Source organism: Algibacter sp. L1A34 (genome assembly GCF_009796805.1).
Lineage (GTDB): Bacteria > Bacteroidota > Bacteroidia > Flavobacteriales > Flavobacteriaceae > Algibacter.
The window spans coordinates 4,316,443-4,547,128 of sequence record NZ_CP047029.1 but is presented as its reverse complement, the minus strand read 5'-3'; the positions used below and the strand labels follow the sequence as shown (position 1 = coordinate 4,547,128).

Below are 230,686 nucleotides of genomic sequence, written 5' to 3'. Positions count from 1 at the left end.
ATTGTTGGTTTAGCATTACTTTCATTTTGCTGTTTTTACTTTTATAAATCGGCTGTAACAGCGCTATATTTGCCTAATTGGATTATGCAATACACTGGTTGGATTATTTCCATTCTATTTTTTATTCGTGCTATTGGAGATTTTAAATATGTCGGCTTTTTTAAGAAGGTAAAACAGACTACTTTTGGCGAAATGGATACAGCCTATTTTGCACCCTTGTGCTTAGTTATTAGTATTGTTGGTATCTTAATAGAAACTTTAAATTAAAAATTATCAAAACTACTCCAAACTTTCACCCAAAAAACAAACATAAGTCGGGTTACGATTTAGATGCTTTGTGTAATGTATATCCAGAATTAAAACCATTTGTTTTCGAAAACAGACATCAAACTATAACTATAGATTTCGCTAAACCAAAAGCGGTAAAAGCACTTAATACGGCTTTATTACTTAAAGATTATGGTATAAAATTTTGGGAGTTTCCAGAGGAGAATTTATGTCCACCAATTCCTGGTCGTGTAGATTATATCCATCATATAGTTCATTTACTAAAAACAGTAAAAGAAAAGGACGCTATTAAAATATTAGATATTGGTACAGGAGCAAGCTGTATTTATCCGCTTTTGGGTCATGCTGAGTACAACTGGAATTTTGTTGCTACAGATATTGATGAAAAATCATTAAAAAATGCGCAAAAAATTATTGATAAAAATAAACTACAAGATTCTATAGCCTTACGCCATCAGAAAGATAGTTCACAAATTTTTAATGGTATTTTAAAGGAAGATGATGCTTTTTCCATTTCCATTTGTAATCCACCATTTTTTAATTCTGAAGAAGAGGCCGATGAAGCGACTACAAGAAAATTAAAAAACTTAGGTAAAAGCACTGATAAATTAGTTAGAAATTTTTCGGGTACAAATACAGAACTCGCTTATAAAGGAGGCGAAAAAGCATTTTTACATACTTATTTATACGAGAGTTCTCTCCATAAAGAAAATTGCGAATGGTTTACAACCTTAGTTTCAAAAAAGGATTTAGTAAAAGGGATACAAAAGTCGCTTAAAAAACTTGGAGCTACAGAAGTTAAAGTTGTAAGCATGGGGCAGGGGAATAAGATATCACGAATTCTAGCCTGGAGGTTTTAAAAATCAATAAAGAGTATTAAATAGGTTTTGTCTAATTCAAATTGAAACATTAAAGTGTTTTTTTGAATTAGGCATAATTCTAAGTGGTTGGTATTTAGGTTTCTATCGCTTCTTAAATCAAGTATGCAATCCCAACACCCAAGATAATAGCTACAAATTTACTCAGGTTAAATTTATGCCCATCACTACTTTCAAATAAAATGGTTGTCGAAATATGAAAAAATATACCAATAACCATGGCATTAATACTTTGAGTAAACGATTCGGATAAAGTGGTTGTATTCGATATTAAGGTTCCTAACGGTGTCATTAAAGCAAAAATAACTAAGAAAATAGCAATTTTAGATTTACTAAAACTTGACTGAAATAAAAACATACTTATAAGCGTGGCAATCGGAATTTTATGAACTAAAACCCCATAAACCATATCGTTATGCTCATGTATTGGGAAGCCTTCTAGAAAACTATGCATGCATAAACTAACAAATAACCACCAAGGAAAAGCCGTTTCGTTCTTATGGATATGTACATGCCCATGTTCGGCACCTTTCGAAAATAACTCCAGAGAAATCTGCAATAAAATTCCGCACATTATAAACAATCCCGTTTGTTTAGAAGGTAAATGCTCATAAACTTCCGGGAGTAATTCAAACAAGGTTAAGGCCAATAAAAATGCACCACTAAAAGATAGCATAAGCTTCATGTTCCAAGATTTATTACTCTTGGTAATGGTTGCTATAAGCACACCTATTATAACGGCAATTATGGGTAAAATAAATTTATTCATCTAAAATAAGCTCAAAAATGAGTGTTAAAGTGTTTTCTATTAAAAAAACAACTGTAAATATAAATGTCGATTACAAGTCGACTATTTAAAAATCATCACTAAACGTTCCGAAGATTTTCTACTAAATTTACCCAATTTATAATCTCCAAAAACATCTAATAAATACACATCGGCCTGCTCAAAAAGTGCTTCAAAATCGGCTAAAGTAAAGCCACGTACACGCTCCTGAAATTTATAAGCCTTGCCATCCGCAGTAAACGCAATATCTTTAATAATATAACCATCTTCCACGTAACGCTTCAAATAAAAATCAATACCATCTACCGTTTTTACTTCCTCAGGCACTAGATTATCAATCACGAACTCCGAATTCATAAAATCGATAACACCAAAACCAAATTCATTTAAATCTGCTTTTATAGCTTTTATCGTTCTTAAATTATCGGCTTCATCATCAAAATATCCAAAACTGGTAAATAAATTAAAAACCGCGTCAAATGTTTCTGGGTAAGGGTTACACATATCGTGAACCTCAAATTTTAACCTGTGGTTTTCAAATTGTTTCGCGTAATTAATACTGTTTTTACTTAAATCTACACCAGTAACATCAAAACCAATTTTGTTCAAATATCGAGAGTGCCTACCTTTTCCGCAAGCTAAATCTAAAATTTTACCACCTTCAGGCATGTTTAAATAATTGCTCAACGTTTCCATAAACGCCTGCGCTTCCGTATCATCGTGATCCTTGTATAAAATATGATAATACACCGTGTCGAACCACGAAGCAAACCATTCTGTCTCTTGTTTTTCCATATTGTTTTTTGGAGGTTACCACGCCTTTAGGCGAGGTCGGGCTTTCCGCTATATCTTTTTGCTAAGCGTTCTTAATTTATTTAAAGAATCAGACATCAATAAAACATAAGGTTTAACTTAAAATTTGGTCTTAAAATCTTTGCAAAAAGGATGCCGCTGCAATCCCTAACCCATTATCCGCTAATATCTCTTGCGTTCTGCAAAATTAAGTTATTTTTGCAATCTATTAGACGTAGACGAAAAAAATGGAAGAAAATTTCAACATGGTTGCCAAAACCTTATTTGGCTTTGAGGATTTATTAGCAGACGAACTTACGCAGTTAGGCGCACATCACGTAAAAAAAGGCATTAGAAACGTCTCTTTCTCAGGTGATAAAGGTTTTATGTACAAGTGTAACTTAGGTTTGCGTACTGCCGTAAAAATTTTAAAACCCATTCATAGTTTTACTGTAAACAGCGAAAAAGAATTATACGATAAAATTTATGCCATGGATTGGTCTAAGTATCTAAAAGCCACAGGAACTTTGGCGGTAGATGCTACTATTCATTCAGATTTATTTACGCACTCGCTCTATATTGCTCAAAAAACGAAAGATGCCGTTGTCGATAAATTTAGAGATACCGAAGGTGTACGTCCAAATGTAGATTTAAAATTTCCCGATTTAAAAATAAACGTACACATAGATCGTAGAAAATGTACCATATCTTTAGATTCTTCTGGAGATTCATTACATAAACGTGGTTATAAAACAGCAACAAACATTGCACCAATAAACGAAGTTTTAGCAGCAGGATTAATTATGCTTTCTGGATGGGACGGGCAAACAGATTTCATGGACCCAATGTGTGGTTCGGGAACGATGTTAATAGAAGCCGCTATGATTGCTTGTAACATACCGCCAAACTTGATGCGTAAAGAATTCGCATTCGAGCGTTGGAGTGATTGGGATGTAGAGTTATTCGAAAAAATTGAAGAGTCGCTACTTAAAAAGACTCGCGATTTTCATCATAAAATAATTGGTTACGATAAAGCACCAAGTGCTGTAACTAAAGCTAAAGAAAACGTTATAAACGCTCAGCTAGAAGATTTTATAGAAATTAAACATGAAGATTTCTTTAAAACTCAAAAAGGAGGCGACGAAAAATTACACATGGTTTTTAATCCACCATACGGTGAGCGATTAAATATTGATATGGAGGAGTTTTATGCTAACATTGGAGATACGCTTAAACAAAGTTATCCTGGTACCGATGCGTGGTTTATTACATCTAACCTCGAGGCTTTAAAACATGTGGGTTTACGTCCATCAAGAAAAATTCATCTTTTTAATGCCAAATTAGAATCACGATTAGTAAAATACGTGATGTATGAAGGCAGTAAAAAAGGAAAATATATGAAATAGCCGTTAAGCTGTTTAAAATATAATTATGAAACAAAAAACTCAGATAATATCTGAGTTTTTTCGTTTATATTCATGTTAAAAATCTTTAAAAACGGAAGTTTTAATAGCGGGCCATTCTTTCTTTAAAATACCATAACAACAAGAATTTCGTTTAAAGCCATCGAGCATCAGCATATCTTTCCGAAGAATACCTTCTAGTTTACCACCTATTTTTTCAATAGCTTTTCTAGATGCTATGTTACGTTCATCGGCTCGGAATTCTACTTTATCAAACTTTAAGACTTGAAAAGCATATTGAAGCATTAAAAATTTCATATTTATATTTAAACCTGTGCCTTGAAATTCGTGACCAATCCACGTCCAACCAATATGTAATAATTTATTATGCGAATCAATATTTGCAAAACGGGTTGTGCCAGCATAAGCATTCGTTTTTTTATCAAAAATTAAAAAAGGAATAACGGTTTTGTTTTGATACCCTTTAACGGCCGTTTGTACATAATTTTTTAAATCTTCTGGTGTAGCAACTTTACTTGGTGAATATTGTACTAAGTTTTTTTGTTGACCTATTTTAAGGATTTCAAAATAATTATCTAAAGTTAAAAGGCTTAGTTTTACTCGGTTGTTTTCTAAAATGAGTGTATTCATATATAAAGTAATGCGGTTTAAATATTTTAATATTCTTTGGTTCTCAAGGCAATAAAAAGCCTGAGTAAACTCGAGACAAAGACTCTTATTATTTTGTACTTTTGCAAACGCGATTAAAAATACAATTTCTTATGGAATTATCTAAAAAAGCAGTTTTAGAAAAAGCTAATACAGCTTGTAAAAATACATTAATGGAAACATTAAACATTGAAATGGTAGATTTTGGTGATGATTATTTAACGGCTAGAATGCCTGTAGATTCTCGAGTGCACCAACCAGATGGCGTGTTACATGGTGGAGCAACAGCAGCTTTGGCAGAAAGTGTAGGTAGTTTTGCAACGCACGTATTTGTTAATACGGATAACCTTTTTGTTCGTGGTTTAGAAATTACAGCAAACCATTTAAAAAGTGTGAAAAGCGGATTTGTATATGCTAAAGCAACCTTTTTACATAAGGGGAGAACCACGCAATTATTGGATATAAGAGTAACGGACGATGATGATAATTTAATTTCTATTTGTCGTTTATCTACTATTTCTTTACCTAAAAGATAAGAATGACTTTGAACGAATTTTTTAATCGTATTGAAAGTCAATACAACGTAGAATTGCCATTTGTTGTGTATAGAAAGCCAAAGGAAAATAGCATAAATGCGTTACTTCAAAAAACAGACGATTTAATATTTACTCAAGATTTCACGGAAAAAGGCTTCGTGTTCTCTCCTTTTGATAATACCGAAAAATCGGTTTTAATGCCTTTGGAGTTTTCTGAAAAATTTAAGACAGCTCATACGGTATTAAGCGATATAGTGACATCGAATAACGAACCAGAAACTCAGAATAATTCCGAAAAGGAAATACATGTTAACCTTGTGAAAAGTGGGGTAGAAGCTATTAAGAATAATGAGTTTAAAAAAGTGGTTTTGTCACGTTCGGAAACGGTTTTACTTTCTGATAATAATCCACTTTCTATTTTTAAAAACCTGTTAGAGCATTATGCTTCGGCATTTGTGTATTGTTGGTATCATCCAAAAGTTGGTCTTTGGTTGGGAGCAACACCAGAAACCTTAGTGAAAATAGAAGGACAGCGTTTTTCTATTATGGCATTGGCAGGAACTCAAAACTATAAAGGGAGTTTAGATGTTACTTGGCAAAATAAGGAGTTGCAGGAACAACAATATGTTACCGATTTTATTTTAGATAGCATAAAAGATACTATTGATAATATAAAAACCTCTACAGTAGAAACAGTTAAAGCCGGTAATTTACTGCATTTAAAAACTAAAATTTGGGGAGTTTTACGCCCTAATGCTATCAGTTTAAAAGATTTACTTTATAGTTTGCATCCTACGCCAGCTGTGTGTGGTTTACCAAAATTGGATGCTAAGCAATTCATATTAAAAAATGAAAGTTATAATCGTGAATTTTACACTGGTTTTTTAGGAGAATTGAATTTAGACATAATATTGGCGCCACGTTCTGGAAAACGTAATATTGAAAATAGGGCATATGCTACAACTAAAAAAAGTACACAATTGTACGTAAATTTGCGTTGTATGCAATTAAAAGAAAACAACGCCATTATTTATGTTGGTGGTGGAATTACCGAAAGCTCTTGCCCTGAAAGCGAATGGGAAGAAACGGTTTCTAAATCTTTAGTGATTAAAAAGGTATTGTAAGCACTTAATTTCTTGTAGTAATTCTTATTTTTGAGGATATTTTAAATTTTTATGATGTATCCAAAAATTCCGCTTGCGCAAACGGTTATTCAGTTGTGTAAAGCTAAAGGAATTAAACATATAATATTATCTCCAGGTAGCAGAAATGCACCTTTAACCATTGGTTTTTCTCACAATCCTTTTTTTAAAAGTTATAGTATTGTTGATGAACGTTGTGCGGCATTTTTTGCATTAGGAATTGCGCAAAAAACACAAGAACCAACGGCTGTGGTTTGTACTTCGGGTAGTGCATTGCTTAATTATTATCCTGCAGTTGCCGAGGCTTTTTTTAGTAATATTCCGTTGATCGTTTTATCGGCCGATAGACCTAAGCACTTGATTGGTATAGGTGATGGACAGACTATTAATCAGAAAAATGTATTTAAAAATCACATTTTATATTCAGCTAATTTAAAGTTGGATTTAAAGGATGAAAAAAATGTACCTAACGCCAAAGAACTTCCAATATTTAAAAATTTAGAGGATAAATTTGAACGTTTACTAGGTTTGCAAAAAGGTATTCAAACTTATAACGAAGAAGAAATAAATACGGCCATTAATATTTCAAAATTAAAAAAGGGACCTGTTCATATTAATATTCCTTTTGATGAGCCTCTTTATGAAATGGTTGAAACATTGAGTGTTTCTCCAAAGGTTATAGAAATTCCGTTTAAAGAAACCGAAATTGAAGAACATATTTTAAAATCGTGTTTCGAGGATTGGAACTCGGCTACAAAAAAAATGATTTTAGTTGGTGTAAATCAACCCAATACTATTGAGCAAAAATGGTTGGATGAATTATCGGAAGATGATAGTGTTATTGTTTTAACCGAAAGCACTTCAAATTTACATCATCCTCGTTTTTTTAATAGTATCGATCAATTAATAGCGCCTTTATCAGAAGAAGAGCAAAAACAACTTCAACCAGGGATATTAGTTACGTTTGGAGGTTTAATTGTTTCGAAAAAGATTAAACAATTCCTACGAAAGTATAAACCTAAACAACATTGGCATATTGATGAAAAGGATGCGAACGATACTTTTTTTAGTTTAAATAATCATATTGAAGCTTCTCCAAATCAGTTTTTTTCGGAGTTTTTACCGAAAGTAACACATTATGTAAAAAGTAATTATAATAGTTTTTGGGCTGCCGAAAAACAAAACAGATTAGAAAAGCATAAGCAATATTTAAAGGAGATCCCCTTTTCGGATTTTGCAGTATTTAGCAAAATTTTAAAATCGATTCCCGATAATTCTATTTTGCAAGTTGGTAATAGTTCTGCCATTCGTTATACGCAGTTATTCAACCTAAATAAAACGTTAGAGGTGTTTTGTAATCGTGGCACAAGTGGTATCGATGGTAGCACTAGCACTGCAATAGGTTCGGCTGTGGCGAATAATAAACCAACTGTTTTTATCACAGGAGATTTAAGTTTTCTATATGATAGCAATGCACTTTGGAATAATTATATACCTAAAAATTTTAGAATAATTATTGTGAATAATCAAGGTGGTGGAATTTTTAGAATATTGCCTGGACATAAAAATACTGAGAATTTTGATACTTATTTTGAAACAAAGCACAGCCTTACTGCGGAGCATTTATGTAAAATGTATGGTTTAGATTATAGCTCAGCCTCAAATAAATTGGAATTAAAGGAGACGTTAAATTCATTTTATGAAAGCGGAGAGCAACCAAAATTACTAGAAGTGTTTACACCTAAGGCTATTAACGACGAGGTTTTATTAAATTATTTCAAGAAAATAAAATAATTATGTGACCTATCGATTTATTTTGTGTCTTAAAAATAGTTATCTTAATAACTTAATTTATTAACCCTATTTAAAACATTCTAAACATGAGTAAAAGAGACGAATTAATTGTAAAGTATGCAGCCGATTTAAAAGAAAAATGTGGCGTAGAAGCAGACATGGATTTATTAAAAAAAGTAACCATTGGTTGTGGACCATCTATTTATAACAAGGACTCTTCTACAGTTTCAGGTTCAGACGCATCTGAATTAGCAACTGTAAAAAACAATTTCTTAATTAAAAAATTAGGATTAGCTGATGATGCTAAATTAGATTCAGCTATCGATGCTGTGTTAGAGCAATACGGAAAATCGAATCGTAATAAGTACAGGGCTGTTGTTTATTACCTATTAACAAAACATTTCAGTAAAGAATCTGTATACTAACATTACAGAATAATACTCTATAGATTAAAAGGCGTTACATTTATGTAGCGCCTTCTTGCATTAAGTATATGTTCTTCTAAAATTTTATCTTTTCTAATTATTTAAATCTAGATTCTTTTTTCTAATATCATTACCTTTGCTGCATGATACATTTAGGACAAGTAAATACATTAGAAATTCTTCGCGAAAGTGAGCACGGTGCTTATTTAATTGATAATGAAGATAACCAGGTTTTGTTACCAAACAGATACGTTCCGAAGGAATTTAAAATTTGGGAGAAACTTGAGGTTTTTGTGTATTTAGATAACGACGAACGCCCTGTTGCTTCTACGGATATGCCGTATGTAATGCGTGATGGTTTTGCACTTTTACGTTGTAATGAAGTTAACGATTACGGTGCCTTTTTAGATTGGGGCTTGGTAAAGGAATTGTTTTGTCCGTTTCAAGAGCAAGCATTTAAAATGAAACCGGGAGGTTGGTATTTGGTGCATTGTTATTTAGATGAAAAAACAGAACGTTTAGTAGCATCTAGTAAAACCAATAGGTTTTTAGATAATACGGAATTAACTGTTGCTGAATTTGATGAGGTAGATTTAATTGTATCGCACCCGTCGGATATTGGGATGAATGTGATTGTAAATAAAAAACATATAGGTTTAATTTATAAAGATCAAATATTTAAAGATTTAAGTATTGGAGATCGACTTAAAGGGATTGTGAAAAAAATTCGTCCTGGAAATAAATTAGACATTACTTTAGGGCAAATAGGTTACAGAAATATCGAGCCTAACGCCGAAAAAATCATGCATGAGTTACATGATAATAGTGGCTTTATAAACTTAACCGATAAGTCTAGCCCGGAAGCTATAAAAGATCAATTACAAATGAGTAAAAAGAATTTTAAAAAGGCCGTTGGAACGCTTTATAGACAGCGCTTGATTGAAATTAAACCTGACGGAATTTATTTAGTTTAAGGAAATTGAGACGTTGGTTTTTACCTTACTGAAAACATAATTAACAGCTTCGTTAATGTCTTCGAAATGAATATTTTCTGGGGAACAGAAATTACTTTCAATTTTGGCATTCATAGCACTTGCTAAATTATGACTTACAACGCTGTAAGCGCAAAGATTTTTCATTATTTTCTTAAAACTACTTATGTCTAATAAGTTAATGGAGTAAGAATTCACTCTGTTTGCAATAATACCGAATGGTCTCGATATTCCGTAGAAGGACAATAATTCTTTATAAATTCCAGAAACGTTATAAATATCTACATGTACGCCTTCTTTAAATTCTATAATGGCTATATGGTTAAAAAAGTGAATATCTCCCAACGGCATTTGTTCAGATTTTACAATATGCTTTGAGAATTCAGATTCAATAGTTTTCATAATTTATAATGGATTAAAGTTTAGTATGAGCTGTAGGGACTCGTTATTAAGACACTCTTAAAATTAAATAGTCACATTTTTTTAATAGATTTTCAATATTATTGTTGGGTTTTGATGAAAAGACTTAGCATTTTCATAATGTTTGCATGTGTTTTATTGCGTTTTTCATTTCGTTTAATTTCTGATTACTGTTTTTTAATTTTAAAAAACAGTAATCAGAAAAGTGTAACATGGTTTATTTATATAGAACACTAAAAATAAATATTGAAGCTATTATTTGAGTCAAAAGTTATAGCCATAACCTTTTACAATTTTAGTATTTTTGCAGAATGATAAATGACGATACCATAGTAGCATTAGCAACACCCTCGGGAGCAGGAGCCATTGCTGTAATTCGATTATCTGGACAAGAAGCCATTACTATTGCCGATAAAAGTTTTAAATCTGTTAAGAGTAATAAGTCACTTTTAACACAAAAAACACATACTATTCATTTAGGTCATATTATTGATGATAAACGGACTATAGATGAGGTTTTAGTATCTGTTTTTAAAAACCCGAATTCTTACACAGGAGAAAATGTGGTAGAAATATCGTGTCATGGCTCTAATTATATTCAACAAGAAATTATACAGTTATTTATCCGGAAAGGTTGCCGTATGGCATCGCCTGGAGAGTTTACATTACGTGCTTTTTTAAACGGAAAATTAGATTTAAGTCAGGCAGAAGCCGTAGCTGATTTAATTTCGAGTGATAACGAAGCGTCTCACCAAATAGCTATGCAACAAATGCGTGGTGGTTTTTCTTCGGAAATAGCAAAGTTGCGTGAAGAACTTTTAAATTTCGCATCGTTAATAGAGTTAGAACTCGATTTTGCAGAAGAAGATGTTGAGTTTGCCGATAGAGGACAGTTTAAAGATTTAACCGAGCGTATTACGTTTGTATTAAAGCGATTAATTGATTCCTTTGCGGTTGGTAACGTGATTAAAAACGGAATTCCGGTCGCTATTGTAGGAGAGCCAAACGTAGGTAAATCTACGCTGTTAAATGCGCTCTTAAATGAAGAACGCGCCATAGTTTCCGAAATTGCAGGAACTACACGGGATACCATTGAAGATGAAATTTCGATAGGAGGTATTGGCTTCCGTTTTATTGACACCGCAGGTATTCGAGAAACCACTGACGTTGTTGAGAGTATTGGTATTAAAAAGACTTTTGAAAAAATAGATCAGGCTCAAGTAGTTGTTTTTCTTGCTGATGGTAGTAACTTTAAGGAAACTTCTTTTCTGAAATCTTTTAAAATTGAAATTGAAAAAATTAAAAATAAATATCCGTTAAAACCATTATTGATTGTTGCTAACAAGGTAGATAAGCTTGATGAAAAGCAAGTGGAGATCGTTAAGGCCGAAATTGAAAACATCCATCTACTTTCCGCTAAAACAGGTACGGGTGTCGAAGCATTAAAGGATAAACTTTTAAGCTTTGTAAATACCGGCGCATTTGAGAAATAACGATACTATTGTTACTAATACCAGACATTACGATTCCCTTTTAAAAGCTTTTGAAGAAATAGGAAAAGTAAAAGAAGGTTTAGAAATAGGTTTATCGGGAGATTTAATGGCTATAGATATTCGTCAGGCGTTGTATTATTTTGGTGAAATAACCGGAGAAATTACTAATGATGATTTGCTGGGGAATATTTTTGCTAATTTCTGTATCGGAAAATAGATTAATAAACCAATAGTTTTCAGAAAAAACACACATTATAGTTATAAAAAAGTCTCATAAAATTTATTTTATGAGACTTAAACTTTTTATTATTGAGTAATACTTATATACTGTAAAGTTCTCCGTTTACTACCTTATAGTTGTTAACATGAAATTGTTTTCTGTTATCAAAAGCAATAAATGGCAACAGGCCATCAGAACCAATTGCTTTTCTTGGCAATTTATCATTTTGGCTATCAGAGAAACCAATAGTTGCAACTCTAATATCTGAAGTCATTACACGTTTGTTTTCGAATTGAAAATTGTAAGCATCTAACAAACTTTGATCTAAATTAATATCGAATGTAGAATTCGGATTATCCAAATCACTATGAAGTTTAGTCATTCTTTGTGATAAACCTGCAGGCAAATTATCTTCATCTCTAAAGTTATTAAGTAGTTCACTTATAGATTTTAAAAATAGAGGATTGTTTTTGTATTCGTTTTTTTCAACCAACGCACAAACTAGCATACCATACCCAACATCTTCGTGTGTTTCCCATAATTGAGGCGCACATTGTATAACTGTAGCTATTATCACTTCGCCTTCTTTTACTTTCTGTTTCCAGCTATCTTTTCCCATTAATGGAGCAGACATGCTTTTTTTTATAAAATCGGAATCTGGATCGAGTTTAGAATCTATATAAGGTTTTAACAAACTAACATCAGTAGCATTGGGTATTTTGCTCAGATCTATGTTAACATCTTCAAATCTTATACGAGCCAAAAGTTGATTTTTATTCTCACCTTTCTCGTATTTTTCAAGGAGTTCTTTAACGTCAAAGCCTTGACCTTCCATTTTTTTCAACTTCTCGTAAGAGAGTTCTTCTAAATCATATTCGGGTGTTACGCTTTTTAATAGTTTTGAAAACATGTCTTTAAATCCCATACTTATGTTTTTTAGTTTGTAATTATTTGTTTCTTAACCCTCTAATCCTTCGGTAGATTTTAGAACATTATTTTCATCTGCTTTAAATTCAAATTGAAAAGTATTAGTATTTCTTACACGTTCTCCATAATACGTAGTTTTACCATCTGGTTTTTCCCCTTCTATAACAAATCTAACCTTTACCTTATTGTCATTTATAACATCGATATTGAAATCTTTCATATGAAAATTAGAAAACTGGTCGGTTGTAGATTCAATCATTTTAATGGCTTTGTTGTAGTTTTCTAAAATTACTGTCAAATCCAAATCCTTAATCTTTATCTTCCCTTTTTTGTCTTTAAAGAATGATTCATTTTTTACAATATCTTTAACTTCTGTAGGTTCTATCTTCACACCATATGGACCCGTTATATAAGATTGAGAATAAGCTTTTTCATTTTCTACGTAAGTTATGGTTGCCATTTCAAATTCACTTGTTAAGTGGTCTTTTGTTGTTAAGCCTAAGCCATATACGGCTCTGTCTCCACCAAATTCTTCTATTAAATTAGTTTGCAGTCCTTTTAGGCCTTCTGAGTTGTTTAGTAGGTAAGTATCGCTTCCTCCTGATCCACAAGATTGAAGAAAAATAAATAGAAATGCGCAACTGGCTAATAATGTAGTTTTCATATAATTCTAGTTTTGATTAATTTATAGTATACAGTGTTTAACCTTACATTTTAAGTTGTAGATTACCATCCTTGTCAGACGTAAATTTAAATTCATAATAGTTTGTTACTATAGATTTACCTTCCATATGGCTTCCTTCAGATTTCTTAGTACCATTTAGTTCAAAAGTAGATGTTACCTCATTGTTTTTGTCTACAACAAACTCCCATTCGTACATTACAAAATCATGGTATTCATCCGTTTCTGCTTTTATCATTTCAACGGCTTTATTAAAACTTGGAGGAATCTGCTCAAAATTGAATTCAGATATTTTTATAGCACCATCATGTGAATTTCTTTGAAACATTGATTTTTTAGGATCGTTAACGACTTTTAAAAAATAATCTTGGGAATATTCTTTACCATTTCTCATATAGGTTATTTGAGCTCTTTCAAATTGACTAGATAGATAATCATCTGCTCTAAGGGTTAATTTGTTAACCATCTTGTCAGCTCCAAGTTTTTCTTCAACGGTAGCTTTAATTACTGCAATGTCATCAGCGTCATTCAAGTTTTTTGGAACTAAAGAATCCATACCACAAGATGATAATGTTAATACTGAAACGGCTAAAAAGGTTTTTAAAATGTTTTTCATAATTGTTAGTTTGTTTTTCGCTAAATATATTAGCGATTAAATTAAAAATGTGTTTTTGTTTTGAACTATAAATGGTTGTATTTTAATAATTGTTCATTAATATTTATTTGTTCGGTACAAGATTACATGAATAGCTAAGAGAATAATAGCCTCAATCTATATTCGTTAGTTGTCAGTCTATATTTGATAATATTAATTTGAATTTTATATGAGTAGCATACTTTAATGCTTCTAAATCTATAGACGATGTGTCAGTTTTGTAATCGTTTATGGCGTATGTGAATAGTTCAATAAGCTTGTTATTAAAGCTATAGGCTTATTTTGAATGTTTTAATATGAGGTGTTATCCCCTTTTTTTCAAATATTAACTCACAGCCAACGAATATTAATTGATGTTCTTTAGACTTTAGATAAAGTGTTAATATTGATTCTTACAGAAATATGAATTGATAAATTATAGAAATACATTTTTAAATAGGAATCACTATAACGAAGGCACAGATTTATTAACTTACGGAAACGACATTAAATGTGTAGGCGTATTAATTTTGTCATCTGTTACTTATGGGGAAGATTTTAATGAAATAATTAGAAACGGAAAAAATATTTACAGAATTTTTCTACTCTATAAAAATGTGATGGCATATAAAAATAGAGAAGGTTTACAATAGATTATTAGATTTATAAATTGAGGCTGATGCAAAAGAAGTGTAGAATTTGAATAGAAAAAATCTGGTTTCTAATACTCGTTTAGGATAAATTAAAAGTATAGCAATATGAGAAAAATTAAAATTGAAGACTTTCCTAATATAGGAGCTGTAATGGCTTCTTCAATGCTATTTAAAGATGATATGAAACCACATTTTATTTTTAGAGAAAAACCCTCTAATGATAATGATAGTGGTTGGCGAATGTTTTCTGGCTTTGAAAGTGATGAGTACTCGAACAATGCAGATAATTTTGGGTTTTACGATGCCAAAACAATTTTAGAAGTAGATAATAGTATTTCAGAATTATTACTATACAAAGGATATGGAAGCGTTTGGGAAAGAGAAGAAAATGCAGATTGGGAAGAGGTTTTTGATTATCCGTTAGAGGATGATTTTGAAGTAAAACATCAGCTTTCAAAAAATTGGGGAATAACCATAAATAATCTATTTGAAAAAAACGCAGATGCTAAGGATTTGATGTTTACTACTGGAGATAAAACGATACGACTTGCAATTTGGAATTACGATGGCAAAATAAAATCTGAAATTTTAAAATCCCAAAAAGAAGATATTGATACTAGAAACGAGGCTAACACTATTTTAAAACGCTACGAGTTTCATGAAGACTCTTTTAATAAAATAGGTTATCACATTAAAGAGTATGATGAACGCAAAGATTACACTTACAATCTATTGTGCACCTTCAGTAGTATAGATAATGAAGTATTACAAAGCTTTTTCTACTTTGATGAAGCAAGGGATATTGAATGGGCTTTAGAAACTTGGAAGTCTATAGAGAAAATAAACAAATAGTATAAAGTACAATTTTAGAAATTTTAAAGAGAAGTAACATTAAAAATTACAAATCAATGGTAGAAGAATTTACAAATTTTATGGCGCTTAATCCAGAATATGGTTACCTATTTGGCGCAGCTGCGTTTCTATTTATAATTTTAGGAGTTATATTAGATTGGGATTGGGTTTTAGAACCAGGTGGTGGTTATTTTAATATGGCCTATTTTATAGAAGTCTTTGGACGTAAAAGAGTACGGATAGTATTTGGTTTATTACTGTTTTTAGTGGTATTACTCTTTGTATATGGTTTTTTTTCCTATAACCCAGAACTGTATAATGTTTAATTAAAATTTTATTGTTTAAACAGATCAAAAGCTATGGAAGATTTTTTAAATACGCTACCGATTAAGAAGATACTTGCTGGTGTTTTTATGGTCCTGTTGGTGTTTAGTGGTTTTTTTAAGGAACATTTTTTATACTCTAAGGGCGAAAAAAAAGTATTAAGAAAACTAGGAGATAAAACAAATAATAAACTTTCTGGTAAAATGGTTACAGCTCTAATTTATTTTACAATTACGATAGTTGCTTTAGCTATAGGTTTAGTAGTTTATAGTACCTAATATTAAATACAGTTATTCATCATACATTTAGAAATGAAAAATTTAAAGCTATTACTTTTATTACTGATTTTTAGTAGTTGTGATGTTTCAACACTTGGAGGCAAAGATGCAAATGACTTGTCTAAATATAAAGCGATCCTCCTAATAGAAACCAATAATAAAAAAGAGGATTTAAGACAAATTAAAGTTTCCCTATCTGATGGAGATAAGCAAATTATTAATGACGAAGTAAAAATCCTGGTCAACAATATACCTATGGAATTGTATGTGAAAGATGAATTGTATTACACCAAAACATCATTCTATACTACGGATAGTTTGTCTAAAAAAGCATCCTACTATTTTGAAATTATATTGCCAGATAGCACCAAACATGCACTGGCTTTTATAAAACCAAATGAAGCATATAATCTAACAAAATTTGAAATACCAGATACGATTTATGATGCAAACAGTATGCGTATAAAATGGACTAACCTTCTTACTTCACATCAATTAAAATTTAATAAATTCATTGAAAAGCCTAAGCCAGCAGATAATATTACATCAAATGCCTATGATGGTGTTACCATAGATTCGTTAAAAACAAAACATGGTGAATATAAAATACCAAAATCTTATTTAATGGATTCCGAAAACACCATCAAGAATGTAAGCATTACTCTCAATAGTCAACAAACAGGTTTGGTAAATTCAAATATTTTATCCAATAGTTCTATTGTATTTAGTCATACTATTTATAAAACAGTAATGGTTGATTTACTTCACTAGTACTATAAACCATATAGCCATAAACCAAAAAATGAATTTTAAAATGCCATTACATAAGCTTTTACTATATACTTGTGTAATCCTATTAACGTCTTCTTGCGCCACATTAAAGCAAACTGAAGTTATTGAAAACAAAATAGAATTAACGAAAGAAAATTTACACTTACTCGATGGGACTTATGAGAATAATGAAGCTGAAAGCGCTGGATACCTAGATTATTTTTGGGGTTCATATTTTAAAAGCAAGGAATCTAGGATTATTTACGACATGAAATTGGAAGAAAAACCATGTTACTATATTACCTTAAAAGTCATAAATAAAAAAAGAATTAGTGCCACATTGCATGTCAATGAAACCTATATAAAGTCTTACCTGATTAAAGGTAAAATTAAAAAGGGTTATTTTGAACAAAACAGAAAAGGGTATTTTTTACCAGCAATACTTCTTAATCAATATCACTCTTCAAAATTTAGAATTGGCCTGCTCAATAATAATAACGTTATTACTGATTCTAGAAAAATTGAATTCACAAATTATTACTTTTTTAGTTTCATAAAAGACAATCATTCTTATTACAACCTACAACATCAAAAAATATAATTATGAAATATTCAATCTTAGCATTTTTAGCCATAATAATTTTTAGTTGTTTTGAAGATGAGGGGCTTTGGGATAGAGCTAAAGGATTGTTGGATTAATAACATTTTACACAAACCAAATTCATTAAAAAAAAAGTTAAATTATTTAAAATAAAAACCATGAGAATTTTTAATTTTTTAATGTTATTAAGCATATCTCTAACGTTTTCATGCACAGCTCAAGATGATAGCAATATTAAGCTAGAGGGAAAATGGAAAGTAATAGACTGGACCTATATAACGCAAGGGAGAAGTTTAAATAACGATGAACGAGCAGAAATGAATGAGCATGTCAATGATTTAATTTTAAATTTTAAAGAAGATCAAACCTTTTCAACCAACAAGCCAAAAGACTTCAGTTTTTTAGAAAATAAAAAATACATTTTATCCGATAGAAATGAGCTTTTAATTGATAACGACTATTATGATTTTTTAATAAGAGATCATAATTATTTCTTTCTGTTGCACAACATAATGTTTCAAATCGAAAAGATTGAAGACTACAAGAATTCTAAATTAAAACTCAAAAAACTACCAGCTACATATACTGAAACTTCAGAAATAAAGAATATAGAATGCGATGATGAAGAAGTCTATTCTATGAATGATTTAGATACACCACCTAAATTTAAAAATGTTCAATTTGAAGAGAACTGTTTAATTGATTGCCTCTATACATCATTATATTCTGCGCTTAATTATTACATTGATTTTTCAAAAGTAGCTGAAGACACCAGTTTTTATATCGATTTTATAATAGATAAAACAGGTAAGATTTGTAATGTTAATATAAAGGCTAAGTACAATGTCTATAAAAATAATCGTCAAATTTCTTCAAAAGAAACCAATGAATCTAAAGATATCGAAGATGCTATAGTACGTGGTATTTTAGGAAATCAGGATTTGTTAGAAGCAGGCTTTAAAAATGAAGAAAAAGTGAATACAAAAATAGAATTAAAATTAAGGTTGATGTCAAAATAGTTCCAAATAAATTTAGATTAAAAGCTAGGAGTACATTGGTAAGTTAAAATAAAAGTAATAGATATGGCATCTTCACCTTCCGCTCTTTTCATTTTAGCCATTTACGCCAAAAGAAGCAACTATCTGCGTTTCAGAAAAGTGAAACTAAAATTCATATACGATTCCACAATACAAATTAATGAAAACTTTATAAAAGGAAATAAACTTAATCAACTACTAGAAATTATAAAAAAGCAACAAAAAAAGAATACACACTAAGAAATGAAATTCGTAGGCTAACAATTAAATTCACATCATTCTAAGTTGTAGAGATATTAAGGACAGATATTAACTATTCCCTAACGAATAAATGTTCACTCTTTAAAACACAGTATTAGTATTGTAACATTGTATTAAACAAATCAAATATTATGTTAGAAATATTAGCACTCGGTTATTTTGCCAAGCAAATTAGAAAAATCGCAGCAGAAAAAGGTATTAAACCAGGTAAGTGGATTGCAGCCACGTTTATATCTTGGTTTGCCATTGAAATATTAATTTTCATCATTGCATTTGCGTTTTTTGATGTAGACAGTGATGGAATCTTAGTAGTTATGATACCTGCCGTTTTAATATCAGCGACAGTTGCTTTTGTGATTTTAGAAAAATTGAAACAACAAGAATCTGTTAAGCTTAACTAAAATGGAAAAATTTATAATTAATACAAAAGCGACTTTAATAAAGAATATCTTAATTACGGATGATAGTTTAAAACTGTCGGATGAAGATTACAAAACAAAAGATGTATTTTTAGAAAAGATAAATGCAGAAAAAAAAGGGTTTTTAGATACGCAGCATGTTATTGCATATTCTAAAATAACTAAAATAGTGCCTTTTGAAAACGAAAATGGAATTCAACTTTTCTTTGTTGAAAAAGAGAAAAAAGAGAAAACTTATTTAGAATTAAATTCTATTGAAGAATATACAGAAACACTTCAACATATAATAACTAAGACCAATCATTTATCATTACAAACTATACAAAGTAAGTCAATATCTACTTGGATAAAACAAGCAGCTTATACCTTAGTGTCTTTGATTTTTACATTGGCAATTACGATGACAGCTAAAGATATTGAAGCTGGTAAAAGAGTTACTATTTCAGGTGGGAGACGAGGATTAAAGCGAATTATGCTTGCTATAGCAGAAAATTTAGGAACATTAAACACCATCTTATTAGGTACTGCAATAACACTTGGGTTAGCTTTTTGGACTTATAAAAAATACAAAAAAGGACAAAGTACTATAAATGCTTATATGTAAATCTATTTTATGAAAAAATCAATAGTCACTTTAGTGCTTTTTACTTTATTGTTTTCTGCGTGTAACGGACAAAAAGCAACGAAAGAAAATATACTGAGTTCTAAATTGAAATAGATAATCTTACTATTGGTGAATCTTTTTTAAATCTTAAAATAAAAGACGAGGCTTTAAAGATTTAACATTATTCTAAAAAGTATGTCGGTGATACTGCTCGTAAAATGTCTTTAGATGTGTATGAAGGGGTAAATAAAAGTTTTTATATTTTAAAAATTGAAATTGATAATGGGCACACTTTTTACTTAATTAAATAACCAGCTTCACATAAAATCATGAAAAAATCGATAGGCTTCATTCTTATAATATTAAATTGTTTTCAGGTTTTTTCAAGTGAAATTAAAACAATCAAGAAGGTTAATAATGTCAAAGATTTTTTTGCAGCTTTAGGTAATAATACAGAAGTTGTAATTACGTGTGAAACATTAGATTTTACATTAGGAAATTTAGAAAAAGAACTTAGCATTGAAGAAACTAGCGAGTTTTGGGCTAGTCGTGTAGAGTCAATTAAAAGAGCGCCTCAAAGTTATTATTTAGACTATGGCATCGTTTTGTATGGGTTTAATAATCTCACTGTTAGAGGGGAAGTGAATACTAATATTATTTCTAATGATGACTATAGGGTAGTTTTAAACTTTAAAAAATGCAATAACATAGTTTTAGAAAATCTAAAAAACAAGTATGTCATCACTATTGAAACTGATGATAATAGTTTAATTAAATTGAATATAACTTTTAATGAGGACAATAAAATAGTTAAATTAGAGGAACAAATAATAACAAAAACAAGTAAGAAATAAAAACTTCAATAAATGAATAAATGAATTATGAATAAAGTAAAAAAATCACATTTTATAGTAGTAGCAACCTTACTTTTTTGTTTGTTTACGGCCTGTGAAACTAAATACTCAGAAAAAGCAATAGAAGATGCTTTATGGAAAGATGATACCGCAAAAGTTAAGCAACTTTTACAAAAAGTAGATATTGATACATTAAGGTTTTACGACGGAAGAAATATTTTACAAGTTGCTATTTTAAGAGGCGCAACAAAAGTGTCTAAATATTTAATAGAAAACAGCAAACTACAAGACTCAATAGACGATTATGGTTATACGGCTTTGCATATAGCAATTCTAGAAGATCATAATGAAAAATCGGTATTATTGGTGGACAATGGCAGTAATTTAAATATTTTAGACGATAATGGATATTCACCATTTCATTATGCTATTTTGAAAGAGAATAATGATTTGGTAAAGCGAATGGTAGAAAACGGTGCTGATATTAATTCTAAAACGGGATCAATGAATAGTACACCTTTGCATTTAAGTATTGAAATGGAAAATGCTGAACTTGTAGCTTATTTTAAGTCTAAAAATGCAATAGATACCATTACAGATGTTAATGACGATACTGCAAAAATGCTAGCGCTAGAATCTGTAAATACTAAAATAGTAAATATGTATTTTGATGATTTTTCAAATGAAGAAAAAAATGTTTTACTTTACAATACAATTATTCAAGATAGTTTAACAACTAATTTGGAGCAGTGGTTAGGTCAAAAATGGGTTTTAAAAAAGACGTTAAAAGAAGGTTTTGTATTTACCAAATATCCTGCTATATCTGCTTATTTATTAAAAAACGGAATTGATATTAATACCGTTTCAGCGCAATATGGTTATGCCGCAATTAATAATGCAGCTATTAGTGGAAATGTTAATATGTTAACTTTTTTAATAAAAAATGGTGCTAATATCAATAAGATAAGTGAGAAAAAAAGGAGTCCGCTAATGCAAGCATCAAAATTATACGATCCTCTTATAATGAATCAAGAAATTGGAGGTATTCAAATATCTATGAATCCAGTATTTTTGAAAAACTTTGAAACTAGTGCCGATAAAAATGCGGAAAATAGTCTGGCTTGTGTAAAATTACTAATTGCTAATAATGCCAACCTTGATTATACTAATAAAGATAATGAAAATGCGCTCTATATTGCCGAATCTACCTTTAACCCAAAAGTGATAGATTATTTAAAGGAACAAGGTGCAAAAGAATCAAAACCCTTTGTAGAAAGTCAATCTAGTAAATCAAGCAGAATGATGGATAACATTAATAAAAGTAATGCGAATAATAAAAACATATATGGGTATTAAAACCTATTTAAAAGTGAAAATACAATATCTAATAGCCTGTTTTTTTATGTTGCATTGTGCAACACAACTTAGCGGACAAAATAATGTAGAAGACCTTTTTACAAATAGAGAATATGCTAAGGTTATAGAGATTTTAAGCGAAAAAGAAGCTAAAGAACCACTCACATTACGCGACTATTTTTTATTAACAAAGTCTTATGGTCGTAACCAACAATATGCCAATGGTTTAATTTACTCTAACGAGATGATTGGCAAAAGCTTAAAAGAAAAAGACACTACAAATTTGATAAAAGCCTTTAATTTAAAGGCTGAAAACTTAATAGATTCTGGTGGCTATAATGATGGTCTTATATTTTGTGAAAAGGTAAGCCCAGTTTTTAGAGAACAAGATTCCATCGAATTTCAAAAATTATGTTTTAAATGGGGAATGATGTATTACCATACAGACCAATATCAAAAAGCTTACGAAACCTACAATAAAATTACTTTACCCAAATATAGAAATCTAAATCTATTTAAAAATAATTACGCTTTAACCCTTATGGGTTTAGAAAAATGGGACGAAGCTTTATTCTATTTTAAAAAATCGATTAAACAATATAAGTCTAGCAATAACACGGAGCGCTTAAATTTTAACTACTCTAATATTTCAGTTGTTTATATGCATCAAGGGAAGTGGGAACAATCAAAAGTGTATTTAGATTCAGCTGCTAGCGTCTTAAATAATGACAGTCCGTTACGAGCAAAAAAAGGAATTTACACCAATTATTTTAAATTATATCAAATTCAAGGAAAGCAGGACAAGGCTGCCCGTTATTTAGAATTAATTTCACAAGTAAACGAAAATATTTACAGAGCAAAAATCAATGAAGAAATCGATGCTTTAGAGACTTCCAATAGAAGAGAAGACCAATTAAAAGAGAAGTTTAGAGCATCAGAAAAACAAAAACTTTGGGGAGCTATTGTTTCGTTATTGGCTTTAATAGGTTTTATAAGTACTATTTTCTATTTTAAATATAAAAATGTAAAGGCTGCTCATGAGCAATCTGTCACAGAGCAACAACTTCTACGTTCCCAAATGACACCTCATTTTATTTTTAATTCGTTGTCTGTAATTCAGGGTATGATATTAAATAAGGAAGATAAAAAAGCAGTTAAGTATTTGTCTAAATTCTCTAAATTATTACGATTAATTTTAGAAAGTTCAAGAGAAAAATTAGTGGTAGTAAAAGAAGAACTTTTAGCTATGCAAAGTTATGTGGAATTGCAGAATCTAAGCAGATTACAACCGTTTAAATATAGTGTAGAAATTGATGAATCTATAAATGTAGAAGAGATCCTTATTCCACCAATGTTAATTCAACCTTTTATAGAAAATGCTATAGAACACGGATTTAAAGAACAAATAGATAATCCGGAAATTAAGATACATTTAACAAGCAAAGAAAATGTGCTTATTTGTACTATAAAAGATAACGGAATTGGTCTTAATGCTACCAAAAGCACAACTAAAAGCCATAAAAGTTCGCTTGCAACAAAGATTACTTCAGAGCGTTTAAAAATGCTCTCTAAAAATTTTAAAATCGAATCGAATCTTATTCTCGAAGACAGAGAAAAATACAATGAAAAAGGAACTCAAGTTACACTAATGATTCCATATAAAATAGAAACATTATGATGAAGGCATTAATAGTAGAAGACGAATTATATATTAGAAAAGGACTACTAGCTATGATAAATAGTTTAGATAAGGATATTACAATTTTAGGCGAATGCGAATCTGTAAAAGAAGCTGTTATCGTAGCCAATGCGTGTAAACCAGACCTTATTTTCTTAGATATTAATTTGCGAGACGGCAATGCTTTCGATTTCTTAGAGCAAGTTGGAAGCCTAGATTTTCAAGTTGTTTTTATAACCGCTTATGAGCAATACGCTTTGCAAGCTATAAAAAATGGAGCGATTGATTATATTTTAAAACCAGTAGATATAGAAGAGCTAGAGCAGGCCATAGATAAAGCATTAGTTACAGACAAGTCTGTACTCGAAGAACAAATTCAAATTGTAAAAGATCAGTTAATAAACAAAGATAAAAATAAACTTGTTTTGAGCTTGCAAGAAGGCTACCAGGTTATTGATTTTAAAGAGTTGTTGTATTGTAAGTCTGATAAGGGTTATACCACGTTTTTCTTATCTAACGGAAAATCTTTTTTAGCTTCAAAACCTATTAAAGAATACGAAGGTCAATTACCAGAAGATAATTTTATCCGTACACATCAATCTTTTATCGTTAACATGAGTTTTATCGATAAATATGATAAAAATGGGTATATATATCTAAAGAGCGGCGAAAAAATCCCTGTGGCGTCACGAAGAAAAGACGATTTTGTTTCTAAGTTGATTAAAGGCTAATAAATTTTTATGGATCCACTTTCTGAGTTTTAAATTCAGCCACAATAAACAGCATCAACTTTTCTAAAAAAGTAATTTTGAACAAAATCTATAATTAAACGTTGCAAATTTAGTTCGCGAATATTAACTCAACCTTATCGAATATAAATTATCTAGTTTTTATTACTATTATCTATTCTACTTTAGTAATTCAAAATAGCTAAATTATGGAAAACGATACAACACTAGAAATTGAATTAAAGTCTTTAGATGCTGTGCCAACAGATAAAACTCAAGAAATGCTTAGTCTCTATGTCGTTTCATTAGGTATGGAAACCTATGCTAAACTATGTTTTGCGGTTATATTTATACTTATTTTGGTGCATAATATATTTATTGCAGGTAATAGTTATGAGTTAGATACTTATGATACTATTATGGCTGTGGAGTTGTCTATAGTAGGTGTAATTATCCTTGCCGTTTTTATAATTGCTGGTATTGCAATGTCTAAATTAAGTCAATTAAAAAATCTAATAATAGAAAATAGTAAAAGGAACAATTTAAAAAAGCAAGAATTAGGTGAAGAATTCAGCTTTTTAGCCGTTCATTTATATGGTGGTCGTGGTATTACAATTAAGTAAATAAAGCATGAGAAAATATAAAATAGGGTTAGTTATTACTGGTATTTCATTAATGTCTTGCAATTCTCAAATTGAGAAGGTTGATCCTCTAAAAGTTGTAACACCAAAAATGGTTGAAGAACAAGAAAGTTTATGTCATAGTACTTATAAGATTAAACAGTTTGAAACCGACATTACAGCTTATCTTGATACAACAAGTGTTGAAGAGGTGAAAAATCAAATTAAAACTAATTATGAATTTTATTTAAACAATAAAGCGGATATTATTGACAATTTTACGGCTGCGGATAAAGATGAAAATAATCATTTTAAAAGTCTAACTAAATCTTATTTACCAGATGAAGAAAGGTTTAATACTCGAGAAAATGTTTTTGAAAAATTAGTTAATAATAATCACTTATCATTTAGAGATAGTATCAATAAAGGGGTTTATTTTAATCAATATTTTGAAAACAACAAATCATCAATAAGAGCAGTGACCAGATATAATGGTGCAGCCGTTTTTAGATATACAGAAAATAGTTCCTATAGACCTTATTATCCCATTAATTTTGATTCTGAAGAGGATTTAACAATCATGGACATCTTTTATTATGATGGCACTCAAGATAATAATGCTGTAGCAGTAGATGTCCATGCGTTTCCATTAAACGCAATTCCAATTGAAACTATAAAACCAATAGATAGTTTTAAAATAGAAATTAAACTAAAGTATTTAGCAAAGATTGACTCTGTTCATTTTAATAAAGATGAAATTGGTGTTCAAAAAGGTAATATTAAGCTTCTAAAGATGGAAGATAATTATGTAGAATATGAGTTGCCAAGTGATTACTATCCTTATCATAAAGGCACCGTTTTAGAAGAAATCTTTTTTAATAAAGAAGGAAATGTGTTAGATACCGAATTCGGAATTAGTAATTGTGGCAATGAAACTCCAAAAGAAAGCTATGTCGAATATTTAGAGTTAAAAAAAGAAATTTATGAGTATGTGTACAATGCACATAACTATGAAGATCTTTTTATTACACTTAAGTATATGGACTTAAAATTTAAAAATCAGGATGATAGGTCTAGAAAAGTGAACAAAAACGTTTTAAAAGGCAATGTTGATTCATTTACGCTGTATTTAGAAAATAGAAGAGATACACTTACACTTTTACCAACACTAAAAAATATTGAACCTATAAAAAATGTTTATGTTCACGAACTAAATGATAAAACAGATTTTATAGATAAAAAGGGAAAAGTCATTAAGTCATTTCCATCAGAAGTTTCGTTTATTTATAACTCTAAAACGCAAAACTATTCTGATAAATATTTCTATGTAAAAACTGAAGATTATGATAGAAATATATATTATTTCCTAAATCAAGACAACCAATGGATTACAGAACTTCCTTATTCTCGTATAGATTATGTAAGTCCTTCTATATTTACTGCTAGGCTTAAAAATGAAGAAGGTTTAAAACTTATATCTACTGAAAAAAATCAATTATTATCAGAAGAAACTTTTACAAATTTTATAGCTTTACGTTATACGGATGATTTATTGGTAACGAACGATGCTGGTACATTTGCTATTTACGATCAAGACGATAAATTAGTAACACTACAAACAAAACAGGTAAAAACAATCACTTTTAAAAAATCGGAAGACTAATTTTTTTCAAATATAGATTGAAGGCTTACAAATATGGGATAACTATTCTGTAGTAAATTAATCTATTGTACTTTAGTTACAAGCAATAATTGTTTTGGTTGCCGTTATGGTTGTTGAAGGTTTTATTAGTGGTGTTTTTGCAGAACAACTTTTCGCGTGAATAATTTTAGTTAAAAAAGAACATGAAATTAAAAATAATTAATAAAAGTACAATTTTCATTTTAATGTTTGCAATGAGTGTTTCAGCTAGTTTTGCACAGCGTACAGAAACAAATGTTATTAATCATGAGGTTTATGGTGCAGCAAAAGAAGAATTACTCTATTATAAAAATAATGTCTTAAGACAGAAAACAATATTTACTTTAGACACTGTTTTTACTAAAGAAAACAAAGAAATTGGAGAAATATTAATTTACGATTCAGAAGGACATTTAAATTCAAAAGGAAACTTTATAAGAACAAATGGTACAGATTTTTTTGGAAGAAGTGCTTCGCGTAAAAAAAATGGTGCTTGGTCTTTCTTTTTTAAAAATGGATCATTAAAAGCTACTATTAATTATAACGAAGATCAGGCTGATGGCGACTATTTATATTACCATGAAAATGGTGAAATATTAGAGAAAGGAACTAATTTATTAGGTAAAAAAACGGGAAATGTAAAAACCTTTTTCAGCAATGGTCAATTACATTCTTCTGCAACATATAAAGACGGTAAAATTTATAATATACTTTCATTTTTCGATAAAGAAGGTCATAAGTTAAATCACGGAACTTTAAAAAATGGTAACGGAACCTTAAAAAGTTATGATTTAAAAACAGGAAAATTAAAGAAAACGTATACCATAATCGATGGTGATTACAATGATATAGACACCAAAATATTAAAAACTCCAGAAGGTGATATTATTGAGAATACATATAAGCATAATGATGAAACCATAGAGAGAATAGAGCGCAAACGTAATGACACGTTAGAAGGTGCTCAAGAATTTTATGATTATAAAGGTCAATTAAAAGAAACCATAAACTACACTAAAGGCATAAAAAACGGTAAGCATGCAAAGTTTAATGATGATGGTTTGTTGTTTTATGAATACAATTATGTAAAAGGAAAAAAATCAGGCGCTTTTAAATACACACCAGAAGGTTATAATACTGAAGGTGCTAATCCACAAGTCTATGTCTTAGATGAAGGTAGTTACAATGAACAAGGAGAATTAACGGGACAGTTTACAACCTATTTACAAGATTATAAAAAGGTTGTTGCTTTAGGTAAAATGGATTCAAACAAAATTATTATCCAATCTGGAACTTACCAAGATGGTATTAAAACTGGTATTTGGCAAACGTTTGATAGAAAAGGAAAACTGACGAAAAAAGTTGATTTTTCTAATGAAGAATCTCATGTCAATACAAAAAAGGAATATTATAAAGAGAGTAAAAACCTAAAGTCTATTACAGAGTATAATACTTTAAGAGAGGAAGGTACTAAAAAAATATATTATCCAAATGGCCAATTAAAATTCAGTGCTTCATATAAAAAAGGAAATTTACATGGAGAGATAAAAGAATATTACGAAAGCGGACAATTAGAATCTGTTAGTTATAGAAAAGAAGGCGTTAAAAGTGGTAATTGGAAAGAGTATAATGAAGCCGGACAAATTGTAAGCGACGATATTTATTCTGGTGATTGTTGTTTTCCTTCAAAAAGAATTGACTATTACTATAGAAATGAAGGGCAACTATCTTCAATAATAATTCAAGAAGATAAACTACTAAATCCATTAAATGAAAATGAATCTTTTTTTGGTACTACTATAGATAAAGATTTTTACGAAAATGGTCAATTAAGAGAGTTCAAGACGGAAAAGAAAACCACATACGGCCAGTATGGCAAAAAAGAAGGACTTTATCAGCGGTATTTTTCTAATGGTCAATTAGAAGTGGAAGGCTATTATAAAGCAGATAAAAAAGAAGGGCTTTGGAGTTATTATAATAGAGAAGGAAAGCTAAAACAAAAACAAAATTACGTTACAGATCAAGCACGAGGTCCTTTTGAGGAGTACGAGTATTATTACCCAAGTAATATTTTAAAGGAGAGCTTTATTGGTGTGAGTTATAAAGAAGGACGTACGTCCACTTTAATAGTATATCACGAAAATGGAACGGTTAAAAAAACAGGAAAATTTGTGCTTTCTAAAGCTGATGGTGCGTGGATAGTATATTTTGAAAACGGAACCATAAAAGAAGAAAAGTTCTACGAAAAAGGAGAAAAGAAAGGCGTTTGGAAGATATATAACGAAAAGGGTAAAGTGATAGAGAAAACGAGGTATAAGTAGTATACTCTTAAAACGATGAATATCATTATATAACACTCCAGTTTAAATAATCAATGAAGGTCACCAAAACGCATATAAAAACTAAAATAGATTATAACGTTCAGTTAGAGCCTATTATTCTTGGAGTTATCTTATTAATCATAGGATTATATATTGAATTCTTTAAAACAGAAAGTATCAGTTTTTGGTGGTGCTTTTTAGGTGTCATAGTTATTTTATTTGGTCTTTGGAATATTAAAACTTACGAGATTGAAGATGATTTTTTTAAAACTCATCGTTTTTTAGGTCTTATTACAAAAGAGCGTAAATTGAGTACATTGGTAAGTTTTAAAATAAAATCTGTAGATTTTTCAATGTCTAATAGAGCCTTTTTTATTTTGGCTATTTATGCTAAAAGAAGTAACTATCTACGATTTAGAAAGGTGAAACTAAAATTTTTAGATGGCAGTACTATGCGTATCAATGAAAACTTTATAAAAGGAGATACCTTAAATGAACTCTTACATCACATAAAGAAGCATCAAAAAAAGAATGAACACTAGCGAATATAGATTGGTAGTTTAGGTCATAACATCATTTTACTATTTTTATTTAAAATAGGATTGAAATGAAGTTCATTTTTAAAATCACATATATATTCTTGTTGTTATACACTGTAACAATGCACGCAAGTGAATGTTACCATTACCATACACCAGCGTTTTATAAATTATTTGTAGATAACAATCAATTGGTTTTTCAGCATACTGTGAAGTATCCTAATTATATAAGCTGTATCTCTTAAAACAATTGTTATTATGAAAAATAAACTAGCATTTACCATACTGGCTATTGGTGTCTTAATAGGCACAGCAATAGGTGTTTATTTTTTGAAAAATCATCAACTTGAAGAACGAGCAGAATTACTAGAATTAGAAGCAGAAAGGCAGAGCGAAATGCTAAGTACGTTGCAAGATGTACATAAAAATTTTAAACTTTTAGATAATCCAGAATATGCTCAACCCTTTCTGAAAAGTTTAATAGACAGAGGTCTTGTTGAGTTAAGATTCTTGGATTTCCATAAAGACAGCAGTAAAATGGAGGAAATAAATAAGATTATAGTAGAAGATTATATGTCTCATCAAGATTTAAAATTAGAAAACAAGCGATTAAAAAAGCTTTTAGAGAATTATGAAAACCAAAGGTTTAGTCCATGTAATGTGTTTACTGTAGATTTCCCTACGATAATGCATGAAATACATGAGGCTAAAAAAATAACAAAAGAAGATTTAAGTACTTATAAAATTCCATATACTTATACCACAAAAAACAGGCATGATAATTATTTTATAACCGATAATTTTAAAGGGAATAAACAATTGGTAATTGTTCAAAACTGGAAAGAACATAGGCTTTTTGCATATTTAATTTTAAATAAAAATGACGCACCTATTCTTGTTTATTCTTCAACGATGAAAGGTGATGCCTACTGTGGTGTTCAGTCTAAAATATTTGAAAATGACGTCATAGAGATTAAAGAACACAGCTGTGACCAATCTAAAGAAACCATTACATATCATCAGTTAAAATAAAGATAAAACTAATAAAAAATAATATGAATAAACATACGAACAGAAATAGCATTGTATATAAAATCCTCAATTTCAGGAATGTTATTAAACTAGCTATAATTTGCGCTTTCTTTGGTTTTACAACCATTAATGCACAAAGACCAACACTTAAACAAGAGTTGATAAATGATTTAAAGTCTAGTAGTTTTGAAGAATTTGTAGTAACTCAAAAAGATTTTGTAGATAGGTCACCTTCAATTATAGAAAATGAAACACGAAAACGAGGTTTTATATGTAATGAAGATAATGATCAAGACGAACTAAAATTTACAAATGAAAGTTTTGAGACGACGACTACATTTGATAAACCAAAAGCAGTCTCATTGATTGTTAATATTTCAGAAGATATCTCTTTTCAGCAATCTTTTGGAATGGATGGTTCTATAGTTCAGCTAATTTTAAATGTTGAAAACCTGATGTTATTTGCTAATCAAGAATATTCTAATATAGCTTTTAAAACTACAATTCATAACATTAAATATAAAGATGGTTCTAGCTCACAAGATGAAATCGTGTTTAATGAGCTAAGTTTCGAAATCGATACAATCAAAGAGATTGTAGAGCTAAAAATGACTTTGACTATAGAATACCCAAAACTCAAAGTCTATAAAATAACTGAAGATTATCAAAAAATAACGGAAGGAGATGAAAGTATTGAAGTACGTTTCAAAGAAAATAAAGTTCAGATTATAGTGCCCCAAAAAAATACTGAATTTTTAAGCTTAGATGATTCACAACAAATTGGAGCTATACATAAGTCTAAGAAAAATTTAGAAGTGATTTCTAGTTCTAGTCATCCAGTACTTAATGATAGCTCAATGAAAGAGTTAAAAGAAACTATAGAAATAATAAAAACTATACAAAATAAAGTAGATACTGAAGAGATTACAACAAAGGAACAACTCATGGAAGCCATGGAGCAATTACCAGATACTAACTTTGAATACGATTATTATATAAATAACTGTTATTATGGTGATATTGAAGAGGTGTTGTTTTATTGTAACACAAAAGAGAACGAAAGCATTACGGAAGAGGTAATTATTAAGCCTTTTAAATAAAAACTTAGAGTATAAATAACATTGGGTCTAATTATATACTAGGATTCGCCAGAAAGTAAAAGGTGAATTAAGCTAAAATATTATAGAAAAAAACACTTCCGAAAGTTGTGGAGGCGGTTTTGTTTACTGGCAAGACGGAAAATTTAACAGGTTGCAACAAGAGTAACATAGCTAATATTAACGCAACTCTCACGAATATATATTGCCAAATTATTTTTTGTTATGACTAATATATCTTTATAAAAGTTTAAATCTAAAAAAAATGAATAAGATAATTCTATTAATTTGCTTAATAATTATATCAAAATTAAGTGCTCAAGAAACCTATTTAATGTGGAACGATGTCGAAACACAACGATTTGGAAAAGATGTTTTGTTTAAAAATGATAAAAAACTATTAGAAGGCGATTATAAAATTGCTGAAAATAGTGGAGCTTATACTGAAGTTAGTTTTAAAAACGGTAAAATGGTAGGTGCCAAGAAGGATTATAATATGTCTGGAAAGCTAGATCAAGAAATGACTTTTAATGACAACGGGCAAGCCAACGGAAAAAGTATTACTTATTATTCCGATGGAAGCATAAACGAAGATTTTAAATATAAAAATGGTTTAAAAGAAGGTGAATGGAAAACCTATAGTAAAAATGGCGATTTGCAAAGAACCGAATCGTACAAAAATGATTTAAAAGAAGGAAAATGGGTGGTGCATTTAAAAGATGCAAGATTAGGAACAAAATTAATTGAAACCACGTTTTATAAAAGTAACAAACCTACAGGCTCTTGGTCACAGAAGACAGAAGATGGTCGTATGATTTGGGAGAAAGATTACACAGCAGCAAAAGACTATATTAAGAAAGATTACCATGTTAATGGCAAATTAGCGTCTAAAGAAACTTATGTAGATGGTAAGTTCGATGGTGTTAGTACGTATTTTGATTCTTCAAGCATTTTGTTAAGTGAAAAGAAATATGCTGAAGGTTATTTAAAATCTGAAACTAATTTTTATGCCAACGGAAATAAAAAAGAAATTGTAGATTCTAAAGATGGTTATAAGGATGGTGTTTATAAAAAATATTCTAAAACAGGCGATTTAACCTTAGAAGGGCAATATAAAATTGGCTATCAAACAGGTGTTTGGACCGCTTATACAAGTGACCAGATGCTTCAAAAAACCACAACTTTTGTAGATGGTAAAAAGAATGGTATTTGTAAAACTTACAATGCTGCAGGTAATGTGTATAGTGAAGGTTTATATGCAAAGGATGAAAGAACTGGTTTATGGAAATACTATAAATTAAACGGGAAAATTGAAAAAGAGATAGAATACAAGAATGATAAAATAATATCAGAAAAAGAATATAATTAGTCAAACTTTATACCTTTAGTAAAAGCACATTGAAAATAGTTAATCATAAAGTTGAATTATATAAGAAATAATTAATAAGATGAAAAATGTTTTATACTTAGTTCTAGCTGTAATAATAGGGGGTCTGCTTTTGTCGGGTAAATTTATAGAAGATAAAATAATTTGGGAAGAAATCGATGAAGGTCTGTATTATACAACATACAATGCGCCAATAAAGTCAAGTCATAGCGATAGTAAAATTGATATTTTAAAAATTTCTTCTAAATTATACGATTTCAATTTATTGAGTGCCAAAGAAAAAGGAGGTAGCTCTAAAACAGCCAAAGATTGGTCTAAGCAAGAAAATCAAATTGCAGTAATAAATGCAGGCATGTACAGAGCAGACCATTTAACAAATGTTGGTTTCATGAAAAATTTTAATGTTGTTAATAATGGAAGTTTAAATAGTGATAACACCATTGCTGCTTTTAATAGAAAAACGGATAGTGTTCCAGAATTTCAAATTATAGATTTAACCTGTCAAGATTGGGACGTTTTAAAAACACAGTACAATTCATTCTCACAATCTATTAGAATGATGGATTGTAACCAAAAAAATAGATGGAGTCAGCAAAGTAAAAAATGGAGTATGGTGGTTATTGGCAAGGATAAGGAAGATAATGTTCTTTTTATTTTTTCTAGATCGCCATATTCGGTGCACGATTTTATTAATATACTAGCAAAATCTTCATTAAACCTACATAATTTAATGTATTTAGAAGGTGGACCAGAAGCTTCTTTTTACCTTAGTCATAACAAAACAGCCATTGAAAAGATGGGAAGTTATGAAACGGGCTTCAATGAAAACGATAACAACAATCAGTTTTGGCCAATACCAAATGTCATTGGAATTTCAAAAAAATAATTGATTGAAGAACGTTATTTTTAGTTGAAAAATTAAAAATAATATTTGTAATTAAAGTGTTCACTTTTAACAAATATTGTAAGCTTCCCTTTTTTAGGACATCTTAAAATTCGATAAATAATTATTATTAAGTCCAGATTTGATGAAGAATTTAAATTCTTCATCAAATCTGGACTTATATTCTTTAGTAGATATGTTCCCTAAATACTTATGTGGATGATTAAAATTATAGACCTCTCTCCAGTTATCGCTAATTTTTTGGAGCAGGTAAATGTCATAAAATTAATAGGCATCTAATATATCTTCTCTAAAGAAATGATTAAATCTTTTTATATATCCGTTCTGCATAGGTTTACTAGGTTGTGTATACTTAATTTTAATAAAATTCTTTTTACACCAGTTCATAAATGTGTTAAAGATAAACTCTGGGCCATTATCACACCTCACATATTTAGGAGTTCCTATTTCTTCTTTTTACTCTTGTTCAAATTCTATATCTACATCAAAATATTTTGGATCGTTATTTATTTCAAATAAATTTCCAGTAATTTCAATACCTTTAAAATCGGGTAAAACTCTAACATTTTTATTATTCACTTTTTTGATTTTATATGGAAAAAAATATTTTGTTTTAAATCTAATCATATCTGCCATAGGATTATCTTTAGTCATCGTTGTATCTTTATTTTTTTCTGCTTCTACCAATCCTTCGGGACTTATTTTTGTAGAAAATAGTTCTTTATTGAAAACGGTATTGTAAGATTTATTAAAATCAGGTATGCCATTATCTTCGCCATTTTTCATGTCTTTTGTTTTGCTAGATAACAACTCTAATTCTTTAATATCCTGTTCTTTTAATTTTTCTCCGAATAATTTTAATTCTGATAAGTTGTCAAAATCATAATTAATTTTCATTTCAAATTTATTAGATATTGAATCTGTTTTTATATACAAGCTAAAATTTTCTAATTGCTTTATTTTATCTTGTTTTTCTTTACTTAGTTTTGAAATACTGTCTTTTTTTATTTCTAAAAATTCAGAAAAAACAATTAAAGTGTCTAACTGTTCATTAGTTCCTTCTTTAGTGTCTTGTCCCATTTTCATCATTTCAGATAAGTCAAATCCTAAGCTATATTTTCCACTTCCATCAGATTCAAATTTTGTTTCTTGAACAATTTCACAGCTTGTTAGAATAAATAATGAGATAATTAATAAAGTTGCTTTAATTTTTTCCATTTATTTTGAATTTTGGGCGTTTATTTTGGCTCACACACAGCGGTTATGTATTAAGAATACTGCGGTTTTTTGCAACGTCTAAAATAAGCAATTAATTTTATACGGCATAAGCATAAACGTTAGTTTAATTGACTAGAAAATTCAGCTGGCAGCTCACTAATAGGTCTAATTTTAACATCCTTATAGTACACTTCTGCACCTTCACTTTGAAGTTGGATTTTACCTTTGGTTAAAGACTTGGCGATGTCGTTTTTACCATAAGTAACAGATTTTTCTACCACAAGAGCTATTTTTCTATTAACAATATGGTAGGCTTTATCCCCTATACAAACCAAATCAATCTGATTCCATCCTTCCAATTTCCCATAGTTGACGTTTTTTCTACATCGGCCGTCTTCTCCGGTTTTAAATTGTTTGTAAGTACTGTCTGGATTGTAGGTGAAAATATCCCAAGCCGAATCTGGATTTTCTTTCTTTATAGCTTTTATGTCGGCACCTGTACCAGCAATAGTGTAGTAATCTCCGCAATCTTCTTCTTGAATCTGAAATTCTTGAGACTGCATCCAACAGTTCCAAAAAGCACCTTGCTCACCGATAGCATGATACAAAATCCCGCTATCCATGGGTTTATCTAAACGAGGCGCATATTTTTTATCGCCCCACTTAAACATAAGGCTTAAATGGTAGTTTTCGTATTCTTTTTTTGTGGTTACTGCGCCATAGATTTCTCCTGAAATTTTCAACACAGGTTCTCCATCCATTTCAATAGCCGAAAAAACGTTTAAGGGATCGTTGTTTAACCCAAGAGGTGTTCCTTCTTCCATGCCATTACCTTTTTCGTAACCTTCAATAGCTACGCTGTAGTGAGGTGCGCCAACAAACTCGTCCCATTGGCTTAATTCCATATCTAGTAGGGGTTCCCAGTCTTGGTTTGTAGATTTTTTCGAATTGCAGGAATTCAGCGAGAGGCAAAGTAGAATAACTGCTATTGGGAAGATTCTTAATTTCAAATTAGATTTCATATTTATAATTTAAATTCTATTAATTAATTTCACAATAATAACATTGTCAATGCCTTCAAATTCGGGATTCAATACTAACCAACTTTTATAGTTTACTTCGTAAGGCTCAGTATATAATCCGGTAAGCGGATTAAACCATTGTATTTGTAGTTTTTCAGCTTTAGGTAAACCTTTTACAGCTAGCGCACTATTAGCTTTAGGCATGTAATATACGTATTCTCCGTCTTCATTATTTGTCAAACAATAACCGCTAGAACTATGGCGATCAGTTGGTTGGAGTTTATCAAAGTTAATATTGTTTAGAAACTCATGAAAGTATTTATAGTATTCAAATTTGGGTTGAACCGTTACATCTTCAGTAAAAGGATCGTAAATTACTATATTCCACGCCATACCTTGCCAGTAGTAGCTGGTGTAAGTGCCGGCAAAAGCACATTTGTAATTTCTTTCTATACCCGAGACTGGATCATCATAATTACTATCCAGAAAAATATCATACTGGCATTTTTCATAAGCGCCATTTTCTAGATTAATAATGGGTTTGTTCGGGTATTCTTCTTTCAGTTTAAGCATTTTACTGTAGATGTCAGAATGCCAAAACTGGGCAGAGATAATATCGACTTTATCAGGTTTGGCTTCGCAATAATCAAAATCGTGTACCGTTACCAATCGGTTATACATATCTAGGTTTTTTAGCCTGTCTATGCGCTCGGTAATATAGTTCGGATCGTCATATCCATAACGTAGCGCTTCTTTCGAAATATCCCAAATTACGTTGCTTTTGGCTTGGTATCTTTTTACCACATAATCAAAATACATATTATCGGCCTCCGAATTTGCTTTTGGCCAGTTCACCATTTTGTTCCAAACGTAAATCATAATGTGAGCAACAATGCCATGTTCTTCAAGTAAATTAATAACGCGATCGTAATGCTTAAAGAATTCAACATTTAAGGCTGAATAATCTGGATTATTATTATCTCCTAAAAACGGGAATATATCTTTTTTTGACCCAAAATTCCACTTAGGATCTATGTTTTTACTTTGGTTCCAATCCAAATCGTAAGCGTAAACATTCATAATAATTTGATTAAAACCATTAGCAGAAATGGCCTCAATTAACTTTTTTGTTTTTGTTAAATCTGGGTTGCCATAATCTAGAGCAAACAACCAATCTACCTCGTTAGCAACCAGATTATATGGTGTGCCATCTTCGTAAATAAGTTTCTGAGCATCCTTGTCGCTTATTGTTATACCACCGCGAATTCCTTTTTTTGCAGGCGCGACTTCAATAATATGGGTAATACCGTTTATTTTTTTAAGTGAAGCAGAGCTTACAGAAGTCCAAGTACCTGCTATATTTGGATTAAAGCGTACAAGCCATTCATTGTTACCATTGTAAAAACCAGGCACGGTAATTTGAGAACCGTTGGGTGCTTTAAACTTACAAGATATTTCCACCTGAAAAGGCTTCTCAATGTTTCCTTTTACTTTAAACGATAAATCTACCGTTTCCCATTTATAAGCTTGGATACCGTTTTGGCCAAAAGAATTGCACAGTATAAATAAAAAGAAGCATGAGCATACTAATAACTTTTTCATTTTTTATGTCTGGTTTTATTTAGAACTCATTTACCGTGTTTATGTATTCCCTGTTAAATTATTGAAATTTACTTATATCTACTGCATTTCAATTAATGTAATTTCTGATAAACACCAACCGTACTTGCTCCAGAATCCTTCTGGTTGAAACTCTATTCGTTTCATTTTCTTTTCGGCTAATGCGTTTTTTATTTCAAAAATGGTTTGCCAATCTTTTATATTAAGTCGACCAATTAATTTATTTTTAATTCGTTTTTTTTCTTTTATTTCAATTTCCGACTTGGCTTTTTCAAATTTAATTTCTCTAAAAGAAATAGACAAGATTGTTGTAACTTATTTTAGTTTTCTTACCATTAAAATGAGTACAAACTAATTCTTTTTCTTTAAATTCTATGGCTTTAATGAAGTTTTTTTAACGATTTAAACATCTTATGTTTGATATAATTTCAATCAATAAAAAAGGAAATATTAATAAGATAAATATCCAATGAATTTTGAAGTAAAACAATGAGAGATATAAACCAACTTCAACAAATATAAGAAGAGTATAAAAAGTCTTTTTGTTCTCAAGATGGTCTCTTTTAAATGTCATTTTTGAGTTGTGACGAATAGTTCTGGATATATTTAGTTACGCATTTGGTAAACTAAAACGAGTCGATGTTTTAAACACATTCTTTATTATAATAATTGATAATATCAACCACCTGCTTTTTCTTAAATTCTTTCTTTTTTATTTTATCTATTAAGGTAGGGCAATCTTCAATTAGATTAAATTTTCGTTTTTTAAGCCAAGCTCCTGTTCTAATTGTTACATTATTTTTTTCTAAAAAATAAACATAACCAGACGATGTAGGGAAGCTCATTCCTGCACCCATTCCCATTCCCATTGCAGAGCCTGAATTTGTAACAAAAACACTATATAGATTAATTTTTCCTAATTGTACTATTTTCATTTTACGAGAAATTCCTTGCACCAGTTTAAATCTATATCGCTCTACACTCTTATCTTCTCTTTCTATATCATAACCATTTAGTTGGCTATTTTCATAATGAATAATATCTGAATTTAAATTTGCTTTATATTTAATACCTCCCAACATTTTGACCTTAACTAAACCTTTTAATTCTGTTGAGTCTTTTAAATAAATAGTGCCTTTCTTAGATTGTGCATTGATAAATAGAAATGATAGAATGGCTAAAAGAGTAAGCGTTTTTTTTATATTTTTTTAATTATTAATGTTCTTGATAACTGAATTATTTTCATCAAACCAACTGCCATTTTTGTATGTTACAGCACCTAGTTCTGAATGAAAAAACACGTTGCCTAATTCGGTTTTTTGTTCTATTCCTGTTATATAATCTGGCACACAAACTCCATTATCGAGTTGAGTATAGCCTTCATCGCAGGGATCATTTTCGCAATTTATAAAAGAGATGCTTGTTATTAAAATAGCTAATAATAAAATATTTTTTTTCATTTTATAAAAGGGTTTTATTTGGTGCTTTTTTTTACGTTCATGTATAAGAAACGTAGGGCAGGTGATAAGCACTATCGTTTCGGTTTATTACTTAGCTAAATATAAATATTTTGCTTTTATCTTTTCTATTATAAATACCAAATCAAAAGCTTTGGCGGACTTTATAAAAATACATTAAACTTTCGATTAAGCACCAAAACCCGTATTAATTATAATCATTACTGTAGGTCACTTTTATTTCAAGTATGTTCCAAAATATTTTTCAACTGTTTGTTGGTCATATTTATCTTCACCTCTCCAATATTCAACAAATGTCCAGTCATTTTTTCCTTTTATGGGTCTATCGTAACTTTTAGGTTTTAGAATTCCAATTGAAGCTAAAATTTCAATGAGTGCTTGTCTTTCTGGTTTACTTGACTTTATAACATCTTTTAATCTTGTTTCTAACTTTCCTGGATAATCATTTGGTTCTGAGGTTTCAATAATATTTAGTATGTTTTTAAAGATATTTATATCTTCTTTTAGAGGTTCTTCAATTGTTTCTTTTTCAAACTGTTGTAAGTCAAACAATGTATATATTAATTCACCATGTCTAACTCCTCCCCATTTTAGTCTCTCAAAATTCAGTACATTTAAGTCTCGTTCTACATAGTTTTTATCACCTATAACACCATACTGAACATCCCTACATATTTTACAAGTGTAAGAATGATATTTAGGTTGTCCGTTTTCATAAGAAGTTCCTGATACAACAGGGGAGTAGTCGTGTTTCTTAAATTTATGAGATAAGAAGTAACTTGATAAAGAAGAGCGTAGATCAAGTCTTTTTGAAGAAAGACTACTAAGAAAGGCTTTAGATATGTTCTCTAAGCTAATTTTATCTCTTATTGAGATGATTTTTTCCAAACATTCATTATGGTCAATTGTTAAAGGTTCAAACATATAGCCTTTTGATTTAGCATATTCGAAATCCTCCTTTAATAATTGTCTGTCTTTAGTGTCAATCCAACCATTTTTCCAAAATGATTTAAATAAAATTTGTTTTGCTTTTTTATCTGGCATTATTCTAAAATTGGCTGCAGCGGTTATGTGTAACGACCTTTGATTAAGCGCTAAACCGCAATTATTTTTATACGGTGTTACCTGCTGGCTTTTATTTCGTTTATAATTTTATTCTTTCTTTTTTTGGTCAAAATTTTAACCCAATATGTGATTATAACATCGTATCCACCAGATATTTTTCGTTCATTTTCATTCAGTTCAACAATCCAAGTTGCAATTTTACTTTCGTTTTTATTTGACTCTTTTATTTGGTCAAAATATTCCGATTTCGTTCCGAATTGTTGAGCACTATTTCCAGTTACAAAAATCACTTTCTTGTCGGTTAAATCATAATTTTTCAGCTGTTCGTCATTCATATATTCAGTCAGAAATTCAGATTCCGTTTGAGTAAGTTTCGGATTATTATCAATTCCGCATTCAACGAGGTTTTGTCCAATTGAGTTAATTGAAATCAGCAGTAAAATTATTGTCCCAATTTTTTTCATAAGTTCGATTTTCAGCTTGCAGGTAACGTCAGTCTGTCTAATAACTTACTGCAATTTTAAATATTTCTACTAAAATACAGTTTTTAGTATTAGTTGTGTTCAACGATTTGATTTTTTAAATTTTGTTCGTAGAGCACTTTTATATCTCTTAGAATAGCTTCTATAAACCTAATACAGGCCTTGTGAGCATGAGAAATAGACGTGTTGGTTTTTCTAATGATATTCCAAATTCTTGTTAAGTTATATGCAATAAACATCAACCCTACATCAGCACTAGCACGTTGCATCGTTTTCTTAGTGATGATATGATCAAAACTCCACTGGCGTTTTATTGTTCCGTATGGATGTTCAACAATGGCTTGTCGTTTTTTATAAGCATCAGGGTTTTGTAATACGTTTTGTGCGTTGGCTTCAATATATCGATGGAATTCACTGCGCTGTACTACCTTTCCATTAACCTTAGAAGTTGTACATAAAGCTCTTACTGGGCAGTTTTTACATGTGTTTGTTTTATATTGTTTGAAGCGATAATTACGCGCTTTATAGGTGCTTCCATTACTTTTAAGTATGTTTCCTTGTGGACAGGTATAGGTGTCGTTTTCTTTACTATATTTAAAGTGTTCTGAGTTATATTTTGGGTCTGGAGCTTGAGAGGCTCTTCCTATTCCAGGTATAGCAACAAGTGTTTTAATCCCTAGATTATTTGCCGTTTTAAATTCACTCCCTGTATGATATCCTTTATCATAAAGGGCGGTAAAGGTGTTTGTTTCTAAAATAGTTTTAGCGCGCTGTAACATCTGTCCCATGGCCTTGGAATCATTCTTATTGGTGACCAAGTAATCAAACGGAATATTGTGATCTGCATCTACAGTAGATTGTACACAGTAAGCAACTTCAGTAATATTGTTACGTACAATTAAATGCTTGCTATCCGGGTCAGAGGTAGATATTTGAGGTTCTCCAGAGGCTTTCAACTGCGCATTTAGTTTTTCATATTCATTTCTGCGACCTTGATGTTTATCAATATCCTTGTTGATTTGCTCTTTCTCATTTTCACTATCACTCTGTTCAAGAGCTTTATTGTACTGCTCTAGTTTGTTGTCAATATAATCTAAGTGACGCTGTATTTTCTTCTGATTGAAATTGTTCTTTTTGCTATTCTGAGCTCTAAACTTAGTACTATCACCCGCTATAAGTGTAGCACCTATAAGTCCAAAATTACGTGCAATTTGTACGGTAGCAAAAAACACTTTTTTAATAGCCTTTGCATTATCTTTTCTAAAATTGCTGATGGTGTTGTGGTCTGGATCTAGCGATTCTAGCAGCCACATCACTTCAATGTTTCGTCTACATTCTTTTTCTAATTGTCGGGAAGAACGAATACGGTTCATGTAACCGTAAATGTAAAGTTTGAGTAAAACAGATGGGTTATAGGCGGGCGGACCGTTTTCTATGAAGTCTGAACGGAATCCGAGTTCTGCTAGGTTAAGTGAATCTACAAATTGATCTATAGACCTTACGCTGTTCTGAGATTCTATTGAATCTTCGAGAGAAACAGGAAAAAGGCAGGTCTGTTTTCGGTCTTTTCCAAGGATAAATTTCATAACTAAAAGATACAAAAATGAGCTGAAAGTTACTTCCTAATTGATTCTAAAAATATAAATAGTTATTAGACAGTCTGACGTTTATGTATATGGAAAGTTGCGTGTTTGAGTGCGAGGATTTTCCGAAGGAAAATCGGACGCAAGCAAACAAAGCAAATCACATTGGTTAAGCTAAAAATAGCAATTTTTTATATACTGTGTTGTGCAACGTATTTTGTTTTTTATTCTGTCAATCCTTTTTATGTTCTTGTTCAGTATGATTTTGATTTCCATTAATCATTTTATCTTCGTCATACATTGCATTTGACATTCCAAGCATAACGGCAGTAATTATTAATATAATTTTTCTTTTTATCCAATTAAGGATTTGTTTGGATTTCTCCAAATGTGTTTTATTCTTTTGTTTATACATTTTAGTAATGATAAATGATTAGACATTTGTTTTATCATTTTATGCAGTAAAGCATATTCGCATAGAAAGTAAAGTCTGTTCTAGGCTATGTATAAACTTGTATATTGATTGCTGGACACGAATTTTTTATTTAAGAAAACGTGTCGAGCTATTATTGAACTTATTGTTTGATACCGTTCAATTTGTAAATTAAAGATTCTTGTAAATTTAGCACTATAAAAATCTCGTAAGTTGAGATATGTAATCAGCGCAACAAATATTTTTTCTGATTGAAGCTGTCTACCGTAAACGTATAATTCCGAATATTTATGGCTAAATTCTTTTCGGGTATTGATGTTTGAGACTTGATGATAGTTCGAAGAATTGGTTTGAGAATATAGAGAACATTCGTTAACCGTCAGACCGAAAATCAGAAGGAAGGAAATTAGATATTTTATATACTTTTTCAATTTATTATTTCAAATTATCAATCTTTGGCATATGTTGCACAACTTATTCATATGACTACTTCAACTACTCATTCTCTCCAAAAAGATCCCAATATGGATTATTCTGCATCATAGAAACCCATTGAAGAGATTCGGCCGAAGTTAGTTATTCTTAGTAAAAAAAAACATACGTATTTCTACCTATTTTTCTTAAACTGAAGCTAAAGTACAAAGGCCGTTTTAATTAGTTTTACGGAAAACCGTAATTTGAATAAGTAAATGATGAAAAGAGCTTATTTTGTTATCGTGGATTTTAGGTTTTTGTATCATTTTTAAGGCGTAACACCTAATTTTTATAAAAAAAATAGGTAATAAAATTTTCATATCATCCTTTTCACTACATTTATTCCACAATTAAAACATCTTAAAACATTAAGTTATGGCTAAATCGCAAGATTCAAAAAAGAATGTAAAAAAAGAGGCAACATTAACGCCTAAAGAAAAAAAAGCTGCAAAGTTGGCTAAAAAAGCAAGCAAAAAATAAACAGCTTAATTGTAAATACGCTTGAATAGCATAGTAATTAGCGTTCAAGTTTATTTATCATTCTTGTTGTGTTTCCTACCTTCAAGAAATAAGTTTTCGGAATTTAAATTATTTATTCTGAGTACAACTTTATTGTTAGAGCGAGATATAAATTCAACAGTATTGGATATATCTCTGCCTAACATAGAGTATAATTTCACTTCTTTATTCAGTAAATTTTTCCCAGTAATGGTTAGTTTATTAGCAAACGGATTTGGGTAAATTTGATTGGCTGTATTCCGTTCAACGTGATCAGGAACTAAGGTTTCCTCATAACTCATTACTTCCTTTAATATTTCATTAGGTGTGCCAAGTATCTCCGCTAGGTTACGCCATTAAACCTTCATTTCTTACATACAAATTCATTCTACAACAATTCGTTTTTCTCCAATCTGCTATTATGGTAACAGAGGTTCTTCTATCGCTGGAAGACATAATATTTTTGTTACTTCTACTTTTTTATAAAAATAGTATACTAAATACTTTCAATAAATATACCTTCGTGGTTAATTTCAATAGATTCAATTGCTGGTTCATTAGCATTAGCTCTCAAATCTGACCATTCAATATTTATGGGAAATGCATTTTTTAGTTTCCACACTATTACTGGTTCATGATTTTCATTTAGTAAGGAAATCGTTATATCTCTGCGTTCAACCTTATTGTGCTGTATTGTGTTTATCCAATCATAAAATTCAAGATCATTTTTTTTAAGACCTCTTTTTAAAATGATATTATTATATTTTAATTGTCCGGGTATTTTTTCTGTGGAGTGTACAGCAGAATCGCCTTCTCGATACTTTATACTTTTTGCTTCAATAGATAATCCTGATATTTCGGTGAAACCTGTTCTAGTTCCTCCCCATTCAACTTTAAAGTGACTTGTGGTTAATGGATAATTGCTCATAATGCGCTTAATTTTTAGTTTTAAAATGTGGATGTATTTTTTTATGGTATCATTCATTCCGTTATTTCAAATGAGTCAATTCATAACTTCGTGCAAAATCAAATTTAAATAGTTCAATATTATTTATTTAAGAGGGTTGCAACTTTATGGCCTTTACATTTTAGAACCTTCTGTTTCTCCTTCAATTGGTGTATTTTCCTTTTTAAGGTATTTATCTAAAAACTTTAGAATTCTACTATAAGCTTCTATTTGATTTTCTTTTTTAACAAAACCATGACCTTCATCTTCGAATAATACATATTCTACAGGAACGCCATTTTTTCTAACGCCAGCAACAATTTCATCACTTTCTATTTGCAATACTCTCGGGTCTTGAGTGCCTTGTAAAACAATTAAGGGTTTGGTTACTTTATCGGTATGGAATAAAGGGGATATGCGTTTTAATCTCACAGAATCTACCGAAAATGGATCGCCTAATTCTAAATATAATGACTCTCTATACGATTCCCAATATGGAGGAATGCTCTTTAATGTTCTAATCCAATTGGTAACACCAAAGAGATTTACGCCAACATCAAATTCTTCTGGAGTGTAAGTTAATGCCGCCATAGTCATGTATCCACCATAGGATCCACCAATGATGCCTATTTTGCTGTTATCAATTTCGGTTTGCGATGCCAACCAATTTTTACCTTCTACACAATCTTGTAAATCTTTCTCGCCATGGTTGCGGTCATCCATTTTATAAAATGTTTTTCCGTAGCCACTACTTCCACGATTGTTAACCGCTAAAACCGCATAACCATGATTAACTAAATATTGAATAAGAGAGCTAAAACCTTGGCGTGTTTGACCACCCGGACCACCATGAACCCAAACCATTGCTGGTACTTTGTTTGTTACAGACGCCTGAAGAGGTAAGTAATAAATAGCAGGAATTTCTACACCATCAAACGATTTGAAACGTATCACTTTTGCCGTCACTAAATCTTCAACATCTATAGCATCATTAAGAACATTTGTTAATTTATGTTGTTCCTTAGTTTCAAAATTATAGGTATATAAGTCTGAAGGTGAATTAGAACCACCAACATACATGCGCATCCATTTTTCATCGTTGCTAAAACTAACACTTGTGATGCTTTTATCTTTAAAATCTGGTAAATCAATGGGATTCATTGTTTTAGAATCTAAAATGTCAATAACATTTTTACCATCCTCGTTTGCGTAAACAACCATATATTTTCCTTCGGAAGTAAAACGGCTTCCCGAAATATCCCAAGATTTTTCTAGAACTTTTAATTGCTCTTTAGTCTGTAAATTATAAGACATTAAATATGAAAATTCTCCGCCATCATCTGTTGTATAATAAAATGTAGAATTATCATCTGAGAAATCTTGAGCTGTATTTTTACTTTGATTTTCGTTGATTTTAATCGTTTCCTTTGTTTTTGCGTCATAAAGAAACAAGTCGCTATCATTTGTGTTTAAAGATTTTGATAAAGCAAAATAATTTTCATCACTAGAAATTACTTCAAAGTTAAGACCATCATTATTTTGATAAATCATTTCCGAGGAGTAATCAGTTATAGACATTTTATACACATCAAAGAATTTTGGATCTCTTTTGTTAGAACCAAAATATAGATAGTTATCATCTTTAGACCATTCATAGAAAAAGGAAACAGCTCCCTTTTCTGGTGTTATATCTTTGATAGTACCGTCTAATTCCCTTACAAATAAATGATTTATTTCGTCACCATTTCCATCGGCACTTAATAGTATTCTATTGCTATTCGGGAAGTACGATTCTGCAAAAATAGAAGTGCTATCAGAGGTAGTAATCGCATTCATTTCTCCACCTTTAACAGGAATAGTGTAAACATTATAGATTCCGGAGCGATTACTAGAAACAAGTAAGCTGCTATTATCTGCAGAAAAACTTCCACCATTCACAGCTTCATTATCCATAAATTGTTCAATAGTATATTGCTTGATTTCGCGATCTACCATCACTTTATCTGTTTTGTTGTCTTTGCAAGAAAACATGAGTATTAATAAGCATAATCCTAAAAAATTTGTTTTCATAATATTATATTTAATTTGTTTACTGTTAATCATTGATTTATAGTAGGTTTGGTGTTGTTTCTTATTTGTTTTTAATCAACCAATTTTTATAACACTTTATCAAAAATTGCATGCCATCCTTTTTATACTCATCCGTAAATATTGTAAAATGGTCTCCGGGAACATAACTAAATACTATATTGGTATTTAACGGCTTCATTTCTTTTTCTAGTAATTGTACAGAACGGTTTAAAAAAATATTATCACTATTACCAACTGATATTCTAATTTTACCTTGTAAATCGTCTTTAAGGTTTGCCCAATTTTCTCTTAATAAAATAGATATATCATATCTTTTCCATAAAGCAAGTGCATCCTTATTTATTTCTCCGGTTGCAATATCTACTAACCGAATTCTGTTTCCGTCCTTATCATATCCACCAAAAACGGCATCAAAAGAATGAATTTGTGAACCTCTATATATCACATTCTCAGTTTTATAAAAGTCTTTGGCATTAATGACAGGAATTCTTCCAGCTATTGTGAATAAAGGTAGCATGTTGCCTTTATCGTTATAAAAGATATTGTCCGCTTCATAAATATTTACGTTTTGGTAGTTTCTAAAATCTACTTGATCGGGAGCACTAGACCAAGCTCCTGCAAATGTTTTTGGATAATTTATTTGTAACCAAAGGGTAGTCCAGCCTCCGCTGCTATGACCGTGAAGTAAAAAGGCACCGTTAGTTCTATATTTTTGCTTTAAGACAGGAATGAGTTCTTTTACAAGTGCGTCTCCCCAAGGACCGTTAACATCACTGTTTGCATAGGTAGAATGTCCTTCTGAACAATTTCCATCTAAATAAACAACAATGGTAGACTCCTCTTCTAATTGCTCTAAAAAAGCACTACGACCTGAATGCAATTTATAATTCGCTCCAAAACCAAAAATTGAAAAAATCACCGGATATTCTTTATTAGGCTGGTTATAGTATTCTTTAGGTAAGCTAACGGCGGCGTTAATAAACATATCCTTTTTATGAAACTTACTCAATAGGTTCGATTTAACACTTACTTCTTTTAAAAATTCAGTTTCATTAAATTTTATTGGTTTAATAACCTTATCTGCTTTAATCTTAAAAACTTTATTAAAATCCTTGGTTAGATTAATTTTTATCGGTTCGGAATACATATTTCCAGAACTTGAACCAATATTTGCATCACCAAGATTTAGATCAAATACAGCTTGTACATAGTATTCTCCTCTTTCAATATTTGATAATTCAACGGGATATGATACGGCATCATCTTTGAAAACTGCGATTTCATTGGCTTTTAAATTATTTACAACTACTCTATAAACAGGAGTTAATTCGAGTCCAACAAAAATGTCTTTTGGTGATTTATTATCTTTTGAAAGGTAGAGGAGCACATTTCCTGAAAAATCTTCTTTAATTAGGCTAGAAGCGAAGCTAACTTCAAATATTTGAGCATTAGAATGGAAGCCAAATATTAAAAAGAGAACAATTAAAAGGTATGTTTTTTTCATTATAGACATGTGTTTATAGTTAATGCCAACTTAATTATATGGTTAGTTTTTTATTAAAACCATGCATTCGAACTTTTGTAAATACTGCGTTATTATAGAAACTAATATCCGCAATAATTCGGTATCAATCTTTAGAATAAATATCTAAAAATGAATTTAAATTATGCTTTAAAAAGTAGATAGGGAAGAAGTGTAATAACCTTTTAATAAGGTGCTTGTGTTAAATATATGAAAAAAAAATATTTAAAAAAGAAAAACTTAATAATATTTAATTTTTGAAATAGGAGATTTCTTTGAGTGATGTGTATTTTTAGGAAATGTTACTTTTTAATTATTCGTTCAGTAAGCTTGTTGTTTATGTTAATAAGGTATGTGCCAGAATTTAAGCTTCTTATGTCAATTTTTTCATTTGGATTAGCTATATCACTTAATATTTTCATTCCGTTAATACTAAATATGCTATATTCCATTGGTTGTTTAATGTTTGAAAAGCTTATAAAGTCTGAAGTTGGATTAGGGTACATAATAATTTTGTTATAGCTTAATTCATTTAGTCCTAAAAGGGTGTTTTCTAGTTTTGATATTTTTTGACCACTATGTTCAGAGATATACAGTTCGTTTTCTATGAATATAATGTCTGTAGGACCGTCTAGTCCGGATACAACTTCAATGGGAGTTGGAGTATTATTCGATATGTTGATTTTAGTTATTTTATTTTCAGCAAGTTGTGCAATAAATAATTCGTCTCCATTAATTCTAAGGCCTATTGGTCCATTCAGACCTGTAATAACATCCTTGGTTGTTGGTGGGTTACTAGAAAGATCAATTTTGGTGATTTTATCTCCCAATATTTCAGAAACATATAAATCACTCCCATTAAGGGCAAGCGCACTTGGAAAATTTAAACCAGATACAACAACTTCTCGTGTTGGTGAATTATCAGAAATGTCAATTTTGGAAATAGTGCCAACATAAGATTCAGAGAAATAGAGTTCATTACCGATTAGAATCATACCATTCGGTTTATTTAGTCCTGTAATCACATCTTTTAAAACTGGCGAATTGGATGATATGTCAATTTTAGAAATCTTGTTGTCAAATCCAATTGCAATATACAAGTCATTTCCATTTAGAACCATACTTAATGGATCATCCAATCCTGCAATAATATCTATAGGGATTGGATTACTATTTGAAATATCAATTTTTGACAATTTGTTACTTGTCTGTTCCGTAAAATATAGATCATTACCATCTAGCAATAGCCTGTTAGGATTTCCAGATAATCCTGTAACAACATCTATTGTTTGAGCTATTAAAATATTTACACTTAGTATTAATAAGACTAATAAGTATAGCTTTTTTTTCATAATATATTTAATGTTTACTAACAATTTGATACAATAAATCGCGTCTTTTTAAATTATATAGTTGGTACTGTTTTTTTTAAACTTATGCATTGGAAATTATGTAAATAACACTTTTTATAAAAAGAAGTATCTACAACAATTCCAAGTCAAAAAATAGAATAAACATCTAATCTTGACTTTAAGTAATGGTTTAAAAAGTAAATAGGGAGGATGGGTAATAACCTTTCAATGAGGTATATGTGTTAAAAATATATAAAAACAGATATGTTAAAAAAGAAAAACTTAATAATATTTAATTTTTGCTGATTTTTTGAAATATGAGATTTATTTGGATGATATGTTAATACTTTATGGCTTTTTTTAAGATTATCATTTAATGATAGTTATATAAATTATCTATTAAAAATGTAATGCTTTTTTACTAAAGTATTTTTTGTAGTAGTTATTTCTTTGATTGATATGCTTTTAAATCATTATCTATTATAAATATCTTTCTATTTTTTGGAGTAGAATATCATTATGTGTGTCAACTAATATTGCTTGATTGTAAATGTCTTCGAAAGTTTAGGTTTCAGACATGTTATCTGTGGAATGTTTACATGATATTAAAACAAAAATAGTATGACTAAATATCTAAACTTTAGGTTAAGCACTAAATCCCGTTTTAATAATATTCAATTAATTTTTAATTATTTTCTTAATTTTATATTTATTATTTTTTAAATTAATCTTAACCAAATAAAGCCCTTTGCTAAGTTTTGAAACATTTATTTTTTTGTTGTATCCTCTATAAAGAAGTGTAGATTGTATATCATAAATTTCAATTGAAGTAAATTCTAGGTTATCAATTAATAGTATGTCTTTAACAGGGTTTGGATATATAATAAATTCGCTAGTTACTTGTTCTACATTAGATAACACGTTATCGTTTGTTGTAAATGAAACTAATTTTCCATTACTAGATAAGGGGCCGATGTTAAATGATTCGGATGTAATAAAATACTTGTTATCTTCAATATGTGTTATAGCCTCTGCTTGTTCAAATCCCAAACTTGTAAGTAATATTTGTGTGTTAGTACCCGAAAAAATATCATTATTTTTAAAGTTTTCACTAACCCAAACAAAAGGTTGTAATGCTGAATTATAACCTATTGAATATACTTTTTCTGTTAATGGATTGTAGGTAGCTCCAGTTATTAACCCTCCGCTAGTTAACGCTGTTGTCAATGATTTTAAAGTAAAAGTGCCGCTGTTTTTTGGGACTGAATAAGCTTTTGTTGTGCCATTAACCCAGTTTTTAGTAAATAAAATCAGATTATCTGCGTCAAAAGAAATGAGTGCTTCTGCATCCCATTCTGTATTATTAGGGTTAGAATCAAAATCTACTTGATCTGAATAACTGAAGTTTATAATTTCTGCTTTTACATTGGAGGAACTTAGATAATCACTTTTATTTATTTTGTAAATCTTTAAATCGGTTCTATTTCCACTGTTATTACCTATATCTCCAATGTATATAGATATTTCATCTTGTGCAATATCTTCCCAATCTACATTTGTAGCATTGGTAATTGTAATAGTTCTAATAATTAAACCAGAAATTGTATTTAACTCATAAAGTTTATTTTCATTACCCGAATCGTTATGAGTAATAAGTTTATTATTAAAAAATATAGCTCCTGATGATTCACTCAATGTTATTGGTAAATCAAAAACTTCTTCAACGTTCGCTATTTGAGCTACGGCCTTGCATGTGCTTAAAATAAGGAATGTTATTATAAGTGTTTTTTTCATAAGTATTTCTCCTTAAAAGGGATTGGGTTTAATACAAGATGTTTTTTAGTTAATTTATCTTCATTTTTTTTGTGAGCAAACAAATGTTGTAAAACAATTGAATAAAGGCAATAGTGTATATCTAATGGTTATTTAAATAGCATCTTATTATTTATTAAAGAGGCCGTAATAAATTACATAACTCGTTAGCAATATTTAGTGATAGCAACTAAAATTGACTTTTGCTTTTAATTGTAAAAATAAATAGGGAGGATGTGTAATAAGCTTGCTTATAGCTTATTGGGATTTAAAAGTAATTAAAAATATTTAAACTTTAAGGGTTTTATAATCTTTTTAGTGAAATTAATATAATCTAATAATATGATTTTGATAGTATTATGGACACGTGTTGAGTAATTCTGGAAAATTTCTAAATACAGAATATCTTTATTTAAATTAAAAGGAGGGAAGAATGAGCTCTGTTTTTTTATTACATTTTATAGGAACTTTGTATATTATTCAGAATAAATATATGCATATACTATTTTAAAAACATAATTAAGTAACTAGTATAATTATATCATAATAATATTGGCTTACCTTGCGCCCGTTTTTAGTTGCAGTCAAATGCAATACATAAAAGTTATAATCATGGAGAATAATCGTAATAACGAAGACATAGTCACTCAAATTAATAAGGTAATAGAGAATTACTTTAATACACATACTAATAAAGATTGGATTCCTGCAAAAGACATCATGGCAGATTTAATATTAGCAGGTGTTTTTACAAAGGATAATAAAAAAGGTTTACCTCTTCGTAAAGTGTTACGAGCTTTAGATAAAGAGAAAGCCTTGACTAGAATACCTACAGTTCACGCAGAACGCACAGAAACAGCTGTCTATTGGTATTTGGTAAGAGAAGGCGCTAAGTTTGTTCCAAATGAAGCTATAACAGCCGTTTCTAAAAAAGAAAAATCTAAAGCACAAAGAGAAAATAGTGATGAGTTCTACATCTTAGATCTATGCGACGAATTACTTGCTGAAAAATCTTCGCGTAAACATACTTTTCCTTTTTTGTTAGGTGATATGCATAAAAGAGGTAAAACAAGAACAAAATTATCTTTACCGGGCTTTTATAAAGAGGCTAATTTAGTAATTGAATTTGCAGAAAAGCAGAACGAATTGGATCAAGATTCGGATAAGCTAGATGTTATGACGGTAAGCGGTATTACTAGAAGTGAGCAAATAAAAAAATATAATAAAAGACGAAAAGATGTGCTTGATAAAAAAGACATCAATTTAGTTGAAATAGATTATTCTTTATTTGAATGTGATGATAAACAGAGCATAATTAGAAGTAAGGATAAAGATTTACTTATTTTAAAAGAAATATTGAAGCAGTATATAAAATAATTTTAAGAAGTTTCTTCTTAATAATATTACTAGAGTTTTGAAGTGAAACTTAATAGAAGCTATCCTTTTGGATAGCTTTTTTTGAAAAAAGGAAAGAGTTATGCTTTAAATGTTTTTTCCCTCATCAAACACGTTCTCTAGATTATATTAGGATAGTCTGAAAAAAAATTACTTTTTTTATTAAAAATAACGTTATTTGTATATAACAGTTTCATATGAAAAATATTAGAGCTTATATAGAAGAAACCATTACTGTGAACGATACCGATTGGACGTTGTTTTCATCTAAATTAATTAAGCGCGAGTTTAATAAAAAAGATAAACTTACCGAAATTGGTCAGGTGGAGAACTACATCTCTTTTATAGAATCTGGTATTGCACGTTTTTTAATTCCGAAGGAAGATAAAGAGAAAGAAATCACTTTCGGGTTTTGTTTCGAAAATGAATTTATAAGCGCTTACGATTCGTTTTTAACACACAAACCATCGCTCTACCAAATAGAGGCGCTTACAAATATGGTTATTTGGAGTATTTCTTATAAAGATTTACAAGAAGTATATCAAAAAAGTTTTGTTGGTAATGTTATCGGGCGCATGTCGTCAGAGCGTTTATTTCTCATAAAATCTAAACGAGAGCAATCGCTTTTAAATGAAACTGCAGAAGAGCGTTACCTTAAGCTATTTACAGAGCGTCCAAACTTAATTAAAGAGGTGCCTTTAAAATATATTGCTTCGTATATTGGGGTTACAGCACAGGCTTTAAGCCGAATTAGGAAACGAATTTCTTAACCTAGGTTCATTGTAATTTCCATAAAGTAATAAGACCTTTGTTAACTAAACAAAGATTATGAGTATTCTTATTTTTATTATCATTTTATGGTATACAGGTTTGTTTTTTCAAACGTTCTTTTTGCATCGTTATGCGGCGCATCAAACCTTTACCATGTCTAAAATAGCAGAGCGTATATGTTTCTTTTTAACTTGGGTTTTTCAAGGTTCTAATTACTTAAGTGCTTATGGTTATGGCGTTATGCATAGAATGCACCATGCTTATGCCGACACTGAAAAAGACCCGCATTCGCCTAAATATGATGCCAATGTGTTTTCTATGATGTGGCGTACAAAAAACATTTATCAAGACATAAATCAAAAACGAATTGAGGTTGCTGATAAGTTTACAAAAAATGTTCCGCAATGGGAGTCTTTCGATAAGTTTGCAAGTTCTAGAGTGTCTCGATTAGTTTGGGCTGCTTTATACACTGTGTTTTTTATTTTCTTTGCAACTGCTTGGTGGCAATGGTTGTTTTTACCTGTAGCTTTTTTAATGGCACCAATACACGGCGTAATTATAAATTGGTTTGCTCATATTTATGGGTACAGAAATTTTAAAGTTGCCGATACGTCTAAAAACTTATTACCATTTGATTTTTTAATGATGGGCGAAGGTTATCATAACAATCATCATTCTCATAGTGGACGTGCAAATTTTGGAGTGCGTTGGTTTGAGGTTGATATTACGTATTGTATTATGGTAGTTTTAGATAAACTACATATTATTAAATTGAAGAAAGCCGTTAGTTAGTAAATTCGGTATTATATAGCAAAAACAAAAAAGCAACCTAATTAGGTTGCTTTTTTGTTTTATGTAAATTAAAATATGTTACTGGGTTTGCAAGACACTTTGATCAGGACTAATCAATATTTTATTCAAAACTCTTTTAATATCTATGTTGTCTTGTTGGGGAATTAAAAAAGGTTCTAAATCTTCCGAAGTATTAATTTGCTCGTACTTATCAATAAAACCGTAACCTTTGTAGCTGCTGTTTTTAATTAAAATAAAAGCTTCTTCATTTTCATATCGTCCTTTTTGTTTTACAATCACATTTTTAGACATATTTTTAAGGTAATCTATAGCTTGTTTAACACGAAGATTATATAAGGCCATCGATTCTTTTTTATCACAAATACCTTTGCAAGATTGAATAGGGTAGAGCGAACAATTTATAGTACCTTCTTGTAAATGCGTGTATTTTGGACACAAATTAAATTGTTTACAAAGTACCTCTAAATAATGGTTACATTCTTGAATACTATATAATACTTGTATTGCATTTGGCGTCGATTTTAGCGTATTGTAGGCTAAATGTAATATGCCATTTCTATCTTGGTAACTGAATATAGCATACGCTTTTGGAGCGCGTTTTGGTGCTTGATTGTATTTTGGTTGATGTTCCTTTAAGGCAGCGTCTTCCATAAGTAAAGCAATGGTTTCACTACCTGAAAGCTCGTAATCTACATCGGTTAATTCTTTAGATAAATTAATCTCTTTTTCTGCTTTACTCGAAAAATGACTTAACACGCGTTTTTTTATGTCTTTAGCCCGGCCTACGTAGATAATAGCATCGTTTTCATCTTTAAAATAATAGATTCCGGTGGTACTTGGTAGCTGATCGAAAGTTTCTTGTTTAAGATGTTTTGGTACTTTAGTTTCTTTAGTAGCTTTCTTTAAAGAGGACTCAATAACTTCTGTTGCTGTTGGCTGATTTAGTAGTATTTTAAATAGAATAACAGTAGCCTCAGCATCGCCTCTTGCGCGGTGTCTGCCTACTATGGGAATATCTAATTTAGCACATAACTTACCTAAGCTATAGGTTTTATGACCTGGTAATAATTTTCTAGAAAGTCTAACGGTGCATAGTTTCTTTCTAACAAATTTTATATCTATTGCCGCGAACTCATTTTGTATGGCGTTATAATCAAAACTCACATTATGCGCTATAAAAATGGCGTTTTGGGTAATGGATAAAATATCTTCTGCAATTTCTGCGAATGTTGGTGCTTTAGCAACCATCAAATCGTCAATGCCTGTTAAATCGGTAATGTATTCAGGGATTAACTGTTGAGGATCTACAAGCGATGTAAATTCATCTATTAACTCATCGTCTTCATATCTAAAAATAGAAATCTCAGTAAGTTTATTTCCTGGTCCAGCGGTTTCAACATCAATTACGGTATAAATCATTATGCTAATCTTTCTAAATTCTTATGGAATATGACACTATATTTAAATGAAGTGTTTTTTTTGTTGTACTACAAATGTAAGCAATAATTGCTTTAATATGTAGCTGTGAATTTTATTGTGAATGAAATATTTAAAAAATTATATTTTTATATATTTTAAGAAGGATTTAAATGATTGATTTTTATCGTTTTAAAGTAAAATGGCCTTTAAATTGACGATGTTTTTGGCTAAAAAGTTCTTGGAAATCAACGGTATACCAATAATCAGAAGATGGCATTGGATAACCTTTAAAAGTACCATCCCATCCTGGACCAAAAGGATCTAAAATATTTAATAGTTTTCCGTACCTATCATAAATGTAAATAGAAACATCTGTTTGGAATTCTCTAGATATGCCCAAAGGCTGCCATGTATCATGAAAGCCATCTCCATTTGGAGTAAAGAATTTAGGGATACTAATAACCGAAATTTTTTCAGAATCTATACCACAACCATTTTTATCTCTAACGTAAATGGTGTGCAATCCGCCTTCTACATTATTAAATATATTACTGTCTTGGTATGGTCCAAATTCGCTGTCTATAGCATATTCATTGTCTCCAATACTATTCTCGTTAAGATAAACAGTAACAGTTTGTATGTCCATAGCATCTATAATATCTACGCGATCAATGGTTGGTATAGTTGAAGGTGAAACAATAATATCTCTTGTTTTCGAACAACCTTCTAAAGATGTTACAGTTACGTTATATGATCCAACTTCGTTAATTTCAATTTCCGGAGTTGTCTCGTTTGTGTTCCATAAATAAGTGAAATTATTTGTAGAACCCGTAATTAAACCAGCATCTAAGGTGATGGTTTCAGGGTAGATGTTTAGACAATAAATAGTTTCATGAGTAACTTCAATATTTGGTAAGCTATTTACAACTAGTAGAACTTCTTCAATATAAGAACAACCTTCGTTATTTTCAACACGAGCGTAAATGGTTTGAGAATAAGCCTCTGTATTTTGATAATTATTTGCTAATATATCTAGTTGCTGTTCTGCATTTTGATAGGTGTCATAATAAGCGACATCAAAATTTTCAGTTGAATTTATTAAAACTTGAGGAGACGCTAAGCTTAAATCGAAGGTGTTTAATCCGTCTTCAGAATTTAATTCATCACAAACATATAGTATGGCTGGCGTTAATTCTATAAAGCTACTATTTAAGGTAAGCGTTGTAGAATCGAAGCAACCGGTAGAGTTATCAACTACTTTTACGTAAATGGTTTGCGGATTTGTAGTGTTTGTAAACGTTGCGCTTTGTTCGTTGGAATCACTGTCTAATTCGCTTTGCGATAAGTAGAAGTGAGTTGTAACGTTGGTGTTGTTTGCTGTAACTTGATCGTCATAATCATGAAGATTAAATTGCATTAATCCATCGGCAATATCTGTATAATCACATTCTGTAATAGAGGTTGAAATTACGTTTGGTAGAGGTAACTCTTCAACTTCAACATCAAATGTACCAATACAGCCATCGCTGTCTTCTAAAGTTACGTTGTACGTTCCTGCAACGGAAACTTCAATGGATTGCGTGGTTTCTGTCCTGTTCCAGGTATATGTTGAGTAATTTGGCCCCATATCTAAAACCACAGAAGTGCCCGCGCAAAAGGTTGCTTTTGTTAATGTTGGTGGTGTAATATGAATAGTCTCAATGTTGAAACTCGTAATATTATCACATTTATCGGGAACAGACACTCGAACAAAAACAGTTTGCGAATTTGGATTTACGTTTTGGTGTATTGTTGGATTTGGAATTTGGTTTTGCTCCAAATTAGCATCTATTCTGGTATTGAAATATCTAAAAGTAGCTCCAATTTCTGAAGTAAATAAGTTTTCGAAAGCCGTTAAATCGAATATAGCATAATCATCTAAATCATCATCACAAGATTCTAGTATTTCAGTAACCGTTTCCACGGAAGTGTCTACTCTGTGTTGTATTTCCACGGAAGTGATATAAGCACAACCTAAATTGTTTTCTACTCGAACATAAACATCATGGTTATTATTCGGGATGGTATAAATGCCGGAAAGTGCTCCGTTTTGGTTTTCGGCATTGGTTTTCGAATTGTAATATTCAAAAGCTAGGTTAGTGGTGTTTGCAATTACTAAAGTGTTTAATTCAGTAAGGTTAAAGCTGTAATTACCATTGAAATCGGTATCGCAAATTTCATAAGTATTTGGCGTTAATTCTATAAAACTACTATTTAAGGTAAGCGTTGTAGAATCGAAACAACCGGTAGTATTATCAATAACTTTTACGTAAATGGTTTGCGGATTTGTTGTGTTTGTAAACGTTGCGCTTTGTTCGTTGGAATCATTGTCTAATGCACTTTGTGATAAGTAGAAGTGAGTTGTAACGTTGCTGTTGTTGCCTGTAACTTGATCGTCATAATCATGAAGATTAAATTGCATTAATCCATCGGCAATACCTGTATAATCACATTCTGTAATTGATGTTGCAATCACGTTTGGTAGAGGTAACTCTTCAACTTCAACATCAAATGTACCAATACAGCCATCGCTATCTTCTAAAGTTACACTGTAAGTTCCTGCAACGGAAATTTCAATGGATTGCGCAGTCCCTGTTGTGCTCCAGATGTATGTTGAGTAATTTGGCCCCATATCTAAAACCACAGAAGTGCCCGCGCAAAAGGTTGCTTTTGTTAATGTTGGTGGTGTAATATGAATAGTCTCAATATTGAAACTCGTAATATTATCACATTTATCGGAAACAGACACTCGAACAAAAATAGTTTGCGAATTTGGATTTACATTTTGATGTACTGTTGGATTCGGAATTTGGTTTTGCTCCAAATTAGCATCCATTCTAGTATTGAAATATCTAAAAGTGACTCCAATTTCGGTAGTGAATAAGTTTTCAAAAGACGTTAAATCGAAAAAGGAGTAATTGTTTAAATCATCGTCACAGGCTTCTAAAGTTTCGGTGACAGTATTAACATTGGTCGATGTTCTAATACTAATATTAACTGCGGCAACAGCCCAACAACCAAATTGATTTTCCACTCGAATATATACAGTATGATTATCATTTGGAATGGCATAATTTGTCGTGTTAGAAATAGCTCCGGTTTCATTTTCAGCATTTGAGAATGAGGTGAAGTATGTGAACACTAGATTCGTTTGATCTTGGATAATTAATGCGTTCAAATCATTTAAGTCTAGCGTGAAAAACCCGTCGAAATCGGTATCGCAAATAGTATGGCTACTATCAATTAATTTAGGTGTGGCGAGTACTTTTAAAATAACGCGACCTATAGAGAAACAGCCGGTTAATGGATTATCGAATCTAACAAAAATATTATCGGTTTCTGAAGCTGTATTATGATTTTCGGGGGTTGAAATTAGAAAAGCTGTATTAGCAGTTTGTGCGCCTACTTCATCTGAATAATAAGTAATGTCAAGCCCTATAGTATCGGCTAACATAGCCGGAATAGCAGTGGTTAAATCAAACTCTTCGGAAAGGTTAAAATCATCGTCGCAAGCCGTAAGTTCGGTGTCGTTTACAGCGATAGGAAATGTAAAATTTAATGTTATTTCAGTAATTGAAAAACATCCCGTGGTTCTATTTGTAACCCTGACATAAATAGTTTCCGGAACACTAGTAATTAGATATCTATATGAAATTGCTCCGCTGTTATTAATAGCATTATTTTCTGAAGTAAAATAACGGAATGTATGGTTTATAGGATCAGAAATGATAGCATTATGACTTAAACGCAAGTCGTAATATTCGCTGCCATCGGTAAAGTTATCACAGACAGTAACGTCAATATTATTAACAACTGGAGCCGATATTAAACTGAAGTTAATGGCTCCAGAAATATCGCAACCATCTGGCGCGGAAAGATTAACAAATAGGGTTGTGGTGTTTGTAATATTCGCCGTAGTTATTGGTGTGTTTTTATTATTTGCATTATCTAAACTGTTGTAATACGTTAAATCGATGTTGTTTTGAGTTCCAATTATCTCTGAGTTGAAATTGGATAAATCAACATTGTTTTCAATACCGTTATTTTCAAAATCACAAAGGCTTAACATATTAGATTGTAACTCGGGTATGGAAACAATAGTTATTTCTATTTCGGCTGTGTTATAGCATGTTGTGGTTGTATTATATAAACGAACAAAAACGGAATGGTTAGATGTGGCTAAATAATTTTCAGGTGTTGGTATTTGGGTTGTTGGATCTCCTGTTTCGGCTTCTGCTTCAGTATTGTAAAAAGAAGCTTCATAGTCTATAAAATTTGTATTTACATCTGGTAAAGCATCGTTTAGGTTAATTAATTCTTCATTATTGTTATTACTATCACAAGCTTGAATTTCGGCGTCGTTTGTAGTTATTATTGGATAAAAATCGAAAGTAATATCGGTTTCTGTTGTACAGCCGTCTGGTGTAGTTACAAAGACGTTAATAACTCGTGTTGGCCCAATAATGTTGTAGGTTTCTGGTGAGTTAATGTCTCGTCCGTAAATGTCTTCATACTCGAAAATGGCACCTGTTTCTGTAGTGATGTCATCTTCATATTGAGTAATGTCATGTACTTCTCTATTGTTTCCAAATTCGTCACAAATAGTAGTTAAAACCGGATTTAGAAGTATCGTGGTTTGAAAATCTAGATTAACTTCTTCCACTGTAAAATCGAGTTCTGTTCCTTCAAAAACTAATGCAATACGAGCATAAAGCGTTGTTGGTGTAGTAATGTTTATTTCGGTAATAGCCCCCGTGTTGGCATTGGCATCGGTTTCTAAAATATGATAGGTGACAACCATGTATCTAGAATCATCAAAACTAGAAATTAAGCTATCGTCATATGCGCTTAATGTTACTAATTCTTCGGAATCGTTATCGGTATCACAAATTTGAAAATCTCCATCAATAGCTCCTCCAGAGAATCCAACGGACTCTAATTCGATGCTTCCTATGGTGATACAGCCAGAATCTGTATTGGTGAAAACAACAAAGACTTCAGTTTCAGGATTGGTAACCCCAAAATTAGCAGGATCACTTATTAAACTGCTCGGATCTTGTATTTGTGCTCCATTTTCAGAATCGTAATATTGAACAGTGATGCCTGTTAAATCGGTGACCATATCATTAATAGATGTGGTTAAATCGAAAATAGTTCCTGTACTAACTTGGTTATCGTTTTGGACGGTTACACCATCAATATATGTGAAATTTATAGGAAAAACTTCAACACAACCATTTGATGTGTAAGATCGTACCCAAATTTGAGAAGCGCTATTTAAACGGTAAACTTCGGGGTCTATAGGATTGCTCGTGGCATCTGGATCAAAAGGATAAATATTTCTATCAGCCCAACTTTCATAAAGATGATAACTAAAGTTTAAAGCCGCAGCATTGTTCGATTGTACATCTATTTCATGTTGTGTTAAATTGTAAATAGCAATATTAGAACAAAGCGTAACCTCAATAGGTGCAACAACGGGAACGGGATTTAGAACTATAGGGATTTCTACAATATTTGGACAAGATTCATCGGGTTGAAGCGTTAATCGAACAAAAACAGAATCGCCATTTGCAGCGGTTAGATTAGTTTGCGGATTTAGATTGTTTTCAGCTTCATTTTGATTTAAATGATAGGAAAGTGTGGCGCTAGATTGGCTACCAATAATTTGCGTGGTGTAATCGGAAAATGTTATAATTTCTGAATTATCATTATCTACATCGCATTCTGAAATTTGAGAGAGTTGTGAGGTTGCTAATTCTTCTAGATTAACGGTTAATGTACCTACATCAAAGCAACCAACGCCACGTTGTAATCTAACATATATGTTTTCTGTTGAGGTTGTTAAAAGGTAGTTTTCTGGAGTTGGTATTGGGTTAGTTTCATTTTTCGCATCGTCTGGAGAATTATAGTAATTTAACACTAAACCAGTTTGTGTGCCAACCATTAATGGCGCATAGGTTGTTAAATCTATAGTTTCTTCTCCAACCAAGTTAATGTCGCATACAGTTTGCACATTGTCTATAGCTATTGGGTAAGAGAAATCAATGGTAATATCTATGGTATCTTCTAAAATAACATCGGTGCCAATACACATATCGTAAGTTACTCTAGCGGTATAACTTGTCGATTCTTCTGGGCAAATGGTTATTTGATCGCCTGTTGCAATGAGTGTGTCGCTGGCATCTCGCCATTGCACAACTGTTGTAGGAATTCCGTTTGGTGTAAACCGCCAAGCTTCATTAGTGGCGCTCCATATACCAGAATTTCTATCGGTAGGCGTTGTTGCTGATGTTCCATCTTCATTTTGAATTCCTATCAAAGCATTTTTTCGATAAGCTCCAGATGTTGTTTCGCAATTTATTGGTTTGTCCTTTATATAAACATCGATAATATTCGAGGTTTCGTAAAGTACAATTTGAGTTGTAGATCTTGTGTTTTCGCAGTTAAAATGGTTTAAATTTTCGTAACTAATAACAAAAGTACGTTGCGGAGCAGTGCCTGTAGTATAGGTTTTAATTTCGCCACATTCGTTTTCTGGTGTGCTCGGGTCGTCGGTGCAGCCAAATACATTGTTATCGTTTGTTAAATCGTGATAAGCACCAAATATAGCATTGGTTGGCATGGATGAGTTTGGTAAACTTCCTGAAAAATAGGGGCTATCGGCAAGAGCAAGTGTGGTGTTGAAGCTTATTAGTCCATTATCTCCAAGAATAAATGAATTGAAACCTTCGTTGTAAAAACAAAAATCGAAAGGTAATGGTAAAACAGAACTCCATTTATCGTCGGCAGAAACGGTTACCGAATTTTCATTTGTTAAACCAGATAAGTTAGTAAAAGGTATACTGTTTACTTCGTAAGAAGTAGTTTCGTAAATAGTGGTGTAATTGGCTTGTAAAACAAAGCAGCGATCTGCATCCGTGGGATAATCACAATCTACCAAAATATCTGTTAAACCTCCAGCATCGCTAATTTCGATTGAAGGGGTGATATTTTGTGAAAAAAGAATTGTTGGTAATATCAGGGATATAAGGAGGGACCTATAGTGCCACATATAATTATCTTGATTATTTTAATAAAAAAATAAATATATGGAAAATAAGATTTAACAAAGCTTTAAGTTTTCTTTGTTCGACGTATCTCCTTTTATGGGTGTTGTATTGATTGGTTTTTGAGGTAACGTTTACTGCTAATAACTCTTTTTTATAAGTAATATACTAAATTTAAAAAAGAAAAGAGTTAAAGAAATTTGAGAAGGTTTTATAAAGTAAAATGAAGTCGGTAGTGTATTACACATTGATTAAGGTTGCCTTTTAACTAAACCCTCTCAATAAATTTGAGTTTTTATTGAGAGGATTGATAGTGATGTAAAAGAGGGGGTAGTAAATTAAACTATAGATTTTATTAATTAAAAAGCACCTCTTGTAATTTTTCTAAAGTTATAGGTTTAACAATATAATTACTATCAATATTATATAGTTTTGCGCGCTCTATATCTGCTTCGCTGTTAGAGCTTGTAAGTATGTAAATATTTATTTTTTTTTCGCTGGGTATTGCTTTAAAAGCATCAAGAAACTGCCACCCATCCCAAATAGGCATATTTAAATCTAAGAGTATTAATTCTGGCAGCTGCTTTCCATCAGAAATTATTGCTTTTAATTTGTCAAATGCGTCTTTTCCATTCGAGCATGTTAAAATCGATTCCACAAGTCCGGTTCGTTTCAAAAACCGTTTAGTAATATAGACGTGTGTAGGGTCGTCTTCAATTATACAAGCTAAGTTAATTTTTTTCATGTTTAAAAAATACTTTAAAAGTTGTTCCTTTATTAAGTTCGCTAGTTACTTCTATTTTTCCACCTAAAGTTTCTATTTGGTTTTTAGTAATAAATAAACCAATACCTCTGGCGTCTTCATTGTCATGAAATGTTTTATACATTCCAAATAGTTTTTTTCTGTGTAAATTTAGGTTTATTCCAATACCATTATCTGTAAATGAAATTATAGTGTATCGTCCATTTTTTTCTGAATTTATATTTAAAAAACTATTTCTTTCGTCAGAGCTGTATTTAATTGCATTAGTTACAAAATTTAAAATAATACTTTCTAAATAAGCAGGGACACCGAGTACCTCAATATTTTTTTCTATATTATTTGTTATTTTTATATTGTTTTTTTCAGCAAGTGGTTTTACAGAGGAGATTTGTTTATTAATAATATTATTTAGAGGAATTAGTGTTAAATTCTCAGTTGAAGATAAGTTAATTTGAACAACTTCGGATAAATGATTAATCGTTTCTTCTAAATTCGTAGACGATGTTGCTAATAATTGAATCATTTCATTTTCAAAAAAATCAGGTTCATCATCTTTCAAAATTTCTAAAAGAGCCGAAATTCCACCAGAATGCGAACGTAAATTGTGCGATACAATATGGGCAAAGTTTTTAAGACGGTCATTTTGGTCTTGGGTAAAAGTGATAATACGTTTTAAAGCCTTTTCTTGTTCTTTTAAAAGTGTGATATCAATAAATTGAGAAATAAAATAAAGGGCTTCTTTTTCGGTATCTCTTACAACAGAAACAGCGAGATGAATAAAAACAATATGTCCTTTTTTATGGAAATAACGTTTGTCTATTTTGTAATGGTCTTTTTTTCCGATGATTACGTCTTCAATTAAAGATTCATCGGTATTTAAATCTTCAGGGTGTGTAATATCTTGAAAAGTTAATTGGTTTAACTCATCTTGAGTGTACCCTAATATATCACAAAGTGTTTGGTTTATTTTAATCCATTTACCATCCTTATCAAATAAGGCCATCCCAATGGCAGCGTTTTCAAAATTACCTCGAAAGGCTTGTTCACTTTGTTCTAATTTTATTTGGTACTTTTTAAGATCGTTAATATCTTGTATGGTACCGTATATTCTACTGTACTTGTTTTCTGTTTTTTCGGGAATACCAATAACTTTAACCCATCTGTATTCTCCTTGTAAAGTAACAATTTGTAATTCAATTTTAAAAGCTTCTCCAAAATTTAAAGCTCTAAATACTAATTCGGTAATTTTAGATCTACTAGAACCTTCTCTGTAAAAATTAATACCAGTTTCGAGATTTGGCTCGTAATCTAATGCTACGCCATGTATTGTTTTAGTTGTATTACTCCATTTTACTGTTTTATTTTCTACAGACATATCCCAGAAACCAATATTAGCTTCATGATTGCAACGGTTTAAAAACTCTTCATTTTCTTTAAGTTCCGTAATTTCAATATGTGAGCCTACCATCCTAATGGCTTAGCCTTCTTTATTTCTTAGAGCAAGTCCTTTAGATCTAATCCAAATAGTTCTACCATTTTTATGGGTGTATCTTAATACTTGATCGTACGGTATTGTTGGATCCTCAACGTGATCATTAAAATTAGCAACAGCAATTTTTAAATCGTCTTGGTTTATAATATTTTGCCAAGCAGATGTTTTGTGTGGCATTTCATCAGGATTATAGCCTAAAACTTCCCAAAAACGATCGTTCATCCACTCGTTTTCCGGATTCTCTAGATCCCAATACCACATACCATCGAGTGAATTACTTTGAACAAACTCAATGATTTTAAGATCTGTTTTTAAAGAACTATAAAGCTCTTTTTGTAAATAGTTCATTTAGGTTTGGAATAATTTGATTATTTATAGGTATAATATAAAAATTCAATAAAAAAGCAGTTTTCTATTACGTTTTGTTTGTAAAAATAGTTTATTTACGTATAACACATGTTTAAATGTAATGATTAAATTTTTAAATAAGAAATAACCTATAAAATAACCTTTTATCTATCGAATTAATATTTTTTGGTTAATTTTAAATTAAAACCTTTGTTTTAATAATAAGTCTGTGATTATTATAATATATAATTTATGATATTTTTAACAATCTGAAATTGATTGGACATACTCATATTATCATTCAATATTAATATTTGTAAAGAAAATTGATAGAGTTGAAATGAAAATATTTAATTTTTTATAACGCAGGTTTTTAGTTAGTTAGGGCTTGTTTTTGTGTAATTAAATAGAGTAAAACTTATTTGAATTTTTGAAAATATTAATTATGGTATTGTTTTTGATTTTAGATAGTTAAAACAAAAGAAATGTATTTTTTTAATAAAGGTAATATAGTATTATCGTGATTAAATAAAGAAAAAAAAGGTAAGTTTTGAATTCAATATATTGTATTCTGAAAAATTTTTTTTGATAAAAAAAATCGACAAAACGCTTTTTTTTTACGTTAAATCACTTAAATTTGCATTCCTGACCCAAAAAACCTCAATATGAAATTTAAAGTTGTATTATTTTGCATAAGCCTATTTATGATAACCAGTGTGGGCTTTGCTCAAAAAACTAAAGTGGCTAAAAGTATTATTAGTTCTAAAGTTGCTATTAGAAAATATCATAATAAAACAGACTTAGATCGCATGCAAAAAGGCGAATTATTGGTTTTATACGTAGAACGGATAGAAAGTTTGGCTAAATTGTTACCTTATATTGCTTTTGCAACTAAGCCAGGTGTAACAATGTCAACTCTTGGAATACCTAATGATAGCGATAATAGAAATGCCTTAGACGATCAATTTGAAGCTACCGCCGAGTATTTAGAAAAAATGAAAGAGTTTCAGGATCGTATATTACCTTATTCTGATACAGATAATTTAATTTCTGCGATTTTGTTTTATGAAGAAACTTTGAAGTCTTTACATGAATTTAGTGAATTTCACTAAAAGATGTTTCATTTTATATTAATGATTTTTACCCATGTATCGTTTCCGATTTTCCATAAGTTTGAATTACTTCGGCTTCAAAATCAATTAGTTCTTGCCAGCGTTTATCAACATTTATCGGTTTTCCGTATTTACGGGCAAAGCTTATAAAAGTAGTGTAATGCCCTGCTTCGCTAATCATTAAATCGTGATAAAATTTAGATAATTCGGGATCATTAATTTTTTCTGAAAGGAGTTTAAAGCGCTCACAGCTTCTAGCTTCAATCATGGCGGAAAATAATAGTCTGTCTACCATAGATTGTAAGCGACTACCTCCTTTATTCATAAATTTATAGAGTTCGTTTACATAACTATCTTTACGTTCACGACCAAGCTTAAAACCACGTTGTTTAATGATATCATGTACCATTTGAAAGTGCTCCAATTCTTCTTTAGCCAATTCAAGTAAATCGGTTACTAAGTCTTCGTGTTCAGGGTTTAAAGTAATTATAGTTATAGCATTAGTGGCCGCTTTTTGCTCACACCAAGCATGATCGGTTAATATTTCTTCAATATTCGATTCTACAATATTTACCCATCGCGGGTCGGTAGCTAATTTTAAACCAAGCATGTTTTTTATTTTTTGTAAAAGTAGTTATTTGTAGGTTGGAACTAAAAGTCTAACTAATATAATTCCAAATATTTTTGTATTTACTTAACGATTTATAAGTGTTTAAAATAGCCAGATTCTCTGGTTTTGATAAACTTTTATCGTCGCTTAATATGGCTTTAGCATGGTGTCTTGCATGTTGAAGAATATCGTTATCCTTAATAATATCTGCTATCTTAAGATCTAAAATACCACTTTGTTGCGTACCCATAATATCTCCAGGACCACGAAGGCGTAAATCGACTTCAGCAATTTCAAAACCATCATTAGTTTTTACCATGGTTTCTATACGCGTTTTACTGTTGGAGCTTAGTTTGTGTCCCGTCATTAAAATACAGTAGCTCTGCTCTGCACCACGACCCACACGACCACGTAATTGGTGCAATTGAGATAAACCAAAACGTTCGGCACTTTCAACAATCATTACGGAGGCGTTAGGCACATTTACACCAACCTCAATAACGGTAGTGGCAACCATAATTTGAGTTTCACCTTTTATAAAACGTTGCATTTCGAATTCTTTATCTGCAGGTTTCATTTTTCCGTGTACAATCGAGATTTGATATTCTGGCATCGGGAAGTCTCGCGAGATACTTTCGTAACCATCCATTAAATCTTTATAATCCATTTTTTCGTTTTCTTTTATAAGCGGATACACGATGTAAATTTGTCGACCTAATTTAATTTCGTCACGAATAAAACGAAAAACGTTTAGTCGATTTTTATCGAATCTATGAACTGTTTTTATAGCCTTTCTTCCAGGTGGCAATTCGTCGATTACAGATATGTCTAAATCACCATAAACGGACATGGCTAAAGTACGTGGAATTGGTGTTGCCGTCATCACTAAAACGTGTGGAGGCGAGGTGTTTTTACGCCACAATTTACTCCGTTGAGCAACTCCAAATCGGTGTTGTTCATCTATAATTGCAAGACCTAAATTCTTGAATTTCACTTTGTCTTCAAGTAGAGCATGTGTACCAATTAAAAGCTGCAAATCGCCATTTTCTAGTTTTTCATGAATTATTCGTCGTTTTGAGGTTTTGGTTGAGCCTGTAAGAATTTCGATGCTAATGTTCAATTCTTTAGATAGCTCAGTTAAACCATTATAGTGCTGGACTGATAAGATTTCGGTTGGTGCCATTAGACAAGCTTGGAAACCGTTATCAAGCGCCATTAATGTAGACATGAAAGCTACTATGGTTTTTCCAGAACCTACATCGCCTTGCAAAAGGCGATTCATTTGTGCATTACTGCCTAAATCTGACCGAATTTCTTTTAAAACACGCTTTTGCGCACCAGTTAATTCGAAAGGTAAATGGTCTTTAAAAAATTGATTAAAATATTTGCCTACTTTATCAAAAGGAAAACCTTTTATTTTCGATTTATGAATTAAATTTTTAATAATTAACTGTAGTTGAATATAGAATAATTCTTCAAACTTTAATCGAAATTGTGCTTTAGAAAGTAATTCTTGACTCTTTGGAAAATGGATGTTAAAAAGGGCTTCGCTTTTCGAAATTAATTTTAATTCAGAAAGTAGATTATCGGATAAAGTTTCAACAAATTTTCCGTTTGTATCCAGAAATATTTGCTGCATCGTTTTACTAATTACACGATTTGTAATGCCTTTATTGGCCAATTTTTCGGTTGATGGATAAACCGGTTGCATGGCCGATCTCATATTTTTTTCGTGTTCTGTTAGCAATTCTAACTCCGGATGTGGCATGCTGAATTTACCTCCAAATGCATTGGCTTTTCCAAAAGCAACGTATTCAATATTGGTTTTTAAATTCTCTTTTATCCATTTTTGGCCACGAAACCAAACTAATTCCATCGTGCCTGTTTCATCAACAAAATTAGCAACAAGTCGTTTACCTCGTTTTTGGGCAACTTCTTTAAAACCTGTAATTTTTCCTACAATCTGTATATCGGCATTACTTTGTTGTAACCTGCTAATTTTGTAAAACTGCGTACGATCTATATAGCGATTTGGAAATAAATTCATCAAATCTTGAAACGTATGTATACCAAGTTCCTTACGCAAAGCATCGGCACGATTGGGGCCAATGCCTTTTAAATAATCTATCGGGGTTTGTAGGTAGTTACTTTTCACAAAACTAAACTAGAAATAATTATCAAATTACAATAACTTTGTTGCTTATTTTTAATATTTCATTTTTAAAACATCTATATTGGTTTAGTTTTTGAAAGAATTTATTTATGAGATTGTCTTTGTTAGTATTTATTTTTATTTGGAATTTTTCGTTTGGTCAACAAACCGAATATGTAGATTTTACTACTGCTAAAGCTGATATTTTATTTGGCGATTTATTAAAAAAAGAGGTTGAAGGGAAGATTGTTTATCAATTTGAAATATTAAAAAACACCGATTCCATTTTTATTGATGCTAGAAATTTTAAAAATATTTCTTATGTTTTAGATTCACAGTTTTCTGATAGTCTTTACAATGGGAATCAGCTAATTGTAAAACAACCGTTTAAGGCGAATACAAAGCATTCCATTGAAATTTTATTTAAAACGAATCCTAAAAAAGCCATGTATTTTATAGATTGGGGTTATTCTAATGGAAATAAACAAATCTGGACGCAAGGGCAAGGAAAGTATACAAGCAACTGGTTGCCGAGTTTCGATGATATGAACGAAAAAGTTGAGTTTGATTTAACTATTTTATTTGATAGTAATTATGAAGTAATAGCGAATGGAAAGCTTGTAAATAAAGTCGTTAAAGATCAAACCTCAACATGGCATTATGATATGCAGCACCCAATGTCAAGTTATTTACTGGCTTTGGCTATTGGAAAATATTCTAAAAACACCGAAATATCTAAAAGCGGGATTCCCTTAGAAATGTATTTTTACCCAGAAGATTCTCTAAAATTTGAGCCTACATATCGCTATACAAAGCAAATGTTCGATTTTTTAGAAAAAGAAATTGGTGTGCCATATCCTTGGCAAAATTACAAGCAGATTCCTGTTAAAGATTTTCTATATGCAGGTATGGAAAACACGAGCACAACCTTGTTTTCTGATGCTTTTGTTATCGATTCTATTGGTTTTGTAGATAAGAATTATGTAAACGTGAATGCACATGAGTTGGCACATCAATGGTTTGGAGATTTGGTTACAGAAACCTCTGGAACGCACCATTGGTTACAAGAAGGTTTTGCAACTTATTACGCGCTTTTAGCAGAAGGTGACGTGTTTGGTTTCGATTATTACTATTGGAGACTTTACGAGTACGCTCAGGAATTATTAGAGCAAGATGAAGTAGGAGGAAGCACTTCGCTTTTAAACCCGAAATCTAGTAGCACCACATTTTACAAAAAAGGAGCTTGGATATTGCATTTGTTGCGAGAAAAAGTTGGCGAAGAAGCTTTTAAAAAGGGTGTTAAAAGTTATTTACAGAAGTATAAATTTAAAAATGTTGAAACTAAAGATTTTATAGGTGAAGTAGAGCAGGCAAGTGGATTAGATTTAAACATGTTTATGCAGAACTATATCGTGAATGTTGATTCTTTTCAATCTGTTTTAAAAAGAAAGTCTGATGAGATATTAAAAAAACAAAGGAATAAAGGTGTTATGTTTTCTTGTAGATTGGCAGAAGTTAACCAAAAAAGTTTTACAGAATGGGATTTACTTTATGGAATGGTGGGGGATTTTGCTCGTGTTGATTTTTTTAAATCATTAGTTAATGACTCATTAATTGATAAGGATAATTTATTTAAAGGTGTTTTAAACTCAAAAGACATTAAAGTTCGTCAAGAGGTAGCTAAATCTATGTCCAATATCCCTTCAGAATTTAAAACAGAATACGAGTCGCTTTTAGATGATAAATCGTATATCACTATAGAAACGGCTTTGTTTAATTTGTGGAGCAATTTTCCGCTACAGCGAAAAGAATATCTTGATAAAACAAAAGGAATTCATGGTTTTAACAGTAAAAATGTGCGTCAACTTTGGTTGGTGTTAACATTAATAACGGAAGATTATGAACCCAAAAACAAAGCGGAATATTTTGAAGAATTAACAAACTATACCAGTCCTGAATATGGTTTTGAAATTAGACAAAATGCTTTTCAGTATTTACATCAAATACAAGCTTGTAATACCTCGTGTAAAGAAAATTTGCAAGAAGCTACAAAACATCATAATTGGAGATTTTCAAAATTTGCAAAAGAATTATTAAAGGTTGAGTAATTGTTTTAATCGTTCTAAGTTTTCTAAATGTTAAACATCTTGTTAAGTAAATGATTTCGTTTTAAAACTATATTTAATATTCGTTTTTTACAAATACAGTTAATAGACTATACTATTTTTTAATTCTTAGAATAATAAGTTTTAAACGAATAATAAGCTATCTATAAATTCTTGTTTATATTTACCCATTAAAATTTTTGAATGAAAGCATTAGTAATATCGGGTGGAGGAAGTAAAGGAGCATATGCCGGTGGTGTGGCTCAATATTTAATGCAACATGAAGGAAGGGAATACGATTTGTTTTTAGGAACATCTACGGGAAGCTTACTTGTGCCTCATTTAGCAGCGGGTAAAATTGATAAAATATATGATGTTTTTACAAACGTGAAGCAGAGTAATATTTTTAGTATAAATCCTTTTGTAATGAGAAAAAAGGGTGACCGAGAGTATGTAACTATCAATTATTTTAACACATTACTTCAGTTTGCAAAAAGTAAAAGGACTTTTGGTGAAAGTAAATCGCTAAAACGTTACTTAAAAAAGCACTTTACAAAAGAGGAGTTCGATTTAATTAGAGCAACCAAAGAAGATGTTGTAGTTACGGTTTCTAATTTATCAAAAAATAGAGTAGAGTATAAGTCTATAAAAGAATTTAGTTACGAAGAGTTTTGCGAATGGATTTGGATTTCATGTAATTACATTCCATTTATGTCTTTGGCTAAAGTTGATGGTTTTGAGTATGCAGATGGCGCTTTTGGCTGTGTTGTTCCTATTCGAGAAGCTATTTTACGTGGTGCTACCGAAATTGATGCCGTTATTTTAGAATCTGAAAATATGGAGTACAATAAAGTACTTGGTAAAAATCCGTTTTCGTTAATGCTTAACTTATTTGGGCACTTACTAGATCAGGTAGAGCGTAGTGATATTACCATTGGTAAATTAGCTGCCAAATATAAAAATGTACAACTTAATTTATATTATACACCATCGAAACTTACCGAAAACTCATTAATTTTTAATAAAAAACATATGGCTACTTGGTGGCAACAAGGTTTTGAATATGCGAAGGCAAAAAGCCATGAAGCACGCTCTAATGAGTTGCGCCAAGATATTTTACCATAAACTAGAAACTTCTTCTTTTATATAAGATAGAGCAGCATCGGTTGGAGCTAAACGGTCCATCATTTCGGTTAAAAGAACTTCACGTAATTTATTAGCAGAATCGGTTTTTTCGAGTAAGTTGGCTTTTCTAATAAGTTGAATAGTTGCATTTTTTGATGCAGTAATAATGTTCCAACATTTATCACTTATATAGATTTGTTGTGATAAGTTATGTTCAAATTCTTGTTCTATACTTTGTATTAATAGAGATTCATAATTTTCTTTATCTGAAGATGTTGGAGCTACTCTAATAAGTAGTTTTGATGGCGTAATGCGTTCTAAAAAAATAGCCATCCGTTCGTAAGCTTGTAAGCGTAAAGGCAATGCGTTTACTTGCAGATCTTTTTTTAAGAGAAAACGTCTGCGACCATCCTCATTTTTTGTGTGTTCTTTAAAAAAGTAAAAAGCGATAACTCCCGTAATTATAGAAGGAATTATATACATTAAAAGGTTTAAAATTTGCTGTTCCATAAGTTTAATTATCCTCCTACAAACATAAGGTGTTTTTTTATAAAAACATAAATTATCTAATGGTTGAATGAAAACACGGTTTCATTCAACGAAAATATCTATTGGGTAAATACATCTTCATAATCTTAGTAATACACTTTATTTTGCACGTGTTCTTAATTATTATAAGACTTATCGTTAGTAGGATTTTATCAATTTTCGCTAACGTATTTTTTTACTGAAAGGGTAATATTTTCAAGGTGTTATTGGTATAAATAAGAAAAGCATATAAAGTTAGTATTTACTGCTTCTAAATAAATGTTATAAAAATAATACAAGAAGGTTTTTCAACAAAAAAAATAATTTACGAGATGCACCCAGAACTATTCAATTTTTCATTACCAGAATTTTTATCAAATCTATTGGGTGTAAAGCATGTTACCGTCTACTCTTATGCTTTTTTAATTGCATTAGGTACTTTGGCAGCAGCTATTTATACTAAATGGAGTGCGAAAAGAGAACTAGGTATCACTAATATTTCTAACACATTTTTTTATCTCATTTTTATAGCGGGGTTTGTTGGCGGAAAGTTATTTTTCTATTTGCAAGATCCGTTGCACTATATACAAAACCCCAGTTTAATGCTAGATAATTTCTCTGGCGGTTTTGTATTCTATGGTTCGTTTGTAGTTATTATTCCATATATCATTTGGTATTTAAAAAAGCAGAAGATACCGGTTTTGCCAATGCTAGATATTTTTGCAATTACAACAACCATTGTACATTCTATAGGTCGATTAGGCTGTTTTAGTGCAGGATGTTGTTATGGATCTCCAACAACTAGTGGCTCTGGTTTAATATTCCCTACAACACATGGTGCGTCTGTACATCCAACACAATTGTACGAGGTATTATTATTGGTGTGCATTATGTTAACATTATTAATGGTTAAAAAACACAAACAATTTAATGGTCAAATTTTCTTAATCTATTTGATGCTTTATGCTTTAGGTCGTGGTATTCTAGAGTTTTTTAGAGGAGACGATAGAGGGTTTATTATAGAAAATGTGCTTTCGCATTCGCAATTTATCGGCTTATGCCTTATTTCAATTTCAGCTTATTTCTACTATAAATATTATACACAAACAGATTTAAAAACAATTAATATATAACATTATGAAAAATCGATTTTTAAAAATAATATTACCAATTATGTTATTAGTAACCGCTGTATTTATTATAGGTTCCGGGTGTACTGGTGACCCATCTGGAGATTGGTTTGAAGATGCAGATGGAGATGGTTATGGTGATAATGGAAGTTATAATAGTCAATATGACCAACCTCAAGGATATGTAGCAGATAATACAGATTGTGATGATACCAATGCAAGTGTTTATCCTGGAGCAACAGAAATTCCAGATAATCTTATAGATGAAGATTGTAATGATTTACACGCTTTTACTTTTTATCATGATGAAGATGGTGATGGTTTTGGAAATTCGGATGTTTCAGAAGTTATTGAGATCGTTTTAGGAGAAGGTGCTCCAGAAAATTTTGTGACTAATAATGCAGATTGTAATGATAAAGATCCTAACATAAACCCTATAGCAGACGAAATTTATAATAATGAAATAGATGACAACTGTAACGGAGAAATTGATACAGATGATATTACTTATGTAGATGCAGACGGAGATGGTTATGGCTCTCAGGAACGAGCAGAAAAAGATGGTGTCTATAATTCTTTAGATTGCGATGATACTAATATTTATATTCACCCTTACTCTACAGAAATAAAAAATGATATTGACGATGATTGTGATGGAATAGTAGATGAAGTTTCTTAAATAATTAAAAAAAGAATCAATTAAGGGGTAACAATTTCTTAGTTGCTTTGATATAAGAGAAATATATAATAAATATAAAAACAAATTAACAATTATGAAAACAACTATCAAAACGCTTTGCCTACTAGTTTTAACACTAGTTTTATTTAACTGCGATAATGATGATGGCAATGCAGACAATCAAGATGAATGTAATTTTGCCGGGTTTACTTTTTTAGATACTTCAGATAATACGCAAACATTAATTGCGGAATCTGATCTAACCACCGATTTCTTTTACACATCATCAAATGGGCCAGAAGTAGAGATATATAAATCTAGCGACCCAGGGAATTTTTGGTTTGTAACATTAGTTGTAACAGACGGGGCAACTGGAGTAGGACAATTAAGTGTTAATGGTACAATCCATACTGTAAATGTTGCTTGCCAAAGAGCTGGTAATGCCATAGGAGAAGAATTTAGATATGATATTACTGGTGGTGGTGTAGAAGCTGAATACTGCGTAATTATTGACTTATACCATTAATAGAAAAAATAAAAATAGCGATGAAAATAATAAAAGCACTTTTAATACTTCTTACTATTTCAATGTATAGTTGTGATAATAATGATGACGCTCAAACAGATCCAGTAAACCCAACAGATGGGTTTACACATAATGGCACATTTTACGAAACGGCTAATGCTTATTTTGAAATAGATGAGGATGATGACGATCACAACGCTAATATAGGTAATAATGGATTTCCAGATGAATACAATTTTTTCTTTTCTAATGGAAGAATGCTTGATAATGAAACACATGTAAATGGCATAAGCGACGATTATTTATTTTCTTTAGACACTACAAATTGGGTGTTTTTTAATCTACGTGCAGATGAGAACCCAAGTTTAGTAAGCGCAGGTCCAATGGTAGGAAGTACTTATATTGGTGGTAGTAGTGATACGGTTATAATAGAAAACGGACTAATTAATGCTTTAAGTCCATCATATTCTAATAACAATATAGAATTTGGACAAGGGGATGAAGATGAAGGTGTTGTTAATGAAACCGAAGTTGTTGGAACAACAATAACAATAAATCAAATTAATTTAGATGCTAATGATCCAACAGGAAGTACTATTGATGCAGATTATACTTTTATCAATGAAAATGGTGATGTTATAACAGGTCATTACGAAGGAACTTTTGGAGTTATTTTAGATTAATAGAATAGAAATAGATTTGTTTTAATACTAATCATTTTTATAGATAATCCAACACTAGAATCTGTGAAAATAATTTATTACGAAGGAAAGAATCCTTATTTTGGATTCCCTTTTTTTGAAGCATTAAATTTTTATAACGCAAATAAAAAATAACAAATATGAAAACAATTTTAAAATCACTCTTTTTAAGTTTCCAATTAATTTTGATGGTTTCTTGTTGTGTTGATGGTGTAGACGGCGTAGATGGACAAGATGGCATTAACGGTACAAACGGAACAGACGGGCAAGATGCATCTGGAGTTACTTATGTTTACTTTAATGGAAATATAACTGATGCAGAAGCAGCTTTGAAAGTACAGAATGAAATAGGATCTATCACACAGTTTATCTATATAGAAAACACAACTCAACTTACTACCTTGGACCTGTCTGGTGTTACAAACTTAGTGTCTTTACAAATTGATGATAACCAAACTTTAACAACATTAAATGTGTCTAATTTAGTTGAGGTTAGCGATGAGCTAAGTTTTGATGATACACCATTACTTACCAGTTTAGATTTATTAAGTTTAGAAAAGGTATCTGTTCTTTTTATAGATGGTAGCCCTGGTGTATTAACTTGTTTACAACAGATTGATATTTCGGCATTAACCGAGGTTTATGATTTATATATTAGAGATACTAATGTAACGAGTTTATCTTTAAATAATTTATCTGAAGTTTTTAATATTGAATTTCAAGAAAATTTAAACCTTACATCATTAGATTTAAGTGGAGTCATTAATGGAAATAAGGTAATTATAACAGAAAGTGCGAGTTTAACAACCTTAAATTTATCTAATCTTTCTGTAATTGACTCTAATTTACTTATTTATGATAACGATTTATTAACCAGTATAGATTTATCTTCTTTAACAAGTACTGTTCAGTTTACAATACATGAAAACAATCAATTAGCGTCAATTAATTTACCTCAATTAACAAATACATTATCGAGTTTTAATTTATACAGGAATGCTAGCTTATCAAGTATAAATTTCCCATCAATAGTTTCTTTTAATCAAGTGTATTTTCCATTTAATAATTTAGATACTACAGAGGTTAATCGTATTCTCAGTCAGTTAGTAGCTATTTCACCGTCTTTTTCAGGGAAAAATATTTCATTATATGATCAACAAACTGCGGCACCACCAACAGGGCAAGGTGTAGCAGATTATAATACGTTAGTTGCTAACGGAAATAATGTTTTTACAGATTAATAAATAGTAGTAATAAGGTTAAAGTAAGCTTTACATGTTAGTGTAAAGAAAAAAAATACAAGAAAGACTTTTTCTTTTAAAACAATAAACATGAAAAATTTTATAAAAATAACATATTTAATAGCTTTAAGCTTGTTAGCTTTTAGTTGTAGTAATAATAGTTCTTCTAACTCTTCAGGAAGTACAACAACGCCGCAATATGCATATGTCACTGATGGTACAGATTTAAAAATTATTGATATAGCTACACCAACCGCTCCAGCTTTTGTAAGTAGTATTGCTGTAAATACATCTTACTTTGTAAGTGTGTCTCCAGATGTGGCTTATGTTGCTCAATATGATGCCATAGAGCCTTATTTAAGTTTAATAGATATTAGCAACCCGACAATACCAAATGTTTCTGTAGAAATCCAAAAAGATAATACGCTTGCATTTAGTTTAATAAGTGATATGTTTATGATTAATAATGTTGCTTATTTAACAGATTTTTATAGAGGTTTACATGTTGTAGATGTTGCTAATTTTAATTTTAGTAGCCAAGTAAATTTAGGAGGAGATGCTATGAGTCTAACAAAAGTTCAAAATGAATTATTTGTTATAGATCAAGCTAATGGTTTATATGCTTATGATATTACCACACCTGGAACACCTGTAACAACAGGAGTAGCAAATAATACAGATGTGGATACTTCATCTTATGCAGATACGCCTATTGGGCAATACCACACATGGGTAGAAACAGATGGTACATTTATTTTTGTAGCGAATACAAATGATAAAAAAATTAAACAATTTGATGCAGCAACACTTACTTTAGTAAATGAAGTATCTATAGAAGGGTATCCTACGGCTTTTGCTTTGCATAATGGAGTTGCTTTTGTAACAATGAAACCGAGTTTAAATGCGCCTTTACAAACAAGTTATGATGGTGTTCGTATGTATGATTTATCTACTTTATCTTTATATGATATCACAGCATTAAACAGAACAAGCGGTATAGCCTTAAATGGAGATTATGCTTATGTCACAGATGCAGATGGATTACATATTTATGATATAAGTAATAATGATTTTGAATTAGAATCTTCTTTAGCTATTGGTTTTGGGAATTTTATAGCGCTAGGTGAATAAATTAAACTTTAAACGATATTTTTCTATGAATAAAATTTTAAAATCAATAAGCTTAACCGTTATATTGTTATTAATGAGTAGTTGCAGTAGTGATGATGCATTAATGTCTACAGGTAATACCGATGAGTATTTTAAATATACCGTTAATAACGGAGTAGAAAGAGTTTTCGATTCGCAAGCTAAAGGTTGGTTTACTTCAAATACTAATTCCGTATACCAAAAGTTCTTTTTTAGAGCAGGTGCCGAAACAGCATCAGGATCAAGCCCTATTGTAGATGGAAGTTTTACCTTTCAAGATTTCAACGCGTTTACATCTACTACTAATTTTGCTTGGGGAGTTTCAGATGGTGTTACTAGTAATTTTTATTTTACAGATATTTTTGCAGGAAACATGTTTATTTCTAGTACAACAAATTTACCAAGCACACCTATTATGTGCACAGTTACAGCACACCCGGTAATTGTAGGCGATTATATAGAATTCACCTTTTCTGGAGATTATATTGATGCATTAGATCCTGCTATTCAAGGTTATGTAGAAGGTGAAGGTAGAGTATTACGAGAAATAGATCAATAAATACTTAAAACCCTTACTTTTGTTTTAATCAATTAAAATTAAATACTATTGAAATATAAAAAACTCTATATCGCTTTATTACTTATTTCGATATGGAGTTTTTCCTTTTCACAACAATTTACAAATTACACTACCGATAATGGTTTACCAAGTAACCATATTTATAAAATAGCTCAAGATCAAAAAGGGTTTTTATGGTTTGCCACTGCTAAAGGTTTGGTTAAATATAATGGCAATACCTTTAAAGTGTTTACTACTAAAGACGGTTTGGCAAATAATGATGTTTGGGGAATTTACCCAACACCAGATAATAAGCTTTGGTATTTATCTAAATCATCAAAATTAGGTTACATAGAGAGTGATAGTGTATACGGTTTTGAGAGTGAGCAAAAAGGAGAGATTTTTAGTCCAATTTTTTCAAGTCAGGTTGATAATACTATTATTTTAACGGGTTCTAATAAATTTCATGTTTTAAAAGATGAAAAATGGCGTAGCCTAGCCGATTCTAGAGCAGAAGATTTAATAAGAGTGGCTTATGTTAAGCATGCTCAGGTTTCAAGTTTTACAACAAATACAGCTAAAGATTCTATTTTTGTTAGAGATGAAAATAAGACTGTTATTGATGGTTTTGAGTTTAAAGATGTACTTGAAAATAAGAATGTAAGAGGCCAAATTACCGATAGTTTATTTTATTGGGTAAATAATAAAGAATACGCTTTTCTCAACTTAAATACTTTAAAATTATATAGGAGAAATTTTAAAAATGAGATTAATGTTGAAACGTCTAAATACGTAAGGATTAATCTTGTGAATAATGGCTTGCAAATTTCAGGAGAAGGCTTTGTTGGTATGCTAGACTCCAATTTTTATATCACCAATACATATTATATTCCGAAGGAATTAAAAGCACATTTTGGTTTTTATGATAAAGTGGGTTCTATATGGTTAAGTACTTTTACAAATGGTATTTACCACTTGCCTAAAGAAAAACAACAAGTTAAATATTGCTTATCTGCAGAAACCGTAAGTAACATTGCTTATGTGAATGATAAAATAATCGCCAATGTTTTTAATAAAGGATTTTATAAATATGATGATCTTAAAAAAGAGTTTGTACAGTTTATAGCAGAAGATGATTATATTTTTGATGCTTCTTATATTAAAGCTTTAGACGCAGAATATTATCTGTCTAAATCGAGTGTAAGAATCGCAAAAAACAATAAAATTGAGAAGCTGGATTTTTTAAATAACATCAATGGTATTAACGATAAAATCAGGCAGTTAGTTTATTATGATGATTATTTTTATACTAGGTTTTCATTTGGAATGAATAAAATAAATCCAAATAATTACAGTATTGAAAACCAGTATGATCAACAAGGGGTTAATCAAATATTCCTATTCAATCAGAAACTTTTAGTAGCTACATCTAGTGGTTTAAAAGAGTTTATAGATGAAGAATTTAAATCTATACCATTTACCAATCAAGATTTTAATAAGTCTATTTTAAACCTTAAAGCAGTTTCAGAAGACGATATTTTAATAAATACAGATGGTTTTGGCGCTTACATTTCAGATTTGAAAACCATAAAACAACTTCCTGGTTCCGAATTTCAAATTGTAAATAATGCCTTTATTGAAGATGATATTATTTGGTTAGCAACAGAGTCTGGTATATTAAAATACACGAAAAACAACGGTGTTTTTAGCCTACAATTGATCATAGATAAAAACAACGGTTTATCTTCTAACAGCGTAAGTAATGTTATTGTTTACAAGAATGAATTAATGGCGAGTACAGACAAAGGGATTGTAGTTTTACCTAAAGATGTACAAAACGAAACCCATTTGTTAGATGTTTATATAGACAAGGCAACATATAATAAAAGTGATATTTCTGCAGATTATTCTGTTTTTAAATATCAAAAAAATAATAATTTAAATTTCAATATATCGCATATTGATTTTTCGTCAGGAGACGATGTTTTTTCATATAAATACAAATTAAAACCTATTCAAAAAGATTGGGTTTCAACAACTACTAATAATTTTAGTTTTAATAATCTTCAACCCGGAAAATATACGCTGTATATAGATACTAACAGTGCGAAAAAGCAATTAAGTTTTACTATTCAGCCTTTGTGGTGGCAGGCCATATGGGTAAAAGGATTAATTGTATTACTAAGTATTATTCTTGTTGTGTTAATTTCTAGATTTTTTGTAAAACGCTCACAATTCAAAAAAAATCAACAAATATTTCAAGACAAGCGCTTGTCAGAACTACAACTAAAAGCCTTAAGGTTTCAAATGAATCCTCATTTTGTTTTCAACTCTCTATCGGCTATACAATATTATATTGGGGAAAATAATTTTGAAGCTTCCGAAACATATTTAGTGAAATTCTCAAAACTTATTCGTCAATTTTTCGAGTTATCCAAAGAAAACGAAATCTCCTTAGGAACAGAAATAAGTGTGCTTCATAATTATTTGGAGATAGAGAAGCTTCGGTTTAAAGAAAAGCTGAATTTTACCATCAATATTGATGTGAAATTAGATAAAGAACGCATAACCATACCAACCATGTTGTTGCAACCCATTGTTGAAAATGCTGTAAATCATGGAGTTTTTAATAAAATGGATAACGGGTTAATTACGCTTAATTTTATTTACATCAATCCGCTCACTTTTAAGGTTGAAATTATTGATGATGGAGTTGGGTTTGTGAAGACAAAAAAAAGAAACCAAAAGGAAGTTAAATCTTCTAATGTTTTAAAAGATAGATTACACTTTTTAAATTCTTCAGAAAAATGGAACATAAGTTACAGTAAAGAAGAAATGTATCCGGATCGAGAGGATAAAGGGAATAAGTCGATATTTATAATTGAAAAAAATAAATAATGGATAGTATAACGGCCATATTGGTAGACGATGAAATTTCAAACTTGAAAGGTTTACAACGCAAGATAAAAAAACTGTTTCCTGTTATTAAAGTTTTAGGTGCTTTTCAAAAACCAGAAGAAGCCATAGAAGCTATTTTGCAAGAAGAACCTAACATTTTGTTTTTAGATATAGAAATGCCTAGAATTAATGGTTTCGAACTGTTGGCTCAATTAAAAAATGTCAATTTTCAGGTCATTTTTGTAACAGCTTATAGTGAATATGCTATTGAAGCTTTTAAAAAATCTGCCATAGATTATATTTTGAAACCTGTGGATAATGATGATTTGATTGCTGCTGTAAATAAAGCTTTAGACTTAATAAAGTTAAAAAATGAAAGTGATAATAACTCAAAATTGGTAAGTTTATTAGAAGAAAATATTTCTAACAATAACAAAATTGTGGTGCCTACTAAAAAAGGAGTTTCCTTTATTCCTCAAGATGAAGTTTTACATTTAGAGGGGTACGATGGTTATACTAAAATTCACTTAATAGATAAAATAACAATAATGAGCTCTTACAATTTAGGGAAGTTCGAAAAAATGTTAAACTCTAATTTTTTTAAATGTCATAAATCTCACATAATTAATCTTGGAAAAGTGCGTCATTTTGAAAATGAAGGTTATGTTGTTTTAGATAACGAATATCGTGTACCTATATCTAAAACAAATAGAAAAGCATTTTTAAGTTTATTTAATTAATTTTAAAAAATAGGGTAACAAAAAATAAGGTAAATGTATATAAGTGTATAATCAGTAAAAATCGAACACTTAAACATTTGAATTATGAAAATAGTAAACAAAAATTTTAGATTTATGCTTAGCCTATTTATAGTGTTAAGCACATTATTTACTTCATGCGATCCAAAGGATAGTAATGACTCTTCTGTAGATTTTGGAGAAAATAGCGAAGCAACTTTAGATTTAGGTTCAAGTATTCAAAGAGATTTTATGGGAAGAATTGTTGATGAAACAAATTTACCTGTAGAAAATGTAAACATTACAATAGGAGGTAAGATTGCTTCTACAGACGAAAACGGTATGTTTATTATTAATAATACCGATGTAAACGAAGATTTAGCATTTATTACAGCCGAAAAATTGGGTTATTTAAAAGGAATGCGCTCCGTAGTGCCAACTTCTGGTACAAACCAAATTAAAATAATACTAGTAGCAGAGCATTTAGCCGGTACAGTAGCTTCTGGAAGCAGTAGTGAGGTTTCTTTAACCAATGGAACAAAAGTAAGTTTTGATGGTGATTTTAAAGATGAAAACGGAAACGCTTACTCAGGGAATGTTAAGGTATTTGTATATCACTTAGACCCAGCTAATCCTGATGTGGAAGATTTAATGCCAGGAAGTTTACAAGCTCAAAATTCTAATGGACAAGAGCGTGTTTTAGAAACTTACGGGATGATAAATGTTGAATTAAAAGGAGATTCTGGAGAAAAATTAAACATTGCCGATGGTAGTTTTGCACAAATTGAATTACCTGTAGATCCTGCACAAATAAGTGTAGCGCCAGCAAGTATACCGTTATGGCATTTTGATGAGGTTAATGGATATTGGATTGAAGATGGTATTGCAACATTAGTAGGCGGAAAATATATTGGAGAAGTTGCTCATTTTTCTTGGTGGAACTGCGATGCACAATTTCCAACAGTAAACCTGTGTTTAAATATTGTAGACAATGCTAATAATCCTGTTTCTAATGTGAAAGTAGAGTTATGGAGAAGTGGTGCTGTTTATCCAAGAATTGGTAATTCTAATGGCGACGGCGAAATTTGTGGATTAATACCTGCAAATGAGGTATTAACTTTAAAAGCCTTTAATCAATGTGGAGATTTAGAGTATACTACTACAGTTGGTCCTTTTTCAGCAGATACTAATTTAGGAGATGTAGTACTGTCTTCAGTTGTTTCTTCAACTATTACGGGAAGTTTGGTAGATTGTTCTAGTGTTAATGTTACAAATGGTTATGTGGTTTTAGATTATGGTAACCAATATGCAACATCTCAAGTAACAAATGGTTCATTTTCATTTTCAGTATTACAATGTCCTTCTGTTCTCGATTTTACATTAGAAGGTGTAGATTATGATAGTTTTCAAACAACCAATGAGTTAACGTTTAATTTCACCAATAGTAATGTTGGAAATATTATAGCGTGTAATTCTATAACAGAATACGTTAGTATACAGGTAGATAATAATCCAGTAGATTATTATGTTATAGGTATCGATGCAAATACTTACCAACAAGGTACAGGTTTTACGATAAATGCAAAATCGAACACTGGAGCTACTAACGATTGGTTTTATATAGGAATCGATACAATAACGCCTGGTAATTATGCTTTCTCTCAGTTTGGTTTTGAAGGAGGAAATGTAAATTTGGATTATAATGTCGCGAATAGTTTACAGCTAAACTTGGCGAGCTATGGTAATATTGGCGATTATATTGATGCAACGATTAATGGAACCTATACAGACACAGCAGGAAGTATAAGAACACTTTCTGTTACAATCCATGTGTTAAGAGATAATTAACTAGATCTTAATCTTAAAATTAAAAAGCCGTTTCTATAATAGAAACGGCTTTTTTTTTATTTACCTCCTAAATATTCACAATTTTTTAAAGCTTGCATGCCATTAAAAGGCACTTTTGTTTTCTCGTACATATAGGTTCTGCTTAAGTCTCTTGCTAAGTCGTTGCCGTCGATATTAATTTCTATATCGGTCATTTTAAATTGGCAAGGATGCTCGTAACCTGCAGCATGTGTAATTTCTACTAATTCTTTTCTAAAGGTTTTAAAATACTGAGCTAAACGTTCAGATTTTAAAGTTGGATCGATACCGTTTTGTGTCCATTTGTTTTGCGTAGCAATTCCTGTTGGGCAACGGTTGGTGTGGCAAATTTGTGCTTGTATACAACCAATGCTCATCATAGCTTCACGAGCTACGTTAATACAATCGGCACCCATTGCGAAGGCCATCGCTGCTTTAGCAGGAAAGCCTAATCTTCCACTTCCTATAAAGACAATACGCTCGCTTAGTCCTTTATCTTTAAACATTTTGTATAAATCGGAAAAACCATAAACCCATGGTAAAGATACGTGGTCGGCAAAACTTGGAGGTGCAGCACCTGTACCGCCTTCGCCACCATCTACCGTAATAAAATCAGGACCTTTACCTGTTTTTTGCATAATATCTGCCAATTCTTTCCACTGTTCTAGTTTTCCAATAGCTCCTTTTATACCTACAGGTAAGCCCGTTGCTTCTGCTATTTTTTCGATAAAAATCAACATTTCTGGTACGTTAGAAAATGCTTTATGGTTGGGAGGAGAAAGCACATCTTTTCCCATTTCTACATGGCGAATTTCAGCAATTTCTTTGGTTATTTTTGCACCTGGTAAAACTCCGCCTTTTCCTGGTTTTGCGCCTTGTGAAAGTTTGATTTCTATGGCACGTATAAATGGGTTTTTCTCTACTAAAGCAACTAATTTTTCCATAGAAAAACCACCATCCGCAGCGCGTACACCAAAATATCCTGTTCCAAAATGAAAAACAACATCGCCACCGTAGCTGTGATATGGAGATAAACCACCTTCACCAGTATTATGGTAAGCGCCTGCTATTTTCACACCTTTGTTCATGGATTCTACTGCTTTTGCAGAAAGCGAACCGAAGCTCATAGCCGATACATTGATTATAGATCCTGGACGAAATGGTTTTTTACGTTTATTAAATTCTCCCATTATTTTTGCACACGGCAAAAAGGTTTTATCGGTTATGTGCGGATGGTTTTTGTCTTTTACTTCAAAAGGCATCATGGCATTATTGACAAATATGTGTTGATGTTGGAAAATATCTCTATCGGTTCCAAAACCCTCGTAGTTGTTTTCTTTTTTTGCAGAGGCGTAAATCCAGCCACGTTCTATACGGTTAAAAGGTAATTCTTCACGGTTATTTGCTACAAAATATTGTCGCATTTCGGGACCTATACTTTCTAACCAATAGCGCAAATGGCCTACAATAGGGAAATTATGACTTATGGTGTGATGCTTTTGCAATACATCACGAATGGCCACAATGGCTAGTGCGATTAAGACCCATACCCACCATGAAATTGTTCCTAGAAAATCTAACATATATTTTTTTTATTTGAATAACTTAGACGTAAAGATATTTAAAACTTAAATATTTAAGTTGATTGTTCATAATTTTTAATAATTCAAACTTAAAAAATGCGTAACAATGGTTAATTTCACGCTTTAAAATGAACAGGATTTGGAAAAGGATTTAGAGAAGGAATTAAAGGTGCAATTAGGTAAGTTAAACGAAGCTCAATTGGCACCTACCATACAAAAGGATGGCCCTATGATTGTTATTGCCGGCGCAGGTTCTGGTAAAACACGTGTGCTTACTTTTCGTATAGCATATTTAATGAGTCAGGGCGTTGATCCGTTTAATATTTTATCGTTAACCTTCACCAATAAGGCGGCTCGTGAAATGAAAGAGCGTATTGGAACTATTGTTGGTAATAGTGAAGCGAAAAATTTATGGATGGGAACTTTTCACTCCGTATTTGCCAAAATTTTACGTATAGAAGCCGATAAATTGGGCTATCCATCTAATTTTACTATTTATGATACTCAAGATTCCGATAGACTGATTTCTTCTATTATTAGAGAAATGGGGCTAGATAAAGATCTATATAAATATAAGCAGGTACGTTCTCGAATTTCATCTTACAAAAATAGTTTAATTACGGTTCGTGCTTATTTTCAAAATCCAGAATTGAAAGAAGCCGATGCAATGGCACGCCGACCTAGAATGGGTGAAGTTTACAAAGAATTTGTAGATCGCTGTTTTAAAGCAGGTGCGATGGATTTTGATGATTTACTATTGAAAACGAACGAACTATTAACTCGTTTTCCGGAAGTGTTGGCGAAATACCAAAACCGATTTAGATATATTTTGGTTGATGAGTATCAGGATACAAACCACTCCCAGTATTTAATTGTTCGAGCTTTATCAGATAAATTTCAAAATATTTGTGTGGTAGGAGATGATGCGCAGAGTATTTACGCCTTCCGTGGTGCTAATATTAGCAATATTTTAAACTTCCAGAAGGATTATGATGATGTGAAGGAGTTTAGATTGGAACAAAATTACCGATCTACAAAAAATATTGTAAATGCTGCCAATTCAATTATTGATAAAAATGAAACTAAACTTGAAAAAATAGTTTGGACAGCTAATGATGAAGGACCGTTAATAAAAGTAAACCGATCTTTAACCGATGGTGATGAGGGGCGTTATGTGGCAAGTACCATTTGGGAAACTAAAATGAACGACCAGTTACCAAATAGTGATTTTGCTATTTTGTATCGTACCAATGCTCAATCGCGGTCTATTGAGGATGCTTTAAGAAAGCGAGATATTCCGTATCGAATTTATGGAGGCTTATCTTTTTATCAAAGGAAAGAAATTAAAGATGTTTTAGCTTATTTGCGATTAATTATTAATCCAGCCGATGAGGAAGCATTAAAACGAATTATAAACTTCCCTGGCCGTGGTATTGGTCAAACTACCGTAGATAAATTGATTGTTGCAGCCAATGGTTACAAGCGTTCTATTTTCGAGGTGATGAAAAATATCGATAAAACGGATGTTAAAATTAATGCAGGAACCAAAACTAAGCTTGTAAATTTTGTTACTTTAATTGAAACTTTCCAAGTATTAAATCAAACAGCCGATGTTTTTGAATTGGCTGAATACGTGACCCGAACAGCAGGAATAATTTCCGAATATAAAAAGGATAACACGCCAGAAGGTGTTGTTAAAATAGAAAATATTGAGGAGCTTATAAACGGTATGAAAGATTTTGTGGAAGGCCAAAAAGAAATAGCCGACACCACAGGTAATTTAGCCGAATTTCTCGAAGATGTTGCCTTATCAACAGATTTAGATTCTGATAAAGGTGATGCCGATCACGTGGCTTTAATGACGATTCACTTGGCAAAAGGGCTAGAGTTTCAACATGTTTTTATTGTTGGTTTAGAGGAGGATTTGTTTCCAAGTGGTATGAGTATGAATACGCGTAGCGAACTTGAAGAGGAACGTCGTTTATTTTATGTAGCCTTAACACGTGCCGAAAAACAAGCGTATTTAACTTATGCGCTATCTCGTTACCGTTGGGGGAAATTAGTAGATTCTGAACCGAGTCGTTTTATAGAAGAAATAGACGAACAATACCTCGATATTGTAACACCAATAGAGGAGCGCCGATTTAACCCGATGCTGGATGCTAATATTTTTGGTGATGTTGACAATAAACCTGCAAATCCAAATAAAATTAGGTTTAAACCTGCAAAACAAGCTGTGCTTAAAAAAGGCGGACCTACTAAATCTAATCCGGAAAAGTTTCAAGTTACAACACCTAAAAATTTAAAACCTGTTGCTAAAACAGGTAATAATACCAATTTATTTGATAGTAAATTAATTGTTGGTAATATTGTAAAGCACATCCGTTTTGGTACTGGTGAAGTTATGAAAATTGAAGGTGTAGGTGCAGATATGAAAGCTGAAATTAGTTTTCAACATGGTGGTATTAAGAAGTTATTATTAAGGTTTGCGAAGCTTGAGGTTATTGGGTAGAGTTTTTTAAGAAGAGATGGTTTTATTAATTTGATATTTAAAATGGTCTGTTCTTAGGTTTGGTATGAAATTTATATTTTAGTTGAAACCGTTAAAGTTTTCCCAACACCGAAAGTTTTTTTTCGATTCCGCATCTAAACTTAAGAACAACAGAAAAATAAATTTATATGAGAATTCTTTTAGTAATAGTATGCGTTTTAAGTTTTAGTTTTATACATGCGCAACCTGGCGGTGGCGGAGGACGACAAGGTGGTGGCCCAGGAGGAAGTAGCGGAATGAGCAGCCAAGAGCGTCCAAAAATGGTTGAATTTAGTGCCTCTAAAGTTGCAGGAATTTTTAATTATGATGACGAAGCTGCCATTAAGAAAATTAAAATTAAGAAAAAGGATAAAGAACTAATCTTAAAGGTTCGTAAATCTATAGAGAAGTATAATAACCGAGTAAATGAAATTGCACTTTTAAATAAGGATAACTTTGATACATTGAATGTGTATGTAAATGCTAAGATGAAAGCCATGCAGTCTAGTCGAAGTGAAAGTGGTTCAAGAATGGATAGAAGTGACGCTTCTGATGATTCTAAAGATCCAGAACGTGCTTTAATTGAAGCAAAAATTAATCCTGCTAAAATAGAAGTTAAAGCTGCTGAGGTAAAGTTAAATAAAGGCTTAGAAGCTATTTTAAGCGAAAAACAATATACTAAGTGGATTAAATATCAAACTTTCGTTAAATCGGAACAAAACCCTAAGCCGGAATCGAATCAAAGTAGCAACTCAGGAATGTCTAGTGGAGGACAAGGAGGCCCTCCAGGTGGCGGCATGCGTTAGAAAAAAAATATATTAAAATAAAAAAGGCTAAAATTCAATTTCTGAATTTTAGCCTTTTTTATTTCTACAAATTAGTATTTATAAATGCTTTCATTTTTGTCCAAGTATCTAAAAACTCTAAACCTGTCCAGCCGTGTCCAGCTTCGGGATAAAGTGTATATTCGTGAGTTACGTTTAGTTTAGATAATTTCTCGTTTAAATCTGCGCCTTGGCTAATTGGTATTAACGGGTCATTTCCACCGTAGAACAATTGCGTAGCAGGTGCATTGGCAGTAACTTGATAGAGCGGGCTTGCTTCTTGCAAATATTCATCTGTAAGATTATCACCAAATAAGTTTAAATAAGTGGCTAGTTCATCACTTTCTTCCGCTGCAGTAACATAATTTGGGTCGGTTAAATTGGTAGGGCCAACAATACTGCAAACCATATTCGTTTTTTGTAACGTATCAAAACTATAAGCCCAAAGTAAGGATAAATGGCCGCCGGCACTTGTACCTATAAAACCAAGTTGGTCGGAAATAGAAAGTTTAATCTCATTTGTTTTTAAATATCTCACCACGGTACTAATATCGTTGGTTTGCATTGGGTAAGGTTTGTTGTTGCTGTCTGCTAATCGGTAATTAATGTTGGCTATGGCCACATCAGCAAAATCTTCAATTAAAAGTGTTTTTAGTGCATCCATTTCCGTCTTGTCACCTCCAGACCAACCGCCTCCATGGACTAAAATAATCACTTTAGTATCTAACGTTCTGTTTGCTGGTAAATATAAATCGAAGGTTTGGTTCTCATCATCACCATAAACAACATCAAACTCTTCGTAGACTTGCGTGGTATCTAAAATATTGGTTGTTGCAATAGGTTCTATTTTTTCTGAACAACCTAAAAAGGTAATTAAAACTAAGAGATTTAGGGAGAGAAACTTAAAAACTTTCATATTGTTAATAATTTTATAACTTTTTTAATTGAAGTATATCGGACTATATAATTGTATGTTAAAAATAATATTTACTTTGTACCAGTAAATAATGTAATGCAAGATAGTTATTATGGCTGAATTTTTTAAAATTTATGAGGAAAACCCAAATCCTAAAGAGATTGAAAAAGTGGTCGCTATTTTGAAACGTGGTGGACTCATAATTTATCCAACCGATACCGTTTATGGTTTGGGTTGCGATATTACTAACGTAAAAGCTTTAGAGAAAATTGCACGTATTAAAGGTGTTAAGTTGGATAAAGCTAATTTTTCTTTTATTTGTCACGATTTAAGTAATATAAGTGATTATGTAAAACAAATTGACACCTCTGTTTTTAAAATCCTAAAACGTGCACTTCCTGGGCCATATACATTTATTTTACCGGGATCTAAAAACTTGCCTAATCCATTTAAGAAAAGGAAAACAGTTGGTATTCGTGTACCCGATAATGCTATTGCTTTAGATATTGTAAAACTGTTAGGGAATCCTATTATTTCGACATCTATCCATGATGATGATACTGTTTTGGAATATACTACAGATCCTGAATTGATACTTGAAAAATGGGGTAATTTAGTCGATTTAGTAATCGATGGTGGTTATGGTGATAATGAGGCTTCTACAGTTATTGATCTTTCTGAAGGTGAACCAGTTATTATTCGTGAAGGTAAGGGAAGTTTGGATATTTTTTAATTTATACTCTTTTTTAAAACTGGTACGTTTTTTTTAATTGAGAAATGATGTCTTTAACGGCCTTTTCATTTGTTATGTTTTCTCTGTAATAGTCAATGTTCAATATAGGATCTTTTTTAAGGTCGCCTATATTGTATGAATGCTCCAATTTCTCTAAAATAGTGCTTAGTGGCTCATTATTGAAACTAATTTTGATGTCTTTTACTTCGTTGTCTTTGTCAGTAGAGTTCGTAGAATAAGAGAAACTCGAACCAAAACTTTTAACTTCAAACTTTCTTATTGATATGGCTGTGCCATTAGTAGGTTCTTCGATTTCTTCAATTATAAATTTTTCTTTACCAGAATTACAGCTAAATAGTATAAACGCAAAGAGTATTAAAATATAGTGATATTGTTTTTGGTTTGACTTTTTCATGGGTTCTATTTAAATTACGACTCAAGTTCTTGAGTTTTTAGTTGAATTCTACAATGAATACTATAGATTTTGTGTTTAATAATCTTTTTATTTTTACTTACTAAAGGTGCTCTTCAACTGAATTATTCTAATTTACTAAAATGTAATCTTTTAATACAATTATTAAGTTATATAAAGAATGTGTAATCAATACAGCTAAAATAGGATGTATTTTCTTGTTTTTTTTATAAAAGACATAAATATATCCAAACATCCAACCTAATATTGTTAAAGCTATCATATATGGAATATTATAATGATGTAACACTCCAAAAATAAAACCTGATATTAAAACTGCTAAAAAATAATTTATTGATAATCCGTTAAAAAGCACTCGTAAAAATTCAAGCAGAAGAAATTGAATAAAAAACGTTTCAATTAGTGGAGATAAAATTACTGTTTCGAACAACACATATTCAATAGAACTATCACTAAAGTCTAATTTTGAAAAATTATTGTTTCCAAAAAATATGCCAAAAACTAATTCTAAAATCTCTCCAATAAATAAGAGTATAAAAGTAAATATTAGTAATTGTATTAAAACATTAAACTTTTTAAACCTTACAAATTGTAGTGATTTTTTCATTATCTATTGTGTTCTTTAAGAGGCATAGTTCACACTAAGTTTGGTGCAAGAAACGCAGGGTAGGTTGTAAGTGCTTTCGTCTCTGTTTAGCCAAAGATGCCCTATGTTTTTTATACATGTTAGCAATAGGTGTTATATTATGTTTGTTCTACAATTTTATTTCCATTTTCCCATTGTGTCCAACCATCATAAATTTTTGAGTCATAAAAGTTAAAATCCCTACCCAAAGTCTTGCTAACGACTGATTTCTTTAGCCCAATCACCTCTATAAATTATTTTTTGGTCATGAATTTTAAAGGTAAACTTACCATACCTAACTGAGATTCCTGCAGATGCATTTACAACCCAGCAATTATCAGGAATATTAAAGAAATTTTCAGAAGTAATTACTTTTTTATCCATTTGATCTTTAACCGAAACAGATACTTGTGGACCAACGTCCCATCCAAGATGTGTATTATAGCTAACGATTAAATCACCAATGAGTTTAAAATTTTCATTGGTTTCTATTTTGGTTGTAATGCTTCCAACTTTTACGTCGTTTAAATCTTTTTTGGGTGAAACTTCTATGCTTAATTTAGGCAAGTCTATAACTGTTTTGGAAGCCAGAATTATAATAGATTCGTTTTTAACACTATTATCTTCACTATCAAAAAACTCAAAAGCAAGCTCCATGGCTTCAATACCATCTGGATTAATTGTTAATTGATCTGCAAAATAACCTGCGTTTGTTATGTTTTTAGAATAGATAATTTCATCACGGTTTTTTACAACTACTTTTTTTATAGTGGCATCATTATAAAACTCTAAAGGTATCGTTGTTGTGTTGGTGTGTACTGTTTTGTTTTTAGGACTTATAATTAGTCCTTTCATATAATCTCGCATGGCAAACCAAACTGGGCGTGGCGAGCCATATTTGTCGTTAATATCTTTATAACCCCAAAATCCAAACCATTCTTCTGGTTGCTCTTTATTATGTATGCTTTTTTCTCCACCTTTCCACCAACCATCAGCATAATAAAATGGACACATACCTACAGCTCCAGCATCCATAAGATCTCTGTAATTAGAAACTAATCCTTCGCTTTGTTCCTTTAAGGTTCTTGAGCCAAAACTACCAAAACCTCCTTTTGGAGATACTGAATGTCCAAACTCAGTTATTATAAATGGTTTATCTAATCCGTTTAATTCATTTAAACCTTTAATATAATCTCTAAACCCCATTGTTGCTGTTTGGCCTTCATTGTAACCGTAACAATTATAAGCGTATACATCATACATACTTTCATCCATCCAATCACTAATCATTGCATTTGCAGAAAGTGTTACTGGTATATTTGGATGATTTTTATGAATCATATCTACCATCATTTTCATTAAGTTTTTAAATGCCTGAGCAGAAACCTCATGAATATGATCCGTTTGAGGTTCGTTAATAACCAAATACGTAATTATACAATTATATTTTGGTGCATATTTTAAAATGTTTTCAAGCTGTGTCTTGCAGTGATTTATAAATTTAGGATCCCTATAATCTTCTTCTGGATTAACATCTAAACCCATAATAAGTTTTAAACCCGATTCTTGTACAAGTTTCAATTGAGCTTCAGAAAATTGACTCCAAGTTCTTATCGTATTATAACCACCTTTTTTAATGTTATCGAGATCAAATTTCATTAACTCCAAATGATCTTTCTTTTCATCTTCATAAGGATGTTGTCCTGGACGTGCACCTATTTCGTATCCAATTGCTTTTATAAAAAACTTTTCTCCATTAAGGTAGTACCAATTGTCTTTTAGTTCAATATTGGTTTCTACTTCCTTTTGTACCGTTTTAGACTTCTCCGGTTGAGAACAGCCCAAAATCAGTTGGGTGATACATAGAATGAGTATTAATGTTAAATTTTGTTTCATGTACTCCGTTTTTTTAATTGGACTCGGTTTTGTGTATGGTTTAAGCCACTAATTTAGCAAATAAAACCCATAAGATTGGGAAACCCGGAGGGTTTCCTCAAACAAGCTAAGACTAATAATAAATTATATATTGTGTTGTAGCCAGTTTTTTTATTCAAATGCATAGATGTTAATCGGTTCGCAATCGTGCTCATTTCCATAAATCATTATTGGCTTTTCAATTTCTATTCCATCCAATATTCTAATTCCAAGTTCATCGAAAGCTTTATGCAATATAATATATGTCTTAAATTTAAACGAATTGTTTAGTGCTTGAGATTTAATTCCTTTTTCAATTCTCTAAGTGTCATATTTAGCTCTAATGTTGTTTTTTTCCAGCTTGTGCCTAATAATGATAGAACTGGCACATATTAATAAAGTAAAAATACAATTCCAAAAGTAAAACCTATAAAGAATTCTGTAATAATTATGCCACTATAAGAAGGCTATTCTAACCAAACCTTTGTGTTAAGCCCTGCGTTAAGGATTGCAGTGAAAATCCCGCAGAGAGGTACGAACGAGGAATTGCAACGTAAAGCCTGACCCGATAGGGTAACGCCCAAAAAAAGGCATAAAAAAAGCCCAACTTTACAGTCGGGCTTTTAAATGTTTAATACTAAGCTGATTATTTTCCTCCAGCTTCTAAGTTTTTCATTTCTTTTTCGATCATATCGTAAAATTGATCGATTTTAGGAAGAACAACAACACGTGTACGTCTGTTTTTTGCTCTGTTTTCAGCAGTATCGTTATCTACTAAAGGTACATAAGAACTACGTCCTGCAGCGATTAACTGTCCTGGATTAACACCTAAGCCTTGTAACACACGAATGATAGATGTAGAACGTTTAACACTTAAATCCCAGTTGTCTAAAAGCACACCTTTTTGGTAAGATCTGCTATCTGTATGACCTTCAATCATTGCTTCAAATTCTGGTTTGCTATTGATAACTTTAGCTACTTTAGCTAATACTTCTTTAGCTCTAGTGGTTACGTTGTAACTTCCGCTTTGGAAAAGTAATTTATCGGCGATAGAAATGAAAACTACACCTTTTTCTACATTTACCTGGATATCTGGATCGTTAATACCAACTTCGCGTTTTAGGCTTGTTACTAAAGCTAACGTGATACTGTCTTTTTTAGTAAGTGCGTCTTGTAAACGTGAAATTTTAAGTTCTTTTTCTTTTATACTTTCTAATGTTTTCTCGATACTACTAGCTCCTTTAGAAGATAATAATTGAAGGTTATCATTGTTATTACGTAAATCGTTTACTTGAGATTCTAATACGGTAGCTTTAGCTGTTGCTGCTGCGCGATCTTCTAAACAAGAGTTTAATTTTACGGTTGCCGAGTTGAGTAAATCTTGAGTTTCTTTTTGTTTAGCTTCAAGATCTGTAAATTGTTTTTTTGAAACACATGAACTTAAAAGTAACATGGCTGACAGACTAAGTAATAAAACTTTTTTCATAAGTTGTTTTATAATTTTGGATTAAAAAATGTTCGTTCTATAATTAACAAAAGTATATAAAAATAGGTTGTTAGCAGAGTTATTAACAAAACTTTTGCTAATTTCTTTTATCTTTTGTAATAGATGTTTTTATTTACGAAATAATCGATAGCAATGGATGTTTTTTTGTAGTAATTTGTTTTATTTTTTATTGTCTTGCGTTGTTTTAATAACCTATTTAAATTAGAATAATAACTAAAATGGGCTTTTAGAATTGCTATGGTATGCTTGGGTTTTAATTCGAATAAAAATTTTGTTGCAGCAAAACCATCGAGAACTAAACGGATAAAAATAATAAAGAATAAAGAGCCTTTTGCATTTTTGGTAAGTGTATAAAGACTATTTCTAAAGTTAAGATAGGTTTTTTTTGGATTTATAGCATTTAATGTAGCCCCACCAACATGATAAATAGTAGATGTTCCAACGTATTTTATAGAATAACCTTCGTTTTTTACGCGCCAGCATAGATCTATTTCTTCCATGTGAGCGAAGAAGTGCTCATCGAAACCATTATATTGTTTGAAAATATGATTTTTTACAAAAAAGCAAGCTCCGGTTGCCCAAAAAATTTCGCTAGTGTCGTTGTATTGTCCATTGTCTTTTTCAAGCGTGTTAAAAATACGGCCTCGGCAATATGGGTAGGCGTATTTGTCTATAAATCCGCCTGCTGCACCAGCATATTCAAAATAGGCTTTGTTTTTAAAGTCTAATATTTTAGGTTGAAGTATTGCGGTATTTGGGTTGCTTTTAAAGGCCTCAATAATAGGGAGAAGCCAGTTTTTTGTAACTTCTATATCATTATTTAATAAACAAACCACCTCGGCCTCAATATGCTTTAAAGCATCATTATAACCTTTTGCAAAACCTCCATTTTCTTCATTCTGAATAATTTTTACAGTAGGGAAGTTGTTTTTAATAAATGAAATAGAATCATCGGTTGATGCATTATCGGCTACATAAATTTCGGCTTCTTTAGAGTGTTCAACTACCGAAGGTAAAAACTGTTTTAAAAGTTTTTTTCCGTTCCAGTTTAGTATGGCGATGGCGATTTTCAATTGATCTTGTTTATGGGTTAAAAGTTTATTTGTTTAAAAATATAACGTTTAGATTGTTGAATGGTGTTAAAACTATTTTATTGTGGATTATACTCCGGAATATCTTTTAAAAACTGATACCGTTCGTTTTCGAAATCCATTTGGCAATAATAATGATTTATTCCGTTAGTTACCATTAAATAAGTGGCGTTTAGTTCTGTATTATAACGTGCAATTTGGTCGAATGTGGTTTGATTAATGTTTATTTTTGGTGCTTTACATTCTACAATTAAATGAATACTGCCGTCGGGATTGAAAACAACAATATCGTAACGTTTTTTTAAATCGTTAATAGTGAGTTCTTTTTCCACGTTAATTAATGAAAGGGGATATTTTTTAACATTTATTAAATAGAGTGTGCAATGTTGTCTAACCCATTCTTCGGGTTGTAAAATCACAAATTTTTTGCGAATACAATCGAAAATAGATACTTTATTTTCGCTATTTTTGAAACGAAATGAAAACTCAGGAAAATTTAATTTTTGTAACACTGAAATTTTAAAATTTTTTCAAAGTTAAGCAATTAATCAAATTTTATAGGCAGCAATCGTTTTTAGGAATTTGAAATTTATAATTAGGAATTTATACCAGATTTGGACGAAGTAAAACAAATAGTAACCGATATAAAAAATAAAAACTTAAAACCTATTTACTTTTTAATGGGTGAAGAGGCTTATTATATTGATAAAATTTCAGATTTTATTGAAACTTCTGTTTTAGATGAAGCTGAACGTGGGTTTAACCAAATGGTTTTGTACGGTCGTGATGTTACTATAGATGATATTGTTGGGCATGCTAAACGATACCCAATGATGGCAGAGCACCAAGTTATTATTGTAAAGGAAGCTCAAGATTTATCCAGAAGTATTGAGAAATTGGCTAAATATGCCGAAAACCCACAACCAAGTACTGTTTTAGTTTTTAATTATAAGTACAAAAAAATTGATAAGCGTAAAGCGCTATATAAAACGCTTAAAAAAGAGGGTATTGTTTACGAGAGTAAAAAACTTTATGATAATCAAGTAGCCGATTGGATTCGTCGTGTACTGGCTCCGAAGAAATATGAAATTACCCCGAAAGCAGCACAAATGCTTGTGGAGTTTTTAGGAACTGATTTGAGTAAAATAAATAATGAGTTAGAAAAACTTCAGATTATTTTACCAAAAGGCACACAAATTACGCCAGAACATGTTGAGGAAAATATTGGGATTAGTAAAGATTACAATAATTTTGAGTTAAGGAAAGCTGTTGGTGAACGCAACGCGGTTAAAGCTTTTAAAATTGTACAATATTTTGGAGATAACCCAAAAGATAACCCAATGGTTGTTACTGTTTCATTATTGTTTGCTTTTTTTTCGCAATTGCTTACGTTTCATGGATTAAGTGATAAGTCGCCTAGAAGTGTTGCCTCTGCGCTTCGTGTTAATCCGTATTTTGTGAATGATTATATTACTGCTGCTAGAAATTTCCCGATGAGAAAGGTGAGTGGTGTAGTGGCAACTTTGCGCGAATTCGATGTAAAAAGTAAAGGTGTTGGTTCTAATGCTATTCCTCAAGGCGATTTGCTTAAAGAACTTTTGGTGCGTATTTTTATTTAGTTCATAATCCTAAAAAAGGTAATTGTTTTACTTTATGGTACTTTAAAGCAGCTTCAATACATTGTTTTAATTCGGTTTCGGGTATTTTATCATCTAATTTAAATACAATAGCGCGATGCCCTTCAAACTCAAAAATATCTTTAAAAACAATTTTAAAAGTTTCAACTAATTTACTGGTACATTTAAAATACATGGCATATTGGTCTGGTTTTTTAGGTTTCCAGTGTATTCTAATTGTACTTCCTTTTTTCACCAAATAACTAGGCTCTCCCCATTTTAGGGTTTCTTCAATTTTAGAAATACCTTCAATGCTATTTGCAACTTCTAAAATAAGTGTTCTAAGTTGTTGTATCTGGTTTTTAACGAACTCTGGATAATTGTTAAACACTTGTTCAATTCTAGAATCTGTTTCTATCTGTAAGGAATTAAAAGCCATTTTTTTCTTCTTAAATTGAAATTAGATTAAAGATAGTGTTAATTTAGTTTCTTCTTAAAAAAATATAAATGAATTTAGACATTCACGATAGTTGGAAACCGTATTTAGATAAAGAATTTAAAAAGGAATACTTCAAGAATTTAATGAAATTTGTAACTGATGAATATAACACGAATACTTGTTTCCCTCCAGAAGAAGCTGTTTTTAATGCTTTTAATTATTGTCATTTTAATGATGTAAAAGTTGTGATTATTGGGCAAGATCCATATCATGATTACGGTCAGGCTAATGGTTTATGTTTCTCTGTTGCCGATAGTGTAAAACATCCACCTTCATTAGTTAATATTTTTAAGGAAATTGAAGCCGATTTAGGAATTCCCTATCCTAAAAGTGGTAATCTAGAACGTTTGGCAAAACAAGGCGTTTTACTTTTAAATGCTACGCTTACAGTTAGAGCTCACGAAGCTGCAAGTCATCAAAAACAAGGTTGGGAAACCTTTACGGACTCTGTGATAAAAACAGTTAGTGATAAAAATGAGAATATAATATTTTTACTTTGGGGAGGTTTTGCAAAAAAGAAAGTGAAACTTATAGATGATAAGAAGCATTTGGTTTTAACTAGTGGACATCCATCACCTTTATCTGCAAATAGAGGGTATTGGTTTGGGAATAAGCATTTTTCGCAGGTAAACCAATATCTTAAAGACTTAGGTGAAAAAACACTTAACTGGTAAAATTAAATAGGGAAAATTAAAACTTAGCATTAAGCTAAAAAGAAAGTGTTATTAGCTTCCTGTAGGTGCAAGTCTTTCATTCATGTTATCTAATTCTAAATACGGTGATAAAACAACAGGCTCTTTATTTACTTTCGTAGTTTTAGGTGTCTTGTTACAGCTAAATTTTAGAAGCAATAAATTAAATAAAATAAGTATTGAAAGTGTAAGAATAATTGTTGAAATCATATTAAATGGGGTTTAAATATTCGACAATGTACAAATTATATCGACGATATGCAAATTATGCATAATCTACTATTTATATGTGCAAAGTTAATAATTTAAATAATATGAACATTCGTTTATAAATGCGGTTTTTCATTTTTGTGGTATCCGTAATATTTTAGGAGTTAGATTTATGATTAATTCAAAATATTATGATATTTTTTATCAACTACATTTTTATGAAGTGTTATAGAAATCATTTTTAATTTGAAATAAGCCTCACTCATGTAGATAAAACCGTTATTAGCAATACGTTCGGAGTTTTTTCCCCATGAATTCTTTACTTTATAGTATGTATTTCCGTTTTGATCTTTTACTAATCCTGTAATATGCATTAAATGATCGTCTGTGGTATTGAAATTTTCAAATTCTTGTTGTCTGTACGCTTGTGTAATCTCTTTTTCTGGTACAATTTCGGTCAATTCCTTTAGGTTTACATTGCTGTCTTCTGGAATTATTGCCATACCAGGATTTGCTGTAAATGTACTTTCACTTACATCGCAATCTAAAGCTATTGTATATCCTTTTTTAAGAGCATTATTTACCGTTTTAACTGCATCTTCAATTGTGATGTTGTAGAAGCTCCCGTTTGAAAAATTATCAGGAATGTTTAAAACGAAATTGGTGTAATATGGTTCATGAGAAAAAGATGTTAAACTCACATAATCATCTGGATTAATTTTAGTCATTTCTAAAAATGATTTTGGAGTATATTGTATACCTTCATAATTAAAAGTTTCAACGTTTTTACCTAAGTAAATGTCCAAAATCGATTCTGTAACTTGTTTCCATTTTGGAGATAGTGGTTTTTTTACATCGTTTACATAGGTATTTAAAACACCAGTTAAAACTGTAATCATTTCAGAATGGTTATGTCTTGTATTAGCTTCATCCAGTCCTGTAAAAACAAAACTAGGAACTAAACCATGATCTTTTACGCTGTTTAAAACATCGTGAGCCAAGCCACCTTCGCTAAATTGTGTTTTTCCTTGGCGCATTATATAGTTCCAAGCTTTTTTAGGATAGGTATTACGTACCGTGTACATTTCAGATAAATCAATTTTTTTACCTGTAAGTCTTATTATTTCGCTTTCTAAAAATGAAGACGTAGAAAAACTCCAACATGTTCCTGTATTTCCTTGACTAATAACATCGGTAGTTTCAATATCTATAACAGTTTCAAACTTATAAGTTTGTGCATTTATAGAGATACAAATGAAGAGCAAAACAAGTAATGAAATATTATTTTTCATAGGGAATGAATGGTTTTAATGAAATAAAATTTATTTTTGGCTAAAATAAAGAAAATGAGTCAAGAAAATTGGATAACTGTTAAAGAATATACAGATATTACATATAAAAAATGTAATGGTGTAGCGCGAATCGCGTTTAACAGACCAGATGTTAGAAATGCATTTAGACCAAAAACAACGGCAGAACTGTATGATGCATTTTATGATGCGAATGAAGATGTGAATATTGGTGTGGTATTATTATCTGCCGAAGGGCCTTCTACTAAAGATGGTGTGTATTCTTTTTGTAGTGGTGGAGATCAAAAAGCACGAGGTCATCAAGGTTATGTAGGAGAAGATGGGTATCATCGTTTAAATATATTAGAAGTTCAGCGTTTAATTCGTTTTATGCCTAAAGTTGTGATAGCAGTAGTTCCTGGTTGGGCTGTTGGTGGCGGACATAGTTTGCATGTAATTTGTGATTTAACTTTAGCAAGTAAAGAACACGCTATTTTTAAACAAACAGATGCCGACGTTACTAGTTTTGATGGTGGTTATGGCTCGGCTTATTTAGCTAAAATGGTAGGGCAGAAAAGAGCACGTGAAATTTTCTTTTTAGGACGAAATTACTCAGCACAAGAAGCTTATGATATGGGCATGGTAAACGCCGTTATCCCACACGATGAATTAGAAAGTACAGCTTATGATTGGGCTCAGGAAATATTAGGAAAATCTCCAACATCGATAAAAATGTTGAAATTCGCAATGAATTTAACAGACGATGGTATGGTTGGGCAACAAGTATTCGCTGGTGAAGCAACACGTTTAGCTTATATGACAGATGAAGCCAAAGAAGGTCGAGATGCATTTCTTGAAAAAAGAAAGCCTAATTTTCCTAAAAAATGGATCCCATAAATGAATAAAACAAAAATCTGGATTTCTTCTATGCGCTTGCGCACTTTACCTTTATCCATTTCCGGAATTATTTTAGCTTCCTTTTTAGCAGCTTATCAAGGTGTCTTTAATTGGGTAATTTGTTTGTTGGCTATTTTGTCGACTCTAAGTTTTCAAATACTTTCCAATTTAGCAAACGACTATGGTGATGGTGTTAAAGGAACCGATAATGATGATAGAATAGGGCCGGAGCGTGCTATACAAAGTGGCGTAATATCTCCAAAGGAAATGAAAAAGGCCATTACAATAAATGTGGTAATTTCAACCATTTTGGCTTTATTAACTATTTATTTTGCTTTTGGAAGCACTCATTTTTTACTTTCAGTAGTCTTTTTTGTGCTTAGCGTTGGGGCAATAATTGCCGCAATTAAATATACAGTTGGTGGTAATGCCTATGGGTATAATGCCATGGGAGATATTTTTGTGTTTCTGTTTTTTGGTTTTGTTAGCGTTATTGGTGGTTATGTATTGTTTGCAAAAACGATAGATTTTATAGTGATTTTACCAGCCGTAATAATTGGCTTGTTAAGCACCGCTGTGTTAAACCTTAATAATATGCGTGATATAGAATCGGATACAAAATCCAATAAAATTACTTTAGCGTTAAAATTAGGTAGCTTAAAGGCTAAAACATATCATAGTTTTTTAATTATTTTGGCTATTTTACTATCAATTTTATTTGGTGTTTTGTTTTATAAGTCAGCTTTTAATTTTATTTTTTTAATTGCTTTTATACCTTTATTTCTTCATCTTAAAAAAGTGAATAACACACAAAACCCACAACATTTTGATCCTGAATTAAAAAAGTTAGCGCTTACAACGGTGCTTTTATCTATTTTACTGGGTTTGGGGCAATTGTTGTAAAAATTTAGTAAATTTAGAGTTCAATTTTAATAATTTATTTCTAATGAAAATCACATTTTACGGTCATGCTTGTTTAGGTATTAAAATAGATGATATTAGCATACTTGTCGATCCTTTTATTACAGGTAACGAAAAGGCTGCAAATATTGATATTAATACCATAGAAGCCGATTATATTATGGTTACGCATGCGCATCAAGATCATATTCTAGATGTTGATGCCATTGCCAAACGGACTAATGCTGTTATAATTTCTAACTTCGAAATTGTAACTCATTTTGGGAATCTTGGTTTAGAAGGACACCCAATGAACCATGGAGGACAATGGGATTTTGAGTTCGGAAACGTGAAATATGTAAACGCTATTCATACCTCGTCTTTTCCTGATGGTACTTATGGTGGGCAGCCAGGCGGTTTTATAATTGAAAGTGAGCATAAAAATATTTATATCGCTGGAGATACGGCTTTAACGTTTGATATGAAATTAATTCCGATGCAAACCAAACTAGACTTGGCAATTCTTCCTATTGGTGATAATTTTACTATGGGTATTAACGATGCCATTTTAGCGAGCGATTTTGTGGAATGCGATAAAATATTAGGTTGTCATTTTGATACTTTTGGTTACATCGAAATCGATCACGAGGTCGCAAAGCGAAAATTTTTCGAGAAGGATAAAGATTTAATGCTTTTAGAAATAGGAGAGAGTATTGAGCTTTAAATACGCATCGTAATTTTTAATCCGTTTGTTTTTAAATTTGAATCATCTGGTTTTTAAGACCTTATTTCGTTGTAATAATTCTAATTTTATATAAAAAGTGGTTTATTATGACTTTATGTGTCTAATAATTATCAATTTTATATTAAAAGAATAAACAACTAATCAATCTGAAAATTTTATGATAATCCTTGTTAAGTTTTAATGTTTCATGGAATAAATTATTAATTTAGCATGACTATGACGGCAACTTACCAACCATATACTTTAAACTTCAAACAAGCCAGCGGTACATCGCGAGGTATTTTGAAAACTAAAGAAACTTGGTTTATTATCTTAGATAAAGGACCCAAGAAAGGTGTTGGAGAATGTGGAATGTTTCGAGGACTTTCTATTGATGATAGACCCGATTATGAAGAAAAACTAAAATGGGTTTGCGAAAACATAAATCTAGGTTTAGATAATTTGTTATTGCAGTTAGAAGAATTTCCTAGTATCCAATTTGGTTTAGAAATGGCGTTTAAATCTATTGACAGCGTTGATGGTTTTGATTTATTTCCTTCAAAATTTACTAAAACTGAAGATAGTATTGCTATTAACGGATTAATTTGGATGGGAACGGAAAGTTTCATGAAGGAACAAATTCAGGATAAAATAGAGGCTGGTTTTAGTTGCATTAAAATGAAAATTGGTGCTATCAATTTTCAAACAGAGATTAATCTGCTAAAATCTATTCGAAAGGAATTCAATTCAAATGATATTGAATTACGTGTAGATGCTAATGGTGCTTTTAAACCTTCGGAAGCTTTAGAAAAACTGAAAATATTATCAGATTTCGATTTACATTCCATTGAACAGCCTATAAAACAAGGACAAATAACCGAAATGGCAAAACTTTGCGAAGCTACACCATTACCTATTGCTCTAGACGAGGAACTTATAGGTGTGTTTTCCGAAGATAAAAAACAAGTATTACTAGAAGCTATTTGTCCACAATATATTATTCTAAAACCAACTTTAATTGGTGGTTTTAAAGGGAGCGACTCTTGGATTAGTTTAGCCAACAAACAAAATATAGGTTGGTGGATTACAAGTGCCTTAGAGAGCAATGTGGGGTTAAATGCCATCGCGCAATATACGTATGCTTTAAACAGTAATTTGCCACAAGGTTTAGGAACGGGTAGTTTGTTTTCTAATAATTTTGAGTCACCACTTTTAGTTAAAAATGGTACATTGCAGTATAATAAGGTAGAACCTTGGAAATTTAATTTAGAAGTATGTATATAGCTCAAGCCTTTAAAGGTTTACACGATTGGTGGCGATATTTATTAGGTGTATTAATAATTTTTATAGCTTGGCAAATAATTGGTATGATTCCTCTGGGAATTGTATTAGGCATAAAAGTTTTTCAAACAGGCGATATGCCAGTTACTATCCCAGATATGATTGAGGCTTTGGGTAGTAATTTATTTCTGTTTTTAATGCTGTTGTCTTTTGCAGCAGGATTGGTAGGTGTTATTTTTTCGGCTAAAGTTATACATAAACAGTCGTTTGTGCAATTAACAACGGCGAGAAAAAAAATAGATTGGAAACGTTTTTGGTTTATTTTTATTCTATGGGGCGTTATTTCATCTAGTTTTGTATTGGTGGATTATTTCTTTTTTGCTCCAGAAGACTATGTACTTAATTTTAAATTAAAACCATTTTTAATATTAGCAGCTATAGCTATTACATTAATACCGTTACAAACGAGTTTCGAAGAGTATTTTTTTAGAGGCTACTTAATGCAAGGTATTGGTGTGGTATTTAAAAATAAATGGTTACCACTTTTAATAACTTCTGTTGGTTTTGGACTTATGCATATTGCAAATCCTGAAGTGGAGCAATTAGGGCCAGTAATTATGGTTTATTACATAGGCACAGGTTTGTTTTTAGGTGTTTTAACTTTAATGGACGAAGGCTTAGAACTTGCCTTAGGGTTCCATGCAGCCAATAATTTATTTACAGCTTTGTTAGTTACTGCCGATTGGACAGCCTTTCAAACCGATTCAATTTTAAAAGATATGTCCGATCCTGATACTATGGCCTTGGGCGAAATATTTTTCCCTGTATTTGTAGTTTTTCCAATACTTTTATTTATTCTTTCTAAGAAATATAACTGGAGTAATTGGAAAGATAAATTAATAGGAAATGTTGTAGAACCACCAAAAGATGATTATAAAATAATAGAATAATTATGATACCAGATTACACTAAAGTACATGTAAGGTTTAAATTAAATGATCACCATTATTCTCACGAAGACTTAATGGAAGTAGCGTATAGCTTTGTAAAAGAGGGAGATGCTTACGAACGAGAATTGGGTGAATTTTTACTTGATTGGTTAGATAGGCATGATTTTATAAAAGTACATACATCTGGATCTACTGGTAGGCCAAAGGAGATAATGATTAAAAAAGAAGCCATGATAAAATCGGCTATTGCTACGGGCAATTTCTTTAATCTTACGCCAGGTAAAAAAGTATTACATTGCTTGCCATCAAATTTTATTGCTGGTAAAATGATGATTGTTCGGGCTATTGTTTTAGGTCTAGAATTGGATATTGTAGAGCCTGCTGCTTTTCCAAGAATAGATTACGAGAAGGATTATGAGTTTTGCGCTTTTACACCTATGCAACTTAAAAATTTCGCAAAATATTTTGATAAAATAAAAACTGTAATTGTTGGTGGCGGACGCGTTTCTGAAAGTATAAAAGCTTTAATTCAAGATAAAAAACCTATGGTTTATGAAACCTATGGTATGACAGAAACTGTTTCGCATATTGCTGTTAAAAAGATTAATAATTTCACAGATTCCGATTCCAAAACATGTTTTAAAACTTTACCAGGAATTACGGTCTCTACAGACGATAGAAGTTGTTTGGTTATTGATGCACCAGAACTTTTAGATGAAAAAATTATTACTAACGATATAGTAAAAATACATTCGGATTCTAGTTTTGAATGGTTAGGTCGTTTTGATAACGTGATTAATTCTGGCGGGATAAAATTATACCCTGAGGTAATCGAACATAAACTTCAATGTAAAATTGAACAACAATTTTTTATTACCTCTATCCCAGATGAAACTTTAGGTGAAAAAGCTATTTTAATTATTGAAGGTAAAAATAAAAAGCTAGACGATTCTATTTTTGATGGTTTAGATAAATATGAAAAACCGAAAGCTATTTATACAGTAAATAAATTTATTAATACTGCTTCAGGGAAAATTCATCGCAAAAATACTTTAGATCAAATTACTTTTTAAGTAAATATAAAGCATCACTTAATAATACCTACAAGGTTTTTATAACCTTGTAGGTATTGTTTTTTAGTTTAAATTGAAGTGAAATTGTTCCTTCGAATAATATTTTAAAATTAATAAGTAGAAACTGTAACTTTACAGCTTTTTTTAATACTTATAGAAAAATAATAATTATGGATTTTATAAAACGTGTATTATCAACAGTAACAGGAATTATTTTATTCTGTGTACTTTTCTTTTTGGGTATTGTTCTTTTAGGAGCTGTTTTGGGCTCAGGAGGTAATGATGTCGTTCAAGTAAGAGACAATTCTATTTTAGAATTAAAACTAGATTTCCCTATTAAGGATTACGCAGGTAAAACAGAGTTTGCAGAATATCCATTTTTAAATGAAGACAAGAAAAATGGTCTTTTCAATATAATTGATGCTATTAATTTTGCGGCAACAGATGATAAAATTAAAGGAATTTCTATTGATAATAATTTTATAGATGCTGGAATATCGCAAACTAAAGCTTTAAGAAATGCACTTTTAAAATTTAAAGAATCTGGAAAGTTTATTGTGGCTTACGCCGATGTTTATACGCAAAAAGATTACTATTTATCTTCGGTTGCTGATACTATTTATATTAATCCTGTTGGGATGATGGAGTTTAAAGGTTTGTCTTCCGAACAATTATACTTCAAAGATTTTCAAGAAAAATCTGGAGTTAAAATGGAAGTGGTTCGCTTTGGTAAATATAAAAGTGCTGTTGAGCCATTTTTAGAAAATGAAATGAGCGACAATAATCGTGAACAAATTACGGTGTATTTAAATTCACTTTGGAATGAAATGAAACAAGACATTTCTAAAAGTAGAATGATTGATGAAATTAGATTAAATATTATTGCCGATAGCCTTTTAGCAAGAAATGCAACTTTGGCAATGTCTTCAAAAATGGTTGATAAAATTGCTTATCATGATGAGTATGTAAATGGATTAAGATATGCCGTTGGTGTTGAAAATGATAAAAAATTAAAAACAATATCAATATATGATTATGCAATCCATACAGCCAGTAAGTTGAAGTTAAAAACTAACAAAAATAGAATAGCCGTAATTTATGCTGAAGGTGAAATTATCTATGGTGAAGGTGATGAGAATAATATTGGACAAGGTACTATGAATGCATCTCTTAAGAAAGCAAGAGAGGATGATAAGGTGAAAGCAGTTGTTTTACGTATTAATTCTCCAGGAGGAAGCGCCTTGGCGAGTGAGTTAATTTGGAGAGAAATTGAATTGACTAAAAAAGTAAAACCTGTAATTGTTTCTATGGGTAATCTTGCTGCATCTGGAGGATATTATATTGCTTGTAATGCGGATAAAATTATAGCGGAACCTACAACAATTACGGGGAGTATAGGTGTGTTTGGTATGTTGCCAAACGGTAAGGTTTTAGCCGATAGAATGGGTATTAATGCAGAACAAGTGGTTACAAATAAGAATGCAGTAACTTTTAGCTTTTTTGAACCGATGAGTGAAGATCAACATGCTTTTATAAAAGAAGGTATTATAGATATTTATGAGTTGTTTACCAAAAGAGTTGCTGATGGACGAGACATGAACCAAGATGATGTTAAGGCTATTGCTCAAGGTCGTGTTTGGACAGGAAATGATGCCTTGGAAAACGGATTGGTAGATGAGTTAGGTGGATTAGATTTAGCCTTAAAATATGCTGCCGAAGCTGCTGGAATTGAAGATTATAAAATTAACGAATTTCCTATCTTTAAAAAGGACTTAGATAAAATGCTGCAAGAGTTTGGTTTAGTAAAAGCTAAAGAAACTATTTTAAAAGATGAACTTGGGGAAGTGCAATATAATATTTACAAAGAAGTAAAAACGCTTACACAACGTAAAGGTATTCAGTTATTATTTCCTTATAGTTTAGATGTGAAGTAATCCATTTTATAAACAAAAAAAACAGACACTTTGATAGGTGTCTGTTTTTTTTTGTTCAATTTTTTATAAGTAATTAATTATTACTATAACCTTCATTTAATTGAAGGCTTAATATCAGGCCATGGGTATTTCCTAAAGGTGAATTTTTGTTAGCTATATTGTAATTGTAAATAGCACGCATATTATTAAATAAATAAATACCAGCTAAAAAGTTGATAGAATTACTTGTTCTATATCCTGTTCCTATTTCAAACTTATTTTTAAAACTAAACGCAACATTAAAATCTGCTTGTAATGGTGCTCCATCTTCATATTTAATTAGCATATTTGGTTTTATCATAAAATCTTCAAAGCGGTTATTGTAAATACGGTAACCAAAATATCCATAATAAGGGCTGTTTAGTACTAAGTTTTTGTCTGAAGCTAAGCTATCTCCCATAACATTTGGAGTCGAAAAACCAACGTAAAAGGAAGCATGGTTAAAAAGAAAACTAAGACCTATGGTTGGTATAGATGTATTTATATCTTGGGCGAATTTAGGGTCTCCTATGATACCTAATTCGGTTAAGTTACTTTGATATTGCTGTAATCCAGCAGTAATACCAAAGGATAGAACTCCTGTATCATACAATTGCCAATAAGGTCTATTACTTTTAAAATCAAAAAATATTTTATACGAGTATGCTGCGAAAAAAGAAGTTGATTTGGTAATGCCTATTTGGTCTCGCATTATGGCTGCACCGATACCCATCTTTTTTTCATTTAAAGAGCCATGCCCACTTAGTGAAAAACTTCTTGGACTACCTTCGAACTGATTGAAAAAACCAGTATTACTCATAGAGAACTCTGTGTTTTTTGTTAAGCCGGCGTACGCTGCATTTATTATAAAAGGATTGTAATTGTATTCTGAAAATGTAGGTGTTTGTTGTGCGTTTATACAGTGTGCAAACCCTATAAGTATAGCTATTGCTATTGTTTTTTTTGTGAAATTCATTGATTTGGGTTTATCTTTTTATAACAACAAAGCCTTTTAGTTTGTCAAAATTATGTGAGCCTTTAATTGAGAAATTAAAGAAGTAAGTTCCTTCAGGTAATATATCTGCTCCCATTTTTGTCTTTTTGTTAGCGATACCTCTAAACACATTAGTTGTGTTGTTATAGCCTTTAGTTTGAAATACCATATCTCCCCAACGGTTATAAATAGTAACGATGTTATCAGGGTGGACTTCTATGCCTTCAATAGTCCAGAAATCATTAATGCCATCATTATCCGGCGAAAACCCATATTTAACATCATTTTTTGGAAGGGTTAATGTTGTGAAAATGCTTTCTGTACAAGACTCAGCATCTCCCATAACGTTATACGGCGTGATATTTACATAGTAAGACGTTCCTTCTAGTAAGTCGTTATCTAAACTATAAGATGTAGAAAACCCGATATCATAATTATCTATTATCTGTGTTCCTCCAGATGTAGAACCTATGGAAATTTTGTATCCATCTGCACCTGTAACAGGTTCCCAATCAATAGTAGTCTCTATTGAGATATCTATATCGTTATTAACAGGATTATTAAGTGTTGTACAATTGGGAATCGTTAGAAGTGTTTCTGTAACAAAAGATTCCTCAGTACATCCTGTCGCATTGCCTACCGCGTTGTATGGTGTAATGGTTACAAATATAGTTTCTGTTTCAGGTAAATCTGAAGTTAAGTTGTAAGTTGTTACATTTCCAACATTTTCGTTATCTAAAATATCGGTAGCGCCTGAAGTTGTTCCCATGGAAATAATATATCCAGCGGTATCTGTTGTAGCTATCCAACTTAAATCTGTAGTAATATCTACATCTGTAGCATTGTTTAGCGGATTATTAAGTGTTGTGCAATTAGGAGCCGTTGGTAAGGTTTCTGTAGTAAAAGATTCCTCAGTACATCCTGTGGCATTGCCTACCGCGTTGTATGGTGTAATGGTTACAAATATAGTTTCTGTTTCAGGTAAATCTGAAGTTAAGTTGTAAGTTGTTACATTTCCAACATCTTCGTTATCTAAAATATCTGTAGCACCTGAGGTTGTCCCCACAGAGATAATATATCCAGAGGTGTCTGCTGCAGCTATCCAACTTAAATCTGTAGTAATATCTACATCTGTAGCCTTGTTTAGCGGATTATTAAGTGTTGTGCAATTAGGAGCCGTTGGTAAGGTTTCTGTAGCAAACGACTCCTCAGTACATCCTGTCGCGTTACCTACCGCGTTGTATGGTGTAATGGTTACAAATATAGTTTCTGTTTCAGGTAAATCTGAAGTTAAGTTGAAAGTTGTTACATTTCCAACATTTTCGTTATCTAAAATATCGGTAGCGCCTGAAGTTGTTCCCACGGAAATAATATATCCAGCGGTATCTGCTGCAGCTATCCAACTTAAATCTGTAGTAATATCTACATCTGTAGCATTGTTTAGCGGATTATTAAGTGTTGTGCAATTAGGAGCCGTTGGTAAGGTTTCTGTAGTAAAAGATTCCTCAGTACATCCTGTGGCATTGCCTACCGCGTTGTGTGGTGTAATGGTTACAAATATAGTTTCTGTTTCAGGTAAACCTGAAGTTAAGTTGTAAGTTGTTACATTTCCAACATCTTCGTTATCTAAAATATCTGTAGCACCTGAGGTTGTCCCCACAGAGATAATATATCCAGCTGTATCTGCTGCAGCTATCCAACTTAAATCCGTAGTAATATCTACATCTGTATCATTGTTTAACGGATTATTAAGTGTTGTGCAATTAGGGGTCGTTGGTAAGGTTTCTGTAACAAACGATTCCTCAGTGCATCCTGTGGCATTGCCTACCGCGTTGTATGGTGTAATGGTTACAAATATAGTTTCTGTTTCAGGTAAATCTGAAGTTAAGTTGTAAGTTGTTACATTTCCAACATCTTCGTTATCTAAAATATCGGTAGCGCCTGAAGTTGTTCCCACGGAAATAATATATCCAGCGGTATCTGTTGTAGCTATCCAACTTAAATCTGTAGTAATATCTACATCTGTATCATTGTTTAACGGATTATTAAGTGTTGTGCAATTAGGGGTCGTTGGTAAGGTTTCTGTAACAAACGATTCCTCAGTGCATCCTGTGGCATTGCCTACCGCGTTGTATGGTGTAATGGTTACAAATATAGTTTCTGTTTCAGGTAAATCTGAAGTTAAGTTGTAAGTTGTTATATTTCCAACATCTTCGTTATCTAAAATATCTGTAGCACCTGAGGTTGTCCCCACGGAAATAATATATCCAGCGGTATCTGCTGCAGCTATCCAACTTAAATCCGTAGTAATATCTACATCTGTATCATTGTTTAACGGATTATTAAGTGTTGTACAATTAGGAGCCGTTGGTAAGGTTTCTGTAGTAAAAGATTCTTCTGTGCATCCAGTAGCATCACCTATATCGCCGTATGGAATTATAGTAACAAAAATAGTAGTAGTTTCAGGTAAGTCTGTTACTAAATCGTAGGTTGTTATATTGCCTACATCTGTTAGAGTAAGAATATCTGTTGCTCCTGTTGTGGTGCCTATAGATATTTTATAACCATTAACTGTTGCATTACTAGCCCAAGTTAAATTTGTTGATATAGAAATATCTGTTGCGTTGTTTAGTGGACTTGTAAGGCTTGTGCATGTTTGAGTATCTGTGCTTGCAAAAGATCCTGTTCTAAAACTTTCTTCGTTACAACTTGTTGCGTCGCCAACTTCATTATAAGGCGTAATGTTTACAAAAATTAATCGATTAGCATTTAGATTATCAGGAAGATCATAAGTTGTTACATTACCTACGTCAATATTATTAAGAACTTCAATTCCTCCTCCTGTAGTACCTACAGAAAGTAGGTATCCTGTTGTATTTGGTGTAGCGTTCCAACTAATATCTGTATCTGTTGGAACATCTGTAGCTCCATCTAAAGGAGATGTTAAGTTTGTACACGTTGGAGCAACAGGGATAATTTCTGTAGTGAAACTTTCTTCGGAACAGGTTGTTGCATCTCCAGTGGCATTATAAGGCGTTATTTTGATATAAATTTTAGTGTTTTCAGGTAGGTCTGAAGGTAAATCGTAAACCGTTACATTGGCTACATCAATATCATTTAGTATATCGGTAGCACCTGAAGTTGTTCCTGCTGTAATTCTATATCCATCTGCATTCGCAATTGGCGTCCACTCTAAGCTGCTTTCTACAGAAATATCTATAGTTTCATCTAAAGGCGTTGTTAAAGAAGTACATTCAGGAACTGTTGGAACACTATTGTTGGTAATAGTAAAACTTTCCATGGTACACCCTGTTGGTTCTCCTTCATCATTAAAAGGAGTAATAGTAACTTCTACAATTTCATTTCCTGAAAAATCTAATAAAAATTGATACGATGGATCTGTTACTGTTTCGTTATTTACTAATAAAACGTTTCCGGGTTGAGTTATAACCGTTAGTTTATACCCTCTGGCATAAAGAGTAGGTTCCCAAGTAAGGTTTGTATTAACAGGTACATCTGTATCTCCATTTGCAGGAGAAATAAGTTGGGTACAAGCAGGAATCGGGCAGTCTAAAATATCACCTGTAAATGTCCAACCATAAGTATCGATCATGGATTGTCTTTCTTCCAGGGCGTCACAATAAAGTAAGCTTTGAGCTCCAAGGTTTATGTTAGTAATTAAGACTAGCTTAGACCAAGCTACTAAAGTTGCATCATAGTTTTCTCTAGTTAATGCTGTATTATCTAACATATATTGCATGTTAGTAACACGACTAACATCCCAAGTACTAAACTCTTGGTTTAAAGCCGCAGCATTGCTAAACATATAACGCATACTTGTTTCTCCAATATCCCAACGATCTAACGCTTGATCGAAAGATGAGGCGTTTCTAAACATGGCGTCCATATTTAAGACATTTGAAACTCGCCAGCTATTAATAGTTTGATTAAAAGCGGTAGCATTATAAAACATTTCTTCCATGGTAGTAACGGCTCTAACATTCCAACTATCAATAATCTTGTTGAATACAGTGGCCCCACTAAACATTTCTTCCATAGTTGTTACAGAGGCAACATTCCATGAATTCATGGTTTGGTTATAGCTTGAAGCATTTTTAAACATGGCTTCCATGGTCTTTACAAAGGAAACATTCCAGTTGTCTATGTTTTGATTAAAAGCAGTTGCTCCACTAAACATTTCCTCCATGGTTAATACTTCTCCTGTGTTCCAATTGTCTAATGATTCATTAAAAACAATAGCATTTTTAAACATTTCTTCCATGGTTGTAACAGAAGCAACATTCCAAGTGTTAATAGGTTGGTTAAAGGCTCTAGCATCTTCAAACATAGAAGGCATCAAAGTTACAGAGCTAACATTCCAAGTACTTAAGTCTTGGTTAAAAACCAAAGCTTTTTCAAACATAGAAGTCATGTTGGCAACAGCACTTACATTCCAAATGTTTAATGGCTGATTAAAGACTTCAGCACTTTCAAACATAGAAGTCATATCTACTACAGAGTTAACGTCCCAACCGTTTAATGGTTCGTTAAAGGCTTTAGCACTCTCAAACGTTGACGCCATATTTATAACATTGGTTACGTTCCATGTATTAATATTTTGGTTAAACGTTTCAGCACTTTCAAACATAGATTGCATGTTGGTTACAGAAGTCACATCCCAATTATTTAAAGGCATGTTAAAGTTTGTAGCACTGTTAAACATAGAATTCATATCGGTAACGGCACTTACAATCCAGCTATTAATATTTTGATTGAATGCTGTGGCGTTTTCAAACATAGAAGACATGTTGGTAACGTTGCTAACAATCCAGTTATCTATTGGTTGATCAAAAGCGATTGCGTCGTTAAACATTTCTTCCATGGAGTTAACAGATGACACATCCCAACCGAGTAACGGTTGATTGAATAGACTGGCTCTATCAAACATGCGCCTCATGGTAGTTACGGAACCTACATCCCAGTTGTTGATGTTTTGATTAAATATACTGGCATATGAAAACATTCCGAGCATATTTGTAACATTACTTGTAATCCAGTTGTCTAGTGGTTGGTCAAAATTTCTCGTACTAGAAAACATATACTGCATATTGGTGACGCTAGAGACATCCCAATCATTTAAAGGCTGGTTAAAAACAGTTGCGCTTTGAAACATACTAGACATGTCTTCTATATTACTAACATCCCAATCGTTTATATCACCATTAAAAAGACTAGCTGATCCAAACATACGATACGCGGTTGTTACCTGTGATAAATCTGGTATATCTGTGGCGTTGTATTCCATATTCGAACATCCGTAGAAAGCATCCTTCATAGATTGCCATTGCTGGGTTCCCCATTGGTCTATCGATAGAAGTTTCTTGCTGTCAGAAAAATAAGAAGAGTAATAGTGAGCAGGATAATCTCCAATAATACTGATAGTATAAATACCAGGAACAAGGTAAGTATGTGTAATATCTCCTGTAACATTATTGTTAAATTGATTGTCTCCCCAATCTATAGAGTAGTTATAAGTTAAATAATCTGGATACCCAGAATTAGCATCTATTTCAAGTTGATTTGCAGCACTAGTGTAGCTTTCTGCTATGCTCGTGTCAATCGTAAGTTTAAAAGCGGTAGGATCGTTTACCCAATTAGATATAACGGTAAAACTTTCCTCTGTGCACCCTGTAGCATCACCATCAGTTGTATTGTAAGGCACAATGGTTACATAAACAGTGTCGCCAGGAGTTAGATCTGATGTAAAGTCCAAACCAGTAACGTAGCCCACGTCTAAATCGGTTTCTGTAGCGGTAATGGCACCTCCGTTTTCTATTCGATAACTAACTTTATAACCTGTAGCTCCAGGTACGGCTTCCCAAGTTATATTAGTGTTAGAAGGTACGTTAGTATCACCATTAACAGGAGAAACCAAAGAGGTGCAAAGCACAAACGAACAGTTAATAATGTCATCGTTGATTGTCCAGTTAGAATTATCTATTAGGTTTTGTCGTTGATCTCTACTGTCGCAATAATTTAATCCAGCAGCACCAAGAGTCACATTATCTTTTACAGATTGCGATTCCCAACTTATTAATGTATTATCATAATTAGTTTGAGAAAGCCCCGAGTTGTCTAACATATCAGACATATTTGATATGTTACTTATGTTCCAAGAACCTAAACTTTGATTAAATGTAGACGCATTTCCAAACATGGCAGACATATTTGATACGGCAGAAGTATCCCAGTTGTTTAGAGGCTGGTTAAATGCTGTAACAGTGTTATAAGTATAAAACATGTAAGACATGTTGGTTACAGCCGAGGTCTCCCAACCATTTAACGCTTGATTAAATGCTAGCGCTCGATTAAACATAGAACTCATGTTTCTAACTTTACTAACATCCCAAATTTCAAGAGGCTGATTAAACGTGTCAGTTAAATAAAACATAGAGCTCATATTGGTAACATTACTAACATCCCAGCTAGCAATAGCTTGGTTAAAAGCATCGGCATCTTCAAACATAGAACTCATGTCAATAACATTACTAACATCCCAACCTGTAATATCCTGATTAAAGATTTCGGTATCTTCAAACATCGATTCCATGTCTGTAACCGCACTAACAATCCAATTATTTAAAGGTTGATTAAAATATCTGTTATCTCTAAACATGAAACTCATGTTTGTTACATTGTTAACGACCCAATTGTTTAATGGTTGGTTGAATTTACCACCCCAGCTATATCCATCAAACATACTCGTCATATTAGTAACATTGCTAACATCCCATTCGTTTAAAGGTTGGTCAAAGGTTCTATGCCTATAAAACATGTAAGACATGTCGGTAACATTACTAACATTCCAAATCTCTATAGGTTGATTAAACTCCGATTGTCCGAACATTCTAGACATATTGGTAACATTATCAACAGTCCAGTTATTTAAGGGTAAATTAAAATCTGATGAGTAGAACATGTAATACATATTAGTAACATTGTTTACTATCCAGTTGTTTAAAGGTTGGTTGTAAATAGTACCATAAAACATGTAAGACATATCCGTGACTCTACTAACATCCCAACCATTTATATTTTGATTAAACGTAAAAGCAGAATAAAACATTTTGGTCATGTTTGTTACCTGTGCCGTATTCCAATTGTCTAAGGGTTCGTTAAAATTTGACGCACGATAGAATGTTTCAGACATATCTGTTACATTTCCTGTATTCCATAGATCTAGAGGTCTATTAAAGATATCTGTTCCGTAAAACAAACCTGAAATATTCGTAATAGTACTGATGTCCCAATTATTGATAATACCGTTAAAAGATGTGGCAGCTTTAAACATGTTTTTAAGAGAAGTCACTTGTGATAAGTCAGGAGAATCTATGGCATCAAAATTTAAATTTTCACAACCATAAAAAGCGTTTTCCATAGTTTGCCATTGGGTGTTACCCCAATTTAGAATCTCTATAATTTTTAATTTATCACCTTGATTATTAAAATATATAGAAGGAAAAGTACCGTCAATAGTTATTGTGTAGGTATTTGGAGTAGCATAGGTATGGGTAATATCTCCAGTAACTCCCGCGTCAGTCTGTCCATCTCCCCAATCTACGTTGTAATTATAGGTGTAACTTGGGTTTGTTGGTATTGCAATTTCATTAATAGCAGAAGTCCCTGTGTCTATATTCGAAGTATTCCAAAGAGATGAGAATTCCGTTTGTGAAAATGAAGTGAGACTTAAAAATAGAAAGAGTAGGTTAATTATATATTTCATATTAGGGATTTAAAGATATATGCGGCTAAAATACTGTTAAAATTTAACTTTTACCGGTTAAAGTGTTGTTTTGTTTCGATTAAGTGAGCTAAATTGGTTAAAAAGGAAGCCTCATCTATTGGTGATTTTAAAATTATTATATCTCATACGTAATCTGTGTTGTTTAATATAAATTGGCTCATCAATTTTAAAAAAAGTCCTCCTATACCGAAAGCTATTTCATCTTGTCCTGGGAAATCATCGATATCTTCAACGGTTAAACCATGGTCAGCAATTACAATAACAGGTTCTCTTAAAGTATTTTTTCGTTGATGATCTCATATAATCCAATTTTGACCAACATCACAAAACCTTTGATGTATTCCCTTATCACCTTTAAGTTCTTCCAACATAAATTCATCAGAAGAAGGAGATTCACCATCATACCCATTAAATTCTATATAGTCAGGTGCTCCAACACCAAATAGTATTGTGTTATGCATTTGAACTACCGTTTTATATGATTCTGGTATTGTAAAGTGATTATCTTAAAAGGTACTTGAATAGGCGAAGGGGTTAAAGCCCAAGGTTTAAAATAAGTTATAAAGGCATTCATTAATTCTAATCCTTCTAATAAGAATATTTTTTTTGATGTCATATTTATTTATATCATGCAAATTTCTTGTTTTTTAGTTAGCTTTTTCACCCTGAATTCAGTGAAAAAATGCTGTTCATGTTCGTTAAGAGATATGCTTTACAATAGCTAAAAATTTGAAACCACAATTAGAATTTAACTCAACTAAAGTACAAGGCTTATAGGTTAAGAGTTTCTAAATACTCAAATAAAACCAGTTTAGAAGAGGTGGTTAAACTAGTAGAGGCAGGTAGAGGAGATGATAAAGGTGGTTATAGATTAGGATTTATAAGATTAGTTAATTCATATCAAAACCTTTAAAGAGAAGTGCTTCCAAAAATGATATGTTGAAGGTTATAGGTATTATATCTAATAGTGACAATCAAAATAGTAATTTATGTTTAAGTCATCTAATTATTCGTAAATTTGAAGGTTACAAAAAAGTTTTGAAAATAATCGAAACATTAATTATGAATTACAAACATTTATTAGAAGTAATTAAGGATAACACGAAGCGATTTACAACTAAGGAGGCTATTTTTTATAAAGATGAAGCTTCACAAAGTTGGAAAGGAATTTCTTGGGATTCTTTTTACCGTCAAATCCAACAAGTTTCGAAGGCTTTAATTAATTTCGGAATAAAAGAGCAAGATAATATTGGTGTTTTTGCTCAAAATATGACAGAGTGGATTATTACAGACCTTGGAATTATGGGGGTAAGAGCCGTAAGTATTCCAATTTATGCAACCAACTCTAAAAAGGAAGTAGAATATGTTGTAAACGATGCTGAAATTAGCGTGTTGTTTGTTGGTGATCAAGAAGAATTTGACAAAGTCGAAAATATTTCAGAGGATAATAAATATCTGAAGTTAATAGTTGTTTTAACTAAAACGGTTGATTTAAGAAATCATAGAAATGCCGTTTATTTTACCGATTTTATAAATGCTGAATTTCCAAAAAGTATTGAAACAGAATTAGAAAAGCGACATTTTGAATCTGAATTAAATGATTTAGCAAGTATAATTTACACTTCTGGAACAACAGGAGAACCAAAAGGCGTTATGTTAGACCATAATAATTTTGCATCGTCTTTAAAAGTACACGAAGCAGAATTAGATGTTGATGAAAACGATGTTTCTTTAAGTTTCTTACCATTAAGTCATATTTACGAGCGCAGTTGGGTATTCTTCTGTTTGCAACAGGGTATTCAAGTTTATTTTAACCAAGATCCAAAAAAAATTGCTGAGGTTTTAAAAGAAGTTAAACCAACTTTAATGTGCACGGTACCACGAATTTTTGAAAAAATTTTCACGGCTATTCAAGAAAAAAGAAAAGAAGCTTCTCCAACTAAAATGAAACTAGCAAGTTGGGCTTTGGGAATTGGAAATGCATACCATAACAAGTATCATCGTCTTAATAAAAAAGTGCCTTTAAAGCTAAAGCTAAAATATAAAATAGCAGATAAATTGGTGCTTAGTAAATTACGGGATGTCTTTGGTGGAAATATAAAATTTATGCCTTGTGGAGGTGCTCCTTTAGTACCGGATATGGTTTCGTTTTTTCATTCATTTGGGTTAAATATTAAATGTGGTTATGGTTTAACAGAAACAACTGCTACGGTTTCTTTGTTTGGAAATCAATTTTTTGAATTTAATTCTGCAGGAAAAACAATTACAGGATCTGAAATTAAAATTGGTGCTAATAATGAGATTTTAGTGAAAGGACCAGGAGTTATGAGAGGTTACTACAAAAAACCTGAGGCAACTGCGGAAGTTTTTGAAAATGGTTGGTTTAAAACTGGTGATGCAGGAAAAATTGACAAATATGGAAACTTAGTTATTACGGATAGAATTAAAGATTTAATGAAAACTTCGGGAGGAAAATATATTGCTCCTCAAAAGCTAGAAACAGCATTAATTGGTGATTCTTTTATTGAGCAAATTGCAGTAATAGGAGATCAACAAAAATATGTAACCGCTTTGGCTGTGCCCAGTTTTGAGAATATTAAAAAATATGCTGAAGAGCATAAAATTAGTTTTAAAGATATAGAAGATTTGATTAGTAATAATCAAATTAAAGATATGTTTGAAAAGCGTTTTGAGGAGTTGCAAAAAGAGTTTTCAAAGTTTGAAAAAATTAAGAAATTTACTCTATTACCAAAAGAGTTTAGTATTGAAGCAGGAGAGATTACGGCCACTTTAAAATTAAAACGAAAAGTAATTCTGAAAAAATACAAAGAACTTATTGATAAAATGTATTCTGAATAAGTTGAGGTTTTTACTTCGGAATATTTTCTAAAAAATAATTTAAAAAAAGAGCGACTGTTAAGTCGCTCTTTTTTATACTTGTAATAATCCTAAATTAAAAGGTTTTTCAATAGGAGCGTGGTTCGCTGCTTCAATACCCATACTTATCCATGTTCTGGTATCTAAAGGGTTTATAATAGCATCGGTCCAAATACGCGCTGCCGCATAATAAGGAGATACTTGGTTATCGTATCGATCTTTAATTTTATTAAAAAGTTCAGCTTCTTTTTCCGGTGTAATTTCTTCTCCTTTTTTTAGTAAAGATGCTTTTTCTATTTGAAGTAGCACTTTCGCAGCAGAATTCCCACTCATAACGGCAAGTTCAGCACTTGGCCAAGCTACAATTAATCTAGGGTCGTATGCTTTTCCGCACATGGCATAATTCCCAGCTCCGTAGCTATTTCCTATAATAATAGTAAATTTTGGTACTACAGAATTACTTACAGCATTTACCATTTTGGCACCATCTTTAATAATACCTCCATGCTCGCTTTTACTTCCTACCATAAAACCAGTAACATCTTGTAAAAACACCAAAGGAATTTTCTTTTGGTTACAATTGGCAATAAATCGTGTGGCTTTATCTGCACTATCATTATAAATAACACCTCCAAACTGCATTTCTCCGCTAGCAGTTTTAACTAATTTACGTTGGTTGGCAACAATACCAACTGCCCAACCGTCAATTCTAGCATAACAAGTTATAATAGTTTTTCCATAACCAGCTTTATATTCATCAAATTCCGAGTTATCGACTACACGCTTAATAATTTCGTACATATCGTATTGATCTGCACGACTTTTTGGTAAAATCCCGTAAATATCTTCAGGATTTTCTTTTGGCTTTTTAGCTTCACTACGGTTATATCCCGCTTTATCAAAATCACCAATTTTATCAATAATATTTTTAATAGTATTTAAAGCGTCGGCATCATTTTTGGCTTTATAATCGGTAACACCCGATATTTCGCAATGCGTTGTGGCTCCTCCTAAAGTTTCGTTATCTATACTTTCTCCTATAGCCGCTTTCACTAAATAGCTTCCGGCAAGAAAGATACTTCCTGTTTTGTCTACAATTAAAGCTTCATCGCTCATAATTGGCAAATAAGCACCACCAGCAACACAACTTCCCATAACAGCCGCAATTTGGGTAATGCCCATGCTACTCATTATGGCGTTGTTTCTAAAAATACGTCCAAAATGTTCTTTATCAGGAAAAATTTCGTCTTGTAAAGGCAAATACACGCCAGCAGAATCTACCAGATAGATAATAGGTAGTCTATTTTCAATAGCAATTTCTTGGGCACGCAAGTTTTTCTTCCCAGTAATGGGAAACCATGCACCAGCCTTTACCGTAGCATCATTTGCAACAACAATACATTGTTTATTTTTTATATAGCCTATTTTTACAACTACGCCTCCAGAAGGACATCCACCGTGTTCAGCATACATCTCTTCACCTGCAAAAGCAGCAATTTCAATCGATTTCTTTTTAGAATCTAATAGATAATCAATACGTTCTCTAGCCGTCATTTTACCTTTGGCGTGCAGTTTTTCAATACGACTTTTTCCGCCACCTAATTTTACTTTAACAAGGCGTTTTTTTAATTCGGAAAGTAAGAGTTTGTTATGATCTTCGTTTTTATTGAAGTTGATGTCCATTATCGAAATTTTATTTGCACGAATTTACAAAACCAAAAATCAATTATAAAGCGAATATTTTGTTAAAATACAAACCATGGAAATATATTCCTTGGAATATAAATTTTAATTTACTAGTTTTGTGATCTAATAATGAAATAAAAAAAGATGAAAAGAGATAAAATTATATTTTATATCGCAACAGGTTTATTATCTGTAATTGTATTGTTTTCGGTTTACATGTATGTTTTTAAGCATGAAGCCATTGTTGGCGCGTTTACTAGTTTAGGCTATCCGTCGTACATAATTTACCCTTATGCAGGATTAAAATTACTCGGTTTATTTGCCGTATGGAATCCTAATTTTAAAGCATTAAAAGAGTGGGCGTATTCTGGTTTCTTTTTTGCCTTTATTTTAGCGTTTTCGGCCCATATTATGGTTAATGATGGTGGACACATGACAGCAGCATTAGCGTTAGTGTTTTTAATAATATCGTATATTTTTAATAAACGAATAAATAAATAATTATGAAAAAAATTATAGCATTCGCAGGAAGTAATAGTAAGTTGTCTATTAACAAGCAGTTAGCGGTTTACGCAGCGAGTTTAGTCGAAAATGTAGAAACCACTGTATTAGATTTAAACGATTTTGATTTACCACTTTATGGTATCGATTTTGAAAATGAACATGGCATTCCACAAGATGCACATCGGTTTTTAGAAATTCTAAAAGATACAGATGGTATTATATTATCGTTGGCTGAGCATAATGGAGCATATTCAACTGTTTTTAAAAACTTATTCGATTGGATGTCTAGAATTGAAGGTAAATTGTTTTTCAAAAAACCAATGCTACTTATGGCTACATCTCCAGGAGGACGAGGTGGTTTATCTGTTTTAGAAATAGCCAAAGGCCGTTTCCCTTTTCACGATGCAAATATTGTAGAGAGTTTTTCGCTTCCTTTTTTCGGTGAAAATTTTAAGGAAAATAAAATAGTAGACAATACATTGGATACGCAATTAAAAGAAGCGGTTAATAAATTTCAAAACAGTTTGTAAACGTGGGCGATATAAGTAAAGATATAAATTCGAAATTCCCTAATAATAAGGTGAAAGCGATGCTTAACGTTCTTTACACGGCAAATTGGATTGCGAGTTATCAAGCAGAGTTTTTTAAACCCTTTGGGATTTCTGCACAACAATTCAATATTTTAAGAATTCTTAACGGTGCAAAAGAAGCTTTAAGTGTACAAGTAATAAAAGATAGAATGGTAGAGCGTGCGCCTAATGCAACACGTTTAATGGATAAATTGTATGCCAAGAACTATATAAACCGTTTGTCTTATAAGGAAGATAGGCGTGTGGTTAATATTGAAATTACCCAAAAAGGCATCGATTTATTAGAGTCTATACCAAATACATTGAACTCAGATTTGTTTAAAAATTTAAATGAAGAAGAAGCAGGACAATTAAGCGATTTACTTGATAAAATGCGATGGTAAATACAGGTTTTTAACTTTGAATGGATTTCGAGATTTTAATTAAAACAAGCATGAACATGAAAACAATAATTCATACAGCAGATAGTAGAGGGTTTGCAAATCATGGATGGTTGCAAGCTAATCATTCTTTTAGTTTTGCTAATTTTAATAATCCAGAAAAAGTAAATTTTGGAGCTTTACGTGTTTTTAATGATGATGTTATTGCTCCTAAAATGGGTTTTGGTACACATCCTCACAACAATATGGAAATTATTACCATTCCGTTAAAAGGCGTGTTAAAACATCGTGATTCTATGCACGATGTATGGCAGTCAGTTCTTCCTGGCGAAGTTCAAATTATGTCGGCAGGAACAGGGTTAGAGCATTCTGAAATTAATGGTTCGGTAGATGAGCATTTATCTTTATTTCAAATTTGGGTGATACCAAATAAAGAAAATGTAACGCCTCGATATGATCAAAAAATGTTCAATTTAGATGAAAGAAAAAACAAACTTCAAACTTTGGTAACATCAATAGATGAAGCTCATGAAGGCAGTTTAAAAATTCATCAAGACGCCGTGATTTCTCGAATAGATTTGGATAAAGACAAAAGCTTCAATTATAACTTAAAAACTGAAAATCATGGTGTTTACATCATGACGATTTCTGGAGAAGTTATCATTAATAATTCAATTTTAAATATTAGGGATGCCATAGGTGTTTCAGAAACAAATTCATTTGAAATAATATCAAATAAGGATGCTAGTTTACTTTTTATAGAAGTACCGATGTTGTTCTAAAACATTAAATTTAAGGAATAAAAAAGACTGTTTAAATTTAATTTAGACAGTCTTTATTTTTGTTTTAAAAACGTTTCAAAAAGCTATTATGAATAGCACGCTTTCATTTTGTTTTTCCGCTTAAAGCGATGTTTCCTATATAGAATAATTCCGAAGGCAATAAAAACACCAATACCAGCCATAGCTGCTCCAACCCAATCGGCTGCTGTATAACCATAGCCCATTGCAATTGGTAAACCTGCAAAGTAAGCACCAGCAGCATTTCCAACATTAAAAGCACTTTGGTTTAGCGAAGATCCTAAAGTTTCAGATCCTTTGGAAGCATTTATAATTGCTAATGAAATTGGAGTTGATAAGCAAAAGGTAACCATGCCAATTATAAACGTCATGACTAACACCATAACTTTATCGGACGCTAAATACGTGTTTAGTATTAAACAAATTGCCATAAAAACTAAGGTTAACATAACGGCAACAATAGGTTGTAGTTTTTCTGCAAGTTTGGCTCCAATTATATTTCCTATTACCATACCTAAGCCAGCAAGAATCATGGCGTATGAAACGACTTCTTTTTCATGCCCTGCAACATCAGTAATTAATGGGGCAATATAGCTATACCAAGCAAAGAAGCCACCAGTACCAATTGTGGTTAGTAAAATGATAAGCCAAAGTTCTAAGCGTTTAAATATTTTTAATTCTTTTATAAAGCTAGTTTCCGAAGATTGTTTTAAAACAGGCATCCAGAATTTAACAGCTAAAACGGCTAAAACACCAACAATACCAACCATTAAAAATGATACATTCCAATTAAAATATTTTCCTAAATATGTTCCTAACGGCACACCTAAAAGGTTAGCGAATGTTAAACCACTAAACATAATGGCAATACCTTGAGCTTCTTTTCCTTTTTTCGATAATTTACCGGCAACAACAGCTCCAATTCCAAAAAAAGCACCATGTGGTAAGCCTGATAAAAACCTTAAAATAATAAAGGAATTGTAACCAGTAGCAAAAGATGAAAGTGTATTAAAAACGGTAAACCAGAGCATTAAAACTAGTAAAACTTTGTGTGCAGGCCATTTGCTACCTAAGCCCGTAAGTATAGGAGCTCCCACAACAACACCTAAGGCATATGCCGAAATGAAATGGCCAGCTACAGGAATGCTAATGTCGAAAGATGTCGCAATATCAGGCAATATGCCCATGATTACAAATTCGGTAAGTCCGATCCCAAATCCGCCAATAGCTAAGGATAGTAAGGCTTTATTCATATAGTTAGGTTTTAATCAACTACAAAAATAGAGTATAAAATACGTATCAATTTGTGTTTTTTATTAAAAAAAAGTTAATTGAAAAGTGTTTAAAATAAGTTCTAAAAAGTTGTTAAATGAATAAGGGAAGGGGTTCGGTTTTGCTTTATTCTTATATTTCACTTCAAAACATAAATATGTGAAGTTTAAAAAAATATAACGATTAGAACTTTAGTTTTACTTCTAAAAATCCGATATTTGCCTTTAGACTAACCATCAAAAAAAGAGAAAGAATATGGCAATGGATAAAAATACGGTTTTAGCTTGGGCTACAATCATAATGATTTTAGTAGGATTAGGTTTAATAGCCTTAGGGGCTTTTCGATACGATGATGTTGCGGGCTGGGGTTTTGCAGCAGTAGGTTTTGGCTTTTTTGCCGTAGCTTGGGTGTTTAATGCACTTAAAGGACGTGTTTAAATCTAGAATTTAGAACGTAATAAATAAATTCATAAACCATTTTAAATTTATAAGAACAAAAAATGAGTGATGATAAAAAAATAATATTCTCAATGTCTGGTTTAACCAAGACATTTCCAGGAGCAAATACGCCTGTATTAAAAAACATTTATTTAAGTTTTTTCTACGGAGCAAAAATTGGAATTTTAGGTCTTAACGGATCGGGTAAATCTACTTTATTAAAAATTATCGCAGGTGTCGATAAAAATTATCAAGGTGATGTTACATTTCTTCAAGATTATTCGGTAGGATACTTAGAGCAAGAACCGAAATTAGATGATGAGAAAACGGTTATTGAAATAGTTCGTGAAGGTGCTGCTGAAACGGTTGCTATTCTTGATGAGTACAATAAAATTAACGATCAATTTGGATTAGAAGAAGTGTATTCTGATGCTGATAAAATGGAGAAGTTAATGAACCGCCAAGCGGAACTTCAAGATCAAATAGACGCTTCTAACGCTTGGGAATTAGATACCAAATTAGAAATTGCTATGGATGCTTTACGTACTCCAGATGGCGATAAAAAAATAGGAGTTTTATCTGGTGGAGAAAAACGTCGTGTAGCTTTATGCCGTTTACTTTTACAAGAACCAGATGTATTATTGTTAGATGAGCCTACCAACCACTTAGATGCAGAATCTGTACATTGGTTAGAGCATCATTTAGCACAATACAAAGGAACTGTAATTGCCGTAACTCACGATAGATACTTTTTGGATAACGTTGCTGGTTGGATTTTAGAATTAGATAGAGGAGAAGGTATTCCATGGAAAGGGAACTACTCTTCTTGGTTAGATCAAAAATCTAAGCGTATGGCACAAGAAAGCAAAACAGCTTCTAAGCGTCAAAAAACATTGGAACGTGAGCTAGAATGGGTACGTCAAGGTGCAAAAGGACGCCAAACTAAGCAAAAAGCGCGTTTAAATAATTACGATAAATTAATGAGTCAAGATCAAAAACAACTTGACGAAAAATTAGAAATATACATCCCGAACGGACCACGTTTAGGTACTAATGTTATCGAAGCTTCTGGTGTTGCCAAGGGTTACGATGATAAATTATTATATGATGATTTAAATTTTAACTTACCACAGGCGGGAATTGTTGGTGTTATTGGACCAAACGGTGCTGGTAAAACCACTATTTTTAGAATGATTATGGGTGAGGAAACTCCTGATAAAGGGGAGTTTAAAGTTGGAGATTCTGCAAAACTAGCTTATGTAGATCAAAAACACTCTAATATAGATCCTGAAAAAACCATTTGGCAAAACTTTAGTGATGAGCAAGAATTGGTAATGATGGGAGGTAAAGAAGTGAATTCAAGAGCTTATTTAAGTCGATTTAATTTCTCTGGTGGTGAGCAAAACAAGAAGGTGAAATTACTTTCAGGTGGAGAGCGTAACCGTTTGCATTTAGCAATGACGCTTAAAGAAGAAGGAAACGTATTGCTTCTGGATGAGCCAACCAATGATTTAGATGTAAATACATTAAGAGCTTTAGAAGAAGGTTTAGAAAACTTTGCAGGTTGTGCTGTAGTTATTAGTCACGACCGTTGGTTTTTAGATCGTATTTGTACGCATATTTTAGCGTTTGAAGGCGATTCGCAAGTCTATTTCTTCGAAGGTAGTTTCTCTGATTATGAAGAGAATAAAAAGAAACGTCTTGGTGGTGATTTAATGCCGAAACGAATTAAGTATAAGAAATTAGTAAGATAGTTTTACTGACATATAAATTAAAAAACGCCCACTGAGAAGTGGGCGTTTTTTATAGAAAAATTTCAATTAAAATTAATTTGAAAGATGTCTTGTTTCGGTTTTTAAAGCTTTTAATTCGGCTTCTAATTCAGCGTTTCTCTTTTTTAATTGGTACACTTTATATAAGTTCATTGTTAGTAAAGCTAGAATTGTAATAAATGCGATGGATAAAATTGAAATTAAGCTATTTGTACTTTCAATAGCATTTTGAGCTGTAACAATTGTAAATAATAAATTCATAATAGCTTATTTTTATATAAAAAAGATTTGGTTTTAATTTAAAGTTCAAAATATTTAGATAGTATTGATGTACTTAATCTTTATTTTTCATCATACATGTGGCCTTGTGTAAAATCATTATAAGGCTTATCTTTTTCGTCGTTTATTTGAGGGCTCATAGATTCTAAGCGTTCATTTTCTTTTTTTAATTTATACGATTTTCTAACACCAAGACACAATAGGGTAGTAAAAAATATAACAACAACAGTTAGTAGGGATGCGATAGCAAACTGTGATACTAAAGCAATTGCAAGTATGGTCTGGCTTAGTTGAAAATTCAACATGATTTAGTGCGAAATATAATTAATAGCATTTCAAAGATAATGTTTTTTTATAAGTTTTTTCTTCTAATTTTTTATTTTTCAATACTTTTTCCTTCAGTTTTTTAAAAAAAATAGTGTTGGTATTTATCTTTATAGCAGTGTTTTATATTTATAGTTAAAAATTTGGTGTAACATTTCTTTAAAGTAATAGACTTATATTTTGTAGGAATAAAAAGTGAAATTCTAAGTTATAGAAAAGTATATTTTCTTTTATTACTTTTAGAACTCATATATTTTACCGAAATTGCTTATCGAAAATGTTTAATCTTAAATAATACAGTATTCATATGTCCGATGATTTTGATTTATTAGAAACTAATTCAAACGAAAAAACAGAAAAAGTAGATGTCAATTGGGGAAAAGCCATTGATACCATGAAATCTAAATTATCGCAAGAGGATGACCCCGAAGTGCGTCAAAAAATTCTAAATGCTACTTTGGACGATGTTGTGCATATGGCAGAAAAAGATAGATCTACGCTATTAGATGCTATTAAGGATTTAACCGATTATCAAGATGAAGTTGGTATTATGTTCGAGAAATTTTCGGCATTAAACCCAACAGAACAAAAGGTGATTGATGATGCTCAAAAGGCATTAGAACGCGCCAGAATTGAGTTAGAAGATGCCGAAAAGAAAGAAGATACTTGGTGGAATAACCTTTGGGGACGTAAAAGTAAAATTAAAAAAGAACAAGAAGAGTTTAAGGTAGCCGAAAAAACGCGAGCAGGAGCAGATAATAAAGCTAAAGCTATGTTTCAAGAGCGTATAGAAAGTGCCGATATCCAAACACTTTTAAGCGAATTATCATATAAATCGCAAGCTGCGGTAACACGTTTAAAAAATCGTGAAGTAGAAATTAAAGAAGTTGAAGAAAAGCTTAAAGATGCTATTGTAGAAGCTTCAAAAAACCACACCAAAGCCTTAGAGAAAAAGAAAGAGGTAGAAGGAAAGCTTGAAACGCAATATGCTTTATTAAAACAAGCGCGCCAAGAGTTAGAAGATATCGCCGATAAACAATCTACAGAGTATTCTGAAGCCATTGGTAAAATGACGACTTTAGAACAAAAAGTAGAAGAGTTGGAAGGTCTTAAAAATGCTTACACCACGCTTGCCGCAAGTAAAGACAGCTTCGTGCATAAGCACAATTTAACTATAAAGGTGTTAACATCGTTACGTAGCAACTTACAAACTCATCGTGCCAAATTAAAGTCGGATACTGAAGAGCGTCTTAAATATTACGATGGTTACGTTGTTGCTTTAAAAGCGCGTACCGATCAAGAATTTGCTGCTATTTTAGAACATTTAGGTGTTAAAACCGATGAGCATATTGGTCAAACTCTAGCCTCAATGCATACTGCAAGTGCTAAAGCGCGTCAAGATATGATGGATAATATTCCGGTTCACGAGAAAGTTATGCAAGGTGTTTACAGTAGTTATGCCGAGGCTTTACAAGAAATTCGTGCTAAAGATGGTGCTATTCAAAAGAATTTTGCAGAGCGCTATGGTATCGATATGAAAGAAATTTTTGAAGACTATTATAAAGCAGATGCTAATGCTCCAAAAGGAAGTGATGATGCGCCTGCAGCTAAACCAAAGCCAGCAGCTACAGAAGACGATTTGTTGAGCTAAATAATTAAAGAGCGCCACACTTTTTAAAATTTGGGCGTTCCTTTTTACAATCCTGCAAGGTTTTTTAGTAAACCTTGCAGCATCGTAAAAAGTCAGGCTTTCACTACTCGCTCCCTTCTAAGGTCGGGGAGCTCAAACAGGCCGTTCAATCCTTAACGCGGGATTAAACCCATGGCAAGGTTTTTAAAACAGATGTTACTTTAAAATAACCAAATGAAATCATTACATATCATCATTATTTTATCTGCTTTTATAATCTTAACATCTTTTAAAACTAAAGCTACTTTTCAATCTAACATAAACCATACAATAGTTGTTATCAACCACAATCAGGATAATCATGCATTTATTGGTAAATGGATTCAAAACAGCCATGCACCAGCAGCTAAAAAATGGAGGGCTAGTTCTATTATCAAAATTGACTTCAAAAAAGATTATACCGCTCATGTTTTAGTTTCCAAAGGCGGTGAAACCAAAATTATTATTGGCTCTTGGAGTACCAAAGAAACTGAGAACTCCATAAAAATTATGGGACCAAATGCCGAATTAGAAAATGGCGTTATTCTCGAATATTTAAGAAACGGAAAAGACTTGAATTTAATTCATTTATCTAAGCGTATAAACGATGGAAAAGTGTTTTTAGAATCGGGCGATGTCCTTTTCGAAAGTGCATTAAAATAAATAATCTGTAAAGATTCATATTTAATTAAAATAAATGTCAATAAACCAAATAGTAACACCATTAGACTCGGCCATCCTAGATTCCAAGGAGCAGTATGTCTTTTATCATAAAATGGTGGACTTTGTTTTTAAAGAACTTATAGTAGCGGTGCAAAGACAAAAACTTTGTAACGATCAAGAAGTGCAACTATTTAAACAATATGCCGATTTACTATTATATTCCATTGAAGCCATGCGTATTAAATATATGTATGATGATGAAGATAATATGAAAGTGGATTTAACCGAGTCTGGATTTCCAAACTATTTAGAATTCCGGTACCTATTTAACGATCTTGAATTACGTCAGGAATATTTAGAAAAATTAACACCAATAGCCACTTTAAAAGAAGATTTTTTAAACACTTTAATGCATAAAAAGCAGCCCATTCCTAAACGAAAGTTGTTTCAAGCGGCATCCATTGTTTATTATTCATCTGTAAAAAAAGAATATATATTTAATCGCTTTGTACAAGGAAAAATATTAAGCGCACCACAAAATGCCATAGCCGATTTATTAGTAAGTTGGAGTTTTTTCGATGTACAACACAACCGGCCATTTATGTGCTTCATGTACTTTAATTATGATGGTAATAAGATAAACGATTATAAAGATGAAATTTACGAGGTGTTAAAAACCACATCCGATCGTAAAATGTCTCTAGATACCATGGCTTACACCATCGATAGGAAATTACCAAAAGTATCACCAAAATTAATAAAACGTATAGACTTAGGTGCTATACATAACGTATTTGCAAAAGACGAAAATGTAGTAACGCACACCATTTTACAAGCTATAGGTAAAAAGGAAATTCCGTTAGAATCTTACGCGATTTCTTTAAAAATAGACGAAGTAAAATCTGGAAGCGAATTTAAAGAAGGTAGCTTTTTTAGTAAGCAAACCCTTCAAAAATGGGACGACATATTTAAACAAAAATTCATTTTTGCACCACACCGTATTATTCAACTATTATACAATAAAACACCCGAAATTTTGGATGATTTAGCCGAAGCGCCTTTTGAAGTAGCTGGTTTAAAAATTGAAATTAAAAAATAAAAATAAATTTTTAGTTAAAGTGACAGTCGGAGTAATTTAGGACTGAAAACTTAAGACTACCAATTGAAGACTTAAAAAAACATGGAACACAACTCAACTTTTCCAATAAAATTATCAGAACTCGATATGCTTCGCGATGAAGCTTCATCTTACTTAAAAAGCGTACAATGGGAGCAAGGATCAAGAGCGAAGAATAAAGATAAAGATGCTAAAGATGAATCTATTTTACTCTATTTGTCGAGAGCAAACAATGGCTCTTCGGTAGATATTACTTCGGTTTCTAAAACTATTTTAGCTTTAAAAAAACGATTGTTACCAGATTCAGTAGCACTTCCTATTCATCTAAATCAAACGCTTTATGCAGTGCAAGAAGGTATTACTTTAGGGATTTGGATTAAAGATAGTTTCTATGATGCTTCTGGTTTATCAAGTTTAAATGAGAATAAATCGGCTTTAGATTCTAACGGAAAACGTGAGTTCGAAAGTAAAATGCATACAGCAACGGCATTTATGTTATTTGCTACAGCTTATAAAATTTTAAATGATTTAAAACCTTTTGCTTCCGATGATTTATCGGTTATGAAACAGAAGTTTGCTGGTATTCCAGAAGTGTCGCTATTGTCGCCGCTAAAAGGGATTTCTTGTAATCTGTTTTATTATGATAAATATTTAGGACATCCAGAAATTGTAAAATCGGATAAAGATGTTATCGATTTTACGGTAGTTTATTTTGAGGCTTTAATTGGTGAAATTCAACTTAGAAAAAGTAGTTTAGAATACACCGAAACTATTGAAGATAGAACCTATAAACTAGAAAAATCTGAGTTTGCTATTTCAGGGTGGAACAACGTGTTTTCTGGAACGGCTGAAAGTATAGAATTTAATAAAATAAAATTTGAACAAATAGTTGGTAATCGTGATGCTAAGCACTTTGCGCGCCGTTTAACCGAGCGTATGCTAAGTTACGATTTTAAAGCAAAAAAGAACCCGTTTCAAGAACTTGGTGGTTTTATGCCAGTATTTATGGGTTACGGAATACCGGGAACAGGAAAATCAATGCTTATAGCAGCCATCGCAACCAGACTAAAAGAGCACTGTGATAATTTAGAAATTCCGTTTTTGTTTCATCCTATGCCAGATACCTTAATTTCAACATTTCAAGGTGGTTCAGCAGAAAAAATGGTAGAGTGGATGAAACCCATGCAAGATCCTACAAAGTTAATTTTTGCTCCAATTGATGATGCTGAAAATAATTTACAAGAGCGAACATCACAAGGTGTTTCTGCTGGTGTAAAAGAAGTTATTGGCGTATTTTTGCGTTATACAGAAGGCGCTTATGCGGTAAATTACGGTAATAGCTCTATTGGTTTATTTACCAATTTACCAGAAATGTTAGATAAAGCTGTAATCTCTCGTGTGCAAGGTCGATTTAAGATTGATGGTGCCCGAACGGAACATGATTTTTTAGATCAAGATTATATTTGGTGGAACAAATTAGATAAATCTTTACCCGATTTTGTAAACATGGAAAACCCTGAGGACTATAACTTTTTGAGCGATCAAGGTTTGTCTAAAAATATGGGTGAAATTTTAAATGTATCTAGTAAACCAAGTGAAGCTAGAGTTCATGCTATTTGTGATAAAGTAGAGGCTAAATATAAAACCAGTGAACACCTTTTTTATGCTAATTTGTATAAAGATATGCAAAAAGCGTTTCCGTTCTTCTCGTCTCGTGATGTAAGGAATATTCAGTCGGCTATTTCATTACGATTAACAGATTTTGATTTGGAAGAAAGTTGGTTTGAAAACCCCGAAATTTATTTCAAACAAGAATATGAAACGAAATTTAATATGCTTCAGGAATTGATGAAATCGAATATGAAAGGTCTAGACTTTTCGGAAATTAGAAGGCAAGAAGTTGTGCGTTATTTAGATAATGTTGCCACTATTGCAGATACTGATTTTAAACGAAAGGTAGATGCGAGAGTCAATCAATTAAATATAGAAACTGCAGCAAGAAAAACTTTTGAAAATGGCATCTAATAGATTAAAAAACATAAAAAGCACGCTGCTTTCTGATAATTATTACATTCTTAAAAAATTAAGTTTCGATTATTTAATGACTAACGGTACTTGGGTTAACCAAATGCGTGAAGTTTACGATAGAGGAGATGGAGCAGGAATTTTACTTTACAATACCGAAAAACAAACGGTTATTTTAACGAAGCAGTTTAGAATGCCAACCTATCAAAATGATAATAAAGATGGTTTTTTGGTTGAAATTACTGCAGGAATGCTGGATAAAGATAATCCGGAAGACTGCATTATTAGAGAAACAGAAGAAGAAGTAGGTTACCGTATAAATAAAGTAACAAAAGTTTACGAAGCCTATACGTCGCCTGGTGTAATGACCGAGAAAATGCACTTTTTTATTGCTGAATATACCGATGATATGAAAGTAAGCGAAGGCGGCGGTGTTGAAACTGAAACCGAAGATATTGAAGTGCTAGAATTACCCATTAAAGAAGCGATAGAGATGCTTAATAATGGTGAAATTCAGGATATGCGTACTATTGTTTTATTGCAGTATGCTATTATTAATAAACTTGTAACAAGTTAAAACAAACTAAATTATCGGTTGAAAGAAAATTGGGGATAAAAACGATTGCTAAATACGGATATAAAACACACACTGTTTTTTTGTTTTAGAAAAAGGCAGTTGCACGTATGCTATCTTTAAAATTAGCATTATTAACGAGGTATACACAAGTTGAAAAGTAACTATGAAGAAAAGGTTAAATCAATTACTCCACATCGTATTAGGAATTCTTACAGTACTTTTCTTTATAGCTTTAACTTTACTTATAGTTAATCTGTCAAATCACCTAAAAGCTAAACCTTTCGATAATTATATTATATATATTGGAGCTATATTAAGTTGTGTTTTTATTTTTTTATTTAAAAAGAAAAAGACTTACTTTATTACAGGAATTACTATTTCCATGCTTTTTATAGTGCTGAATTTTTTAATTAATATTTTTAGACATAAACATTTAACCTCCTTTTCTGATCATATAACAGTTTGGAACAGTAATAAACATAACACCACGATTCCTTTTTATAGCTCTGAATCGGGTCACCTTTTCCTTAAAGCAAAAATTGGAAACGAAACAAAATATATTGGTTTTGATACTGGTGCTGAATTATGTGGATTTAATGAAAACTATAATAATTCTAAAAAAACAACTATTATTTCTCTCACCGATTCTCAAATTAAAACAAAAAATGTAAGCATACAAAAGCTTAATAAACTTACCTTCAAAAATATCGATTTTGAAAAGGTTGATTACATATCAATGAATAAAGATATTTGGGAAAATGAATGTGGAATTTTTTTTAATCAAGATTCAATAGCGGGAGTATTAGGCAATAATATAATAAATTCTTTTATTTGGGATTTTGATATGTTAAATAAAACGGTTAAAATAAGTGAAAAAATAGAATTACAAAACATTTCTAAATTTGAAATAATTCCTTTATTAAAAAGTGGTAAAAAAAGTTGGTCAATTAATATTAAAGTGAATGGTAATCGAAAAAGAATCAAATTAGATACGGGCTCTAATGGAACTCTAACTATTAAAGATTCAATTACACTTCAAGAAAATTATAAATACAAAATTGGTCACTCTAATTCAATAGGATTATTCTCTTTTGAAGATTGTTATAAGAAAGAGGATAGTTCTGAAATTACTAAAAAAGCGCAAAAAGGAAAAAGGCAAATTTTTACTGATTTAAAAATTTCAAATATTAATTTCAAGAATGTTTTAATTGAGGACACAGGTAATAGTAATCTTATTGGTGTTCCTCTCATTTGGGAATACGAAAGAGTAATTTTAGACTTTTTAAATGGTAAAATGTATTTATTTAATAAAAATCATTCAAAAAGTGCTAAAAGTATAAGTAACATAAGTAACAATGCGAGAGAAGAGTTCGTGAAAAAAAACTTTACCCAAGATTGTTTATAATGAATTATTTAACCAACATATCAAATTAAATACAAACTATCAATAATAATATAGTTGAAGTATTAAATTAATAAAAAACATGCAAAAATTACTAGAAGCGAATTTATACCGAAGCGAACTCATTTCAGTGAGTGGAAAACTCGTCGAGCGTTACAATAAATGCTTGGTAAAGCTTGGCTTTTCGGAAACCAAATTAAAGTCTTTTCAAATTGATGGTATAGGTTGGAGTCCTGAAATTGCTGATGAAAAAGGTGAGATTAATTACCTTAATAATGGTGAAGCGAATCCGCATGGTATCATTATTTCTCCTTTGCAGAAAGGTAAGCCTGTTTACTTGTCGTTTCATACTTTCGATAGAGAACTCATGAAATTTGTATTTAAAATTCATGGTGAAAAAATAAAAGATATAACTAGAGATTGCGCTATTTGCTTAGATTTCGACCAAGGTATCGATGCTTTTTATGAACCTTTAGATGTTTTAAAATATAAAACGGTAAACATTCATTTTCATTTAATTAATGATTTGTTAAACGTACAAAAGGATCAACGAAAATTAGTTTCAACGTTTAATGAGAGCACTAATTTTATTGATGAAGCGCTTCATGCGGAACTATTGAGTTCTGCTAAAAAATATGGTGATTTACGCCATCGAGATTTAGATTTACACGAACTGCAATACACTACAGATTCTTTTTATACAAGAGCTTTTGGCGGTGTTTATGTATTGCGTGATTTTATAACGCCTATAGTGGTTTTTGAAGATGAAAAATGGCATAAAGAGGCTATAACTAATACCAGTTACGAGGTTTTAATTTTCCATATTCAACAACCAGAACTTATGGATAAATTAAGAGATCACGTTATTATTGAGTATAACTTAGAGACTGTTGTGAAGACGAAACGTTACGAACGTATTAAAAAGTTTGAGATGTCTACATATTTGAAAAATACGCAACACCCTATAAAAGATATTTTAAACGATCCGATTTTATATAAGAGTTATTTGAATAAACTAGATATTAATGCTCGTAAAAAAGTGATGAGTGTTGAGCGTTATTTAGAGAAAATAGAAAATAGTAATCAGTTTAAAATTGCCGATATTGTCGACTTTAAATTATTTGAGGCATTACATAAGCCACATTCATCTTTAGATGGGAAACATCAGGATTTAATTTGGATGCTGCTCGTTAATATTTCACCTAAAGATGTACTTTTCTGGTATTGGTATGATAAAGAATCTTTTTATGCTAGTTTTGAAACTTGGGACGATTCTTTAAAGGATTGGGCGATTGAAACAATTAGTAACAATATTTGATAATTAAAGACTAATATAAAAAAGGCATTTGTAACTCTGTACTTGATGCGGAATCCATAAAAGCTATTAAATAAAACTTCAAACTAACAAAAATATGACACTAGAACTCATAATATTCGTTGCCGCTATCCTTTTCGGAATCTTTATTTATTGGAGAGAATCAAGAAGTAATGCATTGTATCGTTTTTTTAACAAGGTAATAAACTCCAAAACATTGCAAATGAAACCTAACGACCAAACGGGCTTTGTTTACAAACAATCATTTCTGTTGCGGTTAGTTTTTGTTGGTTTTCTGTTTCTAATCGGTATTGTTTTAGTTCGTTTTTTAATTCCGATAGATATAGCAACAATTTCTATATTTGCATCTATGATTGTGGGTACTTTGGTGGGGACGTATTTAGCAAATTTCATCTTTAAATCGAGTGAAGTTATTGAAGAGCAAAGTGATTCTCTTGAGCATATGGTGCATGATACTATTGAAAAAGGAAAAGACTTTATAGAAGATTTACAAACTAGAGATTCAGGTGAAGTTATAGAAAATATTAAAGAGGAATCTCCAAAAGTAGAAGGGAAAAGTGCTAGAGAACGCTTGAAAGATAAGGGATTGCTCTAATAATTAGTCACAATTATCATGAAGAAAACAATTATGTTTTGTTCAATAAGTAAACAAATTAATAAAAAGTTTAGATCAAGTAAATTTTTATTCTAAACTTCAAACTAAATAAAATGATTAAAAATTATTGGAATAAAGGAAAAAAGCAAAAAAGAGTAACCATAATTGCGTTCTTAATTTTACTTATTGCATTGTTTGTGTTGCGTGACGACTACCAGCCAGCTTTACTATTTGTTAGAAAGTACATTTTCGTTATTTTGTTAAGTGTAGTTGTTTTGTTTTTAGGCTTGCGAAAGTTTAGAAACTCTACAAGTACATTTGGTAGATTAGTTATGCTAGGTGTTTTAATAGTGTTCTTCGGTGCATTATACATTGTTGGTTGGCAGTTTAAAATGTACGAATACATGAAAACTTATAACGTATTTAATCATTTAAATCGTATTGAAATAAACGAATTACCATTAACTCAAAATGAGCGCATTCAACCTATGCGCAACGTGTATTCTATGGCGAATGAAAGTGTTGGAGAAACTAAAGATGTTTCTTTGCCTCATTTAGTTCGTATTGGGAAAGAAAATAAATGGACGATGGCCATTCAACCAACTGAAAAATACAGATGGCAAGGAATGACCGATAATACTGAGGAAGTTTTTGCTGTATCGAGTACCACACCATTCCCACGTTTTTCGAGTGAGAATCGTATTCCTGTAACATTTTCTATTGGAGAATCTCTTAAATTTAGTCGAAACACCTACAATGCTGTTGTTCAGCGTTTCAATATTTTTCAACTATTTACCTTAGAGCCTAGTGATACTTATTACATGAAAAACGACGCTGGTAAATGGGTAGAAGTGGTGAGTTTAATTAAATGGAAAGGCTTTTTATTTCCATATCCAACCTTTGGTGGTGTTATGGTAATTGATAGTGGAGAGCACGACATGAACGATTATCTTGAGCGTATTTTAATAGGGAAAGGTACTTATGTAAGTCCGGAGGAAATGAAAGATCATCCGTACTTAATTGGTCAAAATACTTTAGCCGAAAAGGTATCACGGTTACAAGCAGAATCTTTAAAGTTCTTAGGAGGTTTTAGTGATCCGTTACCTTGGAATATGGAAACTGCCGTTAAAATCCCGAATTTAACAGACGATCAAAATAAGCAACCTTATGTAACCGATTTTAATTTCACGGATACTAAAACAGGTGCATACAGCGGTCTTTATCATTGGTTTGGTTTAGAGCCTGTGGGGAATGAGCGTACGAGTTTAATGTATAGTGTTTTTATTCCTGCCGATGGTAGCGATGCTTTTTATTATTACGATCATGCTTCTAAAAAACAAGGTTATGCAGGTGTTTCTGCTATGCCTTTAAAAGTTATTGAATCTCGAAAAGAATTCGATTGGTCTGTTAATAAACCTGTAGAATTTCGTCCATATATAAAGGATATAGCAGGGCGTCGTCGTATGTTTTTCTTAGGGACTATTTCGGCTATTCGTGAAGACTCTAATAATTTCGATGGTTCTGCAACTCCAGATTTAGCTTTAGTAGATAGTGAGTATCGTGATGTTGTTTGGATAGATGTAAAACACCCGAGTCAATGGGATAAAACGGTTTACGATCAGCTTAACGAAGCTTGGAGATCTAGTGAAGGCATTGGGAAGTATTTTGTAGAAGAAACTAAACAGATTGATGCTGTTGTGCAGCAGCCTACAGATTCTATAAAGCCTGTGATTTCTAACGACGAGTTATTAAAACAGTTACAAGAGCAGAAAAAAGTATTAGAAATTAAACAACTGCAAAAAGAGATAGATTCTTTAAAAGCAGCATCTAAATAGAAGCTTTCAAAACCTTTCAGATTATTTATTCTGGAAGGTTTTTTTTTGAAAAAAGCTGTAACATTTACTTCTTAATCTCTACCTATATAATAAAGAAATATTATGGGTGGCTATATGGGTTTGGGTTTACAAAAGTGGATTTACTCTAGAGATCCTCAAAAAAAGATGTTCAAAAAAGAGCGTTTAAAATCCTTTACAGCGCTGCCTAAATATTCAAGAACATTCATTTTAAAGCCGAGTATAAAAGAAAACAAAAAACTAAACGGACTTTTAACGGTTGTTTTTAGTTTTTTAATTCTATCAGTATTTACTTTTAATCATTTTGTAGATTATTCAAATAAACAGTCTCAGCGAATTATTAAAATTACAAATTTCAAGAATTTGGAAGCTTTTAATTTTTTAGTGAATTCAGGTGAAAACCGATTAAGAACTAATCAAATTAAAATGGCGTATTCTGAGTTTAAACTAGCATATAACATTAACTCAGAAAACAAAGAATTAAACCAGTTAATGATTGAAACCTTGAGTATACTTTGTAGTAACGATAATAAATATTGTGACGAATTAGATGCTATTCTAGATGTTTTCTAAAAGAAGAGATTTTGGTGTTAAACCTTATTCTTTAAAATCATCATTTTTCATAGATGGTAAAGCTAATTCCTCATCATTCGGGATTTGGTATTCTTCACATTCGTTACTTATAGACGTATAATGTTCTAAAGGAATATCTACCCAATAATCACTTCCTAAAAGTTTAAAAAAGTAACGTTTATCAATGTGTTTTTGAAAAAACTCTTGTATTTCGTTACGTTGATGTCGCTCGGTTTCCTGCGTTAAAGAGTCGGTATAATTAGTTGTTATTGTTTTCTCTTTTAGATAACGAATATATGTGGTGTCTTTACAAAAAGTTATGTTTTTAGGTTCACCACTGCCTCCATCCCAATCAATACGATCTTGATCTATAGAAAACTTATAAGTAAACCTATGCGTTGTACCATAATTATGATTGGAAAAAACACCTATAGCAGTACTTTCTGTATTTGTTTTTTCTACAACTATATGTTTTCCGTTAGGTAATATTATGCTCGTTTTATCAATAGTTTCTTCTTCTTGATAATCGCAACTGGTAACCAGGCAATTAAAGGCTATTAAAAGCAAAGTCGTTATTGTTATTCTAAATGTATTAGTCATTATTTTTTACGAATATTCATTTTATAATTACTTTTTCAAAACATTTACTATTCTCAATATTTGCATATTGACCATAATTAGGTATTAATTTATAACCATTTTTTTCATAAAGACCAATAGCTTCTGGTTGTTTAATTCCCGTTTCTAAAATACATTTTTTATACAATAATTCTCTGGCCCATTTTTCTAATTCATTAAGAATAAGGGACGCAATGCCTTTACCTCGGCTTTCAATAGAGGTAAACATACGTTTAATTTCCATCGCGTTATTATCGTATTCCTTTATTGCTCCACAACCTAAAGGGATGTTGTTTTTATAAACAACGATTACATGTTTAATACTATCAGTTTTGTTAAACTGAGCGTAAAAAGAATGGTCTTCACCATCTCTTATCGCCAAATCTAAATCTAATAGCTTTACAAGTTTTATAAAGTCTTTATTTTCAGAATTGGTTCTTAATATTTTCATTTTAAACACATTTAATATTTCTCGATAATTATTTTTTAGAAACAATACAAATTAAATTAGCTCAAACTCTTAAAACCTAAAGCATCTAAGAAATTTCATTTGGTTTACCAATTTCATCAATTAATTCAACAGGATCTGGAGTGTTTTTCTTCCAAGTTTTTTCTAAATATTTATACAATAAATAACAGCTTAAAATACCAAAAGGAAGCAATAAAAAGCTTAATAAAGTTTCATTAAAATTATCTAAAGTCTCCGGAGATGTCAATGCCATAAAAATGCCTACTATTAAACCCGATAATACAATAGCACCGTAATAAACCACAATTCCTAAAATTGCAAAACCCCAAGGGCTTTTGTTATATTCTTCGGCCAATTTGTAAAAATATTTACCAATCCAATACATTAAAACTAGTGCTAACATATTATATATTTTAATTTAAAGATATATTCGTTTTAAGTTACTAATATAGAACTCTCGGTACAAATTAAGGGCAAGTATTACAATATTAATAAAAAAGGAGTTCGAAAAAGAAGGTGATAAAAGACTATAGAAATTAGGCGTTTTTAATAAAATTGACACAAATATGTTCTCTGTTTTTATGCTAACTGACATATTTACTGATTTAGTTTTCATTTTTTGTCGTTATTTTTTAATTACATCACCAAAACTTGTATTTCTTGTTATTAAAGGGATAGAACGTTATTTTTTTATTTTAAACACTTAAAATAAGTAGTTTGTAAACGGTCTTTTTGTTCTTTTTAAGTTTTTGGCTTGATTTTGGCGGCTAAGGGTGAAGTAAGTTTAAATTAAAATATTTACTGTGTAAGAATTATGCAAAGAATATTTTTAAAAATTAAGTAATTATAGTATGAGTCAAGTAAAAGAGAACAACACAGTAAAAGTAAATTATACAGGTAAATTATCTGACGGACAAATTTTTGATAGTTCTGTAGGAGAAGGCAGAGAGCCAATAGAATTTACTTTAGGTCAAGGACAAATAATACCTGGCTTCGAAAAAGGATTGATCGACATGAAGTTGAACGAGAAAAAAACCATTACAATTGCTAAAGAAGAAGCATATGGTGATGTTAATCCAAATTTAATACAAGAAGTTAATAAAAGCGAACTTCCTCAAGATATGGCTCCAGAAGTTGGTATGGGCTTAGTTTCTAAAACTCCAGATGGACAAGAAATGAATTTAGTTGTTGTGGAAGTTAAAGAAGAAAGTGTTGTTATAGATGGCAACCATCCTTTAGCTGGTAAAGAACTTATTTTTGATCTAGAAGTGTTAGAGATTAAATAAATAGAAATTAAAAAATAAAACAAACACTTTGTTTTTAATGACCTGACAGCTATTGTTTAACGATACTTGTCAGGTTTTTTTATAAAAAATATTCAGTTTTAAGCAATCTTATTTAGACTTCTTAAGTCTCTTTTCTTCTTTTTTCTCCTTAGGGGTTTTAGTCGCTTCTTTTTTTACGTTCTTCTTTGCATCTTTACTTTTTGCCATGATATTTTATGTTAAGGTTCTATCTTTAAATTATTGTTGATGCGATGATGTAAAATTATTTTAATATTTACATTCAGCATTGAACTAAGTTAACTGGAACTTTTTATAAAGCAAGCTAAATATTTTTTTACTCTAATGGTAAACAAGGCTCTAACATAAAACTTTCCGAAGAAATAAAATTTATTTAGGCTCGGTACAAGTTATAATTAATCCTTTTCTAAAAAACATAAATAAAATAATTTTGGCGTTACCCGAAAAGGGTCGGGCTTTCCGATACAAATCCTCGCAAGCCCAATTATCATTGGTCTTACTGTGGGTTTTTCACTGCAATCCCTAACGCAAGTACTTGCTAGTGTTATTCTATTTTAGAGCTAATTGGTGTGTTTGCAAAGTCATTGTATTAGAATTCATTCAAAACATCAAAAATATATTAGTTTATTCGTTCAATTTTTTTCTCTTTCTAATAAAATAAAGGAGCAAACTAGCAGCCAATAGAATCACGAGGAATATTAAATAATTAGAATTAAAACCGGCGCTTTGCATTTTCAACGGTTGCCAAGTTCCATTTAAGCTTTCTAAATTTATTTCATGATTATTATCTTTATTTAAAGTAAATTTTTGCTTCGGAAATTCATCTATTAAAAAGATAATAATAGATTGGCTATTATATATATCTTTAAATAATTCATTTTTTAAATCAATTGTGTTTACCTTGTCAGGAAGACCAATAATTTCGGCAACTAATTTAGTTTCATGACCTAAGAAAACCTTTGGGTTCTTCAACTGCAACGTATCTCTATCATTAACAACAATAGAAAAACTATTTTTAAAATGTGCTATAGCTAAGTCTTGAAACTCTTCTGGAGATTTGTAAACACCTTCACCATTAATGTAATTAACCTCTTGCTGAAAAGCGGTTAAAGAACTATTAATTTGTAAAATAATTTGACCATTATCTGTTTTAGAAATAATAACATTCGATAAATCAGGCTGGTGAGCAAATAAAAAATGGCTCACCAACATTGAAATAATAATAAAGGAAAACTTCATTTTAGATTTTTTATAAAGCATATTCACCACGTAAACCATCTATAAAATTGTTATTCCCAGCTTCATCTACATGATAATGATAACCTCTAGTTTCGTCGTAATGACCTCTAGATTCATCTAAATCTGTATATTCATTTCCGCTAGCATCCGTATTTTCATAGATTCCATAACCATCAAAAGCATAACCAATCATAGCAGCATGGCCATCGCTTTGTTCTATTGTCGTAGAAAGACCCGTAGCAGCGTGATAATGATAACCTGCGGCTAGATTTATATGTCCACCAGCATCATCAAAAGGCGCTAAAGTGTAAGCTGCTAATATATTGTCTGTAGGAGCAGGCGCATCAAAAACAACACCGTTAAATGCTATACCTCTACTAGAAGGAAGAGTACTTACAGCGCCACCAGGACCGCCACCAAGTCCTGTTGTAAATACGTATGCGGTAGTCGCTTTTTTAGGAGTTACAGGAATATAATATGTATGCGTAATATCTGCAACATAAGATGGTAAACACTCTACACAATAATTCTCATATTCTGCTCCAACATTAGGGTTTGCAGCTTCCTCGCATTCTTCTATAGTAGAAGTTTTCGTTATTGCACCTGTTTCGCTATCATACATCATCCAAGTGTCATCATTATAAAAGGTTGCTAAATTTTGAACAAAAGCACCATCTACATCAAAAACTTCACCATCTTCTAACCAAATACCACCAGCCGAAGCATCGTCAGAAATATTATCTGGACACCAAGGTCCCATTTCATGATCTGTAGGTGTTGATGTCACTACTATTTTGTAGCAATCTGCAGTTGTACCATCAGAGAGCGTTCTGCTTTCAATAGAAATAGCTTCAGATAGCCCACCAGAAAGAAAGTTGTCACTTTGTACCGATACCGTTACTTCATCATCTGTAGATGTTTCTGTATCGGTGTTGGAATCATCGTCACTACAAGCGGTAAAAGCTACTAAAATAAAACTTAATGCTAGATTTTGAATTTTAGTTGTTGTCATAATATTTTTTTGATTATTTATACCTCAGATAATAATAAGGTTTAAATGTTAGATGCCTTTTATTTAAAAAACTTGTGATAAAATGTTTTTATTTTAAAAAGATTAAAATTTATTATGACTAACAATTTTAATAATAAGTGTCTTATTTTTTATTAAAATATGAAAGATTTATTTTGCTTATAAAGCATATTCACCGCGTAAACCATCTATAAAATTATTATTCCCAGCATCGTCTACATGATAATGATATCCTCTAGTTTCGTCGTAATGACCTCTAGATTCATCTAAATCTATGTACGCTTTTCCGTTGGCATCTGTGTTTTCAAAAATTCCATAACCATCAAATGCATAACCTATCATAGCAGCATGCCCGTCGGCTTGTTCTATTTTTTTAGAAATACCAGTTGCAGCATGGTAGTGATAACCAGCCGCTAAGTTTATATGTCCACCAGCATCATCAAAAGGCGCCAAAGTGTAAGCACTTAAAATATTATCTACAGGAGCAGGTGCATCAAAAACAACACCGTTAAAAGCTAAACCTCTGCTAGAAGGCATTCCAGAATTACCTTCCGGTCTTTCGTGTCCTGCTTCAGGGCGTTCTGGTCTTTCGTGACCATCTGGACCACCCGGTCCGCCAGGACCTCTACCACCAGGACCTTTTGAAAAGGCATAAGCCGAAACAGCTTTTTTAGGAGTAACCGGAATATAATATGTATGTTGCACATCTGCCACATAAGCCGGTAAACACTCTACGCAATAATTTTGGTATTCTGCTCCAACATTTGGATTTGCAGCTTCTTGGCACTCTTGTTTCGTTTTTGTTTTTGTGATTTCACCAGTTTCACTGTTGTATAACATCCAAGTATCATCTTTAAAAAATGTTGCTAAGTTTTTTACAAAAGCACCATCCACATCATACACCTTTCCATCATCTAACCAAATACCTCCCGCCGAAGCATCATCAGAAACATTGCTAGGGCACCAAGGTCCCATATTATGGTCTGTTGGCGTGCTTGTTGCTACTATTTTATAACAATCGGCAGTAGAACCATCAGAAAGTGTTCTACTTTCTATCGAAATAGGTTCAGCTAACCCTCCCGTCAGAAAATTTTCGCTTTTAACCGAGATGGTTACTTTATCTTTATTAACCGTTTTAGTGTTAGAACTACTGTTTTTACAAGCCAAAAAGCTGACTAATATTAAACTTAATGTTAAAAAATTATATTGATTTTTTATCATAATAATTTGGCTGTTTTATGTTTATCTTTGAGTGTATGTATTGAGATTAAACGAAGTTAGCCATTTATTTCGACAAGATGAAATTCGATTTTATAAACTAATCAATCAAAGAAGATATAAAAAGAAAATGTTTCACGGAATAATTTTTTTTTTGGCGTTACCCGAAAAGGGTCGGGCTTTCACTACTCAATCTTTTTGCGAAACGTTCTTAATTTTTTAAGAATTACTATTTTTATTAAAATTCAGTTCAACCAAGAATGTTCCGTTTTAGTTTTTTCGCAAAAAGGATTTCAAACACGCCGTTCAATCCCTAACGCTAGTGTTGTCGCTATGCTTTATGTTCTTTTAGAAAGGAACGGAAAAACAGCTAAAAAATCAATAATATTATAAATGTTCTATTAAAAATCTTCAGACCATTAAACAAAACACATTTTAAATCAATCCCTAAAACCCTTCAAAAACTCCCAAGCCAAAAAGAGCAAAGTCATACTTTACAGGATCGCTTTTATCCAATGCCCTTAAACTCGTGTCTAATTCCAAAAGCGCTTTAGCATCATTTTGCTTTCGGTTTAATAAACCCAATTTTTCTAGCAACATTTCCAGAATGTACATCTAGAGGGCAAGATAATAGAGCAGGAGATAAGCTTTTCCAGATGCCAAAATCTACGCCAGTATTATCGTTTCTCACCATCCAACGTAAAAACATGTTAATACGTTTGGCTGCCGATTTTCGTAAGGGGTCGCTCACATGTTTTTCTGTTCGTTTTAAATGATCAACTTCAAAAAAAGCACGTTTAAATTCAGAAATGGAAGTCTGTAAAAAAGCACCATCAGCATGTTTAGTAAAAATAGCTTCCAATCCATTATGGTTTTTATAAATATGCTGTAAAGATTTTATAAACTGCACGCAATCGCCGCCATTAAAGGTGCGGTGTACAAAGGGTAGTAATTTTTCTAAATCACTTTCTGTGTGATTTAAAACAAAATCGAAAGGCGAATTATCCAATAAGTTCATTAGTTTATTGGCGTTGTTAATAATACTCTTTCGGTTTCCCCAAGCAATAGTAGCAGCCAAAAAACCAGCGATTTCAATATCTTCTTTTTTCGAAAATTGATGGGGAATTTGTATTGGATCACTATCAATAAACTTCGGATTGTTAAACTCGTAAACCTTGGCGTCTAAAAATTCTTTTAGTTCCGCTTTGGATATTTTTTTCGATTGATCTTTCATAATAAAACAAAAATATTGTAATAACTTGACTTTACACACGTCTTACTAATCAATTAAAAACTAAATTCGTTTTTAATACCTTTTAATGAAACAAACAAAGTACATTTTACCAATTATTGTATTTGCTCAATTTTGTTGCACCTCGCTGTGGTTTGCGACAAATGGTGTGATTGAGGATTTGGTAAATAACTTTACTTTAAATCAGTCGGCTTTAGGGCATTTATCATCAGCCGTGCAGTTTGGTTTTATTATAGGAACCTTTTTATTTGCACTTTTAACAATAACCGACAGGTTTTCTCCATCTAAAGTGTTTTTTGTTAGCGCAGTTTTAGCTGCAATTTTTAACTTAATGATTGTTTTGGAAGACCATAATCTCTCTAGTTTGTTAATACTTAGGTTTGGTACAGGTTTTTTTCTAGCTGGTATTTATCCCGTAGGTATGAAAATTGCAGCCGATTATTTCGATAAAGGTTTGGGTAAATCACTTGGCTACTTGGTTGGAGCTTTAGTTTTAGGAACCGCTTTCCCTCATGTTTTAAAAGGTTTTGGAAGTTCATTTTCTTGGCAACATATTATTTACACCACAACAGTGTTGGCAATGCTTGGAGGTATTGTTATGCTTGTATTTGTTCCAGATGGACCGTTTAGAAAGCCGGTTACAAAATTCGATATTTCTGTACTTTTCAATGTGTTTAAAGTTCACGATTTTAGAAAAGCAGCCTTTGGTTATTTTGGGCACATGTGGGAATTGTACACGTTTTGGGCTTTTGTTCCTATTATTTTAAAGGCTTATGTGGAGTTACATCCAGAAGTAGAATTCAATATCCCAATGCTCAGTTTTGTAATTATAGCATCAGGATCTTTGGCATGTGTTGTTTCTGGTTATTTATCTCAAGTTTATGGCGCTAAAAAAATAGGAGCGATGGCATTATTGTTCTCAGGACTTTGTTGTTTAGTGTCTCCGTTATTTTTCAGCCTAAACTCAGAAGTTGTTTTTGTCATATTCTTAGTATTTTGGGGTATGGTTGTCGTGGCCGATTCACCTTTGTTTTCAACTCTAGTAGCCCAAAACGTAAATGCAGAACATAAAGGTACGGCGCTAACAATCGTTAATTCTATTGGGTTTGCTATAACTATTGTTAGTATTCAATTAGCAAGCAACTTAATAGATGTTATGGAAGTGAAATATCTGTTTTTAATTATAGCTATCGGCCCAATATTAGGACTTCTAGGTCTTTTAAATAAAAATTAGCTGTTTAATAAAGGACTAAAGGCGATTATAATAAACAGATTTTTTTTTAAATTCAACTTTAAGATGCTTAAAAGGTTAATAAGCTTATTATTAAATTTTTATTTTTTTAAATAAGAAATTAATTTACAATATTCCCATCAACCATAGTTAGTTTTCTATCAGCAAGATTAGCGAGTTCTTCATTGTGCGTTACAATTACGAAAGTTTGCCCAAACTCATCACGTAATTTAAAAAACAGACTATGTAAATTCTCTGCCGATTCACTATCTAAATTCCCCGAAGGTTCATCTGCGAAAATTAAATCAGGACTATTAATTAAAGCTCTAGCAACGGCAACACGTTGTTGTTCACCTCCCGATAATTCGTTTGGTTTATGATTATAACGATGAGATAATCCTAAAAAATCTAATAATTCTTTAGCTCGTTTTTCAGCATCTTTTTTATTAGTACCTTTTATAAATGCGGGTAAACATACGTTTTCAATAGCCGTAAATTCTGGTAATAATTGATGGAATTGAAAAATAAAACCAATATGTTCATTTCTAAATTTAGCTAAAGCCTTATCGTTAAGCGCACCAATATTAGTGTTGTTTATAATTAATTCGAAATTTTCACTAGGCGATGCTTTATCTAAAGTCCCTAAAATTTGTAAAAGTGTTGTTTTTCCGGCGCCCGAAGCTCCAACAATAGAAACAACTTCACTTGGTTTTATGTGTATATCAACACCTTTTAAAACTTGTAAATCGTCGTAGAATTTCTGAATATTTTTTGCTCTAATCATTTAATTAAAATATAGGCGTGAAATTACTACTTTAAGTTGTGCCGCACAATTTTGATTTAATTTTATTACCTAGCTTATTCTAAATAATTATATTTATTTTTGAAGATAATTGAAAAACAAAAATGATGGCTTATAAGAATCTAGAAGAATATAACACGCAAGTTACCGAAGATGTTCAAGATAAATACAAAAGCATTATTGAGAATTTAGGTGAAGATACGCAACGCGAAGGGCTTCAAAAAACTCCGGAACGTGCCGCAAAAGCTATGCAGTTTTTAACGCAGGGTTATGATCAGGATCCTGTTGAAATATTGAAAGGCGCTATGTTTAAAGAGTCTTATAACGAAATGGTGATTGTAAAAGATATCGAGTTATATTCCCTTTGCGAACATCATATTTTACCGTTTTTCGGAAAAGTACACATTGCTTATATTCCAAATGGACAAATTGTAGGTTTAAGTAAATTACCTAGAGTTGTAGATGTTTTTGCGCGTCGTTTGCAAGTTCAAGAACGTTTAACCAAGCAAATTTTAGATTGTATTAATGATACGCTAAAACCACAAGGTGTAGCTGTAGTAATTGAAGCTTCTCACATGTGCATGATGATGCGTGGTGTACAAAAGCAAAACTCAGTGACAACAACTTCAGGTTTTAGAGGGCAGTTTGAGAAAATTGAGACTAGAAATGAATTTTTAAAATTAATAGGAAAGTAGGCTATAAGTAAATTTGGTATGTTTCTTGTTTATAAAAAAAGTATAAATTACTATTTAAATGAACAAATACAAAAAATTAGCAATTAGTATCGCCTTTGATGCTTTAGGCTATGTGTCTTTTATTATTCCAGGTTTTGGAGAATTTACCGATGTGGTATGGGCTCCTGTTTCTGCTTGGTTAATGACGAAACTTTACAAAGGCAAAGCTGGTAAAATTGCAGCTGTAATTTCTTTTATAGAAGAAGCAGCACCAGGCTTAGATGTTGTTCCAACATTTACACTTATGTGGTTATATACCTATGTTTACAAAAGGGAAGACGTAATTATTGATGCTTAAACTTTTCTAAAACTGGTTAACCAATTATGATGATAATCTACCATTTATAGACTTTTATAATTGAATTTTAAATAATTAGGCCAAAGAAATACAAGTATTATAATTCTATTTGATAAGTTATTTTTTTTATTGACTTCCCACAAAACATTTGTATTTTTGATTTTCAAATTACAATGATAAATTTCAAAAAAATATTATGAATTCATACGATGTAGCCATTATAGGCTCAGGTCCAGGAGGCTATGTAGCAGCTATTCGCTGTGCACAATTAGGAATGAAAACTGCAATTATTGAAAAATACAGCACCCTTGGCGGTACGTGTTTAAATGTAGGATGTATCCCGAGTAAAGCACTTTTAGACTCTTCACACCATTATGATGATGCCGTAAAACATTTTGAAGAACACGGTATTGAGATTCCTGGTGAAATTAAAGTGAATTTAGAAAAAATGATAAACCGCAAACAAGCTGTTGTAGACCAAACAACAGGCGGGATTGATTTTTTAATGAAGAAAAATAAAATTGATGTTTATCAAGGTTTAGGAAGTTTTAAAGACGCTACACATATTACAATTGTTGGCGAAGAAACAACCGAAATTGAAGCAAAAAACACTATTATTGCAACAGGAAGTAAACCATCTACTCTTCCATTTATCACATTAGATAAAGAACGTGTTATTACATCTACCGAAGCTTTAAAACTTAAAGAAATTCCTAAACACTTAATCGTAATTGGTGGTGGTGTAATTGGTTTAGAATTAGGGCAAGTATATAAGCGTCTTGGTGCTGAAGTTTCTGTTATAGAATATATGGACCGTATTATCCCAACTATGGATGCCGGTTTATCAAAAGAATTAAACAAAGTTTTAAAGAAGCAAAAATTCAAAATTAATACATCTCACAAAGTTAAATCTGTTGAGCGTGTTGGTGATGAAGTTATCGTTAAGGCTGATAATAAAAAAGGTGAAGAAGTAGAATTTAGAGGAGATTACTGTTTAGTATCTGTTGGGCGTCATGCTTATACAGATGGTTTAAATGCAGAAGCTGCTGGAGTTAAATTAACAGACAGAGGTTTGGTTGATGTTAACGAACACTTACAAACTAGTGCATCTAATATTTATGCTATTGGCGATGTTATCAAAGGTGCTATGTTAGCTCATAAAGCTGAAGAAGAAGGAACGTTTGTAGCAGAAACTATTGCAGGACAAAAACCACATATAGATTATAATTTAATTCCCGGTGTAGTTTACACATGGCCAGAAGTGGCTACTGTTGGAAAAACAGAAGAGCAATTAAAGGAAGCTGGAATTGAATATAAAACGGGGCAATTTCCAATGCGTGCTTTAGGTAGAAGTAGAGCGAGTATGGATTTAGATGGATTTGTTAAAATTTTAGCCGATAAAACTACCGACGAAATTTTAGGAGTACATATGGTTGGAGCTCGTGCTGCCGATATGATTGCCGAAGCTGTAGTAGCTATGGAATATCGTGCTTCCGCGGAAGATGTATCTCGCATGTCTCATGCACATCCAACATTTACAGAAGCTATTAAAGAAGCCGCATTAGCAGCAACCGATAATAGACCATTACATATTTAAGTTATAAATAAATTTAATGCTATAAGGCTGTTTAACTTTTTGTTAGCAGCCTTTTGTTATGTTTAAAAATATTAAAATAAAATAAGGGCATTGTTTTTCTATAAATTAGATTAAATTTACATTTCTTTAACAAGTTTATTCTTTCAAAATAAATTTATGTACAAAAAAAATAAATTTTATATTAAAAGATAAACACCTTGTTTTTAGATTATTAAATTTTTGTTTTATTTTTTTTTAGAAATTTCGAAAAAAAATGTGACTTTTTAAAAGAGTCTGTGTCTTAAAACTTGTAACCATTAAACTAGCGTGAGCTAAATTTGAAAACCCTAACAAACATTAATAACAAATCTGATGAAGATTTGATAAAAGGCATTGTGCATAGCAATGATACCATGCTTTTTGAAGTTTTATACGACAGGTATGCCACCTTAGTATATAACAAGTGTATGGGGTTTGCTAAAGATGAAGATGAAGCAAAAGATTTAACGCAAGATGTATTTTTAAAGTTATTTGTTAAATTAGCAAGCTTTAAAGGAAATTCAAAGTTTTCAACTTGGTTATATGCGTTTACTTATAATCATTGTGTTAATTATGTTACTCGAAACACAGCAAAAAAAATAGAGAAACAATCGGTAGATTATACCGATATTGAAAATATAGAAGGCCTCTATGAAGAAGAGGAAGATGATAGTAGCTTTCTAAGTATGAAAGTTGATAAATTAAAAATAGCATTAGAGTTGATTTCTCCGGAGGAAAAGATGATATTGCTTTTAAAATATCAAGACTCCTTAACTATAAAAGAAATTGAAGATGTTATAGGGATTGGAGAAAGTGCTGTAAAAATGCGAATTAAACGAGCTAAAGATAAATTAGTAGACGTTTATAATAATAACCTTGGATAATGGAGAACCCGTTTTTAGACATAAATAAGCCATTAAAGCAAGTTCCGCAGGAACTTAAGGCTAAGGTTATGAGTGATATCGCCATGGCCAAGTTAATTATGGAAATAGCCGAATTGTTTTCGTACAATTTAACGAGCGTAATAGAGCTAACCATGAGAAGTAGAAAATAAGTAACCGAAATACTCAATATAAAATGAACCTTGTCGACAGTTTAAAAGAATCATTAAGTACAATTTGGGAAAGTATAGTAGATGTTTTACCCACTATCGCAGGAGCGATAATAGGTATTATCATTGGAATATTAATTATAAAATTAGTAGTTAATATTATAAGGAAGTCATTAAAGTTTGTAAAGGCAGATAAGCTTGATGATAAGCTAAATGAAATTGATTTATTTGGAGATAAAAAAATACAATTTAATGTTATAGACATTGTAGCGAAGTTCGTTAAATGGATGCTTTACATTATTTTAGTAATGATTGTTACAGATTTGTTGAATTTAACAATGATATCTGATGGTATAAAAAGCGTGATTGGTTATATGCCGAAATTAATAACAGCTTTAGCCATATTTGTTATTGGTCTATTGTTTGCCAATTTTGTTAAAAAATCATTGCAATCGTTTTTTGAATCCATGGAGTTGTCTGGAGGAAAAATGATTAGTCAAGCTATATTTATGTTGCTTTTAATTTTTATTTCTATAACAGCATTAAATCAAGCTGGTGTAGATACAGAGATTATCACAAGTAACATTACCATGATTTTGGCGGCATTTTTATTAGCCTTTGCTTTAGCTGTTGGTTTTGGAGCTCAAAAAGTAGTAGGCGATTTGTTTAGAACGTTCTACACAAGAAAAATATATGAAGTCGGTCAGAAAATTGAGTTTGACGATATAAAAGGAGAAATAGAATCTATCGATGGTATATCGGTAACATTAAAAACAAGTACTGGGAAAATTATTGTTCCTATTAAAGATATAGTAGAAAGTCAAGTAAGATTGCAGGATTAACTTTAAGTTAGGGTTAAAATTTGGTTGGTTACTATTCCGTTTTTCCGAACCACTTTCTACTGGTCCCTTCTCATTAATTTGGGAAGGGACCTTTTTTTGTTTAAAATTCAAATTGAATAAAAACAACCATAAGTTTGCTGTTCTAAAATTGGAATTAAAATAATACATTAGCAATCGGACATATTTACACCAACAGCCAAGCCGCCTTCGCTCGTTTCTTTGTATTTAGAATTCATGTCCTTTGCAGTTTCCCACATGGTGTTTACTACTTTGTCTAGTGGTACTTTTACATTTTTAGGATCGGTATCTAATGCCAGTTCTGCGGCGTTAATTGCCTTTATAGCACCCATAGCATTACGCTCAATACATGGTATTTGTACTAAACCACCAATAGGATCGCAGGTTAAACCTAAGTGATGTTCCATGGCAATTTCGGCAGCGACTAAAACTTGTTCTGGTGTGCCTCCAAGTAATTCGGTTAACGCTCCGGCCGCCATTGCAGATGAAACACCAATTTCTGCCTGACAACCACCCATGGCAGCCGAAATTGTGGCACCTTTTTTAAAGATGCTACCAATTTCTCCAGCAACAAGTAAGAATTTTTTAATATCCTCGAAATTTCCATCGTGGTTTTCAATCACTAAATAATACATAAGTACAGATGGAATAACGCCTGCACTCCCGTTTGTAGGAGCTGTAACTACACGGCCTAAGGCTGCATTAACTTCGTTTACTGCTAAGGCAAAACAGCTTACCCATTTTAATATTTGTCTAAATTTAACTTCGGTATTTCTAATGGAGTAAATCCATTCTACAGGATTTGAGTATGGAGATGATCCTTGTAAGCGTTTGTGCATATCGAAAGCTCTACGGCGTACATTTAAACCACCAGGAAGATGGCCTTCGGTATGGCAACCTGTATACATACATTCTAGCATAGTATCCCAAATGCGTTTTAGTTCATAATCTATTTCTGCTTCTGTACGTATAGATTTTTCGTTTTCTAAAACAACTTCAGAAATGGGTTTATTTAAATCTTTACAGAATTTTAGTAGTTCTGTTCCTTTATCAATAGGGTAAGGAAACGAACACTTTATTTCAAAGTTCTTTTTGGAGTTTTTACGTTCTTCTTTTACAACAAAACCGCCGCCGATAGAGTAGAAGGTAGATTTTGCTTTTTTACCGTTAATCATGGCGCTAAAAATGATGCCGTTGGAATGAAATGGTAAAAATTTCTTATTAAAAACAATATTATTTTCAGCTTGAAAGTCTATTGTTTTTTCGTTGTTGAATTGTATTTTTTTTGTTGCCTTTATTGAAGCTATAGTTGTTTCTATATCTTTTATAGGAAGGGTTTCTGGATCGGCACCCGTTAAACCTAACATTACAGCATAGTCTGTAGCATGGCCTTTTCCTGTTAAGGATAATGAACCGTACAAATCCACTTGAATCGTTTCGACTTTATCGAAGGTTTTGTTGGCTTTTAGCTCGCCAATCCAGCGTTCGGCAGCTCGCCATGGTCCTAATGTGTGTGAGCTAGATGGGCCAATGCCTATTTTTAGCATGTCGAAAACAGAGATACATTCCATAGTTGCGAAAACGTTGTATTTAGAAACAAATATATATAATGTTTTAAGAGGGATTTAAAGTTTTGTGTCAATTTTTATAAATGAAAAGTTAAAAGGTTACAAATTGAAATATACTCTCGTTATGTTACTTTACTTGGCGGAAATGTGCGCAAGGGATAGAACGGTTTGTTTGAGCTCCCGACCTAAGGAGGAGCGAGTAGTGATAGCCCGACCCTTTTGGGATGCGCCCGAAAAACATTTTATATTAATGAAAGACACTGCAAAATAATTGTCACTCATTTTATTAAATAATTTATTAAGCACTGAAAACCTTTGCTAGCACTGAAGATTGTTGTTAAATTAGTATGGCACTGAGTATTACTGATTATAAAACTGACTATTAAAAAACTGCCACTGTGTCAGTTGTTTTTGGTTGGCATAATGATTGACTTATACTACTCGAAATAAAAAATTAATATTCAACACATTAAAAAAATATATTATGAGTAAAATTATTGGAATCGATTTAGGAACAACCAACTCTTGCGTTTCTGTGATGGAAGGTAACGAGCCAGTAGTTATTCCTAACGCAGAAGGAAAAAGAACAACACCATCTGTAATCGCTTTTGTAGAAGGCGGTGAAATTAAAGTTGGTGACCCTGCAAAACGTCAGGCAGTTACAAACCCAACAAAAACAGTTTATTCTATTAAACGTTTTATGGGTAACAAATATTCTGAGTCTAAAAAAGAAGCGGAACGTGTACCTTATAAAGTAGTTAAAGGTGATAACGATACGCCAAGAGTTGATATTGATGGTCGTTTATATACGCCACAAGAATTATCGGCTATGATTCTTCAAAAAATGAAGAAAACGGCAGAAGATTATTTAGGAACTGATGTTACTGAAGCGGTAATTACTGTACCTGCTTACTTTAACGATAGTCAACGTCAAGCAACTAAAGAAGCTGGTGAAATTGCTGGTTTAAAAGTTAGACGTATTATTAACGAACCTACTGCAGCTGCTTTAGCTTACGGTATGGACAAAAAAGGAACTGACCAAAAAATAGTAGTATTTGATTTTGGTGGAGGAACGCATGATGTATCTATCCTTGAATTAGGTGATGGTGTATTTGAAGTACTTTCTACAGATGGTGATACGCACTTAGGTGGTGATGATGTTGATGAGAAAATCATCGGTTGGTTAGCAGATGAGTTTAATGCTGAAGAGAACATGGATTTAAGAAAAGATCCAATGTCTTTACAACGTTTAAAAGAAGCTGCTGAAAAAGCTAAGATTGAGTTATCATCTTCTGCACAAACAGAAATTAACCTACCTTATATTACTGCTACTGCTAGTGGACCAAAACACTTAGTACGTACATTAACACGTTCTAAATTCGAGCAATTAATTGACGATTTAGTAAAACGTACTATTGAGCCATGTCAAACAGCTTTAAAAGCAGCAGGTTTATCTAAATCTGATATTGATGAAGTTATTTTAGTAGGTGGTTCTACACGTATTCCTGCAGTACAAGCAGCAGTTGAGAAATTCTTCGGAAAATCACCAAGTAAAGGTGTAAACCCTGATGAAGTTGTTTCTTTAGGAGCTGGTATCCAAGGTGGTGTATTATCTGGAGATGTTAAAGATGTTTTACTTTTAGATGTAACACCTTTATCTTTAGGTATTGAAACTATGGGTAATGTATTTACAAAATTAATTGAAGCAAATACAACAATACCAACTAAAAAATCGCAAGTATTCTCGACAGCTGCCGATAATCAACCTTCTGTAGAAATTCACGTTTTACAAGGGGAAAGAGCAATGGCTGCCGATAACAATACAATTGGACGTTTTCACTTAAGTGATATTCCACCAGCAAGAAGAGGTACTCCACAAATTGAAGTAACTTTTGATATTGATGCGAATGGTATTATTAAAGTAGGAGCTGAAGATAAAGCGACTGGTAAGAAACAAGATATTAGAATTGAAGCATCTTCTGGATTAAGTGAAGATGAAATCCAAAAGATGAAAGCTGATGCTGAAGCAAATGCTGAATCTGATAAAATAGCAGCTGAAAATGCTCAGAAATTAAATGAAGCAGATTCTATGATTTTCCAAACGGAAAAACAATTAGAAGAGTTTGGTGATAAAATATCTGAAGATAAAAAACAACCTGTTGTTGATGCTTTAGCAGAATTGAAAGCAGCATACGAATCTAAAGATTTAGCTGTTATTACACCTGCTTTAGATAAAATAAACGAAGCTTGGAAAGTAGCAAGTGAAGAAATGTACAAAGCACAAGCTGAAGCAGAGCAAGGTGGAGCACAACCAGGACCAGATGCAGGAGCAGAATCTCAAGCTGAAGGAAGTGATGTTGAAGATGTAGATTTCGAAGAAGTAAAATAAGCAGAAATTCTATTTTGCTAAATCGAAATGGATGAATATTGTATTCTGAATTTATTTAGAATTTTTATAAAACATTTCGTAAAAATTAAAAACGCAACCATTAGTTTGGTTGCGTTTTTTTTGTTTCTTAATATTGACGAATTATTTAACATATAAAAATAGACTATGAAAAAATTAAGTGTTTTATTTATTGCGTTTACAATGGTTTTATCTTCATGCTCAAGTGATGATTCAGCATCAACTTCTGCAGAATTAACAGGGGAGTGGAATGGACAAGCCATTAGCTATGCTGGAACTACAACAACAGAAGTTTTAGGAGAATCTATAGAGTCTATTTATGTAGCGCAAGGTTATGATATCGATTTTACGATGACCTTTACAGAAATGCCTAATAATGTTGTTGGAGAAGGTAATTATAGCTTAGAATTAGTTTCAAAAACACTAGGGCAAAGTCAAACACAAAATGTTGAAGATCTTTCATTTGAAAACAATAGTACTTGGATTAAAGATGGTAACCAATTATTGTTAACAGACGGAACTGAAACTGTTGCTTACCAAATTACCGAGTTAACAGAAAATAAGTTAGTACTTACTGCAGATAGTTTAGAAGCAATACCAGACGCAAGTGCAAACGGTATCACAGAAATTAAAATAGAAATTATATTAACGAGATAAAATTATAATACTTTTGTGTTAAGCGCGATCATTAATTTGATTGCGTTTTTTTTATTTTCAAATAATAAGAAGTATTTTATTTTCACTTGTATATTTTACTTTTTATCCAAAAGAAAACGAGTACTTTTACAGTAAATTTTAAGCATGCTATTTTCTTCAAAAATAAAATCTAATTACAATCCAAAAAGATTAGCCGTAAAACTAAACGCTAAAGGCGAACAGTTTGTGGTTCAAGGGCACCCATGGGTGTTTTCGGATAATATTACCAAAGTAAACGATAATGCTAAATCGGGAGATTTAGCTATTATTTTCGGTAAAAACAAAAACCGAGTTGTTGGTTTAGGTTTGTATGATGCTAATTCGCCAATTCGAATTAAAATGCTACATAGCAGCAATGAAAAAGCAGAAATTAATGCGGCTTTTTTTAAGCATAAAATTAGTAAAGCTTTTGCTAAACGTCAATCTTTATTAAAAACAAACACTAATAGTTACCGTTTGTTATTTGGTGAAAATGATGGTTTTCCAGGACTTATTGCCGATGTTTATGCTTCGGTTTTAGTGGTAAAAATATATTCTGAAATTTGGTTACCTTATATAGAAACTATTATTCCGGATTTACAAGAAATCTCGGATTGTAAAACGGTTGTTATTAGATTAAGTCGAAGTTTAGAAAATTCAAAAAAGCATAAACTAGAAAATGGCGATGTTGTTTTTGGAACATTGAAAAATGAAGTAGTTAAGTTTGTGGAGCACGACGTTAATTTTTCGGCAAACGTTATTAAAGGGCACAAAACGGGTTATTTCTTAGATCATAGAGCCAATAGAAAACAAGTAGGCGAGTTGAGTAAAGGGAAAACGGTACTCGATGTTTTTTCTTATGCTGGTGGGTTTTCAGTACACGCTTTATCTAATGGAGCAAGAGAAGTTACGAGTCTAGATATTAGTAAACAAGCTTTAGAAATTGCCTTAGAAAATGGTAAACTAAATAAATTCAAAGGAAAACACCAAACAATTGCAGGCGATGCTTTTGTGGAATTAAAAAAACTAATAAAAGACAAAGTTACTTTTGATGTTGTGGTAATCGATCCACCAAGTTTTGCAAAACAAGCTTCGGAAATTGAACTCGCTAAAAAGAAATATGCGCAACTTGCCGAATTAGGAGAAAAACTGACAGCTAAAAATGGCTTACTTGTTTTGGCTTCTTGTTCTTCTAGAGTACTTGCTCAGGAGTTTTACGAGATTAATAGTGATGTTTTATCATCTATAAAACGTAATTATAAAATTCTTTCAAAAACCCAGCATGATACCGATCATCCTATAGGTTTTCCTGAAGGGGCTTATTTAAAGACGGTGTATTATAGGTTTATTGATTAGTTGATGATTGAGTTATATGTGATTTATTATGCGTGCATAATATTTTTACTATATTTGTAGAAACCAATGACACCAAATGGAAACTAAACTCACTGAATTACTTCAAATAAAATATCCAATAATTCAAGCACCAATGTTTTTGGTTTCGAATACAGCTATGGTAATCGAGGCCATGAAAAGTGGTATTGCAGGTTGTATTCCTGCATTAAATTACCGGACTTTAGATGAGTTGAAAGTTGCTATTCACGAATTAAAATCGGCAAAAGTAGCAGGTGGTTCTTTTGGTTTTAATTTAATTGTAAACAAGTCGAATATAAAATATAAAGAGCAACTGCGGGTACTATGCGAGGAAGGTTGCGATTTTATAATTACCTCTTTAGGAAGCCCAGAAGAAACTATAAATCAAGCCCACAAAGTAGGTATTAAAGTGTTTTGTGATGTTACCGATTTGCATTTCGCTAAAAAAGTAGAAAGTCTAAACGCTGATGCTGCTATAGCAGTAAATAACGAAGCTGGTGGTCATCGTGGAAAACTATCTCCAGAAGCACTTATAAAAGACTTAAAATCACATTTAAATATTCCTGTAATTTCTGCCGGAGGAGTAGGTTGTAAAGCCGATATTGATACTATGATGAGTTATGGTGCCGATGGTATTTCAGTAGGAAGCCCTTTTATCGCCTCTATAGAAGCCGGTGTAACCCAAGAATACAAACAAGCCTGTGTAGATTATGGTGCAGAAGATATTGTAATGACAGAGCGTATCTCAGGCACTCCATGTACTGTAATTAATACACCGTACGTTCAAAAAATTGGAACAAAATCTACTTGGATAGAAACTGTTTTAAACAAAAGTAAAACACTTAAAAAATGGGTTAAAATGATTCGTTTCTCTATAGGAATGAAAGCTACTGAAAAGGCGGCTACACAAGCCACTTATAAGACCGTTTGGGTTGCAGGCCCGAGCATATCCCATACAAATTCTATTTTACCCGTAAAAGATATTATTAAGCGTTTAGTTAGTTAATATATTAAAAACGTTATAAGTTGTATACCCTAATGTATACCAAATTAAATGATAAAAGTTTGCAAATCTCGGTTTGCAAACTTTTATCATTTTTAGCGTAAAGATGTTTTTTTGAGATTTTTTGTAACTTATTGGGGGTATTGACCGTCATATATGAATAATCAATCAATCAATCAATCAATCAATCAATCAATCAATCAATCAAAAAACATCTTATGAAATCACAATTAAAAAATTTAAGCTTAACAAAAGGTTTTTTCTTATTAACGCTATTTTTATTTTGCCATGTTACTCTGGCTCAAACAAAGTCCGAAAAAATAGATCAACTTGTTAGTAAGTATAGCGAGTACGGTAAGTTCAATGGTTCTGTTTTAGTGGCAAATCAAGGTGAGGTTATTTTCAAAAAGGGTTACGGCATGGCAAATATGGAATGGGATATGCCTAACGCTCCAAATACAAAACACCGTTTAGGTTCTATTACCAAGCAATTTACCGCTATGCTTATTTTGCAACTGGCTCAAGATGGTAAGTTGGATTTACAAGCACCTATAACCACTTATCTTCCAGATTATCCTAAGGAAACAGGAAATATAATTACGGTACATCATTTATTAACCCACACGTCGGGTATTCCAAATTACACCTCTTTTCCGGGTTTTATGGAAGATGAAAGTCGAAATCCATATACACCAGAAGCGTTTGTTAAAAAGTTTCAAGATAAACGTTTAGATTTTACACCAGGAGAACGATTTAGTTATAGTAATTCTGGATATTTTTTATTGGGTGTTATTGCGGAAAAATTATCAGGTAAAAGCTATGAGGTTTTATTAAACGAAAATATTTTTGAACCCTTAGGTATGCATGCTACTGGTTTTGATAATCACAGCGATATTTTAAAAAATAGAGCAACCGGCTATGAGAAAGAAGCCGGAAGTTATAAAAACTCTAAATATTTAGATATGTCTATTCCGTATGCCGCAGGTTCGATGTATTCAACAGTTGAAGATTTATATATTTGGGATCAAGTACTTTATACAAATAAGATGCTCTCTGAAAAATATATGGAACTCTATTTTAAACCTCAAATTTCTGCTTGGGGCAAGAGTCATTATGCCTATGGTTGGGGTGTTGGTTACAGAAAGATGGGAACTTCTAAAGATAGTATTTATGCCATTGAACATGGAGGAGGAATTAATGGGTTTAACACCAATATACTTAGAACACCTTCGGATAAATCGTTAATAGTACTTTTAAATAATACAGGAGGAGCTCCACTGAATTCAATATCTAATGCTATTTTAGGAATTATAAATAACAAAGCCTATAGCATGCCTAAAAAATCGGTAGCAGATGCTATGCTAACGGTTATTGAAGCAGAAGGAATCGATGCAGGAATTACTCATTATAATGAAATTAAAGATTCTGAATTTTATAATTTAGAAGAAAGTGATTTGAATGCTATGGGATATAAACTGATGGGTTCTGGTAATATAGAAGCATCTATTAAAGTGTTTGAGTTAATTATAGACATTTTTCCGAAGTCATCAAATGCTTATGATAGTTATGCCGAAGCTTTAATGAATTTAGGTAAAAAAGACCTAGCTATTGTTAATTATAGAAAATCAGTAGAATTAAACCCTAATAATCAAAACGGGATAGATTTCCTAAAAACGTTAGGAGAGGATGTCAGTGACTTAGTAAAAGAAGTTGAAGTGACAGAAGCTATATTAGAAACTTACATTGGTAATTACGAACTCATGCCAGGATTTATCCTTGCAGTTACTAGAGAAGGGAATCAACTTAAAACTCAAGCAACAGGACAACCTGTATTTGATGTATTTCCAAAATTTGAAAACGTTTTTTATTTAAAAGTAGTTACAGCGCAATTAACTTTTAATAAAGGTGAATCTGGAAATATAGAAAGCGTAACATTGTTGCAAGGTGGACGTGAAATTACAGGTAAACGTATAAAATAATTACATTCATCAATTGATGAAAACAAACACCTTTCATGATGTCATGGAAGGTGTTTGTTTTTTTATAAGGATCAATTATCTTAAAAAAATGCAGTGTTAAAAACGTTTTAAAGTTTTTACGAATTACTGTTTTAAGCATAACTTTGTGATATGCAAAAAAGACAATTAGGATTACACGGATTTGAAGTAAGTGAAGTAGGTTTAGGATGTTGGCAATTAGGAGCAGATTGGGGGCAAGATCTATCCAAAGACACTAGTTTTAATATCTTAAACGAGGCTGTAAAAAACGGAATTACTTTTTTTGATACAGCTGATGTTTACGGTGATGGAAAAAGTGAAACTCTTATTGGCGAATTCTTAAAAACGACAGAAAAACCAATACGAGTAGCTACTAAATTTGGTCGTGGCGGTAATGCATATCCAGATAAATATACAAAAGCTGTGCTACGCGAAAGTGTAGAAGCTTCTATAAAACGATTAAGAGTAGATTCGCTCGATTTACTGCAGCTCCATTGCATACCAATTCAATATTTAAAAGATGGCGATATTTTCGATTGGCTACGTGAATTAAAATCCGAAGGACTTATAAAGCATTTCGGAGCTAGTGTAGAAACAGTAGAAGAAGGTCTAATTTGTTTAGAACAACCTGGTTTGTTATCCCTACAAGTTATATTTAATATATTTAGGCAGAAACTTATTACCGATTTATTACCCCAAGCAAAAGCGAAAGGTGTTGGTGTTATTGTGCGTTTGCCCTTAGCAAGCGGCTTGTTATCGGGTAAATTTACGAAAGACACGACGTTTCCGGAAAACGATCATCGTAATTATAATAAAAATGGAGATGCCTTTAATGTAGGTGAAACTTTTGCCGGTTTACCATTTCAAAAAGGTATAGAAATTGTAGAAATCATAAAAACAGACATTTTACCGAGTTCATTAACTATGGTGCAATTAGCTTTACGCTGGTTACTTGATCACGAAGCTGTAAGTAGTATTATTCCAGGTGCAAGTTCTCCAAAGCATGTTGTTTCTAATGCAGGAGCTTCAGATTTAGAAGTATTATCACCCGAAGTTCATGAGGCATTAACCGATTTGTATAAAACAGAAATTCACAATCAAATTCGTGGAGGATATTAGGTTTTGGTGATTTTTTGAGTAGATTCAGTTTTATAAAAGGAACTTTTTTTCCTGTTTTAAGAAATGTTAGGACTATTTGGTTTTAACTTTGTTAGTCTTTGCAGAAGTTCATGCAATTGTTCAAAATATTTAATAATAAAACCCTTTATTTATTTACCTAATTTTCAGGTAATCTATGAAAGAATTTGAAACTAGCAGTATTGGACTGGAAGCCTTAATATTAAGAAACCATCAAATATTAATATTTGATGGTTTCTTCTTTTCGAGCTAAAAGAGTTTTAAGGATGTAATTTTTTCTTTAGAGCATTAAGTTCTATTTCAGTTTCTCTTAAATTTTTTTGAGCTTCTTTTAGTTTTTCATGATTACCAGAAATATGATGATCATATACCTCAAGTGAGAAATTTTTATAGCGATCATGTAGTGCTTCTAATTGATTGCGCTCGTCTGGATGATGTTGCATAATTGTAATGATTATTAAATTATTAATATAAAATTTTATTTTTCTGCTTTAGTAGATATAAAATGCCATCTAAACTAAACGTTCTATTTCTTTATTGAGCTCATATTTTAAACGTATTTACATTTGTTTGTTAGCTCTTTTTATGTTACTTGAGCAACGTAGTGTAAAATTAATTAGTAAAATATCTAATTATAACCGTGATAGATCACTTGGTGTTTTTATAAACATAGCTTGATGGCCCCTAATAGCTATTGGTTCTTTAAGAAGTTTTGAGTTTTTCTGAAGTACTTTAATCCAATCATTTGCAGAAAAACAGGAATCGTGAAGTCCTTCATCAAAATCCTTATGTTCTTTATTAACCAAACCTTCTATAGTAACGTCTAATTTACTTGCCAATTCTTCTAGTTGTGTACCTGTGAAAATGTTGGTTACTATATTTATATCTCTTAGTATATAGCCTTGGCCTTTGGCATAACCCAAAGTTTTTGATGAGCTTGGCTTATCTGGGTTATAGTAGAGTATTATTTCTCTTTCTGAACTTGCTAATTCTGGCATGTTTTAATTTTTTATTTATAATAATACTTCAAAAATAAAGCTTGAAAGGCAAGTTAAGTGCTACTTAGGTAGCACTTTTTGTTTTAAATCTAAATTAACTTTACTTGTAATTTTAGACAAAGTGATAGGTGCCGAAATATTAATAGAGCCTATATATTAAATTCAGGATTTTACTTTAAAAATCGAAGTATATTATCCAGAATTATATAAACAGTTAGACCAAACACTATATCAAAAAATGTTTTCTAGAGTTTCTACAGAAACACTTCAAGACTACTTACACGAACTCAAAATAAAGTTATAAACTTTTAAAAAACAATATATTATGAGACAAATACAACAATTTAATGATGAAACGGAAGCCTGTATTTTAGAAATTGAAACAAATTATCCTGAGTTATACAATGTTTTGGAAGAAACACCTTTTAGAGGAATAAGTTCAAGTGAGCCTATTTCTGCTGAAGACTTAGAAGATTATTTAAACACTTTAAAAGAACAGCTTCATACTTTTCAAAAGAAATAAAAATTTAATAATGAATGAAAATGTTCAGAAACTTCAGAAAGATAAACTTAAGGCCATGTATTTTCAAACCGAAGAGTGGATTGAAGATGTTGAGTTTTATGAAGAAGAATTAGAGTTTTTTAATAGCCTAATTTCAAATCGCATAAATACTACTACAATAGAAGATTTAAATCATAAAGAAATATATAGAAATAAAGATAATTTGCTCTGGAAATTATCCGATGATGTTTTGAGTGAAATAAAAGTACATAGAACAGAATTAGCAAGATTGATTGATACCAAAAATATAACAGAAAATATTGAAGAAAATAAAACACATCTTCATCTTTTAGAAAAAACAGATAAGATTAAAAATGGTATTAAACAACTAAAAAAAGCTTTGTTCAAATACGTTAAAGATCACCCTTTTAAATTTCAATTCGACACTGTTATTGAAGAATTATGACTAAAACTAAAAATCATGAAAAACACATTTTTAATAATTTCTTTCTTACTTACAGCAACAATAAGTAAAGCTCAAAGCGATTATCAAATTATAGAGAAAAGTTTACCATATAATAAACTAGCAACTAGTTTTACCACAAATATTATAGGTGTTGGAGAAAGCCTATCTATTTATAATTGGCAAAAATTTATTGAAAAGCATAGCGGTACAACCTACGTAACTTCTTATGGAGAAGGTGATATCGATCTTGAAAGCAAACACGTTAAATTTCCGTTGTTAAAAAATCAACTTGTTACCATTTACTCAAGGTTTGCACCAAATAATTCTGAAACAGGAGTTTTATTAACCATTTGGATTCAAAAGGAAGATGGAACTTACTATTCTTCAAAAACAAATCCAGATTCTGGAAAAAATATTAAGCAATGGTTATTGCTTTTCCATAATAAATTGATGGATTTAAACCGTACACATTAAAAAAAATTAAATACATAATTAAAATGAAAAATACACTTACAATGCCAATGAATCATAAATACTGGTGGATACAAATCCTATTAGGTATTGCATTAATTGGCTTCGGTTTATGGTTTTGGTTTACACCAGTAGAAACCTTTATTACACTAGCTATATTTTTTAGTGCGTGGATGTTCGTTACAGGAATTTTTGAAATTATTAATGCTATCGGAGTTAGTAAGAATTCTGAGCAGTGGGGTCTTTATCTCATTGGTGGTATTGTCGATTTAGCTATTGGCGCAATACTAATGGCAAACGAAAATATAACTATAAAAATTTTGCCATTATTTTTAGGGTTTTGGTTATTATTTAGAGCTATAATGTTTATTGTGATGTATTATGAGTTAAAAAGTAAATCGAAAGAGGCCTCTAGTATGTTACTAATTTCAGCCGTATTATTTGGTGTTTTTGCTCTAATAATATTGGCTAAACCGCTAGTAGGCGATTTAGTAATAGTATATTCTACGGGTTTTGCCTTTTTCTTTTTCGGTGTGTATCGAATTATCTTAGGTCTTAATCTTCGTAAAATGCAATAATTATTAATGTTGAAATTTTAAAAAAGGCGCTTTGTAAATAAAGCGTCTTTTTTTATTCTAAAATAATAACCTAAACGTGTAAGTGAAAAACTATTTATTTAATGTGATTATTATTCTTTAAAATAAAAAAATGGATTAACTTGTTTATTAATAGTTGTTTAAAAGTATTTTTTTGTGTTTTGAATCGGAATTTTAAAGCTTTTTTTTATGAAATAATACACTGAAATTATTTTTTTTGTTTTTGATAAAGTTATTCAAAATAGATTAACTTTATATTATACATTTTTAAAAGTGAATTTTAGAAATGTGTAATATAAACGCTTGACTAATAAGGTATATATATGCCTAAATAGGTTATAATCTATATAAAGAAAATGAAAATACGAGAATACATTTTATTGTTTGTTTTAACTGTAATTGCTAGTAATATTTATGGGCAAACATTAAGCAACGAAAAAATAACAGCCCAAATTGAATTCTATAAAAATGATATTCGTGGGCCTTACAAAAGTATCCAATGGTTTTGTGATGATGGCACTATGCGAGCAGCTAAAGATCCATGTCCAGATGAAATTGGAGGGGTGCAACACGCAACTTATAAAAATGAAGTTATTACTTTGGGGCAAAGTAATCATGTTTTTTTAGGACAAATTTTAGCCTATACAGATAAAACCGATTTTTGGGATATTTCAAAAAATCACTCACGTTTAAAACAATATCAATTAGGTAGGTATTTAGCACGTGTTGATGATGGTTGGATTAATAAAAAGGGTCAGTTTTATCGTGGGTCTATCCAAATTGAAGATGAAGAGGTTTGGGGTGTAAAGTTTTATAAGTGGTTGCTTTCTAAAGATGAAGTCCTTTTAAAAAATTATTATTTGGTGTTACAATCATTAAAAGATGTGCCGCATCAAGGTGATGATGATTTATCTCAATTAATGCGTTCACAATCTAAAGTAATCTCAGATCAATATGGGGAATTCATGGATTTACGGGTTAAAATCCATAGTAACCCTGAGGTTATAGATATTGAGAAAACACTTGCTTTTAAAAAGGAAAATGCATTAAAGTTATCAGGTACACTTAGTAAAAAAATAGATGAGCTTGTTGCAACGATGCAAAAATTTCATAAACCGGTTAGTTTAGATGAATTAATTAAACTTGTTAATAAATTGCAAGGCGAATCAGGTTTAAAAACATCCCTTAAAATATTTATTTCTAAAAATAGTAATACTAACGATGCCGCTTCTTTAACAAAAGAAGTAGCCAAAATGTTGTTAGATATTCGTCTAAATAGCGTGAATGAAAAAGGTGGGGCGCAACGATTAATACTTTTAGATATTGCTAATAAATTAGAAACTGTTGTTTTTAAAAGATCTGCAGATTGGCAACCAAAAACGGTTGGCGAACAATTAGAAAAAGTAGATGCTTTGGCGATGGCTGCCGCAGGAACTGGAGCTATTGAGTTATGGGAATGGGAGCAAGTAGCAGCAACATTACAACCAAATGCATCTAAGAAAGCAACATTAGGAGAACTTACCAAAAAGCTTGAAGCAGCACGTGGTATAGTAGAGTGGAATTCTGCAATGGTTAAGGCTAATTATCAAGATGTGGTAAATATGTATACTGCTTTCGAACCTAAAGCTTATAGTTTTATTGACGATCGTATTCGTTCATCAGTAGCATTACAATTAGGTAAAGCAGTTGGAGATTTAGGTGCTTTTATTGCAAAAGAATCTTCGTTATCTAATAAGGTTCTTAACTTATCTAACCAAAGTAGTATTCGAGGATTAAACCCAGGTTATGCCTTTGGAGAGTTGGTAGTTGTAAATGGAAATCCAGACGATATAGAAGTATCTAGCGATAAGATTTATATTTTTGAACGTGCTCCTGCAGATTTAAAACCAGTTGCAGGTATTGCAACAGTGGCAGAAGGTAATTTGGTGTCTCATGTGCAATTGCTTGCGCGGAATTTAGCGATTCCAAATGCGGCTTTATCCGATGAGAATTTAAAAAATCTGATGGCTTTTAATGGCGCGAAAGTTTTTTATGCCGTTTCAAATCGAGGTACGGTTATTTTAAAAGAAGAGTCTAAAATGACTGCTGAAGAAAAAGGCTTGTTTGCTAAAAAAGTGCGTAAAGAAGATAAGATAGAAGTACCTGTTAAAGATATTCGTTTGGATCAAACCAAAATATTAAATCTACGAGATGTTGATGCTAGTGATTCAGGGAAATTATGTGGGCCAAAAGCGGCTAATCTCGGACAATTAAAATCTATGTTTAAAGATAATGTGGTGGAAGGTTTTGTAATTCCTTTCGGAATTTTTAGAATTCACATGGATCAAGCTATGCCTAATCAAGGAAAAAGTTATTGGGAGTTTTTAAATGCGATGTTTGCTGAGGCTGAAATAAAAAGAAGTCAAGGTGTTTCTGAATCTGAAGTAGAGAATTTTCAATTAAGACAATTAGAAATTTTGCGATCTGCTATTAAAATCATGCCTTTAAAAGCTGATTTTACTACTGAAATTTCAAAGTCATTTGAATCTATTTTTGGTAAATCAATAGGCAGTGTTCCTGTGTTTTTAAGAAGTGACACTAATATGGAAGATTTAAAAGATTTTACAGGAGCTGGGCTTAACCTTACTATTTTTAACGCCGCTGAAAAAGAGAAAATTTTACAAGGCATCAAAGATGTTTGGGCTTCGCCCTACACAGAACGTAGTTTTAAATGGAGACAGAAATATTTATTAAATCCAGAGAATGTATTTCCTTCTATTTTAGTGATACCTTCGGTAGATGTAGATTACTCTGGAGTATTAATTACAAAAGGTATTTCTTCAGGTAATGAAGATGATTTAACTATTGCTTTTAGTCGTGGAGCAGGTGGAGCAGTAGATGGTCAATCTGCTGAAACATACAATATTGGTATGGATGGTAAAGCACAATTATTATCGCCCGCTCGTGATGCATATCATAATACATTACCAGTAACAGGAGGAACTGGCAAAAAATTAGAAACGTTTGAAAAACCGATATTAAATGCTCAAAATATTTTAGAAATAAGAGAACTATCAGCTACGATTAGAAAAACTATGGCCAAAAAAACTAAATCGGATTATAAGGGAGCTTATGATGTAGAACTTGGTTTCAAGGATAATAAATTGTGGTTATTTCAAATTCGTCCTTTTGTAGAAAATAAAAGTGCATTAGGTTCAGATTATCTAAAATCAATTACACCAACAATTAACACTCAAAAAGAAATTTTACTGAATACAACATTATAATATCATGATAAAAACAATTAAAATAATAGTATTAGCTGTAATTTGTATGGCTTTTACATCTCCAGTAAACGATTCTATTTATCCAATAGATGGTTATCAATATTCGGGAATAAAAAGATTAAAATATTTACAACTGTCTATTTCGGGCGATTTACCAGATGCTAAATTACCATTAGGAGCGTATAAAAGTATTAATGATATTAAGTTGAATTTGCTATCACGAGTACAAAATAAAACGGAAGATATTTTAATTGAAAACCCAGGGTTACAAAAGCAAATTGATGCCTTATTTCCAAGATTGGATAAAAGTTATTCTGTGGCTATTTTAGATATTTCTAAACCAGATAGTTTACGTTATGCGCAACAAAATGAAAGTCGAGGATTTCAACCAGGTAGTGTTGGTAAATTAGTTGTTGTTACTGCGTTATTCGATCAATTAGCTAAAATATACCCTAACGATTATAGCAAACGTGTGGCATTGTTAAAAACTAAAATCGTTAAAGGCGGTAATTGGGTGTTAACAGATGAGCATACTATTCCTGTATTTAATATAGAAACCAATAAACTGGTAAAGCGTCAAGCTGTTGCAAGCGATGTGTTCTCGCTTTTTGAATGGGCAGATCATGCATTATCAGTTAGTAATAATGGGGCAGCAAGCGTTGTGTGGCGCGAGGCTTTATTAATGGCAGCTTTTGGAGAAAAATATCCAACTATGACTCAAGCCGATGCGGATGCTTATTTTAGTGTAGGTCCTAAAAACGATATTACAGATCTTGCTGTATCTATAGTAAATCAACCCTTAAGAGATTTAGGTATCACTGAAGATGAGTGGCGTTTGGGCACATTTTTTACAAGAGGAGTAAATCCTTATGTAGGAAGTAAAGGTGGTAGTATTGGTTCTCCTTTGGGTTTAATGAAATGGATGTTACAGTTAGAACAAGGTAAGATTGTAGATAAGCAATCTAGCTTAGAAATAAAACGTTTAATGTACATGACGGATAGAAGAATACGTTATGCGCAAGCACCAGAATTACGCGATGCTGCAGTATATTTTAAATCAGGAAGTTTATATAAATGTGATAAAACCAAAGATCAGGCTTGTGGTAAATATAAAGGAAATGTTTTTAATTACATGAATTCCGTTGCCATTGTAGAGCATGCAGATGGTTCAAAATATATGGTGTGTTTAATGACGAATGTATTGGGGAAAAACTCGGCAGGAGATCATTTAGCTTTAGCAAGTAGAATTGATAAAACTATAAGAAATGTGCAATAAATGGTGCAGAATCTCATTTTTTTAAGAAAAGAACTAAACAAGATAGGTTTTTTATTACCTTCGGTGAAAGCTGAATAACTTCCGTAAGTGAAATGGTTTAATAATAATACATAGAATTAATAAGTAAAAAATGAAATTTAAAATCATTCACGAAACTAAATACACTTTTAATTCTGAAGTTTATTTAGAGCCTCATCAATTACGATTAAAACCGAAGGGAACATCATTTTGCGATTTGGAATCTTTCGATATTGAAATTTTCCCAAAACCAATAGGAATTAAAGAACAATTTGATCCTGAAAATAATGTAATTAACTTTGCATGGTTTGATAAAGGGACAACAAGTCTAGACATAAGGAGTACTTCGGTAATAACATTATCGGAGTATAATCCATTCAGTTTTATTATTTATCCTTCAGAGTATCTTAATGTTCCGTTTGAATATTCCGATGACTTAAAATCAACATTATATGCTTCTTTAGAGAAAGCTTATATTAATCAATTGTTGATAGATTATGTAAATAAAACTTTAGAAAAATCTAATAGCACAATGGACTTTATTGCTAATCTTACTAAACAAATTCATCAAGATTTTCAATTAAGCTATCGTCATGAAGGTTCTCCTTTTGAGCCTAATAAAACATTTGAATTAAAAAATGGATCTTGTCGAGATTTGGCTTGGATGCAAATTCATTTATTACGAAATTTTGGAATTGCTGCCCGTTTTGTAAGTGGTTATTATTATATTGAAATGGAGTATCCTAGTTACGAATTACATGCTTGGGTTGAGGTGTATATACCAGGTACAGGATGGATTGGCTTTGATCCTAGTCACGGTATGGTAACGGGAAATACACATATCTCTTTGGCATCATCTTCAGATTTTAATCAAGCCATGACAATTACTGGTTCGGTTAGAGGTAGTGCGAGTTCAGAGTTAACAAACTATCTTTATATTCTAAAATTCTAATTACGGGTTAATAACATTTAAAGCCTTTTGCGAAAATGTTTTCACTCGTATATCTTTATGGTTTAGTAAAGGCGTAATAAGTTCAATATATTTTGAATCGCCCTTTTTTTCTATAAGGTATAGAACTGCAAGTTTCAGTTTTACATCTTTACCATCAAGGATGTTTTGAAAACACTCCATTTCGGTAAGTTTATTTTTGCTAATAGTTTCAATAACTTCTTCCGAAGTTGTATCAAGAATAGTGGCCTCAACAATAGGGATAAGTGCACTTTTTAAATCAGGATTTAGTAGAATATCCAAGAACTCAATAGCATTTGTTCTTTTATCCTGTTCATCACTTAAAATACCTTTGTAAGCCATTCTCACATCATTTTGAGAATAGCGCAATTCAAGAAGTTTAAAAATACGCTCTAAACCATTTTCCAACCTACGTTCCAATAATTCAATTAAGCTTTCACGAGCTTTCATTTCTTCATCTGGGATGGCGAATTTTAATTTTTTACGACGTAGATAATGCACTATAATTTGAGTGTGCATCGCGTTTATAGAGTTATTATAAAGCTTGCATTCTTCAAGTATAAGTTTCGCTACTTGTTTTTCGTTAAAATGAAAAGTACTATTCGTTTCTTTTAATTTAGAGAGTTGTGCTACACATTCTAATCTTACCGATAAATCTTCGGAATCTTTAAAACTAATCAAAATAGTATCTACAGCATTCTGAGAATTAAAAGCAGCCATTACTTTTGGAATAAACCGTTTTACAGCAACAGCAATATCGTTGGAGAAGAGTTTTTCTTTTAAAACTAAAACCATGGCATTACCATAGTTAGTTAAAGCTTTTATCGAGACTTCACGAAGTGTTTTATCTAATAATTTGTATAACAAGGCATCAACAAAAAAGACGTTTATTGTATTACCAGCGGCAACAATGGCTTCTTTTTGGATTATAGGATGGCTGTTATTTTCTATAGCGTCTAGAATGGTTTGGTAGCTTTTTTTGTAGTCCGAAAAACCTATAAGGCTAAGTAGCTTAATTTTTTCTTTTTGTTGTAATTCATCAGGGAAAGAAACTATTTGTATTTTCTTGTTTTCAATCCTATTAAAAAGATCGTATTTAACTCGCAAGGAATAATTGTCTCTAGATTCTTTAGCTAAACACAATAAAGCGGCATCAGCAATATAATGGTCTTCATGATCTAGATAACTATCAAAAACAATAGTTTCATCGTGATCTGCATGAAGCAATAAATACTCTAGCGTAGCCATTACCAAATTATCGTCTTGTGTGTTTAAAAATTGTTTAACTTCAAGGTAAATACTTTTTTCATTTAAGAAGAATAAATTCCGAAGTGCTTCAGCTTTTACTTTGTTCGATGGATGGTTTAATAAACCAGAAATAGGTGTAATCAAGCGCTTATCATTAATCTCTTTTGCCTTGTCTAACATAAATAGAATTTCGCTTTCTTCACCATTTTGAAATACATTATACATGCCTTTTAAAAAGGATTCGTTAGAAACTAAAGCTTTTTTTCTTTTACTGGTTACAGGTACTATAGCTTCAAGGTTTTTCTTAAAAGATAAGAAGTATTCTTTTCTAACTTTAAAAACAAAATACGTCCAAGTAAAGGTAAGTAGCACAATAAGCACCATAATATACATAGGTGAAACATCGAGTCCTTTTATCAAGAAAATAAGAATACAGCCTGCGATACCAGTCGCTATACTATCTACAACAACATCAATATAAGATTTAGTTCTTTTTTTAAGTTGAAAAGGAAGCGGCAAGGCAATGAGTTCTACTGCAGATTTATTAATGGATTGTTTTAAACTCGCATCCGAAGCTTTTAATAAAATAACCACCCAAAGTTCTGGAAATACGAAGAACAATAATCCTCCTAAAAACACTAATATAGGCAGTAATAGTAAAGAAAAACCAACGCCCCAAACACCAACAATTTTACGTGTTAAGAATAATTGAAGGAATAACGAAGCCACGTTGAAAGATGATAGCCAAAACCCGAAAAAGGAGGTAAGTTCATCACTATCTGTAATGCGCTCTCCTGCAATATAACTAAATTGATAATCTACAAGTCTAGCAGTAATAACACCTACCGCTATAATTGCTGCTAAATAGGTTAAATGCTTTGAACTTAAAATGAGTTTTAGTGGGTTTTCTTCTGAAACTGAAATACGTTTTTTCTGTTTAAAAACATTAAGTACAGATACTTTTGTTTTCCAAATTTTATCTAATAAAGGAAAGCAGAGTATCAAGAAAAAAGCGGCAACAAATATGAGGTTTTCATTTCCTATAAAAGGGGCGAGTATGGTTGTGAGGTAACCTCCAAAAATACCACCAGTAATAGCTCCAGCTCCTATAAATCCAAATAATCGTTTTGCTTCTCTAACATTAAAAACGAGATTAGCTAGTACCCAAAATTGAGAGGTTGCTAATACGGCATAAATAGCTACACCTGTATAAAAACCATATAATACCCAACCTTTTATTAAATTGAGATGTAAAAGTGTACCTAATATAACTAAACTAATTATACTAAAAAGTAGGGTGAACTTAATAATGTGGTTTAAGGGGAAACGTTCTGTAGCTTTGGAATAAAAATAAGAACTAATCACTGCTGTAATGGCAACTAATAAGTATCCGTAAGGAAGATTTTCTGCTCCTAATTCCGAAATAAAAAGGGCACTAATTGTAGGCTTAATAATTAAGAGGGTAGCAATTACTAAAAAGATATAGCCCTGCATGAGTAGAGCTATTTTTAATTCTCCGTCTCGAATATCGAATACTTTCTTTAGGGCTATTTTTATCATTTAAGGGATCTAGTCAATACGTTTTATTTGTTGTGTTTTGAAATATTAGTAACTTTATTTACAACTTTAACTGGTTTAAAAGGCATATTAATTGTTAAGCACCTTTTCAATAGGAATAATTAAATCTCTTATAATTTGTTCTCCATTATTATCATTAATCAAAGCTACTAAAATATAGCGACGATCGGGAGAACCCCAAACTAATATCGAATCTGAATGGAATGATTTCCATGATCCCGATTTTCTAAATAAACGTGCTTTTGGGGCAATCCTATCTAAAGTGTTTACAAATTTATGATGCAATGCAGGGGCTTCTAATATATCGAGCATTTGTTTAGAACGTGTTGGGTTAACAAGTTCACCTTTATAAAGTAAATAATAAAACCGGCATACTTGAGTTACCGTTGCAGCATGACTTAAATTTTTTATAGGCTCACGATTAGTGGCGCCACCAGCTGCATAACGTTTTCCTACCCATAAACCTCCACCAGTTTCTTCATCATAAAGGTTATATCTATCACTAGTAAGTACTTTTTCAATTTTATCATAGCCTAAACGATCTATCATTCGGGTGGTTGCTGCGTTATTGGAGTTACTTATCATCAACTTCATATCATTTTTAATCGTAGTTGTTTCAACAAGTTCTCCTTTCTCCATAGCATCCATGGCAGATAATAATACCGCGATTTTGGGTAAGCTGGCCGCATACATCATTTCGTTGCCGTTTACTCTTGCAAATTTAATATTGTTTTTATCCGATAGGTCTACAAGTCCAACAGCCATTTTCTTTTGACTAATTAGGGTTTTCCATTCTGCATGTTTATTCATTTCAGAATCTAACTTTTTTTGAAGTGAAATATCTAAAAGGTTTCTAAGTGGTTTATTTTCGGTATTAATTTTTACAGGTAATTCTTGTGCTTTCGAAAAAGCAGAGATCAATAGTAGCACTATTAATGTGTTTATGTTTTTCATCTTAAGCTTTAATAAATTGAATAGCAAAGGCAATAAGGACGCTAACTGCTAGTCCTATATTAACTTTTGCAAGGTCTTTAACAATGATTTTATATGAATAATTAAGTTGTTCTTTTTTCAATAGGTAATTAATAGCTAATTCACGACCAGCTAGAATACCTATAAACGTCCAAGTTGTACTCATAGGAACAGAACTTAGTGTTCCCAAAGCATACAATAATAAACCGTAAATAAAATCTATAATGGTAGCGGAACGTATATTTCCTGTATTCGATTTTTTAGTTACAATTTCTTGAATTTTGCCACCTTTGTTTTTAAATATATATGCCATAATAAGCAAAATAATTGCTAGTGAAATAAGCAATTCTTGTAATGATAATGCTCGTGGTAAAAAGACATAAATATTAGCAAAATCTTGAATTAGCCACTGCGACCAAAGAAATCCAGTAGAAAACCATTGCGCGATTAACCAATATTTCTTTTTATCTTCTTTTTCAAGCTTTTCAAGTCCAAGTTGAGATTCAAATTTTCTAGCAATAATGTAATAAATAATAATGGCCGAAACAAATGCTAAAGCGTAACCTATAACAGATTTATATATCATTTTTTCAATAATAGCGCTAGATGAAAAAACGCTCAAAATCATAAATGTTGTACTAACAGGAATACCAAAACGAGTAATAACGAGTAACGATAATGGTGCTAATAAATACCACCATTTAATTGTATCTGGCAATGGAATTTTACCTAACCTACCATAAGAAACATCTCCTGCATTTATATACCAGCCATAAAAAAGAGTTGTTGTTAAAATAGTAGCTGCAAATGCCCAAAGCAGCCACCACTTTTTATTACTATTAGATGCTAAAAACGTACCTAAAGTCTGTATAACATCGTTTGCTATTACGGCATACGCTGTTATAATAAAACCTAAATATATAATTATAGTATTCATTCTAGTTTTTTATAGCACCTAATCCTGCAGCTTCACTTGGGTAAAGAATTCCTTTATCTAGCTTAAACAATCCTTTAAAAGGATCTGCAATCATATCTAAATGACCATCCAAATCAGCAAATTTTATATTTTGTCTTGAAAGCGCAAAATGTAATCCTGCTGAAATACCTAATCTGCATTCATCTATACATCCTACCATGGCTTCTAAACCCGCAGATTGTGCAACCGAATTAATATGCATAGCTTCACGAATACCACCTACTTTCATTAGTTTTATGTTAACCATATCTACACGTTCGTTTTGGGCTAGGCGAAAGGTGTCTTTTAAGGTTTTTATACTTTCATCTGCCATAACCGGAATTCCTGTGTTTTTGGTTACTTGGCCTAAAAGTTCGTCCATACCTTCTTTTGTAGGTTGTTCAAAAATCTCAATATCTACTTTTTTAGTGCCTTCAAAAAAGGCAATAGCTTCTTTTACGGTATAGCCTTGGTTTCCGTCAAAACGTAATTGTGTGCTCGGAAACATTTCGCGTAAGCGTATCATCTTTTCAATATCTTCTTCAACTGAAAGTCCTCCTTTTATCTTCAGAATAAAAAAACCTTCTTTTACAAAACCTTCTGCTATACGCAATGTATCTTCAATAGGTAAAATACCTAGTGTAATACTCGTTGGAATACTATGGCGATACCCTCCTAGAAACTGATACAAAGGGGTGTCTAGTTTTCGAGCAACTAAATCTAATAAAGCCATGTCTACCATTGCCAAAGCAGAGGATTTACGTTTTAAAAGCGGTTTTAGATTTTGCAATATTTTTGTACTCATGTAACTGTTTTTTCCTTTTAAAAAAGGAATAATAATATCTTTGATATCTTGTTCAACCTCTTGTGGAGATTCTCCAGTTACAACAGAATCTGGTGCTGCACAGCCATAACCAACAACATGTGTATCGGTTTCAATTTTTAAAATAAAATTTACTGCCTTCGAAATAGTTTCGTAAGCGATGGTATAAGGCTCTGAGAGCTTTAAATCTAGACGCTCGTAAGAAACGTTTGTTATTTTCATTATAATTTTGAATCTAATAATTCAACTAATTCATTTGCTCCATGTGCTAACACATCAAAAGCAGGTAAGCCTGTTTGTTTAGTAATAGCCTCGCACGCAGGTTCTATATCTTCTGCTTTCATACCTTCATGGTTAACAGTAATGGCTAATACTTTTACGCCAGAAATAGTTTCAATTGCTTGAATTTGTTTTTTTAGTGAATGTAGTTTATAGCCCGGGAAACCATCATATTCCTTACGGGTAGGAGCGTGTTGTAAAATAACGTAATCTGGACGACCAGCTGCTAAAATTTCAAAACCTCCAGGATAAGCAGGATTCATTAAACTACCTTGACCTTCAATAACAATAACGTCTGGTTTTTCGTTTTTATAAGCACTTACTACGGCATGTTCTATCTCGCCAGAAACAAAATCGTTAATACAGCTATCCATAATCATGGTGTATTTTGCACCTTGCATCCAAGCGGTTTGTCCAGTTCCAATCATTTCGGCGCTACGGCTTGCTTTACGCAGTCCTTGTACAATTAACCAAGCTGTTGTTCTTTTTCCTATTGCAGAATCTGTACCTAAAACAGCTAGTTTTAAACAGTCTACTTTTTCAATTTCTCCAGAGAAGAAATGAAGTGTATCACGATCCGGTGTTTTGCGAACATCGCGTATGCAGCTGCCATTTTCTTTAGCTAATTTCACGAACTCAGAATCGTTAGTTAGGAAATCGTGTAACCCACTATCCACATTCCAGCCTAAGGTAAGTGCTTGTTTTATAGTTGCTTTTGCTTCCTGTGGTAATCTTCCACCATCTGGCGCAAGCCCGATAACCAAGGTTTTAGGAACGGCTCCTGTATTACGTAATTCTTTTATAGCAGATGTTAAATCCTTAAAAATTAAAATGCCATTCTTTTTACCGTCAAGTGCTTTTCCAGCATCTTGACCTTCGTATTTGCTATCAATAACTCCAACAACCTCATAACGTTCTGTAAAACGTACAAGACCATGAGCTGTTTTTCCATTTGGTGTATTAAATGCGCCTTCGCAATACACAAGTGCGCGTCCATCTATTTTCTTTTTCATCTTTAAATTTGTTTTAATCATTCTCTTTATAAGGAGAATTTGTTAGTTTTTTGCTGTTAAGACTGCCACAAAGCGGTCTGGTTCAAAATTTAATTTTTCATCGAGTTCTAATAATCCAATAAGTCCTGCGGTTGAAGCTGGCAATATTTTTAACCCCTCTTTTTTCAAAAGAAAAGTTGCCATCTCTTTCATTTTCTTGTCACTTACGTTAAAAGCCTCTCCTTCGGATTCTTTTAATGCAAATAAAGCCTCATCGCCGTCAAAACTATGCCAATTTATAAGCGGTTCATTGTAAATAGTTTCTTTTATAATTTTAGGATCTAAATCTTCACAGATGCTTAATCCTTTTTTAAACGAACTAACTATTGGGTTTTTATGAGTTGATGATGCCGCAATCATTTTAGGAATCCTTGATGTTTTACCACGTTTATAAAGCGTTACAAAACCTCTGTAAATTCCTGCGAATAATGTTCCATTAGAAACTGGTGCTGCGCAATATTTAGGAGCATCTCCTAGGTCTTCTACAATTTCATAGGCTATTTGTGCATAAGCGGTTATTTGTAAAGGTGTATTTGCGCCACCAGGATTAGCATCATACCAACCATACTCGAAAGCATAGTCTGTACTAGATTTTACAACATCTTCATAACTACCTTCAAGTTTAATAATTTCGGCATTAAGCATTTCCATTTCCTTAATACGTTCCGTATGGTAAGATTCTGGAATAAATACCTTGCACTTTAAACCAGCTAGGCTTGCAGCGAGCGATACGGCTACACCATAATTACCACAAGTGGCTAATGAAATAGTATCGTAATCTCTGCGTAAAGCATCATAAACTTGTGCAAATGCAATACGGTCTTTTTGTGTGCCAGTTGGGTTGTCTCCTTCATATTTAATATATAATTGACGAATATCAAACTCGCGTTCTAGAGCTTTTGCACGGTTTAACCCAGTGTCTCCAACTTCTATATTAATAATATCTTCAAAACATTCTAATCGATCTATAAGTGATTTACTTTTATCTTTAACTAAATCACTTAGTTTTCGGGTTTCCGAAGAGACCTTAATCTCTGCATTTTTTACGCCATCTCTTAATAACATAGCATTTTATCAATTTAATAGTTGTTACTCTAATTTAGATACAAAAAAATTAATATGTCATCTTTTTTTAATAAATTATTATTAAATTTTTTTAGTTGAATTTTTCTTGATTAAGTTGGGTTTTAGTACTGATATAATCTGTGTGTTTATTCAAATATTTTGCAGCAATCATCTATAATTCGCTTTTAACTAAAACCTTATCATTTTATAATTTATTAGTAGCCTAAAAAATAATAGCTTTGCAATAAATATAGCTAAGGCATACCGATTGAGTGTAGATAACGAAAATAGAGAAGAGACTCCTAAGAAAAAGAAGCGATTTAGGCCGCTACGCATTTTTGCTAAAATTATGCTTGGCATCTTGCTGTTTCTTCTACTTTTAGTTTTATTTATTCGCAGTGAATGGGGACAGGGAATTATTGTTAATAAAGCGGTTAAATATATTAGCGACAAAACTCAAACTAAAGTAGTTATTGATAAGCTATATATCACTTTTGATGGCGATATATTATTAAAAGGGTTATATCTAGACGACAAAAAAGGCGATACTTTGGTTTATGCTAAATCGCTAGAAGCAGATATTCCTTTATTTCCTATTATTCGAGGAAACGGTATAGGTTTAGAATCACTCGATTTAAATGGGTTGCGAGCAAACGTTACCCGTAAAGACTCAATTTCTGGGTATAACTTTCAGTTTCTAATAGATGCGTTTGCAATTACAGATACCGTACAGAAAACTTCAAAAGAAAATACAAAACCATTAGAACTTATCCTAGGAGAATTAAATTTAAAAACTATTAATGTTGTTTTTAATGATGCTGTGTTAGGGATAGATAGTTATTTCGTTTTTGATGAATTGCTATTGGATATGGGTGAAACTAACCTAGAGTCGATGACTTTTAAGGCCAACGAAATCGCACTTAAAAATGCGAAGATAAAATACCATCAATCTCCTGTAGTAGAAGTTCCAAATACAGAACCTACAACCATGCCTATTTTAGCATTGGATAAGTTCACTTTAGAAAACACATATGTAGATTATCAGTCTTTTGGTGATGGTATGTCTGCAAGTTTGGATATTGCAGATTTAGAATTGCGTATGCCATTGGCAAATCTTGTAGATAGCGATATCAATATTTCTTTATTTAGTTTACAGGATTCAAAAATTCTATTTCGTACAAAAGCAGTAAATGCAGTTAGTACAAGTAATGCTGAAGAAATAGTCAAGGAAACCAAACCTTTTGAATGGCCAAACATAACTTTTAATATAGACGCTCTAAATATTGAAAGAAATAAGATTCAGTATTTTGTTGGAGATGCTCAAGCTGAAAAAGGTGTTTTTAATCCTAACGCCATTGTTTTGGAGTCTTTTACTTTAAAAGGAAATAACATTTTTATTAAAGATAAAGAAGCTTCAGCAACAATAACTGAAACTAATTTTAACGAATTTTCAGGTTTCAACTTAAAGAACATAGGAGTAGCTGTTAAGATTACAGATACAGAACTTTTGGTTAAAGATTTGATTTTGGATACTTATAATAGTAGTGTTAACGGAAATGCTTCTTTAAGTTATCCATCGGTATCTCAATTAATTGCTGCACCTGATACTTCAAAAATTGACATCAATATTTCAACCTTTCAATTTGATGTTAATGAGGTTTTTACATTTCAGCCTCAATTAAAAGAAAATGAATATTTAAAGAAACTCAGTAAAAAGGTCCTTATCGGAAACCTTAATGCTTCAGGATATCTTTCCAATATTTCAATTCCTAGTGCAAATGTTACTTGGGGAAAAGGAACTGCAATTTCGGCTAAAGGGACTATTAAAAATGCGACAGATCTAGCAGAAATGGAATTTAATTTTCCGAAGTTATTCGCAAAAACATCTAAAGCAGATATTTTACAATTTGTAAATGAAAAGGAATTGGGTATTTCTTTACCTAAAAATGTGGAGTTATTAGCTGAGGTAAAAGGTTCTCCATCCAATATGTTTGCGAATGCCAAGTTAAAAACCACACATGGCGTTGCAACCGTAAAAGGAACATTTAAAAATAACGAACGTATTGCTTTTAATGCCGTATTAGGTATAGATAATTACGCAATGGGGCAACTTTTACAAAATGAGCAGTTGGGTAATTTAAGTCTAAGTATTAATGCTAAAGGCGCAGGGAGATCTACTAATGAATTAGATGCGGTTGTAGATGCTACTATTAGCTCTTTTGCTTTTAATAATTACGAGATTAAGGATTTAAAATTAAATGGAATTTTAAGCAATGGTAACGGGACAATAACATCGAACTACAAAGATGAAAATATAAACGGAAGTATAGAAGCGTCTGTAGTATTGGATTCTATTGCAACGGAGGCCAATGTAAAACTCAACCTTATTGGTGCCGATTTACAAGCTTTAGGATTAATGCAAAGAGATGTTAGAACAGCGCTGATTTTAACGGCTAATTTTAAAAAGAATAGAGATGGCTATAATGCTTCTGCATTGTTAGAAAATGGACGAGTAGTTTATGATAATAAAACATATTTAGTAGGCGATTTAAATGCCAAAGCTCGTGTGCGTAAAGATTCTACTGCGTTTTCAGTAAAAAATAGAATTGTAGATTTTGAATTGGAATCTAACACAGATCCAGAAACGTTTTCTACTGCTTTGCAAAATCACGTATCTAGCTATTTTTATAGAGATACCATTATAAAGGATACGGTTAAAAATGCTGTAAAATTAAAAATAAGAGGAGCCATAAGTGAAGCGCCTTTGCTAAAAGAAGTGTTTTTAGTAAATATTGAGGAACTAGATACGGTTAATATTGCTGTAGATTTTGATGAGAATTTGAGGAAATTACAAGCAAATATTACGGCACCATTAATTAACTATAGTGGAAATAAAATAGATAGTCTTAGTTTTTCTATGGATACGGATAAAGATAAATTTATCTTCAACTTTGGTTTTAAAAATATTAAAGCTGGGCCTGTGGATATTCAGCGGACTTTAATTACAGGGAATCAAGTAAATAACGAGTTGGATTTGGGTTTTGAGGCATTTCAAAATGATTCAACCTTAATACAAATAAAATCTCAGATTACTGGGAATAGGGAGCGTTTAAGATTTCATATAATACCTGAAGATTTAGTCATTCAGAAAAAACAATGGAACACACCTGAAACTAACGAAATTATTTTTAATAAGCTTAATGATGACTATTCTTTAGATTTCAATGATTTTAATTTCAGCAGAAATACACAATCTGTTTCTTTTAAAGATGATATAGCTTCTATTTCAAAAGAACATATTGCAGTAAATTTTCAGGATTTTAAACTTAGCGAATTTTTAAACTATTTAAATCCAGAGGAAAAGTTTGCAAAGGGGAAACTCTCGGGTAATTTTATTGTAGAAGATCCTTTTGGAGCAACTGGTATAATTGCCGATCTTACCATCAAGCAATTAAACTTACTTGATGTTGAAATGGGAACACTAACGTTAGATGCCAAATCTCTTGGTGGCTCGGCATATAATTTTAATGCAGCTATTAAAGGCGCAGAAGTAGATCTTGATTTAATTGGAGATTACAAAGCTAGCAAAGAAGATGCAGAACTTAATTTAGATCTTGCACTTAATAGAATAAATATGAAAGCGCTTGAAGGGTTTTCTTTAGGAGAACTGACAAAGACAAGCGGAACATTACGAGGGAATTTTAATGTAGAAGGTACACTTGCAGCTCCTAAATACGATGGCGAAATTACATTTGATAATGCTGCTTTAACAGTTAAAAAGCTGAATGCTCCTTTTAAATTAATCAATGAGTCTATTGTTATCAATAATGAAGGTTTGCGTATGGATACTTTTACGGTGCGCGATGCTAAGAACAATACCTTTATGGTTAATGGGGAAGTGGGAACAGAGCGTTTTTTAAATCCTACTTTTAATTTGGAGGTTAAAGCAGATAATTTTCAGATGCTAAATGCTAGCAAGAAAGACAATGAGTTAGTTTATGGGCAAGCTACTATTAATGCTGATATTACAATAAAAGGAGATTTGCAAATTCCAAAAGTAAATGTAACGGCTTCTATTGATGAAAATACGGATATAACATACGTTCTGCCGTCAACAGCCGTAAATCTAGAAAGTAGGGAAGGTGTTGTAATTTTTGTAAATCGTAAAAATCCTGATGCGATATTAACGCGAACGCAAGAGGAAACAGCTACAGTATCAGGTTTTGATATTGCGGCAAAAATTAAAGTAGGGAAGAATGCAAAAGTCAATATTATAATTGATGAAAATACAGGAGATAACTTTCAAGTGTATGGTGATGGTGATTTTGATTTTAGAATTAATCCTAACGGAAACATGACCCTTTCGGGAATTTATACCGCTGCTGGAGGTCATTACGAAATGAATCTTTATAATCTAGTAAACCGAAAATTTGAATTGGTATCGGGTAGTAAAATAACTTGGTCGGGAGATCCTTTTGATGCTGATCTAGATGTAAAAGCATTGTATAATGTAGATGCATCGGCATCGTCTTTAATGGCTTCGGTGACTTCTGGATCCGATCCTAGCGTGAGTCAGCGTTTTAAACAAGTTTTACCTTTTGAAGTCTATTTAAATATAGATGGAGAATTAACAGCCCCCGTGATTAATTTTAATTTGGATATGCCGGAAGATGAACAGGGCGCTATAAGTGGGTTAGTTTATGGCAAAGTGCAAGAATTAAACAGCGATGAAGCAGAACTTAATAAACAAATTTTCTCTTTATTAGTGCTTAATAGATTTTATCCTGAAGCAGGAAGTGATGGTAGTAATGGTGGTGTTGCCAGCATAGCACGTGATAATATTAATGATGCCTTGGCAGACCAACTTAATGTGTTTAGTGATAAACTATTAGGTGATACAGGTTTGGAATTGGATTTTGGGTTAGATAGTTATACAGATTATCAAGGTGATAGCCCGGAAGAACGAACTCAATTAGATATTGCCGCACAAAAAAAGCTGTTTGATGATAGGTTAATTGTAAGAGTAGGAAGTGCTGTAGATTTGGAAGGCAGTAGTTCTTCTACAGAAACAACACCTCTTGTTGGAAATGTGAGTTTAGAATATTTATTGACAGAAAATGGTCGATATCGTTTAAAAGGTTTCCGAAGAAATGAATATGAGAACGTTATTGATGGGCAGACTATTGTTAGTGGTATTGCGTTAATATTTACACAAGAATTTAATCAGTTTAAGGATCTTTGGGATGATATGCTACGGTCAAAATCTAAGAAGGAAGAGGCTAAGAAGTTGAAAGAAAAAGAGGCTGAGGAGAAATTAAATAACGCATTGGGAGATACGATTAAAGAAACTCCAACACCAGAAAATAACAAAACCATTAAAGAATAACTATTGGCCAATTTAAAAACCATATACAGCAGTATTTTTTGCTTAGTTCTATTTTTGCTGATACAAGCATGTAGTGTTAAAAAATATATACCTAAAGACGAATTTTTATTTGATGGATACGAGGTTACAGTTACAGATGATAATGATTCTCTTCCCGTTAAAAATAAACCTGAATTAAAAGTAGCCTTGGAAGATGTGCTATTGCCAGAAGCTAATAGTGAATTTTTAGGAATGTATCCAGGGCTTTTTTATTATTATAAAGTACAAGATTCCACTCCAGGCTTTTTTAATAAATTTATGTATAAGCAGCTAGGTGAAAAACCAATTTACAAAAGCGATATAGAGAAATATGAGATTGAAGAATTATTGCAAAACAGATTAAATAATCGTGGGTTTTTCTATAGTAAAACAGACTCGAAATTTATAGATAACGAGAAGCAAAGAACAGCGAAAGTAGACTATAGCGTTACCGTAAAGCAATCTTACGAAATGGAAACTTATCAAATAGATTCATTACCATCTCTACTTCAAAATGAAATAAAAACAATAGTAGGGACTAGCAAATTTGAAAAAGGTATGCGTTTTAATCTAGCTGGTATGAAGCTAGAAAGAGAACGCATTGATGAGGAACTCAAAAAGAGGGGGTATTATAATTTTAATCCTAGTTTTTTGATTTTCGAAGCCGATACTAGTCAGTATAAGAATAAGCGTTTTGATTTGTTTTTAACGCTTAAAAAGGATGTGCCTAAAAAAGCAATAGTGCCATATATGGTTACAAAGATAAATGTTTATACTAATTACGATTTACAACAAGATAGCCTGCAATTAGAGACTGTAGTGTTCAATAATAAAAATTATATAAGTGATGAGTTGTTTTTTAAACCAAAATATTTAGATCCTTTTATTACAATAAAAGCAGATGCGCTTTACGATCCTGTGGCTTCAAAAAATACAGCAAGACGACTTGCAACAATTGGTTCGTATAAATTTATTAATATTCAATACAAAGAAATAGATAATACGGAGCAAGATAGTATAGGTAAATTAGAAGCTAGTATATATTTATCTCCATTGAATAAGCGTGCAGTTAGAGCGGAGTTACAGGCAGTAACAAAATCGAATAATTTTGCGGGACCAGCTTTAGGACTCACTTTTACAAACCGAAATCTATATCAAGGAGGAGAAACACTTAATATTACAGCAAAAACGGGTTATGAAACTCAAATTTCGGGAGGTAACCAAAGCGGGTTAACAAGTCTTGAATTAGGCTTGGGAGCAGAACTATTTTTTCCTAGAGTTCTTTTTCCTATTAAAATTAATACTAACTTTTTTAAATATGAAATTCCAAAAACAAAAATGGGACTTTCTATTGATTATCTAAGTCGAAGCCAGTTATATACCTTGCTATCTGGTACGGCAACTTTTGGTTATGTTTGGGATGCAAATCGTTATGTAACACACAAGATTAATCCTATATCGGTAAATTATACAAGGCTTTCAAATACAACAGAGGAGTTTGAAACGATTTTAGATGAAAACACTTTTTTACAGAGTAGTTTTGAGCAACAGTTCATTTCTGGTTTAACATATTCTTTTACCTATAACGAAATGGTGGATGCTAATAAAAAGCATCAGTTTTATTTGAATGCACTTTTAGATGTTGCAGGGAACTCGCTTAGCTTATTCGGAAAAGAAGAAACACCGGGAGAACCTAAAACTTTTTTAAATGCTGAATATGCGCAATACGCCAAAGCGGATGTTGATATGCGGTATCACTTTAATTTTGGGAAAGACCAAAAAATTGCAGCGAGACTTTTTGCAGGTTATGGTTATGCCTATGGGAATAGCGATGTATTGCCGTTTACTAAACAATACTACTCTGGAGGGCCTTACAGTGTGCGAGCATTTAATAGTCGGTCTTTAGGGCCAGGAACATTTGATGGAACTTTAACCGATAGTGATTCTTATTTTGATCAGTCGGGAAATATTAGGCTTGAAGCAAATGCAGAATATAGGTTTCCTGTTTTTGGGTTTGTAAAAGGAGCTGTCTTTGTCGATGCAGGAAATGTATGGAACTCTGTAGATAATCCAGATATTGATAACGATACATTTTCTAGTAGTTTTTTAAGCGAACTAGGTATGGGCGCGGGAGTAGGAATGCGTATTGATGTACAAGGTTTTGTAATAAGACTAGATTTGGCTGCACCATTCCACGATCCTTCATTACCAGAAGGTGAACGATTAGATTTTAATACAGATGCATCTGTACTTAACTTTGCTATTGGATATCCTTTTTAATTTAAAAAGAGACTTATGCGCTTCGTATATTTTGGATTAGCTTTTCTATTCATAAAAAGCAGAAATTTCATCTAAATCTTTTCTTTTTAAATCGGGTACGTAGGTTGGAAACTTTGGGTAGCCTACCGGAAGTAATAAAAAAGCTCTTTCATTACTTGGTCTGTTAAGGAGCTTTGATAAAAAATTCATTGGGCTAGGTGTGTGCGTTAAAGTTACTAAACCTGCATTATGAATAGCCGAAATTAACATTCCGCAGGCTATACCTACAGATTCACTTACATAGTAATTGTTGTTTTTTTCTCCGTTTTCATCTAATTCATAAGCCTTTTTAAACGCAACAATTAACCAAGGAGCTGTCTCTAAAAAAGGTTTGTTCATATCTGTAGCTAGAGGTGCTAAATCTTTTTTCCAACGTTCGCTCATTCTACTTGTATAACTTTCTTGTTCTTCAATTTCGGCTGCTTTTCGAATTTTGGTTTTTAACAATGGGTTAGAAATAGCGCAAAATGTCCAGGGTTGTTTGTGAGCTCCAGATGGCGCTGTAGATGCGCTTTTAATAAGGTTTTCAATAACTTGTTTAGGAACAGGTGTGTCTGAAAAATCTCTTATGGATCTTCTTTTATCTAACCAGTTATAGAATGTTTTACTTTTTTCAGTTAATTCAATCTCTGAAAATATTTCTGACTCAAAAGAAATGTGCTTATATCCATTAAGCATTATATGATTTGGTGATTTCATTGTGTTGTTTTAAGTCGAATTTGCGTTATGGTTAATTAATAAAAATCCGAAGAAATTTGTTCCTGTTTTTAATAAAAACACAAGTTAAGAAATAAAATAGGACTCAAAAGTTTACTTTAAGATTAATTATTACAGTTTATATTTACTTTGATGAAAATTTTGCTTTTTTGCAGATTTACTTGCTTAGATGCTAGGAAGAAGGCTTTTGTTCACTTATAAAATTAAGGTTATAAAAATATTCATGTAAAACATGATAATAGTTAGATTTTGGGTTATAAAAATTAGTTATTTTTAACACTTAAAATCTCATAATATTGAAACTTCCAAATACAACAATTGTTATTTTATTTATGGTGTTTGCTCTTTTTTCTTGCAAAGAAGAATCTAAGTATGTGCCTACTTCTAACAAAACTGATAATGTTTTTGCTTCCACAGAACAAATTCCAGATAATCATTTTTTAGGAGATCAAACCTGCAAGGAATGTCATGCAGATCAATTTAAATTATGGCAAGGGTCCGATCATGATAAAGCCATGCAAGAGGTTTCAGATTCTAGTATTTTGGCCGATTTTAATAATGTGAAATTTACAAGTCAAGGGATAACTTCTCACTTTTATAAAAAAGGAGACGATTTTTATGTGAATACCGAAGGGCCAGAGGGCACTTATGAAGATTACAAAATTGTGTACACCTTCGGAATAAAACCTTTACAGCAATATATTGTGCAATTTCCAAACGGACATTATCAATGTTTAAGAACGGCTTGGGATACTGAAAAAGGTAAATGGTTTGATTTATATCCCGATTTTAAAGTGGTACATTCAGAATGGTTGCATTGGTCTAGAGGTGGTTTAAATTGGAATACTATGTGTTCAGACTGTCATTCCACAAATGTTAGAAAAAATTATGATTTTGAATCTGATAGTTATGATACCAAATATGCCATTATTAATGTAAGTTGTGAAGCTTGTCATGGGCCAGGTAAAACGCATGTAGAGCAAGCTAATTTAAAAGGAAAAGACTATAAGTTTTCGGGAGATTTAAAAATGGCTGTTGGAACAGATTCACAAGATTTGGTAGATCAATGTGCGAGGTGCCACATGAGACGAGAACAAATTTCTGATTATTTTAATTTTGAAGGTACTATGTTGGATCATTATTTTCCTGAGTTGATTAATTTAAATACCTATCATCCCGACGGACAAATTTTAGATGAGGATTATGTGTATGGCTCTTTTGTGCAAAGTAAAATGTATCATAATGGGGTTACTTGTATTAATTGTCACGATTCACATTCATACAAGCTTAAGTTTGAAGGTAACTTATTATGTGCGCAATGTCACGTTCCTGATACATATGATACGCCTGAACATCATTTTCACGATAAAAATACAGAAGGCGCTCAGTGTATTAATTGCCACATGACGGGTAAATATTATATGGGAAATGATTTTAGAAGAGATCATAGTTTTAGAATTCCAAGACCAGATTTAAGTATAAAATATGGAACACCAAATGCTTGTATCCAATGTCACCAGGATAAAGATAATGAGTGGGCGTGGGAAAATTTTAAAAAACAGTATGGTGAGCCAGATTATAAACATTTCTCCGAGCTTCTAGCGCCTGGCTTATTGGGCGATGAAAATGGGTTAAATAACCTGTTGGAATTAGCTAAAGATTCTGTATATCCAGATATGGCGAGAGCTTCTGCTGTTAGCGGACTTAGAAATTATTATGATGCCGATGCGGTTAATGATCTTATTAGTTTTTTAGATGATGATTCACCATTAGTAAGAGCAGCTACTTTAGATGTTATTAGTAATATGAACTCTAATGATTACGTAAGTTACTTGCTTCCTATGCTAAAGGATGAAAAACGATCTGTAAGAGTTAAAGCTTTTTTTGCGTTGGGTTATTTGGATGAAATTCAAATACCTGAAGATTATAAAGCGGTTTTTAAGAAAGTGAAAAAAGAATTTGAAACGCAATTAAATATGACTTTAGATTTTGTGGGAGGACGAATAAAAAAAGGTGATTATTATTTAAAGAAAGGCGATTTAAAAGCAGGAATTAAATGTTATGAAAGTGCTTTAGAAATTGATTATATTAATAATATTATAAGAACAAATCTTGCTAATTTATACTATAGAGATGGTGACTTTATAAAAACGGAAGCGGCTTATAAAAAAGTTATTGAATTAGAACCAGAATATGCCCAAACCTATTATTCATATTCACTTTTATTAGCTGAATTAAATAGAATAGATGAAGCAATAAAACAAATGCACCTTGCTATTAAATTTGGACCAGAAAATATTAGGTTTTACTATAATTTAAGTCTGCTTTATGATAAAATAAATAATTTAAAACAGGCAGAAATAATAGCTGCTAAAGGTTTAAAGCTTGATTCTAATAATGAGAGCTTATTGTATGTGTTAGCTTATATATATAATAAAGGACATCAAAAAGATAAAGCTAAAAATATAGCTTCTAAGTTAGTGCAACTATATCCTAATAATAATCAATATACAAGCTTTTTTAATCAGCTAAATAATTCTAACTAAAATATAGAAGTTGTTTTTTACCTCTTCTAAAAGATAGGTTCTGTCTCTGTTTTTTGAAACGGATAATGATGTGTATTTAAAGGTTTTGTGAGCTTTTAATAATAAAGTATAAAAGGTTTTAAGTTTTTATAATTTAAATTATTTGTTAACTTTTTAGTGTTTATAACTTTTTAAATGCTTTAAAATGAATTTATTATGTTTTTTTACTGAAAACTTCATGATATTTATCATCTTTTAAGTTGTTGTTTTTGAAGATATTTATTTTTTCAAAAATCAATTTAAATCTTCTTCAATATAATGAAATCCAAAACTGTACTCACTCCTCAAAAAACATATTCCAGAGATGAGGCTTTAAAAGCTGCTCTTAACTATTTTAAAGGCGATGAATTAGCTGCTAGTGTATGGCTAAATAAATATGCATTAAAAGATTCCGCCGATAATATTTATGAAAGTACTCCTAATGAAATGCATAAACGAATTGCTTCGGAAATTGCAAGAGTAGAGCAGAAATATGAAAACCCATTAACCGAATCAGAAATATTTGAAGTCATTAAGAATTTCAAATATATAGTACCACAAGGAAGCCCAATGGCAGGAATTGGAAATCCTTTTCAAATTGCATCTTTGTCTAATTGTTTTGTAATAGGTAACAATGGTGAGTCGGATTCTTATGGAGGAATCATGAAAATAGACCAAGAGCAAGTCCAGTTAATGAAACGGAGAGGTGGTGTTGGTCACGATTTATCTCATATTCGCCCGAAGGGTTCTCCTGTAAAAAATTCAGCATTAACATCAACAGGAATTGTTCCTTTTATGGAACGGTATTCAAATTCTACAAGAGAAGTTGCGCAAGATGGAAGAAGAGGAGCCTTGATGTTGTCGGTTTCTATAAATCACCCAGATGCAGAAGATTTTATTAATGCAAAACTAGAACAAGGAAAGGTTACAGGTGCAAATGTTTCTGTTAGAATTGATGATGCGTTTATGAAAGCTGTAAAAGCCAATGAAAGCTACATACAAAAATATCCAACATTTAGTGAAAACCCTATTTATACAAAAGAAATTGAGGCCACAAAAATATGGAAGAAGATTGTGCATAATGCATGGAAATCTGCCGAACCAGGGATTTTATTTTGGGATACTATTATCAACGAATCTGTGCCAGATTGTTATGCCGATTTAGGGTATAAAACAGTTTCTACAAATCCTTGTGGCGAGATTCCTTTATGTCCATATGATTCTTGTAGATTATTGGCTATAAATTTGTTTTCTTATGTTGAAAACCCATTTACTAAAAAAGCGGTTTTTAACTTTAAATTATTCAAAAAACATATTGTTATTGCTCAAAGAATGATGGACGATATCATTGATTTAGAGTTAGAGAAAATTGATGGAATTTTAGCTAAAATTAATGCCGATCCTGAACAGGATGATGTAAAATTAACCGAGAAAAATTTATGGTTAAATATTAGAAAAAAAGCTTACGAAGGTAGAAGAACTGGAATAGGCATCACTGCAGAAGGAGATATGTTAGCAGCTTTAGGAATTCGATATGGAAGTGAAGAAGGAAATAGTTTTTCTACGGAAGTACATAAAGTATTAGGAGTGGAAACCTATAGAGCATCTGTAAACTTAGCTAAAGAAAGAGGCGCGTTTTCTATTTTTGATGCAGACAGAGAAAAGGATAATCCATTTATTTTAAGAATAAAAGAAGCGGATAGTAAATTGTACTATGATATGTTAGAGCATGGACGTAGAAATATTGCTTTGCTAACCATTGCACCTACAGGTACCACTAGTTTAATGACGCAAACTTCATCTGGAATAGAGCCTGTATTCATGCCTGTTTATAAGCGTAGAAAAAAGGTGAATCCAAGCGATAAAAATGCGCATATTGATTTTGTAGATGAGGTAGGCGATTCTTGGGAAGAATATATTGTTTTTCATCATCGTTTTAAACAATGGATGGAAGTCAATAATATAGATTCTTCACAGAATTTCACACAAGAGGAGTTAAATGAATTGGTAAAACAATCTCCATATTATAAAGCAACCTCTAATGATATTGATTGGGATAGTAAAGTAAGAATGCAAGGCGCTATCCAGAAATGGGTAGATCATTCTATTAGTGTTACCGTTAATTTACCCAATGATGTTACAGAAGAATTAGTTGGAGAATTATATTTAAAAGCGTGGGAAGTTGGTTGTAAGGGAGTTACTGTTTATAGAGATGGTTCGCGTTCTGGAGTATTAATTTCTGCGGAAGAGAATAAGGATGGTAAAACAAAAGAAAATAATTTTTCGAAAAAGCGCCCGCAAACTTTAGAAGCAGATGTGGTTCGTTTTCAAAATCAAAAAGAAAAATGGATTGCTTTTGTTGGTTTGGTTGATAATAGACCTTACGAGATTTTTACGGGTTTAACAGATGATGACGATGGAATTTTAATTCCGCGTTGGGTAGATAAAGGACTTATTATTAAAAATAGAAACGAAAATGGATCCTCTCGTTACGATTTTCAATATGAGAATAAAAGAGGTTATAAAACAACTATAGAAGGCCTATCTCATAAGTTTAATCCGGAATTTTGGAATTATGCTAAGCTAATTTCGGGAACTTTACGACATGGTATGCCAATTGATAAAATTGTAGAACTTATCCAAAGTTTACAATTAGATTCGGAATCTATTAATACATGGAAAAACGGAGTGCAACGTGCATTAAAACGTTATGTTGAAGATGGTACAAAAGCCAAAGGACAAACTTGCGAAAACTGTAATTCCACCGATTTAATTTACCAAGAAGGATGTTTAACATGTCAGGAATGTGGATCTTCTAAATGTGGATAAACTTAAAAAAGGCCAACAATATTTCGTACTGAAATATATTGGCTTTTTTAATGTAATATTATGATTAAATTGTTTTATAATGAACGTAGGTTCATTATCTTTGTGTAAAATTGATTAGATGCCACGTCCTAAAAAAAAGAGAAAAATTAATGGTCCGCCCAAAATGCTTGGGTTTAAGCCATTCGGAATTCGATTTTGTGAAACAGATCATGTTATCATGCAATATGAAGAATATGAGGCACTTAAATTAGTAATTTATGATGATCTCTCACAGGATGCTGCAGCTGAAAAAATTGAGGTTTCAAGACCTACATTGACTAGAATTTATAATAGTGCCTTAAAAAAAATAGGACAAGCCTTTGTGGAAGGCAAATCTATTATAATTAAAGGCGGAGATTTTGAATTTGACAAAGATTGGTACAAATGCAGAACATGTTTCAAATTAATTGATAGTGTTGAGAATTCCAAAAAATGTGATGATTGCTCTACCAATGAAGAAGAGGAATTAGTAAAATTAAATGAATAAATTATGCCAAATTTTGATTGCAAAGGGCCTGAAAATTTAGGACCAAAAACAGGAATGAAGTTAGGGAAATGTAGGAAGACAAAATTGGATGATTTTGAATATCCCGAAAACAGACCTTTTGGAAAAGGAAGACGAAAAAAATCTAGCAATAATAGAATAGTAACATTTAATTTGGAAAAATGAAAAGGATAGCAATACCGATAACAAAAAATAATACGATAGAAAATCATTTTGGTCGTAGTAAGTTTTATGAAATTTACACTTTTTCTAGTACAAATGAAATTGTAGACATACAGTTAATAGAGTCAGAGCATGGAGGTGGATGTAAATCGAATATAATTAACGTGCTGGCAGATGAAGGCGTAGGATCTATAATATCTGGTAATATTGGAGATAAGGCCATGAGTAAATTAGCAGCAGCAGGTATTGGTGTAATTCGCGGATACTCTGGTAAATCTGCAGATGTTATTCTAGAGTTTGTCGAAAATAAAATTTCTGATAAAGGTGGTTCTTGTCAACATCATAGTAAAAAACATAAAAAAGGTTTGGGATGTAACCATGAGTCTTAAAAAAAGAGAAACATTATTTTTATAATATTTATAAGTTTTTTTGTTTGAATTTATAAAGTAAAAATTAAATCGATGTCTACTAGAGATACAAATATTATACAAGGAGAAAGGGTTAAACTACCAACTAAATACGGTCACTTTGAACTTATTCCATTTCAGGAAAAATTAAGCGGTCTTGAGCATATGGCATTAATAAAGGGTGATTTTTCTTCAAATGAAGCCGTTTTAACTCGAATTCATTCTGCGTGTGCTACTGGAGATTTATTTGGATCCTTAAGATGCGACTGCGGAGATCAATTAATTGAAGCAATGAAACTAATCGAGAATAACGGAAGTGGAGTAATTGTGTATTTGCAACAAGAAGGAAGAGGTATTGGCCTTATGAATAAGATGAAGGCTTATAAGTTACAAGAACTTGGTATGGATACTATAGAAGCAAACTTACATTTGGGGTTTGCTCCAGATGAAAGGGATTATCAAATAGGAGTGGAAATTCTTAGGATTCTTGGTGTAAAAAAGGTAAACTTGTTAACCAATAATCCAGACAAAATTATAGGATTGGAAAAAAGCGGTATTCAAGTCGTTAAACGTGTTCCATTAATAATAAAATCAAACTCATTCAATAAGTACTATTTAGATACTAAAGAAGCACATATGGGGCATCAGCTTAGTGAAGAGAAATTAGAAAATCAATGTTATGATAACTGATGTATTTGAATTAAGACCTCGTTATGGAGAAGTGGACCAAATGGGATATGTTTACCATGCCAATTACGTTACATATTGCCACCAAGCTCGAAATGAGTTATTACGAAAATTGGGCTTGGACGAGATTATACTCGAAAATAACAATATAATACTACCTGTAATTTCTTTTGAAATTAATTATAAGAAACCTGCCCACTATGATGAGCTTATTACGATAAAAACAATAATTAAAGAAATGCCAAAGGTTCGTTTTTGTTTAGAATTCGAAATAAAGAATGAAGAAAACATACTTTTGAGTAAAGCTAAAACAGCTGTTGTTTTTGTAGATAGTGAGTCGCGTTTACCAAAAAGTATACCTAGTTTTATTGAAAGTATTCTTGAAGCTAAGTTTGAATGTGGCGTTAAATAAAAATAAATGTTTTACTAACGAAATTGATTCAGAATTTAATTTATTTCTAGTAGTATAGAGAACTCAAACGCTTTATGATTTAACAAACTTTCTACTTCTCATAATTATTGTATTTTTATGCCATAATGAAAAGAATAATGACTGATTAATGATATTTCAAACATCTCTCCTTAAAGCTATATTCTCAAAAATAGTTTCATATAAATTTCAATTTTTTTATTTAATCGCTTTTATACTAGTTGTTGGTTGCAAGCAAAAATCATTTGACGAGCCAAAAATACCATTGGCTTCATATCAAATTGAAGATGGTTTTGAATTGCAAGTAGCCGTTTCCGAGCCTCTTATAGAAGCTCCTGTAGCAATGGATTTTGATAATGAAGGTAGAATGTGGGTTGTAGAGATGAAAGGCTATATGCGTAACCTACAAGGTATCGGAGATGAAATGCCAAATGGAGTGATTTCTATTATGGAAGATCTAGATCATGATGGAGTAGCAGATCATTCAAAAATATTTTTAGATAGTCTTATTCTTCCACGAGCAATTGCGCATGTTTATGGCGGTTTATTGTATGCTGAGCCACCTATGCTTTGGTTTGTAGATATTAAGGATGATAAACCTGAAAATAAAATTTTGGTAGATTCTTCTTATGCAGATGGAGGTAATGTAGAACATCAACCAAACGGGTTAATGATGCATTTAGACAATTGGATATATAATGCAAAATCTAAATTTAGGTATCAAAGGAAAAAAGGGGAGTGGTTAAAAGAGAAAACTGCTTTTAGAGGGCAATGGGGAATTACAAAAGATAATTTTGGGCGTTTATATTATAATACTAATTCTGTGCAATTAATAGGAGATTATGTGTTACCCAATACAACAAATAAAAACCTAAATTATAAAGGAAGCGCCTTGCAAAATAAAAGGTTAACTCCAAATCAACGTGTATTTCCATTACATGCTACTTCTGTAAATCGTGGTTATGTTAAAGGTGTTTTAGATAAAGACAGTGTGTTAGTAAATGTTACTTCGGCTTGTGGACCTTTGATTTATACAGGTGATAATTTTGGCTCGGAATTTATAGAAAATGCTTTTATATGTGCGCCAGAAGCCAATGCAGTAAAACGTAATATATTAACTTTTGAATCATTCATAGTAAAAGCTAGACAAGCTATACCTAAAAAGGAATTTATTGTATCTACAGATGAAGGTTTTAGACCTGTAAATCTTAATAATGGACCCGACGGTAATATGTATGTTGTAGATATGCACCGTGGAATTTTACAAGATAAAGTGTTTTTGACTTCTTATTTGAAAAATCAATATGCTGAAAAAAAATTGGATACCATTATTGGAATGGGTAGAATATTAAGAGTTATAAATAAACAGAGTGTCCCGAAAGAGATTATTAATATTGAAGAATTATCTGTTTCAGAATTGGTTGATTTATTGAGCCATAAAAATGGATGGTTGCGTGATAGAGCTCAACAATTATTAGTATTTAAAAATGATCCCGCCGCTATTTCCCTTTTAGAAAATGTTATTTTCGATTCTCGTAATAAAATCGCTAAAGTGCATGCATTGCATACTTTAAATGGCATGCAAGCCCTTAGTTTTAACACATTAGAAAGAGTTTTAAAACTAGAGAATGAAAGTAATGTTATTTGTCACGCTCTAGTATTAGTAGAAAGCCATGCAACACGTAGTCGTTTACCGCTAATGTTGGAGATTATAGAAGAGCTAACGGGAAAAGATAATCCAGAAGTAGATTTATATATATTAAATACTTTAAACGGATGGGGTCAAATTTTATCAGAAAAAGTGTTTCCAATACTGTCTAAACTTTCAGAGAAATATACTGATAACTTAGCTTATCAAGAAAGTGCAATAAATAGTTTAAGAGGCATAGAAGATGGTTATAAATTATATTTAGATGAAGAAAATATTGATATTTCAGAAAATAAATTAGATGTTATTTTAGGTGAAACCTTGATAAACAAGCAAGATAAAAAGAAGAAAAGAAATGTTACTAAAGCCTCTAATACTTCTGGTTATAAAATATTCAGAAATTTTTGTGCAACATGTCATGGTTTTAATGGAGAAGGTATTGAGCAGCTAGCACCTCCGTTAGAAAATTCGGAATACGTAACAGGTTCAACTAAAAGATTAACTTTAGTGTTATTACATGGTTTAGCGGGGCCAGTACATGTAAATGGAAAATTATACGAGCTAAATGGTACTATGCCTGGTTTGGCTAATAACCCCGCATTTACAGATTTGGATATTTTAAATATTATAAGCTATTTGCAAAGCACGTTTTCTAAAGATTCAGAAAGCATAAACTTGGATCAAATAAAAGCTTTGAGAAATGTAAAGCCAAAAGGAGGAGGTGTTTACAGTGAAAAGGAATTGTTAAATTAGATTTATATAATATGGTTTGGCTAAAGGCTTAGGTTAGATTTTAGAATCTAACCTATTAATAACCTATAAAAAAAGAGCATTAGAGTGAAAGTGTTGAGTATCAAAATAAACTTTCTGGTTATTTACTTCTTTCAAGTATTTTTTTCCACACTATTAAAGCCAAGCTTTCTGGTATATCTATATCCTCAAATCTAACTTTTTCACCTTCTTTTACTTCTTTTTTTATAGTTGCATTTGCAAGCAGACCTATAGGGACATGATTTAGGTTATTAGCAATTTCAACGGCTGTACCTCTTACATCAAAACTTCCTATACCTTTTTTGATTTTCTCACCAACTTTCAAATCACGTTTTGCAACAGCGGCTACACTAAGTTTAGGTTTTTTACTATTATTTAATAATACACCACCGCCATTTAATACGCGTTTTATTGTTTTAATAATTTCAAAATGACAAAGATGATACGTGCGTTCCAATACATAGTATGGACCTCCACCAAGTTTGTAATATTTTAAAGAATCTTTTTGATCTTCGTCGTGTTCTACCATAAGAAAAACACCTGCTGGTAATTTTGCCGAAAGTAAATAATCACTAACAGGGTAGCCTAATTCTTTTGCCTTATCTGCAAGCACAGAACCACCTTCAAGCATATTATCACTAGAAAGCTTTACTAATCCTTCTTGAATTATTCCTGCACCTAAACCATTGGCTACTAAAACTTGCTCTATTTCAACTTTTGTACCATCGGTGAATGAAGTAACCATTGGAAGGCTAAGGTTGGATTTATTACCCCAATAGGTCATGTCTTCTAGTGTAGGCTTTTCGTTTAAAAAACCTTTAATATTAGCATAGACTAATGGCTTGAAACCCATTTGAAGCGCCTCTTCGTGTAAAATAGCTTGAACACCCGGCTGATCACCTTCAGCTTCAGTTACTAATCCTTTATCAACAAAGTATGAACCTGTTGTTACATGAAATTCCGAGTTCATTGTAACTACAGGTATAGAAGCTTTTAAAATATAGTCGATAGTCTCGGTAGCATAAATAGCATCTCCGCTACATTCTACAATCAAGTCTGAAGTTTCTGTTAAATCTTCCAACGAATTTGTAAGCACAGCATGTTGTGCAAATTCACTACGGTTATGGATATTTGAACGTGTTAAAATACCAGAAATTTCATAGTCTTTATGTTCTGCTAATAACTTAGCTAAACCACTTGCAATAAAGCCAGAGCCGATAATACCTATTTTATATGTTTTCGGGATATTGGCATTTATAATTTCGAGACAATCTTTTAGAGATTCTCTCCAATAAGGTATTTTAAGATTGAAATCTTTTTTAATTTTCTCTTTACTTAATACGCTGTAATTTGGACGTTTTGCAGGAGTTGGATATTCTTCTGTACTAATAGGATTAACTTTGCATTTAATATTTCCTATTTCAAATATAGCTTGAGCAAAATCATATATGGAACAACAGCCTTCATTACCATAATTATATACTGTTACTGACTTTGATGGTTCTATATCTTGATCAAGTATAGTTAAAATAACTTTTGCTAAATCTTTTGCATAAGTAGGTGTTATAAGTTGATCACATACAACATTCAACTCTTTTTTACTTTTCCCAAGCTTTAAAATAGTTTTTACAAAGTTATGTCCCAAATGGCTGTATAATCGGGATGTACGTATAATTACTGAATTTGCAGGATTAATACGTTTGATTTCATCTTCTGCAGCAAGTTTTGATTTACCATATACACTTTGAGGCGCAGTTGTATCTTCTTCGTTAATAGGTGAATGTTTATTATCTTCATAAACATAATCAGTAGAAATATGAATAAGCCTAATGCCTTTTTGTGATGACAATTCAGCCATGTTTTTCACTGCTTCAGTGTTGATACGATATACAAGATCATGATGTTTTTCTGCATCATCAACTTTAGTATATGCTGCGCAATTGATAATAGAGTCTATGTTTTTAGATTCTATATATTCTTTCAGTTTTTTTGCGTCAGTAATATCTAATGAATCTCTATTTGTAAAGTGAAAAGTTACATCAGAAAAACAGTCTTCCTGTATTCTTACAAGTTCTTTAAGTTCTCTTCCTAACTGCCCATTACCACCTGTAATAAGAATGTTTTTATTCATATTTCCCTATTGTTTTCTCTATTTTAAATTAATGTTATTTTTCCATTACATTAAGGCATAAAAAAAGTTGCTTAATCATTGAGAGAATGATTAGAAAAGTATTTATCATTTAAATGAAGTGTTTCATGCAAACTTTAAAACTCCCCAAAATTTCCACATTTCACCTTGGTAATTTCAATAGAAAAACATTCCAAATATAGTAAAAGATGATTAGAAACCTAACATTTTTGAAATAGACACATTATTAAATAGTTCTAATAGAAAAGAGGAAACATATTCTAAATAATTATTTAATGCGACAAGATGTAGTAAATACACTTTGTATTGCTTTAGGAAATGTGAAAATGATTTTTTATCTCGGTATAGCTAATGTTAGTCGGTGTTTTTAATTGTAAATAAAGGAAGAAGAGGAGGCTCTGATTTTTCAGAATTTAAGTTCAATAGATCATTGATGTTTTTTTTAAAGATATGGGCATGACAGAAAAATAAGACGAAGCAAGGTTTTTTTTTAAGTCTAAAACTTCATTTTTTATGTGTGTTACATGCTTTTATCCCATTCTTCTTTAAGAATACTGTACACATAAGTTCCTTTGCTTTCTCCATAAGATTGAATATTGTAATTTCTTAAAAGTCCCTCTTTTATAGCTCCAATGTTTTCTATTGCCTTTTGGGATTTTATATTATTTATGTCTATTTTAAATTCAACTCTTCTTAGTTTTAAATTGTTAAAACAATAATCTAAAAGTAGTCCTTTGCAAATTGCATTAATGCCAGTTCCTTGAAATTTTGCACCAATCCATGTCCATCCTATTTCTAATCTTTTATTTTGAAAACTAATATTTCCAAACATGGTTAACCCAATGGCATTATTGTTTTCCTTGTTTATAATTATTAGAGGGTATAGTTCTTTTTCCTCTTTTGCTTTTAGGCAGAATTCAAAATAATGGGTTAAATCATTATTATTTTTTACCCTAGCTCCATATTCGCCTAATTCTTTATTGTAACTTATAAGAGCTATGGCATCCATATCATTAATGGATAACGGACGTAATAAAATTGAATTATTTTCAAGAATCAATTCAGATGAGAAAAATTTTTCTAAGTTCATTTATTTCATTGTCTATAGCGCTTAGTCCAACTGTTTTATTTTATATTTCAGATACACTTAAATAACATATGTTATTAATGAAGTTGACTTATTTTAACAATAACAATAACAACAACAATAAGTTGTTAAGTCAGCTTTTTTAGGGCCTCAATAATCTCCTCAGGTTCAGAACGTGTTCTATAATCAACATTAACATAGTTCCATTTAACTATCCCGTCACTTCCCAATATAAACGTAGCAGGAATTGGTAATATATTACTATTTCCATTATTGATTTTTTCTAAGTCAAGATTGCGATCTACTCGCATGTGATCCAGCAAAAACTCCGGTACTTCCCAGGCAACACCATATTGTGATGCAATTTTTGCATCTTGATCAGACAATACAATAAATTCCATTTCACTAATTTCATTTTTTGTCATAGACCCATCGGGTACTTGTGGACTTATGGCAACTAATGTTGCACCTAGTTCATGAATATCGCTTAATCTGGCTTGTAAGGCTCTAAGTTGTAAGTTACAGTAAGGACACCAATCACCACGATAAAATGTAATAACGAGAGGGCCTTTATTTAATAATGTATCTAATGATATAGATTCTCCGTTAGGGTTGGGTAGCTCGAAACCTGGAGCTTTTTTTCCAATTTTAATAGCATTCTCTCCCTGTTGGAAAGCTTTTGCTTTAATAATAACATCATCAACGCCTTTCATGAAGTCTGGATTAGCTTGTCGTCCGGCTGCAATTTTAGCATCAGTTTGTTCTTTTAAATTTTTCATTATTTTAATTTAATGATATAAGTCGTTAAACGAAGTTAGTGGTTTTTCACAAAACCAAGTGGTAGTTTTAATCAAAATTAACCATTCTATTTTTGATTAATAAATAGACTTTTAAAAGTTATACGTGTTTTTAGGAGTAAATAAAAAAACAAAAGGCAAAGTTGTAGAACTTTAATTCTCGGTTTTTAATTACTCTCGTGTTTTTATCATTTTCTGAATTATATTGTACGTTTTACGTAAATCTTCTTCACTCATTTCTTGCATTTCTTCATCGTTTGCAATGGCATGTTGTTTCCAATCCTCGAAAGACATTTTTTTAACTCTATTCATGTCGTCTTTAATGCCTTCATAATCTACGTCAAAATCTTCGGAGTTGAATTCTATTTCGCCAAGCATGTTTTCCTGCTCTGCAATAGGATAATTTGGTAAATTAAATTTGCTGTCTGGAATAGATATGTCAAATTTTACCGTTATAGCCTCTGTGGTGGTTGTAATTCCCATTAAGGCAGCAACAGTTTTTAAAGTAACTCCTTTATATATCCATTGTTTAATTCCCATGGTTTCCCAAATTTCACAATCGTATCCTTTATAAGTTTCTGTGCCTGTTTGCTTTCCTCCAATAGTTTTAAATATATTTTTTCCTGCTTCTCCGGCATCTTTGTTGGGTTGAAATTGCTTGGTTAATTCCATAGCCATATTCTTTTGTTTGTAGATTTTTTTCTGTTTAAAATTTACATTATAGCTAACACTATTATCTAGTTTATTGATGGTGTGCGAATTAGTTGTGTTGGTGGATTTGTTTCCAAGTATATTAGCAACCGTAGTTTGAGAAGTTTCTTCTTCTACCAGTTCAATAGCACCATAGTTTTTAAAATATTTGCTTCCGGTACCGTTACCTGTAATTTTACTACCCATTACCGCTCCTGCAATTGTGGTTTTATATTTAATAATACCAGATTGCACTTTATAGCGCTTTAGTTGCGTGTCTTGTGTTTCTGTTTTTGTAGAAACATCTGTAAACGTATTGTTTTTGTTTTCTTTACAACTCACTAGGAGTAATGCAAAGATTATTATGGTAAGAGTTTTCATTTTATTAAGATTTATAAATTATAATGGGTTTGCTGTAACTTCTAATTCAGCAGTAACTTCAATGTTAAAGTCCATGGCTTCTTCAACGGCTAAACATTGTCCTATAATACCAACTGTAGTACTATTATTGTTTTTTAATAAATTAGCCATGGTATTCAGTTTACTTACATCTGTAACTTCAAAAATTGTAGTAGCATCAAAAGCTTCTTTTACAAAGAACTCTTCTGTGGTTAATGTAATAGTATCTGCATAAAAATCTACATCAATATAGCCTTCAACATCTCCAGAAAAACTGATGATTTTGTATGTTAATTTTTTAATTTTCACGTTTTTGATATTATCTAAATAATCATGTGTGTCATTGTTGTCTAAACTTAAAACAACACTTTCGTCAATAGTTTCTTGATCTTGGTCAACGTGTGCAACAATGGTTGCTGTTACTGTAGTGTTAAAATCTACATCTAAGATGTCATCATCGCAAGATGTGAATGTGAAACAAATAAGTAATACCGTTAAAATTTTTACAGTGTTTTTCATGATGTTATTTATTTTAGAGTTTAAAATTGAATTAATTATTATAAATTATTTCTTGTAATTCATAGCGGTCGTAATAACCAAAATGTTCATCAGGATTTTCTTCAATGATTTTAGCATAAACACCGAGTTTATCGTTAATCATCCATAGTTTTTGTCTTACATCATCTTTAATAGCTTCTACAACAGTGCAATTAAATGAACCAGCAGCAGTTGTTATGGTTTCCTCACCTTGTATTCTAAACGTGGCTTCTTCTAATGGGTATAATTTGTTGTAATCATCAAACGAATTGATAGGGAATTCGGTATCTTCAGGTACGTTATAGCTATCAAAACCTATAAATATATTATCAATATAATACGCTTCTTCGTCCATGTTTACCTCTACATTTGCGGTAAGGGTTTTATTTTCAAAAGAAGTTGTATCTGGGATTAAGCTTGAATGGGTATATACTAATTGTTTTACATTTAAGATGTCGGGTTTCATGGCACTCCAATCATTCCATGGTAGATTTTTTTCCTCCTCCTCATATTTAAAATCTTCATTCTCATTAAAAAAATCGTCTTGAGAAAATACCAAATGTTCTATTGTGTTGGCTTGATTTTCTTCTTTTGTAAAAGCATATGTGACACTCTTATTTTCTAATGAAATTCGATTTTCAGAAATATGAATTACTTTGTTTAAACCTTTGAAATGCTCCATGGAAAAACCAATTAAGATTACGGTTTTATCTTTTTTATTGAATATCCATGTGCCTTTTGATTTGGATTGCATTCCATAATCTTTAGTGATTAAAAGAAAATTATCTGGAGATGTGAATGTTAATAGATGAATGGTTTCTGGGTTTTCTTCATTATTTAGTCGCCAAGACCCTATTAAACCAGAGTTAGCATTTTCTTTAGACACTTGATTTAAATCGATCTTGTTATAATAAACTTTTGCGTCATCTTTTAAAACAATTAATGCGGTGTCAGACAGTTTTAGAATTTTATTTTCACCATTAAAATCTTTGTCAAATTCAGATTTGGTTACAATAGAATGGTTTTTCTTATGGTATTCCCATGCGCCAACTTCTATTCCCATGGTAATCATTTTTCCATCTTTGTTGTAATTCATAACTTGGTAAGGAGTAATAACTTTATTCTTAACTTCAACTTTAGTGATGAGCCAGTTCCCTGTTATTTTTTCTTTTTGGGCATGAGATTGACTAACACCTAGTATAAATACGGTAAAAAAAAGGACTATATTTTTCATGATTACAGACTAAATAAATTATTAATGTTGACTACTTAAAAGCAGTTTTTGTGTACTTAAAATAGCAGGAGTACAAGCTTATTATTGATTAATAGCATTATATGTTTTAAGTCTGCACTCCTGCATCCCCCTAAATTTGTGTTACTAGTTACTCTTATTAAAAGAATGAATTCTTTATTACTGAGCGATTAGTTTATAACTTTCCAGGCTTCAGATTCTATATATCCCGTTATGCTATAGGATTGTAAATTAGGCCAGTCTGTGCATGTTCCGTCAAATGATATTTTGCTAGCTGATGTGCGTGTCAAAGTTCCTGATCTTGTATCATATAGGTTTTGTTCTGTTAAAATATTTACTCCAGGGTCACCATCATAAACCATAGTTGATATCTCACCAATTGTTGTTGGAAAACCAGAAAGTACAATTACAACTTCAGTACCTGTACCTATAGTAACAGTATTTACATAGTTGCCTTGGTTGTCTTTAATTAGACCCACTTGCGCATTTGTCCCTTCTAAGAAAAGCGCACCATCTAAATAAATTTTATAGCTTCCTGTTTCTACTTCTGGGCTAGAGTTAGTGTTGTCGTCATCACTACTGCAAGAAGTTAACGTTAGACTAAAAATGCTAACTAATATTGCGATTAGTGTCATTGATTTTTTCATGATTTGTTTATTTTGTGATTATTTTTTATATTTTTTTAATGTTGATAAAGGATGTTTAGTTTACTCTTGTTAAAACGGAATGGATTTTAAAACCCAAACAGAACACCTACGCTTAGTTGTAGATATCCATCATTGTTTAAAGCATATTTAGCTTCACCTAAACCGTATAAATTTTCCGCCAATAGGTAGCGTGCACCAACACCTAAATTTATACCCGTATTTGTATCGCTTATAGAACTAGTTGATGTAGAAGGTTCTTCATCATAAGGGAAATCATAATCTGAATCGCCATAATAGATATCATAACTAGGAATACTAACACGCAAAATATTTATGCCCGCAATACCATAGATGTTGAGATCATCCGTTTTTGAAAATACATAATGTGCATCTAGATCAAATCCTAACCATTTTATTTCATATGGCCCTTCATCTTTTGGGAAGTAATAGTTAATACCTAGAGAAGCTTCCCATTCATCATTAATTTGGTAAACACCTTTAGCAAAGATGGCGGCTGAATTTATTTCTGTTGCATAAGCAATACCTCCTCCTGCTAAAATTTTAGAGTCTTGTGCTTCTAATTGATTTGTTGTTAATGCAATCATTGCTATAATTGCAGTTGCGAAAAATAATTTTGTTTTGTTCATGATTGGTTTTTATTTAATAATTAATTTAAAATTTTACAAATTCTACACGTCTGTTGTTGGCTTTGCCTTCTGGAGTACTGTTGTTGTCTATTGGTTTACTTTCTCCAAAGCCGTTAGATTTAAGTCGGCTTTCAGCAATTCCCATTGCTATTAATTTATCCATAACTGCTTTTCCTCTAGCTTTAGATAGGGTCATGTTTGTGTCATCTCCACCATCAGCATCTGTATGTCCTTCTACACTAAAGTTTAGCTCTGGTTGTTTTTGCATGAGTTGGAAAATTTTGTTAATAGGCCCCATACTTTCTGGTTTTAATGTTGCTTTGTTAACATCGAATTTGATGCCGTTTACAATAATTTTTCCTTCAGAAAGCACACGGTCGTAATATTTTACACCTCCTTTAGCAATACGTACATTTTTGATATACATATTGTCATTACCTGCTTCAATAGTAATTCCAGAAGGATTAATTTCTAAATGGGGAACATTTATTAAACGTGTATCGTTAAAATAGGCTTTGAATTTTCCTTTGGTATAAGCCATAGAAATGTGTTTCCATGATCCTTCAAGCTCTTTTGACCATCCTATCTTTTCAGTTCCTGGATAATCTTTGCTAGAAGACGCAAAACCTAAACTATGAGGCATTACAACTAATCTTTCTGTCTTTTGTTTATTGTTTTTTTTGTCACATAAATAAATCCATAATCTGTTTGATGTTGTGTATCCTTTTGTAAACCATACATCTAATTCTACAGTAAAAACATCGGGTAAATAATCTTCATTAGAATTTTTAAGGTATGGTATAATGTAAGATTGGTGACTAAGAAACATAATCACATTTTCGCCATCAACATTCCCAATTTCTACATTTCCACTATACAAATCCCACCTACTTGGAAACTCTCCATTTTCTTCGTCGGTACTTGGTCCGTCTTCAAAAATTACGGTATCGCCAGGTACAAAATCAAACTTATTCCAAACTACAGTTGGTTGTTGGTTTTTCTCTTTTGCGTTAGATTCAGTTTTATTTTCGATAGTATTTTTATCAGAGTTTTCTTTTTTTGAAATGCTATCCGTTTTCGTTTTGTTCTCTGTGTCTTTGCCATCTATAGCATCTTCAACTTTGTCATATTCTTTATCAATTTTTTTGTTGATCCGTTTTTCGGCTCTTTTTTCAGCTTCACGTTCTATTTTATCTTCTGCTTTCTTTTTTAACCGTTTTAAGAGCTGTGCATTTGAATTTTGAGGAATTACTATTAATAGACTAAGTACTATTAGTATCTTAAATAGAAATTTAGACGATGTTTTTGATTCTAAAGTTTTCATAATATGTGTTGTTGGTACTATAAATTTACAACGCATACGAAGTTGTTTTTGTGCTCAATTTGATTGTGCTACACCATAATTTGAATTCGTTGGTTTTTCGATGGAATTTGCAAATTATTGTTTTGCTTTCTAGTGGAAAGTATTAATATGTTCTTGATAAACAGATAGAAGGGGGTTGTTACAGAAAAGTAACTATTTTAACTTGAACATTGAATTGTATCCTTAGTGTTTAAGTTAATATGTCGCAAGGGCATTATCATTGTATTAAAGATAGCTGTATGTGTTCAGTATAGTATTACGTAATTTGAATTCGCAAGAAAAGCGTTTGAATCTGACTTAAGAAACGACCTAAAACGTAAAGCGAACTTTTATAAGCTATCTAATAAATTAATAAGGTTTTTCATTTGACGCGTAGAAATTGGAATTTCCTTTTTATTTTTCATAATAATAAAACCATGATCTGTTTTGTCTACTTTTTTTATGTGATTAAGGTTTACTAAATAAGATTGGTGTGGTCTGAAAAAGCCATATTCTTTCAGTAGACTTTCGTAATCTTTTAGGCTTTTAGAGACGAGTATTTTTTCATCGTCTTCAAAATAAAATGTAGTATAACTGTTATCGCTCTTGCAAAAATGAATATCGCTAATATCTACGATATGTATAGAGTGTGAGGTGCGCAATACAAGTTTTTTACTTTGGATTTCTTTTTTTAACGAATCCATTAAAACATTTACTTGTGATGCTGTGTGATCTTTACTTTTTATTAAATCTACCGCACGTTGAATAGCTTGTTGAAATTCTATTTCGTTTACGGGTTTTAAAATATAATCTATGGCACTAAATTTTATCGCTTTTATAGCAAACGAATCGAAAGCCGTAATGAAAACCACTTTAAAATCATAAGAAGGTAATTTTTGTAACAACTGAAAACCAGAACCATCTGTTAATTGAATATCTAGTAAAACCAAATCTGGATTTTCTTTTTGGATTAAGGCAATACCAGAGGTAATACTATTGGCTGTTCCAACTTGTTCAATATTTGGAAAATACTCAGCTAACAATTGGCTATTTACCTCTTGCATTGCAGATTCGTCGTCTATAATAATGGCTCTAATCATTGTTTAAAATTGGAATATCTATAATTACTCGTACCCCTGTTTGGTTTGGATATTTGTCTTTTAAATTTACTATTTCAAACTTAAAATCCTTTTTGTACTTCTGTTTAATTAATTTTCTTCTGCTTTCAAAAATAGTCATGGCCATCGATTTATAGCCTTTTTCTTTTGTACCATCATGAAATCCTTCTCCGTTATCTTCAATTATAAATTCAATCCAATCTATTTTATCTTTAATTGTAATATTTAACAAGCCTCCTTTATCAATATTTTTAAAGCCGTGTTTAATGGCGTTTTCAATAAAAGGTTGATTTAGCATTGGTGGAATTCTTATAAAATCTAAATCTAAATTTTCGTCATAATTTATAGTGTAATCAAACTTGTTTTGCTTGCGCATTTTTTCTAATTCAATGTAGTTTTCTATCATACTAATTTCATCTGCCAAGGTGATGCTTTCCGCGGTAGAATTATTTAGTGTTGCTCGCGTTAAGGAAGCAAACTGCGATAGATAACGTGATGCTTTACGTGCATCGTTTTTCATCATAAAATTTTGAATTGAACCTAAAGCGTTAAAGATAAAATGCGGATTCATTTGAGTTCTAAGCACCTGTAAACGTAAATTATTCTGTTTTAATTCTGCTTGCTTGTTTCTAATATTTAGAATGTAAAGTATAAGAAGTATTAGAATTATTAAAAAGGAAAGAATTACGATACCTGCTTTAATTCTTTGATTTTTTAGTTCATTTTCCGTAGTTAGTAACTCTATTTGCTGTACTTTTTTTTTGGTTTCGTATTCTGTTTCTAATTCTTCAATACCTTTTTGTACATTATAATCGTGTAATTTGTTTTCTAGTATTCGTAACGAGTCATTCCAGCGTAATGCTTCTTTGTAATTTAATAAAACCGAATTTACCTCATATAAAAGGCGCAGGGTTTTCTCGTGTTCCATAGAGTAAAAAGGAAGATCCTTTAACGTTGTGTTTTTTAAGGATAATTTAAGTGCTTTTTTATTTTGGCCTAATAATCGGTATAGTTCTGCTTTACTGTTGTTGTTTGAAATAACTTCATAAGGATCACTAAAATATTGTTCTGCTTCTATAAGTAAGTTTAAGGCTTTTTGGCTTTGGTTGAGGTCTCTGTATATATCCGAACTATTTCCTAGAGCTGCACTTATGCCTTTGTTAAAACCAACCTCTTTACTTAAAACTAAAAGCGTATCAAAATAGGCGAGTGCTTTTTCATTCTCGCCTTTTCTTACCGAAATAGATCCTAAATTATTATATATTTTAGCAATATCTCCAAGTGAGGCACAATTGTCAACATCCTTTAATTTGTAGGCTTTTTGAATGTAGTATTCCCATTTTTCAGTATTATCGGTTTCTTTAAAAATGGTAGCCATCGCAACATGGTGGTAACAAATACGCTCCATGTCTTTTGCTGTTTCCTTAATTTTTAAGGCATTAAGAGCATATTTTATAGCTTGGTTAAAATCCCCTAAATAATTATAATTGGATGCTAAATTCATGCTTATTTTAGCCATTTGGCTGCTGTCTTTTGTTTTTATAGCACTATTGTAGGCTAAGAGGTAGGTGTTGGTAGATGGTTTATAGATTCCTACTTGCCAATATAGGTTTGCTAGATAGTTACCAAATTCTGCAATTTGTTTATCATTATTGATTTTTTTTGCAATATCTAAAGCCGTTTTTAAGTGATCTATTGCTGTTTCTTTTTGGTCGTTATTATTAAGGTTTTTACCATATTCAAAATAGGCAGATGCAATTTTCAGGCTGTCGTTGTACGCTTTATCTATTTTGTGATTAAAATCTATTTTGATAGAATCTTGGATTTTGTTTGTATCGTTAAAAGTTGTAATCGTTGCGCATTGAGCAAGAAATGGAAGGAAATATAAGAAACAATTAATGAAGAGATGTTTAAAGCTGTAAGATGATGGTTTTTTTGAAAATTGAAAATTAGAAACATCAGTTAATTGAATATTAAGCAACATTAAATTAGGGTTTTGAGTTATAATTAATTCATGTTTGTATTCATTTTGCTTACGTTCTCTATTATTAGGGAAGTATTAAGATCGCATATAGACTGTTAATTCAGTGATTGTTAGATTCGTTATCTATAATAATTGCTTACGATTGACTATCTTACATAAATGTCTTGACCTGAAATATGACTACAAGTCAAAATTGATTATACCTTGATTATAGATATACCATAATTTGGTGATTTATAGTATAAAGATAAATGTAATTTTATTTATTTGTACGATTTAATTGCCTTTTTTGCTACTCTTTTGGCTTGATCGGGATAGAGGTTATATATTAAGATACAGTTACAACTATAAATTGTATAAGTCGTGGCAAATTACGCAGTATTACCCCGTTAAACCTACTTGGTGTAAGTAGGTATAAACCTTATTGTTTGCCATACTGCCTACCATTACTTATAAAAAATATTGTGGTAGTATTTACTTCCTTTTATAGTTGGAATAACATAAATAAAATTAGTTTTTTTAATCAAATAATTTTATTTTTCAAATTTAAACCAGTCTAATTGCATGTTACTCTCTTTAGACCCATTAAATATTAGAAAAAGATCCCTCTTACCAATAAATCCTTCAATATCACAAGATACGTCTTGCAAAGAATTATCATTTGATAAGGGTAATTTAATTTTTCCTATTAGATTACCAGATGTACTATCTGTACGAATTTCTAAATACCCCACGCCACCTTCAATTGATGCTTTAGCAATAAATTTATTATATACTTGATTAGAAGTTATATTTGCATACCTAATCCAATCTCCATCTTTTATATTAGATAAAACAAAACCTTTGTCTTGATTTCCTCGTTTTTGTATTTCTCCAGAAATTTCATAATACCATTCAGACTCAATTTTACTCCAAGATGCATTGTATTGCCCAACACCATTTTTGAAATGCTCGTCTAAAAATTTTGTATCTGTTACAATTTTTCCTTGATCGTCAAAATGGCAATAGGTAATTATTGTTTCTCTATACTTGTATCCTGGCTTTTGGTAATAACACCAGATATGGTAAAATTGACCTTTCCACCAAAAAAAGCTTCCATGTGCAAATTCTCCTAAATTATATCCATTTCCAACAGATCCAGTATAGTTGTATGGTCCATAAACGTTGTTAGAAGTAGCATAATTTTTACCCCAGCTTAAGTAATATGTGTTTTTATAATTGAAAATATAATTTTTGTCCATCCAAGCGGGGGCATTTACCCATTCTTCCCCCTTAATTATTATGGGTTTGGGGAATTCAGCTAAAGAAATCATATCATTATTCAATTTTGCAATTTGATAGCCGCCACCTTCTTTATCACCATAGATGATATATGGTGTTTTTTCTTTATCATGATCAATTAAAATTGTTGGATCGTGCATTGGAGAAACAAGTGGTTTCCCAAGAGGATCTTTATATAATCCAGAAGGAGAATCGGAGACCATAACACCAATCCCTCTCTTTTGGTCCGAAAAATAGAAATAGTATTTACCATTCCTACTTTCAGCATCGCCTGCCCAGCAATCGCCGCTATTATCATCCATGTAATTGTCTTTTGGACTAATCGTTTCCCTTAAAGACCAATTTATTAAATCGGTTGTTGAAAAGATTCTCCAATCTTTCATAATCCATGTTTTGTCGTGCGGATCTGAATCATGACCACTAAATAAAAAAATAGTATCATTGAACACCCTTATATGAGGATCGGAAATTCCAATATTTCCGATGATAGGGTTTTGTGCAAAACTTATTTGGAAACAGATAATGCATAGTAATAGAGTTATGAATTTTATTCTTTTCACCATGTAGATATTATTTGTCTTTAAAAGCTTTTATTATTTCTAAGGTAGATTTATGAGGTCTTCCTGAGGCTTTTTCAAAATCAGAAGGAACATCATTTACACCAATTTTAATTCCATTGTAAATACCGGCAATAACGGTTCCCATGAAATCGCCTAATGCGGCCTTTCTTTCCCTCTCGTAAGCTTCTACCGATACTGAGTTATACGTTAGTTTTGTATTAAATACTTGATTGATAAATTCTGTTAATTCGGTCTGCGTAATTGGAGCGCCTACTAAATTATATGTCTGCCCGTTGTGTGTGTCGTTCAATAACATTTTTGTATAAGCAAGACCTAATTCTTCTCTGCTGGTATAACCACATTTTCCATCGCCTGCACAGTTTCTAATCTCACCTTCTTTCACGTAAATATCTATATACTCAAGGTCGGGTTCAATGTAAATTCCATTTCTTCCAATTACCCAATTTAACCCCGATTCTCGCACATCTTTTTCAGTCTGACGATTGCTTTTTACGATTGGGCTAAAAGCCGTTTTTTCTTCGTGGCCAATAATGCTTGTGTAAACTATTTTCTTTACACCATTTTGCTTGGCAGCTTCAATTACATTTCTATGTTGCTGGATTCTATTTTCGGGATTGTCCATTCCTGAAATCAACAGAACTGAATCTATTCCATTTAAAGCTTTATTAAAATCCTCTCGGCTATTATAATCTCCTTTTCTAACTTCAATTCCCAAATGAGAAGCTTTTTCAGGTGTTCTTACAACCCCAATTAAGTTCTCTTTACCAATGGTGCTTTTTAGTTTATTTACAATGGAAGTACCCAACTGTCCACTTGCTGCTGTAACTGCAATTTTCATATACTGGTTTTAATTTTGTTTAACATTAAATATATGGAAATTAGGGCAGAAAATAAGTGGTTTTTTTCGATTTAGCGACTTTGTAAATAGACAATAATTTTCTATTAAACACTAATTGCTCTATTTGTTAATATAATGTTGTAAGTAGTTTTTCCTTATTACTTACATCGTTTATTTGTAAGAATAGCTGAGTGTTTGTATTCGATGATTTTTCGCAGAAAAACTAGATGCCGCAAACATAAAGTCTCCTTTTGATTAAGCAATAAATCGTTTTTATTTTTCAGGTTTTAAGTTTGGAATAAAACTTCCATTTTTCCATTCTAATTCTCTACTTGTTTTTTTAATTTCTATCCAATTTGTTTCTTCATCTTCATAATTTCCTATTTCTTTTTGATAAACTACTTTCCCTTTTACTCCTTTTTTATCTGTTGGAAAAATTAAATTTTCTTCGAACCAATAAATTCCAGCATCGGATATTTGTGATATTTCAAAAACTTTTTTTAATTCTGTTTTAGTCTGAAAGAAGAAGATTCCGCCACCATCAATTCCGCAAGCCTCGCCTAAATAATTGATAAACAAAATATTTTCCAGGTTATCAATTCCTTTATTATCGTAAAGATCTATTGAAAACTGAGAAGTAATTAATTTAGAACTACTTTCGTTTACTTCAGTTTTTTCATTTAAACGGCGAATAATTATTAAGTAATTATCTTCTACTTTTTTATAAACAAAAAAATATGTTGAGTTTTTAAATTTCTTTTTTTCTAATGAAATTAATCCTCCAAGAATGTAACCAACCTTGTCTTTGTATCTAACTTTATAAAAAGAGGATTCAATACCGTTATAATTTAGTTTATAGTCAGTTTTTTCAAGTATTTGGATCTCTGTTCCAATTTTAAGTAAATCAATGACTTCAGAGGATGAGTCTGGAAGTTGTCTGAATTTAACATCATTTCCAAATAAATAATAGTTTTCTCCGTTTTTTAAATCAAGATTTGGGTCATGATATTTTGTTTCTTGACTAAAAGAAAATTTTGTAATTAAAAGGACTAATATTATTAATTTGTTCATTTTTAGTTGTTCGGCTAAATTTGATGTAAGGTTCTTTTAATCGAATTAATTGTTTCGAAAATTAATTGTTTGAAGCGCCCTTGGTGCAATTTCTATTTTGTAAGTTTTGGATGTTAAAGTTAGCTGCAGTTCTAGGGGTGTTGTGGTTCTATTAAAGACAACTACCGCAATGGATCCATCGGTGTTTATTGCTGCCGTATATGCAAGCCCTTCAAGCTCTTCTCCAATTAATTCTATCCTGTGTGCTCCAGGTTTTATAAACTTACTAAAATGGCTTAATAAGTAATAGAGAGGTGTGTAAATCACCTCGTCGGTAACTGGATTAATCAATACGGGAGCACTATTAAAGTTGTCGTAAGGATTTGGTTGCCCTTTATTACTTAGAATCATACACCATTCAATGTAACCTTGAACTCCGTGATTAAGATCTGTGATTATATCGTAAGCGTAGGTGTTGAACGGTACAAAAGTACCAGCATAGTCAGTACTTTCCCTCCAGTATTGACCTAACGGATCGTTAGCGTCAATGTCAATGCTCGATTCAGTATGAATCATTCCTTTGTTTGGCCAAGAAGTTCTCAAAGTATCTAATTCTTTCTTATACCAATTATTTTCTTCAAGTTCGGAGTTAGCGTACCAGTGAAACCCAGTACCCCATGCATATTTAGCAGCCTCAACGTCGCTATAAATAGCTCTAGCATAATCGTTCATTGTAGACTTATTATGGTCATATATTAATACTCGTAATCCAGCATCTAAATCGTTAAGATTCAGATGGCCATCTTTAACAAGTTGAGGGCCTAAGTAATCCCGTAAAAAGTCGCGGCCTTGCTCAGCAGTAAATCCATTACTATCCCAACGTGCATTATGTGCATGTAGCGGTTCGTTTTGTGGGGTAATTCCCCATAGGTTTATGCCTTGCTCTGCATAAGCGCTTACGTACTTTGAAAGATATTTTGCCCAAACTCCATAGTATTGAGGTAGTAAAGTACCGTTTGTCATTTCTGAGGTTTCTCCAGATTTCATCCACGAAGGTGGGCTCCAAGGAGAGGCAATTATATTAAAATTGGCTCCTTGAATACTTTTTGCTTCAAGTATCATTGGGATAATGTCATAATTTGGTTCTATCAACTCAATACCTCTTACTTGATTATTTTCTTCACCAGTAAAACCTTTCATGTCTTCGTTTATACTGAAAGAAGAAAGACTCGTATCTCCAGAATCAACATAAGTGTAGTGGCTATTTGAATAATCACTGCTATTAATGTGTGTACGTGTAAGGGAAAAACCAGCACCTTCTGTTGGACTGAAAAGACGTGTTAATACTTTTTTACGAAGTGCTTTTGGAATGGTCGCCAAGTTCCATGCGGAGGATTCGGTAAAAGAAGCTCCAAATCCAACATACTCTTGAAATTTTAGGTCGGGATTAATCTGTAAACTAACTTTTTTGATTTCTCCAACTGTTTGTATCGTTTGGTTTTTTGTAATTAATTTGAGATTATCTCCAGATTGTGAAGTTTGGTATACATCAACTTTATAATCTTTATTTTTAGTAGAGCAGGAGTAAATTAAACTTAATATAGTTAGAATTTGTACAAGAGCAATATTCGGTTTCGGTAATCTAAGCATTAATTGTTAATTTAAAATTATTGAAATCATTCTATTTCAGGTAGTTAATTTGCTACGTGTTTGTATATGGATAAGCATCTAATTTAGCAAATAAAAACTGAATAGAAAAAATCTGCAAGGGTTTTAGTAAGTAGGCTACGGCTCTATCATTTCGTTGATTTTTAGTAGTTTGTGTTTTCTGATTAATTAAATAATAGATAATTAATTCAAAGGCGAGTTTTATAGATTCAAAACTAGTAGTTAATATAATGTTTATAGGCTCTAGAAGCTAAGAAGCATAGTTTTACTATTCTAAAAACGAGCTAACCGAAAATCATTTAAAAGAGTAGTTAGCAATTAAATATTTAAGTTATGAACTTACAAAAGCAATTATTTTTTAAGATCCAGATTTTTTTGTGTCAGTTAATGGTAAATTAGTTAAATATAGAGGCTTTAGGAAATAAAGAGAAGTATAATCAGGATACTCCAATTGAAGTATTTTATAACCCTGTAACTATTCCAGAAATTAAAATATTCTTTAGAAATTTCCATATATCAAATTCTTGACCGCGATAATAATCTATTGCCATTATACTAGCAAATATTAGTCCACCAAAGAAACTCGATTTTATAATTTGTTTAATTTTATTACTAAATTATTTTTTTCAATTCAGCGTCCATTTATTTATGTTTCTTTATTTAATTCCGCAAACAAGCTAAAAAAATAGTTCTGCATTCTATTTCACGTTTGAGTGAAAATTCAGCGTAATTCATTCATAGTTTACTTGTTAGAATACAGTTTTTGTAAATTCCGATTTTTAAGTTCTGAGTGCGTTCCGCAATGTTTTAATAAGCGCTTTTAGGTTTGCAACTTAGAAACCACGGAGCACAGGCAGTGCGCATATAATCTTTTTGTTGTAACTTTTTTAGTTTTTTTTATACGAGACATTCTCATTTTTTTTGCTCTTATAGCATAGGCCCATTATCTGTTTTATAGCCTAAAAGATAAGGTGAATATTGTTCATTAATTATAGTTTTATCTCTCTTTTTGGAAAAGCTATATTGCTTAAAATTGAATTTCAGATTATCTATCTTGCTTTTAATATATTTTAAGTTGCTTAGAGATGTCTTTTTTGTGAGTTTTTTTTAAAAAAAAATATGTTTGTTTAACAATCATTATTAGTTATATGTTTTAGGGAACATTACTTTTGCAATAGAAAAAAATAATTATGATTAGACAATTATTCATAATACTCCTATGTCTTGCTTTTGGTGAGATTATAGTCTATTTCACTGGTATAAAAATACCCTCAAGTATTATAGGTATGTTGTTGTTAACAGCTGGACTTCAATTTAAAATAATTAAACTTGAATGGATACAAAGTATTACTGATTTTCTTTTAGACAACATGGTATTCTTTTTTATCCCACCAGGAGTAGCTATTATGTGTTATTTTGATTTAATTTCAAAAGAATTAGTGCCAATATTAGCGGCAATTTTGGGTAGTACAGTTTTAGTGTTATTAAGCACAAGTTTTACACACCAATTGTTGAGAAAAATAAGATCTAAGAAACTAAAAAAAGATAACAAATGAAACTTATTTCAGAGCCTTATATGTTATTAACTATAACCGTGGGTATTTATTGGTTAACTAAGTCTCTTCAAAATAAAACAAACTCAGTTCTTCTAAACCCAATATTGATAACTATAATAGCTGTAATATCTATTTTAAAATTTGCAGGTATCTCTTATGAAACGTATCATGATGCGGGAAAATATATAGAATTTTTTCTAAAACCTTCCATTGTGGCATTAGGTGTGCCATTATATCTTCAATTAAGTAAAATAAAAAAACAAGTTATTCCAATTGTTATTTCGCAATTAGTGGGGTCTATAGTTGGGATCATTACGGGAGTATTAATAGCTAAATGGTTAGGTGCTTCAAATGAAGTTATAATTTCAATAGCACCCAAGTCTGTAACTACACCACTTGCAATAGATATTTCATCTTCAATAGGAGGTATTCCATCACTTACAGCTTCGATGGTTGTTATGGTAGGCATCTTTGGTTCTGTTGCAGGTTTTAAAATCTTGCAAATCTTTAAGGTGAAGAACCCAATGTCAAGAAGTCTTTCAATGGGTACAGCAGGTCACGGTCTTGGAACGGCTCAAGCCATGGCTATTAGTCAGAGGTTTGGTGCGTACTCGAGTATGGGACTTATTTTAAATGGTTTATTTACAGCTATATTTACTCCTATTATTTTGGCTATGCTTGGGCTTATATAATGTGGACAAAATCAGCTAATTTTATGATTATTTAACTTCCGGTTCCACGTCTTTTTTTATAAGGCCTTCGTCTTGTTTTTTTACGAACAAGTGTAGGCTTCCCTTTTTTAGGACACCTTAAAATTCGACAAATAATTATTATTAAGTTCAGATTTGATGAAGAATTTAAATTCTTCATCAAATCTGGGCATATATTCTTTAGGAGATATGTTCCCTAATGATTTATGTGGATGATTAAAATTATAGTCCTCTCTACAGTTATCGCTAATTTTTTGGAGCTGGTAAATATCATTAAAATAATAGGCATCTAATATATCTTCTTTAAAGAAGCGATTAAACCGTTCTACATATCTGTTCTGCATAGGTTTACCAGGTTGTGTGTATTTAATTTCAATAAAATTCTTTATACACCAGTTCATAAAGGTCTTAGAGATAAACTCTGGACCATTATCACACCTCACATACTTAGGAGTTCCTATTTCTTCTTTTAAATATTCTAGCGTTTCAACGACAGTTCTCGCTGGATAAGAAAGACCTGCGTTAATCGCAAGTGCTTCTCGATTACAGTCATCAATAACGTTAAACACACGCACCTTTCTAACACTAGTAAGCGCAGTACTCTCCAGCATTCATTGAGTGTTGCAGGAACTTCTAAGGGTTGTTTTATACTGTTTTTACAATTTTAAAGATAGATTTTAAAAACTGTATTTAATAAAATTTATCACTTTCTCTTTTTATAGCACATTTAAGTGCTCTAAAATTTCTTTTAGTTCTATTTAATTATTAATTGATTTCTAACTTGTTGGTTTTAATATTTTTTCACATCTAAATATGATAAGAATATCGTATATTTATTTATAGAAAAACGATAGCTACTATGGCACTACTTCAAGAATGAAAAAATAGATTACCAAAACTTAAATAGGGTAATTGCTTATTGCCCAAAGGGCTAAAAATCTAATACAAGTAATTTTAATTACAAAAACATTTTTAGAAATAAGAATATTAGTTTTTGTTTTCTAAATGTTAGAATTAAAAGTCCTGAAGTAGTTTTAAAGGCTTTTTTAAGCGTTAATTTATATTTTGGAATACCATTTAGAGTTGAGTGTTAGCAACAATGGGTAAAAGATATTGAATAGATTTTTTTAATAAAAAGTATTAAATATGTATTTAGCAATTATTGTAGTTTTTGTCATAGGTTATTTAGGTATAGCTTTAGAACACAGTATTAAAATTAATAAAACGGCTTCAGCTTTACTTCTAGGGGTATTATGTTGGACTTTATTAATTTTGGGGACTCAGACTATTTTCCCTAGTTTAAACCTTGTAGATTCTTATAGTTTTATTTCCGAAGAATTGTTAACCCATATTGGTGAAATAGCAGAAATTTTATTTTTTCTAATAGGAGCAATGACCATTGTAGAAATAATGGATGCCCATGAAGGTTTTAGTATTATAACCGATAGAATTAAGATAAAAAAGAAAAGTAGTTTACTTATAGCGCTAACATTAATCACTTTTTTTCTTTCTGCTTTGCTAGATAATTTAACAACATCTATTGTAATGGCAGCTGTTTTAAGAAAAATGATAAAGGATAAAAAAGATTTATGGCTTTTTGCATCTATGGTGATTATTGCTGCAAATGCTGGTGGAGCTTGGTCGCCTATTGGAGACGTAACAACCATTATGCTTTGGATTGGAGGTCAGATTACCGCATCTAATATTATTACAGAGATATTTATTCCTAGTTTAGTGGCAGTTGCTATTCCGTTAGCTATTTTTAGTTATAGGCTAAATGGAGATGTTGAAATTACGATTTCAGGTTCGGAATCGACTGGTAATCAATTAAATAAGGCTAGCCGTTTTGAAAAATATTTAGTGTTTTTTACAGGAGTCTTTGTTTTAATTTTTGTTCCTGTTTTTAAAACATGGACACACTTACCACCTTTTATGGGGGTTTTGTTCGGGTTAAGTGTTATTTGGATTTTAACCGAAATTCTTCATAAGAAAAAAAATGATGAAAGTAAAAAAGCATTATCTATTTCTGGTGTCATTCAACGTATAGATACTCCAAGTATTTTGTTCTTTTTAGGAATTTTAATGGCTGTTGCAGCATTACAAACAGGAGGATATTTAACACAACTTGCAGGCTTATTGGATGCTAATTTTAAAAGTATATATGTCGTTAATACATTAATTGGACTACTATCTTCAGTTATAGATAATGTACCAATGGTTGCAGGAGCAATGGGCATGTATTCTATGGAAACTTACCCTGTAGATAGTGCTTTTTGGGAGTTGCTAGCATTTTGTGCTGGTACAGGAGGTAGTATTTTAATTATAGGATCTGCAGCAGGAGTAGCTATTATGGGAATATTTAAAATGAATTTTGTATGGTATCTGAAAAAAGTTTCATTAGTGGCGCTTTTAGGCTATTTATGTGGCATTTTAACCTATATGGTATTGAATTAATTATAGCTAAATTTTCATTTTGTGATTAAATCCAAAAACATAATCTTTAATTTTTTTTACAGCTCTACATTAAAAACAGTAGTCAATAAAAAAGCATCAATTTCATTATGTATTATACTGATATAGGTTGACCTTTTTTTTGATTATTTCTACCGTTAAAAAGATTTTTTTTAGCCGTTTAGAAGGCAAAAAAATAGTTTGAACTAGTTCTGTTCTTAAATCTTAAGTTCAGGTAAATTTACATTATTTTTTCGATAGGATTTGTATTTGATGTTAGGATATAAATGCACATCAGCTGGTTTTCTTAGTCCCAAACTAAAATTTGCTCTTAGGTTATTATAAATATATACAGCTTGATCGGTCATTTTTTGAACAAGCTCTATGTTTTTGATGGTTTGTTTTAATCCGTATTCGTATTTAAGAGCTCTGTTAATTATTTTAGCAACAGCGTTTTAATAAGGGTTGTACTGTTCTGTCATACTCATTGTAATGTTGTTGTTTTCAGCGAATGTTGTGTATTTCGGATCGCAGTATTGAAATCCTCTATCCGAATGATGGATAAGCTTTTTATCAGGGTATTTCCTATTTTTAATGGCCATAGCGATGGCATCCGTACAAAGTGATGTTCTCATATGGTTATCGAGTTTATATCCATAATCTGCTTAGAATAAGCATCTGTAACAATGGCTAAATAATTATGACCGTATTGTGTTTTAATATAAGTGATATCGCTGACCCAAAGTTGTTCAGGACGAGTAGGGACATGGTCTTTTACCAGGTTTTTATATTTTTTGTACATATGGTTTGAGTTTGTAGTTGTGATGTAATTTTTAGTTTTGGGAATCAAAAGATTATTTAGTCTGAGGAAGCGATAGAACTTGTCTCTACCAATTTTAATATCAGCGTTTATAAAGTCCTGTTTTAGTTCTTTATGTAGCTTAATACCATCAGTTTTAGAGCCTACTTTATTACGGTAGTCCTTGACCAATTTGATCATTTTTTGATGATCTATTTCTTTTTTCTGTTGCGTTTTTAGTCTTTTGTAGAAGGCTTGTTTAGAAATCCCAAAATATTCATAGAGCCATTTTCTTTTGTACGCTTTTTTTTCTTTTACTCTATCTCTTTTGCTAATGTTTTGGGCAATGACTTTTTTGACATATCGACGCCTGTAATGAGTTCCATATCAGCAATAATATCTTGTTGGAAGTCTTTTTGGAACTCCAGTTCTTCAATTTTTTCCTTTAACTTTTTAATTTCATCGTTTTTACTCATACCCGTATTTTGTTGTACTAAGGTACTGTATTTTCTTAACCAATAGGTAATGGTTGTTCGAGGGACATCGTATTTTTTTGAAGCTTGGTTATTGGATAATTGTCCGCTAAGGATTTGGTCAACGACTAAAAGTTTGGTCTCTAAAGTTGCTTTTTGGTAGCTTTTTTTTCGCCAGTGTTCATTTTTTGTTTTCATAAGTGACTATAATTAATGGTTTAATTTTTAGTCAACCTATTTCAGGAAAATTCATTGGGTCAAATGTTTTACAACGTTTGGTTATATGAAAAGTAGCAGATTTATATGTGCCTATTTTTAATTAAAATATAAAGATAGCAGAAAAGAACCAAATTTTTGGTTTAGCTCTTAACTGCTATTTTTTATATAACGTGTTGTGGTTTGTATTTAATTTGTGCTAGGATAATTTAAATGTGTTTTAGATTTAAAAAATAAAATGATATGATTTTTTTATTTCCCAAATGTTGTTTGTTTTTTCTAAATAAAATAATGACATATTAGGTGATCTATCTTCAAATCGATACTGACATCGAATAGCAGCTTTATCTTTTTTGTCATTATATACAATTTTTGAAAAATTAAACCTGTAATCAATGTTTTTATAATCTCTATATTTTCCAATATGGTCAGAAGGGTTTAAATATACTATGGAATCAAAATAAAAAGTGTTAGTTACTCTTTTTAGTTTTATTTTATCTATATCAATATGTATGCTTCTACTATTGTCATAAACTTTTGTAAAACCTGAAAACATATCTTCAATCAACTCAAAATCGGGTATGTTTAATGCTAAGCTTGTGTCTATTGCTATGGTTCTGAATTCATTAATGTAGTCTATTAGTTTTTCATGGACTCTAATGGAATCTTTAACTGTAAATCTACCTTTAGTATTAATTGGCGATAAATCTCTAGGGGATAGACGTACCGCCACACTATCTATAACTTTACTAATTATTTCGCTAGTATTAGTGCTCTTATTGGTTACTGGCAGCGTTTTTTTATTGTTACAACCAATAAAAGTTATTAACGCTAATAAGCCAATTAAAGTTCTATATGTTTTATTCATTACAACCATTTTCTGCGTTTGAAGTATTTGCAATTTGTTTTATTTTAGCCCCCATATCATTTAAATCGAAAAAAACATAATCTATGTTTTCATTATAGTAACCATCTTTCCCGTAGGCGCTTAACCCTATCCAGCCAAAAGGTAAATAGTACTCCAGACTAAACCTTTTGTTATCTATCTCTCTTATGGCTCTTGCTATTGGATAAACATATCTATCTGCCATGTGTTGATGTTGGGCCTCGCCTGTATTTGCAAGGCTTCCAGATTCTACTTTTGCTGCTATGTATGAATTATACAAATTAATTCTATCATTAGGGTCTACATTTCCGCCATTTTCATGGACATATCTATATATTTCTGCATGAATGCCCTCATGCAAAAAATTAGTGGCTATTTCAAGAATTGACAAATGTATTATACTGAAATAGGTTGACTCTTTTTAGTTAATATTTTAACGTTCAAAAGATTTTTTATAGCCGTTTAGAAGGCAAAAAAATAGTTTGAACTAGGTCTGTTCTTAAATCGTAAGTTCAGGTAAATTTACATTATTTTTTCGATAGGATTTGTATTTGATGTTTGGATTCAGATGTACTTCAGCAGGTTTTCTGAGATCCAAGCTAAAATGTGTTCTCAAATTGTTATAAATATAGACTGCTTGTTGTGTCATTTTTTGTGCTAATTCAGTGTTTTTAACGGTTTGTTTTAATCCATATTCATATTTAAGAGTTCTATTAATGCGTTCTGCAACAGCATTTTCGTAAGGATCGTATTGTTCAGTCATACTCATTGTAATTCCATTATTTTCAGCAAACTGTGTGTATTTGGGGTTGCAGTATTGAAACCCTCTATCAGAATGATGAATAAGCTTTAGATCGGGATATTTTCTATTTTTAATAGCCATAGCGAGCGCATCTGTACAAAGTGATGTTCTCATATGGTTGTCGAGTTTATAGCCCATAATCTGCTTAGAATAAGCATCTGTAACAATGGCTAAATAATTATGACCGTATTGTGTTTTAATATAAGTGATATCGCTGACCCAAAGTTGTTCAGGACGAGTAGGGACATGGTCTTTTACCAGGTTTTTATATTTTTTGTACATATGGTTTGAGTTTGTAGTTGTGATGTGATTTTTAGTTTTGGGAATCAAAAGATTATTTAGTCTGAGGAAGCGATAGAACTTGTCTCTACCAATTTTAATATCAGCGTTTATAAAGTCCTGTTTTAGTTCTTTATGTAGCTTAATACCACCAGTTTTAGAGCCTACTTTTTTACGATAGTCTTTGACCAATTTGATCATTTTTTGATGATCTATTTCTTTTTTCTGTTGCGTTTTTAGTCTTTTGTAGAAGGCTTGTTTAGAAATCCCAAAACATCCATAGAGCCATTTTCTTTTATACGCTGTTTTTTCTTTTGCTCTATCTCTTTTGCTAATGTTTTGGGCAATGACTTTTTTGACATATCGACGCCTGTAATGAGTTCCATATCAGCAATAATGTCTTGTTGGAAGTCTTTTTGGAACTCCAGTTCTTCAATCTTTTCCTTTAACTTTTTAATTTCATCGTTTTTACTCATACCCGTATTTTGTTGTACTAAGGTACTATATTTTCTTAACCAATAGGTAATGGTTGTTCGAGGGACATCGTATTTTTTTGAAGCTTGGTTATTGGATAATTGTCCGCTAAGGATTTGGTCAACGACTAAAAGTTTGGTTTCTAAAGTTGCTTTTTGGTAGCTTTTTTTTCGCCAGTGTTCATTTTTTGTTTTCATAAGTGACTATAATTAATGGTTTAATTTTTAGTCAACCTATTTTAGGAAAATTCAATTTTCAAATGTTTGCTAACGTTTATGTATAAGAATAGTTGCGGGTTTGTATGCGAGGATTTTCCGAAGGAAAATCAGACGTTACAAACACGCAACGACCTTTTGATTAAGCACTAAACCGCAATTATTTTTATGCGGTGTGCCTGTTGCACAATATAAGAAAAATGCTACGATTTGATTGTGTAAAAAAGTCTAATTTCTTACCTTTATATATGCAGGGAAAAAAGACTTATCAAGAAAAGCTATTCAATCAATTTAGACTTAGCGACCGCGTACCGGAAGACAATTTCTACCGTCGTCTTCAGACAACTATAGACCTTAGTTTTCTTTACAAAACCACTCAAAACTTCTATGGTTCAAGTGGACAAAAAAGCATTGATCCCATCGTGTTTTTTAAGCTTTGTTTGGTAGGGTATTTAGAAAATATAACTAGCGATCGTAAACTAATTTCACATTGTAGTATGCGTTTGGATATCTTATACTTTTTAGGCTATGATATCGACGAAGAGTTACCGTGGCATTCTACCATTAGCCGTACACGTCAATTATTTCCAGAAGAGATTTTTGAATCTGTTTTTACAAAGATATTTGAATTATGTGTATCAGTAGGTATGGTCGCAGGCCATACCCAAACAATAGATTCAGCACCTGTAAAGGCTAATGCTTCTATGGATACATTAGAACTGAAAGTTCCAGAAGAAGATTTAGAACATCACCTTGGCCAAATACGTAACATTAGCAATCGAGATAAGCACAAGCCTTTAAGGCAATCTAAAGAAAACAGGGCAGCTAAAGAACAACAAACTTTGTCTGCATCTAAAAAGGAATTACAAGCCATAAAAAGCCGTAACACTAAATGGGCAAAAGATCAAGATGCCCGTCCAGGAGCAGGCTCAAAAGGTAGTCGGTATACCAGTAATAAAACGCATTATAGTCCAACCGATCCTGATGCTCGCATTAGTGTAAAACCAGGGAAAGCAAGAAAACTTAATTACCTAAGTCAGCTTACAGTAGATACAGCAAACCATGTTATAAGTGATATAAAAGCGTACCATGGCGATGGAAAAGACAGTCAGCATCTTCCTGATATAGTTAGGCGTGTAAAACAACGGCTTTGGAAATCGGAACTTGTATGGGAAAATTGTGTTGCTGACACGGGTTATAGTAGCGGAGAAAATTATGCGTTTTTAGAAGCTATAGGTTTAAAAAGTTTTATACCTGCTCATGGCACATATAAAGGAGGTCCTGACGGATTTACTTATTACGAAAAGCAAGATTATTACATCTGTGCTCAAGGCAAAATCATACCGTTTAAGAAAGTGTTTATAGAAAAAAAGAATCAGACAAAAAAGAAGGAATATCGCGGCTCAAAACAACTTTGTATAGACTGCCCAATACGCACATCATGCCTAGGGAAATCAGCACAGGAAAAGAAGTTTACCGTCACTTATTATCGACCAGAATATGAGCGTAATATAGCCCGAGCAGAAAGTAATCAAGGGCGCTATATGAAAGGAAAACGGCAAAGCACCGTAGAACCCGTGTTTGGCACACTTACCCAATTTATGGGCTTAAGAAAGGTGAATACTATTGGTATCAAGCAGGCCAACAAATGCATGCAACTCTCTGCCATAGCCTATAACCTTAAAAAATACATGAAATTTATAGAAAAACGTACTAAAAGTGGAGCAGGAGTACTTGCGCTATATTTTAGTTCCAAAACCACCTCTTATAAAGTTATAAACGCGCTTTTAAGACTTTTTAAAACACCAGAATTTTTAAGTGTATAAAAACAGAAAACGCCTCTAAAGACGGTTTTTATTTATAGTTATACTATTTATTATGGGCTTGTGCAACGATTACCGGTGTTACCACCAGTTTTTTATTTGATTCAACGTTCCGATTATCAGTCCAACAATTCCTCCGAAATATGAGAAATTATGGATTTTTGCCACTTTATTAAATTCCGTTTTATGTTCAATTTCAAATGGGAAGTCATAATTCGTAATAATTTCCGATGGAAATAATTCCGCAATTCCAAATCCGACAAAACCGAACAGAATTGCAATTCCGATTACGATGAGTAAAGATTTCAGCGATTTATTCAGCATTATTTGTCCGTCACTATATTTCAGTCCGAATATTCCGAGAACAATTCCGGTTAAAAGTCCAAACCACCAAGTAGAGAAAAATCCAACCCAAACAAGCGAAAAAGTCCAATTTCCGTTAAATTCTCTTTCATAATCGTCTAAAATTCCAAAATTGAAAAATGTCAGTTTAGTGTAAAATTCAGGCGATATTTTTGACGTAATAAAATCGTGTGCAACTCCATAAACAACTGATAATGTTATTGAAATAAATACGATTAATATGAATGCTCCAAGTTTTTTCAAATTGGTGGTAACGTCAGACTGTCTAATAACTATTTATATTTTTAGAATCAATTAGGAAGTAACTTTTCAGCTCATTTTTGTATCTTTTAGTTATGAAATTTATCCTTGGAAAAGACCGAAAACAGACCTGCCTTTTTCCTGTTTCTCTCGAAGATTCAATAGAATCTCAGAACAGCGTAAGGTCTATAGATCAATTTGTAGATTCACTTAACCTAGCAGAACTCGGATTCCGTTCAGACTTCATAGAAAACGGTCCGCCCGCCTATAACCCATCTGTTTTACTCAAACTTTACATTTACGGTTACATGAACCGTATTCGTTCTTCCCGACAATTAGAAAAAGAATGCAGACGAAACATTGAAGTGATGTGGCTGCTAGAATCGCTAGATCCAGACCACAACACCATCAGCAATTTTAGAAAAGATAATGCAAAGGCTATTAAAAAAGTGTTTTTTGCTACCGTACAAATTGCACGTAATTTTGGACTTATAGGTGCTACACTTATAGCGGGTGATAGTACTAAGTTTAGAGCTCAGAATAGCAAAAAGAACAATTTCAATCAGAAGAAAATACAGCGTCACTTAGATTATATTGACAACAAACTAGAGCAGTACAATAAAGCCTTGAACAGAGTGATAGTGAAAATGAGAAAGAGCAAATCAACAAGGATATTGATAAACATCAAGGTCGCAGAAATGAATATGAAAAATTAAATGCGCAATTGAAAGCCTCTGGAGAACCTCAAATATCTACCTCTGACCCAGATAGCAAGCATTTAATTGTACGTAACAATATTACTGAAGTTGCTTACTGTGTACAATCTACTGTAGATGCAGATCACAATATTCCGTTTGATTACTTGATCACCAATAAGAATGATTCCAAGGCCATGGGACAGATGTTACAGCGCGCCAAAACTATTTTAGAAACAAACACCTTTACCGCCCTTTATGATAAAGGATATCATACAGGGAGTGAATTTAAAACGGCAAATAATCTAGGGATTAAAACACTTGTTGCTATACCTGGAATAGGAAGAGCCTCTCAAGCTCCAGACCCAAAATATAACTCAGAACACTTTAAATATAGTAAAGAAAACGACACCTATACCTGTCCACAAGGAAACATACTTAAAAGTAATGGAAGCACCTATAAAGCGCGTAATTATCGCTTCAAACAATATAAAACAAACACATGTAAAAACTGCCCAGTAAGAGCTTTATGTACAACTTCTAAGGTTAATGGAAAGGTAGTACAGCGCAGTGAATTCCATCGATATATTGAAGCCAACGCACAAAACGTATTACAAAACCCTGATGCTTATAAAAAACGACAAGCCATTGTTGAACATCCATACGGAACAATAAAACGCCAGTGGAGTTTTGATCATATCATCACTAAGAAAACGATGCAACGTGCTAGTGCTGATGTAGGGTTGATGTTTATTGCATATAACTTAACAAGAATTTGGAATATCATTAGAAAAACCAACACGTCTATTTCTCATGCTCACAAGGCCTGTATTAGGTTTATAGAAGCTATTCTAAGAGATATAAAAGTGCTCTACGAACAAAATTTAAAAAATCAAATCGTTGAACACAACTAATACTAAAAACTGTATTTTAGTAGAAATATTTAAAATTGCAGTAAGTTATTAGACAGACTGACGTTTACGTATAAGAATAGTGCGTAGTTTGAGTGCGAGGATTTTCCGAAGGAAAATCAGATGCATGCAAACACGCATTTAGTCTTGATTAGGCACTAAATTACGCATTATTT

At 31.6% G+C, this 230,686-nt stretch carries 203 protein-coding genes and 2 pseudogenes (1 of these 205 cut by a window edge); 113 read left to right on the top strand and 92 right to left on the bottom strand.

The window, feature by feature from the left end:
* Nucleotides 1-267: the 3' portion of a DUF3995 domain-containing protein gene (locus tag GQR97_RS19210; RefSeq protein ID WP_158851358.1), read on the top strand. It extends 159 nt beyond the left edge of the window; only the last 267 of its 426 coding nucleotides appear in the window; its start codon lies off the left edge, out of view; the stop codon is at nucleotides 265-267.
* Between the two features lie 68 nt (nucleotides 268-335).
* The gene (rlmF, locus tag GQR97_RS19205) at nucleotides 336-1,148 is read left to right on the top strand and encodes a 23S rRNA (adenine(1618)-N(6))-methyltransferase RlmF (protein ID WP_233267575.1); all 813 of its coding nucleotides are present in this window, start codon (nucleotides 336-338) and stop codon (nucleotides 1,146-1,148) included.
* Between the two features lie 112 nt (nucleotides 1,149-1,260).
* Here rlmF and GQR97_RS19200 read toward each other — a convergent pair whose 3' ends face one another.
* A complete protein-coding gene (locus tag GQR97_RS19200; protein ID WP_158851356.1) occupies nucleotides 1,261-1,935 on the bottom strand; it encodes a ZIP family metal transporter in 675 nt (224 codons plus the stop codon).
* Nucleotides 1,936-2,016: 81 nt separating this feature from the next.
* Nucleotides 2,017-2,748, bottom strand: a complete 732-nt coding sequence (locus tag GQR97_RS19195; RefSeq protein ID WP_158851354.1) for a class I SAM-dependent methyltransferase — start codon at nucleotides 2,746-2,748, stop codon at nucleotides 2,017-2,019.
* Between the two features lie 245 nt (nucleotides 2,749-2,993).
* On the opposite strand from GQR97_RS19195, the gene GQR97_RS19190 reads away from it, so the two are divergent.
* Nucleotides 2,994-4,151, top strand: coding sequence for a class I SAM-dependent RNA methyltransferase (locus GQR97_RS19190; RefSeq protein ID WP_158851352.1), 1,158 nt, complete (start codon nucleotides 2,994-2,996; stop codon nucleotides 4,149-4,151).
* A 75-nt stretch (nucleotides 4,152-4,226) separates the two neighbouring features.
* On the opposite strand, the gene GQR97_RS19185 is transcribed toward GQR97_RS19190, so the two are convergent.
* Entirely contained in the window at nucleotides 4,227-4,799 is a 573-nt protein-coding gene (locus GQR97_RS19185) for a GNAT family N-acetyltransferase (protein WP_158851350.1), read from the bottom strand.
* Nucleotides 4,800-4,930: 131 nt separating this feature from the next.
* Here GQR97_RS19185 and GQR97_RS19180 point away from each other — a divergent pair, with 131 nt between their 5' ends.
* The 5 genes from GQR97_RS19180 (at nucleotide 4,931) to GQR97_RS19160 (ending at nucleotide 9,688) form a co-directional block, all read left to right on the top strand.
* Nucleotides 4,931-5,353, top strand: a complete 423-nt coding sequence (locus GQR97_RS19180; RefSeq protein ID WP_158851348.1) for a PaaI family thioesterase — start codon at nucleotides 4,931-4,933, stop codon at nucleotides 5,351-5,353.
* A 2-nt stretch (nucleotides 5,354-5,355) separates the two neighbouring features.
* Nucleotides 5,356-6,477, top strand: coding sequence for a chorismate-binding protein (locus GQR97_RS19175; protein WP_158851346.1), 1,122 nt, complete (start codon nucleotides 5,356-5,358; stop codon nucleotides 6,475-6,477).
* A gap of 51 nt (nucleotides 6,478-6,528) precedes the next feature.
* Nucleotides 6,529-8,289, top strand: coding sequence for a 2-succinyl-5-enolpyruvyl-6-hydroxy-3-cyclohexene-1-carboxylic-acid synthase (gene menD, locus GQR97_RS19170; protein ID WP_158851344.1), 1,761 nt, complete (start codon nucleotides 6,529-6,531; stop codon nucleotides 8,287-8,289).
* An 86-nt stretch (nucleotides 8,290-8,375) separates the two neighbouring features.
* On the top strand, nucleotides 8,376-8,714 hold the full coding sequence (locus GQR97_RS19165; protein WP_158851342.1) for a DUF2853 family protein: 339 nt from the start codon (nucleotides 8,376-8,378) through the stop codon (nucleotides 8,712-8,714).
* A gap of 143 nt (nucleotides 8,715-8,857) precedes the next feature.
* A complete protein-coding gene (locus GQR97_RS19160; protein WP_158851340.1) occupies nucleotides 8,858-9,688 on the top strand; it encodes a S1 RNA-binding domain-containing protein in 831 nt (276 codons plus the stop codon).
* Here GQR97_RS19160 and GQR97_RS19155 read toward each other — a convergent pair.
* Nucleotides 9,680-10,108 (bottom strand): hypothetical protein, encoded by a 429-nt coding sequence (locus GQR97_RS19155; protein WP_158851338.1) that lies wholly within the window; start codon nucleotides 10,106-10,108, stop codon nucleotides 9,680-9,682. The genes GQR97_RS19160 and GQR97_RS19155 overlap by 9 nt on opposite strands.
* 329 nt (nucleotides 10,109-10,437) lie before the next feature.
* Here GQR97_RS19155 and mnmE point away from each other — a divergent pair.
* A pseudogene (gene mnmE, locus GQR97_RS19150) lies at nucleotides 10,438-11,836 on the top strand (tRNA uridine-5-carboxymethylaminomethyl(34) synthesis GTPase MnmE).
* A gap of 103 nt (nucleotides 11,837-11,939) precedes the next feature.
* Here mnmE and GQR97_RS19145 read toward each other — a convergent pair.
* The 3 genes from GQR97_RS19145 to GQR97_RS19135 are packed head-to-tail and all read right to left on the bottom strand — an operon-like array spanning nucleotide 11,940 to nucleotide 14,064.
* Nucleotides 11,940-12,764: a hypothetical protein gene (locus GQR97_RS19145; protein ID WP_158851336.1), complete on the bottom strand. Its 825-nt coding sequence runs from the start codon at nucleotides 12,762-12,764 to the stop codon at nucleotides 11,940-11,942.
* A 33-nt stretch (nucleotides 12,765-12,797) separates the two neighbouring features.
* Nucleotides 12,798-13,430, bottom strand: a complete 633-nt coding sequence (locus GQR97_RS19140) for a hypothetical protein (protein WP_158851334.1) — start codon at nucleotides 13,428-13,430, stop codon at nucleotides 12,798-12,800.
* 43 nt (nucleotides 13,431-13,473) lie between these two features.
* Nucleotides 13,474-14,064, bottom strand: a complete 591-nt coding sequence (locus GQR97_RS19135; RefSeq protein ID WP_158851331.1) for a hypothetical protein — start codon at nucleotides 14,062-14,064, stop codon at nucleotides 13,474-13,476.
* Nucleotides 14,065-14,510: 446 nt separating this feature from the next.
* Between GQR97_RS19135 and GQR97_RS19130 the strand changes: the two genes are divergently transcribed.
* The 21 genes from GQR97_RS19130 to GQR97_RS19030 all read left to right on the top strand — a co-directional run bounded on the left by GQR97_RS19130 (nucleotide 14,511) and on the right by GQR97_RS19030 (nucleotide 34,061).
* Nucleotides 14,511-14,735 (top strand): hypothetical protein, encoded by a 225-nt coding sequence (locus tag GQR97_RS19130; RefSeq protein WP_158851329.1) that lies wholly within the window; start codon nucleotides 14,511-14,513, stop codon nucleotides 14,733-14,735.
* Between the two features lie 105 nt (nucleotides 14,736-14,840).
* Complete coding sequence (locus GQR97_RS19125) at nucleotides 14,841-15,587, top strand: DUF2185 domain-containing protein (protein ID WP_158851327.1); 747 nt, start codon at nucleotides 14,841-14,843, stop codon at nucleotides 15,585-15,587.
* Nucleotides 15,588-15,643: 56 nt separating this feature from the next.
* Nucleotides 15,644-15,913, top strand: coding sequence for an immunity 17 family protein (locus GQR97_RS19120; protein WP_158851325.1), 270 nt, complete (start codon nucleotides 15,644-15,646; stop codon nucleotides 15,911-15,913).
* Between the two features lie 33 nt (nucleotides 15,914-15,946).
* Nucleotides 15,947-16,189, top strand: a complete 243-nt coding sequence (locus GQR97_RS19115; RefSeq protein WP_158851323.1) for a hypothetical protein — start codon at nucleotides 15,947-15,949, stop codon at nucleotides 16,187-16,189.
* 33 nt (nucleotides 16,190-16,222) lie between these two features.
* Complete coding sequence (locus GQR97_RS19110; RefSeq protein ID WP_158851321.1) at nucleotides 16,223-16,960, top strand: hypothetical protein; 738 nt, start codon at nucleotides 16,223-16,225, stop codon at nucleotides 16,958-16,960.
* 43 nt (nucleotides 16,961-17,003) lie between these two features.
* Nucleotides 17,004-17,561, top strand: a complete 558-nt coding sequence (locus GQR97_RS19105) for a hypothetical protein (protein WP_158851319.1) — start codon at nucleotides 17,004-17,006, stop codon at nucleotides 17,559-17,561.
* A gap of 158 nt (nucleotides 17,562-17,719) precedes the next feature.
* Nucleotides 17,720-18,580 carry a hypothetical protein gene (locus GQR97_RS19100; protein WP_158851318.1) on the top strand — a complete coding sequence of 287 codons (861 nt, stop codon included), beginning with the start codon at nucleotides 17,720-17,722 and terminating at the stop codon, nucleotides 18,578-18,580.
* Nucleotides 18,581-18,990: 410 nt separating this feature from the next.
* Nucleotides 18,991-19,260 carry a hypothetical protein gene (locus tag GQR97_RS19095; protein ID WP_158851316.1) on the top strand — a complete coding sequence of 90 codons (270 nt, stop codon included), beginning with the start codon at nucleotides 18,991-18,993 and terminating at the stop codon, nucleotides 19,258-19,260.
* Between the two features lies 1 nt (nucleotide 19,261).
* Nucleotides 19,262-19,882 (top strand): hypothetical protein, encoded by a 621-nt coding sequence (locus GQR97_RS19090; RefSeq protein ID WP_158851314.1) that lies wholly within the window; start codon nucleotides 19,262-19,264, stop codon nucleotides 19,880-19,882.
* Nucleotides 19,883-20,211: 329 nt separating this feature from the next.
* Nucleotides 20,212-20,736, top strand: coding sequence for a hypothetical protein (locus GQR97_RS19085; protein WP_158851312.1), 525 nt, complete (start codon nucleotides 20,212-20,214; stop codon nucleotides 20,734-20,736).
* A 27-nt stretch (nucleotides 20,737-20,763) separates the two neighbouring features.
* Complete coding sequence (locus GQR97_RS19080) at nucleotides 20,764-22,092, top strand: ankyrin repeat domain-containing protein (RefSeq protein ID WP_158851310.1); 1,329 nt, start codon at nucleotides 20,764-20,766, stop codon at nucleotides 22,090-22,092.
* Nucleotides 22,061-23,770: a histidine kinase gene (locus GQR97_RS19075; protein WP_158851308.1), complete on the top strand. Its 1,710-nt coding sequence runs from the start codon at nucleotides 22,061-22,063 to the stop codon at nucleotides 23,768-23,770. The genes GQR97_RS19080 and GQR97_RS19075 overlap by 32 nt, the downstream gene beginning before the upstream one ends.
* Entirely contained in the window at nucleotides 23,767-24,501 is a 735-nt protein-coding gene (locus GQR97_RS19070; RefSeq protein WP_158851306.1) for a LytR/AlgR family response regulator transcription factor, read from the top strand. The genes GQR97_RS19075 and GQR97_RS19070 overlap by 4 nt, the downstream gene beginning before the upstream one ends.
* Nucleotides 24,502-24,707: 206 nt before the next feature.
* Entirely contained in the window at nucleotides 24,708-25,121 is a 414-nt protein-coding gene (locus GQR97_RS19065; protein ID WP_158851304.1) for a hypothetical protein, read from the top strand.
* A 7-nt stretch (nucleotides 25,122-25,128) separates the two neighbouring features.
* The gene (locus tag GQR97_RS19060) at nucleotides 25,129-26,781 is read left to right on the top strand and encodes a hypothetical protein (protein ID WP_158851302.1); all 1,653 of its coding nucleotides are present in this window, start codon (nucleotides 25,129-25,131) and stop codon (nucleotides 26,779-26,781) included.
* A gap of 182 nt (nucleotides 26,782-26,963) precedes the next feature.
* Complete coding sequence (locus GQR97_RS19055) at nucleotides 26,964-29,120, top strand: toxin-antitoxin system YwqK family antitoxin (protein ID WP_158851300.1); 2,157 nt, start codon at nucleotides 26,964-26,966, stop codon at nucleotides 29,118-29,120.
* 53 nt (nucleotides 29,121-29,173) lie between these two features.
* Nucleotides 29,174-29,662, top strand: a complete 489-nt coding sequence (locus GQR97_RS19050) for a hypothetical protein (protein WP_158851298.1) — start codon at nucleotides 29,174-29,176, stop codon at nucleotides 29,660-29,662.
* Nucleotides 29,663-29,917: 255 nt separating this feature from the next.
* The gene (locus GQR97_RS19045; RefSeq protein WP_158851296.1) at nucleotides 29,918-30,691 is read left to right on the top strand and encodes a type VI secretion system TssO; all 774 of its coding nucleotides are present in this window, start codon (nucleotides 29,918-29,920) and stop codon (nucleotides 30,689-30,691) included.
* Nucleotides 30,692-30,714: 23 nt separating this feature from the next.
* Complete coding sequence (locus GQR97_RS19040; protein WP_158851294.1) at nucleotides 30,715-31,791, top strand: hypothetical protein; 1,077 nt, start codon at nucleotides 30,715-30,717, stop codon at nucleotides 31,789-31,791.
* 262 nt (nucleotides 31,792-32,053) lie between these two features.
* A complete protein-coding gene (locus tag GQR97_RS19035) occupies nucleotides 32,054-33,157 on the top strand; it encodes a toxin-antitoxin system YwqK family antitoxin (RefSeq protein ID WP_158851292.1) in 1,104 nt (367 codons plus the stop codon).
* 79 nt (nucleotides 33,158-33,236) lie between these two features.
* On the top strand, nucleotides 33,237-34,061 hold the full coding sequence (locus GQR97_RS19030; RefSeq protein WP_158851290.1) for a phosphodiester glycosidase family protein: 825 nt from the start codon (nucleotides 33,237-33,239) through the stop codon (nucleotides 34,059-34,061).
* 282 nt (nucleotides 34,062-34,343) lie between these two features.
* Here the strand turns inward: GQR97_RS19030 and GQR97_RS20015 are convergent, their stop codons facing one another.
* The 16 genes from GQR97_RS20015 to GQR97_RS18945 form a co-directional block, all read right to left on the bottom strand.
* Nucleotides 34,344-34,409 carry a hypothetical protein gene (locus tag GQR97_RS20015; RefSeq protein WP_410488952.1) on the bottom strand — a complete coding sequence of 22 codons (66 nt, stop codon included), beginning with the start codon at nucleotides 34,407-34,409 and terminating at the stop codon, nucleotides 34,344-34,346.
* Nucleotides 34,410-34,535: 126 nt separating this feature from the next.
* Nucleotides 34,536-35,297 carry a hypothetical protein gene (locus GQR97_RS19020; protein ID WP_158851286.1) on the bottom strand — a complete coding sequence of 254 codons (762 nt, stop codon included), beginning with the start codon at nucleotides 35,295-35,297 and terminating at the stop codon, nucleotides 34,536-34,538.
* A 119-nt stretch (nucleotides 35,298-35,416) separates the two neighbouring features.
* Complete coding sequence (locus GQR97_RS19015; protein ID WP_158851284.1) at nucleotides 35,417-36,319, bottom strand: DUF1080 domain-containing protein; 903 nt, start codon at nucleotides 36,317-36,319, stop codon at nucleotides 35,417-35,419.
* A 9-nt stretch (nucleotides 36,320-36,328) separates the two neighbouring features.
* A complete protein-coding gene (locus tag GQR97_RS19010) occupies nucleotides 36,329-37,921 on the bottom strand; it encodes a DUF5060 domain-containing protein (RefSeq protein ID WP_158851282.1) in 1,593 nt (530 codons plus the stop codon).
* A 78-nt stretch (nucleotides 37,922-37,999) separates the two neighbouring features.
* Nucleotides 38,000-38,242 (bottom strand): hypothetical protein, encoded by a 243-nt coding sequence (locus GQR97_RS19005; RefSeq protein WP_158851280.1) that lies wholly within the window; start codon nucleotides 38,240-38,242, stop codon nucleotides 38,000-38,002.
* Nucleotides 38,243-38,583: 341 nt separating this feature from the next.
* Nucleotides 38,584-39,021, bottom strand: coding sequence for a hypothetical protein (locus GQR97_RS19000; protein WP_158851278.1), 438 nt, complete (start codon nucleotides 39,019-39,021; stop codon nucleotides 38,584-38,586).
* 126 nt (nucleotides 39,022-39,147) lie between these two features.
* On the bottom strand, nucleotides 39,148-39,399 hold the full coding sequence (locus GQR97_RS18995) for a hypothetical protein (protein ID WP_158851276.1): 252 nt from the start codon (nucleotides 39,397-39,399) through the stop codon (nucleotides 39,148-39,150).
* A 234-nt stretch (nucleotides 39,400-39,633) separates the two neighbouring features.
* Complete coding sequence (locus GQR97_RS18990) at nucleotides 39,634-40,461, bottom strand: hypothetical protein (protein WP_158851274.1); 828 nt, start codon at nucleotides 40,459-40,461, stop codon at nucleotides 39,634-39,636.
* Between the two features lie 77 nt (nucleotides 40,462-40,538).
* Entirely contained in the window at nucleotides 40,539-40,946 is a 408-nt protein-coding gene (locus GQR97_RS18985; protein WP_158851272.1) for a hypothetical protein, read from the bottom strand.
* An 89-nt stretch (nucleotides 40,947-41,035) separates the two neighbouring features.
* Nucleotides 41,036-42,550 carry an IS1182 family transposase gene (locus tag GQR97_RS18980; RefSeq protein ID WP_233267574.1) on the bottom strand — a complete coding sequence of 505 codons (1,515 nt, stop codon included), beginning with the start codon at nucleotides 42,548-42,550 and terminating at the stop codon, nucleotides 41,036-41,038.
* Nucleotides 42,551-43,984: 1,434 nt separating this feature from the next.
* Nucleotides 43,985-44,254: a T9SS type A sorting domain-containing protein gene (locus GQR97_RS20010; RefSeq protein ID WP_158851270.1), complete on the bottom strand. Its 270-nt coding sequence runs from the start codon at nucleotides 44,252-44,254 to the stop codon at nucleotides 43,985-43,987.
* 194 nt (nucleotides 44,255-44,448) lie between these two features.
* Complete coding sequence (locus GQR97_RS18965; protein WP_158851268.1) at nucleotides 44,449-44,880, bottom strand: phage tail protein; 432 nt, start codon at nucleotides 44,878-44,880, stop codon at nucleotides 44,449-44,451.
* A 153-nt stretch (nucleotides 44,881-45,033) separates the two neighbouring features.
* Nucleotides 45,034-46,968 (bottom strand): S9 family peptidase, encoded by a 1,935-nt coding sequence (locus GQR97_RS18960; RefSeq protein ID WP_158851266.1) that lies wholly within the window; start codon nucleotides 46,966-46,968, stop codon nucleotides 45,034-45,036.
* Nucleotides 46,969-47,029: 61 nt separating this feature from the next.
* Complete coding sequence (locus tag GQR97_RS18955; RefSeq protein WP_199269888.1) at nucleotides 47,030-48,493, bottom strand: alpha/beta hydrolase-fold protein; 1,464 nt, start codon at nucleotides 48,491-48,493, stop codon at nucleotides 47,030-47,032.
* 320 nt (nucleotides 48,494-48,813) lie between these two features.
* Complete coding sequence (locus GQR97_RS18950; RefSeq protein ID WP_158851262.1) at nucleotides 48,814-49,863, bottom strand: T9SS type A sorting domain-containing protein; 1,050 nt, start codon at nucleotides 49,861-49,863, stop codon at nucleotides 48,814-48,816.
* Nucleotides 49,864-50,541: 678 nt separating this feature from the next.
* Nucleotides 50,542-51,657 carry a T9SS type A sorting domain-containing protein gene (locus GQR97_RS18945; protein ID WP_158851260.1) on the bottom strand — a complete coding sequence of 372 codons (1,116 nt, stop codon included), beginning with the start codon at nucleotides 51,655-51,657 and terminating at the stop codon, nucleotides 50,542-50,544.
* Between the two features lie 606 nt (nucleotides 51,658-52,263).
* On the opposite strand from GQR97_RS18945, the gene GQR97_RS18940 reads away from it, so the two are divergent.
* From GQR97_RS18940 to GQR97_RS18930, 3 genes are all read left to right on the top strand, one after another.
* Nucleotides 52,264-53,052, top strand: coding sequence for a hypothetical protein (locus GQR97_RS18940; protein ID WP_158851258.1), 789 nt, complete (start codon nucleotides 52,264-52,266; stop codon nucleotides 53,050-53,052).
* Between the two features lie 215 nt (nucleotides 53,053-53,267).
* Nucleotides 53,268-53,840: a Crp/Fnr family transcriptional regulator gene (locus GQR97_RS18935; RefSeq protein WP_158851256.1), complete on the top strand. Its 573-nt coding sequence runs from the start codon at nucleotides 53,268-53,270 to the stop codon at nucleotides 53,838-53,840.
* 58 nt (nucleotides 53,841-53,898) lie between these two features.
* Entirely contained in the window at nucleotides 53,899-54,633 is a 735-nt protein-coding gene (locus GQR97_RS18930) for an acyl-CoA desaturase (RefSeq protein ID WP_042500276.1), read from the top strand.
* Nucleotides 54,634-54,711: 78 nt separating this feature from the next.
* On the opposite strand, the gene GQR97_RS18925 is transcribed toward GQR97_RS18930, so the two are convergent.
* The 5 genes from GQR97_RS18925 to GQR97_RS18905 form a co-directional block, all read right to left on the bottom strand.
* Entirely contained in the window at nucleotides 54,712-56,073 is a 1,362-nt protein-coding gene (locus GQR97_RS18925; RefSeq protein WP_158851254.1) for an exonuclease domain-containing protein, read from the bottom strand.
* A 181-nt stretch (nucleotides 56,074-56,254) separates the two neighbouring features.
* Nucleotides 56,255-63,166 carry a T9SS type B sorting domain-containing protein gene (locus GQR97_RS18920; RefSeq protein WP_158851252.1) on the bottom strand — a complete coding sequence of 2,304 codons (6,912 nt, stop codon included), beginning with the start codon at nucleotides 63,164-63,166 and terminating at the stop codon, nucleotides 56,255-56,257.
* Nucleotides 63,167-63,516: 350 nt separating this feature from the next.
* The gene (locus GQR97_RS18915) at nucleotides 63,517-63,906 is read right to left on the bottom strand and encodes a response regulator (RefSeq protein ID WP_158851250.1); all 390 of its coding nucleotides are present in this window, start codon (nucleotides 63,904-63,906) and stop codon (nucleotides 63,517-63,519) included.
* Nucleotides 63,893-65,392, bottom strand: a complete 1,500-nt coding sequence (locus tag GQR97_RS18910) for a sensor histidine kinase (RefSeq protein ID WP_158851248.1) — start codon at nucleotides 65,390-65,392, stop codon at nucleotides 63,893-63,895. The genes GQR97_RS18915 and GQR97_RS18910 overlap by 14 nt, the downstream gene beginning before the upstream one ends.
* 9 nt (nucleotides 65,393-65,401) lie before the next feature.
* Nucleotides 65,402-65,764, bottom strand: a complete 363-nt coding sequence (locus GQR97_RS18905) for a PAS domain-containing protein (RefSeq protein WP_158851246.1) — start codon at nucleotides 65,762-65,764, stop codon at nucleotides 65,402-65,404.
* A 665-nt stretch (nucleotides 65,765-66,429) separates the two neighbouring features.
* Here GQR97_RS18905 and GQR97_RS18900 point away from each other — a divergent pair.
* Nucleotides 66,430-66,876 (top strand): hypothetical protein, encoded by a 447-nt coding sequence (locus GQR97_RS18900; protein ID WP_158851244.1) that lies wholly within the window; start codon nucleotides 66,430-66,432, stop codon nucleotides 66,874-66,876.
* Between the two features lie 28 nt (nucleotides 66,877-66,904).
* On the opposite strand, the gene GQR97_RS18895 is transcribed toward GQR97_RS18900, so the two are convergent.
* Nucleotides 66,905-67,486, bottom strand: coding sequence for a tRNA-(ms[2]io[6]A)-hydroxylase (locus GQR97_RS18895; RefSeq protein ID WP_158851242.1), 582 nt, complete (start codon nucleotides 67,484-67,486; stop codon nucleotides 66,905-66,907).
* A gap of 49 nt (nucleotides 67,487-67,535) precedes the next feature.
* Entirely contained in the window at nucleotides 67,536-69,641 is a 2,106-nt protein-coding gene (gene recG, locus GQR97_RS18890) for an ATP-dependent DNA helicase RecG (RefSeq protein WP_158851241.1), read from the bottom strand.
* A 107-nt stretch (nucleotides 69,642-69,748) separates the two neighbouring features.
* On the opposite strand from recG, the gene GQR97_RS18885 reads away from it, so the two are divergent.
* Together GQR97_RS18885 and GQR97_RS18880 are read left to right on the top strand one after the other, a co-directional pair.
* Complete coding sequence (locus GQR97_RS18885; RefSeq protein WP_158851239.1) at nucleotides 69,749-71,746, top strand: M1 family metallopeptidase; 1,998 nt, start codon at nucleotides 69,749-69,751, stop codon at nucleotides 71,744-71,746.
* Between the two features lie 201 nt (nucleotides 71,747-71,947).
* Nucleotides 71,948-72,868 (top strand): patatin family protein, encoded by a 921-nt coding sequence (locus GQR97_RS18880; protein ID WP_158851237.1) that lies wholly within the window; start codon nucleotides 71,948-71,950, stop codon nucleotides 72,866-72,868.
* Here GQR97_RS18880 and GQR97_RS18875 read toward each other — a convergent pair.
* Nucleotides 72,860-73,378, bottom strand: coding sequence for a hypothetical protein (locus GQR97_RS18875; protein WP_158851235.1), 519 nt, complete (start codon nucleotides 73,376-73,378; stop codon nucleotides 72,860-72,862). The two genes, GQR97_RS18880 and GQR97_RS18875, sit on opposite strands and share 9 nt — an antisense overlap.
* Nucleotides 73,379-73,728: 350 nt before the next feature.
* On the opposite strand from GQR97_RS18875, the gene GQR97_RS18870 reads away from it, so the two are divergent.
* The 10 genes from GQR97_RS18870 (at nucleotide 73,729) to GQR97_RS18825 (ending at nucleotide 84,864) form a co-directional block, all read left to right on the top strand.
* On the top strand, nucleotides 73,729-74,529 hold the full coding sequence (locus GQR97_RS18870; RefSeq protein ID WP_158851233.1) for a prolipoprotein diacylglyceryl transferase: 801 nt from the start codon (nucleotides 73,729-73,731) through the stop codon (nucleotides 74,527-74,529).
* A gap of 4 nt (nucleotides 74,530-74,533) precedes the next feature.
* The gene (locus GQR97_RS18865) at nucleotides 74,534-75,205 is read left to right on the top strand and encodes a putative metal-binding motif-containing protein (protein WP_158851231.1); all 672 of its coding nucleotides are present in this window, start codon (nucleotides 74,534-74,536) and stop codon (nucleotides 75,203-75,205) included.
* A 94-nt stretch (nucleotides 75,206-75,299) separates the two neighbouring features.
* Nucleotides 75,300-75,731, top strand: coding sequence for a hypothetical protein (locus GQR97_RS18860; RefSeq protein WP_158851229.1), 432 nt, complete (start codon nucleotides 75,300-75,302; stop codon nucleotides 75,729-75,731).
* Between the two features lie 20 nt (nucleotides 75,732-75,751).
* Nucleotides 75,752-76,414 (top strand): hypothetical protein, encoded by a 663-nt coding sequence (locus GQR97_RS18855; protein WP_158851227.1) that lies wholly within the window; start codon nucleotides 75,752-75,754, stop codon nucleotides 76,412-76,414.
* A 158-nt stretch (nucleotides 76,415-76,572) separates the two neighbouring features.
* On the top strand, nucleotides 76,573-77,673 hold the full coding sequence (locus tag GQR97_RS18850; RefSeq protein WP_158851225.1) for a hypothetical protein: 1,101 nt from the start codon (nucleotides 76,573-76,575) through the stop codon (nucleotides 77,671-77,673).
* 90 nt (nucleotides 77,674-77,763) lie between these two features.
* On the top strand, nucleotides 77,764-78,804 hold the full coding sequence (locus GQR97_RS18845) for a hypothetical protein (protein ID WP_158851223.1): 1,041 nt from the start codon (nucleotides 77,764-77,766) through the stop codon (nucleotides 78,802-78,804).
* Nucleotides 78,805-78,829: 25 nt separating this feature from the next.
* On the top strand, nucleotides 78,830-79,381 hold the full coding sequence (locus GQR97_RS18840; RefSeq protein ID WP_158851221.1) for a hypothetical protein: 552 nt from the start codon (nucleotides 78,830-78,832) through the stop codon (nucleotides 79,379-79,381).
* A gap of 48 nt (nucleotides 79,382-79,429) precedes the next feature.
* Entirely contained in the window at nucleotides 79,430-82,279 is a 2,850-nt protein-coding gene (locus GQR97_RS18835; RefSeq protein WP_158851219.1) for a histidine kinase, read from the top strand.
* Nucleotides 82,279-83,019, top strand: a complete 741-nt coding sequence (locus tag GQR97_RS18830) for a LytR/AlgR family response regulator transcription factor (RefSeq protein ID WP_158851218.1) — start codon at nucleotides 82,279-82,281, stop codon at nucleotides 83,017-83,019. The genes GQR97_RS18835 and GQR97_RS18830 overlap by 1 nt, the downstream gene beginning before the upstream one ends.
* Nucleotides 83,020-83,103: 84 nt before the next feature.
* Entirely contained in the window at nucleotides 83,104-84,864 is a 1,761-nt protein-coding gene (locus GQR97_RS18825) for a hypothetical protein (protein WP_158851217.1), read from the top strand.
* Nucleotides 84,865-84,920: 56 nt separating this feature from the next.
* Here the strand turns inward: GQR97_RS18825 and GQR97_RS18820 are convergent, their stop codons facing one another.
* Nucleotides 84,921-86,465 (bottom strand): FMN-binding glutamate synthase family protein, encoded by a 1,545-nt coding sequence (locus GQR97_RS18820; RefSeq protein WP_158851216.1) that lies wholly within the window; start codon nucleotides 86,463-86,465, stop codon nucleotides 84,921-84,923.
* Nucleotides 86,466-86,694: 229 nt separating this feature from the next.
* Between GQR97_RS18820 and GQR97_RS18815 the strand changes: the two genes are divergently transcribed.
* Entirely contained in the window at nucleotides 86,695-88,977 is a 2,283-nt protein-coding gene (locus GQR97_RS18815; protein ID WP_410488951.1) for an ATP-dependent helicase, read from the top strand.
* A gap of 167 nt (nucleotides 88,978-89,144) precedes the next feature.
* A complete protein-coding gene (locus tag GQR97_RS18810) occupies nucleotides 89,145-89,801 on the top strand; it encodes a hypothetical protein (RefSeq protein WP_158851214.1) in 657 nt (218 codons plus the stop codon).
* A gap of 64 nt (nucleotides 89,802-89,865) precedes the next feature.
* Here the strand turns inward: GQR97_RS18810 and GQR97_RS18805 are convergent, their stop codons facing one another.
* Nucleotides 89,866-90,735, bottom strand: a complete 870-nt coding sequence (locus GQR97_RS18805; RefSeq protein WP_158851213.1) for an alpha/beta hydrolase — start codon at nucleotides 90,733-90,735, stop codon at nucleotides 89,866-89,868.
* A gap of 112 nt (nucleotides 90,736-90,847) precedes the next feature.
* On the opposite strand from GQR97_RS18805, the gene GQR97_RS18800 reads away from it, so the two are divergent.
* Nucleotides 90,848-91,468 (top strand): L-threonylcarbamoyladenylate synthase, encoded by a 621-nt coding sequence (locus GQR97_RS18800; protein ID WP_158851212.1) that lies wholly within the window; start codon nucleotides 90,848-90,850, stop codon nucleotides 91,466-91,468.
* A gap of 13 nt (nucleotides 91,469-91,481) precedes the next feature.
* Here GQR97_RS18800 and GQR97_RS18795 read toward each other — a convergent pair whose 3' ends face one another.
* The 7 genes from GQR97_RS18795 to GQR97_RS18770 form a co-directional block, all read right to left on the bottom strand.
* Nucleotides 91,482-91,883 (bottom strand): hypothetical protein, encoded by a 402-nt coding sequence (locus tag GQR97_RS18795; RefSeq protein ID WP_158851211.1) that lies wholly within the window; start codon nucleotides 91,881-91,883, stop codon nucleotides 91,482-91,484.
* A 127-nt stretch (nucleotides 91,884-92,010) separates the two neighbouring features.
* Nucleotides 92,011-92,508, bottom strand: coding sequence for a CPBP family intramembrane glutamic endopeptidase (locus GQR97_RS18790; protein WP_158851209.1), 498 nt, complete (start codon nucleotides 92,506-92,508; stop codon nucleotides 92,011-92,013).
* A gap of 234 nt (nucleotides 92,509-92,742) precedes the next feature.
* Complete coding sequence (locus GQR97_RS18785) at nucleotides 92,743-94,422, bottom strand: glycoside hydrolase family 2 TIM barrel-domain containing protein (protein ID WP_158851207.1); 1,680 nt, start codon at nucleotides 94,420-94,422, stop codon at nucleotides 92,743-92,745.
* Between the two features lie 150 nt (nucleotides 94,423-94,572).
* Nucleotides 94,573-94,695 carry a hypothetical protein gene (locus GQR97_RS19870; protein WP_262885916.1) on the bottom strand — a complete coding sequence of 41 codons (123 nt, stop codon included), beginning with the start codon at nucleotides 94,693-94,695 and terminating at the stop codon, nucleotides 94,573-94,575.
* A 391-nt stretch (nucleotides 94,696-95,086) separates the two neighbouring features.
* On the bottom strand, nucleotides 95,087-95,926 hold the full coding sequence (locus tag GQR97_RS18780) for a flagellar motor protein MotB (RefSeq protein ID WP_158851205.1): 840 nt from the start codon (nucleotides 95,924-95,926) through the stop codon (nucleotides 95,087-95,089).
* 107 nt (nucleotides 95,927-96,033) lie between these two features.
* Complete coding sequence (locus GQR97_RS18775; protein WP_158851203.1) at nucleotides 96,034-97,020, bottom strand: glycosyltransferase family 2 protein; 987 nt, start codon at nucleotides 97,018-97,020, stop codon at nucleotides 96,034-96,036.
* Nucleotides 97,021-97,097: 77 nt separating this feature from the next.
* Entirely contained in the window at nucleotides 97,098-97,550 is a 453-nt protein-coding gene (locus tag GQR97_RS18770; protein WP_158851202.1) for a type I restriction enzyme HsdR N-terminal domain-containing protein, read from the bottom strand.
* A gap of 102 nt (nucleotides 97,551-97,652) precedes the next feature.
* On the opposite strand from GQR97_RS18770, the gene holA reads away from it, so the two are divergent.
* Nucleotides 97,653-98,657 carry a DNA polymerase III subunit delta gene (holA, locus tag GQR97_RS18765; RefSeq protein WP_158851200.1) on the top strand — a complete coding sequence of 335 codons (1,005 nt, stop codon included), beginning with the start codon at nucleotides 97,653-97,655 and terminating at the stop codon, nucleotides 98,655-98,657.
* 1 nt (nucleotide 98,658) lies between these two features.
* Here the strand turns inward: holA and GQR97_RS18760 are convergent, their stop codons facing one another.
* On the bottom strand, nucleotides 98,659-99,093 hold the full coding sequence (locus GQR97_RS18760) for a DUF1801 domain-containing protein (protein ID WP_158851198.1): 435 nt from the start codon (nucleotides 99,091-99,093) through the stop codon (nucleotides 98,659-98,661).
* Nucleotides 99,094-99,161: 68 nt separating this feature from the next.
* Between GQR97_RS18760 and GQR97_RS18755 the strand changes: the two genes are divergently transcribed.
* Nucleotides 99,162-99,827, top strand: coding sequence for a uracil-DNA glycosylase (locus tag GQR97_RS18755; protein WP_158851196.1), 666 nt, complete (start codon nucleotides 99,162-99,164; stop codon nucleotides 99,825-99,827).
* Between the two features lie 51 nt (nucleotides 99,828-99,878).
* Here GQR97_RS18755 and GQR97_RS19845 read toward each other — a convergent pair whose 3' ends face one another.
* Nucleotides 99,879-100,055 carry a hypothetical protein gene (locus tag GQR97_RS19845; protein WP_233267573.1) on the bottom strand — a complete coding sequence of 59 codons (177 nt, stop codon included), beginning with the start codon at nucleotides 100,053-100,055 and terminating at the stop codon, nucleotides 99,879-99,881.
* A 176-nt stretch (nucleotides 100,056-100,231) separates the two neighbouring features.
* The gene (locus GQR97_RS18750; RefSeq protein ID WP_158851194.1) at nucleotides 100,232-101,347 is read right to left on the bottom strand and encodes a C1 family peptidase; all 1,116 of its coding nucleotides are present in this window, start codon (nucleotides 101,345-101,347) and stop codon (nucleotides 100,232-100,234) included.
* Nucleotides 101,348-101,401: 54 nt separating this feature from the next.
* On the opposite strand from GQR97_RS18750, the gene GQR97_RS18745 reads away from it, so the two are divergent.
* The 7 genes from GQR97_RS18745 (at nucleotide 101,402) to sppA (ending at nucleotide 109,103) form a co-directional block, all read left to right on the top strand.
* Nucleotides 101,402-102,241: a 1,4-dihydroxy-2-naphthoyl-CoA synthase gene (locus tag GQR97_RS18745; protein ID WP_158851192.1), complete on the top strand. Its 840-nt coding sequence runs from the start codon at nucleotides 101,402-101,404 to the stop codon at nucleotides 102,239-102,241.
* Nucleotides 102,242-103,144, top strand: coding sequence for a 1,4-dihydroxy-2-naphthoate octaprenyltransferase (gene menA / locus GQR97_RS18740; protein WP_158851190.1), 903 nt, complete (start codon nucleotides 102,242-102,244; stop codon nucleotides 103,142-103,144).
* A gap of 43 nt (nucleotides 103,145-103,187) precedes the next feature.
* Nucleotides 103,188-103,865 (top strand): metal-dependent hydrolase, encoded by a 678-nt coding sequence (locus GQR97_RS18735; protein ID WP_158851188.1) that lies wholly within the window; start codon nucleotides 103,188-103,190, stop codon nucleotides 103,863-103,865.
* A 237-nt stretch (nucleotides 103,866-104,102) separates the two neighbouring features.
* On the top strand, nucleotides 104,103-105,149 hold the full coding sequence (locus GQR97_RS18730; protein ID WP_158851929.1) for an o-succinylbenzoate synthase: 1,047 nt from the start codon (nucleotides 104,103-104,105) through the stop codon (nucleotides 105,147-105,149).
* Entirely contained in the window at nucleotides 105,140-106,096 is a 957-nt protein-coding gene (locus GQR97_RS18725) for a CPBP family intramembrane glutamic endopeptidase (RefSeq protein ID WP_158851186.1), read from the top strand. The genes GQR97_RS18730 and GQR97_RS18725 overlap by 10 nt, the downstream gene beginning before the upstream one ends.
* Before the next feature lie 2 nt (nucleotides 106,097-106,098).
* A complete protein-coding gene (locus GQR97_RS18720; protein WP_158851184.1) occupies nucleotides 106,099-107,169 on the top strand; it encodes an AMP-binding protein in 1,071 nt (356 codons plus the stop codon).
* A gap of 170 nt (nucleotides 107,170-107,339) precedes the next feature.
* Nucleotides 107,340-109,103 carry a signal peptide peptidase SppA gene (gene sppA / locus GQR97_RS18715; RefSeq protein WP_158851182.1) on the top strand — a complete coding sequence of 588 codons (1,764 nt, stop codon included), beginning with the start codon at nucleotides 107,340-107,342 and terminating at the stop codon, nucleotides 109,101-109,103.
* Nucleotides 109,104-109,176: 73 nt separating this feature from the next.
* Here sppA and GQR97_RS18710 read toward each other — a convergent pair whose 3' ends face one another.
* From GQR97_RS18710 to GQR97_RS18700, 3 genes are all read right to left on the bottom strand, one after another.
* The gene (locus GQR97_RS18710) at nucleotides 109,177-110,097 is read right to left on the bottom strand and encodes a PorP/SprF family type IX secretion system membrane protein (RefSeq protein ID WP_158851180.1); all 921 of its coding nucleotides are present in this window, start codon (nucleotides 110,095-110,097) and stop codon (nucleotides 109,177-109,179) included.
* A gap of 10 nt (nucleotides 110,098-110,107) precedes the next feature.
* Nucleotides 110,108-117,898: a BspA family leucine-rich repeat surface protein gene (locus GQR97_RS18705; RefSeq protein WP_158851178.1), complete on the bottom strand. Its 7,791-nt coding sequence runs from the start codon at nucleotides 117,896-117,898 to the stop codon at nucleotides 110,108-110,110.
* 317 nt (nucleotides 117,899-118,215) lie between these two features.
* Nucleotides 118,216-118,380 carry a hypothetical protein gene (locus GQR97_RS18700; protein WP_158851176.1) on the bottom strand — a complete coding sequence of 55 codons (165 nt, stop codon included), beginning with the start codon at nucleotides 118,378-118,380 and terminating at the stop codon, nucleotides 118,216-118,218.
* 359 nt (nucleotides 118,381-118,739) lie between these two features.
* On the opposite strand from GQR97_RS18700, the gene GQR97_RS18695 reads away from it, so the two are divergent.
* Nucleotides 118,740-118,832, top strand: coding sequence for a hypothetical protein (locus tag GQR97_RS18695; RefSeq protein ID WP_233267572.1), 93 nt, complete (start codon nucleotides 118,740-118,742; stop codon nucleotides 118,830-118,832).
* Nucleotides 118,833-118,855: 23 nt separating this feature from the next.
* Entirely contained in the window at nucleotides 118,856-120,778 is a 1,923-nt protein-coding gene (locus GQR97_RS18690; RefSeq protein WP_233267571.1) for an AMP-dependent synthetase/ligase, read from the top strand.
* Between the two features lie 72 nt (nucleotides 120,779-120,850).
* Here GQR97_RS18690 and GQR97_RS18685 read toward each other — a convergent pair whose 3' ends face one another.
* Nucleotides 120,851-122,479, bottom strand: coding sequence for an acyl-CoA carboxylase subunit beta (locus GQR97_RS18685; RefSeq protein WP_158851174.1), 1,629 nt, complete (start codon nucleotides 122,477-122,479; stop codon nucleotides 120,851-120,853).
* A 147-nt stretch (nucleotides 122,480-122,626) separates the two neighbouring features.
* Between GQR97_RS18685 and GQR97_RS18680 the strand changes: the two genes are divergently transcribed.
* From GQR97_RS18680 to GQR97_RS18665, 4 genes are read left to right on the top strand one after another with little or no spacing between them, the layout of a single operon-like run.
* Nucleotides 122,627-122,983, top strand: a complete 357-nt coding sequence (locus tag GQR97_RS18680) for a DoxX family protein (RefSeq protein WP_158851172.1) — start codon at nucleotides 122,627-122,629, stop codon at nucleotides 122,981-122,983.
* A gap of 2 nt (nucleotides 122,984-122,985) precedes the next feature.
* Nucleotides 122,986-123,516, top strand: a complete 531-nt coding sequence (locus GQR97_RS18675; protein WP_158851170.1) for an NADPH-dependent FMN reductase — start codon at nucleotides 122,986-122,988, stop codon at nucleotides 123,514-123,516.
* Between the two features lie 2 nt (nucleotides 123,517-123,518).
* Nucleotides 123,519-123,959: a MarR family winged helix-turn-helix transcriptional regulator gene (locus GQR97_RS18670; RefSeq protein WP_158851168.1), complete on the top strand. Its 441-nt coding sequence runs from the start codon at nucleotides 123,519-123,521 to the stop codon at nucleotides 123,957-123,959.
* 56 nt (nucleotides 123,960-124,015) lie between these two features.
* Nucleotides 124,016-124,738, top strand: coding sequence for a pirin family protein (locus tag GQR97_RS18665; RefSeq protein WP_158851167.1), 723 nt, complete (start codon nucleotides 124,016-124,018; stop codon nucleotides 124,736-124,738).
* An 86-nt stretch (nucleotides 124,739-124,824) separates the two neighbouring features.
* Here the strand turns inward: GQR97_RS18665 and GQR97_RS18660 are convergent, their stop codons facing one another.
* Entirely contained in the window at nucleotides 124,825-126,009 is a 1,185-nt protein-coding gene (locus GQR97_RS18660) for an MFS transporter (RefSeq protein WP_158851165.1), read from the bottom strand.
* A gap of 274 nt (nucleotides 126,010-126,283) precedes the next feature.
* On the opposite strand from GQR97_RS18660, the gene GQR97_RS18655 reads away from it, so the two are divergent.
* On the top strand, nucleotides 126,284-126,466 hold the full coding sequence (locus GQR97_RS18655) for a CAL67264 family membrane protein (protein ID WP_158851163.1): 183 nt from the start codon (nucleotides 126,284-126,286) through the stop codon (nucleotides 126,464-126,466).
* Nucleotides 126,467-126,528: 62 nt separating this feature from the next.
* Nucleotides 126,529-128,220 carry an energy-dependent translational throttle protein EttA gene (ettA, locus tag GQR97_RS18650; protein ID WP_158851161.1) on the top strand — a complete coding sequence of 564 codons (1,692 nt, stop codon included), beginning with the start codon at nucleotides 126,529-126,531 and terminating at the stop codon, nucleotides 128,218-128,220.
* Between the two features lie 72 nt (nucleotides 128,221-128,292).
* On the opposite strand, the gene GQR97_RS18645 is transcribed toward ettA, so the two are convergent.
* Both GQR97_RS18645 and GQR97_RS18640 read right to left on the bottom strand, forming a co-directional pair.
* The gene (locus GQR97_RS18645) at nucleotides 128,293-128,499 is read right to left on the bottom strand and encodes a hypothetical protein (RefSeq protein ID WP_158851159.1); all 207 of its coding nucleotides are present in this window, start codon (nucleotides 128,497-128,499) and stop codon (nucleotides 128,293-128,295) included.
* 80 nt (nucleotides 128,500-128,579) lie between these two features.
* Nucleotides 128,580-128,822 carry a hypothetical protein gene (locus GQR97_RS18640; RefSeq protein WP_158851157.1) on the bottom strand — a complete coding sequence of 81 codons (243 nt, stop codon included), beginning with the start codon at nucleotides 128,820-128,822 and terminating at the stop codon, nucleotides 128,580-128,582.
* A 326-nt stretch (nucleotides 128,823-129,148) separates the two neighbouring features.
* Between GQR97_RS18640 and GQR97_RS18635 the strand changes: the two genes are divergently transcribed.
* From GQR97_RS18635 to GQR97_RS18590, 10 genes are all read left to right on the top strand, one after another.
* Nucleotides 129,149-130,492 (top strand): microtubule-binding protein, encoded by a 1,344-nt coding sequence (locus GQR97_RS18635; protein ID WP_158851155.1) that lies wholly within the window; start codon nucleotides 129,149-129,151, stop codon nucleotides 130,490-130,492.
* A gap of 213 nt (nucleotides 130,493-130,705) precedes the next feature.
* Nucleotides 130,706-131,173: a hypothetical protein gene (locus GQR97_RS18630; protein ID WP_158851153.1), complete on the top strand. Its 468-nt coding sequence runs from the start codon at nucleotides 130,706-130,708 to the stop codon at nucleotides 131,171-131,173.
* 34 nt (nucleotides 131,174-131,207) lie between these two features.
* Complete coding sequence (locus tag GQR97_RS18625; RefSeq protein WP_158851151.1) at nucleotides 131,208-132,272, top strand: hypothetical protein; 1,065 nt, start codon at nucleotides 131,208-131,210, stop codon at nucleotides 132,270-132,272.
* Nucleotides 132,273-132,353: 81 nt separating this feature from the next.
* The gene (locus GQR97_RS18620) at nucleotides 132,354-134,315 is read left to right on the top strand and encodes an AAA family ATPase (protein WP_158851149.1); all 1,962 of its coding nucleotides are present in this window, start codon (nucleotides 132,354-132,356) and stop codon (nucleotides 134,313-134,315) included.
* Nucleotides 134,305-134,892, top strand: a complete 588-nt coding sequence (locus tag GQR97_RS18615) for an NUDIX domain-containing protein (RefSeq protein WP_158851147.1) — start codon at nucleotides 134,305-134,307, stop codon at nucleotides 134,890-134,892. Before GQR97_RS18620 ends, GQR97_RS18615 begins: the two co-directional genes overlap by 11 nt.
* A 163-nt stretch (nucleotides 134,893-135,055) precedes the next feature.
* Nucleotides 135,056-136,297: a hypothetical protein gene (locus tag GQR97_RS18610; RefSeq protein WP_158851145.1), complete on the top strand. Its 1,242-nt coding sequence runs from the start codon at nucleotides 135,056-135,058 to the stop codon at nucleotides 136,295-136,297.
* Nucleotides 136,298-136,376: 79 nt separating this feature from the next.
* Nucleotides 136,377-137,612: a DUF6638 family protein gene (locus GQR97_RS18605; protein ID WP_158851143.1), complete on the top strand. Its 1,236-nt coding sequence runs from the start codon at nucleotides 136,377-136,379 to the stop codon at nucleotides 137,610-137,612.
* 94 nt (nucleotides 137,613-137,706) lie between these two features.
* Nucleotides 137,707-138,225 carry a hypothetical protein gene (locus GQR97_RS18600; protein ID WP_158851141.1) on the top strand — a complete coding sequence of 173 codons (519 nt, stop codon included), beginning with the start codon at nucleotides 137,707-137,709 and terminating at the stop codon, nucleotides 138,223-138,225.
* A gap of 113 nt (nucleotides 138,226-138,338) precedes the next feature.
* Nucleotides 138,339-140,060 carry a hypothetical protein gene (locus GQR97_RS18595; RefSeq protein WP_158851139.1) on the top strand — a complete coding sequence of 574 codons (1,722 nt, stop codon included), beginning with the start codon at nucleotides 138,339-138,341 and terminating at the stop codon, nucleotides 140,058-140,060.
* 102 nt (nucleotides 140,061-140,162) lie between these two features.
* Complete coding sequence (locus GQR97_RS18590; protein ID WP_158851137.1) at nucleotides 140,163-140,651, top strand: hypothetical protein; 489 nt, start codon at nucleotides 140,163-140,165, stop codon at nucleotides 140,649-140,651.
* 24 nt (nucleotides 140,652-140,675) lie between these two features.
* Here GQR97_RS18590 and GQR97_RS18585 read toward each other — a convergent pair whose 3' ends face one another.
* The 3 genes from GQR97_RS18585 to GQR97_RS18575 all read right to left on the bottom strand — a co-directional run bounded on the left by GQR97_RS18585 (nucleotide 140,676) and on the right by GQR97_RS18575 (nucleotide 142,141).
* On the bottom strand, nucleotides 140,676-141,251 hold the full coding sequence (locus tag GQR97_RS18585) for a hypothetical protein (protein ID WP_158851135.1): 576 nt from the start codon (nucleotides 141,249-141,251) through the stop codon (nucleotides 140,676-140,678).
* A gap of 16 nt (nucleotides 141,252-141,267) precedes the next feature.
* On the bottom strand, nucleotides 141,268-141,720 hold the full coding sequence (locus GQR97_RS18580) for a GNAT family N-acetyltransferase (protein WP_158851133.1): 453 nt from the start codon (nucleotides 141,718-141,720) through the stop codon (nucleotides 141,268-141,270).
* Nucleotides 141,721-141,805: 85 nt separating this feature from the next.
* On the bottom strand, nucleotides 141,806-142,141 hold the full coding sequence (locus GQR97_RS18575; protein ID WP_158851131.1) for a hypothetical protein: 336 nt from the start codon (nucleotides 142,139-142,141) through the stop codon (nucleotides 141,806-141,808).
* Between the two features lie 448 nt (nucleotides 142,142-142,589).
* On the opposite strand from GQR97_RS18575, the gene GQR97_RS18570 reads away from it, so the two are divergent.
* On the top strand, nucleotides 142,590-143,024 hold the full coding sequence (locus GQR97_RS18570; protein ID WP_158851130.1) for a peptidylprolyl isomerase: 435 nt from the start codon (nucleotides 142,590-142,592) through the stop codon (nucleotides 143,022-143,024).
* Nucleotides 143,025-143,666: 642 nt separating this feature from the next.
* Here the strand turns inward: GQR97_RS18570 and GQR97_RS18565 are convergent.
* The 4 genes and pseudogenes from GQR97_RS18565 to GQR97_RS18550 all read right to left on the bottom strand — a co-directional run bounded on the left by GQR97_RS18565 (nucleotide 143,667) and on the right by GQR97_RS18550 (nucleotide 147,742).
* Entirely contained in the window at nucleotides 143,667-144,281 is a 615-nt protein-coding gene (locus GQR97_RS18565; RefSeq protein ID WP_158851128.1) for a hypothetical protein, read from the bottom strand.
* 10 nt (nucleotides 144,282-144,291) lie between these two features.
* Nucleotides 144,292-145,293, bottom strand: a complete 1,002-nt coding sequence (locus tag GQR97_RS18560; RefSeq protein WP_158851126.1) for a YHYH protein — start codon at nucleotides 145,291-145,293, stop codon at nucleotides 144,292-144,294.
* A gap of 177 nt (nucleotides 145,294-145,470) precedes the next feature.
* Complete coding sequence (locus GQR97_RS18555; protein ID WP_158851124.1) at nucleotides 145,471-146,532, bottom strand: YHYH protein; 1,062 nt, start codon at nucleotides 146,530-146,532, stop codon at nucleotides 145,471-145,473.
* Between the two features lie 444 nt (nucleotides 146,533-146,976).
* Nucleotides 146,977-147,742 (bottom strand): annotated as a pseudogene (locus GQR97_RS18550) (TIGR02757 family protein).
* A 106-nt stretch (nucleotides 147,743-147,848) separates the two neighbouring features.
* On the opposite strand from GQR97_RS18550, the gene GQR97_RS18545 reads away from it, so the two are divergent.
* Complete coding sequence (locus tag GQR97_RS18545) at nucleotides 147,849-149,015, top strand: MFS transporter (protein ID WP_158851122.1); 1,167 nt, start codon at nucleotides 147,849-147,851, stop codon at nucleotides 149,013-149,015.
* A gap of 118 nt (nucleotides 149,016-149,133) precedes the next feature.
* On the opposite strand, the gene GQR97_RS18540 is transcribed toward GQR97_RS18545, so the two are convergent.
* The gene (locus tag GQR97_RS18540; protein ID WP_158851120.1) at nucleotides 149,134-149,796 is read right to left on the bottom strand and encodes an ABC transporter ATP-binding protein; all 663 of its coding nucleotides are present in this window, start codon (nucleotides 149,794-149,796) and stop codon (nucleotides 149,134-149,136) included.
* Between the two features lie 122 nt (nucleotides 149,797-149,918).
* Here GQR97_RS18540 and folE point away from each other — a divergent pair, with 122 nt between their 5' ends.
* From folE to GQR97_RS18515, 6 genes are all read left to right on the top strand, one after another.
* Nucleotides 149,919-150,509, top strand: coding sequence for a GTP cyclohydrolase I FolE (gene folE / locus GQR97_RS18535; RefSeq protein WP_199269887.1), 591 nt, complete (start codon nucleotides 149,919-149,921; stop codon nucleotides 150,507-150,509).
* 58 nt (nucleotides 150,510-150,567) lie between these two features.
* Nucleotides 150,568-150,846 (top strand): hypothetical protein, encoded by a 279-nt coding sequence (locus GQR97_RS18530; protein ID WP_158851116.1) that lies wholly within the window; start codon nucleotides 150,568-150,570, stop codon nucleotides 150,844-150,846.
* A gap of 196 nt (nucleotides 150,847-151,042) precedes the next feature.
* The gene (gene lpdA / locus GQR97_RS18525) at nucleotides 151,043-152,443 is read left to right on the top strand and encodes a dihydrolipoyl dehydrogenase (RefSeq protein ID WP_158851114.1); all 1,401 of its coding nucleotides are present in this window, start codon (nucleotides 151,043-151,045) and stop codon (nucleotides 152,441-152,443) included.
* Nucleotides 152,444-152,760: 317 nt separating this feature from the next.
* Nucleotides 152,761-153,345, top strand: coding sequence for an RNA polymerase sigma factor (locus GQR97_RS18520; RefSeq protein ID WP_158851112.1), 585 nt, complete (start codon nucleotides 152,761-152,763; stop codon nucleotides 153,343-153,345).
* Complete coding sequence (locus GQR97_RS19730; protein WP_199269886.1) at nucleotides 153,345-153,515, top strand: hypothetical protein; 171 nt, start codon at nucleotides 153,345-153,347, stop codon at nucleotides 153,513-153,515. The genes GQR97_RS18520 and GQR97_RS19730 overlap by 1 nt, the downstream gene beginning before the upstream one ends.
* Nucleotides 153,516-153,538: 23 nt before the next feature.
* Nucleotides 153,539-154,354, top strand: a complete 816-nt coding sequence (locus GQR97_RS18515) for a mechanosensitive ion channel family protein (RefSeq protein WP_158851110.1) — start codon at nucleotides 153,539-153,541, stop codon at nucleotides 154,352-154,354.
* 167 nt (nucleotides 154,355-154,521) lie between these two features.
* On the opposite strand, the gene GQR97_RS18510 is transcribed toward GQR97_RS18515, so the two are convergent.
* Entirely contained in the window at nucleotides 154,522-155,943 is a 1,422-nt protein-coding gene (locus GQR97_RS18510; protein WP_158851108.1) for an L-serine ammonia-lyase, read from the bottom strand.
* A gap of 481 nt (nucleotides 155,944-156,424) precedes the next feature.
* Here GQR97_RS18510 and dnaK point away from each other — a divergent pair, with 481 nt between their 5' ends.
* The 6 genes from dnaK to GQR97_RS18480 all read left to right on the top strand — a co-directional run bounded on the left by dnaK (nucleotide 156,425) and on the right by GQR97_RS18480 (nucleotide 164,515).
* Nucleotides 156,425-158,329, top strand: coding sequence for a molecular chaperone DnaK (gene dnaK, locus GQR97_RS18505; protein WP_158851106.1), 1,905 nt, complete (start codon nucleotides 156,425-156,427; stop codon nucleotides 158,327-158,329).
* A 165-nt stretch (nucleotides 158,330-158,494) separates the two neighbouring features.
* Nucleotides 158,495-159,004, top strand: a complete 510-nt coding sequence (locus GQR97_RS18500; RefSeq protein ID WP_158851104.1) for a lipocalin family protein — start codon at nucleotides 158,495-158,497, stop codon at nucleotides 159,002-159,004.
* Nucleotides 159,005-159,148: 144 nt separating this feature from the next.
* Nucleotides 159,149-160,378: a class I SAM-dependent rRNA methyltransferase gene (locus GQR97_RS18495; protein WP_158851102.1), complete on the top strand. Its 1,230-nt coding sequence runs from the start codon at nucleotides 159,149-159,151 to the stop codon at nucleotides 160,376-160,378.
* A 76-nt stretch (nucleotides 160,379-160,454) separates the two neighbouring features.
* Nucleotides 160,455-161,402: an NAD(P)H-dependent flavin oxidoreductase gene (locus GQR97_RS18490; protein ID WP_158851100.1), complete on the top strand. Its 948-nt coding sequence runs from the start codon at nucleotides 160,455-160,457 to the stop codon at nucleotides 161,400-161,402.
* A 215-nt stretch (nucleotides 161,403-161,617) separates the two neighbouring features.
* Complete coding sequence (locus GQR97_RS18485) at nucleotides 161,618-163,378, top strand: serine hydrolase (RefSeq protein ID WP_158851098.1); 1,761 nt, start codon at nucleotides 161,618-161,620, stop codon at nucleotides 163,376-163,378.
* A 150-nt stretch (nucleotides 163,379-163,528) separates the two neighbouring features.
* Nucleotides 163,529-164,515 (top strand): aldo/keto reductase, encoded by a 987-nt coding sequence (locus GQR97_RS18480; RefSeq protein WP_158851096.1) that lies wholly within the window; start codon nucleotides 163,529-163,531, stop codon nucleotides 164,513-164,515.
* 278 nt (nucleotides 164,516-164,793) lie between these two features.
* Here the strand turns inward: GQR97_RS18480 and GQR97_RS18475 are convergent, their stop codons facing one another.
* Together GQR97_RS18475 and GQR97_RS18470 are read right to left on the bottom strand one after the other, a co-directional pair.
* Nucleotides 164,794-164,976 carry a hypothetical protein gene (locus GQR97_RS18475; protein WP_158851094.1) on the bottom strand — a complete coding sequence of 61 codons (183 nt, stop codon included), beginning with the start codon at nucleotides 164,974-164,976 and terminating at the stop codon, nucleotides 164,794-164,796.
* 189 nt (nucleotides 164,977-165,165) lie between these two features.
* Nucleotides 165,166-165,531: an arsenate reductase family protein gene (locus GQR97_RS18470; protein ID WP_158851092.1), complete on the bottom strand. Its 366-nt coding sequence runs from the start codon at nucleotides 165,529-165,531 to the stop codon at nucleotides 165,166-165,168.
* Nucleotides 165,532-165,856: 325 nt separating this feature from the next.
* On the opposite strand from GQR97_RS18470, the gene GQR97_RS18465 reads away from it, so the two are divergent.
* The 7 genes from GQR97_RS18465 to GQR97_RS18435 all read left to right on the top strand — a co-directional run bounded on the left by GQR97_RS18465 (nucleotide 165,857) and on the right by GQR97_RS18435 (nucleotide 173,078).
* Nucleotides 165,857-166,054 carry a hypothetical protein gene (locus GQR97_RS18465; RefSeq protein WP_158851090.1) on the top strand — a complete coding sequence of 66 codons (198 nt, stop codon included), beginning with the start codon at nucleotides 165,857-165,859 and terminating at the stop codon, nucleotides 166,052-166,054.
* Nucleotides 166,055-166,064: 10 nt separating this feature from the next.
* Nucleotides 166,065-166,499, top strand: coding sequence for a hypothetical protein (locus GQR97_RS18460; protein WP_158851088.1), 435 nt, complete (start codon nucleotides 166,065-166,067; stop codon nucleotides 166,497-166,499).
* 15 nt (nucleotides 166,500-166,514) lie between these two features.
* The gene (locus GQR97_RS18455; RefSeq protein ID WP_158851086.1) at nucleotides 166,515-166,973 is read left to right on the top strand and encodes a hypothetical protein; all 459 of its coding nucleotides are present in this window, start codon (nucleotides 166,515-166,517) and stop codon (nucleotides 166,971-166,973) included.
* A gap of 23 nt (nucleotides 166,974-166,996) precedes the next feature.
* Nucleotides 166,997-167,548 carry an HdeD family acid-resistance protein gene (locus GQR97_RS18450; RefSeq protein ID WP_158851084.1) on the top strand — a complete coding sequence of 184 codons (552 nt, stop codon included), beginning with the start codon at nucleotides 166,997-166,999 and terminating at the stop codon, nucleotides 167,546-167,548.
* A 374-nt stretch (nucleotides 167,549-167,922) separates the two neighbouring features.
* On the top strand, nucleotides 167,923-170,832 hold the full coding sequence (locus tag GQR97_RS18445) for a PEP/pyruvate-binding domain-containing protein (RefSeq protein ID WP_158851082.1): 2,910 nt from the start codon (nucleotides 167,923-167,925) through the stop codon (nucleotides 170,830-170,832).
* Between the two features lie 4 nt (nucleotides 170,833-170,836).
* Nucleotides 170,837-172,108, top strand: a complete 1,272-nt coding sequence (locus GQR97_RS18440; protein ID WP_158851080.1) for a hypothetical protein — start codon at nucleotides 170,837-170,839, stop codon at nucleotides 172,106-172,108.
* Between the two features lie 130 nt (nucleotides 172,109-172,238).
* Nucleotides 172,239-173,078: a transglutaminase domain-containing protein gene (locus GQR97_RS18435; RefSeq protein ID WP_158851078.1), complete on the top strand. Its 840-nt coding sequence runs from the start codon at nucleotides 172,239-172,241 to the stop codon at nucleotides 173,076-173,078.
* On the opposite strand, the gene GQR97_RS18430 is transcribed toward GQR97_RS18435, so the two are convergent.
* The 6 genes from GQR97_RS18430 to GQR97_RS18405 all read right to left on the bottom strand — a co-directional run bounded on the left by GQR97_RS18430 (nucleotide 173,079) and on the right by GQR97_RS18405 (nucleotide 181,068).
* On the bottom strand, nucleotides 173,079-175,904 hold the full coding sequence (locus GQR97_RS18430; RefSeq protein WP_158851076.1) for an NTP/NDP exchange transporter: 2,826 nt from the start codon (nucleotides 175,902-175,904) through the stop codon (nucleotides 173,079-173,081). It abuts the gene before it with no gap.
* A gap of 87 nt (nucleotides 175,905-175,991) precedes the next feature.
* Nucleotides 175,992-176,876 (bottom strand): serine hydrolase, encoded by an 885-nt coding sequence (locus GQR97_RS18425; RefSeq protein ID WP_158851074.1) that lies wholly within the window; start codon nucleotides 176,874-176,876, stop codon nucleotides 175,992-175,994.
* Nucleotide 176,877: 1 nt separating this feature from the next.
* On the bottom strand, nucleotides 176,878-177,831 hold the full coding sequence (locus GQR97_RS18420) for a hypothetical protein (protein ID WP_158851072.1): 954 nt from the start codon (nucleotides 177,829-177,831) through the stop codon (nucleotides 176,878-176,880).
* 1 nt (nucleotide 177,832) lies between these two features.
* Nucleotides 177,833-178,894 (bottom strand): mandelate racemase/muconate lactonizing enzyme family protein, encoded by a 1,062-nt coding sequence (locus GQR97_RS18415; protein ID WP_158851070.1) that lies wholly within the window; start codon nucleotides 178,892-178,894, stop codon nucleotides 177,833-177,835.
* Nucleotides 178,894-179,964, bottom strand: a complete 1,071-nt coding sequence (locus GQR97_RS18410; RefSeq protein ID WP_158851068.1) for a DUF1611 domain-containing protein — start codon at nucleotides 179,962-179,964, stop codon at nucleotides 178,894-178,896. Before GQR97_RS18410 ends, GQR97_RS18415 begins: the two co-directional genes overlap by 1 nt.
* Nucleotides 179,965-180,006: 42 nt before the next feature.
* Nucleotides 180,007-181,068 (bottom strand): pyridoxal-phosphate dependent enzyme, encoded by a 1,062-nt coding sequence (locus tag GQR97_RS18405; protein WP_158851066.1) that lies wholly within the window; start codon nucleotides 181,066-181,068, stop codon nucleotides 180,007-180,009.
* A 268-nt stretch (nucleotides 181,069-181,336) separates the two neighbouring features.
* Between GQR97_RS18405 and GQR97_RS18400 the strand changes: the two genes are divergently transcribed.
* On the top strand, nucleotides 181,337-186,454 hold the full coding sequence (locus tag GQR97_RS18400; protein ID WP_233267570.1) for a translocation/assembly module TamB: 5,118 nt from the start codon (nucleotides 181,337-181,339) through the stop codon (nucleotides 186,452-186,454).
* A gap of 57 nt (nucleotides 186,455-186,511) precedes the next feature.
* Nucleotides 186,512-188,752 carry a BamA/TamA family outer membrane protein gene (locus GQR97_RS18395; RefSeq protein WP_158851923.1) on the top strand — a complete coding sequence of 747 codons (2,241 nt, stop codon included), beginning with the start codon at nucleotides 186,512-186,514 and terminating at the stop codon, nucleotides 188,750-188,752.
* A 45-nt stretch (nucleotides 188,753-188,797) separates the two neighbouring features.
* On the opposite strand, the gene GQR97_RS18390 is transcribed toward GQR97_RS18395, so the two are convergent.
* Complete coding sequence (locus GQR97_RS18390; RefSeq protein ID WP_158851064.1) at nucleotides 188,798-189,490, bottom strand: nitroreductase family protein; 693 nt, start codon at nucleotides 189,488-189,490, stop codon at nucleotides 188,798-188,800.
* A 314-nt stretch (nucleotides 189,491-189,804) separates the two neighbouring features.
* Between GQR97_RS18390 and GQR97_RS18385 the strand changes: the two genes are divergently transcribed.
* The 8 genes from GQR97_RS18385 (at nucleotide 189,805) to GQR97_RS18350 (ending at nucleotide 199,532) form a co-directional block, all read left to right on the top strand.
* Nucleotides 189,805-192,054: a multiheme c-type cytochrome gene (locus GQR97_RS18385; protein ID WP_233267569.1), complete on the top strand. Its 2,250-nt coding sequence runs from the start codon at nucleotides 189,805-189,807 to the stop codon at nucleotides 192,052-192,054.
* Between the two features lie 297 nt (nucleotides 192,055-192,351).
* Nucleotides 192,352-194,901 carry an adenosylcobalamin-dependent ribonucleoside-diphosphate reductase gene (locus GQR97_RS18380; protein ID WP_158851062.1) on the top strand — a complete coding sequence of 850 codons (2,550 nt, stop codon included), beginning with the start codon at nucleotides 192,352-192,354 and terminating at the stop codon, nucleotides 194,899-194,901.
* A gap of 118 nt (nucleotides 194,902-195,019) precedes the next feature.
* Nucleotides 195,020-195,427: a DUF134 domain-containing protein gene (locus tag GQR97_RS18375; RefSeq protein WP_158851060.1), complete on the top strand. Its 408-nt coding sequence runs from the start codon at nucleotides 195,020-195,022 to the stop codon at nucleotides 195,425-195,427.
* 3 nt (nucleotides 195,428-195,430) lie between these two features.
* Entirely contained in the window at nucleotides 195,431-195,610 is a 180-nt protein-coding gene (locus GQR97_RS18370) for a DUF5320 family protein (protein ID WP_158851058.1), read from the top strand.
* Nucleotides 195,607-195,996: a NifB/NifX family molybdenum-iron cluster-binding protein gene (locus GQR97_RS18365; protein WP_158851056.1), complete on the top strand. Its 390-nt coding sequence runs from the start codon at nucleotides 195,607-195,609 to the stop codon at nucleotides 195,994-195,996. Before GQR97_RS18370 ends, GQR97_RS18365 begins: the two co-directional genes overlap by 4 nt.
* A 72-nt stretch (nucleotides 195,997-196,068) precedes the next feature.
* Complete coding sequence (gene ribA / locus GQR97_RS18360; RefSeq protein ID WP_158851054.1) at nucleotides 196,069-196,704, top strand: GTP cyclohydrolase II; 636 nt, start codon at nucleotides 196,069-196,071, stop codon at nucleotides 196,702-196,704.
* Nucleotides 196,694-197,113 (top strand): acyl-CoA thioesterase, encoded by a 420-nt coding sequence (locus GQR97_RS18355; protein ID WP_158851052.1) that lies wholly within the window; start codon nucleotides 196,694-196,696, stop codon nucleotides 197,111-197,113. Before ribA ends, GQR97_RS18355 begins: the two co-directional genes overlap by 11 nt.
* Before the next feature lie 148 nt (nucleotides 197,114-197,261).
* Entirely contained in the window at nucleotides 197,262-199,532 is a 2,271-nt protein-coding gene (locus GQR97_RS18350) for a c-type cytochrome (protein WP_158851050.1), read from the top strand.
* A 118-nt stretch (nucleotides 199,533-199,650) separates the two neighbouring features.
* Here the strand turns inward: GQR97_RS18350 and rfbD are convergent, their stop codons facing one another.
* The 15 genes from rfbD to GQR97_RS18270 all read right to left on the bottom strand — a co-directional run bounded on the left by rfbD (nucleotide 199,651) and on the right by GQR97_RS18270 (nucleotide 217,599).
* A complete protein-coding gene (rfbD, locus tag GQR97_RS19725; RefSeq protein ID WP_199269885.1) occupies nucleotides 199,651-201,681 on the bottom strand; it encodes a dTDP-4-dehydrorhamnose reductase in 2,031 nt (676 codons plus the stop codon).
* Nucleotides 201,682-202,219: 538 nt separating this feature from the next.
* Nucleotides 202,220-202,789, bottom strand: coding sequence for a GNAT family N-acetyltransferase (locus GQR97_RS18335; protein WP_158851048.1), 570 nt, complete (start codon nucleotides 202,787-202,789; stop codon nucleotides 202,220-202,222).
* Nucleotides 202,790-202,914: 125 nt separating this feature from the next.
* Nucleotides 202,915-203,565: a peroxiredoxin-like family protein gene (locus tag GQR97_RS18330; protein ID WP_158851046.1), complete on the bottom strand. Its 651-nt coding sequence runs from the start codon at nucleotides 203,563-203,565 to the stop codon at nucleotides 202,915-202,917.
* A 189-nt stretch (nucleotides 203,566-203,754) separates the two neighbouring features.
* Nucleotides 203,755-204,654 (bottom strand): hypothetical protein, encoded by a 900-nt coding sequence (locus GQR97_RS18325; RefSeq protein ID WP_158851044.1) that lies wholly within the window; start codon nucleotides 204,652-204,654, stop codon nucleotides 203,755-203,757.
* Nucleotides 204,655-204,672: 18 nt separating this feature from the next.
* Nucleotides 204,673-205,191 carry a hypothetical protein gene (locus GQR97_RS18320; protein ID WP_158851042.1) on the bottom strand — a complete coding sequence of 173 codons (519 nt, stop codon included), beginning with the start codon at nucleotides 205,189-205,191 and terminating at the stop codon, nucleotides 204,673-204,675.
* 31 nt (nucleotides 205,192-205,222) lie between these two features.
* On the bottom strand, nucleotides 205,223-206,443 hold the full coding sequence (locus GQR97_RS18315; protein WP_158851040.1) for a hypothetical protein: 1,221 nt from the start codon (nucleotides 206,441-206,443) through the stop codon (nucleotides 205,223-205,225).
* A gap of 188 nt (nucleotides 206,444-206,631) precedes the next feature.
* Nucleotides 206,632-207,108: a hypothetical protein gene (locus tag GQR97_RS18310; RefSeq protein ID WP_158851038.1), complete on the bottom strand. Its 477-nt coding sequence runs from the start codon at nucleotides 207,106-207,108 to the stop codon at nucleotides 206,632-206,634.
* An 86-nt stretch (nucleotides 207,109-207,194) separates the two neighbouring features.
* The gene (locus GQR97_RS18305; protein ID WP_158851036.1) at nucleotides 207,195-207,755 is read right to left on the bottom strand and encodes an outer membrane beta-barrel protein; all 561 of its coding nucleotides are present in this window, start codon (nucleotides 207,753-207,755) and stop codon (nucleotides 207,195-207,197) included.
* Nucleotides 207,756-207,780: 25 nt separating this feature from the next.
* Nucleotides 207,781-209,079, bottom strand: coding sequence for an OmpA family protein (locus GQR97_RS18300; RefSeq protein WP_158851035.1), 1,299 nt, complete (start codon nucleotides 209,077-209,079; stop codon nucleotides 207,781-207,783).
* A gap of 368 nt (nucleotides 209,080-209,447) precedes the next feature.
* Nucleotides 209,448-210,197, bottom strand: coding sequence for a LytR/AlgR family response regulator transcription factor (locus tag GQR97_RS18295; protein WP_158851034.1), 750 nt, complete (start codon nucleotides 210,195-210,197; stop codon nucleotides 209,448-209,450).
* On the bottom strand, nucleotides 210,190-212,199 hold the full coding sequence (locus GQR97_RS18290) for a histidine kinase (protein WP_158851033.1): 2,010 nt from the start codon (nucleotides 212,197-212,199) through the stop codon (nucleotides 210,190-210,192). Before GQR97_RS18290 ends, GQR97_RS18295 begins: the two co-directional genes overlap by 8 nt.
* Before the next feature lie 533 nt (nucleotides 212,200-212,732).
* Nucleotides 212,733-214,043 carry a family 43 glycosylhydrolase gene (locus GQR97_RS18285; RefSeq protein ID WP_158851032.1) on the bottom strand — a complete coding sequence of 437 codons (1,311 nt, stop codon included), beginning with the start codon at nucleotides 214,041-214,043 and terminating at the stop codon, nucleotides 212,733-212,735.
* A 7-nt stretch (nucleotides 214,044-214,050) separates the two neighbouring features.
* Nucleotides 214,051-214,899 (bottom strand): SDR family oxidoreductase, encoded by an 849-nt coding sequence (locus tag GQR97_RS18280; RefSeq protein ID WP_158851031.1) that lies wholly within the window; start codon nucleotides 214,897-214,899, stop codon nucleotides 214,051-214,053.
* 273 nt (nucleotides 214,900-215,172) lie between these two features.
* The gene (locus GQR97_RS18275; RefSeq protein WP_158851030.1) at nucleotides 215,173-215,970 is read right to left on the bottom strand and encodes an SH3 domain-containing protein; all 798 of its coding nucleotides are present in this window, start codon (nucleotides 215,968-215,970) and stop codon (nucleotides 215,173-215,175) included.
* 45 nt (nucleotides 215,971-216,015) lie between these two features.
* On the bottom strand, nucleotides 216,016-217,599 hold the full coding sequence (locus GQR97_RS18270) for a glycoside hydrolase family 30 protein (protein WP_158851028.1): 1,584 nt from the start codon (nucleotides 217,597-217,599) through the stop codon (nucleotides 216,016-216,018).
* Between the two features lie 1,208 nt (nucleotides 217,600-218,807).
* On the opposite strand from GQR97_RS18270, the gene GQR97_RS18265 reads away from it, so the two are divergent.
* Both GQR97_RS18265 and GQR97_RS18260 read left to right on the top strand, forming a co-directional pair.
* A complete protein-coding gene (locus tag GQR97_RS18265; RefSeq protein WP_158851026.1) occupies nucleotides 218,808-219,173 on the top strand; it encodes a CidA/LrgA family protein in 366 nt (121 codons plus the stop codon).
* On the top strand, nucleotides 219,170-219,865 hold the full coding sequence (locus GQR97_RS18260; RefSeq protein ID WP_158851024.1) for an LrgB family protein: 696 nt from the start codon (nucleotides 219,170-219,172) through the stop codon (nucleotides 219,863-219,865). The genes GQR97_RS18265 and GQR97_RS18260 overlap by 4 nt, the downstream gene beginning before the upstream one ends.
* 107 nt (nucleotides 219,866-219,972) lie before the next feature.
* Here the strand turns inward: GQR97_RS18260 and GQR97_RS18255 are convergent, their stop codons facing one another.
* Entirely contained in the window at nucleotides 219,973-220,494 is a 522-nt protein-coding gene (locus tag GQR97_RS18255; protein WP_158851022.1) for an integrase core domain-containing protein, read from the bottom strand.
* Nucleotides 220,495-221,029: 535 nt separating this feature from the next.
* On the opposite strand from GQR97_RS18255, the gene nhaD reads away from it, so the two are divergent.
* Nucleotides 221,030-222,337 (top strand): sodium:proton antiporter NhaD, encoded by a 1,308-nt coding sequence (gene nhaD / locus GQR97_RS18250; protein ID WP_158851020.1) that lies wholly within the window; start codon nucleotides 221,030-221,032, stop codon nucleotides 222,335-222,337.
* Between the two features lie 452 nt (nucleotides 222,338-222,789).
* Here the strand turns inward: nhaD and GQR97_RS18245 are convergent, their stop codons facing one another.
* From GQR97_RS18245 to GQR97_RS18215, 7 genes are all read right to left on the bottom strand, one after another.
* Nucleotides 222,790-222,969 carry a DDE-type integrase/transposase/recombinase gene (locus GQR97_RS18245; RefSeq protein ID WP_158851018.1) on the bottom strand — a complete coding sequence of 60 codons (180 nt, stop codon included), beginning with the start codon at nucleotides 222,967-222,969 and terminating at the stop codon, nucleotides 222,790-222,792.
* The gene (locus tag GQR97_RS18240) at nucleotides 222,966-223,334 is read right to left on the bottom strand and encodes a hypothetical protein (protein ID WP_158851016.1); all 369 of its coding nucleotides are present in this window, start codon (nucleotides 223,332-223,334) and stop codon (nucleotides 222,966-222,968) included. Before GQR97_RS18240 ends, GQR97_RS18245 begins: the two co-directional genes overlap by 4 nt.
* 113 nt (nucleotides 223,335-223,447) lie before the next feature.
* On the bottom strand, nucleotides 223,448-223,804 hold the full coding sequence (locus tag GQR97_RS18235; RefSeq protein WP_199269884.1) for a helix-turn-helix domain-containing protein: 357 nt from the start codon (nucleotides 223,802-223,804) through the stop codon (nucleotides 223,448-223,450).
* Between the two features lie 244 nt (nucleotides 223,805-224,048).
* Nucleotides 224,049-224,690 carry a hypothetical protein gene (locus GQR97_RS18230; RefSeq protein ID WP_158851014.1) on the bottom strand — a complete coding sequence of 214 codons (642 nt, stop codon included), beginning with the start codon at nucleotides 224,688-224,690 and terminating at the stop codon, nucleotides 224,049-224,051.
* Nucleotides 224,683-225,099, bottom strand: a complete 417-nt coding sequence (locus tag GQR97_RS18225; protein ID WP_158851012.1) for a hypothetical protein — start codon at nucleotides 225,097-225,099, stop codon at nucleotides 224,683-224,685. Before GQR97_RS18225 ends, GQR97_RS18230 begins: the two co-directional genes overlap by 8 nt.
* A 108-nt stretch (nucleotides 225,100-225,207) precedes the next feature.
* Nucleotides 225,208-226,056, bottom strand: coding sequence for an IS3 family transposase (locus GQR97_RS18220; protein WP_233267658.1), 849 nt, complete (start codon nucleotides 226,054-226,056; stop codon nucleotides 225,208-225,210).
* Entirely contained in the window at nucleotides 226,026-226,460 is a 435-nt protein-coding gene (locus GQR97_RS18215) for a helix-turn-helix domain-containing protein (protein ID WP_158851010.1), read from the bottom strand. The genes GQR97_RS18220 and GQR97_RS18215 overlap by 31 nt, the downstream gene beginning before the upstream one ends.
* Before the next feature lie 266 nt (nucleotides 226,461-226,726).
* Between GQR97_RS18215 and GQR97_RS18210 the strand changes: the two genes are divergently transcribed.
* Nucleotides 226,727-228,304, top strand: coding sequence for an IS1182 family transposase (locus GQR97_RS18210; RefSeq protein WP_233267568.1), 1,578 nt, complete (start codon nucleotides 226,727-226,729; stop codon nucleotides 228,302-228,304).
* 78 nt (nucleotides 228,305-228,382) lie between these two features.
* On the opposite strand, the gene GQR97_RS18205 is transcribed toward GQR97_RS18210, so the two are convergent.
* Nucleotides 228,383-228,907, bottom strand: coding sequence for a hypothetical protein (locus tag GQR97_RS18205; RefSeq protein WP_158851008.1), 525 nt, complete (start codon nucleotides 228,905-228,907; stop codon nucleotides 228,383-228,385).
* A gap of 92 nt (nucleotides 228,908-228,999) precedes the next feature.
* Between GQR97_RS18205 and GQR97_RS19920 the strand changes: the two genes are divergently transcribed.
* Both GQR97_RS19920 and GQR97_RS19915 read left to right on the top strand, forming a co-directional pair.
* Nucleotides 229,000-229,620 carry a transposase gene (locus GQR97_RS19920; RefSeq protein ID WP_317164090.1) on the top strand — a complete coding sequence of 207 codons (621 nt, stop codon included), beginning with the start codon at nucleotides 229,000-229,002 and terminating at the stop codon, nucleotides 229,618-229,620.
* A gap of 8 nt (nucleotides 229,621-229,628) precedes the next feature.
* Nucleotides 229,629-230,513 carry a transposase gene (locus GQR97_RS19915; RefSeq protein ID WP_317164089.1) on the top strand — a complete coding sequence of 295 codons (885 nt, stop codon included), beginning with the start codon at nucleotides 229,629-229,631 and terminating at the stop codon, nucleotides 230,511-230,513.
* Nucleotides 230,514-230,686 lie beyond the last annotated feature (173 nt).

What these genes read in the sequence shown, in the direction of transcription:
- GQR97_RS18420 (WP_158851072.1), bottom strand. Translation starts at nt 177,831, where the DNA reads ATGAATACTATAATTATATATTTAGGTTTTATTATAACAGCGTATGCC.
- GQR97_RS18725 (WP_158851186.1), top strand. Translation starts at nt 105,140, where the DNA reads ATGTATATAGCTCAAGCCTTTAAAGGTTTACACGATTGGTGGCGATAT.
- GQR97_RS19190 (WP_158851352.1), top strand. Translation starts at nt 2,994, where the DNA reads ATGGAAGAAAATTTCAACATGGTTGCCAAAACCTTATTTGGCTTTGAG.
- GQR97_RS19200 (WP_158851356.1), bottom strand. Translation starts at nt 1,935, where the DNA reads ATGAATAAATTTATTTTACCCATAATTGCCGTTATAATAGGTGTGCTT.
- GQR97_RS18600 (WP_158851141.1), top strand. Translation starts at nt 137,707, where the DNA reads ATGACACTAGAACTCATAATATTCGTTGCCGCTATCCTTTTCGGAATC.
- GQR97_RS18425 (WP_158851074.1), bottom strand. Translation starts at nt 176,876, where the DNA reads ATGAAAAACATAAACACATTAATAGTGCTACTATTGATCTCTGCTTTT.
- GQR97_RS18640 (WP_158851157.1), bottom strand. Translation starts at nt 128,822, where the DNA reads ATGTTGAATTTTCAACTAAGCCAGACCATACTTGCAATTGCTTTAGTA.
- GQR97_RS18460 (WP_158851088.1), top strand. Translation starts at nt 166,065, where the DNA reads ATGAATGAAAATGTTCAGAAACTTCAGAAAGATAAACTTAAGGCCATG.
- GQR97_RS19105 (WP_158851319.1), top strand. Translation starts at nt 17,004, where the DNA reads ATGCCATTACATAAGCTTTTACTATATACTTGTGTAATCCTATTAACG.
- GQR97_RS18260 (WP_158851024.1), top strand. Translation starts at nt 219,170, where the DNA reads ATGAAACTTATTTCAGAGCCTTATATGTTATTAACTATAACCGTGGGT.
- GQR97_RS18885 (WP_158851239.1), top strand. Translation starts at nt 69,749, where the DNA reads ATGAGATTGTCTTTGTTAGTATTTATTTTTATTTGGAATTTTTCGTTT.
- GQR97_RS18720 (WP_158851184.1), top strand. Translation starts at nt 106,099, where the DNA reads ATGATACCAGATTACACTAAAGTACATGTAAGGTTTAAATTAAATGAT.
- GQR97_RS18745 (WP_158851192.1), top strand. Translation starts at nt 101,402, where the DNA reads ATGAGTCAAGAAAATTGGATAACTGTTAAAGAATATACAGATATTACA.
- GQR97_RS19010 (WP_158851282.1), bottom strand. Translation starts at nt 37,921, where the DNA reads ATGAAAAAGTTATTAGTATGCTCATGCTTCTTTTTATTTATACTGTGC.
- GQR97_RS19115 (WP_158851323.1), top strand. Translation starts at nt 15,947, where the DNA reads ATGGAAGATTTTTTAAATACGCTACCGATTAAGAAGATACTTGCTGGT.
- GQR97_RS18435 (WP_158851078.1), top strand. Translation starts at nt 172,239, where the DNA reads ATGAAATTTAAAATCATTCACGAAACTAAATACACTTTTAATTCTGAA.
- GQR97_RS18660 (WP_158851165.1), bottom strand. Translation starts at nt 126,009, where the DNA reads ATGAATAAAGCCTTACTATCCTTAGCTATTGGCGGATTTGGGATCGGA.
- GQR97_RS18285 (WP_158851032.1), bottom strand. Translation starts at nt 214,043, where the DNA reads ATGGTGAAAAGAATAAAATTCATAACTCTATTACTATGCATTATCTGT.
- GQR97_RS19730 (WP_199269886.1), top strand. Translation starts at nt 153,345, where the DNA reads ATGGAGAACCCGTTTTTAGACATAAATAAGCCATTAAAGCAAGTTCCG.
- GQR97_RS19185 (WP_158851350.1), bottom strand. Translation starts at nt 4,799, where the DNA reads ATGAATACACTCATTTTAGAAAACAACCGAGTAAAACTAAGCCTTTTA.
- GQR97_RS18310 (WP_158851038.1), bottom strand. Translation starts at nt 207,108, where the DNA reads ATGAAAAAATCAATGACACTAATCGCAATATTAGTTAGCATTTTTAGT.
- GQR97_RS18865 (WP_158851231.1), top strand. Translation starts at nt 74,534, where the DNA reads ATGAAAAATCGATTTTTAAAAATAATATTACCAATTATGTTATTAGTA.
- GQR97_RS18555 (WP_158851124.1), bottom strand. Translation starts at nt 146,532, where the DNA reads ATGATAAAAAATCAATATAATTTTTTAACATTAAGTTTAATATTAGTC.
- GQR97_RS18990 (WP_158851274.1), bottom strand. Translation starts at nt 40,461, where the DNA reads ATGCCAGATAAAAAAGCAAAACAAATTTTATTTAAATCATTTTGGAAA.
- GQR97_RS18325 (WP_158851044.1), bottom strand. Translation starts at nt 204,654, where the DNA reads ATGAAAACTCTTACCATAATAATCTTTGCATTACTCCTAGTGAGTTGT.
- GQR97_RS18215 (WP_158851010.1), bottom strand. Translation starts at nt 226,460, where the DNA reads ATGAAAACAAAAAATGAACACTGGCGAAAAAAAAGCTACCAAAAAGCA.
- GQR97_RS19000 (WP_158851278.1), bottom strand. Translation starts at nt 39,021, where the DNA reads ATGTTGGGAGGTATTAAATATAAAGCAAATTTAAATTCAGATATTATT.
- GQR97_RS18575 (WP_158851131.1), bottom strand. Translation starts at nt 142,141, where the DNA reads ATGTTAGCACTAGTTTTAATGTATTGGATTGGTAAATATTTTTACAAA.
- GQR97_RS18905 (WP_158851246.1), bottom strand. Translation starts at nt 65,764, where the DNA reads ATGAACTATTTACAAAAAGAGCTTTATAGTTCTTTAAAAACAGATCTT.
- GQR97_RS18895 (WP_158851242.1), bottom strand. Translation starts at nt 67,486, where the DNA reads ATGCTTGGTTTAAAATTAGCTACCGACCCGCGATGGGTAAATATTGTA.
- menA (WP_158851190.1), top strand. Translation starts at nt 102,242, where the DNA reads ATGAATAAAACAAAAATCTGGATTTCTTCTATGCGCTTGCGCACTTTA.
- GQR97_RS18480 (WP_158851096.1), top strand. Translation starts at nt 163,529, where the DNA reads ATGCAAAAAAGACAATTAGGATTACACGGATTTGAAGTAAGTGAAGTA.
- GQR97_RS18815 (WP_410488951.1), top strand. Translation starts at nt 86,695, where the DNA reads ATGATTGTTATTGCCGGCGCAGGTTCTGGTAAAACACGTGTGCTTACT.
- GQR97_RS19180 (WP_158851348.1), top strand. Translation starts at nt 4,931, where the DNA reads ATGGAATTATCTAAAAAAGCAGTTTTAGAAAAAGCTAATACAGCTTGT.
- GQR97_RS18495 (WP_158851102.1), top strand. Translation starts at nt 159,149, where the DNA reads ATGCTATTTTCTTCAAAAATAAAATCTAATTACAATCCAAAAAGATTA.
- GQR97_RS19145 (WP_158851336.1), bottom strand. Translation starts at nt 12,764, where the DNA reads ATGGGATTTAAAGACATGTTTTCAAAACTATTAAAAAGCGTAACACCC.
- GQR97_RS19045 (WP_158851296.1), top strand. Translation starts at nt 29,918, where the DNA reads ATGAAAAATAAACTAGCATTTACCATACTGGCTATTGGTGTCTTAATA.
- GQR97_RS18515 (WP_158851110.1), top strand. Translation starts at nt 153,539, where the DNA reads ATGAACCTTGTCGACAGTTTAAAAGAATCATTAAGTACAATTTGGGAA.
- GQR97_RS18245 (WP_158851018.1), bottom strand. Translation starts at nt 222,969, where the DNA reads ATGAGAACATCACTTTGTACGGATGCCATCGCTATGGCCATTAAAAAT.
- GQR97_RS18705 (WP_158851178.1), bottom strand. Translation starts at nt 117,898, where the DNA reads ATGAAATATATAATTAACCTACTCTTTCTATTTTTAAGTCTCACTTCA.
- GQR97_RS18750 (WP_158851194.1), bottom strand. Translation starts at nt 101,347, where the DNA reads ATGAAAAATAATATTTCATTACTTGTTTTGCTCTTCATTTGTATCTCT.
- sppA (WP_158851182.1), top strand. Translation starts at nt 107,340, where the DNA reads ATGGATTTTATAAAACGTGTATTATCAACAGTAACAGGAATTATTTTA.
- GQR97_RS19035 (WP_158851292.1), top strand. Translation starts at nt 32,054, where the DNA reads ATGAATAAGATAATTCTATTAATTTGCTTAATAATTATATCAAAATTA.
- GQR97_RS19040 (WP_158851294.1), top strand. Translation starts at nt 30,715, where the DNA reads ATGAATAAACATACGAACAGAAATAGCATTGTATATAAAATCCTCAAT.
- GQR97_RS18290 (WP_158851033.1), bottom strand. Translation starts at nt 212,199, where the DNA reads ATGTTGCTTAATATTCAATTAACTGATGTTTCTAATTTTCAATTTTCA.
- GQR97_RS18820 (WP_158851216.1), bottom strand. Translation starts at nt 86,465, where the DNA reads ATGTTAGATTTTCTAGGAACAATTTCATGGTGGGTATGGGTCTTAATC.
- GQR97_RS18830 (WP_158851218.1), top strand. Translation starts at nt 82,279, where the DNA reads ATGGATAGTATAACGGCCATATTGGTAGACGATGAAATTTCAAACTTG.
- GQR97_RS19065 (WP_158851304.1), top strand. Translation starts at nt 24,708, where the DNA reads ATGGAAAACGATACAACACTAGAAATTGAATTAAAGTCTTTAGATGCT.
- GQR97_RS18800 (WP_158851212.1), top strand. Translation starts at nt 90,848, where the DNA reads ATGGCTGAATTTTTTAAAATTTATGAGGAAAACCCAAATCCTAAAGAG.
- GQR97_RS18880 (WP_158851237.1), top strand. Translation starts at nt 71,948, where the DNA reads ATGAAAGCATTAGTAATATCGGGTGGAGGAAGTAAAGGAGCATATGCC.
- GQR97_RS18730 (WP_158851929.1), top strand. Translation starts at nt 104,103, where the DNA reads ATGACGGCAACTTACCAACCATATACTTTAAACTTCAAACAAGCCAGC.
- GQR97_RS18605 (WP_158851143.1), top strand. Translation starts at nt 136,377, where the DNA reads ATGCAAAAATTACTAGAAGCGAATTTATACCGAAGCGAACTCATTTCA.
- GQR97_RS18485 (WP_158851098.1), top strand. Translation starts at nt 161,618, where the DNA reads ATGAAATCACAATTAAAAAATTTAAGCTTAACAAAAGGTTTTTTCTTA.
- GQR97_RS19075 (WP_158851308.1), top strand. Translation starts at nt 22,061, where the DNA reads ATGCGAATAATAAAAACATATATGGGTATTAAAACCTATTTAAAAGTG.
- GQR97_RS18625 (WP_158851151.1), top strand. Translation starts at nt 131,208, where the DNA reads ATGTCAATAAACCAAATAGTAACACCATTAGACTCGGCCATCCTAGAT.
- GQR97_RS19155 (WP_158851338.1), bottom strand. Translation starts at nt 10,108, where the DNA reads ATGAAAACTATTGAATCTGAATTCTCAAAGCATATTGTAAAATCTGAA.
- GQR97_RS18370 (WP_158851058.1), top strand. Translation starts at nt 195,431, where the DNA reads ATGCCAAATTTTGATTGCAAAGGGCCTGAAAATTTAGGACCAAAAACA.
- GQR97_RS18235 (WP_199269884.1), bottom strand. Translation starts at nt 223,804, where the DNA reads ATGAAAACAAAAAATGAACACTGGCGAAAAAAAAGCTACCAAAAAGCA.
- GQR97_RS18925 (WP_158851254.1), bottom strand. Translation starts at nt 56,073, where the DNA reads ATGATTTATACCGTAATTGATGTTGAAACCGCTGGACCAGGAAATAAA.
- ettA (WP_158851161.1), top strand. Translation starts at nt 126,529, where the DNA reads ATGAGTGATGATAAAAAAATAATATTCTCAATGTCTGGTTTAACCAAG.
- GQR97_RS18500 (WP_158851104.1), top strand. Translation starts at nt 158,495, where the DNA reads ATGAAAAAATTAAGTGTTTTATTTATTGCGTTTACAATGGTTTTATCT.
- GQR97_RS18470 (WP_158851092.1), bottom strand. Translation starts at nt 165,531, where the DNA reads ATGCCAGAATTAGCAAGTTCAGAAAGAGAAATAATACTCTACTATAAC.
- dnaK (WP_158851106.1), top strand. Translation starts at nt 156,425, where the DNA reads ATGAGTAAAATTATTGGAATCGATTTAGGAACAACCAACTCTTGCGTT.
- GQR97_RS18690 (WP_233267571.1), top strand. Translation starts at nt 118,856, where the DNA reads ATGTTGAAGGTTATAGGTATTATATCTAATAGTGACAATCAAAATAGT.
- GQR97_RS18265 (WP_158851026.1), top strand. Translation starts at nt 218,808, where the DNA reads ATGATTAGACAATTATTCATAATACTCCTATGTCTTGCTTTTGGTGAG.
- GQR97_RS18945 (WP_158851260.1), bottom strand. Translation starts at nt 51,657, where the DNA reads ATGAAAAAAACACTTATAATAACATTCCTTATTTTAAGCACATGCAAG.
- GQR97_RS19120 (WP_158851325.1), top strand. Translation starts at nt 15,644, where the DNA reads ATGGTAGAAGAATTTACAAATTTTATGGCGCTTAATCCAGAATATGGT.
- GQR97_RS18490 (WP_158851100.1), top strand. Translation starts at nt 160,455, where the DNA reads ATGGAAACTAAACTCACTGAATTACTTCAAATAAAATATCCAATAATT.
- GQR97_RS18350 (WP_158851050.1), top strand. Translation starts at nt 197,262, where the DNA reads ATGATATTTCAAACATCTCTCCTTAAAGCTATATTCTCAAAAATAGTT.
- GQR97_RS18675 (WP_158851170.1), top strand. Translation starts at nt 122,986, where the DNA reads ATGAAAAAAATTATAGCATTCGCAGGAAGTAATAGTAAGTTGTCTATT.
- GQR97_RS18935 (WP_158851256.1), top strand. Translation starts at nt 53,268, where the DNA reads ATGAAAAATATTAGAGCTTATATAGAAGAAACCATTACTGTGAACGAT.
- GQR97_RS18760 (WP_158851198.1), bottom strand. Translation starts at nt 99,093, where the DNA reads ATGGCTTTTAATTCCTTACAGATAGAAACAGATTCTAGAATTGAACAA.
- GQR97_RS18565 (WP_158851128.1), bottom strand. Translation starts at nt 144,281, where the DNA reads ATGAAGTTTTCCTTTATTATTATTTCAATGTTGGTGAGCCATTTTTTA.
- GQR97_RS18585 (WP_158851135.1), bottom strand. Translation starts at nt 141,251, where the DNA reads ATGACTAATACATTTAGAATAACAATAACGACTTTGCTTTTAATAGCC.
- GQR97_RS18795 (WP_158851211.1), bottom strand. Translation starts at nt 91,883, where the DNA reads ATGAAAAAGTCAAACCAAAAACAATATCACTATATTTTAATACTCTTT.
- GQR97_RS19110 (WP_158851321.1), top strand. Translation starts at nt 16,223, where the DNA reads ATGAAAAATTTAAAGCTATTACTTTTATTACTGATTTTTAGTAGTTGT.
- GQR97_RS19015 (WP_158851284.1), bottom strand. Translation starts at nt 36,319, where the DNA reads ATGAAATCTAATTTGAAATTAAGAATCTTCCCAATAGCAGTTATTCTA.
- GQR97_RS18790 (WP_158851209.1), bottom strand. Translation starts at nt 92,508, where the DNA reads ATGAAAAAATCACTACAATTTGTAAGGTTTAAAAAGTTTAATGTTTTA.
- GQR97_RS18860 (WP_158851229.1), top strand. Translation starts at nt 75,300, where the DNA reads ATGAAAACAACTATCAAAACGCTTTGCCTACTAGTTTTAACACTAGTT.
- GQR97_RS18280 (WP_158851031.1), bottom strand. Translation starts at nt 214,899, where the DNA reads ATGAAAATTGCAGTTACAGCAGCAAGTGGACAGTTGGGTACTTCCATT.
- lpdA (WP_158851114.1), top strand. Translation starts at nt 151,043, where the DNA reads ATGAATTCATACGATGTAGCCATTATAGGCTCAGGTCCAGGAGGCTAT.
- GQR97_RS18900 (WP_158851244.1), top strand. Translation starts at nt 66,430, where the DNA reads ATGAAATTTAAAGTTGTATTATTTTGCATAAGCCTATTTATGATAACC.
- GQR97_RS18910 (WP_158851248.1), bottom strand. Translation starts at nt 65,392, where the DNA reads ATGGTAGGCTCACATATTGAAATTACGGAACTTAAAGAAAATGAAGAG.
- GQR97_RS18665 (WP_158851167.1), top strand. Translation starts at nt 124,016, where the DNA reads ATGAAAACAATAATTCATACAGCAGATAGTAGAGGGTTTGCAAATCAT.
- GQR97_RS18980 (WP_233267574.1), bottom strand. Translation starts at nt 42,550, where the DNA reads ATGAAATTTATCCTTGGAAAAGACCGAAAACAGACCTGCCTTTTTCCT.
- GQR97_RS18320 (WP_158851042.1), bottom strand. Translation starts at nt 205,191, where the DNA reads ATGAAAAACACTGTAAAAATTTTAACGGTATTACTTATTTGTTTCACA.
- GQR97_RS18545 (WP_158851122.1), top strand. Translation starts at nt 147,849, where the DNA reads ATGAAACAAACAAAGTACATTTTACCAATTATTGTATTTGCTCAATTT.
- GQR97_RS18560 (WP_158851126.1), bottom strand. Translation starts at nt 145,293, where the DNA reads ATGACAACAACTAAAATTCAAAATCTAGCATTAAGTTTTATTTTAGTA.
- GQR97_RS18825 (WP_158851217.1), top strand. Translation starts at nt 83,104, where the DNA reads ATGAAAATAGTAAACAAAAATTTTAGATTTATGCTTAGCCTATTTATA.
- GQR97_RS18700 (WP_158851176.1), bottom strand. Translation starts at nt 118,380, where the DNA reads ATGCATAACACAATACTATTTGGTGTTGGAGCACCTGACTATATAGAA.
- GQR97_RS18645 (WP_158851159.1), bottom strand. Translation starts at nt 128,499, where the DNA reads ATGAATTTATTATTTACAATTGTTACAGCTCAAAATGCTATTGAAAGT.
- GQR97_RS19140 (WP_158851334.1), bottom strand. Translation starts at nt 13,430, where the DNA reads ATGAAAACTACATTATTAGCCAGTTGCGCATTTCTATTTATTTTTCTT.
- GQR97_RS19070 (WP_158851306.1), top strand. Translation starts at nt 23,767, where the DNA reads ATGATGAAGGCATTAATAGTAGAAGACGAATTATATATTAGAAAAGGA.
- GQR97_RS19085 (WP_158851312.1), top strand. Translation starts at nt 20,212, where the DNA reads ATGAAAAAATCGATAGGCTTCATTCTTATAATATTAAATTGTTTTCAG.
- GQR97_RS19100 (WP_158851318.1), top strand. Translation starts at nt 17,720, where the DNA reads ATGAGAATTTTTAATTTTTTAATGTTATTAAGCATATCTCTAACGTTT.
- GQR97_RS19160 (WP_158851340.1), top strand. Translation starts at nt 8,858, where the DNA reads ATGATACATTTAGGACAAGTAAATACATTAGAAATTCTTCGCGAAAGT.
- GQR97_RS18375 (WP_158851060.1), top strand. Translation starts at nt 195,020, where the DNA reads ATGCCACGTCCTAAAAAAAAGAGAAAAATTAATGGTCCGCCCAAAATG.
- GQR97_RS18680 (WP_158851172.1), top strand. Translation starts at nt 122,627, where the DNA reads ATGAAAAGAGATAAAATTATATTTTATATCGCAACAGGTTTATTATCT.
- GQR97_RS18330 (WP_158851046.1), bottom strand. Translation starts at nt 203,565, where the DNA reads ATGAAAAATTTAAAAGAACAAACTGATGCTAAAATTGCAGCCGGACGA.
- GQR97_RS18840 (WP_158851221.1), top strand. Translation starts at nt 78,830, where the DNA reads ATGAATAAAATTTTAAAATCAATAAGCTTAACCGTTATATTGTTATTA.
- ribA (WP_158851054.1), top strand. Translation starts at nt 196,069, where the DNA reads ATGTCTACTAGAGATACAAATATTATACAAGGAGAAAGGGTTAAACTA.
- GQR97_RS18210 (WP_233267568.1), top strand. Translation starts at nt 226,727, where the DNA reads ATGCAGGGAAAAAAGACTTATCAAGAAAAGCTATTCAATCAATTTAGA.
- GQR97_RS18410 (WP_158851068.1), bottom strand. Translation starts at nt 179,964, where the DNA reads ATGAAAAAGAAAATAGATGGACGCGCACTTGTGTATTGCGAAGGCGCA.
- GQR97_RS18335 (WP_158851048.1), bottom strand. Translation starts at nt 202,789, where the DNA reads ATGAACTTAGAAAAATTTTTCTCATCTGAATTGATTCTTGAAAATAAT.
- GQR97_RS18845 (WP_158851223.1), top strand. Translation starts at nt 77,764, where the DNA reads ATGAAAAATTTTATAAAAATAACATATTTAATAGCTTTAAGCTTGTTA.
- GQR97_RS18710 (WP_158851180.1), bottom strand. Translation starts at nt 110,097, where the DNA reads ATGAATTTCACAAAAAAAACAATAGCAATAGCTATACTTATAGGGTTT.
- GQR97_RS18355 (WP_158851052.1), top strand. Translation starts at nt 196,694, where the DNA reads ATGATAACTGATGTATTTGAATTAAGACCTCGTTATGGAGAAGTGGAC.
- GQR97_RS18610 (WP_158851145.1), top strand. Translation starts at nt 135,056, where the DNA reads ATGAAGAAAAGGTTAAATCAATTACTCCACATCGTATTAGGAATTCTT.
- GQR97_RS19920 (WP_317164090.1), top strand. Translation starts at nt 229,000, where the DNA reads ATGAAATTTATCCTTGGAAAAGACCGAAAACAGACCTGCCTTTTTCCT.
- GQR97_RS18615 (WP_158851147.1), top strand. Translation starts at nt 134,305, where the DNA reads ATGGCATCTAATAGATTAAAAAACATAAAAAGCACGCTGCTTTCTGAT.
- GQR97_RS18365 (WP_158851056.1), top strand. Translation starts at nt 195,607, where the DNA reads ATGAAAAGGATAGCAATACCGATAACAAAAAATAATACGATAGAAAAT.
- GQR97_RS18875 (WP_158851235.1), bottom strand. Translation starts at nt 73,378, where the DNA reads ATGGAACAGCAAATTTTAAACCTTTTAATGTATATAATTCCTTCTATA.
- GQR97_RS18445 (WP_158851082.1), top strand. Translation starts at nt 167,923, where the DNA reads ATGAAAATACGAGAATACATTTTATTGTTTGTTTTAACTGTAATTGCT.
- GQR97_RS18415 (WP_158851070.1), bottom strand. Translation starts at nt 178,894, where the DNA reads ATGAAAATAACAAACGTTTCTTACGAGCGTCTAGATTTAAAGCTCTCA.
- GQR97_RS18595 (WP_158851139.1), top strand. Translation starts at nt 138,339, where the DNA reads ATGATTAAAAATTATTGGAATAAAGGAAAAAAGCAAAAAAGAGTAACC.
- GQR97_RS18735 (WP_158851188.1), top strand. Translation starts at nt 103,188, where the DNA reads ATGAAAATCACATTTTACGGTCATGCTTGTTTAGGTATTAAAATAGAT.
- GQR97_RS18455 (WP_158851086.1), top strand. Translation starts at nt 166,515, where the DNA reads ATGAAAAACACATTTTTAATAATTTCTTTCTTACTTACAGCAACAATA.
- GQR97_RS18510 (WP_158851108.1), bottom strand. Translation starts at nt 155,943, where the DNA reads ATGGAATGTATCTCTGTTTTCGACATGCTAAAAATAGGCATTGGCCCA.
- GQR97_RS18570 (WP_158851130.1), top strand. Translation starts at nt 142,590, where the DNA reads ATGAGTCAAGTAAAAGAGAACAACACAGTAAAAGTAAATTATACAGGT.
- GQR97_RS18655 (WP_158851163.1), top strand. Translation starts at nt 126,284, where the DNA reads ATGGCAATGGATAAAAATACGGTTTTAGCTTGGGCTACAATCATAATG.
- GQR97_RS18230 (WP_158851014.1), bottom strand. Translation starts at nt 224,690, where the DNA reads ATGAATAAAACATATAGAACTTTAATTGGCTTATTAGCGTTAATAACT.
- GQR97_RS18255 (WP_158851022.1), bottom strand. Translation starts at nt 220,494, where the DNA reads ATGCTGGAGAGTACTGCGCTTACTAGTGTTAGAAAGGTGCGTGTGTTT.
- GQR97_RS18540 (WP_158851120.1), bottom strand. Translation starts at nt 149,796, where the DNA reads ATGATTAGAGCAAAAAATATTCAGAAATTCTACGACGATTTACAAGTT.
- GQR97_RS18440 (WP_158851080.1), top strand. Translation starts at nt 170,837, where the DNA reads ATGATAAAAACAATTAAAATAATAGTATTAGCTGTAATTTGTATGGCT.
- GQR97_RS18450 (WP_158851084.1), top strand. Translation starts at nt 166,997, where the DNA reads ATGAAAAATACACTTACAATGCCAATGAATCATAAATACTGGTGGATA.
- GQR97_RS18295 (WP_158851034.1), bottom strand. Translation starts at nt 210,197, where the DNA reads ATGATTAGAGCCATTATTATAGACGACGAATCTGCAATGCAAGAGGTA.
- GQR97_RS18785 (WP_158851207.1), bottom strand. Translation starts at nt 94,422, where the DNA reads ATGAAACAAAATTTAACATTAATACTCATTCTATGTATCACCCAACTG.
- GQR97_RS19030 (WP_158851290.1), top strand. Translation starts at nt 33,237, where the DNA reads ATGAAAAATGTTTTATACTTAGTTCTAGCTGTAATAATAGGGGGTCTG.
- GQR97_RS18275 (WP_158851030.1), bottom strand. Translation starts at nt 215,970, where the DNA reads ATGAACAAATTAATAATATTAGTCCTTTTAATTACAAAATTTTCTTTT.
- folE (WP_199269887.1), top strand. Translation starts at nt 149,919, where the DNA reads ATGATGGCTTATAAGAATCTAGAAGAATATAACACGCAAGTTACCGAA.
- GQR97_RS18430 (WP_158851076.1), bottom strand. Translation starts at nt 175,904, where the DNA reads ATGATAAAAATAGCCCTAAAGAAAGTATTCGATATTCGAGACGGAGAA.
- GQR97_RS18635 (WP_158851155.1), top strand. Translation starts at nt 129,149, where the DNA reads ATGTCCGATGATTTTGATTTATTAGAAACTAATTCAAACGAAAAAACA.
- GQR97_RS18300 (WP_158851035.1), bottom strand. Translation starts at nt 209,079, where the DNA reads ATGAAAACTTTAGAATCAAAAACATCGTCTAAATTTCTATTTAAGATA.
- GQR97_RS20010 (WP_158851270.1), bottom strand. Translation starts at nt 44,254, where the DNA reads ATGAGTTATGAGGAAACCTTAGTTCCTGATCACGTTGAACGGAATACA.
- GQR97_RS18305 (WP_158851036.1), bottom strand. Translation starts at nt 207,755, where the DNA reads ATGAACAAAACAAAATTATTTTTCGCAACTGCAATTATAGCAATGATT.
- GQR97_RS18755 (WP_158851196.1), top strand. Translation starts at nt 99,162, where the DNA reads ATGAATTTAGACATTCACGATAGTTGGAAACCGTATTTAGATAAAGAA.
- GQR97_RS18805 (WP_158851213.1), bottom strand. Translation starts at nt 90,735, where the DNA reads ATGAAAGTTTTTAAGTTTCTCTCCCTAAATCTCTTAGTTTTAATTACC.
- GQR97_RS18995 (WP_158851276.1), bottom strand. Translation starts at nt 39,399, where the DNA reads ATGAAAAAAAATATTTTATTATTAGCTATTTTAATAACAAGCATCTCT.
- GQR97_RS19125 (WP_158851327.1), top strand. Translation starts at nt 14,841, where the DNA reads ATGAGAAAAATTAAAATTGAAGACTTTCCTAATATAGGAGCTGTAATG.
- GQR97_RS18855 (WP_158851227.1), top strand. Translation starts at nt 75,752, where the DNA reads ATGAAAATAATAAAAGCACTTTTAATACTTCTTACTATTTCAATGTAT.
- GQR97_RS19020 (WP_158851286.1), bottom strand. Translation starts at nt 35,297, where the DNA reads ATGGAAAAAATTAAAGCAACTTTATTAATTATCTCATTATTTATTCTA.
- GQR97_RS19135 (WP_158851331.1), bottom strand. Translation starts at nt 14,064, where the DNA reads ATGAAAAACATTTTAAAAACCTTTTTAGCCGTTTCAGTATTAACATTA.
- GQR97_RS18940 (WP_158851258.1), top strand. Translation starts at nt 52,264, where the DNA reads ATGCAATACATAAAAGTTATAATCATGGAGAATAATCGTAATAACGAA.
- GQR97_RS18590 (WP_158851137.1), top strand. Translation starts at nt 140,163, where the DNA reads ATGGGTGGCTATATGGGTTTGGGTTTACAAAAGTGGATTTACTCTAGA.
- GQR97_RS18240 (WP_158851016.1), bottom strand. Translation starts at nt 223,334, where the DNA reads ATGATCAAATTGGTCAAGGACTACCGTAATAAAGTAGGCTCTAAAACT.
- GQR97_RS18985 (WP_158851272.1), bottom strand. Translation starts at nt 40,946, where the DNA reads ATGAAAAAAATTGGGACAATAATTTTACTGCTGATTTCAATTAACTCA.
- GQR97_RS18930 (WP_042500276.1), top strand. Translation starts at nt 53,899, where the DNA reads ATGAGTATTCTTATTTTTATTATCATTTTATGGTATACAGGTTTGTTT.
- GQR97_RS19055 (WP_158851300.1), top strand. Translation starts at nt 26,964, where the DNA reads ATGAAATTAAAAATAATTAATAAAAGTACAATTTTCATTTTAATGTTT.
- GQR97_RS18315 (WP_158851040.1), bottom strand. Translation starts at nt 206,443, where the DNA reads ATGAAAAATATAGTCCTTTTTTTTACCGTATTTATACTAGGTGTTAGT.
- GQR97_RS18960 (WP_158851266.1), bottom strand. Translation starts at nt 46,968, where the DNA reads ATGAAAACAAATTTTTTAGGATTATGCTTATTAATACTCATGTTTTCT.
- GQR97_RS18530 (WP_158851116.1), top strand. Translation starts at nt 150,568, where the DNA reads ATGAACAAATACAAAAAATTAGCAATTAGTATCGCCTTTGATGCTTTA.
- GQR97_RS18620 (WP_158851149.1), top strand. Translation starts at nt 132,354, where the DNA reads ATGGAACACAACTCAACTTTTCCAATAAAATTATCAGAACTCGATATG.
- nhaD (WP_158851020.1), top strand. Translation starts at nt 221,030, where the DNA reads ATGTATTTAGCAATTATTGTAGTTTTTGTCATAGGTTATTTAGGTATA.
- rfbD (WP_199269885.1), bottom strand. Translation starts at nt 201,681, where the DNA reads ATGAATAAAAACATTCTTATTACAGGTGGTAATGGGCAGTTAGGAAGA.
- GQR97_RS19195 (WP_158851354.1), bottom strand. Translation starts at nt 2,748, where the DNA reads ATGGAAAAACAAGAGACAGAATGGTTTGCTTCGTGGTTCGACACGGTG.
- GQR97_RS18390 (WP_158851064.1), bottom strand. Translation starts at nt 189,490, where the DNA reads ATGAAATCACCAAATCATATAATGCTTAATGGATATAAGCACATTTCT.
- GQR97_RS19090 (WP_158851314.1), top strand. Translation starts at nt 19,262, where the DNA reads ATGGAAAAATTTATAATTAATACAAAAGCGACTTTAATAAAGAATATC.
- GQR97_RS18380 (WP_158851062.1), top strand. Translation starts at nt 192,352, where the DNA reads ATGAAATCCAAAACTGTACTCACTCCTCAAAAAACATATTCCAGAGAT.
- GQR97_RS18915 (WP_158851250.1), bottom strand. Translation starts at nt 63,906, where the DNA reads ATGAAAAAAATTAACTTAGCTTGTATAATTGAAGACGACCCTACACAC.
- GQR97_RS19095 (WP_158851316.1), top strand. Translation starts at nt 18,991, where the DNA reads ATGTTAGAAATATTAGCACTCGGTTATTTTGCCAAGCAAATTAGAAAA.
- GQR97_RS18950 (WP_158851262.1), bottom strand. Translation starts at nt 49,863, where the DNA reads ATGAAAAAAAAGCTATACTTATTAGTCTTATTAATACTAAGTGTAAAT.
- GQR97_RS19165 (WP_158851342.1), top strand. Translation starts at nt 8,376, where the DNA reads ATGAGTAAAAGAGACGAATTAATTGTAAAGTATGCAGCCGATTTAAAA.
- GQR97_RS18475 (WP_158851094.1), bottom strand. Translation starts at nt 164,976, where the DNA reads ATGCAACATCATCCAGACGAGCGCAATCAATTAGAAGCACTACATGAT.
- GQR97_RS18405 (WP_158851066.1), bottom strand. Translation starts at nt 181,068, where the DNA reads ATGTTATTAAGAGATGGCGTAAAAAATGCAGAGATTAAGGTCTCTTCG.
- GQR97_RS18870 (WP_158851233.1), top strand. Translation starts at nt 73,729, where the DNA reads ATGCACCCAGAACTATTCAATTTTTCATTACCAGAATTTTTATCAAAT.
- GQR97_RS18810 (WP_158851214.1), top strand. Translation starts at nt 89,145, where the DNA reads ATGAGAATTCTTTTAGTAATAGTATGCGTTTTAAGTTTTAGTTTTATA.
- GQR97_RS19050 (WP_158851298.1), top strand. Translation starts at nt 29,174, where the DNA reads ATGAAGGTCACCAAAACGCATATAAAAACTAAAATAGATTATAACGTT.
- menD (WP_158851344.1), top strand. Translation starts at nt 6,529, where the DNA reads ATGATGTATCCAAAAATTCCGCTTGCGCAAACGGTTATTCAGTTGTGT.
- GQR97_RS18630 (WP_158851153.1), top strand. Translation starts at nt 130,706, where the DNA reads ATGAAATCATTACATATCATCATTATTTTATCTGCTTTTATAATCTTA.
- GQR97_RS18580 (WP_158851133.1), bottom strand. Translation starts at nt 141,720, where the DNA reads ATGAAAATATTAAGAACCAATTCTGAAAATAAAGACTTTATAAAACTT.
- GQR97_RS18270 (WP_158851028.1), bottom strand. Translation starts at nt 217,599, where the DNA reads ATGCTTAGATTACCGAAACCGAATATTGCTCTTGTACAAATTCTAACT.
- GQR97_RS18850 (WP_158851225.1), top strand. Translation starts at nt 76,573, where the DNA reads ATGAAAACAATTTTAAAATCACTCTTTTTAAGTTTCCAATTAATTTTG.
- GQR97_RS18920 (WP_158851252.1), bottom strand. Translation starts at nt 63,166, where the DNA reads ATGTGGCACTATAGGTCCCTCCTTATATCCCTGATATTACCAACAATT.
- GQR97_RS18965 (WP_158851268.1), bottom strand. Translation starts at nt 44,880, where the DNA reads ATGAGCAATTATCCATTAACCACAAGTCACTTTAAAGTTGAATGGGGA.
- GQR97_RS18685 (WP_158851174.1), bottom strand. Translation starts at nt 122,479, where the DNA reads ATGGACATCAACTTCAATAAAAACGAAGATCATAACAAACTCTTACTT.
- GQR97_RS18465 (WP_158851090.1), top strand. Translation starts at nt 165,857, where the DNA reads ATGAGACAAATACAACAATTTAATGATGAAACGGAAGCCTGTATTTTA.
- GQR97_RS18955 (WP_199269888.1), bottom strand. Translation starts at nt 48,493, where the DNA reads ATGAAAAAAACATACCTTTTAATTGTTCTCTTTTTAATATTTGGCTTC.
- GQR97_RS19845 (WP_233267573.1), bottom strand. Translation starts at nt 100,055, where the DNA reads ATGATTTCAACAATTATTCTTACACTTTCAATACTTATTTTATTTAAT.
- GQR97_RS18780 (WP_158851205.1), bottom strand. Translation starts at nt 95,926, where the DNA reads ATGAAAAAAGTTTTATTACTTAGTCTGTCAGCCATGTTACTTTTAAGT.
- GQR97_RS19080 (WP_158851310.1), top strand. Translation starts at nt 20,764, where the DNA reads ATGAATAAAGTAAAAAAATCACATTTTATAGTAGTAGCAACCTTACTT.
- GQR97_RS19060 (WP_158851302.1), top strand. Translation starts at nt 25,129, where the DNA reads ATGAGAAAATATAAAATAGGGTTAGTTATTACTGGTATTTCATTAATG.
- GQR97_RS19175 (WP_158851346.1), top strand. Translation starts at nt 5,356, where the DNA reads ATGACTTTGAACGAATTTTTTAATCGTATTGAAAGTCAATACAACGTA.